Raw genomic sequence first — 178,454 nt, 5'->3', positions numbered from 1 at the left:
CCACAAGGCCGCGCATGACGCCTCCAACGAAAGCGTGCCCGACCATCCGCCCGGCTACGTGCCGACGCCGGCGGCCGGCCCGGTGCGGCCGATCGCCACCCAGTCGCCGGCCGTCACGCCGCGCGAACTGCGGCTGCTGGGCGCGGCCGCCGGTATCGCCCTGCTCAGCGCGCTGATCGTGCTGGGCGGCCAGGCCGCCTTCCGCAAACCGGCGCCGGCGCTGACGGCGGCACAGGCGCAGGCCCTGCAAAACGCCGCCAGCATGGAACAAGCCCTGCAAAAGCTCGATCCGAAACTGCGCGCCCAACTTCCCGTGGAACTCCAGAAATAATGAAACGCCTCCTCCTACTCCTGTCCCTGGCGCTGGCCGCCTTGCCGGCCTTCGCGCAAAAGCTCGACACGCCCTCGTTCGTGATCCAGATCATCAGCAACTGCGCCGAAGGCAGCGTGACCTGCGACAACGTCAACTACATCGGCACCAGCAAGAAGACCGGCAAGAGCGTCCGGCTGCGCGGCAAGACCGTGCACAGCCTGTGCGCCGACGGCGTCACGCCCTGCCGCTTCCAGGGCTACGAATTCAAGAGCGGCAACACCCACTACTTCGTCAGCGAAGACGGCCGCCTCGAAGTCACCCTCAACAACAAGTCGCTGGTCAGCGAAAAAGGCCAGTGGGAATAAGCCAATCCGGGGTCAGTTCTGCCATTGGTACATGAGCCCGTGTGCGATTGGCAGAACTGACCCCGGTTTTGTGCTAACATGTGAACACCTATTCACACGTTAGCAATGATGAGCTGCCAACACGACTATTCCAATTGCGATCCGCAGATCGCGCAACTGGCCGATCTGTTCCACCTGCTGGGCGACCCGACGCGCTTGCGGATTGTGCTGTCCTGCATGCCGGCGCCGATTGCCGTCAGCGAAATCGCGTCTACACTGGATCTGAGCAGCTCGCTCGTGAGCCACCATTTGCGCTTGCTGCGCGCCGCCCGCATCGTCAAGTCCGAGCGCCAGGGCAAGCAGGTGTTCTATTCCGCCGCCGACGCCCATATCAGCGGCGTTCTCAACGATATGCTGGAACATATCGCCGAACCTTCCACCGGAACCGAAGCATGAGCAAGCACCACGACCACGACCATCATGATCACCATGGCCATGCGCACCACGCGCACGACCATCATGGACACGACCACAGCCATGGTCACGGCCATCACCACCATCACGGCGATCCGAACACCATGGGCCGCGCCTTCGCCATCGCGATCGTGCTCAACACGGTGTTCGTGGCGGTGGAGTTCTTCTACGGCTTCCTGGCCAACTCGACCGCGCTGATGGCCGACGCCGGCCACAACCTGTCCGACGTGCTGGGCCTGATGCTGGCCTGGGGCGCCGCCATCCTCGCCAAGCGCCTGCCGAACCGCCGCTATACCTACGGCCTGCGCAGCACCTCGATGCTGGCCGCGCTGTTCAACGCCATGCTGCTGATGGCGGCCTGCGGCGGCATCGCCTGGGAAGCCGTGCAGCAGCTGGTCCATCCCGATCCGGTGGCCGGCCTGACGGTGTCGGTGGTGGCCGGCATCGGCATCCTGATCAACGGTTTCTCGGCCTGGCTGTTCATGTCCGGCAGCAAGGACGACATCAATATCCGCGGCGCCTACCTGCACATGGCCGCCGACGCCGCCATCTCGCTGGGCGTGCTGGTGGCCGGCGTGATCGTCGGCTACACCGGCTGGAACTGGCTGGACCCGCTGGTCAGCGTGGTGATCGTGGTGTTCATCGTCATCAGCACCTGGTCGCTGCTGACGCAGTCGCTGCGCATGATGCTGGCGGCCGTGCCGGACAATGTGGACCGCGCCGGCATCGAGCAGTTCCTGCGCGCCCAGCCGGGCGTGGCCAAGATCTGCGACCTGCACATCTGGGCCATGAGCACCACCGAGAACGCGCTCACCGTGCAGCTGGTGACGCCGGCCGGCTATCCGGGCGACGGCGCCATCGACGCCATCAGCAAGCAGCTGCGCGAGGACTTCTCGATCCAGCACAGCACGCTGCAGGTGCGCCTCGGCGAGAGCGAATTGGAGTGCTGCCTGCAAGCGCCAGCACCCACTTCAGCGCCGGCGCACGCCCACGCGCACTAGTCCGCCAGATTGGCGTACAGGGCGGTACTCAGGTAGCGCTCGCCAAACGACGGAATGATCGTGACGATGATCTTGTCGGCATTTTCCGGCCGCCGCGCCACCTGCAGCGCCGCCCACAGCGCGGCGCCGGAGGAAATGCCCACCAGCAGCCCTTCCTGGCTGGCGGCCTGGCGCGCGGTCGCGAACGCATCCTCGTTCTTCACGCAGATCACCTCGTCGTAGACGCGGGTATTGAGCACGGCCGGCACGAAGCCGGCGCCGATGCCCTGCAGCGGGTGCGGCCCCTTGACGCCCTTGGACAGGATGGGCGACGCCTCCGGCTCCACCGCCACGCAGCGGAACCCGGGCTTGCGCGCCTTGATCACCTCGCCCACGCCGGTGATGGTGCCGCCGGTGCCGATGCCGGCCACCAGGATGTCCACCCGGCCGTCGGTATCGTTCCAGATTTCCTCGGCGGTGGTACGGCGGTGCACCTCGGGATTGGCGGGATTGTTGAATTGCTGCGGCATCAGGTGGCGCGGATCGGACGCGGCCAGCGCATCGGCGCGCTGGATGGCACCCAGCATGCCTTCGCTGCCGGGCGTGAGGATCAGCTCGGCGCCGTAGGCGCGCAGCAGCATGCGCCGTTCGCGGCTCATGGTGTCCGGCATCACCAGCGTGCAGCGGTAGCCGCGCGCCGCGCACACCATGGCCAGCGCGATGCCGGTGTTGCCGCTGGTCGGTTCGAGGATGATGGTGTCGGGACGGATCTGCCCGGCCGCTTCAGCCGCTTCGATCATGGACAGGCCGATGCGGTCTTTCACGCTATGGGCCGGATTGCAGTATTCAAGCTTGACCAGCAGCTGGGCGGTGCTGCCCTTGGCCATCCGGTTGATGCGTACCAGCGGGGTACGGCCGATCAGTTCGGTAACGTCGTTGGCGACTTGCATGGGAACCTCCGGCAAAGAGGGGGAGAACCGCCAGTCTACCCTCTTCGCGCGGCGGTTGCCATTTACTTCACGTTGACCAGTTCGACGTCGAAGATCAGCGCCGAATTCGGCGGGATGCCGCTGCCCGGCGTCGGCCGCGAGCCGTAGGCCAGTTCGGCCGGAATGATCAGGGTGCGCTTGCCGCCCACTTTCATGCCGATGATGCCCTGGTCCCAGCCCTTGATGACGCGGCCCGAACCCAGCACGAAGTCGAGCGGCTCGCCGCGCGGGATCGACGAATCGAACAGCTTGCCGTGCATATTCTTGGCCAGCGGACGGTACAGCCAGCCCGAGTAGTGCATGAAGACGGTGGCGCCGGTGGTGGCTTCCTTGCCGGTGCCGACCTTGGTGTCGGTGACGATCAGCTGTTCGGCCGCCGGACCCGGCGTGGCCGAGCCGACCACTACCGGCGCATCCGGCGCCGGCGCAGCAGGCGTCGCTTCAGGTTGCGGCGCCGGCGTTTGGGCGGGGGTTTGCGCCTGGGCGAAAGCGGCAGCCAACAACATTGCTACAAATACGGAACTACGCTTCATGTCGATTCTTTCAATGAGGTCGATAGACAGCTCGACATGATAGCAAACTAGACGGCGTCCGGGGCGGTTGTTGGCAAGGCGTCATCGGCCAGCCGGCGCAGCGCGTGGCCGGCGGCGACCATGCCGAAGGTGGCGGTGACCACCATCGCCGAGCCGAAGCCTGCGCAGTTGAGACCGGTAACGCCGCCGCTGCGGTCGTCGCCGTCCACCGTGCACACCTCGCCGGTTTCCGGGAACTTCAGCGGCTCCATCGAGAACACGGCGTCGATGTGGAACTTGGTTTTCTCGCCGCGCGGGAAGCCGTACTGCGCGCGCATGATCTTGCGCACTTTCTTCAGCAGCGGCTCCTGCTCGGTACGGGCCAGGTCGCGCACCGAGATCTGCGCGGCGTCGGTCTTGCCGCCGGCGCTGCCGATGGTGATCACCGGCAGGTCGTGCTGGCGCGCCCAGGCCAGCATGGCGGCCTTGGCCTTGACCGAATCGGTGGCGTCGATCAGGTAGTCGAACTTGCCGCCGCCAAGCATCTGCTGCAGATTCTCCGGCTCGACAAAGTCCTCCACCTGGTGGACCTGGCAGAAGGGATTGATCTGGGCGATGCGCTCGGCCAGCGCGGTGATCTTGGCCATGCCGACGGTGCTGCTGAGGGCCTGGATCTGGCGGTTGATATTCGACTCGGCCACGTTGTCGAGGTCGATCAAGGTCAGCTGGCCGATGGCGCTGCGCGCCAGCGCCTCGACGATCCACGAGCCGACGCCGCCGACGCCGACCACGCAGACATGCGCCGTGCGGAAACGCGCCAGCGCGTGGGCGCCATACAGGCGCGCAATGCCGCCGAAGCGGCGTTCAAAATCGACATCGTCGAAATCTGGGGGAGAAAGGCTGTTCATGCCGCCATTTTAACGGACTGCGGCAAAACCTTCGCCCACCGCCCCCGTTTCGCGGTTTACCACATGATGACGCGCTGCTCCGGCGGCAGGTACATCGGATCGCCCGGCTTGATGTCGAAGGCTTCGTAGAACTCGGGCTGGTTCATCACCGTGCCCTTGGCGCGGAACTCGCCAGGCGAATGCGGATCGCTCTTGATCTGGGCGATGGCCGCTTCCGGGCGCAGCTTGGCGCGCCATTTCTGCGCGAAGCCGATGTACAGGCGCTGGGCGCCGGTCAGGCCGTCCAGCACCGGCGACGGCTTGCCGTTCAGCGAGCGCTGGTAGGCGCGGTAGGTCAGCGACAGACCGGAGTTGTCGCCGATGTTTTCGCCCAGCGTCAGCTCACCGTTGATGTAGTAGCCCGGCACCGGGCTGTAGGCGCCGTACTGCTTGACCAGGCCGGCGGCGCGCGCCTTGAAGGCGGCGCGGTCGTCGGCGGTCCACCAGTTGCGCAGGCGGCCCTTGGCGTCGTACTGGCTGCCGGAGTCGTCGAAGGCGTGGCTGATCTCGTGGCCGAAGGTGATGCCCAGCAGGCCGTAGTTGACCGCGTCTTCGGCCTTCACGTTGAAGAACGGCGGCTGCAGGATGGCGGCCGGAATCGTGATGGCGTTCAGCAGCGGGTTGTAGCTGGCGTTGACGGTTTGCGGCGTCATCGACCATTCCTCGCGGTCGACCGGCTTGCCCAGCTTGTCGATATTGCGCTGGCGGCTCCAGATGCGCGAGGCGCGCACGTTGGCCACCAGGTCATGCGGCTGGGTTTTCAGCGCGCTGTAGTCGCGCCATTTTTCCGGGTAGGCGATGTTCGGTTTCAGCGCGGCCAGCTTGGCCTGGGCTTCCTTCTTGGTTTCCGGCCCCATCCAGTCGAGCTTGTCGATGCCGTCCTTGAACGAGGCGACGAAGTTGTTGAACATGGCCATCACGCGCGGCTTGGTTTCCGGCGGCAGGTACATCTTGACGTACAGCTTGCCGACCGCGTCGCTGACGGCGCCGTCGGTGAAGCGCAGCGCCAGCTGCCACTGCGGTTCGCTTTGCGGCACGCCGCGCAGCGTCGTGCCTTCAAAGGCGAAGCGCTCCTTGACGCTGGCGCTGTCCAGGTAGGACGCATAGCTTTCGATGATGCGCCAGTTCAGGTAGCTCTTCCATGCTTCCAGCGGCACCTCGGCCACGGCGCTGGAGAAGCCGCCGAGGAAGCTCGGCTGGCGCACCACGGCCGACGACGCTTTCGGCGCCAGGCCGGCGGCGGTGAAATAGGCCTTCCAGTCGAAGCCCGGCGCCAGTTCGCTGAACTTGTCGAAGGCGACGCGGTTGTACGACTTGACCGGGTCGCGCATCTGCACGCGGGTCCATTGCGCCTGCGCCAGGCGGGTTTCGAGGTCGAGCACCTGGGCCGCGTGGGCGGCGGCGTTCTTGTCGCCGCTCATGCGCAGCATGGTTTCGATGTGGGTCAGGTATTTGGCGCGCACGGCCTTCAGCTTGGCGTCGTCGTCCTTCAGGTAGTAGTCGCGGTCCGGCAGGCCCAGGCCGGACTGGCCGATGTTCAGCGTGTACTGTTCCGGATCCTGGGCGTCAGGCGACACGCCGGCCGAGAACGGCGTCTGGATGCCGTTGCGCTGCAGGTAGGCGAACAGCGCCGGCAGGTCTTGCTTGTCCTTGGCGGCGGCCACGCGCGCCAGGTCGGCGTGCAGCGGCTTGAAGCCGGCGGCGTTTCGCGCCTTCTCGTCCATGTAGCTGGTGTAGAGGTCGGCGATCTTGTGGGTTTCGCTGCCGGCCTTGCCCGGATTTTTCAGCGTGGCGTCAATCAACGCGCGCAGCTGGCCTTGCGCGGTTTCGCGCAGTTCGATGTAGGTGCCCCAGGTCGACTTGTCGGCCGGGATTTCGGTGTTGCGGGTCCAGATGCCGTTGACGTAACCGTAGAAATCGTCCTGCGGGCGCACCGCCGGGTCCAGGGTTTTCACATCGATGCCGGACACTGGCGCTTCCTGGGCGTACAGCGAGGGCGAGGAAAAGAAGAGCATGGCGCAGCAAGCGGCGCTGATAAGCGTACGGTTCACGAACATTCCTTTAGTTGTAGTTGGATGTGCCGGAAGATTATAACCGCCATCAAGGCCATGACAGTGCCGCATCGCAACATCGTTAAATCCGCTGTTTGGCGAAGTATTCTAGAATAGGACTGTTACCAGCCAGAGTCCACGCCATGAGCAACGCACTGTTCGACACCGCCCCCGATTTCAGCCAGCCGATCGCCGTGCTGAAGCACTGCCACGACCGCATCCGCAAGCAGCTGCAAACGCTGCAGAACCTGATCGGCCACCTGCCCCGCCACGGCGCCGATGTTGACGCACAGAAAGCCGCGCAGGCGGTGCTGAAATACTTCAACAACGCCGCCCATCTGCACCACGAAGACGAGGAGCAAAACCTGCTGCCGATGCTGCGCGCCACCGCGCGCGACGCCGACGCCAGCCTTCTGGCGGAACTGGCGCCCGGCATTTTGGCCGGTCACGAGCAAATGGATAGAGACTGGACTATAATCAAAACGCAACTTGAGCAGATCGCCAACGGCACCAGCGCCACGTTGTCGGCCAGCGATGTCGCCCACTTCTGCGACAGCTACGCGGCCCACATGGTGGTGGAGGAAACCCATATCGCGACCATGGCCAGGCGGCTGTTCAGCGCCGAACAGATGGCGCAGCTGGGCAGTGCGATGCAGGTACGGCGCGGGATCACCCCCGACCTGCCCCACAGCCAGGTGCCGGAGCAGCAGACGGCCGCGGTCAGCAACACGGTGGCCGACGGCGTGGTGCTGGCGGACCTGCGGCTCGACTACGGCCGCGCCAGCCTGACGGAGCAGGACGTACTGGACGATCCGATCGACCAGTTCGGCAAGTGGTTTGAGGAGGCCATGCATGCGAAGGTCAATGAACCGAACGCGATGAGCGTGGCCACGGTGGATGCGGACGGCAAACCCAGTTCGCGCATCGTCCTCATCAAGCAATACGATCAGCGCGGATTTACCTGGTACACCAATTACGCAAGCCAGAAAGGCCAGCAGCTGCGCGGCAATCCGCACGCCGCGCTGCTGTTCTTCTGGAGTGAACTGGAACGCCAGGTGCGCATCGAAGGTAAGGTGGTGCAGACCGCCGCCGAGGAAAGCGACAAGTATTTTTACAGCCGGCCGGTGAAGAGCCAGATCGCTGCGATCGCCTCGCAGCAGAGCGCGCCCATCGCCGACCGGGAACAGATGGAAGCCAATTACGATGCCGCCGCCGCAGTCAGCGGCGAGCATCCGTTGCGGCCTGCGCATTGGGGCGGTTACCGCCTCGATCCGGTCCGCATCGAGTTCTGGCAGGGACGCCGCTCGCGGTTCCATGACCGGATCGTATATGTGAAGCAAGCTGATGGCAGCTGGGTGAAGGAACGCCTGCAACCGTAAGCAGGAACGTCTCCGTCCGGATCTCCAGACCATCGCTGGCGATGGTCTTTTAATCCTGACGTGGGAGGTTATCTTGTTCGTACAGAATCAACTGAGCAACTGGATCTCGGGCATCCGCGAGCAGCTCACGCTGCCGCTGCGCATCGAGTTGTGGAACGGCCAGCAGGTCGACCTGTCCAACGAGGCGCCGCGCGTGACGATACGGCTGCCGAACATGGCGGCCGCGCGCTACCTGCTGACGCCCTCGCTGTCCAACCTGGGCACCGCCTACGTCGAAGGGGCGATCGAAGTCAAGGGCAAGGCCAAGGACATGATCGCGGTGGTCAACGCCCTGGCGCGCAGCTCGCTGAAGGCCGAGGGCAAGTTCGCGCGGCTGGTGCGCAACATCAGCCACAACAAGCAGAAGGACGCCGAGGCGATCCGCTACCACTACGACGTCTCCAACGAGTTCTACCAGGAATTCCTCGATCCCAATATGGTGTATTCCTGTGCCTACTTCGAGAACGGCGACGAGGACCTGGCCACGGCGCAACTCAAGAAGATCGACCACATCCTGCGCAAGATCGAGCTGCGGCCGAACCAGACGCTGCTCGACATCGGCTGCGGCTGGGGCGCGCTGGTGATCCGCGCGGCGCAGCAGTTCCAGGCGCGCTGCGTCGGCGTCACGCTGTCGGAAAACCAGTTCGCGCTGGCCAAGGAACGGGTGCGCGCCGCCGGACTGGAGCACCTGATCGAGATCCGCCTGCAGGACTACCGCGACGTGCGCGGCCAGTTCGACCGCATCACCAGCGTCGGCATGTTCGAGCACGTCGGCACGCGCCACCTGCCGGAATACTTCAACGCCATCCACCAGCTGCTGGCGCCGGACGGCATCGTGATGAACCACGGCATCACCTCGACCGATCCCGACAACGGCGAGACGCCGTACGGCGGCGGCGAGTTCATCGAAAAATACGTGTTCCCGCACGGCGAGCTGGCGCACATCGGCAATGTGCTGAAGGCCATGCAGCAGGGTTCGCTGGAAGTGACCGACGTCGAAAACCTGCGCCGCCACTACGCCCGCACCTGCGCCATCTGGACCGACAATTTCGAGGCGCAAGGCGAACGGGTGCGCGAGCTGGCCGGCGACAAGCGCTACCGCATCTGGCATGTCTACCTGGCCGGCTGCAGCTACGCCTTCGAGCAGGACTGGATCAGCCTGTACCAGATCGTCGGCCGCAAGGCGGGCCAGCGCTCGGCGGCGCTGCCGTGGTCGCGCAAGCATATGTATCCGGACGCCGAGGCGGCGCCGGCGCAGGCGTCGTATGCGCTGGACAACGAAGGCTTGCCGGCGTTCGCCGTGCTGGGCGAGGATGGCGGCGCACCGGCGCTTACCGCAGCCGCTGCGCGTACATCTTCCTGAACTTGTCGACCTTGGGCGCCACCACGAAGGCGCAGTAGCCCTGCATGGGGTGCTGGCGGAAGTAGTCCTGGTGGTAGTCCTCGGCCTTGTAGAACGGCTGGGCCGGCGACAGCTCGGTGACGATGGGTGCATCCCACACATGCGCCATTTCGCCGATCACCTGGCGCGCCGTGGCTTCCTGCTGCGGCGACTGGTGGTAGATGACCGAACGGTACTGGGTGCCGACGTCGTTGCCCTGGCGGTTGAGCGTGGTCGGATCGTGGATGGTGAAGAAAATTTCCAGCAGGTCGCGGTAGCTGATCACGGCCGGATCGAAGCGCAGCCTGACCACTTCCGCGTGGCCGGTGCCGCCGGTGCACACCTGTTCGTAGGTGGGGTCGGCGCTGGCGCCGCCCATGTAACCGGACTCGACCGACTCGACGCCCTTGAGCTCCAGGTAAACCGCCTCGGTGCACCAGAAACAGCCGCCGCCCAGTATCGCCGTGTCCAAATTGCCCGCCATGACTCCTCCCGCATAGAAGACTTGCCCATCTGCCCACTGTAACGCAAACCGGGGTAATCCGCTATGACGGTACAAATCTTTGGCATAATGGCTCACCATGAACCTCAAATCCCCACGCGCCGCAGAGCGCACGTTCGACACCGCCCATTTTCGCCAGGCGCTGGGCCAGTTTGCCACCGGCGTCACCATCATCACCACGCGGCTGGCGGACGGCACGTTTCGCGGCCTGACGGCCAGTTCCTTCAATTCGGTGTCGCTCGACCCGCCGCTGGTGCTGTGGAGCCTGTCGAACGGCGCCAACAGCATGCCCATCTTCACCGGCAACTCGCACTACGTCATCAATGTGCTGAACGCCGAGCAGGCCCACCTGGCCAAGCGCTTCGCCACCCGCGGCGTCGATCCGTGGGAAGGCGTGGAGTACGAACTGTCGCGCACCGGCCAGCCCATCATCCAGGGCGTGTCGGCCTGGTTCGAATGCCATAACCGTAGCCGCTATCCGGAAGGCGACCATGTGATTTTTGTCGGCGAAGTGGAATTCTGCGAGTTTTCCCCGTCCCCGCCGCTGATCTTCCACAGCGGCCAGTTCGCCGGCCTGGGCTAAAAACGGAAATTGGTGTCGCCATTAGAAAAGCGTGCACCGGGGCAGCGGCATAGAATGCTGGCAGCATTCATCACCATAACGAGAGACTAATTATGAGCCAAGCCCGCGCCCACTTCCACTGGGATGACCCCCTGCTGCTGGACCAGCAGCTCAGCGACGACGAGCGCATGGTGCGCGACGCCGCCGCGTCCTACTGCCAGGACAAGCTGCAGCCGCGCATCCTCGACGCCTTCCGTCATGAAACCATGGACACCTCGATCTTCCGCGAAATGGGCGAGATGGGGCTGCTCGGTCCGACCATTCCCGAACAGTACGGCGGTCCCGGCCTGAACTACGTGGCCTACGGCCTGATCGCGCGCGAAGTCGAGCGCATCGACTCCGGCTACCGCTCGATGATGAGCGTGCAGTCGTCGCTGGTGATGGTGCCGATCTTCGAGTTCGGCACCGAGGCGCAGAAGCAGAAATACCTGCCCAGGCTGGCCACCGGCGAGTGGATCGGCTGCTTCGGCCTGACCGAGCCGAACCACGGCTCCGATCCCGGCTCGATGATCACCCGCGCCAAGAAGGTGCCGGGCGGCTACGCGCTGAGCGGCGCCAAGATGTGGATCACCAATTCGCCGGTGGCCGATGTGTTCGTGGTGTGGGCCAAGGACGATGAAGGGTCGATCCGCGGCTTCGTGCTGGAAAAAGGCATGGCCGGCCTGAGCGCGCCGGCGATCCACGGCAAGTTCGGCCTGCGCGCGTCGATCACCGGCGAAATCGTCATGGACAATGTGTTTGTGCCGGAAGAGAACGCCTTCCCGGACGTGCGCGGCCTGAAGGGCCCGTTCACCTGCCTGAACTCGGCCCGCTACGGCATCGCCTGGGGCGCGCTGGGCGCGGCGGAAGCGTGCTGGCACACGGCGCGCCAGTACGTGATGGACCGCACCCAGTTTGGCCGTCCGCTGGCCGCCAACCAGCTGATCCAGAAAAAGCTGGCCGACATGCAGACCGAAATCACCATGGGCCTGCAAGGCTGTCTGCGCCTGGGGCGCATGAAGGATGAGGGCACGGCGGCGGTGGAGATCACCTCGATGATGAAGCGTAATTCGTGCGGCAAGTCGCTGGACATCGCCCGCGTGGCGCGCGATATGCTGGGCGGGAATGGTATCTCGGACGAGTTCGGCATCATCCGCCACATGGTGAATCTGGAAGTCGTGAATACCTATGAAGGCACGCACGACATCCATGCACTGATTCTTGGCCGGGCGCAGACCGGCATCCAGGCCTTCCAGTAAGCGCCAAAAAAAACCGCTGCCGAGGCAGCGGTTTTCATTTCTAGAAGCCCTTGAAGGCGTAGCCGACACTGAAGTTGACCGCCAGCGGATCCAGGCGCACCTCCTGGGTCTGGCCGGTCGAGTAGTGCGCCGTGGTTTTCAGCTTGGTCTTGATGACCGACGCATCCAGGAACCATTTCTCGTTGATCTTGAACGTGCCGCCGAGCTGGAAGCTGGCGGCCGACTTGTCGTCCAGCTTGAAGGTGGCGCCAGGGCCGCCGGTGTTCAGCACCGCCGTCAGCTGGCCCGAACCGCGTTCCTTCTGGAACATGGCGTAGGTGTAGCCCACGCCGACATACGGACGGAAGGTCGAGTTCGCATTCAGGAAGCGGTACTGCACAAAAAAGGTCGGCGGCAGCACTTCGGCCGTCGCCAGCTTGCCCGTGCCCTGGATCGAACCAGCGCCGGACAGCTCATGCTTGTACGGCAGGCCCAGGTCCAGCTCGGCCGAGATGTTATCGGTCAGCATGTAGCCGATGGTAAAGCGCGGCTTGGTGTCCGAACCGACGTCGGTCTTGGTGCCCGGCAGCGCCGGCGCCGACACGTCGCCCGAATCCACTTTCGGCGTGATCTTGTTCACGCCCAGGGTGCCCAGCCAGGTGCCGGTGCTTTGTTGTGCCGAGGCAGCCGAAGCTACCGTCATTGCGGCGGCCAGCGCCAGCAGTTTTACCGTGTTCTTCATATCGTCTCCAGATATTTGTGTGTAAGTCCGGCGGCGGCGCGGCCTCACGCCGCGCCGCCGCCCGCGACGACTGAATTACAGCCAACCCTTGGTCACCAGCGCCTTGGACACATAACGCGCCAGCAGCAGGTTGTTGTACGGGCTTGGATGCACGTCATCCGCGAAGGACCAGTGGCTGACATCGCCCGATTTCAGGTTGCTGCCGTTGCACACCAGCGAGCTGCCCAGCGGGTTCTTGGCGGTGGTCAGGTCGCACGCGGTTTCGGAAACGTTGGTCAGGCCGTATGGGCCGGGATTGGTCGCCTGGTCGTGGCTGACGGCAAACACGTCCACCAGCAGCACTTTCGTTTCGCTGGACAGGCCGCTGGTCAGCGAAGCGTTGTAGGCGCTCACCATGGCGTTGATCAGCGTCTGGGTGGCGGCAGGCTGGCTGCGGCCCAGCGGCGTGGTGGCGACATCCGGCAAGTTGTTGACCACCACATAGTTGGCGCCGTTGGCGACCAGCTGGGTTTTCACCAGCGCCACCAGCTCGGTGCCGGCTTGCGCCATGGCGGCAACCAGGTCAGGGCCGTGGGCGGTGGCGTAGTCGGCGCCGGCTTTCTGGCCGGCAGCGGTGGCGTCGGCGGTCGCCTTGGTCACCATCGGGCCATAGACGGCTGGCGAAGCGACTGCCGAGTTACCTGGCTGAACGGCGGCGGCGCCGATGGCGGCCTGGGTGATGACCGTTTGCGAGGCGCCGCTTGCCGCAGCGGTCTGGGCAGCGGTGCCGATGGCGACCGCGGCCGACTTCGGATCGGTGGCGCCGGCAGCCAGCTGGCCCACCAGGCTGGTGACGTAGGCGGTGCCGCCGGCGGCGGTGCCGGCAGCGGTGGCGGCGGTGCTCAGCGCGGTCAGCTGGTAGAAGGCGTCGTTACCGCCAGCCATGACCAGCACCAGCTCGTCGCCCTTGAATTTACCGCCGACCGCTTTCAGGTGATTGGCGATCTGGGTGACGACCGGATAGGTCAGCGCGCCCAGCGCGCTGCCGGTCAGTTTATTGCTCGGGCCAACAGGATTGGTCACGCGCGAACCGCCCATGGCGTAGCCGTAGCAGCCGGCGTGCGGCGTGGCCGGCACGGAGAAACCTTTGGTGGCGTCGCCATCGAGGCCGGTGACGGCGGCGCACGGCGCGGCCACGCCGATCTGGGCGGCCATCAGCTCAGTCCAGTTCTTGCCGGTGAGGGTGGCGTTGATCGCGGTATTGTCACCGTTGATGGTGAATTTGCCGCCCTTCAGCGCGGCAACGGTGCCGACATTGTAAGAGCCGACGTCGGACAGGCTGTCGCCGAACGATACCTGTGCGCTGTATTTGACTTTAACGGTTTGATCGCCGGGCGCCGGATCGGTGCCGCCGCAACCCGCAAGGACGGCCAGGGCCATTGCAGCAAGTGCAAGTTTGGTGTGACGCATGTTGTCTCCTAAAAATATTTTTTGGTTTTCTGATACGAACGGCCGTGCTATTCGCAACCCAACTAATATGCCAGTCCCGGCAACTCTTGTATAGAGGAACACCACTAAAAACCGGGGTTTGTGAGCAAAAAAGAACGCTTGCTCGGTGCATCTTAATCGATGTCAAATAACAATTCACTGCGATGGTGCAGAATCGAGGAAGGCGCGCGCCTCGCGCAGGCAAAACGGCGCCACCAGCCCGGCGTGATAGGCATCCTTGACGGCCTGGTCGGCGGCGGTGGCGCTGCCGGTCTGGTTCAGCGTCGTGCGGCGCAACAATTCCTTGGCGGCGGCGAACTCGGCCCGCGTGGTCAGGAAGGGGCCGGTCAACGACGAATCATCCACGTTCAGCACCGTCACTTGCAGCCCGGTCGCGCCCTGTGCGCGGAAGTAGGCGGCGGTGCTGGTGGTGTTGACGTACGGGACCAGCGGATCTTCGTCGCCGCCGCACAGGAACAGCGGCACGTTCGGCGTGTAGGTGCGCAGGTCGTTCTTCAGCAGCCACTTGCGCAGCGACTGCGCCGGCGCGCAACTGAGCGGCGTGGCGTTGCTGCCGTTGCAAGGATTGGCCTTGAGGTCGGCCAGGTAGGCGTCGCGGTAGCTGGTCTTGATCAGGTGGTCGGCGCCGAAGAAGCTGGCGTAGCCGGCCGCCTGCGGCAGCGAGTCGGCGGCGAACAGCACGTCGTTCGGCAGCTTGCCGGCCGCCACCAGTTCGCCCAGGCTTTGCGTGCCCGGCAGCAGCGTGTCGATGCCGGTGGCGTACCTGGCTTCGTAGATGTCGCTGGTGCTGGTGTACAGGCTGGCGCCGGCGCGCTGGCCGGCGGTGATCAGCATCGGCATGAAGCCGGCCGCGCCGGTGGACGGCGCGCCGTTGAAGATGGTGTCGCCGAACAGCGTCAGCGCATACGGGCCGGACAGGGGCGCCGCCGCCGTCACCTTGAATTCCGACGCGTACTGGGTCTGCATCGCGCGCTGCGTGGCCAGCGCCACAAAGCCGCCCTGCGAGTAGCCGGTGACCATCAGCCGGGCGGAGGCGCCGGCGCCGATGCTGCCGAAGATGCTGCGCGCGGCGCGCAACGCATCGATCATGTCGGATGATTGCTGCTGTGCGTCAAGATAAGGGTGGTAACCGGCCGTGGAACCGGCGTAGCCGACGTAATTCGGCGCCACCACGATGTAGCCCTGCGCCGCGAACATGGCGGCGATCAGGCGCGGTTCGGTGGCCGACAGGTTGGCCATGTCGGTACTTTTCTGCACCGAGGTACCGTGGGCATATAACAACACCGGACGGCCGCCCTGGCACACCGCGTTGCTTCCCGACGGCACGATGATGGCGGTATTGGCGCTGGTGTCGGCGCCGGCCGAGTCGATGGTGTGGTATTTCAGCGTGTAGGTGGTGATGGCGCAGGTCGGCGTGCCGGTGACGGCGCTGCCGACGGTGGTGCTGGCGTCGACCAGCGTTTTCAGCGTGGCCGGATCGAGCGTGTTGACGGTGGCGCTGCTGCTGACGGCGACCGGCACCAGGGTGGCGCCGCCGATGGCCTGGCCGCGCAACTGCACCGTGGGCGTGGTCGGGGCCACCACCGTGCCGCCCGGCCCGGAGCTGCTGCCTCCGCCGCAGGAGGCCAGCATCAACATCAATGGCATCAGAACCAGGCGAGCACCGCGCATATGACATCCTTGCAAGATGGCCGGGCGAGTTCTTCGGCCGGCAACCATTGAATCTTAGCAGGAGCTGCCGCGCACGGCTTATTTTTGCAACAGGGATTCGATGACGCCGGCCGAGCCGAACACCGAGCGGCGCAGGCGGTCGTTGACGCCCAGCCACGCCGCATCCTGCGGCGGTGTTTCCACCAGGATCAGGCCGGAGCCGGTCTGATCCATATCACGCAGCGCAGCATACAGGCCGTAGGCGTAGCCGGCCGGATCGGCCGGCAGCACGCGTTGCGCATCGGCCTCGACCGTGGCCGCATGGCGGATCACGGCCACCTTGACGCCCCTGGCGCGCAGTCGGGACAGCGTCTCGGCCAGCGACTCGGCCGCCAGCATGGTGACCGGCGTGCGCGGCGCGTAGTGCGATTCCAGCGTGCCGGAAGCGCGCGGCGCGGCCTGGTCCGGCGCGGCCGGCAGCATGCCGATCACGTCGGCGATCTGCTGCGCACTGATGTGGCCGGGACGCAGCAGCACCGGGCCGTGCGTGGCCAGGCGCGACATGTCGACGATGGTCGATTCGATGCCGACCTGGCTCGAACCGCCCTCCAGCACCACGCTCAGTTCGGCGGCCGAGCAGGCGATGCCGCCGCCGAGATCGCCGTCATCGTGCTGGTCCATGCCGAACTCGTCGCGCACGTGCCGGGCGGTGGTCGGGCTGACGTTGCCGAACTTGTTGGCCGACGGCGCCGCCACGCCGCCCTTGCCGCCTTTGAACGCTTGCAGCAAGGCGATGGCGACCGGATGCGACGGGCAGCGGATGCCGACCGAATCCTGGCCGGCGGAAACCGCGTCCGGAATCTGTGGATGGCGTTTCAGGATCAGGGTCAGCGGGCCGGGCCAGAAGGCCTGCACCAGCTGGCGCGCTTGCTCCGGCACCTCGGTGACCCAGTAGTCCAGATCGGCGCCGGGCGCGACGTGCACGATCACCGGATGGTCGTGCGGCCGGCCCTTGGCTTCGTAGATGCGCGCCACGGCGGCCGGATTTTCAGCGTCGGCGCCGAGGCCGTAGACGGTCTCGGTCGGAAACGCCACCAGCCCGCCCTGCTCCAGGATGGCCGCCGCCTCGGCGATGGCGGCCTGGCCGGCGACGCTTGCGGAAGGCTGCTGCTTCACGGCGCGATCCCGAGGATGGCGCAGGCGGCGTTCAGCTGCTGCTGCGCTTGCGCCAGGGTCGGCGCGACGAAGGTCAGGTGGCCCATCTTGCGTGCGCGGCGCGGATCGTCCTTGCCGTACAGGTGCAGATTGGCGCCCGGCAGCGCCAGGATTTCGTGCCACGCCGGCTCGCGCGTGGCGTCGCTGTCGTCGGTGAACCAGACGTCGCCCAGGATGTTCAGCATGACCGCCGGCGAATGCTGGCGCACGTCGCCCAGCGGCAGACGCGCCATGGCACGCACCTGCTGCGCGAACTGGCTGGTGACGCAGGCGTCCATGGTGTAGTGGCCGCTGTTGTGCGGACGCGGCGCCATTTCGTTGACCACCAGCGAACCGTCGGTCAGCACGAAGAATTCGATGCACAGCACGCCCACGTAGCCGAGCTCGGCCACGATGGCTTGCGCCGCCTGCTGCGCCTTCAGCGCGCTCTCGTCCGACACGTTCGGACCAGGCACGGTGGTGGTGAACAGGATGCCGTCGCGGTGCACGTTCTCGGCGATCGGGTAGACCACCGATTCGCCGTCGTGTCCGCGCGCGGTCAGCACGGACACCTCGTAGGCCAGCGGCAGCATTTTCTCCAGCAGGCAGGTGACCTTGCCCATCGATTCGAATGCGGCCTGCACATCGGCGCGCGATTTGACGCGCACCTGGCCCTTGCCGTCGTAGCCCATGCGCACGGTTTTCAGGATGCCCGGCAGCAGCTCGTCGCCGATGGCGTCGATATCTTCCTGCGCGGCGATCACCTTGTGCGGCGCCGGCAGCACGCCCGACTTCGGCGCGCAGCCGACGAAGAAGCTCTTCTCGGCGATGCGGTCCTGCGCCACCGACACGCCATGCGCGTTGGGCGCCACGAACACCGATTGCGCCAGGCGCGACAGGCTGTCCGCCGGGACGTTTTCAAACTCGGTGGTGACGGCGGCGCATTGCGCGGCCAGTGCATCGAGGCCGGCGGCATCACTGTAGCCGGCGTTGACCAGGCGCTGCGCGACCTGGCCGGCCGGGCAGGCGTCGGCCGGCTCCAGTACGGCAACCTGGTAACCCATGGCCTGCGCGGCCTGGGCAAACATGCGGCCCAGCTGGCCGCCGCCCATCACGCCCAGCCAGGCTGGAGGATGGGCGGCAGGCAGGATGGGCGAGAACTTCGTATCACTCATTTATTCAACCGGCAGTGTCATGGCCTTGGCGACCTCGGTTTGCGAAACGCGGAAGGCTTCCAGCTTCGCGGCCAGCGCGTCGTCGGTGGCCGCGATCATGGCCACCGCCGTCAGCGCCGCATTGGCGGCGCCCGCTTCGCCGATGGCGAAGGTGGAGACCGGCACGCCTTTCGGCATTTGCAGGATCGACAGCATGGAGTCTTCGCCGCGCAGGTATTTCGACGGCACCGGCACGCCCAGCACCGGCACGATGGTCATGGCGGCCACCATGCCCGGCAGGTGCGCCGCACCGCCGGCGCCGGCGATGATGGCGCGCAGGCCGCGTGCGCGCGCGCTCTTGGCATAGGCGTACATTTCGTCCGGCATGCGGTGGGCCGAGATCACTTGCGCTTCAAACGGCACGCCGAACTGCTTGAGGATGGCGACCGCGTTCGACATCACGTCCCAGTCCGAGGACGAGCCCATGATGACGCCAACCAGGGGTTTGTTATCGCTCATCGCTCAGGCCTTCAGCTTTTCGCCGGTCAGGCGTTCGATGGCTTCGAAATACTTGGCCTGGGTCTTGTTGATGACGTCGGCCGGCAGCGCTGGCGCCGGTGCGGTCTTGCCCCAGTCGGTCAGCGTTTCCAGGTAGTCGCGCACGAACTGCTTGTCGAACGACGGCGGCGAGATGCCGGTCGCATACGAATCGGCGGGCCAGAAGCGCGACGAGTCGGCGGTCAGCACTTCGTCCATCAGGTGCATGACGCCGTTGTCGTCCAGGCCGAATTCGAACTTGGTGTCGGCGATGATGATGCCGCGCGAAGCGGCGTATTCGGAGGCTTCGGTGTACAGCTTGATGGCGACATCGCGCATTTTGGCGGCCAGTTCGGCGCCGATGCGGCTTTCCATTTCCTCGAAGCTGATGTTTTCGTCGTGCTCGCCGAGGTCGGCCTTGGCCGCCGGCGTGAAGATCGGTTGCGGCAGTTTTTCCGCCTGCTTCAGGCCTGCCGGCAGCTGGATGCCGCAGATCGAACCGGTGGCCTGGTAGTCTTTCCAGCCCGAGCCGATGATGTAGCCGCGCACCACGGCTTCCACCATGATCGGCTTCAGGCGCTTGGCGACCACGGCGCGGCCCTGGACCTGCTCCACTTCGTCGGCGGCGACCACCGATTCCGGCGCCACGCCGGTCAGGTGGTTCGGCACGATGTGGCCCAGTTTCTCGAACCAGAAGTCGGTCATCTGGTTCAGCACCTTGCCCTTGCCGGGAATCGGTTCATTCATGACAACATCGAAAGCCGACAGGCGGTCGGAGGTGACGATGAGGATTTTGTCATCGCCGACAGCGTAGTTGTCGCGGACTTTGCCGTGGCCGAGGAGTGGCAGGGACTTGATGGAAGACTGGTAGAGGCTGTTCATAGCAGGGGAATGTAATGAAAAAGCAAAAACCGGCGATGGAGGAATGCTCGATCGCCGGTCGAAAGAGTCGGACTGGGCGCGAGGTCCAATCCGTTCCAAAACAGAATTTTACTTCACAATCTGGGCCAGCTCGCCGGCTTTGTAGCGCTCCGCCATTTTTTCCAGCGGAATTGCCTTGATTTTCGAAGCCTGGCCTTCGCAGCCGAAGGCCTGGAAACGGGCGCGAACGATTTGTTCGGCGGCGGCGCGGGCCGGCTTCAGGAAGTCGCGCGGGTCGAACTTCGAAGGGTTCTCGAACAGGAATTTACGGGTTGCGGCCGTCATCGCCAGGCGGATGTCGGTGTCGATGTTGATCTTGCGCACGCCGTGACGGATGCCTTCCTGGATTTCTTCCACCGGCACGCCGTAGGTTTCCTTCATGTCGCCGCCGAATTCGCGGATGATGGCCAGCAGTTCCTGCGGCACCGACGACGAACCGTGCATCACCAGGTGGGTGTTCGGGATGCGCGCGTGGATTTCCTTGATGCGGTCGATGGCCAGGATGTCGCCGGTCGGCTTGCGGGTGAACTTGTAGGCGCCGTGCGAGGTGCCGATGGCGATCGCCAGCGCGTCGCACTGGGTGCGCTGCACGAAGTCGGCGGCCTGGGCCACGTCGGTCAGCAGCTGTTCGCGGGTCATGGTGCCGTCGGCGCCGTGGCCGTCTTCCTTGTCGCCCTTCATGGTTTCCAGCGAACCGAGCACGCCCAGTTCGGCTTCCACCGTGACGCCGATGGCGTGCGAGAACTTGACCACTTCTTTCGACACGTCGACGTTGTATTCGTAGGAAGCGACCGACTTGCCGTCGGCTTCCAGCGAACCGTCCATCATCACCGAGCTGAAGCCCGAACGGATGGCGGCCATGCAGACCGCCGGCGACTGGCCGTGGTCCTGGTGCATGACGACCGGGATGTGCGGGTAGGCTTCGATGGCGGCGTCGATCAGGTGACGCAGGAAGGCTTCACCGGCGTACTTGCGGGCGCCGGCCGAGGCTTGCATGATGACCGGTGCGTTCAGCGCATCGGCGGCAGCCATGATGGCCTGCACTTGTTCCAGATTGTTGACGTTGAACGCAGGGATGCCATAGCCGTTTTCAGCAGCATGGTCCAGCAGTTGACGCATGGATACGAGGGACATGGTAAATCTCCAAACAATAAAAAACTGGTTGCCGGAGCCATGCCCTCGTCATACCTGCGAGGGCAGCACTGCCGGACTTGATTAACTAAATTCGCCGACCTTGACGATCTTCAGCGCATTGGTGCCGCCGACCTGGCCCATCGGCTCGCCCCAGGTCATGACGATCAGGTCGCCCTTCTTGACGATGCCGTGCTCGACCAGCAGATCTTCGGCCTGTTTCAGCACCGCGGCGCTGTCGCCTTGTTGAAGCAAATTGTATGCCTTCACGTTGCGATACAGCGCCGCCTTGCGCAAGGTGGTGGTGCTTGGCGTCAGCGCGTAAATCGGCGTATCGATGTTGTGACGGCTCATCCACAGCGCGGTCGAACCGGACTCGGTCAGCGCCACGATGGCCTTCACCGCCAGGTGGTGCGCGGTGAACAGCGCGCCGTAGGCGATCGACTGGTCGATGCGGGTGAAGGTGGCGTTGAGGAAGTCGGCGTCCAGCTTGTTGTACTCGGACTGCTCGGCTTCCACGCAAATGGCGGCCATCATTTCCACGGTTTCGATCGGATAGCGGCCCGATGCGGTCTCGGCCGACGTCATCACGGCGTCGGTGCCGTCCAGCACGGCGTTGGCCACGTCCGAGACTTCGGCACGGGTCGGCACGGCGTTGAAGATCATCGACTCCATCATCTGGGTCGCGGTGATCGCCAGCTTGTTCGACTCGCGCGCCATGCGGATCATGCGCTTCTGCAGCGCCGGCACGGCGGCGTTGCCCACTTCCACGGCCAGGTCGCCACGCGCCACCATGATGCCGTCCGAGGCGTCGAGGATCTCCTGCAGCAGCGGGATCGCTTCAGCGCGCTCGATCTTGGCGATCATCATCGGCTTGTGGCCGAACGGCTCGCCGGCGATGTTGGCCAGTTGGCGCGCCATTTCCATGTCGGTGGCGCTTTTCGGGAAGGAAATCGCCAGATAGTCGGCCTGGAAGCTCATGGCCGTCTTGATGTCTTCCATGTCCTTGGCGGTCAGCGCCGGCGCCGTCAGGCCGCCGCCCAGGCGGTTGATGCCCTTGTTGTTGGACAGCTCGCCGCCGATCTTGACCACGGTATAAATCTCGCTGCCCACCACTTTTTCCACCACCAGCACGATCAGGCCGTCGTTCAGCAGCAGCTGGTCGTCCGGACGCACGTCCTGCGGCAGCGCCTTGTAGTCGAGGCCGACGCGCTCCTGGTTGCCCAGTTCGCCGTTCTCGCCCCACTTGGCGTCGAGGATGAACTTGTCGCCCTTGGCCAGTTCGATCTTGCCGCTCTCAAACTTGCCGACGCGGATTTTCGGTCCCTGCATGTCCGCCATGATCGCCACTTCGCGGCCACATTCGGCGGCGGCTTCGCGCACCAGGCGGGCGCGGTCGATGTGGTCCTGCGCCTTGCCGTGCGAGAAATTCAGGCGTACGACATCCACACCGGCACGTATCATTTTGACCAGTACGTTGAAGTCGGTAGAAGCTGGGCCGATCGTGGCGACAATTTTGGTGCTACGAGACATAGTATTCCTTAGCGGTAGGTCATGCGAACAGTTCCCGCGCGGCGCGGAAACCAGGGTTTATTGTGGTTTGAACATCAAATCTGTAGGTTTGCTACAAATTTGATGCTCTCCCAAGGCATTACCTGGATTCTACTGTTAATTTGCTACAAAGCACGACCGTGCTATTTACTTACTTCGCAGCGCGCTGGGTCAGGATCTCGACCGCCGGCAGCACCTTACCTTCCAGGAACTCCAGGAAAGCGCCGCCGCCGGTGGAAATATAGCCCACCTGCTCGCTGATGTTGTACTTGGCAATCGCCGCCAGCGTGTCGCCGCCGCCGGCGATCGAAAACGCCTTGGACTGGGCGATGGCCAGCGCCAGCGTCTTGGTGCCTTCGCCGAACTGGTCGAACTCGAACACGCCGACCGGGCCGTTCCACACCACGGTGCCGGCGGCAGCGATCTGCGCGGCCAGCTGGGCGGCGGTCTTCGGACCGATATCCAGGATCATGTCGTCGTCGGCCACGTCCTTGACGTCCTTGACGGTGGCCGCGGCGGTGGGCGAGAACTCCTTGGCGCACACCACGTCGACCGGAATCGGCACCTGGGCGCCGCGCTTGGCCATGATGTCGATGATGGCCTTGGCTTCGTCGACCAGGTCGTTCTCGACCAGCGACTTGCCGATGTTCAGGCCGACCGCCTTCATGAAGGTGTTGGCGATGCCGCCGCCGACGATCAGGTTGTCGACCTTGTCGGCCAGCGCCTTCAGGATCGACAGCTTGGAGGACACTTTCGAGCCGGCGACAATCGCCAGCAGCGGGCGGGCCGGCGCGCCCAGCGCCTTGCCCAGCGCGTCCAGCTCGGCTGCCAGCAGCGGGCCGGCGGCCGCGACCGGCGCGAACTTGGCGATGCCGTGCGTCGAGGCTTCCGCGCGGTGGGCGGTGCCGAAGGCGTCATTGACGTAGATGTCGCACAAAGCAGCCATTTTTTGCGCCAGTTCGTCGCTGTTCTTTTTCTCGCCCTTGTTGACGCGGACGTTTTCCAGCAGCACCACCTGGCCGGCTTGCAGACCTTCCAGGCCGGCGCCGTCCACCCAGTTCTGCTTCAGCTCGACCGGCTGACCCAGCAGCTCGGACAGGCGCTTGGCGACCGGCGCCAGGCTGTCTTCCGGCTTGAACTCGCCTTCGGTCGGACGGCCCAGGTGGGACGTGACCATGACCTTGGCGCCAGCGGCAACGGCCGCCTTAATCGCTGGAACCGACGCGCGGATGCGGGTATCTTCGGTGATATTGCCGGCATCATCCTGCGGCACGTTCAGGTCGGCGCGGATGAAAACGCGTTTGCCCTGCAGTGCGTTTTGATCGATGAGGTCTTGCAGACGGATGAAGTTCAGAACAGCGGACATGGCTACCCAAGGTCGAGTTGTTGGAAGAGCGCTATTTTACCGCAAGCCGAACGTGATTTTTCTGTTATTAAGTTACAGAAATCAGCCTTAACACCGTGAAGAACACCATGCCGAAGACGATGGTTTCCAACATATTGCGCCGCAGCAAATAATAAATCGTCGCGACAATACCGGACACCAGTTTCAGATTGCTGGCGTCCAGCACTGGTTGGCCGTCCGCCGCCAGTATCAGGTCCGGCGCCACGATGGCCGCCAGCGCGCAGGCCGGCGCATAGCGCAGCATTTCCTGCACCCGCTTGGGAATGGTGATGTGGTGGCCGATCAGCCAGAACGCGCTGCGCGTGGTGGCGGTGGCCAGCGCCAGCACCCCGATCACCAGCCAGATTTCCCAGTCAGCCACGCTTGCTTCTCCATTTCTCGGCGGTTTCCTCAATCACCATGGCGCTCAGCATGCCGACCAGCACCGCCGTCAGCAGGCCCAGCTTGTACGGCAGGCCGTGCGCCAGCACCGACACCGCGCCCGCCACCAGCACGCCGCACAGCGCCGGCCGGCCCACCATCAGCGGGATCATCACGCAGATGATGGCCAGCGTGCCGGCAAAACTCAGGTTCCATTCCGGCGGCACGGCGCTGCCGAGGAAGATGCCGGCGATCGAACCGATCTGCCACGAGGCCCAGTTCGGATACAGCAAGCCCTTCAGGTAGGACAGCTTGCCAACCTGCGGCGCCGCCGACGGGTATTTTTGCAGGAACAGCGCCACCGTCATGTCGCCCGACACATAGCCCAGCGTCAGGCGCTGGCGCCACGGCAGGTGGGCGAAGTGCGGCGCCAGCAGCGCGGAAAAGATCACAAAACGCAGGTTGACCACCAGCGCGGTCAGGAAAATCACCCAGACCGGCGCGTCGGCGGCGATCAGCGGCAACGCGGCCAGCTGGGCCGAACCGGCAAACACCACCAGCGTCATGCCCAGCGCCTGCGGGATGGTCAGGCCGGACTTGACCATGGCGATGCCGACCACCAGGCCCCAGGCGCCGATGCCAAACAGCGAGGGCATGCCGGTCTTGACGCCTTCGCGCCAGGAGGGTTCGTGGTGGGCCGCGACGCATGGCGCCGGGGCGGTGCTGCTCGATTCAGTCATGGGATGGTTGTGGCATTCCTGCCACATGGCGGGCTGGACCGGGGTTGTAGAGGCGCTATTTTACCGACGATTTTTGCTGGATGCGCGAATCCGTTAAAATCGTGCTTTTCTCTTAGCCATCCGGAGCCACAAGAAATGACCAACCCAAACACCGCCGCCAATGCAGTTGAACTCGATGGCAAGGATCTGCCGGCCCACTGCCCCAACCCAGCCATGCCGCTGTGGTCGTCCCATCCGCGCGTGTTCCTGGAATTCGACGCCCACGGCGTGGCCAAGTGCCCGTACTGCGGCACCGCCTACAGCCTGAAGCCAGGCACCGTGGTCGGCCACCACTGATCCCGCCCGGCCGCCCCCATGCCATCCAAGAAAACCCACAACGGCAGCGCCGCTGAAACCGAAGCGGCCTTTTACGACGCCCTCAACCGCGCCGACCTGGAAGCTTTGATGGCCCTGTGGGCGGACGACGACGAGATCGTCTGCGTGCATCCGGGCGGCGTGCGGCTGATCGGCCACGCGGCGATCCGCGCCTCCTGGGCCGCAATCCTGGAGCACGGCGGGCTGCACATCCTGCCGTCGCAGCTGCACGAGACGCATACGCTGATGAGTTCGGTCCACACGGTGATCGAAGGCATCACCGCCGCCAGCGGCGATCCGGCGCACCTGGTCGCCACCAATGTGTACGCGAAAACGCCGAAAGGCTGGCGCATCGTGCTGCACCATGTTTCGATGGCGCCCGGCCCGGCGCCGATGGATACCCACAGCCAGATCCTGCATTAATTCCGGCCGTGAAGTACACCGCACCATTCTGGCTGCCCAGCGGCCACCTGCAAACCATTTATCCGGCGCTGGCCATCCGCAAGCCGCCGGTGCGCTTCCGCCGCGAGCGCTGGGATGCGCCGGACGGTGATTTCATCGATGTCGATTTTGTCGACGGCCAGCCGGGCCAGCCCTTCGTGGTGCTGTTCCACGGCCTGGAGGGCTCGTCCGACAGCCACTACGCGCGCGCCTTGATGGCGGCCGTGCAGGCGCGCGGCTGGTCCGGCGCGGTGCCGCACTTCCGCGGCTGCTCCGGCGAAGCCAACCGCGCACCGCGCTTCTACCATTCCGGCGACGCCGCCGAAATCGACTGGATCATCCGCCGCCTGCACGCGCGCCGCGCGGCCGCCGGCGAGTGCGGCAAGTTCTACGCCACCGGCGTTTCGCTGGGCGGCAATGCGCTGCTGCGCTGGCTAGGCGAATCGCAGCAGCAGGCCGAATTCGTCAACGCGGCCTGCGCCGTGTCGGCGCCGCTGGACCTGGCGCAAGGCGGCGCCTCGCTGTCGAGCGGCCTGAACATGGTCTACACGCGCATGTTCCTGCAAACGCTGAAACCGAAGTGCGTAGCCAAACTACAGCAGTTCCCCGGCCTGTTCGACCTCGACGCCTTGCATGCGGCGCGCGACCTGTACGCCTTCGACAATGTGGTCACCGCGCCGCTGCACGGCTACCGCGACACCGACGACTACTGGAACCGCGCCAGCGCCAAGCACGTCCTCAACGACATCACCGTGCCGACGCTGGTACTGAACGCGAAGAACGATCCCTTCCTGCCGGGCCGTCATCTGCCGCAGCGTGCGTCGTCGCGCGTGGTATTGGACTATCCTGAGCACGGCGGCCATGTCGGCTTTGCCGTCGGCGGCGTGCCGGGCCAGATCAGCTGGCTGCCGCAGCGCCTGATCCACTTCCTGGAGCAACATGGATGACATCGTCAAACAGGCACTGGCCAAATGGCCCAATGTGCCGCACTGCTACGGCTGGCTGGCGCTCGACGCGCGCGGCAACTGGCGCATGCGCGACGAACGCGCGCAGCATCTCCACCTGCCCGGCGACAAGCTGACCAACGCCGCGCTGGTCGCCTTCATCACGCGCAACTACGCGGCCGACGAGCGCGGCTGCTGGTATTTCCAGAACGGGCCGCAGCGCGTCTACGTGCAATTGGAAGCCACGCCCTACATCGTGCGCACCGACCCAGCGGCCGGCTGGCTGCTGCACACCGGCGCGCCGCTGGGCACGCTCGACGCGGCGCTGCTGACCGACACCGGCGCGCTGGTGCTGCGCAGCGGTGAGGTGGTCGCGCAGCTGGACGATCGCGACTTCACCCACGTGCTGCCGCGGCTGCGCATGAACGATGCACCGGTGGCCGATGAGGTGCTGCTGGATTGGATAGCCGGCCGCGCGCAAGGCGCGCTGAGCCTGGACGGCGTGGCGGTGGAGCGCATCGCCGCCGGTCAGCTGGCGGCGCGTTTCGGCTACGTCAGCGTACCGACGTCGGCGCCGGCGACATAGGATCGGTGGCCTGGCGGATGCGGTCGAACGGACTGGTGTAGGTATTGAAGCCGTTGTCCTTTGCATCCTTCTCGGACGACTTCATTTCCAGCTTGAACGCCGGGCTGGCGTTGGCCATATCCTTCTTGCCCTTGTCGCCCATTTCCTCGCGGCGGCGCGCCTGCCACTCGCGCTCGCGCGCATCGATCAGCGACTGGTCGTAGAACGAGGCGTCCGGCGCCTTGCGCGCGTAGCCCAGCTGGTCCAGCGCCGCCATCACGCCGCCCTGCAGGTTGTACGACTCCGCCAGCGCGATGTGCTGCAAGGCCAGCTTGCCCTGCTTGGAATACACCTGCGCCAGCAAATCGTAGGCCTCGATATCTTCGCGGTACAGCTGCACCTGGTCGCGCAGGTAGGCGCCGGCTTCGTCCAGCTTGCCGGCCGCCAGCAGCGCCTCGCCGTATTGATGGGCGATGCCGCGCGACAGCGGGAATTTCAGATGCGCCGCGTCGGCCTCTTCGACGGCCTTGGCCAGCACTTCCTTGTTGTCCGGCTGCGCCAGCTTGATCTCGATCGACGTCGCGGCAAAAATCGATTCCGCCTTGCTGCGCGGCGACGCGCCGAACACGCCGGTCGGCGGCGGCCGGTTGACGGTTTCGCGCGCCTGCTCCAGCCACTTCTGCGCGGCGGCGGTGTCGCCCTGCTTCATGGTCAGGAACGCCATGCCGTACTGGCCGGCGGCCTTCTGCTGCCAGCTGTCCTGCGTGATCTGCGTCTGGAAGAACATCCTGGCCTCGGCATAGCCGCTGGTGGTCTGGTCCTGCAACACGCGGGCGCGCGAACGCACCAGGAAAAAGTCCAGGCTGTCCTGGCGCTGCTTGTACGGCTGCTCGCGGATGCGCGCCTGGATGTCGGCGATGCGTTCGGTGGTCAGCGGGTGGGTCAGCAGCCAGGCCGGCACCAGGTCGCTGTAATTGCGCGTGGAATTTTGCATCTGCTGGAAGAAGGCCACCATGCCGGTGGTGTCGAAGCCAGCCTCGCCCATGATCTGGAAACCGATGCGGTCGGCTTCGCGCTCGGCGTCGCGACCAAAGTTCAGCTGCCGCTGGATGGCGATGCCCTGGCCGCCGAGGAACACGCCCATGGCCGCATCGCCGCCGGCGCGCGAGGCCAGCGCCGCCAGAATCATGGCCGCCAGCGGAATCAGCGCATCCTGCTTCTGTTGGCCGATGGAGCGGGCGATGTGGCGCTGTACCACGTGGCCGATCTCGTGGCCCAGCACCGAGGCCAGTTGCGACTCATTTTCTGCCGCCAGCAGCAGCGCCGAGTGCACGGCGATGAAGCCGCCCGGCAGCGCGAACGCATTCAGCTGCGGATCGCGCACGACGAAGAAGAAATAATCGTACTTGGCCTCGCCGCGCGCGCCGGGACGGGCGTCCACCAGCGCGTTGCCGAAGGTGTTCATGTATTCGAGGATGGGGCCGTCGTCGAGGTAATCGCGGTCGCGGCGGATGTCGCGCATGATCTCCTCGCCCAGCTTGCGCTCCATCAGCGGCGACAAGTCCTGGCTCTCGGTGCCGCCGAGCGCAGGGAGGTTGGGGATTTTGGCTGGCGCGAGCGCGTTCTGCGCCATCGCCATCGGCATGGCCATCAGCAGCGCTGCAGCGACGGCGCGCATGCGCCCGGAGTAAGAGGAACGTTTTGCATTCACGGTGATATGATACCCGCAACTTGGGCACGAAAACTTAGTGCCACATTATGAATCATTTTAAGCCGCAACCATGACTACCGATCACCTGACCCACTTCGACGCCACCGGACAAGCCCACATGGTGGACGTTGGCGCCAAGGCGGAGACCCACCGCATCGCCCTGGCCAGCGGCTCGATCCGCATGAAGCCGGAGACCCTGGCCATCATCCTGAGCGGCACCGCCAAGAAAGGCGACGTGCTGGGCATCGCCCGCATCGCCGCCATCATGGCCTCCAAGCGCACCAGCGACCTGATCCCCCTGTGCCACCCGCTGGCCCTGACCCGCGTGGCGGTGGACTTCGAAACCGACGAAGCCAACGCCACCGTCCACTGCAAGGCGCAAGTGGAAACCTACGGCAAGACCGGGGTGGAGATGGAAGCACTCACTGCGGTGCAGATCGGCTTGCTGACTGTGTACGATATGTGCAAAGCGGTTGATCGCGGCATGGTCATGAGCGATATCCGCGTCACGGAAAAGCACGGCGGCAAGTCGGGCGACTGGAGCGCGACGAGCTAATCCTGAACCACATGCGGTGGCTCATAGCGCATTTTCAATATAAGCGCAGACTGTCAGTTCGCATCTGCATGTGAGGAGCCAGTCATGAAACGGGATAAGACAAATTGGACATGTCTACTTCCAAATGCTGTGCACGTCCAAGCCGTCATGCGACCGTTGACGGTAGAACAGCTGGAACAACAGGATAAAGCACTACTGGCAGCATTTGGGATTTTGAAGGGGAAAGGCATCTTTCCCGAAGATACACTCGATTATCAACGTGAAGTGCGGGCAGAAGATAGCGCTATTTGATAGCAATATCCTGATAGACGCTTTGAACGGCGTCCCTCAAGCGCTTGCAGAGACTCGCATCCGCCTAATTTCACTTCCCGACGCGATTATCCAAGCCGCCGCGAACATTACCGGCTATCTGCTCGTAACGCGAAATCGCAAAGATTTTCGTGGAACGAATCTTCGTTGCCCGTATGAACTGCAAAATGGCCGCGTTTTCAACGTTGCGCCACCTCCCGCCGCTGTATGACCGATCGGCAATGTGTTGTATTGCTCGATTGTCACAATTCGTTAGCGCGCATATAATTAATGTCGCAGGAACAATTTTTTGACGGTGTTGTCACCGTAGCCGTTTTGCGCATATAGAAAGATTTGCATGAGCAGCAACCCTCCGCCAAGCGAAGCCAAAACTCAGGAATACGAGTTTGAGCAAATGAACCTGCAAGTAGGCGGCAGGATACAGTTCATCACGCACCGTACCATCAAACCGGTTCAGCACTTCTCCACCCTGATCGGCTGGGTCAAGGACGATTACATGATCGTCAAGGTGCCGTTCGAGAACAATGCGCCGATCGCGCTCAATGAAGGGGACAAGCTGACAATCCGGGTGTTTTCCGGCGTGAACGTATGTTCGTTCTCGTGCGTGGTGCAGCGCGTGTTCCCGCGTCCGCTGTTTTATGCGCACCTGACTTTCCCGAAGTCGATCCAGGGCACCAGCCTGCGCGCGGCAATGCGGGTCAAGGTGGATATTCCGGCGCAGATCACTACCGCGTCCGGCAGCCACACCTCGGTGTTCCTGGTGAACCTGAGCGTATCCGGGGCGTTGATCGAGTCGCCCAAGCAGTTGACGGATGGCGACGCGCAGGTCGGGCTGTCGTTCTATCTGATCGCGCAGCCGGGCAACCGGCAGGTGCGCGTCAATCCGAATGCGACGATCCGGAATATCAATGTGGTCAAGCCGGCGGCCAGCGACAAGCCGGAGGTGTTCACCTACGGCGTGCAGTTTGTCGATCTCGATCCGGTCCATTACACCATGCTGCAGAACCTGACCTACGAAGCGCTGATCGCCGACCGCCAGAAGATCGTTTGAGCGGACGAAAAAAAACCCGGCAAATGCCGGGTTTTTGATTGAAGCCGAAGAATTAAGGTGCAGCAGTGCTGTTTTTCAGGATTGCATCTTTGGCAGCGGTATTGGTGGTAACGTTGGTGGTAATGGTCCAGGTAACCCCGGTGGCACCGATATTAGGGGCGAAGGTCATGGTTTGGCCATCGACACCGCTACCAACGCCAGTATTGAACGTTGCCACGATCGAACCGTCAGTCACCGTAACACCGCTGACTTCTTTGGTGGCAGTGAAGGCGGTTGGAATGCCTTTGCCATTATCTGCAGTGCTGCTGCAGCCAGTCGCGGAGTTGCCATTTTCCTGAATGCACAGTGCGACAGCGGTTTTGTACGGATCAACTGCCGACATGGCGTTGCCGATTTTGGCTTTGGTGGTGTAGTTGCTGTACTGCGGAATCGCGACAGCGGCCAGGATGCCGATAATGGCAACCACGATCATCAGCTCGATCAGGGTAAAGCCGGCCTGTGCTTGTTTCTTCATCATTTTCATCGATTTCATGGTACGGCTCCTCAGGGTGTGAATGCATTGTTGGGTGACACATCTCCCTTAGTGCAATTGGTGTGCCAGCTTGTTTTTGCTCAAATTTTCAGCAAATCAGTGCAAAAACTGCCGTTTTTTGTCAGTCCGGACCGCCGGAATTTGTCAGCACAGCGTCGATTGACAAAAATTGTCAGGCGACGCGGAAGGTCATCTGGGTGCCGCTGAGATCGAGAACATCGCCGTCGCTGAGACGCTCGGCGCTCTGCTTGTCCACCGGCGTGCCGTTCAGCAGCGGCGCGGCCTCGCCTTCGGTATGCGTCATGGTGTAGAACAGCGGATGCCGATGGATCACCACCACCTGCACGCCGGCCCGGCCCAGCGTGGTCTGCGGCTTGGTCAGAGCGACGTGCTTGCCGGCGTTGCTGCCGTTCAGGATGGACAGTTCGGCCAGCACCGGCTGCGCCGCGGCCAGCGGGCGGATGCCGTCCGCCACAAACGTCAGCTGGAATTTGGCGATCTTGATGAGATCCTGGTGCTGCAGGAAATGCTTGCCGATGCGGTGGCCGTTGACGAAAGTGCCGTTGGTGCTGTGCAGGTCTTCCAGGAAGGAATCATCCAGGATGGTGACGATGGCGGCGTGCTCGGCGCTGACGGCCGGATGCGTCAGCACGATGTCGTTGCGCGGGTGACGGCCCAGCGTCATGCGCTCCTTGCTCAACTGGATTTGCTGCTCTAGTGCTCCATCGCGCGCGATGAGGATCTTCGCCAATCTGGTCTCCAGCAAAAATAAAGGGGAGCACGATGGCTCCCCTTTATTATTCCACAACTAGGCGGACGAAAATTACAGCATTGCTTTCAGCAGGCGTGCCATTTCCGATGGGTTTTTGGTCACGGTGATGCCGCAAGCTTCCATGATTTCCAGTTTGGCTTGTGCGGTGTCCGCGCCGCCCGAGATCAGCGCGCCGGCGTGGCCCATGCGCTTGCCTGGAGGAGCGGTAACGCCGGCGATGAAGCCAACCACCGGTTTCTTCATGTTGTCTTTGATCCAACGGGCTGCATTGGCTTCGTCCGGACCGCCGATTTCGCCGATCATGATGACCGCGTCGGTATCAGGATCTTCGTTGAACATGCGCATCACGTCGATGTGCTTCAGACCGTTGATCGGGTCGCCGCCGATACCAACTGCCGACGATTGGCCCAGGCCCAGTGCGGTCAGCTGACCCACTGCTTCATAGGTCAGGGTGCCCGAACGCGACACCACGCCGATACGGCCTTTCTTGTGGATGTGGCCTGGCATGATGCCGATCTTGATTTCGTCTGGGGTGATCAGACCTGGGCAGTTAGGGCCCAGCAGCAGGGTTTTCGAACCCGCTTTGGCCATGCGGTCTTTGACTTCCATCATGTCGCGCACTGGGATGCCTTCGGTGATGCAAATCGCCAGATCCAGTTCAGCTTCAACAGCTTCCCAGATGGCGGCAGCGGCGCCTGCTGGCGGCACGTAGATGACCGACACGGTGGCGCCGGTTTCCGAGGCAGCTTCTTTCACCGAACCGAAAATTGGGATGCCTTCGAAATCTTCGCCGGCTTTCTTCGGGTTCACGCCAGCAACGAAGGCGTTTTTGCCGTTCGCGTAGTCGCGGCACATGCGGGTGTGGAACTGGCCGGTTTTACCGGTGATACCCTGGGTGATGACTTTGGTGTCTTTGTTGATCAGAATAGACATATCGGTTCCTTAATTATTTACCAGCAGCGGCTGCAACAACGCTCTTAGCTGCATCTTCCATGGTGTCGGCAGCGATGATCGGCAGGCCGGAGTCCGCCAGCATTTTCTTGCCCAGGTCTTCGTTGGTGCCCTTCATGCGGACCACCAGCGGTACTTGCAGCGAAACTGCTTTCGATGCGGTGATCACGCCTTCGGCGATCACGTCGCAACGCATGATGCCGCCGAAGATGTTGACCAGGATGGCTTTCAGGCCTGGGTTTTTCAACATGATCTTGAAGGCTTCGGTCACTTTCTCGGCCGTGGCGCCACCGCCGACGTCCAGGAAGTTGGCAGGCTCGCCGCCGAACAGCTTGATGGTGTCCATGGTGGCCATGGCCAGGCCGGCGCCGTTCACCAGGCAGCCGATGTTGCCGTCCAGCGAGATGTAGGCCAGGTCGAATTTCGATGCTTCCACTTCCGCTGGATCTTCTTCGTCCAGATCGCGGTAAGCGACGATTTCCGGTTGACGGAACAGCGCGTTGGCGTCGAAGTTGAACTTGGCGTCCAGGGCGATGATCTTGCCCGAACCGGTGACGATCAGCGGGTTGATTTCGGCCAGCGACGCGTCGGTTTCCCAGTAGGCTTTGTACAGGCCTTTCAGGTTGGTGACGGCGTCGGCGATCGAGCCTTCCGGCACGCCGATTTTGGCGGCGATGGAAGCGGCGTCAGCGTCGGTCAGGCCGACCGCTGGATCGATGGCGATCGAGTGGATTTTTTCTGGGTGGGACTCGGCAACTTCTTCGATGTCCATGCCGCCTTCCGACGAGGCCATCAGCACAACGCGCTGGGTCACGCGGTCGGTGACCAGCGATACGTACAGTTCTTTCTTGATGTCCGCGCCTTCTTCGATCAGCAGGCGGCGTACTTTCTGGCCTTCCGGGCCGGTCTGGTGGGTCACCAGCTGCATGCCCATGATCTGGTCAGCGTATTCTTTGACTTGTTCCAGCGACTTGGCCACTTTCACGCCGCCGCCTTTGCCACGGCCACCGGCGTGGATCTGTGCTTTCACAACCCAGACTGGGCCGCCCAAGGTTTCAGCAGCTTTCACTGCCTCTTCTACGGTCAGGCACGGAATGCCGCGCGGTACCGTCACTCCGTATTTTCGGAGGATTTCTTTGCCTTGATACTCATGGATTTTCATGCTGGCTTCCCTTCTGATGCTGATGTGTATAAATCGGTTGAATGATTAAGCAGATAATGTTGCTACGCGCTACCCGGTGCTGCTTTGTCCACAGAGCGCGGGTAAAACTTCGCCGCTGCGCCGCTAAGCAGGCACAGAGCTTGGAATTCTGGGGAGTGAAACGATGGTTGATGCAGAGGGGTGCCGCCAATAGTCCGCACACCATCCCGGTCCGGGATAGCGGTTGCGCGCGAGGACCGCAGCGCACGTCGGATAACTGGAGTTAACAAGGACATAAGATCGATACCGCTCTCGCGGCATTTAATTAGTTAGCAGCCTGGCGCATTTTCTCTTACTAAAAATGCACGTTGCCGCAGCTTCTACGGACAACCACCGCACCCGCGGTGCTGCAAAAACCCGCAAAGTTTAGCACACCCCGCACCGGGTGGATACTCACTCGTCGAGATCCGCGCCTTTGATGACTTTTTGGACCGTGCGTTGGGAGAAGCCGCGCTGCAACAGAAAGCGGATTTGCTTATGTCGTTCTTGTGGATCGTTTGCCACGATGCCGAACTTGCGCTGCCAGATTTCGCTGGCGCGCGCGATTTCGGTATCGGCGAGATTGGATTTGAGTTCCTGCAGCGCGTCACCATTGACGCCGTGGCTTTGCAGCTCGGCGACGATGCGGCTGTTGCCGTACCGGGCGGCACGGCGGTGGATCAGCGATTCGGAGAAGCGTTCCTGCGACAGCCAGTTGTTCTTTTCCAGCAGGTCGAGCAGGGCGTCGAGATCGTCGCCCTCCTCCGCGTACTTGGACAGCTTGCGCGCCAGCTCCAGCCGGCTGTGCTCGCGCATGGAGAGAAAGCGCAGCGCGCGCGCTTTCAGACTCAGTTGCGGCTGGCGCATCACTTAGGCAGCGTCAGCCTCGGGCTTGGCTGGCTTCAGCTTGACGACGGTGTTGTCGACGGCCAGTGGCGGCAGCGCGCGCACGCCCAGCGATTCGCGCACCTTGTTTTCGATTTCCCACGCCAGCTCCGGACGCTCCTGCAGGAAGATGCGCGCATTGTCCTTGCCCTGGCCGACGCGTTCGCCGTTATAGCTGTACCACGAACCCGATTTCTCGACGATCTTGGCTTCCACGCCCAGGTCCAGGATCTCGCCTTCGCGCGAAGTGCCGGCGCCGTACAGGATGTCGAAGTGCGCTTCCTTGAACGGCGGCGCGATCTTGTTCTTGACGACCTTGACCTTGGTTTCGTTGCCGATCACCTCGTCGCCCGACTTGATCGAGCCGGTGCGGCGGATGTCCAGGCGCACCGAAGCGTAGAACTTCAGCGCGTTACCGCCGGTGGTGGTTTCCGGCGAACCGAACATCACGCCGATCTTCATGCGGATCTGGTTGATGAAGATGACCAGGGTATTGGTGCGGTTGATCGAACCGGTCAGCTTGCGCAGCGCTTGCGACATCAGGCGGGCTTGCAGGCCTGGCAGCGAGTCGCCCATGTCGCCTTCGATCTCGGCGCGTGGCGTCAGCGCGGCGACCGAGTCGACCACCACCATGTCCACCGAACCGGAACGGACCAGCGCGTCGCAGATTTCCAGCGCTTGTTCGCCGGTGTCCGGCTGCGAGATCAGCAGTTCGTGCAGGTTGACGCCCAATTTTTGGGCATAGCCGACGTCCAGCGCGTGCTCGGCGTCGATAAAGGCGCAGGTGCCGCCCAGTTTTTGCATTTCCGCGATGGTTTGCAGGGTCAGCGTGGTTTTACCCGACGACTCCGGACCGTAGATTTCCACCACGCGGCCGCGCGGCAGGCCGCCGACGCCCAGCGCCACGTCCAGGCCCAGGGAGCCGGTCGACACGACCTGGACTTCCTCGATCGGCGCACTGGCGTCCATGCGCATGACGGAGCCTTTACCGAATTGCTTTTCGATCTGGGCCAGCGCAGCAGCCAGCGCCTTGGCTTTTTCAGATGCAGGTACTACGCCTTTTTTGTCGTCCATAATGTGCTTTCAGCCAGTTAGGTTGTTCAATACAGGTAGCACTGTATAAAAAAACAGTGCTTAATGCAAGCGGGATTTACGCAAATTCTTTGAGATTGCACAAAAACTCGCCAAAATAGGGTTTGTGCAACCGGAGTGGTTTACATGCGTATTTTACTTGCCGAAGACGACAGCGTTCTGGCCGACGGGCTCACCCGATCCTTGCGACAGTCCGGCTATGCCATCGATTGCGTGCGCAATGGCCAGGAGGCCGACACCGCCCTGTCGACCCAGGAATTCGATCTGCTGATCCTGGACCTGGGCCTGCCCAAGCTGTCCGGCCTGGAGGTGCTGCGGCGCCTGCGCGCCCGCGCCTCGCTGCTGCCGGTGCTGATCCTGACCGCCGCCGACTCGATCGAGCAGCGCGTCAACGGCCTCGACCTGGGCGCCGACGATTATATGGCCAAACCGTTCGCGCTGTCGGAACTGGAGGCGCGGGTGCGCGCCCTGACCCGGCGCGGCGCCGGCGGCGGCGCCACCGTCATCAAGCACGGCCCGCTGAGCTACGACCAGGTCGGCCGCAGCGCCTACATCAACGACCAGATGCTGGATCTGTCGGCGCGCGAGCTGGGCCTGCTGGAAATTCTGCTGGCCCGCACCGGGCGGCTGGTGTCGAAGGAACAGCTGGTCGACCATTTGTGCGAATGGGGCGAGGAAGTCAGCAACAACGCCATCGAAGTCTATGTGCACCGGCTGCGCAAGAAGATAGAACTGGGCGGCGTGCGCATCGCCACCGTGCGCGGCCTCGGTTACTGCCTGGAGAAATTCAACGACGCCGCGCGCGCCACCGCCGAGGCCGGAGAAACGCCGAAGTGACCCAGGAATCCGCCGAACTGGAATATCAGCCGCCCGCGCCCGACGCGGACGAGGATATCCAGCATTCCCTGTTCGGCGAAATCCTGGACTGGATGCTGGCGCCGCTGCTGCTGCTGTGGCCGATGAGCATCGCCATCACCTACCTGGTGGCCAAGTCGATCGCCAACCAGCCCTTCGACCACGCGCTGGAAGACAGCGTGACCGTGCTGGCGCAACAGGTGCGCTCGGTCGACGGCAAGCTGATCAAGAGCCTGAGCGGCTCGGCGCGCGACATCCTGCGCGCCGACGACATCGACAACGTCTACTTCCAGATCCAGGGCCCGCGCGGCGAACACATCGACGGCGACCGCGACATGCCGCAGCCGGTGCTGGACGACGAGGACAAGACCAGTTCCGGCGGCGTGCGCTTCCGCAACGACAGCATGCACGGCACGCCGGTGCGCATCGCCTTCGCCTACGTGCAGATGGAGCGCAGCGACGGCAGCGAGCCACAGCTGGCGCTGGTGCAGGTGGCGGAAACGCTGGAGAAGCGCGCGCAGCTGGCCAACGCCATCATCAAGGGCGTGATCCTGCCGCAGTTCATCGTGCTGCCGATTGTGCTGGCTTTAGTTTGGTTTGCCCTGGCGCGCGGCCTGTCGCCGCTGGCGCAGCTGCAGGAGCGCATCCGCGCGCGCAGTTCGGAAGACCTGAGTCCGATCGCCTCCAACCAGGTGCCGGAAGAGATCACGCCGCTGGTGCGCTCGCTCAACGAGATGCTGTCGCGCCTGTCGCTGACGATCGACATGCAGAAGCGCTTCATCGCCGACGCCGCGCACCAGATGCGCACGCCGCTGGCCGGCATGCGCATGCAGTCCGAGCTGGCCCTGCGCCAGACCGACAACGGCGAAATCCACCGCTCGCTGGAACAGCTGGCCAAGAGTTCGGAAGCGGCGACGCGGCTGGTGAACCAGCTGCTGGCCCTGGCGCGCGCCGAGAACCAGCCGCAGACCGGCAGCACCATGCTGCAGCTGGACCTGGGCGAGGTGGCGCGCAACGTAGTGCAGGACTGGGTGCAGGCCTCGTTCGCGCACCGCATCGACCTCGGCTTCGAGGCGCCGCCGCAGCCGCTGCACATCACCGGCAATCCGACCATGCTGCGCGAACTGCTGTCCAACCTGATCGACAACGCGCTGCGCTACACGCCGGCCGGCGGCAGCGTCACGGTGCGGGTGCGCAGCGACGATCTGGAACACGGCTACCTGGAAGTGGAAGACACCGGGCCCGGCATCGCCCAGGGCGAGCGCGAGCGCGTGTTCGAGCGTTTCTACCGGATTCTCGGCAATACCGCCGAAGGCAGCGGCCTCGGGCTGGCCATCGTGCGCGAGATCGCGCAGCAGCACGGCGCCGAGGTCGACATCTTCAGCAATCCGCGCGCCACCCAGCCCAAGCTGCCGGGCGCGCTGTTCCGACTGACCTTCCCGCTGCCGCCGGCGCCAGAGCCGGCGGACGACGAGCCGCCATATTATGGATAAACCGATACCGCCCGCCGCACCGCCGGACATGGCGCCGCTGACCCGCACGCAGCACTGGCACAAGGCGCGCCGCATGACCGCGCTGCTGCTCCTGCTATGGCTGCTGACCGGCTTCTGCGCCGCCTTCTTCGCCCGCGAGCTGGCCGGCCTCAGCGTGTTCGGCTGGCCACTGTCGTTCTACCTGGCGGCGCAGGGCGCGTCGCTGGTCTACCTCGGCATCATCGCCTTCTACGCCTGGCGCATGCGCCGCCTGGACCGCGCCGCGCGCCAGCAACCGGAGCCGCGCGCTTGAAGCCGCCCCGCACCTTCTTCCAGCGCCTGCGCAGCTACTACGCCATGTTCACCGCCGGCTTCGGCGGCTTCCTGATCGCGCTGGCCGCGCTGGAACAGGAAGGCATGCCGCGCGTGTGGATCGGCTACCTGTTCATGTTCGCCACCATCGTGCTGTACGCGCTGATCGGCGTCATCAGCCGCACCTCCAACGTGCTGGAATACTACGTGGCCGGACGCCGCGTGCCGGCCATGTTCAACGGCATGGCCACCGCCGCCGACTGGATCTCCGCCGCCAGCTTCATCAGCCTGGCCGGCGGCCTGTACCTGCACGGCTTCGACGGCCTGGCCTACATCATGGGCTGGACCGGCGGCTACTGCCTGGTGGCGCTGCTGATCGCGCCCTACCTGCGCAAGTTCGCGCAGTACACCATTCCCGACTTCCTGGCCGAACGCTACGGCGGCGCCGACCACCCCGACGCCGGCAGCCTCGGCGCAAAGACCGTGCGCGTGCTGGCGGTGATCGCCACCATCATCGTCTCCTTCACCTACGTGGTGGCGCAGATCTACGCGGTGGGGCTGATCGCCTCGCGCTTCACCGGAGTCGATTTCTCGGTCGGCATTTTCCTCGGCCTGGCCAGCATCCTGGTGTGCTCCTTCCTCGGCGGCATGCGCGCCATCACCTGGACCCAGGTGGCGCAGTACATCATCATCCTGGTGGCGTTCCTGATACCGGCCATCTGGCTGTCGGCCAAGCATACCGACAACCCGATTCCGCAAGTCGCCTACGGCAAGCTGTTGCCCAAGCTGAGCGCGCGCGAACACGTGCTGCAGGAAGATCCGAAGGAAGCCGAAGTGCGCGCCGTGTTCCGCCAGCGCGCCGCCGATTACGAACGCCGCCTGGCCAACCTGCCGTCATCGTGGGAAACCGGCCGCATCGAAGCGCAGCGCAAGCTGGACGGCGTCAAGGCGCGCAACGCCTCGCTGCTGGACATCCGCAACGCCGAGCGCGAGCTGGTCGCCTATCCGAAGAACGCCGACGAAGCCGAACACGTGTGGACCGAAGCGCGCGAGCAGAACCTGCAACGCGCCGAGCCGATCACGCCGCACGCCACGCCCTATCCCGGCGATCCGGAAACCTCGGACATCAAGCGCAACAACTTCCTGGCGCTGGTGTTCTGCCTGATGCTGGGCACCGCCGCGCTGCCGCACATCCTGATGCGCTCCTACACCACGCCGTCGGTGCACGACACCCGCGTGTCGGTGCTGTGGACGCTGTTCTTCATCCTGCTGATCTACCTGACCATTCCGGCGCTGGCGGTGCTGGTCAAGTACGACATCTACAATGCGCTGGTCGGCACCAACTACGACCACCTGCCCAACTGGGTGTCGTACTGGGCCAATGTGGACAAGCTCAATCCGCTGTTCAGCATCAACGACGTCAACCACGACGGCGTGGTGCAGCTGGCTGAAATCACCATCGACGCCGACGTGCTGGTGCTGGCCACGCCGGAAATCGCCGGCCTGCCGTATGTGATTTCCGGGCTGGTGGCGGCCGGCGGCCTGGCCGCCGCGCTGTCCACCGCCGACGGCCTGCTGCTGGCCATTTCCAACGCGCTGTCGCACGACGTGTATTACAAGCTGGTGGACCGCAGCGCCTCGACGCAAAAGCGGGTGACGATTTCCAAGCTGCTGTTGCTGGCGGTGGCCTTCATCGCCGCCTACGCCGCCTCGACCAAGCCGGGCGACATCCTGTCGCTGGTGGGCGCGGCCTTCTCGCTGGCCGGCTCGACGCTGTTCCCGGCGCTGGTGCTGGGCGTGTTCTGGAAGCGCGCCAACCACCAGGGTGCGATCGCCGGCATGATCGCCGGCTTCGTGGTGTGCGTGTACTACATGCTGCATACCAATCCGATCCTGGGCGGCGGCGCGGCCTCGCAGTGGTTCCACATCGCGCCGATTTCGGCCGGCATCTTCGGCGTGCCGGCCGGCGTGCTGACGATTATCGTCGTCAGCCTGCTGACGCCGGCGCCGGGGCCGCAGACCGGGGCGCTGGTCGATTACATCCGGGCGCCGGAACAACGCTAGCGCAGGTTTATTTCTGGCCAATTTAACAACTTGGTGATATCGTTCCAAGTTATTAAAACCATAATGAGACCTATGCGTACCCGCCATCTTTTGCGCCACCTCCTGCGCGTGCTGGCCGTTGCCGGCGCATCCATCCTCAGCCCGGCCTCGGGCGCGGAGGCCGTGAAGACGCTGCCGCCGATCGCCGACTTCTTCAACAATCCGGAATTGAGCGGCGCCGTCCTGTCCCCCAGCGGCAAATACCTGGCCGTGCGGATCGCCAACAAAAACAACCCGCACGACATGCTGGGGGTGGTCGACCTGGCCACCAGCGCCATTAAGGTGGTGGGCAACTTCAACGATGCCGACATCGGCGACTATCAGTGGATCAGCGATGCGCGCCTGGCCTTCAGCGCGTCCGACCGCGACCTGGCGCAGGGCGACATGCGCTACGCGCCGGGCCTGTTCGCCATCAACCGCGACGGCACCGCCTTCCGCCAGCTGGCGATGCGCGACGGTGCGCCGTTTGTCGCCGACGCCTCTTCGCTGGGCGCACGCGAGCTGCTGCCGTGGCACACGTATCTGATGGACCAGGACGGCGCCCAGGACTCCGACGAGATCTATGTCGAGGACCGCATCTTCGCCGGCAACGGCGACTACCTGTACACCGACGTCCTGCGCCTGAACACCATGAACGGCCGGGTGTCCACGCCGCTCTCCCGTCCCGGCGACAGCGTCGACTGGCTGCTCGACCACGCGGGCCAGCCGCGCCTGACCACCACCCAGGACAAGGGCGGCGGCGGCAGCGTGTATTACCGCGAGCAGGACGGCAAGGACTGGCGCAAGCTGACCGGTTTCGAGCGCTACACCGGCGACGGCGGCGCCTTCCGCCCGCTGGCGTTCGGGCCGGACGGCACGCTGTACGTGATCAGCCCCATGCCCGGCAAGGACACAACGGCGCTGTTCACCTACAACGTCGCCAGCGGCAAGCTGTCCGAGCGGCCGCTGGTGGCCCTGGACGGCTATGACTTCCGCGGCGGTCTGATCATCAGCAACAACAAGCTGCTGGGCATCAACCACCTGACCGACGCCATGAGCACCACCTGGTTCGATCCCGGCATGAAAGCCATGCAGGACAAGGTCGACAAGCTGCTGCCCTACACGGTCAACCTGCTGACGCCGCCGGCGCGGCCGCAAGCGCCATGGGTGCTGGTGACGGCCTTTTCCGACACCTGGCCCAAGCGCCTGATGCTGTACAACAGCGAGACCGGCAAGCTGTCGCTGGTCGGCGCCTCCCATCCCAACATCCGTCCGGAGCGGATGGCGCGCAAGCAACTGGTCCACTACAAGAGCCGCGACGGCATGACCATTCCCGCCTGGCTGACCTTGCCGCAAGGCCCCGGCAAGAACCTGCCGATGGTGGTGCTGGTGCACGGCGGCCCGTGGGTGCGCGGCGGCCAGTGGGAGTGGGACGCCGACGCGCAGTTCCTGGCCTCGCGCGGCTACGCGGTACTGGAGCCGGAGTATCGCGGCAGCGTCGGCTACGGCGCCACGCTGTACCGGGCCGGCTGGAAGCAATGGGGCTTGAAGATGCAGGACGACATCGCCGACGGCGCCCGCTGGGCCATCGCCCAGGGCCACGCCGACGCCAGGCGCATCTGCATCGCCGGCGCCAGCTACGGCGGCTACGCCACGCTGATGGGCCTGATCAAGGATGCGGACTTGTACCAGTGCGGCGTCGAATGGGTGGGCGTCAGCGACATCAACCTGATGTACACCGGCACCTGGTCCTACGATTCCGACTTCACCGACGACTACAAGCGCTACGGCATGCCGGTGCTGATCGGCGATCAGGAAAAAGATGCGGAGCAGCTGAAAGCCACCTCGCCGCTGCTGCGCGCCCGCGAACTGAAGCAGCCGCTGCTGATGGCCTACGGCGGCGCCGACATGCGCGTGCCGCTGCCGCACGGCACCCGGTTCTACCAGGCCGTCAGGCAGGCCAATCCCGACGTCGAGTGGATCGAGTACGCGGAAGAAGGCCACGGCTGGAAGCTGCCGAAAAACCGCATCGATTTCTGGGGCCGGGTGGAACAGTTCCTCGACAAGCACATCGGCGTGCGCTAAGGGAAAAACATTAATATACATTTAAGTTGTGGCGGTTTAAACAACTTGGTGCTATGGTGCCAGAGTTACTTATTTCACAACTTGATATATGCGTCCATCCCTTTTCCTGCGCGTTCTGGCTTTGGCCGGCGCGTTCCTCTGCGGCCACGCGCTCGCCGCGGACGCCGCCAAGGCGCTGCCGCCCAGCGCCGACTTTTTCACCAATCCTGAATTCAGCGACGCCGTGCTCTCGCCCAGCGGCAAATACCTGGCCGTGCGCCTGGCCACCAAGGGCAAGCATGACGTGCTGGGCGTGGTCGATCTGGCCAACGATGGCATCAAGGTGGTGGGTAACTTCAACGACGCCGACATCGGCACCTACCGCTGGGTCAACGACAACCGCCTGGTGTTCACCGCCGCCGACCGCGACCTCGGCGAAGCCGATATGCGCTACGCCCCCGGCCTGTACGCCGTCAACCGCGACGGCACCGGCTTCCGCCAGCTGGCGATGCGCAGCTGGCAGCCGTTCCTGACCAGCGGCTCCAGCACCGCCGCGCGCGACCTGCTGCCGTGGCACACCTATTTGATGGGCCAGCGCGGCGCGCAGGACTCGGACTTCATCTACGTCCAGGACCGCAACTACAGCAACACGGGCGAGTTCCTGTCGAGCAGCGTGCTGCGGCTGAACACGGTCACCGGCCGCACCAGCGGCAGCGTGCCGCGGCCGGGCGACAGCGTCGCGTGGATGCTCGACAATGAAGGCGAACCGCGCCTGACCACCACCCGCGAAAAAGGCGGCAGCAACAATATCTACTACCGCGACCCGGCCACCAAGGACTGGCGCAAGCTGACCGACTTCGAACGCTACACCGGCCGCGGCGGCGGTTTCCGCCCGCTGGCGTTCGGCAATGACGGCACGCTGTACGTGATCCACACCACGCCCGGCCAGGACACCACCTCGGTCTACAGCTACGACATCGCCAGCGGCAAGCTGTCCGACAAGGCGCTGGTCAACCTGGAGGGCTACGACTTCAACGGCCAGCTCATCATGGACAAGGACAAGCTGCTGGGCGTGCGCCACCTGACCGACGCCTGGAGCACCACCTGGCTCGATCCGGCCATGCAGGCGATGCAGGCGAAGGTCGACCAGCTGCTGCCCAACACCGTCAACCTGCTGTCCCTGCCATCGCGGGCCGAAACGCCGTGGGTAATGGTCAGCGCCTACGCCGACATCTGGCCGCGGCGCCTGATGCTGTACAACAGCGAGACCGGCAAGCTGCGCATGATCAGCGCGGCCTATCCCAACATCGATCCGAACCAGATGGCGCGCAAGGAACTGGTGCACTACAAGGCGCGCGACGGCCTCTCCATCCCGGCCTGGCTGACGCTGCCCAAGGGCGCCGGCAAGAACCTGCCGATGGTGGTGCTGGTCCACGGCGGCCCCTGGGCGCGCGGCGGCAGCTGGGAGTGGGTGCCGGCGGTGCAGTTCCTGGCCTCGCGCGGCTATGCCGTGCTGGAGCCGGAATATCGCGGCAGCACCGGCTACGGCAGCAAGCTGTTCCGCGCCGGCTGGAAGCAGTGGGGCATGAAAATGCAGGACGACATTGCCGACGGCACCCGCTGGGCGATCGCCCAGGGCTATGCCGACGCCCAGCGCATCTGCATCGGCGGCCCCAACTACGGCGGCTACGCCACGCTGATGGGCCTTATCAAGGATCCGGACCTGTACAAGTGCGGCGTGGAATGGCTGGGCATCACCGACATCAACCTGCTGTACGACGGCAGCTGGAACTACCGCTCCGACATGAGCGACGACTACAAGCGCTACGGCATGCCGGCGCTGATCGGTGACCAGGAAAAGGATGCCGAGCAGTTCAAGGCCACCTCGCCGCTGCTGCGCGCGGCCGAAATCAGGCAGCCGGTGCTGATGGCCTACGGCGGCGCCGACACCCGTGTCACGCCGGCGCACAGCCTCAAGTTCTACAAGGCTGTCAAGGCCACCAACCCGAACGTCGAGCTGATCGAGTACGAGGAGGAAGGCCACGGCTGGAAGCTGCCGAAGAACCGCGTCGACTTCTGGGACCGGGTCGACAAATTCCTCGACAAGAATATCGGCGCGCACTGACATTCGCGTTATAGTTCCCGGTGCAGCAAGCCTTTCAAACCATCACGGAGGAACGGGCATGGCATCGGGAAAAATTCTGGTCGCACAGGGAGGCGGTCCCACCGCCGTCATCAACCAATCGCTGGCCGGCGTGGTGCTGGAGGCGCGCCGCTTCCGCGACGTCACGCGGGTGTACGGCGCCATGCACGGCGTGCGCGGCATCGTCAACGAGGAGCTGGTCGACCTGACCCGCGAAACCAGCCAGAACCTGGAACTGGTGGCCGCCACGCCCTCTTCCGCCCTGGGCTCCACCCGCGACAAGCCGGACGCGGCCTACTGCGCCGAGATCTTCAAGGTGCTGTGCGCGCACCAGATCGAACAGTTCTACTACATCGGCGGCAACGATTCGTCGGACACCGTGCGCATCGTCAGCGAGCAGGCGCAGGCCGCCAACTACGCGCTGCGCTGCATCCACATTCCCAAGACCATCGACAACGATCTGGTCGGCAGCGACCACACGCCGGGCTTCCCGTCGGCGGCGCGCTTCGTGGCCCAGGCCTTTGCCGGCGCCAACCTCGACAACGCGGCCCTGCCTGGCGTCTACGTGGGCGTGGTGATGGGACGGCATGCCGGCTTCCTCACCGCCGCCTCGGCGCTCGGCAAGAAGTTTCCGGACGACGGCCCGCACCTGATCTACCTGCCGGAGCGGGTGTTTTCGCTGGAACAGTTCCTGGCGGATGTGAAAGCCACCTATGCGCGCTACGGCCGCTGCGTGATCGCCGTGTCCGAAGGTATCCACGACGCCAGCGGCGAAGCGATCGCCTCGCTGCTGGCCAAGGAAGTCGAGCGCGATGCGCACGGCAATGTGCAGCTGTCCGGCACCGGCGCACTGGCCGACCTGCTGTGCGACGAGATCAAGGCCAGGCTCGGCATCAAGCGCGTGCGCGGCGACACCTTCGGCTATCTGCAGCGCTCCTTCATCGGCTGCGTGTCGGACGTGGACCAGCGCGAAGCGCGCGAGGTCGGCGAGAAGGCCGTGCAGTTCGCCATGTGGGGCGAGCGCGACGGCTCGGTGGCAATCAAGCGCACCGGCTTCTATTCGGTCGACTACGAACTGCTGCCCCTGAGCGCCGTGGCCGGCAAGACGCGCGTCATGGAGGACGAGTTCATCAGCGCCAGCGGCACCGACGTCACCGACGCCTTCCGCATGTACCTGCGGCCGCTGCTGGGTTCCGGCATGCCGGACGCGTTCCGCCTGCGTCCGGCGCCGGTGGAAAAAATCCTCAAGCGTTAATCATGACTATGCTTCGCACCCTGCTGGCGGCGGCCAGCCTGACCCTGGCCCTGCACGCCGCCGCGCAAACGCCGACGGCCGACGCCGACCGCTACCTGACCGCGCAGATGCAGCGCCTGCGCATTCCCGGCCTGTCGGTGGCGGTGGTCAAGGACGGACAGATCGTCCTGGCGCGCAACTACGGCGCCGCCAGCGTGGAATTCGGCGTGCCGGTGGCCGACGACACCGTATTCTCCATCAACTCGATCACCAAGGCGTTCACCGGCGTGGCCGCGATGAAGCAGGTGGAACTGGGCCGGCTCGACCTGTCCGCGCCGGTGGGCCAGTACCTGGCCGATCTGCCGCCGGCGTGGCGCGCCGTCACCATCCGCCAGCTGCTGAGCCATATGTCCGGCCTGCCCGACATCACCCGCGCGCCCACCGTGGAGACCGACGAGGAAGCGGCATGGCGCTGGCTGCGCGAACAAAACATCCTGTTCAAGCCGGGCGAGCGCTTCCACTACTGCCAGACCAACTATATGCTGATCCAGCGCGTCGTCAACCAGCTGGAGGGCCGCGCGCCGAACGCGCCGCTGGCGGAAGAACAGCTGCGCATCGCCGGCATGAATCACACCGCGTATGGCGATGCCTACACCGTCATCCCGAAACGCGCGCCGACCTACCGCTGGCAATGGACCGGCGCCAAGGTGCAAGGCTATCCGGCGCCGTCTTCCACCGACGCCAGCACGCTGACCGCCGTTTCGGAACGCTTCCTGCCGTTCCGCCGCGCCGCCGCCGGCATGAACAGCAGCGCCAGCGACATGGCGCATTGGCTGATCGCCCTGCAACAGCACAAGCTGCTGAACGACACCAGCCTGGCCGCCATGTGGCGGCCGGTCGCCTTCAACGATGGCAGCATGGGGCAGTGGGCAATGGGCTGGCAGGTGCTGCAACGCGGCAGCCACCGCGCGGTCGGCATGACCGGAGGCGGCCGCGCCGGCTTCTTCCTGTACCCGGAAGACGGCGTCGGCGTCATCATCCTGACCAACCTTACCGGCAGCTTCCCCGAAGACCTGATCGACAAGCTGGCGTCGCTCTACATTCCGCAGCTGCCGCTGGCCGGCGTGCCCGGCTTGCGCATCGCGCTGGAGGAACGCGGCTTCGGCCAGATCGCCAGCGCCGCCGCCGACATCGAGCGCCAGTATCCGGATCAGCCGTGGCAGGAAAATGAATTGAACGATTGGGGCTATCGCCTGCTGTCCACCGGCCGCGCCGCCGATGCGCTGGCGGTGCTGCGCTTCACCGCAGAACGTTTCCCGCGCAGCGCCAACGCGCAGGACAGCCTGGGCGAAGCCTGGCTGGTCAACGGCGAGCGCGCGGCAGCCAGGCAGGCCTACCAGCGCGTGCTGGAACTGCATCCCGGCGACGCCAACGCGCTGAAGCGGCTGGAGTCGCTGTAGTGCTTTACCGCGCTTTACAGCGCCTTGACCGCAACTAACAGCCTGCCACCGGACAATGGCGGCTCACGCATTGTTATCGGGAGTTTTCATGAAAGTACTCAAGCATTGGATGCTGTGGTCGGCGCTGGCCGGCTGCGCCTTGAGCGCCTCGGCGCAGAACAGTCCACCGCCAGACGGGCCGCCCAAGGGACCGCCGCCGGAAGCAATAGCCGCCTGCAAGGGCAAGGCGGAAGGCGACAAGGTCAAGTTTGCCGGCCGCCACGGCGACACCATCAGCGGCGTCTGCCACAAGATGGGCGAGGTGCTCGCCGCCATGCCGGACGGCGGCCCGCCACCGCCGCCGCGCTAATCGGCTACTGCACCAGCGCCGGCAGCAATGGCGTGAGGTCGCCGTCGGAGGGCAGCGGCGTCACGTCCAGCAAGTGCATCACCAGCGGATAGACATCGACGTTGTCGAATTCCGGCAGCACCACGCCCGGCTTGAACGACGGGCCGGCGGCGATGAAGGTCGCCTCCATCTCCGGCGCCGCGTTGTCGTAGCCGTGCTTGCCGCCCTTGACCTTGGCAGCGTTCTTGTCGTTGAAGACGATGCTCCAGCCCGGCTCAGCCAGGCACAGGAAGGCCGGCACGCGCGCGTTGTGGCCGTAGGCCAGGCGCGCCGGAATCTCTTCCTTGCGCCAGCACTGCATGTGCTCCTGCGGTTTCAGCAGCGCGGCGGCCAGTTGCTCGCCGTGGCCCGGCACTGGATTGATGGCGGCGTAGGAACCGCTGGCGACGTCTTCATAGCTGCCTTCGGGCAGCAGTGTCTGCATGCGGATCACGCGTTCGGCGCTGACCGGCGCCATGCCGTGGTCGGAGACGATCACGATATCGGCCTCGACGTGACGCGCCGCCAGTCCCGCCAGCAGGCGGCCGATGGCCTGGTCGACCAGCGCCACCGCCTCGGTGGTCTGGGCGGCGGCCGGGCCGAACTCGTGGCCGGCGTGGTCGACGTCATCGAAATACAAGGTCATGAAGCCGAAGCGCTGCCCGACCGGACGGTCCAGCCACGACAGCAGCGTATCGACGCGCGCGGTTGCCGGCAGCTTGCCGTCGAACTTGGGCGCCACGGTTGGACGCACGCCATGGATCGCCGCTTCCGAACCGGGCCAGAACATGGTGCCGCTGTGGATGCCGTTGCGCTCGGCCGTCACCCACACCGGCTCGGCCTGGTCCCACCAGCGGCGGTCGACCACCGCTTCGGCATTACTCATGGTGAAACGCTTGTCGGAAATGGCGGCGTCGTTCATCACGTTATCGACGATGCCGTGATGATCGGGCCGCATGCCGGTGACCAGCGTGTAATGGTTGGGGAACGTCACCGACGGAAACGATGGCCGCATCGCCACCGCGCGCGCGCCGCCGGCCGCCAGCCGGTTCAGGTTCGGCGTGACGCCGCGTTCCAGATAGTCCGGACGGAAACCGTCCATCGACACCAGGATGACAGGATGCGCCGGCTGCGCGGCCGCTGCGCCGGCGGCAAGCGCCAGCAGGAGAGCAAGTAAATTTTTCATGCCCGGCAGTATGCCAGAGGCATGTGACACTGACATTAAACAGCGCTCGGTAAAAAAATTCTCGTAGAATCCATACACCATCAAGCCGACCTCTTTCTACTCACGGGTGACCTATGACTTGCGAAGTTGCGGTGATGAACAAGTATGCGATTGTAATCGCGGCAGACAGCGCGGTTACCACATCTAGCGGTAACGGAAATCAGCGATACTCCAAAGGCGGCAACAAAATTTTTCAGTTGTCACGCTTCGAACCAGTCAGCGTCATGATATATGGTTCAGCCACGTTGGATGGCGTGCCTTGGGAAATCATTATCAAGAATTTCCGCGACAAGCTGGGCCATGCCAAACATGAATCGCTTCAGGCTTATGCCACAGCCTTCTTTGAGTTCGTACAAGGGGCAACATTCTTCTTCCCACAGGCGGATCTCGACATCAAACTGCTTGAGCGCGCACTCAGGGCCGCACTCGATTTTCTTAATCTGGCGAGGGAAGCCAGCCCGCTTATCGTCGATACAAGCAAGAGCACTCCTGAACGACAAGCTGCGTGGCATGAGTACGCTCAACACTTGTCGAGTGAGCTCAACCAAAAGGATGCTCATCCGCACATAGCCACAGAAACTATGTCTGAAGTAATTGGCGAGGTACGTGAGAAGTTCGCCAACTATCCCGCGCTGTCCGACTATCTAGCCGCCGAAGGATTGAGCGAGATTGTTCCTGTCGACGCTCTGGCTGACTTGGCGTGCTCATATTTATATAAATGTTATGACCGGGTATTGCCTCAGACAGGCATTGTCTTCGCCGGCTTCGGTGAAAACCAATACTTCCCGTCAGTGATCAAATTCGAAGTCTGGGGATTTCTGAAGAACGATTTTCTCTACACGCTGGACGAAGACAATACGTGTGAAATCAGTCATGACACGCCATCCGGAATCTTTCAATTTGCAATGACCTCGTCCATTGATACGTTCACAACCGGTGTAGGGTTAGACACCTATTCAGAAGTCCAGCGCGCCTATCAACAGAGCGCTCTGGCCTTGGTGCAGCAAGTACTTCAAACTCACAATATCAACACACTTCCTATTGACTTCAACCAAACACTTACGGCCTCCGCAACGGCATTCTCTGACGACTGGCTTAGCCGTTCTTACGAAATCTGAAGGCTTGGTTTGGATTAAGCGGAAACACTACTTTGACGCAGATAAGAATTTGCCCTATGTGATGCGCCAACGTGTCTTGTACGGAGATAACCATGAAGACCAGTGAAGCCGAACGTCTCGCCAAAATTATCCTGGAAAGCACGATAGCACGTGAGTCCGCAAACCAAGCCTTACCTTCACAGGCCAGCCTGAAAAAAACAAACGAGGAAAGGTTGCGGCAAGCCCGGCGCCAATTCGACAAGAAGTACAGCCTCGCCACACCTCCAGAATTCATGAAGATCTAAAGCTTGCTGCGGCGAGGTTTTTTCATTCAAATCAAAAAAAAGCGGACGCAAGGTCCGCTTTTTTTATTGTCGCCGTATGCTTAGACGACGATGGTCTGGTGCTCGTCACCCACGCGGGCGCGGATTTTGCCGATGGTGTAGACGGTTTCGCCGGCCGCTTCCAGTTGGGCGATCGCGGCTGCCGCGTTCTCCTGCGAGACGATCACGGTCATGCCGATGCCGCAGTTGAACACGCGGTGCATCTCGGCATCCGCCACGCCGCCGTGCTGTTGCAGCCACTGGAACAGCGGCGGCATGGTCCACGATTTGCCGTCCAGCTCGGCCACCAGGCCAGGCTGCAGCACGCGCGGGATGTTTTCCACCAGGCCGCCGCCGGTGATGTGCACCATGCCTTTGACTTCCAGCGATTCCATCAGCGCCAGCAGCGGCTTGACGTAGATGCGGGTCGGTTGCATCAGCACGTCGGCCAGCTTGCGGCCGTGGAAGTCGCCTTCCAGGTCCGGCTTCGACACTTCAATGATCTTGCGCACCAGCGAGTAGCCGTTCGAGTGCACGCCCGACGAAGCCAGGCCCAGCACCACGTCGCCGGCGGCGATCTTGGTGCCGTCGATGATTTTCGATTTTTCCACGGCGCCAACCGCGAAACCGGCCAGGTCATACTCGCCGGCCGGATACATCGACGGCATCTCGGCGGTTTCGCCGCCGATCAGCGCGCAGCCAGCCTGTTCGCAACCCTGGGCGATGCCCTTGATGACGTCGGTGGCGATCGCCACGTCCAGCTTGCCGCAGGCGAAGTAGTCGAGGAAGAACAGCGGCTCGGCGCCCTGCACCAGGATGTCGTTGACGCTCATCGCCACCAGGTCGATGCCGACCGTGTCGTGGCGGTTCAGCTCAAATGCCAGCTTCAGCTTGGTGCCCACGCCGTCGGTGCCGGACACCAGGACTGGCTCCTTGTACTTTTTGCTGATCTCGAACATGGCGCCAAAACCGCCCAAGCCGCCCATCACGCCTTCGCGCAGGGTGCGCTTGGCAAACGGCTTGATCGCTTCGACTAAGGCGTCACCCGCGTCGATATCGACGCCGGCGTCACGGTAGGACAGGGAAACATTTGAAGTTTGGCTCATGGTGTATTTCGCAGCGGAGGCGGTAAAATAGAAGGCGGAGACCTGCTGTGTGCTATTTCCATGCCAAAATCGCATGAAAATACGCAAAATCAGCGCAACAACCCGGTCAATCCGCTATTTTATCAAAATTGCCCCGTCCAACCGCCTTTTTAACCATCGAATTCACCTTCATGCCATTTCCCCTCTCGTTAGAGCAAAAGCAAACGGCATTCTGGCTGGCGGTGTGGGCGGCATTTCTATTCCTGTTGATTACCCTCGGCCCGGTGCTGACGCCGTTCCTGGCGGCCGCCATTTTCGCCTACGCGCTCAATCCCGGCGTCGACCGCCTGGACAGCATCCGCTTCGGCCGCCGCCTCAGCATGCCGCGTGCGCTGTCGGTGACCATCGTCGTGGTGCTGTTCTTCGCCGCCCTGATCGCCATGGTGCTGATCGTGGTGCCGGTGCTGCAAAAAGAGATACCGCTGCTGCAGGCGCAGATCCCGGCCTTCCTGGCCAAGGCCAACGACCTGCTGGCGCCGCGCCTGCAAGACCTCGGCATCAAGGTGCGCGTGGACAGCGCCGGCATCAAGCAGCTGGCCGCCGAGCAAATGGCCGCCAGCGGCGACGCCATCTGGGCCGCCGTGCTGAATTCCGCCCGCGTCGGCGGCACCGCCGTGCTGGGCTGGCTGGCGACCCTGACCCTGATCCCGGTGGTGCTGTTCTACCTGCTGCTGGACTGGCCGGCGATGCTGGCGCGCGTGGCCGGCTGCGTGCCGCGCCGCTACATCGTGCCGACCATGGCCATGGCGCGCGAAGTCGACCTGCTGCTGGCCCAGTACCTGCGCGGCCAGCTGCTGGTGATGCTGGTGCTGGCGATTTACTACTCGGTGGCGCTGGCGATCGCCGGCTTCGACGTGGCCCTGCCGGTCGGCATCATCACCGGCCTGCTGGTGTTCATTCCCTACCTCGGCTTCGGCCTGGGCCTGGTGCTGGCGCTGATTTCGGCGGTGCTGCAGTTCTCCGACTGGAGCGGCCTGATCGCCGTGGCCGTCATCTACGGCATCGGCCAGGTGCTGGAAGGTTTCTTCCTGACGCCGCGCCTGGTGGGCGAGCGCATCGGCCTGCATCCGCTGGCGGTGATCTTCGCCCTGCTGGCCTTCGGCCAGCTGTTCGGCTTTGTCGGCGTGCTGCTGGCGCTGCCCGCGTCGGCGGTGCTGATGGTGGCCTTCAACCACCTGCGGCGCCACTATCTGAGCAGCAGCTTCTATAATGCATGATGTGAAACAGATAAACGTTATGCAAAAGACCACAAGGCGAACGCCATGAAACAACTGGTGCTCGATTTAGGCGCGGAAGCAGCGCACAGCCTCGCATCGTTCGAAGTGGGACAGAATGCCGAAGCGGCAGCGCTGATGCAGCAGTTCGCCGATCGCAGCTCGCGCGAGCACTTCGCCTACCTGTGGGGCGCGGTCGGCGTCGGCAAATCGCACCTGCTGAAAGCCCTGGCCAGCAGCGGTTCCGAGGCCGAGCAGGCGCGCGCGCGCTACATCTCGCCGTTTTCGATCGAGTCCGAATTCGTCTACTCGCCGGAAGTGGATCTGTACCTGCTGGACGACTGCGAGAAGCTGTCGCCGGTGGCGCAGATCGACGCCTTCGCCCTGTTTAACGAAATCCGCGCCAACAACGCCTTCATGGTCTGCAGCGGCAACGTGGCGCCGGCCGTGCTGCCGGTGCGCGAAGACCTGCGCACGCGCATGGGCTGGGGCCTGATCTACCAGATCCACGGCCTGACCGACGACGAAAAGAGCGCGGCGCTGGCCGCCGCCGCCGCCGCCCGCGGCTTGACGCTGTCGGCCGGCGTGATACCCTACCTGCTGTCGCACTTCCAGCGCGACATGCGGTCGCTGTCGACCATCCTCGACTCGCTGGACCAGTATTCCCTTGAAACCCAACGCCCGATCACTCTGCCGCTGCTGCGCGAGTGGTTGCAGGCGGAAGCGAAAGAATGATGAATCTCGCCCTTTTTGACCTCGACCACACCCTGCTGCCGATCGACTCCGACTTCGAATGGGGCCAGTTCCTGGTGCGCACCGGCGCCGTCGACGCCGTCGAATACGACCGCCGCAACAAGGCCTTCTTCGCCCAATACCAGGCCGGCACGCTCGATCCGGTAGAATACCTGGAGTTCACGCTGGGCACGCTGGCGCGCTTCCCGCGCCCGCAGCTCGACGCGATGCACGCGCAGTACATGGCCGAAGTGGTCACGCCGGCGCTGCATCCGGCCGCGCGCGCTCTGTTGAAAAAGCACGCCGACGCCGGCGACCTGGTGGCCATCGTCACCGCCACCAACCACTTCGTGACCGCGCCGATCGCCAGGGCGCTGGGCGTGGAGCACCTGATCGCGGCGATGCCGGAACTGGACGCCGACGGCAACCTGACCGGCAAGCTGCTAGGCACGCCGACCCAGGGACCGGGCAAGATCGTGCATACCAAGGCGTGGCTGGAAAAAATGGGGAAAACGCTGGAGGACTTCGACACCGTCTACTTCTACAGCGACTCGCACAACGACCTGCCGCTGATGTCCATCGTCAGCCATCCGGTGGCGACCAACCCCAACGAAAAACTGAAAACGCACGCCGCCGCGAATGGCTGGCCATTAATTGACCTATTCAATGATTAAGAAACTGATCCGCAAAATCCTCGGCACCAAGAGTAAAGCGGCACGCGACACGAACACGCCGGTGGTGCTCGGGCCGGACGCCCATGGCATCGACCCGCGCCTGTTGTCGAACAACGCAGTGCGCGTCACCAGCACCCTGCAGGAAGCCGGCTACGAAGCCTTCGTGGTCGGCGGCGCCGTGCGCGACCTGCTGCTGGGCGTCAAACCGAAAGACTTCGACATCGCCACCAACGCCACGCCGGAGCAGGTCAAGCGCCTGTTCCGCCGCGCCTTCATCATCGGCAAGCGCTTCCAGATCGTCCACGTGATGTTCGGCCAGGACCTGCTGGAGGTGACCACCTTCCGCGGCACCACCTCGGCCAACGCGCCGAAGGATGAACATGGCCGCGTCCTGCGCGACAACACCTTCGGCTCGCAGGCTGAAGACGCGGAACGCCGCGACTTCACCATCAACGCCATGTACTACAACCCGGCCAACCAGCAGGTGCTGGACTACCACGGCGGCATCGAGGACATCCGCGCGAAAACGCTGCGCATCATCGGCGTGCCGGAAGCGCGCTACCGCGAAGACCCGGTGCGCATGCTGCGCGTGGTGCGCTTTGCCGCCAAGCTGAAATTCTCGATCGAGCCGGAAACCGGCGCACCGATCAAGGTGATGGCGCCGCTGATCAACAACGTGCCGGCCGCGCGCGTGTTCGACGAAATGCTCAAGCTGCTGATGAGCGGCCACGCGCTGGCCTGCCTGCAGCAGCTGCGCAAGGAAGGCCTGCATCACGGCCTGCTGCCGCTGCTGGACGTGGTGCTGGAACAGCCGCTGGGCGTCAAGTTCGTGACGCTGGCGCTGGATTCGACCGACGCCCGCATCCACGCCGGCAAGACCGTGTCGCCGGGCTTCCTGTTCGCATCGCTGCTGTGGCACCAGGTGCTGGAGAAGTGGACCGCCTACCGCGCGTCCGGCGAACAGACCATTCCGGCGCTGCACCTGGCGGCCGACGACGTGCTCGATTCGCAGACCGAGAAGCTGGCCTTGCAGCGCAAGATCGGCACCGACATGCGCGACATCTGGTCGATGCAGCCGCGCTTCGAGCGCCGCACCGGCAAGGCGCCGCACAAGCTGCTGGAACACCTGCGCTTCCGCGCCGGCTATGACTTCCTGCTGCTGCGCTGCGCCTCCGGCGAAATCGACGCTGAAATCGGCGACTGGTGGACCGCGTTCTACGAGGGCGACGAGATCACCCGCGAAGAGCTGATCGCATCGGCGGGCCGTCCTGCCGGCGGCGGTGGCGGCAACAGCGGCGAAGGCGGCTCCGGCACCGGCGGCGCCAAACGCAAGCGCGGCCCGCGTCGCGGCGGCCGTAACCGCAGCGGCCGTGGCGAAGGCGCCGACAGCCCGGCTCCCGCCCACGATGGCGGCGCGGACTAAGCTTCACACCGCATCATGCACACCGCAATCAGCGCCGGCGTCGGACCGGCAACGCTGCAGGACGACAAGGCGCCATTCGCCTTCGCCATCGCCTACATCGGCATCGGCGCCAACCTGGGCGATGCCCGCGCCAATGTGCTGGACGCGCTGGAACGCCTGCAACGCCAGCCCGGCTGCACACTGATGACGGCGTCGGGCCTGTACCGCACCGCGCCGATCGACTCCAGCGGCGACGACTACATCAACGCCGTCGCCCGCATCGCCACCAAGCTGGACGCCGAAGCGCTGCTGCAGGCGCTGCACGCCATCGAACAGGCGCACGGCCGCGAACGGCCTTACCGCAACGCCCCGCGCACGCTGGACCTCGACCTGCTGCTGTACGGCGACGCCATCATCAACAGCACCACGCTGACGGTGCCCCATCCCCGCATGACCGAGCGCGCCTTCGTGCTGGTGCCGCTGCTGGAGATCGCGCCGTCCATCCATATACCCGGCCACGGTCCGGCGGCGCAATACGCGGCCGGCGTGGCGGACCAGGGCATCCGCCCGATTTAAAGTAAAGGATTTATCATGTCTGGATACCTGCAAGGAAACGAACTGGCCGCGGGCCAAAAGCCCGCCGACGCCACCGCACCTGCACCGGCCCCCGCCAAGGTGGCCAACAAGGCCGTCACGGTCAACACGCTGCAGGCACTGCACGCCGCGCGTGAAAAAATCACCATGCTGACCTGCTACGACGCCAGCTTCGCCTCGCTGATGGACCGCTGCGGCGTCGAGATCCTGCTGATCGGCGATTCGCTGGGCATGGTCTGCGCCGGCTACACCTCAACGCTGCCGGTCACCGTCAACGACATCGCCTACCACACCGCTTCCGTGGCGCGCGGCGCCAAGTCGGCGATGATCGTCGCCGACCTGCCGTTTGGCGCCTACGGCACGCCGGAAACCGCCTACGCCAACGCGGTGCAGGTAATGCAGGCCGGCGCCCACATGATCAAGATCGAAGGCGGCGCCTGGCTGGCCGACACCGTCAAGTTCCTGACCGACCGCGCGATTCCGGTCTGCGCCCACCTGGGCCTGACGCCGCAATCGGTGCACCAGCTGGGCGGCTACAAGGTGCAGGGCAAGACCACCGAAAGCGCCGACCTGCTGAAAGCCGACTGCCTGAAGATGCAGGCGGCCGGCGCCTCGTTGCTGGTGCTGGAGGCGATTCCTTCGGCGCTGGGCAAGGAAGTGACCGAGCTGCTGTCGATTCCCACCATCGGCATCGGCGCGGGTCCGGACTGCTCCGGCCAGGTGCTGGTGATGCATGACCTGCTGGGCGTTTTCCCAGGCCGCAAGGCGCGCTTCGTCAAGAACTTCATGGACGGCCAGACCAGCATCGACGCCGCCATCACGGCCTACGTCAGCGCCGTCAAGGACGGCAGCTTCCCGGCGCTGGAACACTGCTTCTAGGAAGCTGACTGGCTAAGTGGCGTGCCGCACAGAGCGGCGCGTCCACCGGCGCTACTGTTGTGAGAGACTTCCCTTGAAGGACTCACGCATGAACTCCAGCGATCAACGCAATATCGACACCCTGCGTTTCCTCAGTGTCGACATGGTACAAAAAGCCAACAGCGGCCACCCCGGCCTGCCGCTCGGCGCCGCGCCCATGGCCTATGTGCTGTGGACGCGCTTCCTCAAGCACCATCCCGCTAATCCGCACTGGTTCGACCGCGACCGCTTCGTGCTGTCGGCCGGCCACGGCTCGGCGCTGCTTTACAGCCTGCTGCACCTGAGCGGCTACGAGCTGCCGTTGGAACAGCTGCAGCAATTCCGCCAGTGGGACAGCATCACGCCCGGCCATCCGGAACGCGGCGTCACGCCCGGCGTCGAAGTGACCACCGGGCCGCTGGGCCAGGGCTTCGCCAACGGCGTCGGCATGGCCATCGCCGAAGCCAGCCTGGCGGCGCGCTACAACCGTCCCGGCCACAATGTAATCGACCACCATACCTACGGCATCGTCAGCGACGGCGACCTGATGGAAGGCGTGGCGTCGGAAGCGGCGTCGCTGGCCGGTCATCTGAAGCTGGGCAAGCTGATTTACCTGTACGACGACAATCAGGTCACGCTGTCGGCCGGCGCCGACATGACCTTCAGCGAGGACCGCGCCGCGCGCTTTGCCGCCTACGGCTGGCATACGCAGACGGTGGATGACGCCAACAACATCGAAGCCATCGAACAGGCGCTGGCCACCGCGCGCGCCGAGGTGCACAAGCCATCCCTGATTTTGGTGCGCAGTCACCTGGGCTACGGCTCGCCGAATAAACAGGACAAGATCGACGCCCACGGCTCGCCGCTGGGTGCCGACGAAGTGGCATTGACCAAGCGCGCGCTAGGCTGGCCGGAGCAGCCGGCCTTCCTGATTCCCGAGGAAGCGCGCATGGCCTATGCGACGGCCGGCGCGCGCGGCGGCCATGGCGAAGCCGAATGGCGCGACCGCATGGACGCCTATGCGCAGGCCTTCCCTGAACTGGCGCAGGAACTACACCAGCTGATGGAAGGCGGCGCCAGCGGCCTGCCTGACGGCTGGGACGCGGACATTCCCGTCTTCCCGGCCGACGCCAAGGGCGTGGCGACACGCACCGCCGCCGGCAAGGTGGCCAACGCCATCGCCGCCAAGCTGCCGGCGCTGATCGGCGGTTCGGCCGACCTTGACCCGTCCACCTTCACCGCGCTGACCGGCTTCGGCGACTTCCAGCCGGACAGTCCGCCCGGCGCCGAGGAAGCCGGCGACCGCCAGGGTTCGAATGGCGGCGGCTGGAGCCGCGCCGGCCGCAACATCCACTTCGGCGTGCGCGAACACGCGATGGCGGCCATCAGCAATGGTCTGGCCGCGCACGGCGGCGCGCTGCCGTTCACCGCCACCTTCCTGGTGTTTGCCGACTACCTGCGCCCTGCCATGCGCCTGTCCGCCATGATGGGATTGCAGGTGGTGTATGTGTTCACGCACGACAGCATCGCCCTGGGCGAAGATGGCGCAACGCACCAGCCGATCGAACACCTGGCCAGCATGCGCGCCATGCCGGGACTGGTGGTGATCCGTCCGGCAGACGCCAACGAAACCGCAGCGGCGTGGCGCGTGGCGGTGCAATCGGCAGGCCAGCCGGTGGTGCTGGTGCTGACGCGCCAACATCTGCCGACGCTGGACCGCGCCAGGTTTGCGCCGGCCGACGGCTTGCAGCGCGGCGCCTATGTGCTGAGCGAAGCGGAAGGCGGCGAAGCGCAGATCGTGCTGATCGCCACCGGCTCCGAGGTGCACCTGGCGCTGGAGGCGCAAGCCAAACTACACGCGGACAATGTGCGCGCACGCGTGGTGTCGATGCCGAGTTGGGAGTTGTTCGACCGGCAGCCGCAGGAATACCGCGATCAGGTGCTGCCGCCCGCGCTGACGGCGCGGCTGGCGATTGAAGCCGGCGCCACGCAGGGCTGGCATCGCTACGTCGGTACGCGCGGCGACGTGCTGGGCATCGACCGCTTCGGCGCGTCCGCACCCGGCGAGCGCGTGCTTCGCGAGTACGGATTCAGCGTGGAGAACGTCTCCCTGCTGGCCCACGCAGTCCTGGCCCGCAACGCATAAACCCCGTCGTTCCGCATCGGCGGAACGATGGGTCAGCCCTTACCTTTTTCCGCAATCACATCCAGCAACTGCTTCCACGACTTGCTGAACGCCTCAGCGCCCTCGGTCTGCAGCTGCGCAGCCAGCGCACCGACATCAATTCCCGCATCGCCGAACTGATTCAGCACCTTCTCCGCATCCCCACCTTCCGGCGGCATGCTGCCATTGACCACGCCATGGTCCGCAAACGCCAGCAACGTCTTCTCCGGCACCGTGTTAATGGTATGCGGCGCCGTCAACGACTCTACATACAGAACATCCGACGCCGCCGGATCCTTGGTCCCGGTACTCGCCCACAGCAAGCGCTGCGGCAAAGCCCCGGCCTCCGCCAGCTTGCGCAACCTCGGCGACGCCAGCAACTCGCGGTAAGCAGCATACGTCTGCCGCGCCACCGCAATCCCCAGCTGGTTCTTCAACTCCGCCGGCGCCTTATCCTTGACCGCCGTATCCCAACGACTAACAAACAACGACGCCACCGACGCCACCTTCGGATCAAGACCGGCATCGACGCGCCGCTGCACGCCGCGCAGATAAGCCTCCGCCGCCGCCAGATACTGCTCGCGCGAAAACAGCAGCGTCACGTTGACCGGAATGCCCGCAAAGATGGCCTCCTCGATCGCCTTCACGCCCTCCACGGTGCCCGGAATCTTGATGAAGGCATTCGGCCGTTGCAGACGCTCGTGCAGTGCCCGCGCCTCGCGCAACGTGCCGTCCGCATCGTGCACCAGCAACGGCGACACCTCCATCGACACCCAGCCATCCATGCCATGCGACGATTGGTACATCGGCAGGAACAGGTCAGCGGCATTTTGCAGATCTTCCAGCGCCAGCTCCAGGAACAGCTGCTCGCCCTTCACGCCAGCCGCCGTCCTGCTGCGTATCGCCTCATCATAAAAATCCGCGCCATGAATGGCCGCCTCGAAGATACTGGGATTGGATGTCAGCCCGGCGATATCGTAATCATCGATGTACTTCTTCAGCGTGCCGCTGGTGAGCAGGCCACGCGTGATGTTGTCCAGCCAAAGGGCTTGCCCCAGCTGGCGCAGATGCAGTGCGGGATTCATGACGATGTCTCCTTTTCAAGGCCGGAAAACGCCGGCAAATCATAGTTCAACAAGTCGCCAATGCGATCCACCGCAAGATCCGGTGTCGTATAGCTGGCGACATCCGGCGCGACGGCATAGTGCCCCTGACGCGGAAACACCGTGGTCAGCCGATCGCCCCAGCCCTGCTTCATGGAAGCCAGAATCCGCACTTTATCGTCAATCATCACATAGCGGCGCGCCGGATAAGCGCGTTCGATGTGCTCCAGCATGGTCTCCTTGTGAATGTAGATCAGCACATTGCCCTCCACCGCATCCCACAAGCCCGAATACTCCACTTTGCGCGGCTGGAACACCACGTCGCCATCGGACAGGATCACCACCTTGCCCCACTGCCGCAAATGCTTGATGACGTCCAGCGCCCCGGGATACAGCCGGTCCGCAAAGCGGTAGTTCATCAGCCAACCCGCCATCAGCAGCAGCTTGGGATCGTTCATGGCGTCGATGCGATAGCGCTGCAACGCGCCCAGATAATCGGCATAGCCGAATTGCGCAAACAGCTCCGTGTAGATGCTCCAGTAGCGGTCGCGCGCCTCGGCCCCGAATTCCTTTTCCAGATGCTCGCGCAAATCGCTCTGGACACGGTCGTTGTCCAGCAGCGTGTTGTCGCAATCAACCAGAAAGACGATATCGTCAGGCATCACGCATTCCCTGTCTTGTGCGGCTTCTCGGCATGGCCGCCAAAGCCGGCGCGCATCGCCGACAGCACCTTGCCGGCGAATTCCGCATTGCCGCGCGAACTGAATCGTTCGAACAGCGCGTTGCTCAATACGGGCACCGGCACGCCTTCATCGATGGCGGCGGCGATGGTCCAGCGGCCCTCGCCCGAATCGGACACACGGCCGGCATAGGCGTCCAGATGGGGATCTTTGAGCAGCGCATCGGCCGTCAGGTCCAGCAGCCAGGAGCTGATCACGCTGCCGCGCCGCCATAGCTCGCTGATTTCGCCCAGGTCCAGGTCATACTGGTAATGCTCCGGATGGCGCAGCGGCGTGGTCTCCGCATCGACTTCCTGTTCCTGCTTGCCGATGTTCGCATGGCGCAGGATATTCAGTCCCTCCGCATACGCGGCCATGATGCCGTACTCGATGCCGTTGTGGACCATCTTGACGAAGTGACCGGCGCCATTCGGGCCGCAATGCAGGAAGCCCTGCTCGGCGCTGCTGCCCGGCTTGTCGCGGCCAGGCGTCGGCGTGGCCGCGTCGTGGCCCGGCGCCAGCGTGGAGAAAATCGGTTCCAGATGCTTGACCACATCCGGCTCGCCGCCGATCATCAGGCAATAGCCGCGCGTCAGGCCGTGCGTGCCGCCGCTGGTGCCCACATCGACGTAATGCAGCTGCTGCTCCTTCAGCTGCGCGCTGCGGCGGATATCGTCGTGGTAGTGCGAATTGCCGCCGTCGATGATGATGTCGCCCGGTGACAGCAGCGGCTTCAGGATATCCAGCGTGGAGTCGACCGCACCGGCCGGCACCATCAGCCACAGCACGCGCGGCGTCTCCAGCTTGGCAACCAGATCCTCCAGCGACGACGCGCCGGTGACTCCCTCGCGCAGCACGGCGTTCACCGTTTCCGCATGGCGCGCGTAAGCCACGCTGTGGTGCCCTGCCGCCGCCAGACGCCAAACCATATTGGCGCCCATGCGCCCCAGTCCTATCATTCCGATCTGCATAAAGATCCTTCACGTTGTCCAGGTTCGATGGGCGTGCAGGTCTCGGGCCTGCACGCGCTACTGCCAGCTTAGGCTTCGGTAAAAATGAATTCGGTTAGATGGAGCACATAGCGGCGCCTCCAGACTATCAGATTTGTATCTGGATTGTGTCAGGCCCACCGGCGCGCCTCCCCTCAGAAGCGGTTCAGGTAACGTGCCGTTTCCCATGCGCTCACGTGCTGGCTGTATTCGATCCACTCGGCGCTTTTCAGCGCGACGAACTCGTGGACGATGGCGCTGCCCAGCGCTTCCGTCAGCGCGGTGTCGGCTTTCAAAGCAGCCGCCGCATCGCCGAGGTTTTGCGGCAGCAGCCGCAGGCCGCGCGCAGTGCGTTCGGCATCGCTCATTTCGTACACGTCCAGGTTGACCGGATCGCCCGGATCCAGCGCGCGCTCGATGCCGTCCAGTCCCGCCGCGATCACGCCGGCCAGCGCCAGGTAAGGATTGGCTGCGCTATCCGGCAGCCGCCATTCGATCCGCTGATGCACGGTGCGCGCCACCACCGTGCGATTATTGTCGCCGTAGCCGATAAACGCCGGCGCCCAGCTGGTGCCGGACAGCGACTGCCCGCACATCAGCCGCTTGTACGAATTGACGGTCGGCGCGCACAACGCCGTCAATGCCGGCGCATGATGGAGCAGGCCGCCGAGGAAGTGATACGCCAGCGGCGACAGGCCAAGTGCGCGGCCGCCCGGTTCCGCGTGGTCGGCCGGACCGTGCGCGAATACCGCGTTGCCGTCCGAATCCGCCAGCGACAAATGGAAATGCAGGCCGCTGCCCGGCCGTTCGGCAAACGGCTTGGGCATCATCGAGAACAGCATGCCCTCTTCTTCCGCGATGTGATGCGCGGCCATCTTGAACAGCATGAAGTTGTCCGCCGCGCGCAATGCATCGGCGTAGTGGTAGTTCACCTCGAACTGGCCGGTCGCGTCTTCATGGTCGATCTGGTAGACGCCCAGGCCGCAATCGTTCAGCGACGTGGTCAGCTTGTCGAGAAAGGAGCGGCGGCGCAGCAGGCTTTTGGTGTCGTATGACGGCTTTTCCAGCGTATCGGCGGCTTCGGCGTCGTAGCCATTGGCGCCTTTCTGCAGCAGGAAGAACTCCGGTTCCAGGCCGGCGTTCAAGGTCCAGCCATGCGCCGCCAGACGCGCGACCTGCCTGCGCAGCACCTGGCGCGGACAGGCGTCGAACGGCTGGCCGGCCACATGCCCGTCCAGCACCACGCGCGCATAGCCGGGCAGCCAGGGCATCGGTCGCAGGGTGGTCAGGTCGGCGCGGCCGTAATACTCAGAACGCGGGCCGTTGCGCGGCAATCCCGTGCCCCAGATCGACGGCCCCGAAAAGCCCGCACCCGGCGCGACAATATCGCCCAGATGCGCCAGCGGCACCAGCTTGCCCTTGGCCGCGCCATGGATGTCGGTGAACTGCGCAAACACGTAACGCACGCCCTGCGCATCCATCACCGTTTGCAGTTCTTCTAACCTATCTGTATCCATGTGGTTTTCAATTCCGTGTATTTGTCGAATGCGTGCAGCGACTTGTCGCGGCCATTGCCGGACTGCTTGTAGCCGCCGAACGGCACGGTGATGTCATCGCCATCGTACTGGTTGACGTGCACGGTGCCGGCACGCAGCGCGCGCGAGGTCTGGATCGCCTTGCTCAGGTCCGCCGTCCACACGGCGGCGTGCAGGCCGTATGGCGTGGCGTTGGCCTGCCGCACCGCGTCCTGCACATCGCCGAAGCTCAGTACCGACAGCACCGGCCCGAAGATCTCTTCGCGCGCGATGGTCATGCTGCTGTCCACCTGATCGAACAGCGTCGGCTCGACATAGTAGCCGCCGGTTTCAGTGCGTACCTGCTTGCCGCCGGCCAGCAACCGCGCGCCGCCCGCCTGGCCAGCTTCGATATAACCCATCACCGTTTTCAGCTGCGTGGCGTCGACAATCGCGCCCATGACGGTGTTTTCGTCCAGCGGGTCGCCCGGCTGGTAATCCGGCACCTTGGCCAGCGCCTTTTCCAGGAAGTGGTCCTTGATCGACGCTTCGACAAACAGCCGCGAAGGTGCGTTGCAGCTTTCGCCCTGGTTGAAGAAGATCGAGCCAATGGCCGCCTCCACCGCCGCATCCAGATCCGGACAATCCGCGCACACGATGTTGGCCGACTTGCCGCCCAACTCCGTCCATGCGCGCTTCAGGTTCGACTGCCCCGCCATCTGCATGATCTGTTTGCCCACGCGGGTGGAACCGGTAAAGCCTATGCAGTCCACATCCATGTGCAGCGCCAGCGCGGCGCCGGCCTCCGCGCCGTAACCCGGCAGCACATTGAACACGCCGGGCGGTATGCCGGCTTCCAGCGCGATCTCCGCCAGCCGCAGCGCCGTCAACGGCGATTTCTCGGACGGCTTGAGCACCACGCTATTTCCCGCCGCCAGCGCCGGCGCGATCTTCCACGACGCCATCAACATCGGATAGTTCCACGGCACGATGGCCGCCACCACGCCCACCGGCTCGCGCGTGATCAACGCCAGGCTGCTGGCCGCCGTCGGCGCGATTTCATCGTAGATCTTGTCGATCGCCTCGCCGTACCAGCGGATGCAGTTGGCGGCGCCGCCCACGTCCACGCTCTGGCTGTACTTGATCGGTTTGCCCATGTCCAGCGTTTCCAGCAGCGCCAGCTCCTGGCCATGCTTCTGCATCAGGTCCGCGAACTTGACCAGCACCCGCTTGCGCTGCGCCGGCGACTTGCCCGCCCAGCGGCGGTCTTCAAACGCTGCGCGCGCCGCCGCCACGGCGATGTCCACGTCCGCGCTGTCGCAACGCGCCACCATGCCCAGCTTGCGGCCATCGATGGGCGACAGGTTCTCGAACTGCTGTTCGGATTTCGCCCACACCCGTTCGCCGCCGATGAAGGCGCGGCCGTCCGCCTGCAACGCCGCGGCCTTGTCATGCCATGTCGTCATGTCTGTCTCCTTTAAAGCCAGCCGCGTTCCTTCACATCGGCGTAGGTCAGGTCGAGGCAATGACGGATCAGCGCCACCATCTCGTCGATCTGCGCCGTGGTCAGCACCAGCGGCGGCGCGATGATCATGCGGTCGCCGACGGCGCGCATGATCATCCCGTTGTTGAACATATAGCCCCGGCACACCATGCCGACCGCCAGCGATTCGTCGAACGCCACGTTGTCGTGCACCGTGGCGCCCTTGCTGCGCACCAGATTCAGGCCGGCGACAAAGCCGCAACTGTCCGCATAACCAACCAGCGGATGCTCCGCCAGCTCGGCAAAGCGCTGCTTCAGATACGACCCGGTTTCATTGGCCACGCGCTCGATCAGTTTTTCGTCTTCGATGATGCGGATATTTTCCAGCGCCGCCGCACACGCCACCGGATGGCCGGAATACGTGAAGCCATGATTGAACTCGCCGCCCTGTTCGATCAGCACCTTGGCCACGCGGTCGCCAACCAGCACGCCGCCCAGCGGCACATAGCCCGACGTCACGCCCTTGGCGAAGGTGATCAGGTCCGGCTTGATGCCGAACAGCTCGGACGCGAACCAGCGCCCCAGCCGCCCGAAGCCGCAGATCACTTCATCGGCGATCAGCAGAATCTCGTACTTGTCGCAGATGCGCTGGATCTCCGGCCAATACGTGGCAGGCGGGATGATCACGCCGCCCGCGCCCTGTATCGGCTCGCCGATGAACGCGGCCACCTTTTCCGGCCCGACTTCCAGGATTTTCCTCTCCAGCCAGGACGCCGCCTCGATGCCGAATTCTTCTTCGGTCATGCCCTTGCCGGATTCCAGATAGTTCGGCTGGCCGATATGCACGATGCCCGGTATCGGCAAGCCGCCCTGCGCATGCATGCCCTCCATGCCGCCCAGCGAAGCGCCGGCCATGGTGCTGCCGTGATAGGCGTTGTGGCGGCTGATGATGGTGTGGCGATCCTTGTAGCCCAACACGTCCCAATAGCGCCGTACCATGCGCACATTGGTGTCGTTGCCTTCCGAGCCGGAACCGGTGAAGTACACATGATTGAACTGCGGCGGCGAAATCTGCGCCAGCTTGGTTGCCAGCTGCACCGCCGGCACGTTGGTGGTGTTGAAGAAGCTGTTATAGAACGGCAGCGTCTCCATCTGCTTGTACACCGCCTCCGAAATGCTGGTGCGGCCATAGCCCACGTTCACGCACCAGAGGCCGGACATGCCGTCGATGATCTTGTTGCCTTCCGAATCCCACAGATAAATGCCCTGGCCGCGCACCATCACGCGCGCGCCCTTTTCGCCTAGCGCCTTGTGGTCGGTGAAGGGATGCATGTAGTGCGCAGCGTCCAGCTTCTGGATGGCGGCGGTATCGTAGTCGCTCATAAGGTCTCCTCGCTTAAACATGCAGCAGCAGGTGCTCGCGCTCCCACGGACTGATGACGGTCATGAATTCCTGATGTTCCAGATCCTTGATGGCGGCATAGACGTCGATGAAGCGTTCGCCCAGCACGCTGCGCAGACGGTCCTCGCGGCGCAGCAGTTGCAGCGCTTCCGGCAAACCTTGCGGCAGTTCGACTTTCAGGTCATAGGCGCTGTCGGTGGTCATGGGCGTCGGGTCCAGCTGATCGACCATGCCGAGATAGCCGCAAGCCAGCGTCACCGCCAGCGCCAGATACGGATTGGCGTCGGCGCCGATGATGCGGTTTTCGACGCGGCGGTCCTGTACGCCCGATTCCGGCACGCGGAAGCCCACCGTGCGGTTATCCATGCCCCACTGGATGTTGATCGGCGCCGCCGTATGGCGCACGATGCGGCGGTACGAATTCACATACGGCGCCACGATCGCCATCGCCGACGGCATGTAGTGCTGCAGGCCGCCGATGTAGTGCTTGAACAGCGGCGAGGCCGAACCGTCCTCCGCGCTGAAGATGTTCTTGCCGGTGACGGCGTCCACCACGCTCTGGTGCACGTGCATCGCAGATCCCGGCTCGCCGGCCATTGGCTTGGCCATGAAGGTGGCGTACATATCGTGCTTGAGCGCCGCCTCGCGCAAGGTGCGCTTGAAGAAGAACACCTTGTCCGCCAGACCGAGCGGCTCGCCGTGCAGGAAGTTGATTTCCATCTGGCCGGCGCCGATTTCGTGAATCAGCGTGTCGACGTCCAGCCCCATCATGTCGCAGTAATCGTAGATGTCTTCGAACAGCGGATCGAACTCGTTCACCGCATCGATGCTGTAGACCTGGCGACTGGTTTCGGCGCGGCCGCTGCGGCCCACCGGCGCTTTCAATGGAAGGTCCGGATCGATGTTCTTGGCGGTGAGGTAAAACTCCAGTTCTGGCGCCACCACCGGCTTCCAGCCGCGATCCGCATACAGCTTGAGCACGCGGCGCAGCACGGAGCGCGGTGCGAAGTCCACCAGGCGGCCGTCGGCGAAGTAGCAGTCGTGGATCACCTGCGCGGTGGGGTCGGTGGCCCATGGCACCATGGTGATGGTGGTGGGATCGGCCTTCAGGATCATGTCGCGGTCGGTGCTGGAGATGGCGCGGTCGTAGCCCGCATCCTCCGTTGGATAGTTGCCGGTGACGGTCATGCCCAGCACCGCTTCCGGGATGCGCATGCCGCGCTCCTGGGTGAATTTACCGCGCGGGAGTATCTTCCCGCGCGCCACGCCCGTCAGGTCGGGCACCAGGCATTCAATTTCCGTGACGCGCTTCTCGTTCAGCCACAGGTCCATATCGGTGTAGGTAAAGTTTTCGCGAATTGCCATGTGCTTCTCTCATTGGTTTTTATCGGTTGGCCTTGTAGGCGCGGCAGGCGTCGCCAAAGGCTCTGAATAATTTGACGGCATCCGGATTCTCGGAAAAGCGCCACTCCGGATGCCACTGTACCGCGAGCGTGAATCCTTTGGCGTCCGCCACGCGGTAGGCTTCCACCAGGCCGTCGTCGGCGCGCGCTTCAATCGCGAGGCCGGGCGCCAGCTGGTTGATGCCTTGTCCGTGCAGCGAGTTGACCTGGATTTCGGCGGCGCCGCCGAGCATCTGTGCCATGCGCCCTCCGGGATCCAGCAGCACGCGGTGCGAAGGCGCGTATTGCTGGTCCAATGAGTCTTCCTTATGCTCGCGGTGATCGGCCATGCCGGGCACCGCATGCACCGCCTGATGCAGCGAGCCGCCCAGCGCCACATTCACTTCCTGGAAGCCGCGGCAGATCGCCAGCAGCGGTATGCCGCGCTTGATCACGGCTCGGATCAGCGGCAGCGTGGTGGCGTCGCGCGCCGCATCCTGCGGCAGCGATGGATCGCGCACTTCCTCGCCATACAGGCTGGCGTGGACATTGGAATGGGAACCGGTCAGCATGACGCCGTCGGCCACGGCGAGCAGCGCTTCGAAGTCGGTGGCCGCGCCGAGCGCCGGCACGATCAGCGGCGTACAGCGCGCGCCGTCCGCCACCGCCGCCACGTACTTCAGCTGTGCGGTGTGATTGAGGTGTGCGCCGATTTGATTGACGCACGCAGGAACCAGAACGATTGGGCTACGCATAGAAGCTTTCATCTATTTGGATTTAATTAAATGATATGCCTTTTTTGGTAAGATGGCGAAATCAAATCAGGAGTTCGCGCATGAAGAACATGCCATGGCGCGATTTCATCGCATTAGTTGCCAGTATCGGCGTCGTCGGCCTTGGGCTGGGCGCCACCATTCCGCTGACCGCCCTGACGCTCGATCAGCGCGGCGTGGGAACAGACATTATTGGGGTTATCACAGCCGTCAGCGCCTTCGGCATTTTGGCCGCTGCACCGTTTGTCTCGCGCTGGGTGGCCGGCCATGGCCCGCGCGGCTGCATGATCGGCGCGATTCTGGCGGCCGCGCTGTCCACCGCGCTGATGGAAACCACCGACAACCTGCTGGCCTGGGGCGTGCTGCGCCTCGTGTTCGGCGCCTGCATGGGCGTGCTGTTCACGATTGGCGAAGCGTGGGTGAACAACCTGGCGCCAACCAATTCGCGCGGCCGCGTGGTGGCAATCTATACCACCGCTTTCACGCTGTTCCAGCTGATCGGCCCCGCGCTGGTGGCGGCGCTGGCCGGCAAGGTCGCCCTGCCGTTCGCCTGCTGCGGCGCGCTGTTCCTGCTCGCGCTGCCCGGCATGCTGCTGATCAGCGGCGGTGCGCACGGCCATGAAGATGAACCGCCGGTCGCCTGGCAGCGCATCCTGCCGCGCATGTGGATGATCGCCATCGGCGCCGCCTTCTTCGCCATGTTCGATACAGTGGCGCTCAGCCTGCTGCCGGTGTACGCCATGCGCCACGGCATAGCGACCGAACTGGCGGTGTTGTCGGCCACCGTGGTGCTGGTCGGCGACACGGCGCTGCAATTCGCTTTCGGCTGGCTGGCGGATTACGTCGGCCGGCGCAAGGTGCATATCGGCTGCGGCATCGCCTGTTGCGTGCTGCTGCCGGTGCTGCCTTTCGCTGCGGGCACGCCGTGGCTGTGGTGGACGCTGCTGCTGGCCTTGGGCGCGGTGGCCGGCGCGATCTACATGCTGTCGCTGGTGGCCTGCGGCGAGCGGTTCGAAGGCCAGTCGCTGGTGGCGGCCAGCGCGGTGGTCAACGCCAGCTGGGGCATTACCAGCGCCGGCGGACCTTTGGTGACGGGAGTCTTGATGCAAACGGCGGGCATCAATGCGCTGCCCGCCGTTTTGTGGTGTGGCGCGGCGATCTTCATCGCCAGCGCCGCATGGGACAGGAACTAGCCTTTGATCTGCTTCAGGCGCAGGCGTTCGTTGCGGGCGATGTACAGGCTGGAAGCGATCACGCCGATCGACACCACCAGGATGGTCAGCGCCGCCACCGCGTTCACGCGCGGGTCCAGGCCCAGGCGCGCGCGCGAGAAGATCACGATCGGCATGGTCGACGAGCCGGGGCCGGACAGAAATGCCGACAGCACAACGTCATCCAGCGACAGCGTAAACGTCAGCAGCCACGCGGAACCCAGCGCCTGCTTGATGTTCGGCAGCGTCACCAGGAAGAACACCTGGAACGGACGGCAGCCCAGATCCATCGCCGCTTCTTCCAGCGATTTGTTCATCTCCTGCAGACGCGACTGGATCACCACCGTCGCATAGGCCATGCCCAGCAAGGTGTGGCCCAGCCAGATCGTGACGAGACCGCGCTCCGGAAAGCCGAACATCTTCTGCACCGACACCAGCATCAGCAGCAGCGACAGGCCGATGATCACCTCCGGCATCACCAGCGGCGCGCTCACCATGCCGGTGAACAGCGTGCGGCCCTTGAAGCGTTGATAGCGGTCCAGCACAAAGGCCGCGAACGTCCCGAGCACCACCGAGCCGCAAGCCGTCAGCAGCGCGATGCGCAGCGACAGCCCGAAACCGCTGATGATCTCCTGGTCGTTCAGCAGCGCCGCATACCATTGCAGCGAGAAGCCGCTCCACACCATGTCCTGGCGCGAGCTGTTAAACGAGAACACCACCAGCACCACGATAGGAATGTAGAGGAACAGATAGCCCAGCGACAGCCAGCCGCGCCCGAACCAACGATGCAGGAACTGGGTCATTTGCGTGCCTCCTGGTCCGCCTTGTATTTATTGAAGATCGCCATCGGCACGAGGATCAGCAGGATCACCACCACCGTCACCGAGGACGCCAGCGGCCAATCGTTATTGGTGAAGAATTCGTCCCATAGCTGGCGGCCGATCATCAGCGTTTCCGGGCCGCCCAGCAGCTCCGGAATCACGTACTCGCCAACCGCCGGAATGAATACCAGCATGGTGCCGGCGATGATGCCGGACTTCGACAGCGGCACCGTGATGCGCCAGAAGGTCTGCCACGGCGTCGCGCCCAGATCGGCGGCGGCCTCCAGGAAGCGCACGTCCATCTTCACCAGGTTGGCGTACAGCGGCAGGATCATGAACGGCAGGTAGGCGTACACCATGCCGATGATCAGCGAGAACTGCGTGTTCATCATGTGCAGCGGCTCGGAGATGACGCCGATATGCATGAGGAAGCTGTTCAGGATGCCGTTGTTGGCCAGGATGCCCTTCCACGCGTAGATGCGCAGCAGGAAGGAGGTCCAGAACGGCATCATCACCAGCATCAGCAGCACCGGCCGCAGCGACGGCTTGGCGCGCGCCATGAAGTAGGCGAACGGATAGCCGATGATGAGGCACAGCGCCGCCGTGATCGCCGCGAACTTCAGCGAGTTCAAATAGGTGATCGCATACAGCTCGTCCTGCGCGATGAACAGGTAGTTGGCGACCTTCACCTTTAGCGTCAGCACGCCGTCGGCCAGCGTCAGCAGGGAGCCGAACGGACCGCCGTCGCCGCTATCCAGGTCGGCAAAGCTCAGGCGCAGCACGATCAGGAACGGAATCAGGAAGGCGAACGTCAGCCACAGGGACGGCACCGCGATGACCGCGGCGCGCCCCGGATGCTTGATCAGGTTCTTGAGGAAGTTCATGCCGGTCCCGCCTTAGCTGGTCAGCACGACGACGTCGGCGCCGTCCCACCAGGCGTACACGCGCTGGTCGCGCTTGAGCGCCGACTCGTCATGGCGCGCCGCATTGGTGCGCGAGACCTTGACCACCAGGCCGCTGTCCAGCGTGATGTGGTAGCTGGTCTCGTTGCCGAAGTAGGCAATGCCAGTGATGGTGCCCTGCACGCAGTTGTAGCCATGCTCCTCGGCCTTGGCGCGCTGTTCCAGCGTCGGCGCCTCGGCCTGCACGGCGATCTTCTCCGGACGCACCGCCACCGACACCGGCATGCCCATGGTGCCGGTAATGCCGTGGGTGACGTAATGCCTGCCCTCGGGCGTATCGATGATCACGTGGTCCGGTTCATCGACCGACACGCTGCCGTTGAACAGGTTGACGCTGCCGATAAAGTCGGCTACGAAGCGGCAGTTCGGCGTTTCGTAGATTTCGTCCGGCGCGCCCACCTGCAGGATGCGGCCGGCGCTCATGACGGCGATGCGGGTGGCCATGCTCATGGCTTCATCCTGGTCGTGGGTGACCATTACACAGGTCACGCCTACTTCCTCGATGATGCTGACCAGTTCCATCTGGGTGCGCTCGCGCAGCTTCTTGTCCAACGCGCCGAGCGGCTCGTCCAGCAGCAGCAACTGCGGACGCTTGGCCAGCGAACGCGCCAGCGCCACGCGCTGCTGCTGGCCGCCGGACAGCTGGTGCGGCTTGCGCTTCGCGTATTCGGTCAGCTGCACCAGCGCCAGCATCTTTTCCACGCGCGCGGCGATTTCGTCCTTCGGCAGGCCGTCGCGGCGCAGGCCAAAGGCGATGTTGTCCCACACCGACAGGTGCGGGAACAGCGCATACGACTGGAACATCATGTTGATCGGGCGCTGGTATGGCGGCACGCTGACGATATCCTGGCCGGCGAGCGTGATGCTGCCGGAGGTCGGCGTTTCAAAGCCGGCCAGCATGCGCAACAGGGTGGATTTGCCGCAGCCCGAGCTGCCCAGCAGTGCGAAGATTTCGCCCTTGTTGATCGCCACCGATACGTCATTGACGGCGCGGACGCCATCGAATTCCTTAACCAGATTCCGGATCAGGAGGAAAGGTTCAGCAGCTCGCTCTATGGTCATGTTATTAAAAGAGTAAAATAATATTTGCCAAACCGGTGATTATAAAGGCAGTGCTCAAACGTGGAGCAACAAGTGTTCCCGCTCCCATGGACTGATGACCGTCATGAACTCCTGGTGTTCCAGTTCCTTGATGGCCGTGTAGACGTCGATGAAGCGCTCGCCCAGCACTTCGCGCAGCCGGTCCTCCTGCCGCAGCAGGGTCAGCGCCTGCGGCAGCCCTTGCGGCAGCTCGTACAGATGGTCATAGGCGCTGCCGTTGTACATCGGCGTTGGCTCCAGCTGGTTGACCAGGCCCAGATAGCCGCAGGCCAGCGTCACCGCAATGCCCAGGTAAGGATTGGCGTCGGCGCCGATAATGCGATTCTCCACCCGTCGCTGCTCGACGCCGGAGATGGGAATGCGGAAGCCTACCGTGCGGTTGTCCATGCCCCACTGGACGTTGATCGGCGCCGCGGTGTGGCGCACGATGCGGCGATAGGAATTCACATACGGCGCCAGGATGGCCATCGCCGCCGGCGTGTAGCGCTGCAAACCGCCGATATAGTGGCGGAACTGCGGCGACGGCGAACCGTCCGCCTGGCTGAAGATATTGCGGCCGGTCGCGGCATCGCTCACGCTCTGGTGCACGTGCATGGCCGATCCGGGTTCGCCGGCCATCGGCTTGGCCATGAAGGTGGCGTACATATCGTGCTTGAGCGCCGCCTCCCTCAAGGTGCGCTTGAAGTAGAACACATTGTCGGCCAGCGCCATCGCATCGCCGTGCTGGAAGTTGAGGCCCATCTGGCCAGCGCCGGTTTCGTGGATCAGCGTGTCCACGTCGAGATTCATCAACGCGCAGTAGTCGTAGATATCCTCGAACAGCGGATCGAATTCGTTGACGGCGTCGATACTGTAGACCTGCCGCGTGGTCTCGGCACGGCCGCTGCGGCCTATCGGCGCTTTCAGCGGCAGGTCGGGATCGATATTCTTTTCGGTGAGGTAGAACTCCAGCTCAGGACCCACCACCGGCATCCAGCCGCGATCCGCATATAGCTTGAGCACACGGCGCAGCACGGAGCGCGGCGCGAAATCCACCAGCGTGCCGTCGGCGAAATAGCAGTCGTGGATCACCTGCGCGGTCGGATCGAGTGCCCAGGGAACGGTCGTGATGCTGCCGGGGTCCGCGCGCAGGATCATGTCGCGGTCGGTGTTGGAGATGGCGCGGTCGTAGGCCGCGTCCTCGGTCGGGTAGTTGCCGGTGACGGTCATGCCCAGCACCGCCTCGGGAATACGCATGCCGCGATCCCGCGTGAATTTGGCGCGCGGCAGAATCTTCCCGCGCGCCACGCCCGTCAGGTCGGGCACCAGGCATTCGATTTCCGTGACCCGGTTATCGTTGAGCCACTGGTCCATATCAGCATCGGAGAAGTTTTCACGGATAGACATGTGCGCACTCCATTTTGCCGTCGACAGGTCTAGCTTACCATAATCACAACCTTGCTTCTGCCGCTTCCACGCGTGTTTGCACCAGTATCTTCTTGATCTCCGGGACGCAGGAGCCGCAATTGCCGCCGGCCTTCAGGCAGGCCGTCACCTCCGGCACCGTCTTCAGGTCTTTCTCGACGATGGCGTTGCAGATGGTATTGCGGCCCACGCCGAAACACGAGCACACGGTGGGACCGGTGTCCGCGCCCTTCTCCACCGGCATGCCGATCAGCAGGCCGACACGGTCGGCTTCACTCAGCTGGTCCTTGGCGAACAGGCTGGCCAGCCACGCGCGCGACGGCATGTCCTGCCGCGGCGACAGGAAGATGCACTGCGCGATGCGGTCGTCCACCACGTGCACGGCCCGGTACACGCCGGCGGTGCGGTCCTCGTATTCCAGCCAGTCGGCATCCGGATCTTTCACGCCGAGCAGTTCGCGCGCCCAGCCGGTGTAGTCGCTGATGGTGTTGCGGCCGGCCAGCTCGTAGCGCGCGAAGGCGCGGCCCTGGATGCGGGTCCAGTGCGCGATGCGGTCCAGGTTCACTTCGTCGCGGCTCAGGATGAAGCCGTGCCAGTTGACGCGGAACTGCTCCACGCGCACCGGCGTATGCTTGAATTCAGGCTCGCCGGATACCGGATCGACCACCGGATTGACCACCGCGCCCACGCGCGCGTCGGACGCGCTCTGGCCGTTCCAGTGGATCGGCACGAACACGCTGCCGCGCGGGATGCCGCCGCCGTGCTGCACGCGCGCCACCATCGCTCCCCATGCGGACGTGATGCGCGCCAGTTCGCCTTCCTTCACACCGCTCAACAGCGCGTCCTGCGGATGCATGTCGACGAAGGATTCGGCGATGTGGTCGGCCAGCGTGGCGGATTTTCCCGTACGCGTCATGGTGTGCCACTGGTCGCGCACGCGGCCGGTGTTGAGCGACAGCGGATAGTCTTCGCTGACGGCATGCAGCGGCGTGCGCGGTGCGGTGGCGATGAAGCGTGCCTTGCCGTCGGCATGGGCGTAGACGTTGTCGCCGAACAGGCGCTCCTCCACCCTCAACTTGCCGGCCGCGTCGCGGCGTACCGGCCACTGGATGGGCTCCAGATCGTCGTATTCGCGCTGCTTGAGGCCAGCGAGGCCAGACATATCGAAGGCGCGCGGCACATCACCGACGGCGTTGCGGAAGCCGCTCAGGCGCGCATGCTCGTCAAACACGCCGTGCTGGCCACAGAAATCGAAACCGCTATAGCCCATGCGCTGCGCGAACAGCGACAGGATCTTCCAGTCCGGCAGCGCTTCTCCCGGCGCCGACAGGAAGGCGCGCTGGCGCGAGATACGGCGCTCGGAATTGGTGACCGTGCCGTCCTTCTCGCCCCAGCCGAGCGCCGGCAGCAGAACGTCGGCGTAGGCGGTGGTGTCGGTGTTCTGCATGATGTCGGACGAGATCACCAGTTCGCATTTGTCCAGCGCGCGACGCGCCTGGTCCGCATCCGGCAGGCTGACTACTGGATTGGTAGCAATGACCCATACCGACTTGACCTTGCCTTCTTCGATGGCCTGGAACAGGTCCACTGCTTTCAGGCCGCCCTTGTCGGCCATGGACGGCGAGTCCCAGAAGGTCTGCACCACGTCGCGGTGTTCGGCGCGTTCCAGGTCCATGTGCGCGGCCAGCATATTGGCCAGGCCGCCCACTTCGCGCCCGCCCATGGCGTTCGGCTGGCCGGTGATGGAGAACGGTCCCATGCCCGGCTGGCCGATGCGGCCGCCGATCAGGTGGCAGTTGATGATGGCGTTGGCCTTGTCGGTGCCTGCCGACGACTGATTGACGCCCATCGAATACGCGGTGATGGTCTTGCGCGTGGCGGCAAACAGTTCGTAGAATTCCAGCAGCACCGGCAACTCGATACGGCAGATTTTCGCCACCACGGCCGGATCGGCGCAGTCAGCGTTGGCGACGCCCAGCGCGGCATCGAAACCATTGGTGTGCTGCTCGATAAAGCCAGGATCGACAGCGCCAATGCGCGACAGGTAGCTGAGCAAGCCATTGAACAGCCACACGTCAGTGCCGGCTTTGACCGGCAGGTGCAGGTCGGCCAGTTCGCAGGTGGCGGTGCGGCGCGGATCGACGACCACCAGCTTCATTTCCGGACGCGCTTCCTTGGCCTTCAAAATGCGCTGGAACAGGATAGGATGACACCACGCGGTATTGGAGCCGACCAGCACCACCATGTCGGCCAGTTCCAGGTCGTCGTAGCAGACCGGCACCAGATCTTCGCCAAATGCGCGCTTGTAGCCCGCCACAGCGGACGACATGCACAGGCGCGAGTTGGTGTCGATGTTGGCGCTGCCGATGTAGCCTTTCATCAGCTTATTGGCGACGTAGTAGTCCTCCGTCAGCAACTGGCCGGAAACATACAGCGCCACCGCATCCGGGCCATGTTCGTCGATGATGGCGCGCCAGCCGGTGGCGACTTTGTCGAGCGCTTCTTCCCACGATACGCGGCGCAAGCCATCGGCCTCGCGCAGCTGCGGGTATAGCAAGCGGCCTTCCAGTCCCACGGTTTCTCCCAGCGCGGAGCCTTTGACGCACAGGCGCCCCTTGTTCGCCGGATGCAGTTTGTCGCCGGCGATGGCGATCGCGCCATCGGCCAGTGGCGTGGCCTGCACGCCGCAGCCCACGCCGCAGTAGGCACAGGTGGTACGGACAGCCAGATGGTCGGTGGACAGGTTCAAGATATTCCTTCAGGCGGCGCGCGCGGACATCGCTTCGCCAAATAACAGGGTTTGCCGGATCGGCGAAATATCGGTGCGGTTCTGGATCAAGCCGAAGTACCACGGACCATCCTTCACATCGCCATACAACACGGCGCCGGTGACGCGGCCATTCCTGATCACCAGCCGCTTGTAGACGCCACGGCGCGCATCGCGCAGCACCAGGTCTTCGCTGCCCTCGCCGCCGATGAAGTCGCCCACCGAGTACAGGTCGACGCCGGTGACCTTCAAGCGCGTTGGAGAGGTTTGCTGCACATAGCGGCGCACGCCGGCGCCGGCCAGGTGCGCGCCGCAGACGCGTGCCTGATCCCAGATCGGCGCCACCAGGCCGAACGTGGCGCTGCGGTGCTGCACGCACTCGCCCACCGCGTAAATGCGCGGATCGTAGGTTTGCAGCGTATCGTCCACCACGATGGCGCGTTCGCAGTGCAGGCCAGCCGACTTGGCCAGTTCGATATTCGGGCGCACGCCAGCGGTCATCACCACCAGATCCGCAGGGATCTCGACGCCATCCTTGAAGCGCACGCCGGTCACGCGGTCGTCGCCGAGGATCGCCTCGGTCTGCGCACCCATCATGAATTTGAGGCCCTTGGCTTCCAGTGCTTTTTGCAGCAGCAGCGCGGCAGGCTTGTCGAGCTGCTGATTCATCAGCGCATCGGTCACGTGCACCACGGTCACGGACATCCCCTGGCGCTGCAAGCCATTTGCCGCCTCCAGGCCCAGCAGGCCGCCGCCGATCACCACCGCGTGGTGATGATCGCGCGCCATGGCCAGCATCTGCTCCACATCCTGAATGTCGCGGAACGCCAGCACGCCACTCAGTTGATGGCCCGGCACAGGAATGATAAACGGCTTGGAACCGGTCGCAATCAGCAGACGGTCGTAGCGCACTTCCAGCCCTGACTTTGCGCGCACGATTCGCTTGCGGCGGTCGATATGTTCCACCGGATCGCCAGCGTGCAGCGTGATCCCATGCTGCACATACCACTCGCGCGTGTTGAGCATGATGTCTTCCATGCTCTTTTCGCCCGCCAGTACCGGCGACAGCAGGATGCGGTTGTAGTTACCGTGCGGCTCGGCGCCGAACACGGTGATGTCGTACATGTCCGGCGCCAGCTTGTACAGTTCTTCCACCGTACGCATGCCGGCCATACCGTTGCCAATGACGACCAGCGCGGGTTTCACAGGCCGACCCAGACTTTGCCGCCGTCGATGCGGGCGGGGTACGTGCCGACCGAATGCTCCGGCGCTTCCAGACACTCGCCGGTTTGCAGGTCGAAGTGCTGCTTGTAGATCGGCGAGGCGACGACGATGCGTTCGCCCAGCGAACCAACCAGGCCGCGCGACAGCACCGATGCGTCGGAATTCGGATCGTAGTTATCGATGGCGAACACGCGCGCGCTGCCGTCGTCAACGTGGAACACGGCTACCTGCGCGTCATTCAGCAGCGCGCACACACCGGTGTTGGGAACGATGTCAGCCAGGTCGCAGACGGCGATCCAGTGAGCAGTTTGAATATCGCGATGCATCATCTTCTCCTCAAACGACTGCGATAGGGATCACGCGCTTGCGCTCTTCCACGGTGGCCGGACGAATCTGGCCGCGCTCCTGCATGAACAGCACGTTCTCGTCACCCTTGTCGCTGTTGACGAAGTGGCGGAAGCGCTTGCGCGTTTCAGGATTCTCGACAGCCTCCTTCCACTCGCAGGCATAGGTGTTGACGACGTGCTGCATATCCGCTTCCAGCTCGGCGCCGATGCCCAGCTTGTCCTGCACCACCACCTGCTTCAGGTAATCCAGGCCGCCTTCCAGGTTTTCGCGCCAGGTGCTGGTGCGTTGCAGGCGATCGCCGGTACGGCTGTAAAACATCAGGAAGCGGTCGATGTACTTGATCAGCGTTGCCTTGTCCAGCTCCGTCGCCAGCAGCTCGGCGTGGCGCGGCTTCATGCCGCCGTTGCCGGCTACGTAGAGGTTCCAGCCTTTTTCGGTGGCGATGATGCCCACGTCCTTGCCCTGTGCTTCCGCGCACTCGCGGGTACAGCCGGAGACGCCGAACTTGATCTTGTGCGGCGTGCGCAGGCCCTTGTAGCGGTTTTCCAGTTCAATCGCCAGGCCGATGGAATCATCGACACCGTAGCGGCACCAGGTCGAGCCGACGCAGGATTTCACCGTGCGCAGCGACTTGCCGTAAGCGTGGCCGGACTCGAAGCCGGCGGCGATCAACTCTTCCCAGATCAGCGGCAACTGCTCGACGCGTGCGCCAAACAGGTCAACGCGCGCGCCGCCGGTGATCTTGGTGTACAGGCCGTACTTCTTGGCCACCATGCCGACAGCGATCAGGCCATCGGCCGTCACTTCGCCGGCCGGCATGCGCGGCACGACCGAGTAGGTGCCGTCCTTCTGGATATTGCCGAGGAAGTAGTCGTTCGTGTCCTGCAGACTGGCGTGCTCCTTCTTCAGCACGAAGTCGTTGTAGACGGTGGCCAGGATGCTGGCCGCCAGCGGCTTGCAGACATCGCAACCCAGGCCCTTGCCGTGCTTGTGCAGCAGGTCGTTGAAGGTTTTGAGCTGGCCAACTTTGATCAGGTGGAACAGCTCCTGGCGCGAGTAGGCGAAATGTTCGCAGACATGGTTGTTCACTTCCATGCCCTGCTTCTTCATCTCGGCTTTCATCACTTGCGTGACCAGCGGCACGCAGCCGCCGCATGCGGTGCCGGCGCCGGTGCAGCTTTTCAACGCCGCGACAGTGGTGGCGCCATTCGCCACAGCGGCGCACAACGCGCCTTTGGAGATGTCGTTGCAGGAGCAGATCTGCGCGGTGTCCGGCAGCGCATCCACGCCCAGCGCCGGCTTGGCCGCGCCGTCGGACTGCGGCAGGATCAGGAATTCAGGCGATTCCGGCAACTCGATTTTGTTCAGCATCATTTGCAGCAGCGTGCCGTATTCGCTGGCGTCGCCCACCATCACGCCGCCCAGCAGGTACTTGCCGCAGTCGGACACCACGATCTTCTTGTAGATCTGCTTGCGTTCGTCGATGAACTGGTAGGAGTGGCTGCCCTCGGCCTTGCCGTGCGGGTCGCCGATGGAAGCCACGTCCACGCCCATCAGTTTCAGCTTGGTGCTCATGTCGGCGCCGGAGAATTCCGCCGCTTCGCCCAGCATGTGCTTGACGGCGACACGCGCCATTTCATAGCCCGGCGCCACCAGGCCGAAGATCAAGCCGCCCCACAGCGCGCATTCGCCGATGGCGTAGACGTCCGGATCGGAGGTCACGCAGTTGTTATTGATCTCGATGCCGCCGCGCGGGCCGATGGTCAGGCCGGCTTCGCGCGCCAGCATGTCGCGTGGACGGATGCCGGCCGAGAACACGATCATGTCCGCGTCCAGGTGGCCGCCGTCGGCGAACTCCAGGCGCTGTCGTGCACCTTCCTTGCCATCGACGCCGTCGACGATGGCGGTGGTGTTCTTCCCGGTGTGGACGGTGACGCCCAGCTCTTCGATTTTACGGCGCAGCACACGGCCGCCGCCATCATCCACCTGCACCGCCATCAGGCGCGGCGAGAACTCCACCACGTGGGTTTCCAGCTTCATGTCGCGCAGCGCCTTGGCGCATTCGAGACCCAGCAGGCCGCCGCCGATCACTACGCCGGTCTTCGAACGGTTGCCGCATTCGAGCATCGCTTCCAGGTCTTCGATGGTGCGGTAGACGAAGCAATCCTTGCGCTCCTTGCCCGGCAGCGACGGCACGAATGGATAGGAACCGGTGGCGATCACCAGCTTGTCGTAGTCCAGCACATTGCCGTCAGCGATGGTAACCTTCTTCGCTTGCGTGTCGATGGCGGTGGCGCGGGTGTTCAGGCGCAGCACCATGTCGTCACGATCGAAGAAGCCGGGCTTCACCAGCGACAGGTCTTCCGCCTTTTTACCGGAGAAGAATTCGGACAGGTGCACGCGGTCGTAAGCGGGACGCGGCTCTTCGCACAGCACCGTCACCTGCAGATTGGCGGCGCCGCTGTTGGCCAGGCTTTCGAGGAATTTGTGGCCCACCATGCCGTGGCCGATAACGATAATTTTCATGGTCTGTTCCTTTAAGCGGTAGCGACTGCGTTGTCTACGGTGCTGCCGCTGAAGCGCGCAGCCAGTGCGCACAGCGCGGAGATGGCGACCAGGATGCCGAGGATGCTCAGTGTCTGCTGCACATCGCCCATGCCTTTCATCAGGAAGCCCGCAGCGACAGCACCGACGTTACCGCCAGCGCCGATGATGCCGGCCACGCCACCCAAGGCGCGCTTGTCGATGAACGGCACCACGGCGTAGGTCGCGCCGCAAGCCATGTGAGTGAACAAACCGAAGAACAGCATGGCAGCGATGGCCAGCATGGCATTGCCTGCGTGGGCGAACATCTGCAGGCCGGCGCCTTCGCCCAGCATCAGCACGAACAGCAGCGTGACGCGGTTATTCAGGTTGCCGCCAGCAGCGAATTTGTCCGATACCCAGCCACCCAGCGCGCGGGCGAACAAGGCCAGCAGGCCGAAGCTGCCCGCCGCCATGCCGGCCTGCGCCAGCGTCAGTTTGAAGTGGTCGACGTAGTAGACCGCAGCGATGTTGTGGATGAAGATCTCGATGCCGAAGCAGGCGCCGTAGGTGATGAACAGCAGCCATACGCGGTAATTGGCGGCGGCCAGCTTGAACGAATCCCAGCCACCTTTCTTTCCACCTTCAATCGTAATGCCGGCGGCGCGCAGCTCGCTGAAGTTCCCCTGCGGGCAATCCTGCGTGTAGCGGTAGTAGACAAAGGCCATGACGATCATCAGAACGCCCGGCACGAGCAGCGCGGCGCGCCAGCCGAAGCCCTCGCTCACACCCAGCATCACCATGGCGGTCATCAGCAGCGGCATGGCGGCTTGCGCGACGCCGCCACCGGCATTGCCCCAGCCTGCGGCGGCCGCGTTGGCGGTGCCCACCACCTTCGGCGCGAACATCACCGACGTGTGGTACTGCGTGATGACGAAGCTGGCGCCGGCCGCACCGATGGCGAGGCGGAAGAACAGAAAGCTCTCGTAGCTCTGCGCGAAGGCGACGCCGATCACTGGAATGGAGCCCAGCAGCAGCAGGCCGGTATAGGCTTTGCGCGGGCCGAAATGGTCGCACAGCGGGCCGACCACCAGCCGCACGAGAATGGTGACGGCGACGGCTGCGATATTGATGTTGGCGATCTGCGCGACGGTCAGTCCGAATTCGCCTTTAATCACCGGCATCAGCGGCGCGCAGGCGAACCATGCGAAGAAGCAGACGAAGAACGCCATCCAGGTCAAATGGAACGCCCGCATCTGTGGCGTTGAAATCGAAAAGAGCTTGATGCTGGTAGCTTTGCTGGCCATTGTTTATCCCGTTCAGAAAACAAAAAGGCGTCCGCGCAACCGGGCCTCAAAGACCGGGTTGGGCGGACGCCGTTGTCCTGCCAGTCCGTCTTTGGACCAGCTATGTATTCATGTACTTCAGGGAGATCGCCGTTGACCTCTTGCCTTTGTAGTGCAAGAGCCGTGCCAAGCTCTCAAACGCGCGGCTACAGAGGGAAACGACGTAAAAACGCGGTGTGATGGCGGAATGACACGTTGGTGCGGTGCGATGTTGCGGTGCACGTTTGCACGCTTATGATGCACAGTTCGCTCTGAAGCATATCCGGGGTCAGTTCTGCCAATCGCACACAAGCCCTACCGTAGCAGGTCGCTACGGTAGGGCTTGTGTGCGATTGGCAGAACTGACCCCGGTTTTATCAGGCGGCTTCCTTCGCGGGATGCGCCTGTTTGCGGTACAGGAATTCCAGCACCGCCGTGCGGTATGCCATGTACTTGGCATCCGCTGCCAGCGCCACGCGGTCGCGCGGGCGGTCCAGCTGCACCTCGACGATTTCGCCGATGGTGGCGGCCGGGCCGTTGGTCATCATCACGATGCGGTCGGACAGCAGCACCGCTTCGTCCACGTCGTGCGTCACCATCACCACGGTGGATTTGGTGGCGGCGACGATCTTCAGCAGCTCGTCCTGCAAGTGCGCGCGCGTCAGCGCATCGAGCGCGCCGAAGGGTTCATCCATCAGCAGTACTTTCGGCTCCATCGCCAGCGCGCGGGCGATGCCGACGCGCTGCTTCATGCCGCCCGAAATTTCGTGCGGACGCTTGGTCTCTGCCGGCGTCAGGCCCACCAGCGCCAGCGCGGCCATGGTGCGCTCCCGCAGCTGCGCCTTCGATTCCGTCTTGCCGAACACGCGCTCCACGCCGAGGTGAATGTTTTCGTAGCAGGTCAGCCACGGCAGCAGCGAGTGGTTCTGGAACACCACCGAACGCTCCGGCGATGGTCCGGCGATTTCGCGGTTGGCGCACAACAGCACGCCGTCGCTCGGTTGCAGCAGGCCGGCGATCAGGTTCAGCAAGGTCGATTTGCCGCAACCCGAGTGGCCGATCAGCGTGATGAATTCGCCCTTGCGCACCGTCAGGTCGATTTCGCGCAGCGCGTGGAACACACCCTTCTTGGTGTGGAAGACCATCTCCACGCCTTCGATGTCGATGAATTTGGATTCGTCCATGATGGCGTTCCTCAGTTGGATACTTGTTCGTAGGTGAAGGCGCGGGCCAGCGCCATCAGCGCCTGCTCCAGCAGCAACCCCACCAGGCCTATCGACACAATCGCGATGATGATGTGCGGGACATTCAGGTTGTTCCACTCGTCCCACAGCCAGAAGCCGATGCCCACGCCGCCGGTCAGCATCTCGGCCGCGACGATCACCAGCCATGCGGTGCCGATCGACAGGCGCACGCCGGTCAGGATGTAAGGCAGCGCCGATGGCAGCAGGATCTTGGTCAGGATCTTCCACTCCGACAGATTCAGCACGCGCGCCACGTTCATGTAATCCTGCGGCACGCGCTGCACGCCAACGGCGGTGTTGATGATCATCGGCCAGATCGAGCAGATGAAGATCGACCAGATCGCAGCCGGATTGGCGGACTTGAACACCAGCAGTCCAATCGGCAGCCACGCCAGCGGCGACACTGGTTTCAGCAAACTGATGATCGGTCCGAACATGTTGTTGACGAACTTGACGCGGCCGATCACGAAGCCCAGCGGAATGCCGACCAGCGCCGCCATGCCGAAGCCCATGCCTACGCGCTGCAAGGACGCCAGCAGATTCCAGCCGATGCCCTGGTCGTTCGGGCTGTTGCGGTAGAACGGATCGGAGAACAGCTTGACCGCCTCCGCCAGCGTGACCATCGGCGTCGGGAAGGAGCTGTTGTTGACGGTGATGAGCTGCCACACCAGCACCAGCAGCGCGGCGCCCACCAGCGGCGCGACGATCTTCATGGCGGTGGCGGAGACCTGCTGGCGCGCACGCGCCGTGCCGTTGGCGGCCAGCGGCCGGCGTGGACGGCGCGTCGGAGCGGAAGCGTCGATGGCCGCAGCCGCCGGTTTCGCGCTATCGGGTTCGAGCAAGGCGTTCATGGCGTCCTCCGGTTATCAGGCTTTGATCTTGAACGAGGCGGCGTAGGCTTTCGGGTTCTTGCCGTCCCATACGGAACCGTCCATCAGCTTCGAGGTGCGCAGAGGGCTTGCCGGCACCGGCGTCTTGGTCATGGCCGCCGCATCCTTGTACAGGGCGATCTGGTTGACCGAAGTGGCCACCGCCAGATAATCCGGGTCATCCTTCAGCAGGCCCCAGCGGCGGTGCTGCGTCATGAACCACATGCCGTCCGACAGGTAGGGGAAGTTGACCGCGCCGTCGTTGTAGAACTTCATGTGGTTCGGATCGTCCCAGGTCTTGCCCAGGCCATTCTGGTAGCGGCCCATGATGCGCTGGTCGATCGCGTCCTTGCTGGTGTTGACGTAGGATTTGTCGGCAATCGTCTCGGCCATCTTGTTCTTGTTGGCCAGCGAGGAGTCGATCCATTTGCCGGCATCCAGAATCGCCGCCATCATTGCGCGGCAGGTGTTCGGATATTTTTTCGCGAATTCCAGCGTCGAGCCGAGCACCTTCTCCGGATGGTCCTTCCAGATGTCCTGCGTGGTGGTGGCGGTGATGCCGACGCCGTCCATGATGGCGCGGTGGCCCCACGGTTCGCCCACGCAGAAGCCATCCATATTCCCGACGCGCATATTGGCCACCATCTGCGGCGGCGGCACGGTGATGACCTTGGCGTCCTTCATCGGATTGATGCCGTTGGCGGCCATCCAGTAGTACAGCCACATCGCGTGGGTGCCGGTCGGGAAGGTCTGCGCGAAGGTGTATTCGCGTTTATCGGTTTGCATCAGCTTCGCCAGCGACGGGCCGTCGACGCCGCCCTTGTCGGCGATTTTCTTCGACAGCGTGATGGCCTGGCCATTGTTATTGAGGCTCATCAGCACCGCCATGTCCTTCTTCTGGCCGCCGATGCCCATCTGCACGCCGTAAAGCAGGCCATACAGCACATGGGCCGCATCCAGGTCGCCATTGGCCAGCTTGTCGCGCACGCCGGCCCAGGAGGCTTCTTTGCTCAGCACGAATTTGACGCCGTATTTCTTGTCGAAGCCCAGCACCGACGCCATCACCACGGAGGCACAGTCGGTCAGCGGAATGAAGCCGATCTTGATTTCTTCCTTCTCCGGCTTGTCCGAGCCTGCTGCCCACACTCCCCCCGTTGCCAATCCCAACATGCTTCCTCCTGCGATTAAACCTGCACCATGAATGATTTTCCTGCGCTTGACATTAACGTCCGCGTCGCCAGGTGGCAAGGTGATCTTCGCTTTCAGCTGCTTGTATTTCATGGCTATCCCTTTGTAGTCGTCAATAACTATGGGCCAAAAAAAACGCCTACCCTCACGAACGAATTCATGATTGGTAGACGTCATTGTCTGGTGGGCCTCACCGCCGTTGGCGAGGCGCATCCGCGCATCATTGCGCTTGCTTACAGCTATGCAATGTTTGTGCCAGCAGTGCTACAGAGGGAAAACGCGCGGTTTGCGCAAAAAAAATGCACCGCAATTGCGCGGTGCATCATTTTGGTGGGGCGTTTTCAGCCCAGCAGGTCTTCGACGTCGAGGATGCGCTGGGCGACTTCGGACAGCTTGAGGTTCTTGCTCATGGCCATGGAGCGCAGTTTTTGATAGGCCTGCTCTTCGGTGAAGCGCTGGCGCTCCATCAGCAGGCCCTTGGCCTTTTCGATGACCTTGCGCTCGGCCAGCTTGCTCTTGGTGTCGGACAGCTCGTCCAGCAGCTTCTGCTCGCGCTTGAACTGCGCCAGCGCCACCTGCAGCACCGGCTTGATGCGTTCGCTCTGCAAGCCGGCCACGATGTAGGCCGATACGCCCGCTTCGACGGCGGCTTCCATGCTTTCCGGGTCCTGGTCTTCGGTGAACATGACGATGGGGCGGCGTTCGTCGCGGGTGGCGATGACCACGTGTTCCAGCACGTCGCGCGCATCCGACTCGGCGTCGACGATGATCATGTCGGGCTGCAGCTGGCCGATGCGTTCGGGCAGATACATATCCGGCGGCAGCGAGGCGATGATGTCGTAGCCCGCCTCCAGCAGGCCAATGCGCAGCACGCGTGCACGCTCGGCCTGAGCGTGCAACGCTTCGTCAGTCTCGTCATGGATGACGGTATTGATGACGACAATACGCAAGTTACGCATGGCCGGGCCGCAGGAGGAAGTGGTTGATGCCGCTATGATAAGCAAGAATCAAACCAGTAGTTTGGATGTGCATTTGCAGATTCTACGGCACAAATGCCGGATTCTGCCAGACCTCATCCTAGCGTTGCATGCCCCAGCGCCGCACGGTTAACGTTTCCAGTGGACGGAATACCACGTTTTCCACCAGCAGGCCGATGACGATGACGGCGGCCAGCCCGGCGAAAACTTTGTCGGTGTACAGCTCGTTGCGGTTCTGGAAGATGTACCAGCCCAGGCCGCCCAGGCCGCCGGTGGTGCCGAACACCAGCTCGGCCGCGATCAGCGTGCGCCAGGCGAAGGCCCAGCCGATTTTCAGGCCGGACAGGATGGAAGGCAGCGCCGCCGGCACCAGGATGTGCAGCACCAGCCGCAGGCCGCTCAGGCCATAGTTGCGGCCGGCCATGCGCAGCGTGTCCGGCACCGACTGGAAGCCGGCGTAGGCGCCCAGCGCCAGCGGCCACAGCACCGCGTGGACGATGACGAACAGCAGGCTGCCGCGTCCCAGGCCGAACCACAGCAGCGCCAGCGGCAGCAGGGCGATGGCGGGCAGCGGGTTGAACATGGCGGTCAGCGTTTCCAGCAGGTCGCGGCCGATGCGGGTGGAGGCGGCCAGCGCGGTCAGCGCGAAGGCGGCGATGATGCCGGCCACGTAACCTTGCAACAGCACGGCCAGCGAGATGCGCACGCGGGCCGGCAATTCGCCGCTGGCCACGCCGTCGATGAAGGCGCGGGCGGTTTGCAGGAAGCTGGGCAGCAGCAGGTCGTTGGCCTGCCAGCGGGCGACGGCTTCCCACACTGCCGCCAGCAGGATCAGGATGACGGTCTTGCGCAGCCAGCTTTGCTGCCATGCGCGGCGCGCCAGCGGCGGCAGCGGATCGGCGGCGCGCAGCGTGGGCGGCGCGACGGTGTATTCGCGCTCCTGGCGGATGGGCGGATCGAGGACGAGGCTCATGGTGCGCTGCTCCGGTCGCGCGGCTCGGCGACATGCGCGGCATTCTGGTCGCCCGCTTCGCCGAACAGCAAGCTGTGAATGCGCTGCGTGGCGGCCTGGAACTCGGTGCTGCCGGCGCTGGCCAGGTCGAACTGATGGCTGTTCAACTCCGCCCTCACCTGCCCCGGATGCGGCGACAGCAGCAGGATGCGGTTGCCCACCACCAGCGCCTCTTCGATCGAATGCGTGACGAACAGCAGCGTAAAGCGCAGCTCTTCCCACAAGCGTCCCAGCTCCTCCTGCATCTTGCGCCGCGTGAGCGCATCGAGCGCGGCGAACGGCTCGTCCATCAGCAGCACCTCCGGCTGCATCGCCAGCGCGCGCGCAATCGCCACGCGCTGCTTCATGCCGCCGGACAACGTGTGCGGGTGGGCATCCTCAAAGCCGGCCAGGCCCACCTTGGCGATCCAGTGCATGGCCCGCTCGGACGCTTCGTGACGGCTGACGCGCTTGGCCATCAGCAGCGGGAACATCACGTTCTCCTTCACCGTCTTCCACGGCGGCAACTGGTCGAACTCCTGGAACACCACGATGCGGTCCGGTCCCGGTCCGCGCACCGGCGCGCCGTTGAGCGAGATGCTGCCCGCCGCCGGCTTGATGAATCCCGCCGCCGCCTTCAGCAGCGACGACTTGCCGCAGCCCGAAGGCCCGAGCAGCACGAAACGGTCGCCGCGATACACGTCGAAGCTGACGTCGTGCGTGGCGCGCGTGCCGCCGTATTCGAGGCTGACGCTATCGGCGCGCAGCAGCGGCTGGATGCCGCCGGTGGGGCTGACGATCTGCAGGCTCATGATCCGTTCGCAATCACAGGATCTTCAAAGAAGTAATCGCGCCAGCTGGCCGGCTGCTTCTTGATCGCGCCGACGCGATACAGGAACTGCGCCAGGCTATAGGTGTTCTGCGGCGCCACGCTGAAATTCACTTGCGGGTTCCTGATGATCTTCAGCAGCAGCTCGCGATCCACCTTGCTCTTGCTGATGCGCAGATAGGTATCGGCCGCACCTTCCGGATTCTTCGCCACGTACTGGGCCGCTTCCGCCAGCGCGGCGGTGAAGGCGCGGTAGGTTTTCGGATTCTCGTTGCGGAACTTCTCGGTCGCATACAGCACGGTGGCCGAACTCGGGCCGCCCAGCACATCGTAGGAATTCAGCACGATGTGCGCATGCGGATTGCCGGCCAGTTCCTGCTCCTGGAACGGCGGATTGCCGAAGTGGCCATTGATCTCCGTACCGCCGGCGATGACGGCCGCCGTCGCATCCGGATGCGGCAAGGTCTGCGTGAATTTATCCAGGCGCGCAAACTCCTTCTCGCCCCACTGCTTGGCCGCCGCGTACTGCAGGATGCGCGACTGCACCGACACCGTCACCGCCGGCAGCGCGATGCGGTCCTTCTCGGTCAGGTCGGCGATCGACTTCACTTTGGGATTGGTGCTCACCAGGTAGTAAGGGAAGCTGCCCAGCGACGCCACGCCCTTGACGTTCTGCCGGCCGTTGGTACGGTCCCAGATGGTCAGCAGCGGGCCGACGCCGGCGCCGGCGATATCGATGGCGCCCGACAGCAGCGCATCGTTCACCGCCGAGCCGCCGGACAGCTGCAAGCGCTCCACGGTGATTTCGACGCCGAGCTTCTTGCCCTGCTTTTCAATCAGCTGCTGGTCCTGCGCCACGTTCAGCAGCAGGTAGACCACGCCGAACTGCTCGGCGATGCGGATGCGGCCTTCCGCCTGCGCGGGCGCGGTCAAGGCGAAGCTCAGGGCCAGGGCGGCGGCGGTCAGTTTGAACATGGAATTCCTCAAGGATTAGAAAGGCACGTCGCCTTCGATGGTGGTGCGATACAGCTTGCGGCGCAGATGCTCCGGCGTGCCGGCCGCCAGATGCATCAGCGAGCGGTTATCCCAGAACACCATGTCATGCGGCGCCCAGCGGTGGCGGTACACATGCTCCGGCAGCACGCTGTGCTCGAACAGCTCGGCCAGCAGCGCGCGGCTTTCGTCTTCGGGCATGCCGACGATGCGGGTGGTGAAATGCTCGCTGACGAACAGCGCCTTGCGGCCGGTCTCAGGGTGCGTGCGCACCACCGGATGCACCACCGGCCTGACCTCGTCGATCTGTGCCTGCGTCAGCGCCGGGCGGAACGGACTGCGGCGGCGCAGCTCTTCGTACTGCGTCAGATAACTGTGTTCGGCGCGCGCGCCCTGCACGGCGCTGCGCAGCGCGGCCGGCAGGGTGTCCCACGCCAGGTGCATATTGGCGAACAGCGTATCGCCGCCTTGCGCCGGCAGTTCCTGCGCGTGCAGCATGGAGCCGAGGCTCGGTTTTTCGACATACGACAAATCGGAATGCCAGAAGTGGCCGGCGTCGCCCAGGCCGATCGGCTTGCCGTCTTCAATGATGTTGGAGATGATCAGCACCTCCGGATTGGAAGGCAGCTGAAAATTGCGCAGCACGTGGATTTGCAGCGGCCCGAAACGGCGGCTGAAATCGACCTGCTGCTGCGGCGTGATGCGCTGGTCGCGGAACACAAGCAGGTGGTGATCCAGGTGCGCCTTGTGGATGCGCTGGAAATCCCGCTGCGGCAGCGGACGGTTCAGGTCCAGCCCCAGAATCTCGGCGCCCAGCGGCGCATCAAACAACTCAACCTGAATGGAATCCTGCAGCACGGCAGCCATGGCGCACACCTTGAGAAATATGTGCCATACAGTCTATGCCGCCGTGCTTATTAAGAAAACGAAGCTTATCCGATATCGTTATTTGGATTCTGTAGCGTAGTTGACGCGCACACCCTGCAACTGGAAGCCGGCGCGCAGGATGTTGTTCATGGAAGGATTGTTCTCGCCGTTGCGCGGCATGCCCGCCTCCACTGCCGCGACGGTGCAACCGGTGCGGCGTGCCTCGGCCAGGCGCGCCGCCAGCAGCAGTGTCTGCGCACCTTGTGCGCGTGCTTCCGGCGCCGTGCAGCCCATGCCCAGCCACGCCGTGCCGTTTTCGATGAACAGCGCGCCGACCGCTACCGGCGAACCGTCCGGCGTGCAGGCAAAATAGATCCGCCAGCCGTCACGGCCGGCCAGGGAACCCAGCCACTGCGTAATCGCCTCCGGCAGGCCGAAGCCGCGGTGCATGACGTCGCCGGCCAGCGCCGCTTCGTCCGGCCGCGCCAGGCGCACGCTCAGTGGCGAGTCCTGCCGGGTGGCCGGCAAGGGCTGATCCAGGTCGTAAAGGAATTTGAGCCACGCAGGGTGGTCGGCCGGCGGCTCGGCGTCCGCCGCGACCCAGCCATGCAGCCAGAACGCATCCATGCCCGCGCTGCGGTAAGCATGCTTGATCCACGGCAGGCTGGCGTCGTGGCTGGCGCCGATCACCCGGTTGAACATCGGGGCCGGCAGCGTGCGGCAGATCAGCAGCGGCGCGTCCGTGTCCGGCACCTGCTGCACCGTACAGCCCAGTGCTGCCGGCGCGGCTGCAAAGCAGTCGCGCCAGGCGTGCGCCTCGATGCTGTCAGCCAGCTGCCATCTCATTCGTAGATGCTGAGACGCTTCGCAACCGCCGGCGCCAACTGATCCAGCGCGTTGACGGCGATGCCCATGTCCTGCAGCTTGCCGTCGTTGATGCCGTAGACCCAGCCGTGCACCGTCAGCTCCTGGCCGCGCAGCCAGGCATCCTGCACGATGGTGGTGGCGCAGACGTTGGACACCTGCTCCACCACGTTCAGTTCCACCAGGCGCTCCGAGCGCTTCTGCTCGTTGATCACGGTGCCCATGTAGCGTTCGTGCTTCTGGTGCACGTCGTGCACATGGCGCAGCCAGTTGTCGACCAGGCCGACGCGGGTGCCGGTCATGGCGGCGTGCACGCCCTTGCAGCCATAGTGGCCGACGATGATCACGTGCTTGACCTTCAGCACATCAATCGCGAACTGCAGTACCGACAGGCAGTTCAGGTCCGAGTGCACCACCACGTTGGCGATATTCCGGTGCACGAATACGTCGCCCGGCAACAGGCCCAGCAGCTCGTTCGCCGGCACCCGGCTGTCCGAGCAACCGATCCACAGGTATTCCGGTGCGGCCTGATTCGCCAGCCGGCTGAAGAATTCGGGGTCGCGCTCGACTTCCGATTCCGCCCAGCGACGGTTGTTCTCAAGCAGGCCACGCAGGGGGGACGTGCTGTTTTTCAGACTTTCCATGATGCTCCTCTCGTACATAAGAAGACCGCCGGTCTGCCCAACATGGCAGCGCGGCGGTCCGATATTACCAACTGCGTGTGACCGACAAGTTACTCAAAGAAGTCCTTGACCTTGTCACGCCAGGTTTTCGTCTGCGGGCTGTGCTTGTTGCCGCCCTCGGTGGTCGACTTCTCGAACTCGCGCAGCAGGTCTTTCTGCTTGTCGGTCAGCTTGACCGGCGTCTCGACCGCCACGTGGCAGAACAGGTCGCCCGCGAAACCGGAACGCACGCCCTTGATGCCCTTGCCTTTCAGGCGGAAGGTCTTGCCCGACTGGGTGCCTTCCGGGATCGTAAACGATACTTTACCAGAGAGCGTCGGCACTTCGATTTCGCCGCCCAGCGCCGCCTTGGCGAAGGAGATCGGCATTTCGCAGTGCAGGTCGTCGCCTTCGCGCTGGAACACGCTGTGCGGCTTGATGTGGATTTCCACGTACAAGTCGCCCGACGGTCCGCCATTGGTACCCGGTTCGCCGTTGCCGGACGAGCGGATGCGCATGCCGTTGTCGATGCCGACCGGGATCTTCACTTCCAGCGTCTTGTTGCGCTTGATGCGGCCCTGGCCCGAGCACGCGGCGCATGGCTCGGGAATGATCTTGCCGGTGCCGTGGCATTTCGGGCAGGTCTGCTGGATGCTGAAGAAGCCCTGCTGCATGCGCACCTGGCCGTGGCCGGCGCAGGTCGAGCAGGTCACCGGCGAGGTGCCCGGCTTGGCGCCGGTGCCGTGGCAGGTGTCGCACTTGTCCCACGACGGCACGCGGATGGTGGTGTCGAAGCCGTGCGCCGCCTGTTCCAGCGTGATTTCCAGGTTGTAGCGCAGATCGGCGCCGCGGTACACCTGCGGGCCCTGGCTGCGGCCGCGGCCGCCGCCGAAGATGTCGCCGAAGATGTCGCCAAAGGCGTCGCCGAAACCGCCGGCGCCGCCGCCGAAGCCGCCGCCGCCCGCATTCGGATCGACGCCGGCGTGACCGTAACGGTCATACGCTTCGCGCTTCTCCGGATTGGTCAGCATTTCGTAGGCTTCTTTGACTTCCTTGAATTTCTCTTCCGCGTCTTTGCTGTCCGGATTGCGGTCCGGATGGTACTTCATAGCCAGTTTGCGATAGGCCTTCTTGATCTCGTCTTCCGATGCGCTCTTTGCGACACCGAGTATCTCGTAGAAATCACGCTTTGCCATATTGTCGGGACCTTGCTTATATTCTGTACTGATTTATGCGAAAAAGCCGAGCCGGCGCCGTTTGACACGGCCACACGACTCGGCTGGCCATTCCCGCCTGAGCGGGAATGACGTGATTACTTGCTGTCTTTGACTTCTTTGAAGTCGGCGTCCACCACGTCGTCCTGTGGCTTGGCCTGCTCGGCGCCTGCGCCTGGCGCCGCACCTTCCGCACCGCCGGCCGCTTGCTGCGCCTGCATGTCGGCGTACATCTTCTCGCCCAGCTTCTGCGAAGCGGTCGACAGCGAAGCCACCTTGGCGTCGATTTCGGCCTTGTCGCCCGATTTGATCGAGGCTTCCAGGTCGGTGATCGCAGCTTCGATCTTCTCTTTCTCGCCGGCTTCCAGCTTGTCGCCGTATTCGGTCAGCGACTTGCGGGTCGAGTGCACCAGTGCGTCGGCCTGGTTGCGCGACTCAGCCAGTTCCTTCACTTTCTTGTCTTCTTCAGCGTTGACTTCAGCGTCTTTCACCATTTTCTGGATTTCCGCTTCGGTCAGACCGGAGTTGGCCTTGATCGTGATCTTGTTCTCTTTGCCGGTGGCCTTGTCTTTCGCGCCGACGTGCAGAATGCCGTTGGCGTCGATGTCGAAGGTCACTTCGATCTGTGGCGTGCCGCGTGCTGCCGGCGGGATGCCTTCCAGGTTGAATTCGCCCAGGCCCTTATTGCCGGCCGCGATTTCGCGCTCACCCTGGTAGACCTTGATGGTCACCGCAGGCTGGTTGTCGTCGGCGGTCGAGAACACTTGCGAGAACTTGGTCGGAATCGTGGTGTTCTTGTGGATCATCTTGGTCATCACGCCGCCCAGGGTTTCGATACCCAGCGACAGCGGCGTCACGTCCAGCAGCAGCAAGTCCTTGCGTTCGCCCGACAGCACCGAACCTTGGATCGCCGCGCCAACCGCCACCGCTTCGTCCGGATTCACGTCCTTGCGTGGATCCTTGCCGAAGAACTCTTTGACCTTTTCCTGCACCTTTGGCATACGGGTCATGCCGCCGACCAGGATGATGTCATCGATGTCCGACACTTTGACGCCAGCGTCCTTGATCGCGGTTTTGCATGGCTCGATGGTGGCGTTGATCAGCTCTTCCACCAGCGATTCCAGCTTGGCGCGGGTCATTTTCAGCGTCAGGTGGACCGGCGCGCCGTTCGCCATGGCGATGTACGGCTCGTTGATTTCGGTCTGCTGCGACGACGACAATTCGATCTTCGCGCGCTCGGCCGAAGCCTTGATGCGCTGCAGGGCGATCGGATCTTTTTTCAGGTCCAGGCCGTTGATCTTCTTGAACTCTTCGATGATGTAATCGATGATGCGCTGGTCGAAGTCTTCGCCGCCCAGGAAGGTGTCGCCGTTGGTCGACAGCACTTCGAACTGCTTCTCGCCATCCACGTCGGCGATTTCAATGATCGACACGTCGAAGGTACCGCCGCCCAAGTCGTACACGGCGATCTTGCGGTCACCCTTTTCGGTCTTGTCCAGGCCGAAAGCCAGCGCGGCTGCGGTCGGTTCGTTGATGATGCGTTTGACGTCCAGGCCAGCGATACGGCCGGCGTCCTTGGTGGCCTGACGCTGCGAGTCGTTGAAGTACGCCGGTACGGTGATGACGGCCTCGGTGACTTCTTCACCCAGGTAATCTTCCGCGGTTTTCTTCATCTTGCGCAGCACTTCCGCCGAGATTTGTGGCGGCGCCAGTTTCTTGTCGCGTACGCCGATCCATGCATCGCCGTTGTCGGCTTTGGTGATCGAGTAAGGCATCAGGCCGATGTCCTTCTGCACTTCCTTCTCGTCGAATTTACGACCGATCAGGCGCTTGACAGCGAACAGCGTGTTTTTCGGGTTGGTCACAGCCTGGCGTTTGGCCGGTGCTCCGACCAGGATTTCACCATCTTCTTGGTAAGCAATGATCGATGGCGTCGTACGTGCGCCTTCGGCGTTTTCGATTACCTTTGGCTGACCATTTTCCATGACGGAAACGCAGGAATTCGTGGTTCCCAGATCGATACCGATAATTCTACCCATGATTTTCTTCCTTATTTGCTAGAGTTCAGATGGTACTAATATGTGGAAAAGCTCTATATTTTCAAGAGCTTGATATTTATTTGGCTTGCGCTGCGGTGACGATGGCCGGACGCAGCAGGCGGTCCGCGATCATGTAACCTTTTTGCAGCACGGAAACAACCGTATTGGCTTCCTGGTCGGCAGGCACCACGGCAACGGCCTGGTGCTTGTTCGGGTCCAGCTTCTCGCCCTGCGCCGGTTCGATGGCGATCAGGCGGTTGCGCTCGAAGGCTGCGGACAGTTGCTTGAGCGTCATTTCAACGCCTTCCTTCAGCGATTCCAGCGTTGGCGCTTCGACTTTCAGCGCCATTTCCAGGCTGTCTTTGACCGGCACCAGCGCCTCGGCAAAGCTTTCTACCGCGAACTTGTGGGCCTTGGAGACATCTTCCTGGGCGCGGCGACGGATGTTTTCACCGTCCGCCTTGGCACGCATGAACGCGTCATGCATTTCGGCCAGCTTGGCTTCGGTGTCGGCCAGCTGCTGTTCCAGCGAGGACAGGCCAGCTTCCGGGGTCGATGGTTGGGCCGACGCAGCGGCTGCTGCCGCCTCTGGATTAGGTGGTACGGCTTGGTTTTCCTGATCTTGCATCTAGAGACTCCTACAATCGTATTTGTTTGACATTACCGTTGTTACCGCTGTGGCAGCAAATGGGGCGATAACCTACGTTTTCAAGGGTTATTTCACCTGCCATTTCAACAACGGAATCCTGCATCAGGCGGCTATTTTAACAGGCTGGCACTCGTCACCCGCAAGTGCTGATTGTCGGGTGACGGTGTGGTGAGGCGGGTAATGTTGCTTTTCAGTCGGCGGCGCCGCGTTCCAGCGCGCTGGCGCGGGCGGCTTCTGCTTCTTTTTTCAGCAGCTCGCGTTCGGCCGGCGCCATCTGCGTCGGCCAGCCGATGATGTGCTGCTCGGCGATTTCGGCCAGCGCGGCGATCCAGGCCGGCGATTCGTTCAGGCAGGGGATGTAGTGAAATTCCTTGCCACCGTTGGATTCGAAGTCATGCCGCACTTCCATCGAGATTTCTTCCAGCGTCTCCAGGCAGTCGCTGATGAAGCCGGGGCAGATCACGTCCAGCCGCTTGACGCCGTCGCGTGCCAGCTGGGCCACGGTGGGCGCCGTGTACGGCTGCAGCCACTCGGCCTTGCCGAAACGCGACTGGAAGGTGACCACGTACTGTTCCAGCGTCAGCTTCAGCGCGGCGGCCAGCAGGCGCGCGGTTTTCAGGCATTCGCAGTGATAGGGATCGCCCAGCATCAGCGTGCGCTTCGGCACGCCGTGGAAACTCATCACCAGCTTTTCCGGCCGGCCGTGCTGTTCCCAGTGGGCCAGCACCGACTGCTTGAGCGCGTGGATATAACCGTCGTGGTCGTGGTAGTTGCGGATGAAGCGCATCTCCGGGATGTTGCGCACCTTGCCGTAGTGCTGGAACACGGCGTCGTAGATCGAGCCGGTGGTGGTGCCGGAATATTGCGGATAGGCGGGCAGTACCAGGATGCGCTCGGCGCCGTCGGCTTTCAGCTTGGTCAGCACCTCCGGCAGCGACGGCGAACCGTAGCGCATGGCCATGGCGACGGTCAAGTCCTGGTGGCCGCGCTCGCCGAGGGCGCCGCGCAGGTACAGCGCCTGGGCGGCGGTGTGGGTGCGCAGCGGCGAACCTTCGCGGGTCCAGATGGTTTCGTATTTCTTGGCCGACTGGCCGGAGCGGAACGGCAGGATGATCAGGTTGAGGATGAACCACCAGACGGCCTTGGGAATCTCGACCACGCGCGGGTCGGACAGGAATTCCTTCAGGTAGCGGCGGACGGCGGAACGGGTCGGCTCATCGGGCGTGCCCAGGTTCACCAGGACGATGGCGCTGCGGCCGAGGGTGCCGTGCTTGTGCGGCGGTTCTTTTAGAAAGGTCATGAATGGCTTAGGTTGTACCGTAAGCCACTATCTTACTATTTTAATGGACATACCAGCCCACAGCGAAAGCCAGGCCGGTCAATGTGACGGCTGTCGCGATGAACCATTTTAAAATCGTCGCTTCAAGCACGTCCAGGTCCATGAGCGCCGCCGTTAATGTATAAGCTTGGCAACGGCGACGGCGACCCCGCTCATGACCGTGGTAATCGCGAACGCGGTGACAATAAACCACTTGATGAGCCGGGTTTCCAGCCCAGCAAGGTCGGCCTTGGTCGCCATGTGCGCTTCCATTGCGTCAAGGCGCGTCTCGATGCGGACCAGCCGTACCTTCGCGTCTTCAGCAAAAGCTTCCAGCCGGTCCACTCTGAGTTCCAGATCCATCACTGCCTCCTTGTAAAGGCCAATGATCAATCTTAGCGCGTTTAGCCTGCGCTGGCCTGAGCTATATCAAGAGGCCAGCAGCTCGCGGGCGTGCTTGCGGGTGGTGGCGGTGATTTCCAGGCCGCCCAGCATGCGGGCGATTTCTTCCACCCGCGATTTGGCGTCCAGCACGTCGATGCGCGAAGCGGTCTTGCCGTTGTCCAGCGTGCCCTTGGCCACCTGGAAGTGCTGGCCGGCCTGGCTGGCCACCTGCGGCAAGTGCGTCACGCACAGCACCTGCCGCCCCTGGCCCAGGCGGCGCAGCAGGCGTCCCACCACTTCCGCCACGCCGCCGCCGATGCCGCTGTCCACTTCATCGAAGATCAAGGTCGGCACTGTGGTCGCATTCGACGTGATCACCGAAATCGCCAGCGAAATCCGCGCCAGCTCGCCGCCCGACGCCACCTTGGCCAGCGGCCGCGCCGCCACGCCGGCGTGACCGGCCACCAGGAACTCCACCTGCTCCAGGCCATACGCCGCCGGCTCGCCGGCATGCAGCGCGACCTCGAAGCGGCCGCCGGTCATATTCAGTTCCTGCATCGCCCTGGTGACCGCCTCGCCCAGCTGCGCCGCCGCCGTCACCCGCGTGGCCGACAGCCGCTGCGCCTCCGCCATGTAGGCCGCCTTCAGCTTTTCCTCCTGCTTGCGCAGGCCGTCCATGTCGCTGGCGACGGCGATCTGCGACAGGCGCTCGGCCAGCCGCGCATGTTCCTCCGGCAGCTGCTCTTCCGGCACGCGGAACTTGCGCGCCGCCGAGTGGATCGCGTCCATGCGCGCCTCCACCGTGCGCAGGCGCGACGGATCGAGATCCACGCGGTCCAGGTAATCGTTCAGCGCATACACCGCTTCCTGCAGCTGGATGCGCGCCGGCTCGATCAGGTCGACGATCGCCTGCAGGCCGCTGTCGATGTCCGCCAGCTTGCCCAGCTTCTGGTTCAGCGACGACAGCTGCGACAGGATGGGATGATCCTCGGCCTCAGAAATCACCGCCAGCGCCTCCTGCGCGCCTTCCATCAGGCTGGCCGCGTGCGACAAACGGCTTTGCTCATTGCTGACCTCCGCCCACTCGCCCGGCTTGACCGCCAGCTTTTCCAGTTCATTCACCTGCCACTCCAGCCGCTCGCGCTCATACAGCACGTTGGCCGCATTGCTCTCGAATTCCTCCAGCTGCTTGGCCAGCGCGCGCCACGCCTTGTAGGCCGTCGCCACCGAACGCGCCTGCGCCTCGGCGCCGGACTGGCCGTCCAGCAGCACGCGCTGGGCCTCGGTCTTCATCAGCGACTGGTGCGCATGCTGGCCGTGGATGTCGACCAGCAGGTCGCCCAGCTCGCGCAGCTGCGCCGCCGTCGCCGCCACGCCGTTGATGTAGGCCTTGCTGCGACCAGCGTTGTCGATCACGCGACGCAGCAGCGCGCCGCCCTCCTCCACCGCGAATTCATGCGCCACCAGCCAGTCGCGCGCCGGCTCGCTGACCGCGAAGTCGGCCGTGATGTCGGCCTTGGGCGCGCCTTCGCGCACCACGCTGGCGTCGCCGCGGCCGCCCAGCGCCAGCGTCAGCGCATCGATCAGGATCGATTTGCCGGCCCCGGTCTCGCCGGTGAACACGGTAAAGCCGGCGGAAAATTCCAGTTCGATCGACTCGACGATGACGAAATCACGGATGGACAGGGTACGCAGCATGGAGACCTGTAGAGTGGTTAATTGAGTTTGCCCTCACCGGACGGATACTCGTTCCAGTGCAGCTTTTCGCGCAGGGTGTTGTAGTAGCTCCAGCCTTCCGGATGCAGGAAAGTGATCGCATGCGGCGAGCGCTGGATCACGATCCGGTCCTGCGACTGCAGGCTGGCGAAGGTTTGCATATCGAAGTTGACGCTGATGTCGCGCCCGCGCACGATTTCGACGATGATCTCGCTCGATTCCGGCAGCACGATCGGCCGGTTCGACAGCGCGTGCGGCGCGATCGGCACCAGCACGATGCCGCCCAGCGACGGGTGCAGCAGCGGCCCGCCGGCCGACAGCGCGTAGGCGGTGGAACCGGTCGGCGTCGCAATGATCAGGCCATCGGAACGCTGGTTGTACATGAAGTGGCCGTCGACCTCCACCCGCAGCTCGGCCATGCCGGCGCCGGTGCCGCGCATCACCACCACATCGTTGACGGCCATGCCGACGTGGATGGAGGCGCCGGCGCGCATCACGCGCCCTTCCAGCAGGGTGCGGCGCTCGGCCTTGTAGCTGCCGCTCAGGATGCGCGCCAGCACGTCGAACATGCCTTCCAGGGGGATGTCGGTCATGAAGCCCAGGCGGCCCTGGTTGATGCCGATCAGCGGCACGTCGAACGGCGCCAGCTGGCGCGCGATGCCCAGCATGGTGCCGTCGCCGCCCATGACGATGGCGGCGTCGCAGTCGGCGCCAATGCCGGCCGCGTCCATCACGCGGATGTCGTCGAACTGCAGGCCGAGGTGGGCGGCGGTCTGTTCTTCAAACACCACCTCGTGACCGCCCTGCTGCAGGAAATCGACCATGCTGCGCACCGATTCGGCGATGCCGTCGGTATTCTGGCGCACGACCAGTGCGATGGTGTGGAAAACAGCGTGCGTGGCGGTCATAAAAGTCTCGGCTTTAAGCTAGGGGCAGGAACACGCAGCAGGGTAACCCATATCGCCGGCTTCTGCTATCGGCCTCCAGCGTCGCCACTGTACATTTAAACAGTATTTAATGCAAGCCGCCCAGTGCGGTTCAATGCCCCACCGTCATGATGCCCATGCCGCCGGCGATCAGCAGCGCGAACAGCAGCGCCATCAGGTAGAACAGCATCAGCACCGTCCAGCGGGCGAAGGTGCCGGCGCGGCTGCTGTGGTACACGCGCCGCATCGCCCACGGCAGATAGCCGATCAGCCAGCACCACAGCACAAACCGGGCGAGCGTGAAATGCACCAGCAGCATCACCGAGAAGATGAAGAAGGCGAAGGCGTTGGTGTGCAGCGCAAACAGCACGTGCTCGCCGAAGCGCCGGCCCGAGCCCAGGTACAGCACCTTGAGGATCATCGCGAACACCGGCATCAGGCAGAAGATCGCGTACGGCGCGTAGTGATACAAGCCGTTCTGCACGGCTTTCCACTGCTGGTCGCCCGGCAGTTCGCTGAACGCGTGCCACTGGTGGCGCAGCGTCGGCCAGTCGCGCAGCTTGTCGTCGAAGAATTCATCGCGGTCGTTGGGCTTGTCGCCATGGTCGTCCTGGATCACTTTCGGCTTTTCGGACTGGGCCTTGTTCTTGCTCGGACCGACTTCCTTGACCATGTCGGCGATCGCCGCCTCGGCCGCCAGCTTGCTGCGCACGCCTTCCGCGTCCAGCGGCGGCGCCATCTTGGTCTGCTGCTCGGCGGCGCTTTCGGCCATCTTGCGCGCCGGCGCCACCACCTGGGCCACCTGCGCGTCGTCCTCGTCGTTGCTGCCGACGTGGACGTCGGCGCCGCCGGTGAACTTCAGCAGCGCGAAGAACAGCACGCTGAACGACAGGTACAGCCGCAGCGGCTGCACGAAGCGCACGCGGCGGCCGCGGATGTATTCGTTGGTCAGCAGGCCCGGGCGGAACAGCAGCCGTACCAGCGATCCCCACAGCTTGCCCTCCAGCGCCACATAGTGGCCGATGAACTCGTGCAGGAACTCGCGCGTGCTGGCGTGGTGCAGGATCGCCTCCTGGCCGCAGTTGGCGCAGTAGTGGCCGCCCAGCGGCGCTTCGCAGTTGGCGCAGTTTTCAGGCGTGGCGGCAGTGCTCATGCAAGATTCCCGATCATGAAAGATGGTCTAAATGATAAACGACTTCCGCCCACTGTTGTCGAAATTCAATGTGGCGACTGACGGAAAACCAACTTGCTAAGATGGCCTCAACCCAACGCCACGGAGACCGCCATGAAAGACCAGCACGTCAATACCGACGCCAAGGTGAAGAACGACGGCGTCAAGCGCATGCCGCACGAGCGCGACGAAGCGCCCGAGGCCGACAGCAAGCCGCGCAGCATCATCCAGCAAGCCGCCAAGGACGTCGACAGCGGCATGGTCGACACCGACCGCCACAACCAGCCCGGCGTACAGAAACCGCGCGCCGGCGCCGAAGCCCAACCACAGGCGCACACCAAGCGCGACTGATCACCAGGAGTTGCCATCCATGCGCCAGCACACCGCCCTCGCCCTTCTTGTCGCCGCCGCCTTCGCGCCGCACTTTGCCGCCGCCCAGTCCTACCCGGTCGGCTTCGGCCCCAATCCGCAGTTGCCGGAGCCGCAGCGCTCGCTGGTGCCCACCGTGAACATCGCGCCGGCCGAGCCCTGGGCGGCGCAGCAGAAGCCGGTGCCGGTGGCCGGCTTCGGCGTCAGCGCCTATGCCAGCGGGCTCGACCATCCACGCTGGGTCTACACGCTGCCGAACGGCGACGTGCTGGTGGCCGAAACCAACGCCCCGCCCAAGCCGGAAGACAGCAAGGGCGTCAAGGGCATGGTGATGAAGCAGGTGCAGAAGAAAGCCGGCGCGGTGTCGGAATCGGCCAACCGCATCACGCTGCTGCGCGGACTGGACGCCAACGGCGTGGCGCAAAGCCGCAACGTCTTCCTCAAGGGCCTGAACTCGCCGTTCGGCATGGTTTTGGTGGGCAAGGATCTGTACGTGGCCGATACCGACGCCGTGCTGCGCTTCCCCTACCAGGACGGCGCCACCAGCATCGCGGCCGCCGGCGTCAAGGTGATGGACCTGCCGGCCGGCACACGCAACCACCACTGGACCAAGAACATCACCGCCAGCCCGGACGGCAAGTTCCTGTACGTCACGGTCGGCTCCAACAGCAATGTGGCGGAAAACGGCATGGAGGAAGAAACCGGCCGCGCCGCCATCTGGCAGCTGGACATCGCCACCAGCAAATCGAAGCTGTACGCCACCGGCCTGCGCAACGCCAACGGCATGGGCTGGGAGCCGCAGACCAAGACGCTGTGGACCACCGTCAACGAGCGCGACGAGCTGGGCAACGACCTGGTGCCGGACTACATGACCTCGGTGAAGGAAGGCGGCTTCTACGGCTGGCCGTACAGCTACTATGGCCAGCATGTGGACAAGCGCGTGTCGCCGCAAAAGCCGGAGCTGGTGGCCAAGGCGCTGGTGCCGGACTATGCGCTGGGCGCGCACACCGCCTCGCTGGGCCTGGCGTTCTATGAAGGCGCGCTGTTCCCGCAACAGTACCAGGGCGGCGTGTTCATCGGCCAGCACGGTTCGTGGAACCGCAAGCCGCACAGCGGCTACAAGGTGGTGTTCATCCCGTTCGCCAACGGCAAGCCATCCGGCCCACCGCAAGACTTCCTGGCCGGCTTCCTCGACAGCAACGGCAAGGCGCGCGGCCGTCCGGTCGGCGTGGCGGTGGACAAGCAAGGCGCGCTGCTGGTGGCGGACGACGTCGGCAACATCATCTGGCGCGTGGCGCCGGCTTCGGCGAAAACCGCCAGCCGCTGATAAAATCCTTGTTTGGCTTTCATCTACAAGGATTTACCATGCGCATTTTGCACACCATGCTGCGGGTCGGCGACCTGCAGCGTTCCATCGATTTCTACACCAAAGTGCTGGGCATGAAGCTGCTGCGCACCAGCGACAACCCGGAGTACCAGTACTCGCTGGCCTTCCTGGGCTACGGCTCGAATCCTGACCACGCCGAGCTGGAGCTGACCTACAACTACGGCACCACCAGCTACGACATGGGCACCGCCTACGGCCACATCGCGATTTCGGCGGAAGACATCTATAGCGCCGCCGCTGCCGTGAAAGCCAACGGCGGCACGGTGACCCGCGAGCCGGGCCCGGTCAAGGGCGGCACCACGGTGATCGCCTTCGTCACCGACCCGGACGGCTACAAGATCGAACTGATCGAACGCAGCTTCGACGGCCAGGGCGGCGGCCTTTAAGCCAGGCTGGGCTTGAGCAGGTCGGCGATGCCGATGCGTTCGGCAAACTCCTCGCGCACCCGCTCGGCCACTTCGGTCACCGCCGTGGCGCCGTCATCGACAAAGTCGGTGATCGAGCGGAACGGCCGCGAGCCGTGCGGCAGGCCGACGATGTAGGCGATGTCGGCCGCCACCGCCGCCGGATCGGCATCCGGCGGCATCAACTCGGTCAGCCGCGCGCCGACCTGATCCATCAATCCCTGATAGCGGGCGTCATAGGCGGCGCTGGTCGCGGCGTCGGCCGGGTGGCCGGCGTTGGCGAAGTGGTCGGTGCCTGCCGTGAACGCGCCCGGCACCACGATCGAGGTTTCGATATTGAAGCGCGCCAGCTCGTAGGCCATCGTCACCGCGATCGAATCCATGGCCGCCTTGGCCGCCGCATACGGGCCGAGGAACGGCGGGAAGCCGCCGCGCGCGGTGGTGCTGCTGACCCACAGCACCAGCCCCTGCTGCTGCCGCCGCATCACCGGCAGCACCGCCTTGTTGACCCGTTGCGTGCCGAGGAAATTGGTGTCGAACACCTTGCTGATTTCCTCCGGCGTAAAGGCCTCGGTCGGGCCGATCACCAGGTGACCGGCGTTATGCACCACCACATCCAGCCGGCCGCGCTCGGCGACGATGGTCTGCACCGCCGCGTCGGCGGACGCCTGCGACAGCACATCCAGCTCCACCGCCCGCACGTCGGCGCCGTTGGCGAAGGCCCAGTCGCGCAGTTCGCGCACCCTGGCGGCATTGCGGCCGCCGATGTCGCGCATCGAGGCGTACACCGTGTGGCCGGCCAGCGCCAGCGCCTTGACCGACAGGTGGCCGATGCCGGTGCCGGCGCCGGTGACCAGAACAATCGATTTGCTCATGACCGTTCTCCTTACACCATGCCGCCGTTGGCGCGCAGCGTCTGGCCGTTGATCCAGCCGCCGTCCGGGCCGGCCAGGAAGGACACGGCGTTGGCGATGTCTTCCGGCGTGCCCAGGCGCTCCAGCGGCGGCATCTTGGCCAGGCGCTCGATCAGCTCCGGCGTCTTGCCATCGAGGAACAGCGCGGTGGCGGTCGGGCCGGGGGCGACGGCGTTGACGGTGATGTTCTTGCCGCGCAGCTCCCTGGCCAGGATCATGGTCATGCCTTCGACGCCGGCCTTGGTGGCGACATACGCCGAATAGCCCGGCATCAGCGTGCCGACCAGGCTGGACGAGAAGTTGATGATGCGGCCGCCGTGCTCCAGCCGCGTCGACGCCTCGCGCATGGTGTTGAAGCTGCCTTTGAGGTTGACCGCGACCAGGCGGTCGAAGGTGTCGTCGTCGGTGGCCGACAGCTGCGGCAGGTTGGACGGCATGATGCCGGCGTTATTCACCAGCACGTCCACCCGGCCCAGCTGGGCGATGGTCTGGTCGAACAGGCCGCGCACGGCGGCGGCGTCGGCCACGTCGGCCTGCAGCGCGAGGGCGGTGCCGCCGGCGGCGCTGATGGCGCCGACCACCTTGTCGGCCTCGACGACATTGCCGGCATAGTTGACGACCACCGCGAAGCCGTCCCTGGCCAGGCGTTGGGCGATGGCGGCGCCGATGCCACGGGATGCGCCGGTGATGATGGCTACTTGTTTCATGGTCTTGCTCCTTCGGTATGTGATGGGATGAAGCGAGTATCCGCCCTCACACGAATCGAATAAATCCATGAAACTTGCTATGACTATGCAGTTTTCACTAATAATCAGGACAAAAAAACGCCGGCATCAGCCGGCGTTTAATGTTTGAATTAGTGAGCCAACAGCGCGTTGACTGGCGCCAGATCCTCTTCCTTCAGCGTGCCGGCCGCCGATTTCAGGCGCAGGCCGTTCATGATGGTGTCGTAGCGGGCTTTCGACAGATCCTTCTGGGTCGAGTACAGCAGCTTCTGCGCATTCAGCACGTCGATATTGATACGCACGCCGACCTGGTAGCCCAGCTTGTTCGAATCGAGCGAGGACTTGCTCGACACTTCCGCCGCTTCCAGCGCCTTGACCTGGGCCAGGCCGCTGGTCATGCCGAGGAAGGCCTGGCGCGCGGTCTGCGACGCATTGCGGCGGGTGGCTTCCAGATCGTTGCGGGCCTTGTCTTCCAGCGCGATCGACTCGCGCACCTGGCTGGTGACGGCGAAACCGCTGAAGATCGGCACCGTCCAGGTCACGCCGATCGCCTTGTTGTTGTTGGCGCCGTAGGCGGTCTGGTTGGTGTGCTGGGCAGCCGCCGTCAGGTTCAGCGTCGGCATGTGGTTGCCGCGGTTGCGGGCGATTTCGCGCTTGGCGATTTCCAGCTGCAACTGGGCCGAGATCACGGCGAAGTTCTGGCCTTCCGCCGAGCCCACCCACGGATCGACTGCGGCCGGCGATGGCGGCTCGATGGTCACGCCGGTGCGCAGCGGCGCCAGTTCGCCCGGCGCCTTGCCGACGATGACCTGCAGCGCGGTGCGCTTGTTGTCCAGATCGTTGATGGCGGCGAATTCCTGCGCCACCACCAGATCGTAGGCCGCCTGCGCCTCGTGGGTGTCGGTGATGGTCTGGGTGCCGACTTCAAAGTTGCGCTTGGCGGATGCCAGCTGTTCGGTGGTGGCCACTTTCTGCGCCTGGGTCGAGGTCAGGTTGTCCTGCGCCGTCAGCACGTCGAAATACGCTTGCGCCACGCGGGTGATCAGGTCCTGGCGGGCCTGGGCGAAGGTGGCCTCGGCCACGGCCTGGGCCAGCTTGCTCTGCTGATAGCCCTGCCACAGGCTCCAGTTGAACAGCGGCTGGCTCAGCGAGACGGTGTAGGTGTTGGTGTGGTTGTCCACGTTCTGGCGCTTCGGCAGCACCAGTTCGCCGTTGACGACGTCCAGCACGCCTTCGTTGAAGGGAATGAATTCACCGTTGTTGCGCAGATTCGTCCCGCTGGCGCTGATGCTTGGCAGCAGACCCGCGCGGCCCTGGGTGATGCGTTCCTGACCGGCGGCCAGCGACGAGCGGGCGCTGGCGTAAGTCGCGTCATTGGCCAGTGCTTGCTGGTACACCTGGATCAGGTCGGCCGCCTGTGCGTTGAGCGTCAGGAAGGCGCTGGCGATCAGCACGGCGATAAGGGGTCTCTGCATTGCAATCTCCGTTGGAGTCATCAAAAAAAGTTAAACAAATCAAAAACACTGCTACCTCGGCCCCGCGCCGCCGACAGCGCGGGCCCGCTTAATACTTGGCCATCGTGCTATCGACTTGCAGCGCCCAGGCGTGGATGCCGCCGGTCAGGTTGACCATCTTGCCGAAGCCGTTACGCTCCAGGAAGGCGGCCACCTGCATACTGCGCGCACCGTGGTGGCAGATGCAGACGATCTCCGCATCCTCATCCAGGTCGTCGATGCGCGCCGGTATGGTATTCATGGGAATCTGCACCGCGCCGTCGATGCGGCAGGTTTCAAATTCCCAGTTCTCGCGCACGTCCAGCAACATCGGGCTGGGCCGTGCTTCGTCCGCCAGCCAGTCGGCCAGCTCCAGTGCAGTAATCTGCCGCATGCCGGCGCCTTAGAACTGGAACTTCGACGGCTCGACTGCCGATGCCAGCGCCTTGACGTTGGTCTCGAACAGCGTGCGGGTGTCGTAGCCGGCTTCGCCGGTACGGGTGATCAGCTGCGCTTTCATCGCCGGCGCCTGGCCGATGATGACCGCCAGACGGCCGCCCACTTTCAATTGTTGCAACAGCGCTTCCGGCAGCACCGGCAGCGAACCGCCCACCACGATCACGTCGAACGGCGCGCCGCTGGTCCAGCCCTGGGCGCCATTGCCCAGTTCGGTTGTGACGTTGGTGACGCCGTTGTCGGCCAAGTTCTTGTCGGCCAGCGCCTTCAGTTCCGGCGACACTTCCACCGTGGTCACCTGGCGCGCCTTGTGCGCCAGCAGCGCGGTCAGGTAGCCGGCGCCGGTGCCGATTTCCAGCACCGACTCGTGTTTCTTCAGGCCCAGGTCCTGCAGCAGACGGGCTTCGATCTTCGGCGCCAGCATCGCTTCGCCGCCCGGCAGCGGGATTTCGATGTCGGCAAACGCCAGCGCTTTATGCGCGGCAGGCACGAAATTCTCGCGTTTGACTACGTGCAGCAGCTCCAGGACTTCCGGGTCCAGGACGTCCCAAGGACGGATTTGCTGTTCGATCATGTTGAAGCGGGCTTGTTCGATATTCATCTTATGACTCATGTCGGGATTAAATAATCCGTCATTTTATCGTTGAACTGGCATCGAGGCACATATTAACGATTAGACGGCGTAATCGCGGGAAATTGCGACAGGATGCAATTTCCGGGGGGTGAACCTACCAAAATGGCAAGCTGGATGGAAAAATGGCGGCGCGCTTCACGGCGTATCGGCCTGCAGGCCGCGCAAGGTGGTGGCGATAAAGACGTCCATGAACTCCTGCGGCGGGATCTGCGGCATGCCGCAGGTGGGCATGAAGGCGTGGGTCCACATCATCAGCATGATCACCGGGGCGATCAGCACCTGGGTCATGACGACCGGATCGACCGGGCGGAATTCGCCGCGCGCGATGCCGCGCGTCAGCACGCGGGTGAACAGGCTGCTGCCGCGCGCCACCACTTCATCGTTGTAAAACTGCGCAAGTTCGGGGAAGTTGTTGCCTTCCGCGAGCATCAGCTTGGTGATGCCGCCCAGCGGCGTGGCGCAGATCTCCTGCCACCACTTCATCAGCAGCGCGCCCAGCAGCTCGGCGCTGGGGCCGTCGAAGGTGGCGGCGTCCTGTTCGGCCTCGCCGATGGTGGCGACGATGTTGTCGCGCACCACGGCCTTGAACAGCTCTTCCTTATTCGCGAAATACAGGTACAGGGTGCCCTTGGAGACACCGGCGCGCTTGGCCACGTCCTCCAGGCGGGTGGCGGCATAGCCGCGTTCGACGAACTGCTCCAGCGCCGCCGCCAGCAACTCCTGCGGCCGCGCATCCTTGCGCCGCTCCCAGCGGGGCTTGGTATCTTGAGGGGCTTGCATCGGTATGTTGAGCGTAACTTACTTGTAAGTCATTAATATAAGCGCAAGGTGACGCTCAGTCAAGCAAGCTCGGCAAACGACCTGATAAAGTCTTGATCCAATGCGCCTTGCGCACCGGGCCGCAGGGATATCTGCTTAGTAAGTAATAGAGATTTTCCCGATTGTCTTGCCCGATTCGATCTCCTGATGGGCCATCTTGAAAGACTCAACAGTAAAGCCAGCGAGTGTTTTCATCAATGTGGAGCGGAGCTTGCCTTGGTCGGCCAGTCTGGAGACCTGATCGAGGATGTCTGCCTGCTTCGCGATATCGGCCGTCTTAAATAGCGAGCGGGTGAACATCAGTTCCCACACAAAGCCGGCGGATTTGCCCTGCAGCTTGGTCAGGTCCACGCCGCCATCAAACTCGACAATGGAACAGATCGTCCCCTGGGGAGCAATCAGCTCCGCCATCGCGTCCCAGTGGACGATGGTATCGGCGGCATTCAGAATGTAATCCACGGTCTCGATGCCCAGCGCCCTGACCGACTTTACCAGGTCGACATGGTCGGCGATGTGATCGGCGCCCATCGAGCGGCACCAGGCCGCCGATTCGGGCCGAGACGCGGTCGCAATAACCCGCAGCCTGGTTAATTGCTTCGCGAGCTGAATCGTTATCGATCCGACGCCGCCGGCGCCACCGATGACCAACAGCGTTTTGTCCGCATCATCCGGACCGATGCGCAAACGATCGAAGAGCGCTTCCCAGCCGGTAAGTGCGGTCAGCGGCAATGCCGCCGCCTCTGCATCGCCGAGCGTGACCGGCGCCTTGCCGACCAGGCGCGAGTCCACCGCCTGGTAACGCGCGTTGGAGCCGGCACGATTAATCTCTCCCGCGTAATAAACCCTGCTGCCAACTTCAAAGCCCGTCACCGATGCGCCGACTTCCACCACGGTGCCCACCGCGTCATAGCCAAGCACCCGTGGCGTTTCCAGCGAACCGTCCGCTGCCGCGCGCACGCGCACTTTCGCATCGACCGGATTGACGGACGCCGCACTCACTTTAACGATCAGGTCGTACGGAGCAGCTTCCGGATAAGCTGCGTCGAACATAAACAGGCTGTTGGACGCTTGAATCGGCAGCGAACGATCAAAGCCGATCGCCTTCATGGTACTGGTATTGCTCATGTTATATTCCTCGTGAACTTGGGCGCCCCGCGGCGCAGGCACCATGATGGTAAAGGCACGCCAGCGCGCTCACAAGTACGCACATTTTGGGTAGATAGGCACAGGAAAGATACGATGAAAAGGGCACGCTTCGACTGCTATTCAGGTACAGCTTGTCCGGTAGAGTCAACGCTGGAACTGATCGGGGGAAAGTGGAAAGGGATGATTCTGTTCCACCTCATCGACGGGCCGATGCGGTTCGGCGAACTGCAAAGGCAGATGGGCAATATCACCCAACGCATGCTGACCAAGCAGCTGCGGGAGCTTGAGGATGCGGGGCTTCTTCACAGGGAGGTTTTCCCGGAGGTGCCGCCCCGCGTGGAATATAGCCTCAACGAAAAAGGACAAACGCTGCGGCCGGTGCTGCTCGCCCTGAAAGAATGGGGCGAGCGCTATGGATTGGCAATGGCAGCTTCAAACCTGGCGGCACGAAGCAGCGATGACAAGCGCATGGCTATCTGACATGCCGGGCGCCGCCCCGCCATCACACGGACGAGACGGCAGGTCCAGACGCGAACCCTAGGCCCCCGGCGCTTTGCGGTAGCGCATCGGGTTCAGGCCGGCATACGCCGCCTCCATTAGCGAACTGGCCAGCAGGCCGAGTTTCTGATGGTCGTAGCTGCTGTTGTTGAACACCACCACCATGACGTCCTCCGCCAGCACGCGCCGCGCCACCAGGCGGAAACCGCCGTTGGAGCCGTCCTCCCAGGCCGCCTCGCGCACCTGGCCGGCGATGCTGGCGCGCTGCGTGCGGCCGCCCAGCGCGTAGTGCTGGTCCGGACGGACCACGCGTAGCAGCGTGGCGCGCGACTCGGGCGTCAGGATGGCGCCGCCCAGCACGCCCTGCATCAGGAACAGCATGTCGGGCGCGCTGCTGTAAAAACCGCCGGCCATCGCCATGTAGTCCGGCACCGGGCTGACATTGCGCGTCCACGGCGGCGTCTGTGCCGACGGCGTGTAGGCCAGCGCCATGCCGGGCACCTTGTCCGATTCGCCGCTGAAGATGCCGCTGTTGCGGAGCTGGAGCGGCTCGATCAACCACGCCGTCACGCACTCGCGGTACGACTGGCCGCTGACCTGTTCGACGATGGCCTTGACGATCAGCCAGTTGGAATGCGAATAGTCCCAGTCGCTGCCGGGTTCGAAGCGCAGCGCGCCGCTGGCGTAGCGGCGCACCGCTTCCATCTGCTCCAGCGGCGTCGCGCGCATTTCCGGATGGTTCTTGCGCGCCTCCAGCACCTCGTTCGGCACCCCGCTCGAATGGCTCATCAGATGGCGCAGCGTCAGGCGGGCGCCGGTGTCGGCGCGGTAGTCCGGCAGGTAGCGCGTGATCGGCTGGTCCAGCGCCAGCTTGCCCAGATCGACCAGTTTCATCACCACCATGGCGGCGATCCACTTCGACACCGAGCCGGTCTCGAAGCGGGTGTTCACTCCCATCGGCGTATTGGTCTGCGGATTGGCCAGGCCGATCGCATTGGTGTACCACACCTCCGGTCCCAGCCCCACCGCCACCGTGCCGACGAAATCCGGATGACCGGCCAGCGCCGCGTCATAACGCGATCCCACGTCCGCCGCCCAGGCGGGCACCACACGGCTCAGCGCAGCCGCCCCGGCAAGCGCGATACATTGACGACGATCCACAGCCACACTCCTCCTTTAAAACGTTGGTACGCAGCGTACCACACGCGCTGTCACGCGGCGGGTGAATAAACATGGCTGATCTTGGTGAATTTCGCAATTGCGGTGCGGGCGTGCTGATTGCAGAATGGGGGAAAACGACAGGAGACAATCCCCATGGCAGACCATATCCGCGCCGCCAGCCTGCTGGCCATCGCCTTCGCCGCGCCCGCGTGGGCCGACATCGTGACCGTCAAGTCGCCCGACGGCCGCAACGCCATCAGCATCGACAGCGACAAATTCAGCTACACCGTCAGCCGCGACGGCAAGCGCATCATCGAACCGTCGCCGCTGGGCCTTAACCTGGACATCGGCGCCCTCGCCGCCGGCGCCAGGCTGCGCGGCCACGCCGAGACCACCGTCAAGGACACCTACGAGATCGTGCTGGGCAAGGCGCGCAGCGCGCCGGATCACTACCAGCAGTCCGACATCGCCTTCGCCGCCAACGGCAAGGCGCCGCAGTTCCACCTGCTGGTGCGCGCCTACGACAACGGCGTGGCCTTCCGCTACGCGGTGCCGGAGCAGGCCGGCCTGTCGGCGTTCAAGGTGATGAACGAGGCCACGCAGTTCAACTTCGCCAGGGACTACGACTGCTGGGGCGCCAACATGGGCCGCTTCGACACCAGCTTCGAGGCCGAATACGACCTGACCAAGGCGTCGAAGATCCGCAACTTCCACAACTTCATCGCGCCGCTGGTGTGCAAGACCGGCGCCGGTTCCACCACCTTCGCCATCGCCGAATCGGACGTCAAGGACTATCCCGGCTTCTACCTCTCCGGCCGCGGCGACGCCGGCCTGGGCGTGATGGTCACGCTGCCGCCGCGCTTCGACAACAGCCGCGACTACCGCTTCCGCAAGACCGTTTCCGCCAGCGTGCAGCTGAAGGGACAGGGCTTCCAGACGCCATGGCGCGTGGTGATGCTGGGCGACGCGCCGGGCGACCTGGCCGCGTCGTCGCTGATCCCGACGCTGGCGACGCCGTCGCAAATCCAGGACACCAGCTGGATCAAGCCCGCCAAGACGTCCTGGGACTGGTGGAACGATTGGGCCGTGAACGTGCCCAACGCCGGCGTCAACACCGCCACCTACAAAGCCTTCATCGATTTTTCCAAGGAGATGAAGCTGGACGACATCCTGATCGACGAGGGCTGGTCGGTGGGCAGCGACGTCGAACCGAATCCGCAGGCCGACGTCACCCGCGCCAAGCCGGCGATGGACATGCCGGACCTGCTCCGCTACGCCAGGTCGCAAGGCGTGGGCGTGTGGCTGTGGGTGCAGTGGCAGCAGCTGGACAACCAGATGGACGCCGCCTTTGCGCAGTATGAAGACTGGGGCATCAAGGGCGTCAAGGTCGACTTCATGAACCGCAACGACCAGGAAATGGTGGACTGGTATCACAAGGTGCTGAGCAAGGCCGCCGCCCACCATCTGATGGTGGACCTGCACGGCGCCTATCCGCCGAATGGCCTGAACCGCACCTGGCCGAACTACATCACGCAGGAAGGCGTGCTCGGCGCGGAGAACAACAAGTGGAGCGCGCGCATCACCGCCACCCACAACGTCACGCTGCCGTTCACGCGCATGATCCTGGGGCCGATGGACTACACGCCGGGCGGCTTCCACAACGCCACGCCCTCCACTTTCGTGCAGCGCAACCACGAGCCGATGGTGATGACCACGCGCGGCCAGGCCGTCGCCATGTACGTGGTCTACGACAGCCCGTTCCAGATGGTGTCCGACAGCCCCGCCGCCTACAAGGGCGCCGACGGCAAATGGGCCGACGGCGCGGAATTCATCCAGGCCGTGCCGACCTCATGGGACGAGACGCGCATCGTCGCGGGCGATATCGGCGAGTACATCGTCTCGGCCCGGCGCAAGGGCGAGGCCTGGTATATCGGCGCCATGACCAACGAGTCCGGACGCACGCTGAAAGTGCCGCTGTCCTTCCTCGGCAAGGGCGCCTACCACGCCCACCTGCTGCAGGACGGCGACGACGCCAGCCGCCTGTCGGCCAGCGACAGCAAGGTCACGGCCACGCAGACCCTGACGCTGAAGCTGGCGCCGTCCGGCGGCGCGGTGGCCGTGATCACGCCCTGATCACGCCCGGATGGGGCGCAGGAATTGCTGCCGGAAGGCGCTGGCCTCAACCGCGCAGCTGTAATAAAACCCCTGGCCCAGCGGGCAGCCGGCATCGTTCAGGAAGTCCGCCTCCTGCGGCGTTTCGATGCCTTCGGCCACCGCCGCCAGTTGCAGGTTGTCGGCCAGCGCCAGCACCGCGCGCAGCAAGGTCTGGCGGCGCGGCGGCGCATGGTCGATGCCATGCACAAAACTGCGGTCGACCTTGATCAGGTCGATCGGCAGGTCGGCCAGGTAACTGAGGCTGGAATAGCCGGTGCCGAAATCGTCGATGGCCAGCGTCAGGCCCAGGTTCTTCAGGCGCTGCAGCACGCTGGCGGCGCCGCGCATGTCGCTCATCAGCGCCGACTCGGTCAGCTCCAGCTGCAGGCGGGCCGGCGCCAGGCCCACCGCGTCGAGCTGCTCCTCGACATGGTCGGCGAAGCCGGGATGGGCCAGCTCCAGCGCCGAGACATTGACGGCGATGGCGCCGGGACTCTGGCCGGCCATGTCCCACTGGCGCGCCTGCATCAGCGCCTGGCGCAGCACCCAGCGTCCCAGCGCGACGATCGTGCCCGACTCCTCGGCGCACAGGATGAACCGGCTCGGATGAACCCAGCCCCATTGCGGGTGGTGCCAGCGCAGCAGCGCTTCGCAGCCGCTCAAGGCGCCATCGTCCAGGCGCACCTTGGGCTGGTAGTGCAACTCGAACTCCATATTGTCCAGGGCGTGGCGCAGCGCCTCTTCCATCTGGCGCCGCTCGACCATGCTGGTCAACAGGTCCTGGTTGAAGAAACGGCAGACATTGCGGCCCGCGTTCTTGGCGCTGTGCAGGGCGGTATCAGCGTGGCGCAGCAGTTCATCGCCGCTGCGGCCATGCTCGGGGTACAGCGCGATGCCGATGCTGCAGCCGATGTGCACCTCCTGGTCGTCCAGCTGGTGCGGCTGGACGATGGCGGCGCGGATGCGCTCGGCCGCCTGGGCGGCGTCGGCGCGGCCGGTGCCGGGCGCCATCAGCACCACGAATTCATCGCCGCCCTGGCGGCCGACCAGGTCGATCAGGCGGAAGCAGCCGCGCAGCCGCGCCGCGACCGACACCAGCAGCGCGTCGCCGGCGGCATGGCCCAGCGTATCGTTGACCTGCTTGAATTTGTCCAGGTCCAGGTACATGACGGCCAGCGGCACCTCGCGCGCGCCGGCCTCGACCAGGATCTGATCCAGGTGGCGCTGGGCGGCAAAGCGGTTGGGCAGGCCGGTCAGGAAATCGTGCCAGGCCAGGTGGTCGACCCGCACCTGCAGTTCGTGCGCGCTGGTGACGTCGTGGAACACCATCACCACGCCGCTGACCGCGCCGCTGGCGTCGCGGATCGGCGAGGTGGCGTCTTCGATCATCACATTCGGCGCATGCGGCCGCACCATGGTGCAGCCGGCGGCCAGCCGCACCACGCCGCCGGTCGCCAGCACCTGCAGCACCGGATGCTCGATGCCGGTCTGGTTCTTGGCGTCGTGCAGGCGCATCAGTTCATTAATGGGCTGGCCCAGCATTTCTCCCTGGTCGGCGCACAGCAGACGGCAGGCGGCGGGGTTGGCGTAGCGGACGCGGCCGCGCGCATCGGTGCTGATGACGGCGTCGGCGATCGCATCCAGCACCACGTCGCCCTCGCTGGGCACGCCGGCGCGCAGGTGCAGGTGGCGCGTCGCCACGATCATCGCATGCAGGATCTGGCGCAGCAGTTCGCGCGAGGTGTCGGTGGTAATCACGTAGCTGACCGCGCCGAAGCCGCTGGCGCGGGTGGTCAACGCTGGCGGACCGTCGAGCGCCAGCATCACCAGCGGCACGCCGCCATAGCGCATCGCCAGGGCGCGCCAGGCGTCACGCCGCGAACCGCCTTCCAGACGGGGATTGAGCAGGATCAGGTCGGGCACGGTCCCGACGTCATTCAGCAGCTCGTCCAGCCGCGCGCAAAAGCGCAGGGTGATCGTATCTTCATGGCCGGGCATGGTGCCAAGTAACTGCTCCAGGTGGGCGCGCTCGGTCGCCACCGAGGTGACGACCATAATCTGCATATCCATTCGGCATCCTTTCGCGGACCGCAATCCCGTGAAACCACAGTATCACATTGGTTTTTTACCGTACCTCCAATTGGGCAACCGAACGGGCAGTGAGCGTTCACTATTCCAGCTTCACGCCTGCGGCCAGGCGCCCACTTGGTGCAGCATGCCGAACCAGTCTTCCAGGTGCCAGGTGTGGGTGATGCGGTCCGCGGTCAGCGCGTGGAATTCGTGGATGGCGATCGCGATCGGCTTGCCGGTGGCGGCGATGCCGAAGAACTCGCCGCGATGCGTGCCGGTGATCAGCGCCCGCACCGCCGCGCGGCCATTGTGGCCAAACATGTCCTGCACCGTGATCTTCACATCCGGGAAGGCGGCGGCAAACATGGCGATGATCGGTTTCATGCCTTCGCGGCCGGGCTGCTGGCCGGGGCCGAGCGGAATGTCCTGCCAGTCCTGCACCACCGCCAGTTCAAGCAGATCGGTATTCTGTTCGTTGAAAGCGCGGTAGAGATGTTCAATGGCTTGCTGCTGGGCCGTGGTCAGGCCGTTGTCTTGCATGGTCATGATGAGGTTTCCGTTGAGTGAGTGACCTGCTCACTTTAGCGATGCGCCACACCATCGTCCAATCGATAATGGATATGCAGTATTATCCATGCCATGGATTTACACGGAATCGACCTCAATCTGCTGGTGGCCTTCGACGCGCTGATGTGCGAGCGTAACGTCACGCGCGCCGGCGTGCGCATCGGCCGCACCCAGCCCGCCATGAGCGCGGCCTTGTCGCGCCTGCGCCTGCTGCTGAAGGATGAACTGTTCGTGCGCAGCGTCGCCGGCCTGCAGCCGACGCCGCGCGCGGTAGAACTTGCCGGGCCGCTGGGCGAAGCGCTGGCCAGCATCCGCAGCACGCTGGACTTTACGCAGGCCTTCGATCCGTCGCGCGCCGTCATGCGCTTCACACTGGCGTTATCGGAACATCCCGCTTTCAAGGTACTGCCGGCCTTGCAGCAGCGGCTGGCGCAGCAGGCGCCGGGCGTCACGCTGCGCATCAAGGCCTATACGGCGCGCGAAGACGCGCTGGCACTGCTGGACGCCGGCGAGGCCGACGCCGCCATCAGCGTCCCCGCCAGCAAGACGCCGCGCATTCCCACCATGCCGCTGTTCGAGGAAAACTTCGTCTGCATCGCGCGCAAAAACCATCCGCTGACGAAAAGGAAAATGACGCTGGATGCCTTCCTGGCGTACCGCCACCTGCTGGTGTCGCCGGAGGGCGATGGCGTCGGCCTGGTCGATACGCAGCTGGCAAAGCTGGGACGCAAGCGCGACGTCGCCATCATGCTGCCGCAGTTTTACGCGGCGCCCTCCATCATTGCCAACAGCGACCTGCTGGCGACGATGATGACGGGGGTGATCAAAACCAGCGGGCTGCGCGACAGCCTTGCGCTGCTGTCGCTGCCCGGGGAAATCGCACTGACGCCGGTGCCGTTCGTCCTGCATTGGCACCGGCGTAATGATGCACATCCAGCCCAGCGCTGGCTGCGGGAGCAGGTCGCGCTGGTGTGCAAGGCCAGGGAGAAGACTTAGTCCCAGGCCGGCGCTAGGCCTTGCGGGCTGGTCAGGCGCTCGTTGCGGTCCAGCGCGGCGATCTGCGCCATGTCGTCGTCGCTCAAGCGCAGGTCCAGCGCCTTCAGGTTGCTGTCCAGGTTGGCGCGCTTGGTCGACGATGGAATCACCGCGTAGCCAAGCTTGATCGCCCAGGCCAGCGCCACCTGTGCCGGCGTGGCGTTGTGGCGTTCGGCGATTTTCTGGATCACCGGATCGCCCAGCACTTTGCCGTAGGCCAGCGTCATGTAGGACGTGACATGGATGCCATGCTTGCGCGCGAACTCCGCCACCTTGCGGTTTTGCAGATACGGATGCAACTCGATCTGGTTGGTGGTGATCGCTTCCGCGCCCACCGCATCGATCGCCTGCTGCATCAGCTCCACCGTGAAGTTGGACACGCCGATCTGGCGCGTCAGACCTTGCTCCCTGGCTTCCGCCAGCGCCGCCATGAATTCCTTCACCGGCACCTCGCCGCCCGGCGACGGCCAGTGGATCAGCGTCAGGTCGACATAGTCGGTGCGCAGCTTGGCCAGGCTCTCCTTCAGGCTCGGGATCAGCTTGTCGCGCGCCAGGTTCGAGATCCAGATCTTGGTGGTGATGAACAGCTCCGAACGCGGCACGCCGCTGGCGGCGATCGCGGCGCCGACTTCGGCTTCGTTACCGTAGATCTGCGCGGTGTCGATGACGCGGTAGCCGGCATCCAGGCCATTGCGCACCGAATCGATCACCACATCGCCCTGCAGCCTGAAGGTGCCGATGCCCAGATCGGGCACCCGCATGATCTTTTCCTTCAATGCCTGCAAACCGTCGGTATAAATACCGTTGAACAGTTTGATGGCTTCGTCGTCGCTGACGCCGACCGGCGTAAAGCTGCCGGCCCATTCGACCAGCGAGGTGGTTTCGCCCGCCGACTTCACGCGCAGCGTGGAGTAGTAGTTCTTCACCGGGAACGGCGCCTTCAGGATCGAATAGCTGTAGTAACGTTCCTCGTCGTTGAACACTTCCAGCCGTTCGACGATGGCTTCCCCCGAAGGATTGGCCAGGGTGCGGATGCGGCCACCCTGACTCAATTCGCTTTGCGGAATGTATGGGAGCCAGTTCGGCAGCGCGTTGAAGCCGCCGATCAGTTCCCATACACGGCCCGCACTCACGGGAAGCGTAATGCTTGCAATGGTGCTGGCCATGGTATTACTCCTTATCGCCTGGCAGTGGCGCGTCGGCAGCCACCAGCTTCTGTTCACGCATCTCCTGCCAGAAAGCGGCAGGCACTTTTTCGTTCAGCGCCGCGTGGTCTTCGGCGATGCGTTCCGGACGGCTGGCGCCAGGAATCACTGCCGCCACCGCAGGGTTGGCCAGGGCGAAGTGCAGCGCAGCCGCCTTGACGCTGACGCCGTGACGCTGGGCGATCGCCTTGATGCGTTCAACCTTGGCGATGATTTCCGGCGAAGCCTTCTGGTATTCGAAGTGGGCGCCGCCAGCCAGGATGCCCGAGCTGTATGGGCCGCCGACCACCACGTCCATGCCTTGCTTCAAGGCGGCTGGCATCAGGCGTTGCAGCGAGCGTTCATGGTCCAGCAGCGTGTAGCGGCCGGCCAGCAGGGTGACGTCCGGTTTCGGCTCGTCCAGTTCCAGCATCAGTTCCACCGGTTCGACACGGTTGACGCCTAGGCCCCAGCCCTTGATCACGCCTTCGTCGCGCAGACGGTCCAGGGCGCGGAAGGCGCCGGTGCGGGCGGTTTCGAAGTGCTGCAGCCAGTTGTCGCCGTAGAAGTCCTGCGCCACGTCGTGGATGAAGACGATGTCCAGGTGATCGGTTTTCAGGCGTTTCAGGCTGTCCTCGATCGAACGCAGGGTGCCGTCGGCGGTGTAGTCGTTGACAACCTTGTTAGGACGACCAAACTGGAACACGCCGCCTTTTTCGCCCAGCTGGCGCGCTGCCGGATCTTCGATCTCGTCGAGGATCACGCGGCCCACCTTGGTGCTGAGGATGTACTCGTCGCGCTTGTACTTGGACAGCGCCTCGCCGATGCGCAGCTCGGACAGGCCGGCGCCGTACAGCGGTGCGGTATCGAAGTAGCGCACGCCCTGTGCCCAGGCGGCGTCGACGGTGGCCAGTGCTTCGGCTTCAGGGATGTTGCGGAACATATTGCCCAGAGGTGCGGCGCCAAAACCCAGTTTGCTTTTCAGTTTATTACGGATACTCATTTTGATTCCTTTCGTAGAGGTAAATGAACAACTGAGGGCAAGTTTAGATTGACGAGATAAGACTGTCCAAGACATAATTTGCACAACTTAAGTCATTCAAGGTCTGATCATGCTGGATATCCGTCAACTTCAATACTTCGTTACCGTGGCCGAAGAGGAGCACGTCGGCCGTGCCGCCGAGAAGCTGCACATCTCGCAATCGCCGCTGAGCCGGCAGATCGCCCAGCTGGAGGAAAAGCTGGGCCTGACGCTGTTCGAGCGCAGCCAGCAGCGCATCCGCCTGACGCGTGACGGCCGCACCTTCCTGGCCGAGACCCAGGCCTTCCTCACCCACGCCTCGCGGCTGGAGGGGCTGGCCAAGCGCCTCGGGCGCGGCGACGAAGGCGGCCTGTGCGTCGGCTACATCGAGAACGCCATGCACGCCGGCGTGCTGCCGGCCGGCCTGCGCACGCTGCGCGCGACGCGGCCGAACGTGCACGTTGCGCTGTACAGCCTGCACACCTCCGAACAGCTGGAAGGCCTGCGCCAGCGCAGCCTGGACATCGCGCTGGTGTGCGATGCGACGGCGCCCGACGATCCGGACCTGGAGAGCATGCAGGTGCTCAGCGATCCGATGATTTTGGCCATGCCCGAAGGCCATCCGCTGGCGGCGCTGAAGGAAGTCACGCCGGCCGATCTGGCGGGCCAGGAATGGATCGCCGTGCGCCACCACGAAACCGGCGAGCATCACCACAACTTCGTCGCCACCTGCGTGCGCTCCGGCTTCACGCCGCAGATCAAGATGGAAGCCAGCGAGCCGACCACCGCGCTCGGCCTGGTGGCGGCCGGCCTCGGCGTGGCGCTGGTGCAGCAAGGCCTGCGCCATCAGGCGCCGCCCGGCGTGGTGCTGCGCGAGCTGCCATGGTTCAGCTACCGCGCGCCGTTGTGGGCGGCGTGGCACCGCGTCAACCTGCGGCCGCTGGTCGCCACCTTCCGCGAAACACTGCTGGAACTGGCGACGAAACGCTGACAATATCGGCTACACTGTCGGTCATATCTTTCTGTGCCGTCCCGTATGCCTGAGAAGAACCTGCCCGAGCTGATCACCCTGAAACGTCTGATCGACGAAGGCGGGAAGCATCTTGAAGTCGGCACCTCGTGCACGGTGGCGATGGACGGCCGCCAGTTCCCGGTCTACACCATCGCGCTGGGCAATCCGAGTCCGGACGTGCCGGCGCTCGGCTTCTTCGGCGGCATCCACGGACTGGAACGCATCGGCACCCAGGTGGTGCTGTCCTTTCTCGAAAGCCTGCTGGCGCGGCTGCGCTGGGACAGCACGCTGCACCAGCAACTGGAATCGATGCGGCTGGTGTTCATGCCGCTGGTGAATCCGGGCGGCATGTGGCAGGCCACGCGCTGCAATCCGCAAGGCGTGGACCTGATGCGCAACGCGCCGCTGAGCGCTGTCGAGAAAGTGCCGTTCATGTTGGGCGGGCAGCGCTTCAGCCATCACCTGCCGTGGTATCGCGGCGCCGAGGGCGCGCCGATGGAGCCGGAAAGCCAGGCCGTGTGCGCATTCGTCGAACGCGAACTGCTGACGCGCCAGTTCAGCATGGCGCTCGATTGCCACTCCGGCTTCGGCCTGCGCGACCGTGTCTGGTTCCCGCATGCGCACACCGCCACGCCGATTCCGCACCTGGCCGACATCGGCGCGCTGGAACAGCTGTTCAGCCAGAGCTACCCCAACCACAACTATGTGTTCGAACCGCAGAGCCGCCAGTACCGCACCCACGGCGACCTGTGGGACTACCTGTACCTGAACGGCACCAGCCACAGCGACCGCGTGTTCCTGCCGCTGACTTTGGAGATGGGATCGTGGTTGTGGGTGAAGAAAAATCCGCGCCAGATCTTCGACCGCATCGCCATGTTCAATCCGACCGCGCGCCACCGTTTGCAGCGCGTGCTGCGGCGCCACCTGGTGCTGTTCGATTTCCTGATGCGCGCCGCCAACAGCCACGGACGCTGGCTGCCCGAAGGCATGGCGCGCACCGTCCAGCACCGCCGCGCGCTGACGCAGTGGTATCACACATGAACACCTGGGTTTTGCTGCGCGGCCTGATGCGCGAGCAGCGCCACTGGGGACGCTTCCCCGGCCAGCTGTCGGAAGCGCTGGCGGACGCCGTCATCGTCACGCCCGACCTGCCGGGCAACGGCCGGCACCACGCGCTGCCCAGCGCCACCACGGTGGCCGAGACGGTGGAATTCTGCCGCGCCGAACTGCGCGCGCGCGGCGTGCCGGCGCCCTACTCCCTGCTGGCGCTGTCGCTGGGCGGCATGGTGGCGGTGGAATGGGCCAGCCGCTATCCGCAGGAGATCGCGCGCTGTGTGCTGATCAACACCAGCATGCGGCCCTACAGCCGCTTTCACCAGCGGCTGCGCTGGCAGAACTATCCGTCGATCCTGAAGCAGCTGTGGCAAGGCGGCGTGGAAAACCAGGAGCGCCTGATCCTGCGCCTGACCAGCCGCGAAGGCGACGCGACCGAACGCGAAGGCCTGCTGAAACGCTGGCTGGGCTATCAGCGCGAATGCCCGGTGACGCGCCACAACGCGCTGCGCCAGCTGTGGTCCGCCGCCCGCTTCCGCGCGCCGCCGTTGCGGCCGCGGGTGCCGCTGCTGGTGTTGAGCAGCGTCGGCGATCAACTGGTCGATCCGCGCTGCTCCGCCAATTTGGCCAGCGCCTGGCAGGCGGATCATGCCGTGCATCCGAACGCCGGCCACGACCTGCCGCTGGACGCCGGCGAATGGGTGGCGCAAATGGTGGCCGACTGGCTGATCCTGGATGGCGCTAGCGGCGGCCCGCCAGTTGCCACGCCGGGTCCGACAGGTGTTCGGCGAGGAAGGTAGCCAGCGCCTCCACCTTGGCCGGCTTGGCGCGCGCCGACGGCCGCACGAAGTACACGCCGCCGGTGGCCATCGCCCACTCCGGCAATAGCGGCTGCAGCTGGCCGCTGCGCACATACTCGGCCGCCATGAATTCCGGCAGTTCGCAGATGGCCAGGCCGGCCAGCACCGCCGGCACCAGCGCATCCGCATTGTTCACCCGTAGCGGGCCGTTGGGCGTGATGCTGACTTCCTCGCCGTTTGCCCCGGTAAAGCGCCAGGCCGCGCTGCGCGCGCGGTAAGCGTAGGCCAGGCAGGCGTGCGCGCCGAGTTCCGACGGATGCGCCGGCGCGCCGTGCCTGGCCAGGTAGGACGGCGCCGCCAGCAGCACCTGCGACACGGAACACAGCTTGCGCGCCACCAGCGCCGAATCGGGCAGCACGGCGATCCGCAGCGCGGCGTCGAAGCCCTCGCCGACCAGGTCGACCGACGCATCGGACAGGTGCAGGTCCACCGACACCTCCGGATAGCGCGCGAAGAATGCCGGCAGCAGTGGCGCCACCCAGCGCAGGCCGAAGGACATCGGCGCCGCAAACTTGATCAGGCCGCGCGGCTGCAGCGACATCTCGCGCGCCGCGCTTTCGGTGGCCTCGGCGTCACGGTACATGCGGCTGGCGCTTTCCGCCACGGTGATGCCGAACTCGGTCAGCGCCAGCTGGCGCGAACTGCGGTTCAGCAGGCGCGCGCCCAGGCGCTCCTCCAGCCGGCTGACGCCGCGCGACACCGTCGCCACCGACACCCCCATGGCGCGCGCCGCCGCCGCGAACGAACGCTCCTCGGCCACCTTGGCGAACATCGCCAGCCCTTCGAAATCTGGAATTTTTGATATCGACATATTTGCAACGATAGTTTGCGATTGCTTCTATTTTAAAACATCCGGTCCCTGCGTACCATGTCTACATCGAGCAGCACTTCTCAACCACGACAAGGAAACGACATCATGAAACTCGCAAACAAAATCGCACTGGTTACCGGCGGCACCACTGGCATCGGCTTCGCCACCGCCCAACGCTTCGCCGAAGAAGGCGCCACCGTCATCATCACCGGCCGCCGCGAAGCGGAACTGCAAGCCGCCGCCGAAGCCATCGGCCACGGCGCCACCGGCCTGCGCATCGATTCGACCAGCATGGCCGACCTGGACCGCCTGTACGCCACCATCGCGCAGCGCCACGGCCGCCTGGACGTCCTGTTCGCCAACGCCGGCGGCGGCACCATGCTGCCGCTGGGCGCCATCACCGAAGAGCACTATCACGACACCTTCGACCGCAACGTCAAGGCCCTGCTGTTCACGGTGCAGAAAGCCATCCCGCTGCTGTCGCAAGGCGCGTCGGTGATCCTGACCGGCTCCACCGCCGCCACCATGGGCACGCCGGCCTTCAGCGTCTACGCCGCGTCCAAAGCCGCCGTGCGCTCCTTCGCCCGCAACTGGATCCTCGACCTGAAAGACCGCGGCGTGCGCGTCAACACCATCGTCCCCGGTCCGGTGCGCACGCCCGGCCTGGTGGACCTGGCCGGCCCGGACGCCGCCCAGCAGCAAGGCCTGCTGGACTACCTGGCAACCCAGGTGCCGATGGGCCGCGTCGGCGAAGCGGGCGAAATCGCCAGCGCCGTCACCTTCCTGGCATCGGATGACGCCAGCTTCGTCAACGGCGCCGAGCTGTTTGTCGACGGCGGCCAGGCGCAGGTGTAAGCCATGATCGCGCTCCGTCCCTACGCAACGCTGGCCGGCCGCGACGCCGGCTGGCTCAAGGCCCGGCTGCACTTCCGCTTCGCCGGCATGGGTAAACTGGAATACGGTCCGGTCGGTCCGCTGCACGTGTGGAACGACGACGAATTCGCGCCGGATTCGGGCTTCCCGATGCACGCGCACCGCGACGTCGAAATCATCACCTACGTGCGGCGCGGCGCCGTCACCCATGCGGACAGCCTGCACAACCAGAGCCGCGTGGTGGCCGGCGACGTGCAGGTGATGAGCGCCGGCGACGGCATCGTCCACGCGGAGCACAACAACGAAACCGAGCCGACCCTGGTGTACCAGATCTGGCTCAAGCCAAGGGAAACCGGCGGCACGCCGTCATGGCAAACCCGGCGCTTCCCGCAGGCCGACCGCAGCGGCAAGCTGACCGTGCTGGCCAGCGGCTACGCCGACGACCAGCAGCAGCATGGTGCGCTGCCGCTGAAGGCCGACGCCCGCCTGCTGGTGGCCAAACTGCGCGCTGGCGACCGCATCACGCATACCATGAACGGCGACGCTTATCTGGTGGCGGTGGATGGCCGGCTGCAGCTCAACGGCACGGAACTGGCGGTGCGCGACGGCGCCGCCATCATCGGCGAAACGCAGATGGCACTGCACGCGCTGGAAGACACCGAAGTGGTGATGATCGAGGCGCCGCGCAAAACGGCGTAAAATAGCGGCCCTATGCAAAATAAGACCGCCCTGGAGTGCCGGCCGAATTGCGGCGCCTGCTGCACGGCTCCCTCCATCACCAGCCCCATCCCCGGTATGCCGCAAGGCAAACCGGCGGGTGTGCGCTGCGTGCAGCTGGCGGACGACAACCGCTGCCTGATCTTCGGTCAGCCCTCCCGCCCCGCCTTCTGCGCCGGCCTGCAACCCGCCGCCGACATGTGCGGCGACAGCCGCGAGCACGCCATCCACTGGCTGGGCGAGCTGGAACAGGCCACCGCGCCACACAATCAGCGCTAGTCGCGGGTAAGATTCCACCCTCCTCATATTGGCGTGAATGATGCCAAAGTTGGCGTTTACGACGATAGTTGTTTTCCTTTGCGGTAGCTATAGTTAGCTCCCCATTCAATGCTTCTTCAAAGGAGAACACCATGAAAGTGTTAGCAATCGGCGCCATCGTAAAACCTGTTTCCGACCAACAGCGCGCAGAGATCATGCCCAAGGAAGTGCCGCACACCCTGCAGATGTATCTCGATGGCGTCATCGAACAGTTCTGGTTCCGGCAAGATAAGCCAGGTCCGGTTTTCCTCATGAACGTCGATTCGACCGAGCAGGCGAAAAGCGTCATCGATCTTATGCCGATTGTCGCTGCCGGCTTTGCGCAGTACGAGTTCATTCCTGTCGGCCCGCTCGCCCCTCTCGGCCTGTTAATTCAGGGTAAATAAGAACCTCACCGGCCGTCAGCCCAGGGATGTCCACGCGGCTGACGGTGCTCAAAATTTACCTCTGCACCATCAAGAAAGCTCTCCAATGGATCGACGTCTTTTAGTTCTCGCCCTTGGCATGTTTGCGCTCGGAACCGACAGTTTTGTTGTCGCCGGCCTGCTGCCGGAAATCGCCCGCGACTTCCATGTCAGCATGGGTGCCGCAGGGCAGATGACAACCGTGTATGCCATCACCACCGCGCTGCTGGCGCCGGTGATCGCGGCGATCGCCGCACAAGTGCCACGCAAGCAGCTGCTATTAACGGGCCTGGCCATCTTCCTGCTTGCCAATCTCGGCACGGCGATCGCCCCCAACTTCGAGCTCGCCCTGGCGACCAGGGCGCTTGCCGGACTGGGGGCTGCCATTTTCTTCCCAACGGCGGCGGGGTCCGCCGCATTGCTGGTCGCGCCGGAGCGCAGAGGCTACGCACTATCCGTAGTGGCGACCGGGATGACCGTTTCCACCGCACTTGGCGCCCCCATCGGCACACTCATAGGCGGCTTGGGCGACTGGCACTGGTCTATGGTGTTTGTCGCCGTCCTTGCCGCGGCATCCGGGCTGGGCGTCACGACCTGGCTCGCGCATATCCCGATGCCGCCAGCGGTGACGCTACGTCAACGCCTCGCGCCCCTGGCCGACGCGCGGATCGGCCTGGCGCTATCCACGACATTTCTCTTTTTCACGGCTGCTTTCACGGTCTACACCTATTTCGCCGTGGTGTTTGAACGTGCGATCGGCGGCAGTCCCGCCGTGCTGGCCGGATTGCTGGTGGTGTGGGGAATCGCTGGAACCGCCAGCAACTTGTTCGCCGGCCGACTGATCGATGCCATCGGCTCGCGCAAGGTGCTGATCACGATGTTCGTTGCCGTGCTTGCCGACTTTCTCCTGCTGCCGTGGACCAGCGCCCATCTTTGGCTGGCCGTTCCCGCAGTGCTGCTGTGGGGCGCATGCGGGTGGGGCAGCAGCGTGCCTCAACAGCATCGTATTGTTGGGATTGCTGCTCAGATTGCACCGATCGTACTCGGCCTTAACAGTTCCGCCGTATTTCTTGGTACGACCGCCGCCGGCATCATCGGTGCGACAACCATCCATACCCTCGGTGGCGAAAAGCTGGGCTGGGTCGCTGCGGTGCTGGTGGCCGCAGCGCTGATAGTTTCAGCATGCGCCGACCGCAAGATCGCAGCGGTGCACAGTATCGTGCAAGCCAGCGCTAGCGAAGATCGGCCCGCAGCTCGCGCACGCCGCGTCCCAGGCGCTCCCGCAAGAGCGTGCGCAACGTGGCGCCATCGGCGTAGCCGACTTCGGCCGCGATGGCTTCGAGATCCAGTCCGCTGCCGTGAAGCAGCGATTGCGCATGTTCCACGCGCAGATCCTGAAAGTAAGCCAGCGGCGATTTGCCAAGCACGTCCTGGCAACGGCGTTGCAGCGAGCGGGGGCTGGTCGCCAGCGCGCCGGCAGCATCCTGCAGCGAAAAACCGGTCTTGAGGTTGTCCCGCGCCCATCGTTCAAAGCGCAAAATCAACGGATCCGCCTGGGCCAGATGATTGGGGATGATGTAGGCTGCCTGCGATGAACGAATATCCGCCAGCAGGTAGCGGGAAACCAGCCTGGCCAGCTCCGGGCTGGCCTTGCGTATCAGCCAGAGAACCAGATCAAGGTGCCCCATCGCCGCTCCCGCTGTAACGCCCACATCCGTTGGCACCAGCATGCGGGACTCGTCGAGCAGCACCTGCGGATAGCGCTGCCGGAATAAAGGACTGAGCCACCAGGTCGTGGTTGCTTCCTTGTGGTCAAGCAGCCCGGTTTCCGCCAGCAGGAAGGTGCCGATGCACGATGCGGCGATCAATGCACCATCGGCATGCCATGCGACGATTTGCTGCTTCGCCTTTTTTACATCCGGCCGCTCTAACGCCGGGAGCAATACCTCCGGCGTACTGGTACTAAGGGCGGGAATGATCACCCAGTCCGGTTTTAGATCCGCCGTGATCGGCTGTACGGGTATGGGCATTCCTCGTCCGGACCGTACTTTTCTGCGTACGCCAACAATCGTCACGTCGAAATACGGTGTTCCATTCCATTCATTTTCGAGACGGCAAATTTGTTCGCCAGCGAAAACGCATCAAGTATGACGGCGAGCCCGGTGTCAAACAGGCCGTCCAAAGCGAGCACGGAAATTCTCATGACGCAAACGATATCAAAGCAGGCATTGACGACGAAGGTGACTAGCCGTCAACCGGCTGTTCCGGCGTATCCAGGATCAGCTGGTAGAAAGCCAGGTCCAGCCAGTTGCCGAATTTGAAGCCGACTTGCGGCAGCGTGCCGACGTGCTTGAAGCCGAGGCCTTCATGCAGCTTGATGCTGCCGGCGTTCGCGGCGTCGATGCCGCCCATCATGGCGTGCAGATTGGCTGCGCGCGCGGCGGCGATCAGTTCCTGCATCAGCACCTTGCCCACGCCCTTGCCGCGATGGTCCTGGTGGATGTACACCGAATGCTCGACCGTGTACTTGAACGCCGGGAAGGCACGGAAGGTGCCATAGCTGCCGAAGCCGATCAGCACGCCGTTTTCATCTTCAATGCCGATCACCGGGAAACCGCCGTTGCGCTTGGTCTCGAACCAGGTGGTCATCACTTCCAGCGTGCGCGGCTTGTATTCGTACAGCGCGGTGGAGTTCAGGATGGCGTCGTTAAAGATCTCCAGAATGGCGCTGGCGTGCCGCTCAACACTGCAGCGCACGACGGTGTGCTTACTCATCAAATTGCTCTCTGTCGGTGGAAAGATTGATTTTCCACTATACAAGAGAAATCTCAGCGGCGCAGCATCATTTGCGACAGCAACCGGACCAGTTCGCGCCTGAAGCAGCGCCTCAAATCGATATAAGACATATCACCTCCTGCAAGAAAAACTTGTTCATGGAATTTTCACTGCGTATGAGGTATATTCTGCACTGGCATTAAACCGTTATCAAACGAGTTATTTTCGCCGTTCACATAAGAAAATCTTAGTCATGACCAAACCGCTACGCTCCCTTTCCGGGCTGCTCGATTTCGACTGCGCGGCGCGCTGGGGCAGTTTCAAGCTGGCCGCCCAGGAACTGCACAAGACGCCGGCGGCGATCAGCCTGCAGGTCAAGCAGCTGGAGGAGGCGCTTGGCTTCGATCTGTTCTCGCGCCACCCGCGCCACATTTCGCTCACCGAAAAAGGCCAGGAATTCTCGGCCACCGTGCGCCGCATGCTGGGCGACCTGAATACCAAGGTCGCCGCGCTGCAAGGCGGCGACGAGGAAAAAATCCTGCGCCTGTCGACCACCCACTCGCTGGCGATCAAATGGCTGGTGCCGCGCATCGCCCGTTTCACCAAGCTGCATCCGGATCTGGATATCCGTATCGATTCCAGCGACACCATCGCCAACATGGAAGACGGCAGCACCGATATCGCGCTGCGTACTTACGACGTGGTGCGTACCGATCCGGACCTGCTGTTTCACGACCGCCTGGTAGCCGTCTACAGTCCGTCGCTGGTGCTGCCCGGCGAAACCGAGATCACCCTGGCCGACCTGGAACGCTATCCGCTGCTGCACGAATTCACCACCGACACCTGGATCGCGCTGCTGCGGCAGAACAATGCGCTGAAGGGCAATTACAACTTCTCGCGCAGCTTCACCAATTTTGCGGTGATGGTACAGTCGGCGCTGGCGGGACAAGGCATCGCATTGGTGTCGCACGCCATTGCCAGCGACGATCTGCGCAGCGGCGCGCTGAAGATGGTAGATTGCGAAAGCGCGCCATATGAACGCGGCTACCGCGTCATCGTCGCCCGCGACAAGCGCGGCATGAGCAAGATCACCCACTTCCGCGCCTGGCTGCAGGAGGAAGTAGCCGAGATGCAGAAAGGCCTCCAATGAAATCCACGCCACTGATGTTCGCCATGCTGCTGGCCGCGGCGCCAGCGCACGCCGCCGAGAAGGCGCCGCTGCGCTACGTCGAAAAAATCGACGCCATGCTCGGCCCCGATCAGCAGAAGCCCAACCCCTTCCAGCAAAAGATGGGCGCCGCGCTGGCGCGCCAGTTGGGCCGCAAGGTGCAGTTCGTGTCCCTGCCGCGCACGCGCATCATGGCGGCGCTGGAAAGCGGTGATGGCGATGTGCTGTGCAGCTATCTGCCCGAGTGGACGCCCGGCGACGTCAATTGGACGCGCGCCTTTATCCCGGTGGTGGAAGTGCTGCTGACGCTACAGCATGTGAAAGCGCCGGAATCGATGGAAGAGTTGCGCGGCAAGCGCATCGGCACGGTGCTGGGTTTCCGCTATCCGACGATGGAGAAGGCCCTGGGCAAGGACTTTATCCGCGACGATGCGCCAACCAGCACGCTGTCGCTGAAAAAGTGGACGGCCGGCCGCTTCGACTACCTGCTCACGCCGCGCAGCGTCATCGCCCAGCACCTCAACGACGGCATGCTGCCGCCGGGCTATCACACGCTGACGATCTCCGAAGTGAAGACCAAGTGCGCCGTCTCCCGCAAGAGCAGGATCACGGTCGAGGAAGTCGACGCCGCGATCAATGCGCTGGAGAAGAACGGCGAACTGTCCGCCATCCTCAAGCTGCGCTAGCGCAGCGTCAGCGTGCTTTCCAGGCGGATGTCGTCGGACGCGCTGCCGACCATCAGTTTGAACTCGCCCGCTTCCGCGCCCCACTTCAACTGGCTGTCGAAGAAGGACAGCGTGTCGCGGTCGATGGTGAAACTGACGCGCTGCGTTTCGCCCGGCTTCAAATGCACCTTCCGGAAACCCTTCAGTTCCTTCAGCGGCCGCACCACCGACGACACCATGTCGCGCAGATAAAGCTGCACAATCTCCGTGCCCTCCACCTTGCCGCTGTTGGCCAGGTCGAACGACAGCGTCACCTTCTGCGTGCCCGACATGGCCGGGCTGCTCAACGTCAGGCCGGTGTATTTGAAGTCGGTGTAGCTCAGGCCATGGCCGAAGGCATAGCGCGGCGTGTTGACGGAATCGATGTAGGCCGATTTGTAGACCACGTTCTTTTCATCCGTGACCGGACGCCCGGTGCTGTACTGCGCGTACGACAGCGGAATCTGTCCCACGCTGCGCGGGAAAGTGATCGGCAGCTTGCCGGACGGGTTGTAGTCGCCGAACAGCACGTTGGCGACGGCATTCCCGCCTTCGCTGCCGGGGAACCAGGCATAGACGATGGCGTCCGCCTGGTCGGCGATGGTGTTGAACACCAGCGGACGGCCGGCCAGCATCACCACCACGACCGGCTTGCCGGTGGCCTTCAGCGCCTTGAACAGCGCTTCCTGCTGGCCCGGCAGCGAGATGTCGGTGCGCGACTTGGCTTCGCCGCTCATGTCCCAGGTTTCGCCGATGGCCAGCACGATGACGTCCGATTGCGACGCGGTGGCGACGGCGGCCGCAAAGCCTTCGGCCGAGGCGCAGCCGGGCGCGCAGGCCTGGGCGTAGCTGATCTCCGCCTTGCCGGCGTGGCCGCGCATGCCTTCGAGGATGCTGACTACCTTGGCGCGTTCACCCTGCACCACCCAGCCGCCTTCGAGGTCGCGCTGCGCGTCGGCCAGCGGGCCGATCACCGCAATGCGCTTGGCGTCGCGCGACAGCGGTAACAACTTGCCTTCGTTTTTCAGCAGCACGATGGATTTCTGCGCCACGTCCAGCGTCGCGGCGCGGTGCGAGGCGTCGCCCAGCACCGCCTTTTCGCGCGCGGCGTCGGAATAGCGGTAAGGATCGTCGAACAGTCCCAGTTCGAATTTCTTGGTCAGCACGCGGCGCACGGCGTCGTCCAGCGTCGCCATCTTCACCTTGCCGGCTTTGACGGCGGCTTCCAGATGCTGGCTGTAAGCGTAGCCTTCCATGTCCATGTCGCTGCCGGCGTTGATGGCTTTCACGGCGGCGTCGGACAAATCGGCCGCATACCCGTGCGGCACCATCTCGCGCACCGAACCCCAGTCGCTGACCACGAAGCCCTTGTACTTCCAGGCGCCCTTCAGGATATCGCGCTGAAGCATGCTGTTGCCGGTGGCCGGCACGCCGTTCAGCGTGTTGAAGGAGTTCATGAAAGTCGCGGCGCCGGCATCGGCGGCGGCCTTGAACGGCGGCAGATACACTTCATACAGCTGCTGCGTGCTCATGTCGACCGCGTTGTAGTCGCGGCCCGCAATCGCGGCGCCGTAGGCGGCGAAGTGCTTGGCGGTCGCCATCACCGAATCGGTGGCGCCCAGTTTCCTGCCCTGGAAGCCGTGTACGCGCGCGGTGGCGATCTGCGAACCGAGGTAGGTATCTTCGCCGGCGCCTTCCATCACGCGGCCCCAGCGCGGATCGCGCGCGATGTCGACCATCGGCGCAAAGGTCCAGTGAATGCCGGCGGCAGCGGCTTCCCTGGCGGCGATGTGCGCGGACAGCTCGATCGCGTCCATGTCCCACGAAGCGGCTTCGCCCAGCGGTACCGGGAACACGGTCTTGTAGCCATGGATGACGTCAAGGCTGAACAGCAGCGGGATCTTCAGGCGCGATTGCAGCGCCAGCGCCTGGATCTCGCGCGTGTCGGCCACGCCGATCACGTTCAGCATCGAGCCGACCTTGCCGGCGCGAATATCGGCCAGCTTGGCCGCGTACTCGCTGCTGGTCGGGCCGGTGAACTGGCGGCCCGACAATTGGTGCAGCTGGCCGACTTTTTCGGTCACCGTCATCTGTTTCATCAGGTCCGCGACCTTGCGATCGATCTGCGCATCCTGCGCGTTGGCGGACAGCGCCAGGGCCGCACTGATGGCGGCAGCAATGTGTAATGTCTTCATTTGTACTGTTGTTGTTTTTGTTCGTAGTAGGACTTCAGCGTGTAGAAGGCTTGCTTCTTCTTGCCGGTCTCCGAGATCAGGCCCTTGCGGTTCCAGTAGTCCTGGTAGTAAGGATGCGGACGGCGCGGCGAGCGGAAGTCCGTCAACACCCACGGCGTCATGCCGCGCAGGCCGGGAATCGCATCCAGCAGCTTGAAGGTGTTCTTGTACAGCTGGTCCTGGTATTCCTCGCTCCACTTGGTGTCGCTGTCGGCGTGGTAGCCACCCAGCGCATCGGCGCCAAACTCGGTCACGATCACCGGCTTGTTGTAATTGACCTTGAAGGAGAACTTCAGCATCTCCTTGTTGTTGGACCAGTACCAGCCGGCGTACTGGTTAAAGCTGGCCAGGTCGATCTTCTCGGCCAGCGGATCTTCCACCGTCACCACGTCGCCGCTGCGGTGCACTTCCAGCGCCGCGCCCACCAGGCGGGTGCGGTCCAGCGAGCGCACGGTATCGGCCAGCTTGCCCATGAATTCCGTGCGCACCGGGCTGACCGGCGTCTCGTTACCGATGGACCAGATGATGACGCTGGCGCGGTTCTTGTCGCGCACAACAAGGTCGGTCAGCTGTTGAGAAGCGTTGGCGTAGACTTCCGGCTTCTCCCACGAGATGGTCCAGTACACCGGCACCTCGGCCCACACCAGCAAGCCCATTTCGTCGGCCAGCTTGATCATCTCCTCGCTGTGCGGATAGTGCGCCAGGCGGACGTAGTTGCAGTCCATGTCCTTGGCCCATTGCAGCATCATGCGCATATCGCCCTCGCCGCGCAGGCGGCCCGGGATCAGCGGATTTTCATCGTGCAGTGAGATCCCGCGCAGGAACACCGATTTACCGTTCAACAGAATATCGTGGCCGCGCGTTTCGATGGTGCGCAGGCCGATGCGGTCATCCAGCTTGTCGGTGGCGCCGGCGATGGACACCGTGTACAGCTTCGGATCTTCCGGCGACCAGTAGCGCACCTTGTTCTTCGACAGCGCGATGCTGACGGCGGCGCGGCCATTGGCGTCGGTGCGCACGCTGGTCTTGATGCCCAGCTCCGCGATGGAAATGCTCACGTCCTGCGCGCGCCTGGCGCCGGCCAGCTGCACATAGCCTTCGATGCGGCCCATGTCGCCCTTGGCCAACTGGATCTGGTAGTCCTCGATATAGGTGTCCGGCGTTTCAGCCAGCAGCACGTCGCGCGTGATGCCGCCGTAGTTCCACCAGTCGGTGTTCACGGTCGGGATATCGTCCTGATGGCGCGTGTTGTCGGCCTTGACGACGACGGCGTTCTGGCCTTTCAGCAGCTTGCCCGTCACCTCGAACTGGAACGGCGTGAAGCCGCCCTTGTGGCTGCCGATCTTCTTGCCGTTCAGGTAGACGTGCGCCTCGTAATTGACGGCGCCAAAGTACAGGAAGTAGCGCTTACCCTCCTTCGGCGCGGCGACGAACTTCTGGCGCATCCACAACGTGCCTTCGTAGAATTCCAGCTTGGCGTTCTGTGAGTTCCAGTCACCCGGCACCGCCAGCGTCGGCGAACTGTCGAAGTCATATTCGACCGCATCGTCCTTGTCCTTCGGTTTGCGGTCGTCATAGAAACCACCGGCGCCGCTCGGCGACTGGTCGAACGGCTGGCGGCGATAGTTATAGAAACCGGTCTCGTAAGGATCGATGATGTAGTTCCAGCGTCCGTCCAGCAGCACGTGCTGGCGGCCGTAGATGTTCTGCAGCGTGGGCGGCTGCTTGGCCAGTTCGGCGCGCGTGCCGGAGCCCTTGTTGGCCTGCGCCTGTCCCGGCGCCTGGTCGTCCTGCGCGCCGGCGGTAAGGCCGACGGCAAGACAGCTTGATAACAGCAGCAGCTTCCACACTTTATGCATTCATGTCTCCTGAAGTTTTTTTAGTTGGTGAACTTGCCTTCGTAGCCGGGCGGCGTGGCGTCGATGTGCAGCGTGAGCCTGAGCGGCAGCTTGTCCAGCACCGGCGCCAGGTAGTCGCGCGCCGCCGCCAGCAAGGTGTCACCGATCACCTGCACCAGCTCCGGACTGCGTCCCGGCGTGATCCGCATATTGAGATAGACGAACGCCCGTCCCTGCTCGCCGTCCGCCACCGCGTACTGCGCGGCCGGATAGGCCAGCACGCGCGTGCCGTACAACGGAAACACCAGCGCGCCAGCCGCGTCTTTCAACGTGACCAGCGTGTGCGACAGCGTCTTGCACAATTCGCCGATGTCCGCATGCGCATCCAGGTTGGCGGTGTATTCGATTTTCAGATGCGGCATACCACTCCTTTATTGATACTTGATGCTCCACTTGATCGTCAGCGGCTCCTTCAAGGTCAGCTTGCCGGTGCTGCAGGTCACCAGCGTTTTCATCGCGCCGTATGGCGCCATGAAGTCCTTGCTGCCATTGGTCGGCGCGGACTGGCATTGCTGCAAGCCGCTGACACTGTATTCCTTCACATCGCCTTGCGCGAACGTGACGGTATTACCCTGAATAGTAGCCTGATCCGAGAACGACGCGAATTCCAGTGAAATCTTCTCGACTTCCTGCGTGCCCACCGGCGTATAGACATCGGTACGGGTCATCATGCCGTGTTCCAGCTTGTAGGTGGTGTGCAGCTTGATGCGCGCGTCCTTCACCGGTGAGCGCTTGCCCAGCTTGTCCAGTTCATCCTGGCGGTAGGTGATGGTGTAGCGTTCACCATCCTTGGCGGTCTTGATATCCTTCAGCCAGGCGGCGGCTATCAGCTGCGAGCCGTCGGCCATGGTGAACTTCGGCAGCAGCTGCGGATGCGCGCTGCCGCTGTCCGACACGCCAGACACGATGCCCTGCGCGAACGGCAGCGGATAGTAAGGGCTGTTGTCATGCTGGCTGATGCCACCGTTGATCATGTTCAGGCTGACCACGTGTTTGCCGTCGCGGAAAATCGCCAGCGCGCGGTCGTATTCGCCCTGCGCGAAGGTGGTCACGCTGAACTGCGGACGTGTCTTGTCCAGCCACGCCTGCAGATCGGCCTTCGGCTGCACGTCCTTGAAGCCGGCCTCGTTCCACATCTCGTTGGTGGACAGCAGCTGGTGCAGCAGCGAGAAGTTCTCGCCGAGGATGCGGTGCTTGCCGCGATAGGTATCGGTGCGGCGGCCCTTGCCCCACATGTCCAGCGAATGCATGGACGGGTCGTACCAGAAGTCCATGTAGCGCGCCGCCACGCGCGACGAGAAGGCGTAGGCGTACTGCTTCTCTTCCGGCGTCAGCACGTTGAGGTAGGCTGACACCGACAGGATTTCCACCAACGCCGTCTCGCCATACGGTCCCAGGCTGCGGCCGAAGCTGAAGCCATCACCGGCGGTGTTGGAGACGTTCAGCGCGATATCGGCCGCCTTGCGCAGCAGGCCTTTCAGTTCGTCGGTCGGCTGCAGGCCGGTTTCCAGGAAGCGCTCGCAGATCTCGGCGATCAGCAGAATGCTGTAACGGTCGAAGCGACCTTCGCCGTCGGTCTCGTCGGAGAAGCCGAACTTGCCGGAGTAGGTCTTGTAATGCGTGAGCATTTTCTCCAGCAGTACCTTGCCGGCGCTGTCGTCCTCCCAGCCCATCAGCATGCGCAGGCGCGCGATGCTGAAGGCGACGCCGTAGTAATTGGTCGGCAGCGAGATCAGATCCCACTGCGGTGTGACGAAGGTGCGCCAGTCCAGCTGCTTGCGCAGCTTCTCCAGCGTGGCCGGGCTGACGGCGCGTTCCAGCAGGCCGGCCTGCTTCAGCTTCACCAGCGTGCCGATGTAGTAGTAGATGCCCCAGGTGTGGTTGTCCATGCCGACCGTCATGTCGGCGATGTCGCGGTAATCCTTCAGCTTCTGCTCCAGCGTCGGATCGTCCTTCGGCGTGTTGAGCAGCACATGGCCCAGGCCCGCCGCCACTTTCCCCGGCAGGAATTTGTCGCCGCTCTTGAACGGCGAGGTGCCGTCCATGACGATGCCCTCTTTTTCCGTCGCCAGCTTCTTGAAGAAGTAGTCCAGCTGCTTGTATGCGTTGTCCTGCACGATGCGGTTCATCGGCGTGGTCGCCAGCGGCGGCACGTAGTTGGCGGGGGTGACCTGGGCGGGAATCTGGGCGATAACGGCGGAGGCGGGAGCGAAGGCCAGCAGCACCGCCAGCGCGGTGGAATTCAAGGATGTCATTTGGTGTCTCAATTTTTATGGAAAACGTTTTACGGATGGTATGTGATTTTTTTGCCGAGGTAAAGCGTGGACTGATGCAACGAAGTTAAACGATTAGATTGACCTCAGAACGAAAATGGTTATACTTGCGATTAAACGTTTAACCAACAAGCCAAACACAGACCAAAAACATGACCACTACTTCAAGCGCAAAACCTTTCAAACGCATCCTGCTGACCGGCGCCGGCGGCGGCCTGGGAACCATACTGCGCGAGAGCGCCAAGGCCTGGGCGGATGTCGTCCGCCTGAATGACGTCAAGGATCTGGGCCCCGCGCGCAAAGGCGAGGAAATCGTTATCGGCGACCTGGCCGACCGCGACAAGGTCATGGCCATGATGGAAGGCGTGGACGCCGTGCTGCACTTCGGCGGCATTTCGGTGGAAGACAAGTTCGAACCGATCATGAACGCCAACATCCTCGGCCTGCACCACCTGTACGAGGCGATCCACAAGTGCGGCGTCAGGCGCGTGATCTACGCCAGCTCCAGCCACGTGGTGGGCTACTACAAGACCACCGACCTGGTGGACGCCAGCATGCCGCTGCGCCCGGACGGTTTCTACGGCGTGTCGAAAGCCTTCGGCGAAGCGCTGTCGCGCTACTACTACGACCGCTTCGGCACCGAAACCGTGTGCCTGCGCATCGGCTCCTCGTTCCCGGAACCGAAGAATCCGCGCATGATGGTCACCTACCTGGCCTACGACGACCTGGTGGAACTGATCCGCTGCTCGCTGTTCACGCCGCGCGTCGGTCACACCATCACCTTCGGCACCTCGGACAACGCCGTCAAATGGTGGGACAACAAGCACGCCTCGCACCTGGGCTACGTGCCGCAGCACAGCTCCGCCGACTACGCAAACAACTTCCCCGACAGCGCCGACTACCCGGCTGCCGGCGATGCGCCAACGATTTACCAGGGCGGGCCGTTCGTGACGGCCGGCCCGATCTACAAATAAAAAAATACATAGCCATCACGGAGACAAACCGCATGACCTCATCGCATCTGCGTATTGCAGTACTGGCCGCCGTGGCGGCCATGTGCCACGCCATTCCCGCCCATGCCGCCGACACGCCCGCCGTGCAGGCGGCTGCGCCGTCGGCCGCCATCAATCCCAAGGCCGTGCTGTCCACCATGGAGCGCGTGGCCGACTGGCAGCTGGCCAATCCCAGCAAGCACCGCCCGGACGACTGGACGCAGGCGGTGGGCTACAACGGCATCATGGCGCTGGCGAACATCTCCGGCAGCAGCAAATACCGCGATGCGATGATCGCCATGGGTGAAAAGAACAACTGGAACCTCGGCCCGAACCACTACCACGCGGACGACCATATCGTCGGCCAGACCTACGCCGAGCTGTATCTGCAAACGCACGATCCGAAGATGATCGCGCCGATGCGCGCCAGCTTCGACGACATCCTGGCCAACCGCCGCAACGGCACGCTGGAATTCACCGTCAAGGGCAACCAGGACCGCTGGTCGTGGTGCGACGCGCTGTACATGGCGCCGCCGGCCTGGCTGCGTCTGTGGGCCATCACCGGCGACCAGCGCTACCTGGACTTCGCCATCAGCGAATGGTGGGTGACCTCCGACTACCTGTACGACAAGGAAGAACACCTGTACTTCCGCGACTCCAACTACTTCGACAAGCGCGAAGCCAACGGCAAGAAGGTCTACTGGGGACGCGGCAACGGCTGGGTGATGGGCGGTCTGGTACGCGTGCTGCAATACCTGCCGGAGAATCATCCGGAACGCGCGCGCTTCGTGCAGCAGTACAAGGACATGGCGGCCAAGCTGCTCACGCTGCAGCAGCCGGACGGCCTGTGGCGCGCCAGCCTGCTCGATCCCGACACCTATCCGATGAAGGAGTCGAGCGGCTCGGCGCTGTACGCCTACGCCTTCGCCTGGGGCGTCAACCAGGGACTGCTGGACGCCAGGTCCTTCAAACCCGCGGTGCAGAAGGCGTGGACCGCGCTGGTGGCCAACGTCCAGCCGGACGGCAAGCTGACGCACGTGCAGCCTATCGGCCTGGCGCCGAAAGTCTTCGATGACAATCTGACCGAAGTCTATGGCGTCGGCGGCTTCCTGCTGGCCGGCAGCGAGGTGTATCGCATGGCGGTGCTGGAAAAGACCAAACCGCAAACGGTCAGCGTGGCCAATCCGACCGGCGGCGTGCGCGGCGACGAGCTGGCCGAAGCCACCATCGGCAAAGGCATCAGCAAGCCGGTGGTGATGGACGCCGCCACCTCGGCCATTCTCAACTCGCAGGTGATCGGCAAGCAGATCGTGTTCCCGGTCAACCTGGCGGCCGGCGAAACGCGGCGCTACCTGGTGCTGCCGGCCGAGCGCCTGGCCGTCGTGCCGCCGGCCGACGTCAAGACGCATGCGCGCTTCGTGCCGGAACGCCTGGACGATTTCGCCTGGGAGAGCGACCGCACCGCGCACCGTGTGTACGGCCCCGCCATCATCAACGATCCGAAGGAACACCTGATCAGCAGCGGCGTGGACGTGTGGGTCAAGAAGGTGCGCACGCCGGTGGTCGACAAATGGTACAAGCGCGGCGAGTATCACCACGACATCGGCGAAGGCCTGGACTTCTATGACGTGGGCCAGAGCCGCGGCTGCGGCGGCACCTCCATCATCGTCGACGGCAAGCTGCATAACTCGTCCAACTTCAAGCGCTGGAAGGTGCTGGCCGACGGCCCGCTGCGCTCCGTGTTCGAACTGACCTACGGCGACTGGGATGCCGGCAACGGCAGCAAGGTTTCCGAGGTGAAGCGCTTCTCGATCGACGCCGGCTCCAACATGACGCGCGTCGAGACCCGCTTCAAAACCACGCAGCCACTGACGGTCGGCGTCGGCATCGTCCAGCGCGACGGCGACGGCCACTACGTCACGCAGCCGGCGGAAGGCTGGTCCGCCTACTGGCAGCCGCCGCACGGCGACGACGGCAGCATCGGCTGCGGCGTGGTGCTGCCGGCCGGCGTCAGCGGCACGGCGCTGATCGACAAGCAGCAGTTCACCGCCGGCCAGGCGCAGCCGGGCAATCCCTTCGTCTACTACTTCGGCGCCGGCTGGAGCAAGAGCGGCGACTTTGCCGACGCCGCCGCCTGGGATGCCTATGTCCGCAGCTACGCGCAAAAGCTGAAAGCGCCGCTCAACGTCACCACGCAGTAACCGCCCCGCCGGCCGTCCACCAGACGCCGGCGGATTTTTTCAACCCCGCAATGGAAGCGCTACCACAATCTAGTTGAAGTACCAAAATCAAAAACTATAGGAGATACCACATGCACTCGCACCAACCAAAACTGCGGCTCATCACGGCCGCTGTTGCACTCACGCTGCTGGGCGGCGCTGCGGTCGCGCAGGAAGCGGACAACGGCAAGCTCGAATCCGTCATCGTCACCGCCAACAAGCGCGCGCAGAATCTGCAGGACGTGCCCGCATCCATCACTGTGCTGAACGACGCCGTCCTGCAACGCGCCAACGTGCGCGACCTGGAAGACATTCCGTCGCTGTCGCCGGCGCTGACGCTGTCCTACGGCACCCAGCCGGGCAACTTCAGCATCAATATGCGCGGCATCGGCACCTTCTCGCTGGGCATCGGCGTCGAGGCCGACGTGGCGGTCATCGTCGACGACGTGCCGCTGGGCATGCAGGCCGGCGCCTTCAAGGACCTGGCCGACGTCGGCCGCATCGAGGTACTGAAAGGTCCGCAAAGCACGCTGTTCGGCAAGAGCTCGATTGCCGGTGCGATCAACATCACCACCAAGCCGATCGGCGGACCGTGGAAGACCAACGCCACCACCTACGTCACCAATGACGACGAATGGCGCGTCGGCGTCAGCACCGGCGGTTCGGTGTCCGACACCTTGCGCGTGCGCCTGGCCGCCAGCAAGACCAACTTCGATGGCACGCTCAACAACCTGACCACCGGCAAAAAGCTCAACGGCAGCAAGGGCGACAACATCAGCGGCAAGCTCGAATGGCAACCGCTGGAGGAACTGACCCTGACGCTGACGCCGCACTACAACCGCACCGAAAAATTCTGCTGCTCGACCGCCTTCACCTCGATGTCGCCGGGCGCACTGTACCGCAATGCGCCGCAGCTGCCGCCGTCGGTGGTGCTGTCCGGCATCACCATCAGCCCGGACAACCGCGACGTGCGCAACGACTACCCGACCGGCGGCAAGTTCCACGACGTCGGCACCGGCGTCAAGCTGGACTGGGCCTTCGACGACAAGAGCCCGCTGGCCGGCCACACGCTGAGCTCGATCTCGTCGTACAGCAAGTACCATATGGACGACTACCAGGACAACGACAACACCGACGTCGATATCCTGCCGTTCCTGCTGCTGCCGAACGGCCAGCCGACCGGCATGCACGGCGGCCTGTACCAGTACGGCTTCTTCGACGTCAAATCGACCACCCAGGAATTCCGCCTGACCTCGCCGGACAAGGGTGCGGTGCGCTACGTGGCCGGTCTGTGGTACGGCAAGAACGACCTGACGCGCGAGCTGACCAAGGCGCCGCTGATCCAGGCCTACGGCACCGCCTATGGCGCCGACGCCTGGAACACCAGCAAGGCCATCTACGGCCAGGGCTCGTGGGACTTCCGTCCGGACACCAGCCTGATCCTCGGCGCCCGCTACAACGACGAAGACACCGGCTACAATTTCCGCCGCTACACGGTGCCGCCGCAGGTGCACGCGACGACCGAGTTCTACACCAAGTCCGACACCGACAAGAGCAGCACCTACAAGCTGGGCCTGGAACACCGCCTGAGCAAGGACGGCATGGTGTACGCGATGGCGTCGACCGGCCACAAGGGCAAGGCCTACGACCTGACCTCCGGCTTCACCGCCGCCACCGCCGCCCTGCCTGCCGTGGCGCCGGAAACCGCCAAGAGCTACGAGCTGGGCTGGAAGCAAAGCCTGTGGGACAACCGCGCGATGTTCAGCGTGGCGCTGTTCCGGACGAACTTCAAGCACTTCCAGCAATCGTCGAGCTTCTTTGACGACGACGGCACCTTCCGCACCGGCCTGAACAGCATCGGCGGCCTGCGCACCCAGGGTCTGGAAGTCGAAGGCAACGTCCGCGTGACGCGCGAACTGCAGCTGAACGGCAGCTTCGCTTATACGGAAGCCACGATCCAGTCGTTCGAGAACGGCCCGTGCTACAACGTCATCAATGCTGCCGGCACCGCCGGCGTGCCGGGACCGGGCTGCGCGCAGAATCCCAAGTTCAACAACACCTTCGTGCAGAACCTGGCCGGCAAGACCTTGCCGAATGCGCCCAAGGTCAAGATCAACCTGGGCGGCCAATATGACCTGATGCTGCCGTCGTACAGCTTCAACGGCTTCATCGCCGGTTCGACGCGCTACCAGAGCCGCACGCAGTTCTCGCTGAACCAGGATCCGGGCACCATCCAGGGCGCCTACAGCATCACCAACCTGAGTTTCGGCGTCAAGGACAAGCAGGACCGCTACAAGGTCAGCTTCCTGGTCAACAACCTGTTCGACAAGCGCTACGCGACGGGCCTGAACAACGCCATCGCCAACGGCACCTGGAGCCCGAAAGCGCCGAACACGCCGGTGGCGGTCAACACCACCGAATGGATGCCGCCGCGCGACTTCCAACGCTACTTCGGCGCCCGCCTCGACGTCACCTTCTAAATATCCGGGGTCAGTTCTGCCAATCGCACACGAGCTCATGTACCAATGGCAGAACTGACCCCGGTTTGAGGAGCATCTCCCTCGCGACTCCGCTCCAGCGGTCGCTATTTGGCCCTCGCAGCTTGCTGCGGGGGCTTTTTTTCATTCAGCCTTAAGGAAGGCTCGATTACGCTTGCGTCACATTGGCAAAATTGTGTGTCCGGCATGGTAAGCTTCGACCCCGGCACCCTGCTTGCCGTTCCTTTTTCTCAATCTTCCACGTGTAAATACTTAATTCATGGACATCGTACTCGCGCTGAAAGCCCTCATCATGGGCCTGGTTGAAGGTTTTACGGAGTTTTTGCCGATTTCCTCCACAGGTCACCTGATCCTGACTGAGCACCTGCTGGGTTTCCACGGCATGGAAGAAAAAATGAAAGTGTTCGAGATCGTCATCCAGGCCGGCGCCATGCTGGCCGTGATCTGGGAGTTCCGCGCCCGCATCATCGCCGTGCTGACCGGCCTCGGTGATCCGCGCCAGCAACGCTTCGCCACCAATGTGGTGATCGCCTTCATCCCGGCCGCCGTGCTCGGCGTGCTGTTCGACAAGGCCATCAAGCGCGTGCTGTTCGCGCCGGTGCCGGTGGCGCTGGCCTTCATCATCGGCGGCTTCGTCATCCTGTGGGTGGAAAAGCGCGCCAAGGACCGGCCGTCGTCGGCCCGCATCACCTCGGTCGACGACCTCAAGCCGCTGGACGCGCTGAAAATCGGCATCGCCCAGGCCTTCGCCCTGATTCCCGGCACCAGCCGCTCCGGCGCCACCATCATGGGCAGCATGATCTTCGGCCTGTCGCGCCAGGTCGCCACCGAGTTCTCGTTCTTCCTGGCGATTCCGACCCTGATGGGCGCCACCATCTACTCGCTGTACAAGGAACGCGCGCTGCTGTCGGCCGCCGACCTGCCGCTGTTTACCATCGGCACCGTGTCGGCGTTCATCTCGGCTTTCCTGTGCGTGCGCTGGCTGCTGCGCTATATCAGCTCGCACACCTTTACGGTATTTGCGTGGTATCGCATCGCTTTTGGCCTGCTGGTGCTCGTGACCGCGTATACTGGCGCCATCGTCTGGGCCGAATAACACTTTTCCGTAAAGCAGTAGCAGTATCATGATTCATCAGGACAACAACGAACGCGCACTCCATTTGCTGCAAACTGTGTTTGGCTATCCGGCCTTCCGCGGACAGCAGGGGGAGATTGTCGGCCATGTCGCCGGCGGCGGGGACGCGCTGGTCCTGATGCCCACCGGCGGCGGCAAGTCGCTGTGCTACCAGATCCCGGCGCTGCTGCGCGACGGCGTCGGCGTGGTGGTGTCGCCGCTGATCGCGCTGATGCAGGACCAGGTCGACGCGCTGGAGGAAGTCGGCGTGCGCGCGGCCTTCCTGAATTCCACCCAGACCTACGAAGAGGCCAGCCGCATCGAGCGCCTGGTGCGCACCGGCGAGATCGACCTGGTCTACGTCGCGCCCGAGCGCTTGATGACGGAACGCTGCCTGAACCTGTTCCAGAACTCGAACATCGCGCTGTTCGCCATCGACGAGGCGCACTGCGTGTCGCAATGGGGCCATGACTTCCGGCCCGAGTACATCAAGCTGTCGATCCTGCACGAGCAGTTCCCCAACGTGCCGCGCATCGCGCTGACCGCCACCGCCGATCCGCAGACCCGCGCCGAAATCGTCCACCGTTTGCAACTGGAAGACGCGGCGCAATTCGTCTCCTCCTTCGACCGTCCCAACATCCGCTATTCGATCGTGGAAAAGGGCAATGGCCGCAAGCAGCTGCTGGACTTCATCACCGCCGAACATGGCGGCGACTGCGGCATCGTCTACTGCCTGTCGCGCAAGAAGGTCGAGGAGACCGCCGAATTCCTCAACGAGAACGGCGTGCGCGCGCTGGCCTACCACGCAGGCATGGATCACGCCAAGCGCGCGGCCAACCAGGCCAGGTTCCTGCGCGAAGAAAACATCGTCATGTGCGCCACCATCGCCTTCGGCATGGGCATCGACAAGCCGGACGTACGCTTCGTCTGCCACCTGGATCTGCCGAAAAGTATCGAAGGCTACTACCAGGAGACTGGCCGCGCCGGTCGTGACGGCGGCCCGGCCGACGCCTGGATGGCCTACGGCCTGCAGGACGTGGTGCTGCAACGGCGGATGATCGACGAATCCGAGGCCGACGAAACCTTCAAGCGCGTCTTGGGCAACAAGCTCGATGCGATGCTGGGCCTGTGCGAGACCCTGAGCTGCCGGCGCGTGCGCCTGCTGGACTACTTCGGCGAGCAGGCCGGCCCGTGCGGCAATTGCGATACCTGTCTGATTCCGCCGGTGTCCTTCGACGGCACGGTGCCGGTGCAGAAGATTCTGTCGACCGTGTACCGCGTCGACCAGCGCTTCGCCGCCGGCCACGTGATCGACGTGCTGCGCGGGCAGGAGACGGAACGGATCAAGACCTGGCACCACGATTCCCTGTCGGTGTTCGGCATCGGCGCCGACCGCAGCGAACAGGAATGGCGCGCCATCCTGCGCCAGGTGATCGCGCTCGGCCTGCTGACGGTCGACCATGAACAATACAGCTCGCTGAAACTGACCGACGCCGCGCGTCCGGTGCTCAAGGGCGGCCAGAAGGTGCAGCTGCGCCAGTACCAGAAACCGGTCAAGGCCAAGCCGAGCCGTGCCGCCAAGGGTTATGTGGAAAGCGATCTGTCGGGCGAGGAGCAGCGCATCTTCGACCGCCTGCGCTCCTGGCGCATGGGCACGGCGCGCGAACACAATGTCGCCGCCTACATCATCTTCAACGACGCCACGCTGCGTGAAATCGCCAAGGCCCGCCCGACGGCGCTGGACGACCTGCGCGGCATCTCCGGCGTCGGCGAGAAAAAACTCGCCTCCTACGGCGACGAAATCGTCAACCTGATCAGCGAGCTGGAATAGTCAGCGGCAAGCAATGGCAACGCTGCGCGCGCCAGCCTTGCTGCTTGGCGAGTAAGTGATTGAGCAAGCCGAATAGGCCGACAGCATTTGTTTAGCCAACGTGACCTGCCCCGCAGCACCGCCATAGCCGCAAACCAGCCACAGTCCGTCATTGGAAAATTCATCGGCTTCAAAACGCCAGGTTTCAACTGATTTTCTACCCTTGACGCTAACGGACCACGGTTTAAGATCGGCCCGTTTCTCCGGGGGCCGTTATTGAAGCCAGCAGAACTCAGTCGAAAGTCTCCCGACGCCTGGGCGGCCCATCCCTCAGGCGGCACAACTTGCATCGACTCCGCCCGCACAATCTCTGGACAGGAGAGCTGCATCAGCTCCCCGGCGCGCGCCTGCGACAAAAGCCCAATGCCGGCCAAGATATAACACGGTGTTTTCTTCATGATCAGTGCTCAATGACGAAGAAGGCATCGGCGTTATTGCTGGGATTCTTAAACGTTCCATCTTTACTTTTCCCGCGTGACGCCAGGAAGCGCTCAGAGATGTGCAATTTGTTGGCCCCCTTCCATTGGTCCATGACGTAAAAGCCATTCATCCCTTGCCGCACAAAGAAAGCCGCGTGATTTCCATGTTTATCGCTCATTGCTGAGATGATGGATTTGATCGGCCGCAGGATCTTTGTAAGACTAGGCAGCCACGATGCTGCGGTAGCGGCTTGGCGGGGCGCCGACGGCGTCGCGGAAGCGGTGGCTGAAGTGGCTCAGGTCCGCGTAGCCGCAGGCGTCGGCGATTTTCTGCAAGGGCTGGTCGCTGGTTTTCAGCAGCGTGCGTGCGCGTTCGATGCGGCGCGCGGCGATCCACGCCGAGGGCGGCATGCCGAACGATACCTTGAACATCCGCACCAGGTGGTACTCCGACAAACACGCCAGCTCCGCCAGCATGCCCAGCGTGATGCCGCGCGCCAGATGCGCTTCGATGTAATCGGCCAGCTTGCGCCGCACCGCCGGCGCCAGGCCGCCGCGCACCCGGCCCTGATGCTGCGGCACCGACTGCGCGTGCAGCAGATGACTCAGCGCGTCGTGCGTGATCTCGTTGGCCCGCAGCTGCGCGTCCGCGCCTTCCCACGACATGCCGGCCAGCGACGCGCACAGGTGGCCGATGCGCTCATGTTCAAAGTAGGTGCGGTCGGACAGCGTCAGCTCGCGCGGCTCGCGGTCCAGCTCCACCACGGCGCGGCGCGTGAAATGCTCGGGCAAAAAGTAAACGTGCATGAAGTGCATGGCGCCGCGCACCGTCCAGCTGGACTCGTGCCAATCCGGCAAGGTGCACAGGCGTTTCGGCGCGCCGTACAGGCCGGGCAGTTCGGAGCGCTCGGTGCGGTGACCGCCGTCAAGATAATAGGACAAGGTATGGTGGCCCGGCCGGTTGTAGCTGGTTTCCGCCACCGGCGTGTCGCGCCGCCAGATGGCCACCGCCAGCTCGTCGCCCAGCCAGGCGAAGCGCTCCAGCTGTGCATCGGTCTCCGACATGGTCTTGAAGACGGAATGCGACAACTCCCCGTCCGGCAAGGAGGACAGCAGCGTGGCAGGCAGGTTGTGGGCGCGGGAAGACATGGATAAAGTCTAGCACGGCGCCTGCCGCGCTGCCGGCCGCCGCCGCGATATGCGCAATTTCAGACAAGTCGCCGCGCCGCGCGGACGGCATGCTGGCGGCATGAATATCTTCCTCTACCTCCTCACCGTTCTGATCTGGGGCACCACCTGGATCGCCATCAGCTTTCAACTGGGCGTGGTTCCCGCGCCCGTGTCGATCGCTTACCGCTTCTGGATCGCCGCCGCCGTGCTGTTGGCCTTCCTGCTGATCTCGCGCAAGCCATGGTGGCCGCCGCGCAAAGCCTGGCCCTACCTGTTCGCCCAGGGCATCGCGCTGTTCTGCGTGAACTTCCTGTGCTTTTACTACGCCAGCCAGTGGATCACCAGCGGCCTCGAAGCCGTGGTGTTCTCCACCGCGCCGCTGTGGAATGCCATCAACGGCCGCCTCTTCCTCGGCAAACCGATCAAGCCGCAGGTGATGGTCGGCGCGCTGTTCGGCCTGGGCGGCATCGTGCTGCTGTTCGCGCCGCAGATGGCCGGCCACTGGCACGACAGCCATACGCTGTGGGGCCTGGCGCTGACGCTGGGCGGTACCTTGTGCTTCTCATGTGGGAATCTGCTGTCGAGCCGCATGCAGGGCATGGGCCTGGGTCTGACGCCGTGGCTGACCAATACCTGGGCCATGCTGATCGGCTCCACCACGCTGGGCGTGGCCGCGCTGGCGCTGGGCATGCCGTTCGCGCTCGATCCGGCGCCGCGCTACCTGGGCGCCCTGCTGTACCTGGCGATACCGGGTTCGGTGATCGGCTTCACCGCGTATTTGATGCTGGTAGGCCGTATCGGTCCGGACCGCGCGGCCTATTCCACGGTACTGTTCCCCATCGTGGCGCTGACTATTTCGACCGTCTACGAAGGCTATCACTGGACAGCGCCGGCCCTGGCGGGCCTGGCGCTGGTCCTGGCGGGCAACCTGCTGGCGTTCCTGCCGCCGTTGCGCCTTACTGCACCGAGATCAGCTCGATAGTGAAGACCATGCCCGAGTTGCCAGGGATGGCGCCGGAACCGGTCGAACCATAGGCCAGCGTCGACGGCATGGTCACATTGCGCTTGCCGCCCACCTTCATGCCGGTCACGCCCTGGTCGAAGCCGGAAATCACCTGGCCGCTACCCAGCTTGAACGAGAAGTTGGTGGTCGCGGTGGTGTTGGTGTCGACCAAGATGCCCTTGTGGTCAGTGGCGACGCTGCTGTACAGGTAAGCGCTGTATTTGACGTTGGCGGTGGCGCCGGTGGTGGCAGTGGCGCCGGTGCCGACCACGGTATCGGCAACGCCGAAGGCCGGTGCTTCGGCCAGCGCCTGCACGTCCGTCAGCTGCACATCGAACACCATGCCCGAGTTAGGCGGCACCGTGGTCGAACCGGTCGAGCCCAGCGCCAGGCTGGCTGGAATGATCAGCGTACGCTGGCCGCCGATCTTCATGCCGGTCACGCCCTGGTCCAAACCCTTCAGCACCACGCCGGAACCCAGCGTGAACACGTACGGCGTCGCGCTGGTCAGGTTGTTGTCGATCTTGGCGCCCTTGTGGTCCGCCGCGGAAGCGCTGTACAGCCAGGCAGAGTAGCGGATGCCGACGATATTGGTGGCGTTGGCCAGCGTGCCCGTGCCCACCACGCTGTCAGTCTGGCTGAAGCTGCTCGGGTTATCGGCAGGCGTGGTGACGCTGCCGTTGGAACCGGAGCCGGAACCGCCTCCGCCGCCGCAAGCGGTAAGCGTCGACAAAACAACACAGGCGGCGATCAGAGACGACTTCAATTTCATGGCGCGTTTATCCTTGTAAGGTGGCAAAATATCAAGACGCCAGACAATACCGCAAGGAAAGTAAAAGCGCGCTGAAAATTTGTAATCGTTTGTATCTTGGTATCTTGGAGAGTCGCATGACCAGAATCGGCAGTTTTGTAGCATTCACCCTGATGCTGTCGGCCGCACACGCTGCCGACAAACCGGCCGACACGGTCTATCGCAACGGCTACGTCTACACGGTGGACGCCAGGGACAGCGTGCAGCAGGCGCTGGCAGTGCGCGGCGGCCGCATCGTCTACGTCGGCGACAACGACGGCGCCAAGGCCCTCACCGGCAAGAAGACCGAGGTGATCGACCTGCAGGGCCGCATGCTGATGCCCGGCCTGATCGACGGCCACATGCATCCGCAATCGGGCGGCAGCCGCCTGCTCAACTGCAGCCTGAATTATGAATCGCTGACGATGCCGCAGTTCCAGTCGCGCATCCAGGCCTGCATCGACCGCGACAAAAAATCCGGCGCCGACCGCTGGCTGGTGGTGGTCAACTGGTTCCAGCAGGGGATGCTGCCGGACGGCGTGGAAACCACCGCCGGCATGCTGGACGTGCTCAAGACCGACCGGCCGATCATCGTCCGTTCGTCCTTCGGCCACTCGTCGCTGCTGAACTCCAAAGGCGTCAAGGTAGCGAAGGTGGAACGCGACACGCCCGATCCCGCCGGCGGCAAGATCACCCGCGACGACAAGGGCAACGCCACCGGCCTGCTGGAAGACGCCGCGCAGGACATGGCGATGAACCTGCTGCCGCCGCTGACGGTGGCCGAGAACCTGGCCGCCTCCAAGGCCGCATTGGCGGCGATGCGCCAGCAAGGCATCACCAGCTTCCTCGACGCCTACACCGATCCGGAAACCATGACCGCCTTCACCGACCTGCAAAAGCAGGGCAAGCTGACGGCGCGCGCGCACTTCGCGGTGCTGATCGACCTCGATAAAGGCGCGACGCCGCAAAGCGCGGTGGCGGAACTGCTCAAGCAGCAGAAGCAGTTCGACCAGGGACCGACCAGGGTGGCGCCATCGATGCAGGTGCGGCACGCCAAGCTGTTCATGGATGGCGTGATCTCGGCGCCCGCCTTCACCGGCGCCATGCTGGAACCCTACCTTGTCAACAAGGGCACGCCGGAGAAACCGGACTGGCAGCCTGGCGCCAGCACCGGCCCGGCCAGCTACTTCTCGCAGGATGCCTTGCGCACCACGCTCAAGGAACTGGCGCGCGCGCACATCGATCCGCACATCCACGTCGACGGCGACCGCGCCGTGCGCGAATCGCTGGACGCCATCGAAGCCCTGCGCGCCACGCCGGAAGGCAAGCGCGTACGCCCGGCGCTGGCGCACGACGAAATCGTCGATCCCGCCGACTATCCGCGCTTCGCCAGGCTGGATGTGACGCCGGTGCTGTCCTTCCAGTGGGGTAAACCGGCGCCCGACACACTGGGCGCGTTGAAGGACTACATGGGACCGCAGCGCTACGCCACCGTCGAACCGCAGGCCTTGCTGCTCAACGCCGGCGCGCGCATCGCCTATGGCAGCGACTGGCCGGTCGATCCACTGGATGAATGGTTTGCGTTGAAGGTCGGCGTGACCCGCACCGCCGCGCCGGACGCCGGCAAGGAGTACGCCGGCCGCCTGACCGCGCAACCGGGCATGCCGCGCGCCGAGGTGCTGCGCGCCATCACGCTGAACGCCGCCTACACGCTGCGCCAGGAAACGCAAACCGGCTCGCTGGAAGTGGGCAAGCTGGCCGACATGATTGTTTTGGACCGCAACTTCTTCACCATACCGGCCGAGGACATCGCCAACATCAAGGTGCTGCAAACGGTGGTGGGCGGCAAAATCGTCTATCAGTCCAAGGGCATGCGGTAAGATGGCGGCCTTTGTTTAACTAAGCACGCCATGCAGCCCCTCATTTCCCTGCTGATCATCGTCGTCACGGCGGCGGTGGTCTATGCCATCATCAAGTCTAATCCGAACAAGCCGAAGGCCTTGCCGCTGCCGTCCGGCGTGCCGTATGAGCCGACGCTGCCGGACAGCGCGCCGGCGCTGCACTGGTCCGACGGCGGCCGCTTCATGGTGGAGGTGATGAACGAGTCGCGCTACCAGCCGACGCTGCGCGCGCTGGCCGGCGGGCATGGCGACAACGCCGCCGCCGCACCCTACGTGGCGACGCTGATGCCGGATGACCGCAACGCCTACGAGAACGAGGCGGTCGCCGTCTTCATTGAAGGCCGCATGGTGGGCTATCTGTCGCAGAAGGCGTCCGTCAAGTTCCGCGAACTGCTGCGCAAGAAGGAAGCCGCCGGCCAGTTGAGCACCGTCGACGCGCAGGTACGCGGCGGCGCGCTGTGGCAGGGCAAGCGCCTGTCGTATGTGGTGGTGCTGGACGTGGAGCCGCTGGAAAAATGAAGATGCTCGCGGCCGCGCTGATCTCGCTCACTGCGGCGGCTGCCGAGCCGCCGCTGATCGTGCATTACAACGACCGCGAGCCACATCACTACACGAAGCAAGGCATGCCGCAGGGCGACGCCATCACCAAGGTGACTGCCGCGCTGAAGGCGGCCAACATTCCGTATGAGTTGCGCAACACCCCGGCCAAGCGCCAGCTGGTGCTGCTGAAGGCGAACGAGCAGCCGGCCTGCATGCTGGCCTGGGTTGACCTGCCGGGGCGTGAACGTATGGGAAAATTCTCGGAAGTGATCTACGACGACCGCCGCCTGTGGTGCACCATGGCGACGCCGGATGAGACGATGAAGCGCCTGAACGGGGTACTGCGCAAATAACACCCCAAGAGGCGGCTTCGGTTTTGCTTTTCTGGGAGGCACGCGGAAACCGTTCAGCCCCGCACTGCGGCGCACAGGGGTCTGACCCCGTACGGGGTCAGACCCCAACCTCTGGGGTAAGCGCCAACTACTTCTTGGTGAAGACCAGATCCCACACGCCATGGCCCAGCTTCAGGCCGCGGTTTTCAAACTTGGTCAGCGGACGATAGGCCGGCTGCGGCGCGTAGCCTTCGGCGGTATTCTGCAAGCCCTCTTCCGCGCTCAGCACTTCCAGCATCTGCACCGCGTAGTCTTCCCAGTCGGTGGCCAGATGGAGGTAACCGCCCACTTCCAGCTTCTGCACCAGGTGCTTGACGAACGGCGACTGGATCAGACGGCGCTTGTTGTGGCGCGCCTTGTGCCACGGGTCCGGGAAGTAGATATGCACGCCATGCAGCGAGCCATCCGGAATCATGTGGTTCAGCACTTCCACCGCATCGTGCTGGATCGCCTTCAGATTGGTCAGCGCCTGCTCGCCGATCAGCTTCAGCAGACTGCCCACACCCGGCGTATGCACTTCCACGCCGATGAAATCCTTCTCCGGCATCACGCCGGCGATGTGCGCCGTGGTGCCGCCCATGCCGAAGCCGATTTCCAGCACCACCGGCGCCTTGCGGCCGAAGGTCTGTTCATAGTCCAGCGGCGCCTTGCTGTACTCGATCAGGAACTTCGGACCCAGCTCTTCCAGCGAGCGCGCCTGCGCGGTCGACAGGCGTCCCGCGCGGGTGACGAAGCTGCGAATGCGGTGTTCGGTCGGGTCGTACAGCATCGGCCGTGCTTGGCCGTCTTTAGGCGTATCGGAAGACATGAGTGGAATCGGCGTTAATTTATTTGAGGCGGCATTATATCAGGCTTGCCGGCGCGCTTTTTCAAATCGATTGACACTCACAGGCAGTTGAGGTCTAATCATCACATGAGGCGTGAAATCGTTTTCAAACGTAGCTATGTCCTCCCTTCCGCCCCTGTTAATCCATTAAAACGATAAAGACAATGACCGATTTCACGCAATTCCCACCCTCGTTTACCTGGGGCGTTGCCACCAGTGCATTCCAGATTGAAGGCGGCGCCACCGCCGACGGCAAGGGCCCATCGATCTGGGACACCTTCAGCCACACGCCCGGCAAAGTCATCGACGGCACCAACGGCGACGTCGCCTGCGACCACTACCACCGCTACCCGGAAGACGTGGCCATCATGGCCAGCCTGGGCGTGGACGCCTACCGCTTCTCGATGGCCTGGGCGCGCGTGCAGCCGCAAGGCAAAGGCGCGTGGAACGAAGCCGGCTGGGATTTCTACGACCGCCTGCTGAAGGAACTGGAAAGCAAAAACATCGCCGCCCACATCACGCTGTACCACTGGGACCTGCCGCAAGGCCTGCAGGACGAAGGCGGCTGGCTGAACCGCGACACCGCCTACCACTTCGCCGAATACGCGGCGGAAGTGGCGCGCCGCTTCGGCAATCGCGTGAAAACGATTGCAACGCACAATGAACCGTGGTGCACCGCCAATCTGGGCTACGGCAACGCGCAGTTCGCGCCGGGCGTGGCGGACCTGAAACAGTCGATCCAGGTCTCGCACCACCTGGTGCTGTCGCACGGCCTGGCGATGAGCGCCATGCGCAAGGTCGGCAGCACGGCCCAGCTGGGCATTGTGCTGAACCAGTGGACCGCCGATCCGGCCACCGACAGCGCCGCCGACAAGGCCGCCGCCGAATTCGAATATTCGCGCTCGGTCGAATGGTTCATGGATCCTATCTTCAAGGGCAAATACCCGGCACTGGCGCTCAAGGTCCACGGCGACAACGCGCCGGTGGTGCAGGACGACGACCTGGAAATCGCTCACCAGAAGATCGACTTCCTCGGCGTGAACTACTACTTCCGCGCCTTCTGCTCGACCGAAACGCCGCCGCGCCAGCCGGAGTGCAAACTGGGCAAGACCGACATGGGCTGGGAAATCTTCCCGGACGGCCTGACCGAACTGCTGCTCAAGCTGCACGCCGACTACGAACTGCCGCCGATCTACATCACCGAAAACGGCATGGCCAATCCGGACACCATCGTCAACGGCGAAGTCCCGGACGAAGCGCGCATCGATTTCGTCAAGCGCCACCTGAAGGCGCTGAACGACGCCCGCCTGCAGGGCGTGAACATCCAGGGCTACTTCCTGTGGAGCCTGCTGGACAACTTTGAATGGAACTCGGGCTACGCCAAGCGTTTCGGCATCGTCCACGTCGACTACGAAACCCAGCAGCGCACGCCGAAGCACAGCGCGCTGTGGTATCGCGACTACCTGATCCAACAGCGTCCGCAAAAGAGCGCGCACGCCGCCTGAGCAACACAACCGTAGTACCGCCGCCGGCCTTCGGGCCGGCGGTTCCCGTTTTGAAGAATGGCCGAAGAGCCAGTGCTACACTCCACCGAGAACAACGAGGACGACACTATGAGTACCGCACCTTCCGCCCTGCCGAAAGAGCCGCAGGCCGCCGCACCGGACACGGCGCCAACCGCCGCCCCCCCATCGCTGTTCCGCGCCATGTTCGCGCGCGGCACGCCGATGCTGTGGGTGCCGAGCGGTTACTTCGCCATGGCCCTGACCTACATGATGCTCACCAGCGTGACGTCGATCATGTTCAAGAACCTCGGCATGGACAACGGCCAGGCCGCGCAATACGCCAGCTACCTGATCCTGGCCTACACCATCAAGCCGCTGTTCGCGCCCTTCGTTGAAATGTACCGCACCAAGAAGTTCTTCGTGCTGTGCGCGCAGCTGATCGTCGGCATCGGCTTTGCGGCCGTGGCGCTGGCCATGTCGCTGCCGGATTACATGGTCATCATGGTGTTCCTGTTCGGCATACTGTCGCTGGTCGGCGCGACGCAGGACATCGCCTCCGACGGCGTCTACGTCACCTCGCTCGACACCAAGACCCAGTCGCTGTTCTGCGGCATCCAGAGCCTCAGCTGGAACGTCGGCCCCATCGTCGCCTCGGGTGGCATGGTGTACCTGAGCGGCTGGCTGCACACCCACTACTTCCACCACCAGGCCGGCACCTTCGGTCCGGAGTGGATCGATTCGTGGCGCATCATCTTCTTCATCGTCGCCGGCATCACCATCGTCACCGCGCTGTGGCATATGCGCGTGATGCCCGACGGCGCCAAGGCGGAAAACGCGCCATCGTCGGTGGCCGAAGCGGCCTACATCCTCAAGGACTCCTTCGCCACCTTCTTCCAGAAGCGCGACGTGTGGCTGATGGTGGGCTTCGCCTTCATCTTCCGCTTCAGTATCGGCCTGCTGGAAAAGATCGGACCGTTCTTCATGGTCGATCCGGTGACGCAGGGCGGCCTCGGTCTGTCGAACGAGATGCTGGGCCTGATCTACGGCACCTACGGCCTGATCGCCGTGCTGCTGGGCTCCCTGCTGGGCGGGATCTTCGTGGCCCGCCGCGGCCTGCAGAAAACCCTGTTCACGCTGTGCTGCGCTGTCAACATCCCGAACGTCACCTTCCTGCTGATGAGCATGTACCAGCCGGATAACCTGCTGATCATTTCCGCCGGCGTGGCGGTCGAGAAGTTCTTCTACGGCTTCGGCTCGGTGGGCTTCATGATCTACCTGATGCAGCAACTGGCGCCAGGCAAATACACCACCACCCACTACGCCTTCGGCACCGGCCTGATGGGCCTGTGCATGATGGTGACCGGCGTGATCAGCGGCCACCTGCAGCAGGCGCTGGGCTATGTACACTACTTCTGGCTGGTGATGGCGGCCACCATTCCATCGTTCCTGGTCACGTGGTTCGCACCGTTCCACCATAAGGAGTAACGGGAAACCAGGCCGCGCGCAGGCGCATGAAGGGCTGCTCGACCAGCTGGTACAGCAGCCATCCGCCGCCGACGCCGGCCAGCATCACCAGCGCGATGCCCGGCGCCGCATGACGGTCCAGCGGCATCGCCTCGCCGACGATCTTGAACAGCGGCTTGTGCGCCAGGTAGACCGCGTACGACCACAAGGCCAGGCTCTCCGCACCCGGCACCCGCACACGCGCCAGCAGCGAGGCAGGGCTCAGCGCCGCCAGCAGCAGCAAGGCGAAACTCAACGCCAGCAGCGTAAAGCCGAACGCCGTCATCACAAACGACTCATCGTAGAAGCGCGCCAGCAGCACGCCGCACAACACCAGTCCCGCCGCAAGCAGCAGATTGCCGTGCCGCAGAATGCGGTCGTACAGCGGCCGGTGGAAATTCTTCAGCATCGCAATCGCCACGCCGGGCAGCAGCTCGTCGAAGCGCGCAAAGCTGGCGTAGTACACCTCCTGCGAAAACGGCTGCAGCCCCTTGGACCACGCCAGCGCACGGAAGGTCACCGCGCACGCCACGGCCAGCGCCATCGCCAGCCATCCCCAGCGCGGACGGCGCAGCAGCAGAACCGCCAGCGGCAGCACCAGGTAGAACTGCTCCTCGATGCACAGCGACCACGCATGCGTGAAGGTCTGGCCGTATTCCAGGCCGAAGTTCTGCGTGAAGGTCAGGAAGCGCCACAGCGGCGCGGTGGCGCTGCCGCCCAGCGCCGCCGGAAACAGGAAGTACACCGCCAGCACCACGTAATAGTTGGGCAGCGTGCGCAGCAGGCGGCGGCCGAAGAAGGTCGACAGCGGCATGCGCTGCGACAGGATCTGATTGCCGATCAGGTAGCCGCTCAGCACGAAGAACAGGTCCACGCCCGCCCAGCCAATGCGCCCTGCCGCGCCGAAATCGCTGCCGCCGGCCACCACGCCGTAGTGGTACATCAGCACCAACACAATGGCTGCGGCGCGCAGGGTATCCAGTCCGTGTATCCTCATCGTCTTCCTTCATGCATGTGAAAACGCGATTCTGCCGTCGCCGCCCGCCGTTGCGGAACGCGTGGGACGAAATCCCGGTTCCATGTGACGCAGCCCGGCGGAGGCGCGAATCGCCCCTGCTATACTCGCGCCGATGAGCACCCCGTCCAACGCCAACCTCGAAACGGCGCGCGCCGCGCCATGGGCCGCGCCGCGTCCGCGATGGACCGCCGCGCTGCAAACGGTGGCGCTGAACGCGCTGGCCTGGGCAACGATCAGCGCGGCCGGCGCTTACGGCGCGGCCAACGCGTCCAGCTTCCTGCGGCTATGGCAGCAATGGTGCATCGACTACGTGCCAATGATGCTGCTCAGTTCCATCCTGTGCCTGGCGCTGCTGCGCCGGCCGACGCTGTTCGAACCGTGGCGCAACGTGGCCGGCTTCTTCATCGTGGTGATGGTGCTGTTCCAGCCGCTGCAATGGCTGTACGTGGACTGGGTCCACAACGGCGACGGCCCCAACCTGCAAAGCATCTACCAGACGCGCCTGCGGATGCGCCGTTTCAGCTGGTTCGTCACCGGCGCCACCTATGCCATCATTGTCGCCATCGGCAACTGGCGCCTGGCGCGCGCACGCGAACAGGCCTTGCAGCGCACGCACACGCAGAACCTGGAACTGTCGCTGGCACTGGAGCAGCAACGCATGCTGGCGCTGCGCGCGCAGCTGGAGCCGCACTTCATCTTCAACGCACTGAACGCCATCAGCGCGCTGGTGCGCGACGGCGACAAGGCCGTGTCGCTGCAAGGCATCAGCCGCCTGAGCGACCTGCTGCGCTACGCCCTGTCGGCCAGCCTGCGCGACGCCGTGCGCCTCGGCGAAGAACTGCAATTCGTCCACGACTACACCGACCTGCAACGCCTGCGCTACGGCCTGCGTTTGCAGATCCAGATCGACTGCGACGACACCGGGCTGCACGAAGTTCCGTGCCCGCCGCTGCTGCTGCAACCGCTGATCGAAAACGCGCTGCGCCACGACCTCGATTGCCACGATGGCCGCAGCGATATCCGCGTCCACGTCACGCGTCTGGCGTCCGAACTGCTGATCACCGTTTCCAATCCCCTGAGTGCGCAGGCGCCGCCCAATCCCGGCACCGGCCTTGGGCTGAAGAACACGCGCGAGCGGCTGCTGATGTTAGATCCGGCCGCCTCGCTGCACGCCGAAAAGCGCGGCGACCGCTTTTACGCGGAAATCCGCCTGCCGCTGGGAGAGTGGGATTGACCGCCTACCTCATCGTCGACGACGAAGCACCGGGCCGCGCCAACCTGCGCCTGGCGCTGCAAGCCGTTCCGGGCTGGCGGCTGCTGGCCGAATGCGACAGCGCCGCCGCCGCCCGCGGCGCGCTGGCGCAATCGCCGGCCGACGTGGTGTTCCTCGATATCCAGATGCCGCGCGAAAGCGGACTGGAACTGGCGCGTGAACTGAGCCGCCTGCCGCAGCCGCCGCTGATCATCTTCGTCACTGCCTACAACACCCACGCGGTGGACGCGTTCGAAGTGCACGCGCTGGACTACCTGCTCAAGCCCATCGACGACCGCCGGCTGGCGCAGGCCATCGACCGCGCCAACGCCATGCTGGCCTCGCGCCACGGCGAAGCATACCGCGCCGCGCTGCACGGCTACGCCACCGCCAGCCATACACAGTACATGGACAGCTTCAGCGTGCGTTCGGTCGGATACATAGAGCAGATCCTCGTGCGCGACGTGCTGTGGCTGCAGGCGGCGGGAAATTACGTGGAGTTGCATCTGGCGGCGCGCACGGTGCTGCACCGGGTGCCGCTGAGCCGCGTGGAACAGCTGCTGCGGCCGGAAGAATTCCTGCGGGTGCACCGCACCGCCATCGTGCGCCGCGACCAGGTCCGGCGCCTGGCGGTGGTGGGAGACGGCCGTTACCAGCTGACGCTGGCCTGTGGCGCGCAACTGCCTGCCAGCGCACGCTACGTACAGGAACTGAAGGCCAGCCTAGGCGTCGCCGGTCAGTGAGCGCAGGTCTTCCTCGCGCACGCGGCGCTCGGGCGACAGCACGCGGGCGATCACTTGCGGATTCAGACCCATGTTTTGCAGCAACTCCAACGCACCGGGGGTGCCGATGTCGCGCTGCACCTGCAACGCCTGCCGCACGATGAAATCATACGAATGCCAGCCCGTGGTGTCCGACGTTTGCGGCCTTGCCTGTCGCCTGTCGCGCTCCGGTATCATGATGGCCTCCTGATTGGGAATCCATATAGATTAACGCAAGACGCCGCCGCGTGGGCGTTCGGTACACTTATTCTTTCGACGGGTCGTAGGACAACTGCACCCGGTAACCTTCCGGTGCAATCGAGGTATCAAAAGGATAGTTAGCGAGGTTCTGCTGATCCAGCATGCCGACCCTGACCAGGATGGTGTGCGGCTGCTCCTTGACGCGCCCTTCCAGCAGATTGACGGCGGCATTGATGGCCACGCGCGCCTGGCTCACGCCCTTGGTGTCGGCCGCCGCATAGATTTCCTTCGCGCGTATCAGCTGCGCGATTTCGCTGGTCAAGTCGAACGCCACCACGCGGATCTTGTCGTCCAGTTTCGCCGTCTTGATGGGCGCCAGCGCCGCCGGCGCGCAGCCGGTGCAGCCAAGGATGTAGTCGAGCCGCGCGCCATGCCTGGCGAGAATGCGCCCGGTCAGCTGCGTTTGCAGCCCGCGCTCGCTGTCGCCGTAGCGGATATCGAGAATGTTGACTTCAATCGGCGCCTCCTGCGCCGCGATGCGCGCGCCGTCCACTTCGCCCTTGACCCAGCCGGCGCCCATGGGACCGGGCAGCAAGGCGATGTTGATGGTCTTCAGGCCGCGCTGCTGCGCGTCGCGGATCGCCCAGCGCATCGCCTCCGCGCCCATGCTGCGCAGCGACGTGGTCACCTTCAGGTTGAGGTCATCGCTGCGGCTGTCGTTGGCCAGCTCCAGCACCTGGATGCCCGCCGCCCGCGCCTTGGCGATGGCGCTGTTGGTGGCCGTCATGCTGATCGGCGAGATCACGATGGCGTCATATTTGGCGGCGATGGCCTCTTCGATTTTTTGCAACTGGCCATGCAGGTCGTCGTAGCCGGCGGCCGGCAGGATATCGACCGCCACGCCCAGCCGCTTCGCCTCGCTGATGACGCCATAGGCGCAGCCGCTCCAATATGGATCCTTGGTGTGCGGGAACAGGAAGGCGATGCGCCAATGCTTGCTGGCGTGGGCGGCCGGGCCGTACACGCCTTGCACCACGCGGCCGCTGGCCAGCGCGTCGTCGGCGGTGCCGTTGGCCTGCAGCGGGCGGAAGATGGAACTGATGGGTATCGGCGCGAACTTCGCGGCGGCCTGCTGCGCCATCGCCGGCGCCGCGCCCAGCGCCAGCGCCGCGCAGATGGCCAGGTTAAGGAAGTGTTTCGTCATCATGGTTTATCACGTTTATCGGTGCAGGCGCCGGACGGCCGGGCGCTGGCGTCGCCCGAAGGCACCAGCACGCCGTTGCGGGCGCCGAGCCGCGCCAGTTCACCGGAACGAACCATTTCGGTGAACAGTGCGTTATAGCGCGCGCGGACGGCGGAGAATTTAGGGCTGCGCGGGAAGGCCAGGTAGCCGTCCAGCTGCGTGATGTCGGGGCACAGCACCGTCAGCGCGCGCTCCAGGTGCAGGCCGCCGATCAGTTCCGTGCTGTTGCGCTGATTGGTAGCCAGCAGGTCGACGCGGCCGAGCGCCAGCATCTGTACGCCGTTTTCCAGTTGCGGCACTTCGCTGATGTCCAGCAGCGGGCGGACCTGGTCGAACTGCGCGCCATAGTGCCAGCCGCGCACGGCGGCGATGCGGCGGTTCTTCAGCGCGGCCAGGTCGCCCTGCCATGGCGGGTTGCTGTCGCTGCGCGCGTAGAACACCATGCGGTCGCGGTAAAACGGATGATCCATGAAGGCGAACAGCTTGAGACGCTCCGGCGATTTATACGGGCCGACCAGGATGTCGGCCTGGGCCCGTTCCACCATCGCCAGCGCGCGCGGCCAGGGATAGAGCTTGAAGCGCACCGAGTCGCCGGCGCGCGCGGCCAGCGTGCGCAGCACGTCCACGCCCAGTCCGTGCCACTGGCCGTCCGCGCCCTGCTCGAAGATGTGGCTGAAGGTCGTACCCACCGCCAGCCGCTCGGCCGCATGGACCGGCGCCGACGCCAGCGCCAGCAGAAGAAAGATCGTCTTTCGCATATGGCTGGATACTAGCACGAGCTAAGGCAAGTGCCGATGCAGGAATGCCACGGTGGCATCGACCGTCGGCTGCAGCCATGGATCGAACAGCCAGAATGAGTGCGGCGTATCCGGCAGGACCACCTTGTCGCTGGCGACGCCGACGGCGGCCATCTTCGCCATCATCTCCTCGCGGCCGGCCGAGAAGCGCGGCTGCGCGCTGCCGATGAACAGGATGGGCGGCATGCCGGCGCGCACATGGCGGATCGGCGACGCTTCGCGCCACAGCGCCGCCGTCTCGGCATAGCGGCCGCCGAACCAGGCGCCGGCCGACGAGGGATTCTTCTTCGGATCGTCCTCGTACTTGAGCGCCAGTTCGCTGGTGAAGTCGGACAGGCCGTCGATATTGACGATGGCCTTGACGTCATCGCCGGCCGTGACGCCGGCCAGGCTGGCGATCTGGCCGCCGGCCGAGCCGCCCGCCAGCGCGATGCGGTTCGGGTCCAGCCCGAATTCCGCCGCATGCGCGCGCACCCAGCGCACGGCCGCCAGCACATCCTGCACCGCCGCCGGATAGCGCGCCTCGCCGGACAGGCGATAGCTGACCGTCACCGCCGCGTAGCCGTGCTGCGTGAGGCGCAGCGCCATCGGCACGAATTCCGAGCGGAAGCCGGCCTTCCAGCCGCCGCCGTGCACGAACACCACCACCGGCAGCCGGTCGCCGGCGGGGCGGTACAGATCCAGCTTGAGGCAGCGCGCGCCGTACTGCGCGTAGGTCTGGTCGGCGCTCTTGCGCACGCCGGCCGGCAGCGCGTCGCCGGCGATGCGGATGGCGGGATAGTCGCGCACCAGCTTGTCATAAGTATGCGGGGCATCGTAAGTATTGGACGGATCGGGCGACGGCTCCACACAAGGGGGTGCGGCCACCAGGGCAGCGGCAAGCAAAACACTCAGGACAGGCATCAACACCTCGGCGTCAACAATACAGTCCCAAAGTATAACCCCGACCGAAAGGGTCTGACCCCGTACGGGGTCAGACCCTGGCCGCAGCGATGTGCGGGTCTCGCACAAAAAAACCCCTCGGCCGGTGAAGGCGCGAGGGGTTGTAAAACCACAGACAACACTGGACTACATGAAAAACTCGGTGCTTAGAACGAGCGGCCCACGTTGATGCCGAAGGTACGCGGCGGCAGGTACTGCGCCTGCCACGGACCGTTGGCGTTCATGGCGCTGGTCTTGATCTTGCCGTCTTCGACGTTGCGGACGAAGGCGTCGAAGTACCACTTGGCGGCCGCGTCGTAACGCAAACCGATATCGGTACGGTTGTAGGCTTTCTGACGATCCGGCTCACCCAGGTTGAACACGCTCAGCCAGCTGGCGGTTTCGTAGTGGGTGCTGATGCGCGGGATCAGCGTGCCATCGGCCAGCTCGAAGCTGTGCTGGTACTGCAGCTGCATGGCGAATTTCGGCGCGTGCGGCATGTCGTTGCCGGTCACGTCCAGGCAGGTGCTGATGCCAGGGATCGAGCAGGCCGGCAGCACGTAGTCGTTACTGCCGCCGATCAGTTTCTTCAGCTTGGCGTGGGTGTAGGCGGCGGTGAACTGCACGCGGTCGTCCGGCGTGATCTTGGCGGCGATCTCGGTTTCCAGGCCCCAGACATTGGCGCCTTCGGCGTTGTTGGTGGCCAGGCCGCGGGTGCCGTCAGGATTGGTGACCGGCGCGCTGAACTGGAAGCCCTTGAACTTCTCGTAATACGCCGAGTTGTTCATGCGGACTTTGCCGCCCAGGAAGGTCGACTTGGAGCCGACTTCGTAGTTGGTCAGGGTCTCCGAACCGTAAGGACGGCCGCCGTCCTGCAGGCCGCCGGACTTGTAGCCGGTCGATACCGACGCGAACACCATATTGTTCTTGTCGATGTCGTAGCTGACGCGGCCCAGGCCGGTCAGCTTGTGGTCCTTGTAGACGCCGTCGTTGTTCTGGTAGGTGGTGAAGCCGTTGCCCGGCGCCAGCGGATTCATCGAAGGATTCACCGGCACTTGCGGCGCGCTCAGGTCGCTCCAGCCATTGTTGGTGCCGCCAATGTTCTTGCGCTTGTCGGAGGTGTAGCGGAAGCCGCCGGTCAGGTGCCATGCGTCGGCGATGTTCCAGGTGGCCTGGCCGAAGGCGGCGGTCGAATCGACGGTTTCCTTCGGCTGGATGAAGGAACCCTGCCAGCTGACGGTGCCCTGCTCGGTGCCGTTCATGATCGGGATGTCGAAGCGGATGCTGTTGTCTTCGTTGGCGTAGTACAGGCCCAGCAGCCAATCGACTTCACGTTTGCCGGTCGACATGAATTCCAGCTCATGGCTGTAGTTCTTGTATTTCGAACCGACGGTGTTGTTGGCCTGATAGCCGGCGCTGGCGCTGCTGGTGGCGGTGGTGAAGCTGGTGGCCGGGTTGGCGCCGCCGTCCTGGTCGAAGGTCGACGAACCGTTGAAGCGCGAATAGCCGGCGATGTAGGCCATGGCGATGTCCGGATTGATCTGCCAGTCGACGCGGCTGCGCACCGAGTTCGATTCGCGGTCCACGCTTGGCGCGGTATCCACCAGCGCCGACCAGAAGTCCTGGCCTGGGCGCTGCTGTTGCAGCAGGTTGATGCTCGGGGTGCCGCGGTCGATGTAGTGCTCGTACGAGATGTTCCACTTCAGGTCAGCCGACGGCTGCCACAGGAAGCTCAGGCGCGCCGCGCTCTGGTCCTGGGCGCTGTACTTCTTACCCATGCGCACGTAGTTGTTCGGGTTGATCGGCTGGAAGGCGATCGGATTGGTCGGGTGCGCCGTGTTCCAGGCAGCGATCACCGGTGCGGCGGCAGCCTGCTGCGCCGCCAGCGATGGGATCTCCGGCGCCTGGAAGTCGACGTAGCCGTCGTGCTGCTCGTGCACCACCGAGACGCGCATCGCCATCGTGCTGTTGATCGGGATGTTCATCGCGCCGCGCGCGCCGATGCGGGCGTAGTTGCCGTAGCCCAGCTCGAAGTTGCCGGCGTTGCTGCCGATTTCCGGCTTCACGGTCTGCATGTTGACCGCGCCGACGGTGGAGTTACGGCCCCACAGCGTGCCTTGCGGGCCGCGCAGCACTTCAATCGCGTCCAGGTCGAACAGCAGCGCGGTCGCGCCTTCCGGACGCGGCGAGTAGACGCCGTCCACGAACGACGCCACTTCCGGGTCGGCGTATTCGGTCTTGGCGGAGTCGTTGCCGATGCCGCGCATGGTCATGGTGATGACGCCGTGGTCGCCCTGGCCGGTGGCCGAGAAGCCCGGCACCAGGTTGACGACGTCCTGGATGGTCTGGACGTGATTGTCGTCCAGCGCGGCGGAATTCAGCGCGGTCACCGCAACCGGGGTTTTTTGCAGCGAGGTGGTGCGCTTGGTCGCGGTCACGAACACTTCGGTGATCTTGCCGTTGTCGGCGGGTGCGGCGGCCTGCTCGGCTGCCGGCGCGGCCTGGGCGGCTTGCGCATCGGCGGCTTCGGCGGCATAAACGGTGGTGGCGCCGGCCATCAGGGCGAGAATGGCGAGCGAAATAGGGGTGAGCAGACGCTTCCCGGATTGCGGTACGTGCAAGTTCATAAGTCTCCTTTTGCGGAGCGATCGCCAGGGGGAGTGGCGGTGCTACCATTTATCGTGGAAAACGATTTCAAGTTGTTTGAAATCGATTTCAATTTTTCTGAAATCGTTTTCTGTATTTGTGAAATCGATTTCATGGTACATAATCCCGGTTGTAGATGTCAATTTAAAAATTGTAGCAGCGTTGTATCACTCGCGCAGTCGGCCATGCGCCAGAGTGACAGTGCTGACTTGCCCAGTGACACAGGAGACAGAATCGCGATGAAAACGTTACCAAAAAATGGCGTCAAACAGGTCTTGATCGTCGGCGGCGGCACCGCCGGGTGGCTGACTGCCTGTTTTTTAGCCAAACAACTGGGCGCCGGCGCGGACGCCGACAGCGTCCGCATCACCCTGGTGGAATCCAGGGAAATCGGCATCATCGGCGTTGGCGAGGGCACTTTCCCCTCGATCCGCGGCACCCTGGCCACCATCGGCATCGACGAGGCGCGCTTCATCCGCGAATGCAACGGCACCTTCAAGCAGGGCATCCGCTTCAACCACTGGGTGCGCGAACCGGGCGCCGAGGGCGCCGACCACTACTTCCATCCATTCAGCCTGCCGAGCCAGCGCCCCGGCGGCCCGGAACTGCTGCCCTACTGGCTGCAAGGCGCGGCCGGCCCCGGCGTGGCGTTTGCCGCCGCCGCGACCATGCAGAAAACCGTGGCCGACGCCTCACGCGCGCCGAAGCGTCCGGGCGATCCCGATTTCACCGGACCGCTGAACTACGCCTACCACTTCGACGCCGGCAAGTTCGCCGCCCTGCTCTGCACCCATGCGCAATCGCTGGGCGTGCAGCATGTGCAGGCCACGGTGGAGCGGGTGGCGCTGGATGACGACGGCGCCATCGGCGCGGTGCACACCAGGGAAGCGGGCGTGCTGACGGCCGACCTGTACATCGACTGCACCGGCTTCCGCGCGGCGCTGATCGGCGAGGCGCTGGGCACCAGCTTCCGCAACATCAACGACGTGCTGTTCGTCGACCGCGCGCTGGCCATGCAGGTGCCCCATGAACGGCCGGACGCGCCGATCGCCTCCTACACCATCGCCACCGCGCACGAGGCGGGATGGACCTGGGACATCGGCCTGCACCAGCGGCGCGGCATCGGCTACGTCTATTCCAGCCGCCACACCGACGACACGCGCGCCGAGGAAATCCTGCGCGGCTACATCGGCAAGCCGGCCGAGGGACTGAATCCGCGCCAGCTCAAGCTCAACGTCGGCTACCGCGAGCAGCACTGGGTGAAGAACTGCGTGGCGGTGGGCTTGTCGGGCGGCTTCCTGGAGCCGCTGGAATCGTCGGGCATCGGGCTGATTGAAACGGCGGCCTACCTGGTCAGCTACCTGTTCCCGCACGACGGCGACTTCGAACCGGTGGCCAAGGTGTACAACGAGATGATGAAGGCGCGCTACGAGCGCATCGTCGATTTCGTCAAGCTGCACTATTGCCTGACGCAGCGCAGGGACAACGCCTTCTGGATCGACAACGCGGACCCCGCCAGCATTCCGGATACGCTGCGGGACAAGCTGGCCATGTGGCGCAAGCGCGCGCCGCACCGCATGGACTTCGTGGTCGATTACGAGATGTATCCGCCATCGAGCTGGCAGTATGTGTTGTACGGGATGGAGTATCCGACGGCGTTGTATGCCAACGCCCGCACGCTGCCGCGCATGGAAGAGGCGCGCAAGGAGTTCGCCACGATCGCGCAGGTGTCGCAGCGCGCGCTGGCCGACCTGCCCGACCACCGCGCCATGGTGGAGCATCTGCTCAAGCGCGGCGAACGCAAGATCGCCTAGGCCGGTTTGGTCGTCGCGCCCAGCCGGGCGCTGGCGGCGATCAGCAGCATGAAGCAACCGAGGCCGCCGAAGGCCAGATTGAGGCTGGAAGCATGCGCCACAAAGCCGATCATCGCCGGTCCGGCCAGAATGCCGACATATCCCAGCGTGGTCACCGCGCCGATCGCCAGGCTGGCCGGCATCGCGCTCTGGTTGCCGGCCGCCGTGAACAGGATAGGCACCACGTTCGACGCGCCCAGGCCGATCAGCACAAAGCCCACCAGCGCCAGCGGCGCGGACGGCGCCAGCACCGACAGGAAGAAACCGGCCGCGCCGCACAAGCCGCCCACCAGCAGCACGCGCTTGCCGCCCAGCGCGCGCACCACGCGGTCGCCGGTCAGGCGGCCCAGCGTCATGGCGATGGCAAAGGCGGCGTAACCGAGGCCGCCCCGGCTGGCGTCCAGCCCCTGCTCGGTGGTCAACAGCAGCGCGCTCCAGTCGAGGATCGCGCCTTCGGCCAGGAAGGACAAGAAGCACAGCGCGCCGATGAAGATCACCGCGCCATGCGGCACCACGAACAGCGGCGCATCGCGCTCGGCCGCATCCGGCTCGCGCAGCAGGTACGGCGCGCTCAGGATCAGCGACACAGCCACCAGCGCCGAGATGACGGCGGCGGACGCGGTCGGCGTCATGCCGGCCCACAGCATCAGCGCCATCAGCCCCGCGCCGATAAAGCCGCCGACGCTGAACAGGCCGTGGAAGCCGGACATCAGCGAACCGCCGCTCTCGCGCTCGACGATCACCGCCTGCACATTCATCGCCACATCCAGCGTGCCGATCGAGGCGCCGACCGCAAACAGCGTCGCGCCCAGCAGCAGCGGCGTCGGCGCATACGCCAGAAACGGCACGAACAAACAGGTGAAGGCGCCGGAGATCAGCACCACCAGGCGGCAGCCATAGCGCGAGGTCAGCACGCCGGTGACCGGCATCGCCACCAGCGAACCGCCGCCCAGGCACAACAGCAGCAGGCCCAGTTCCGCTTCGCCCAGCGCCAGCCGCGCCTTGGCGAACGGCACCAGCGGCGCCCAGGCCGCCATGGCCAGGCCGGCGGCCAGAAAGGCGAGACGGGTAGATAAACGCTGCTGCGGGCCGACTTGATTCATGCGCGATCGCCTTCCATGGATGAGGCCCACAGTATAGTCAATCCGCACCAAGATGGCGCATATGTTGGAGCACGAACATACCACTGGCTGGGCGCAGCGCATGATGGCTTCACCAACAATAAGGAGCTACCATGCAAACACAACCTCTCAACGCCGGTGTCGCTGTCGCCACTACGGCAACCGGCGACGGCAACGCCTCCGGGGTCTCCTGGGGCGCCATCCTGGCCGGCGCCGCCGCTGCCGCCGCGCTGTCCTTCATCCTGCTGATCCTGGGCATGGGCCTGGGCCTGTCGTCGGTCTCGCCCTACCAGTACAACAGCACGCCGCTGGGCGCCGCCAGCATCGCGTGGATCGCCTTCATGCAGCTGGCCGCTTCCGGCATCGGCGGCTACATGGCCGGCCGCCTGCGCGTCAAGTGGGCCAGCATCCATGGCGATGAAGTCTACTTCCGCGACACCGCGCACGGCCTGCTGGCCTGGGCCGTGGCAACCCTGGTGACCGTGGCCGTGCTGGCCGGCGGCGCGCGCGCCGCACTGAGCGGCGCCATCGACACCGGTGCCGCCGTGGCGACCGCCGCCGCCCCTGCCGCCGGCGCCGCAGCCGCCAATGCCGGTGGCCGCGGCAACACCTACTTCGCCGACATGGTGCTGCGTTCGCCGAACGGCGACGTCGCCACCGAAGCGCAGCGCAACGAAATCAACCGCATCCTGCTGACCGACCTGGCCTCGGGCAAAATCAGCGGCGAAGACCGCGTCTACCTGGCGCAGCTGGTTGCCAAGCGCACCGGCATGACCCAGGCCGAAGCCGAACAGCGCGTCGACCTGATCTACGCACAGGCCACGCAAGCGGCCAACGAAGCCAAGGCCAAAGCCATGGCCGCCGCCGAGGAAGCCCGCAAGACCGCCGCCCACTCGGCGCTGTGGATGTTCGTCGCCCTGCTGCTGGGCGCCTTCATCGCCGCCATCTCCGCCATCGCCGGCGGCCGTAACCGCGATCACGCCCGCGTGCTGGTCGTTCAACGCACCATTTAAAACAAGGAGAACAATATGCGTTCGATCTTACTGCTGTTGCTGGGCATCCCCCTGCCGATCGTCATCCTGATCGCCCTGTTCGTGCGTTAAAGCTTGTCGGCGTCGATCACCGCCTGCGCAAAGGCCTGCGGGGCCTCCTGCGGCAGGTTGTGGCCGACGCCACCGGTAATCAGTTCGTGCCTGTATTTGCCGGTGAAGCGTTTCGCGTAAGCGGCCGGTTCCGGATGCGGCGCGCCGTTCGCATCGCCTTCCATGGTGATGGTCGGCACGCTGATGTTCGGAGACGTGGCCAGCTTCGCTTCCAGTGCCGCGTACTTCGCCTCCCCTTTCTCCAATCCCAGACGCCAGCGATAGTTGGATACCGTGACTGCGGCGTGGTCCGGGTTCTCCAGCGAGACCGCGCTGCGCGCATAGGTGGCGTCATCGAACTGCCACTGCGGCGACGCCAGCTTCCAGATCAATTTCGCGAACTCGCGGTGATTCTGTTCGTAGCCGATGCGGCCACGCTCGGTGGCGAAGTAGAACTGATACCACCACTGCAGTTCCGCCGCCGGCGGCAATGGCTGCCTGCTCGCCTCCTGGCTGCCGATCAGGTAACCGCTGACCGAAACCAGCGACTTCACGCGCTGCGGCCACAGGGCGGCGACGATGTCGGCGGTGCGCGCGCCCCAGTCGTAGCCGGCCAGCGTCGCCTTGTCGATCTTCAGCGCATCCATCAGCGCGATGACGTCCACCGCCAGCGCCGCCGGCTCGCCGTTGCGCACCGCCTGTGGATCGAGGAAGCGCGTGGTGCCGTAGCCGCGCAGGTGTGGCACGATGACGCGGTAGCCTTGCGCGGTCAGCTTCGGCACGACTTCGACGAAACTGTTTATATCGTATGGCCAGCCGTGCAGCAGGATCACCACCGGGCCGTTGGCCGGGCCTTCGTCGACATAGCCGACATTCAGCTCGCCGGCGTTGATCTGCCTGATGGTGGCGAAGGTGGCCGGTTCTGCGGCCCGGGCCTGGCCGGCCAGCGCGGCGACAGCGAAGGCGGTGGCGGCGACGATGTTGCGGTAAGCGGTTTTCATTATGCGTCCTCCAGGATAACGGTGGAAAGGCTGGCGCCATCATTGACGCCGGCGTCGAAAGAATACGGATCGACGCCATCGAGGCAGCCGATGTTCACGCGCCACAGCAAGGGATCTTTGCGCGTTTGATGGAAGGGATAAATCCCGCAGTGCTTGCAGAAGTAGTGTCTGGCGACGCGGGTGTTGAACTGGTAGAGGGTGAGCGCATCCTCGCCCTGGATGATCGTCAGACCGGCGGCCGGGAACAGCGGCGACATCAGCGCGCCCTTGCGGCGGCACAGGCTGCAGTTGCAGCGCGCGGCCGGCGTCAGCACGCTGCGCACTTCAAACTTCACCGCGCCGCAGTGACAGGAACCTTGGTGGACATCGTTGCTCATGATGCGCTCCCTTTTCCTCAGACCAGGTTGATCTGCACGTCGATATTGCCGCGCGAGAGCTTGGAGTACGGGCAGGCCTGGTGGGCGCCGTCGACGATGGCGCGGGCGGTGACGCTGTCCACGCCGGGCAGGCTGACGTTCAGGCGTGCAGCCAGGAAGTAGCCGCTGTCGTCGTTGTTCAGATCGACTTCGGCGTCGACCGCCAGGTCGGCAGGCAGCGTCACTTTCAGCGTGCCGGCCACCAGGCCCATGGCGCCGATGAAGCAGGCCGACCAGCCGGCGGCAAACAGCTGCTCGGGATTGGTGCCCTGGCCGACGCTGCCTGGCGAGGACAACTGGATATCCAGACGGCCGTCGCTGCTGCGCGCCGCGCCTTCACGGCCGCCGGTGGTGTGGGTTTTGCCGGTGTACAGAACTTTGCTCATGATGAATTCCTTTGCGTTGGTTAATTTAAATCGCATCCGATAGAAGCGCATGCGTTGCATATTAACAGCAAAATCCGCCATGTCAAGCAATTTCGATTAAATCGCATCCGATGTATAATCAACGCATCGACAAGGAGGTGCACCATGGGCAAACCGACCACCCCGCAGCTGGCCGACTTTCTGTGCTTTGCGGTTTATTCAGCCAACCTGGCCTACGGCAAGGCGTACAAACCGATCCTGGACAAGCTGGGGCTGACGTACACGCAGTACATCGCCATCATCGCCTTATGGGAAGAAGACAACCAGACCGTGAGCGGCCTGGGGGAGAAGCTGTTCCTGGAATCGAACACGCTGACGCCGATCCTGAAAAAGCTGGAAGCAATGGGCTACGTCCACCGCGCCCGCGACGCCGCCGACGAGCGCGTGGTTCGCGTCGGCCTGACCGCCGAAGGCCGCGCCCTGCGCGAAAGCGCCCTGCACATGAACCTGCGCGACGCCACCGGCCTGACCGCCGAAGAATTCCCGGTCCTGCAAAAAGCCGTCGTCAAACTGCGCAACAACCTGGTAAAGGCTGCGCCGGGCAAAGGTTAAGCAATACAGACTAGCAAAGCGACACCACGTTGCCCACCGAGCGGAGTGACTCCTGCGCAACTTGCGGCCCTAGCCTGGGGAAATCAGGTGCGACATGAACAAATTGAACATGGGGCATTCTTCGATGCCAAAGGCGCGATAATCCTGGCAAAACAAGGACTACAATCAAGTGTCGGTTTTACCTTAGTCGAACTTCAGAGAGTGAACGGCACCCTGTTCAGTCACAATCATCCCAGCGGACACTCATTCTCTGCTGGAGATATTGTACTGGGCAGTGAATGCAAACTGGTCGAATTACGCGCAGTAAGCCCAGACTGGCGGCACTTCATGCGATTTAAAAATGGCTGGCCTAGCCGGCCAGCCATCCTGTGGGAACAAAACGCGCTGAACCGCAAGCGAAAGCGGACGTAACACATGAGATCAGAGCCGGCCGCTTAGATCCACGATACGGGACTTGGGAAATCAGTCACAGGATCATGGCGCGGATCGCGGCCAAGTTTAATATCCTCTACCAACGGGAGCCCTCATGAACAACGATCGCTTCATGCATGACCTGGAAGACTATTTAACCAGTCAACGCATTCCAGCAGACTGTGAGGACTGTGTCGTGGTGCACACGCAGGGCCTATATGTATGGATGCGACCGGAGCAAGTCCGGCCAGATGAACTGATCTGCTTCTACGATGGGGATTACAGACAAGTGCTGTTGCCAACCGACCCTAGAATAAAAAGCAGGTTCCAATAAGATGAAGTGGAGCGGGTGAAGGGAATCGAACCCTCGTATGAAGCTTGGGAAGCTGCCGTTCTACCATTGAACTACACCCGCGTTGCGTGCATTCTACGCGGCTTTGCGCAAGCTTGACAACTTGCGCGGCCGGGCGGCGCTAGTGATCCGATTCGGCATCCGACCACAAGGCCATGTACTGGTCCGAGTGGTTCATCAGGCTTTTGTCCATGTCGGTGAAGCGGTCCTTGGGCGGCTGCAGCGGATGCGCATTGAAGCCGCTGTAGCCCAGCCCCATGCGGCCCTCCGCCAGCGAGAAACCGGTGAATTCCAGGATGGTCGGCATCAGGTCGAAGTGCAGCAGCTGCTGGCGGTTCGGCGCCGGCGCATCGGCCGAGATGAAGCTGTTGAAGATCGTGCGTTCGGGCAGCGCTTCCAGTTTCTCGGTCAGCGGATTCTTGCGCGACAGGTGGTCGCCGAGGATGACGATGTTGGTGTCTTCCAGGTAGCCGTTGTCCTTGGCGTAGCGTACAAAATCCGCCACCTCCGCCGCCGTGCACGAGATCACGCCATCGAAGCCGGCAAAGCCGCGCCGCGCGCAGCTGGCTGACAGGTGGCCTTCCGGTTCGTGCGTATCGACCGTCAGCAGCGTCAGGTTGAATTTCTGCTTGCTGGCCGACAAGTCGCGCAGCTTGGTCTTGGCGCGGCTGAACAGGTCGCCGTCATACAGGCCCCAGCCGTTCATCGCGCTTTCCGGCACGCCGCTCTTGATCCATTCCTCGCGGCCGTACACTTCGTGGTAGTGATGCTGGTTGAGGAACTTGTCCTTGCCGGCGAAGCTGGTCGAGGCGCCGCCCATGAAGACGTTGCGATAGCCCTGCTCGGCCAGCAGGTCCGGCAGGCAGACTGCGTTCTTCAGGAAGTTGTTGATCACCTGCCCCTGGGTGTTCGGATCGAACAGCGTCACGCGCTCCAGCGGCACGCCGCACTGCGTTGCGACGACGGCGGCGATGGTCCAGCCGGTGCCCGGCACCTGTTCATAGCTGGAAAAACTGGCGCCGTGCAGGTCGGTCAGCGGCGCCAGCAGATCGTGGCCGAACACCTTGCGCTCGGCGTAGCCCTGCTCCAGGCTTTCCACGTAAATCAGGATCAGGTTCTTCGGCTTCTGCGCCACCAGCGGCACCGAGCGCGGCGGCACGTAGTTGGCGGCGAAGTAGTCCGGGCCGAAGTCCGAGGTCAGGTATTTGAACGCGGACACGTCGCACATCCAGAACATGGTGGCGCTGAACACCAGCAACAGCGGGAACCATTTGTTCACGCGCGACAGGATGGCGCGGCAGCGCTGCGAGCGCCGCGCGACCACGCCGCGTCCGCGCCGCTCCATGTAGCACAGCAGCGCAAACAGGACCAAGGGCGCCAGCACGCACCAGCGGAAGAAGCGGTGCGTGACCGCCGGGTCCACCGTGTTCATCAGCTCGACGCCGAAATTCATGTGGTAGGTGATCTGTTCGATATCCGGCTTGCCGAACGAACGGTGCAGCCAGTAGCTGAAGCAGAACAGGAAGATGCCCAGCAAATACATGCTGCTGCGCATAAGGCGCGACCCGCTGGTCTTGACGGAAGGGAGAGCGATTTTCATGGGAAACACGGGGTCGTGGTGTTAAGCCATCATCCCAATTGTGTTTGTCTGAAAAATTGCTGGCAGATGCGGTTTTGTATCGTAGTGTGTTGCCCTGCTTACACAGATTTACTTCACAAAATTTCTGTAAATCCTGCACAATGTCCGGGCACTTCAGACCATAAAGGATGCTCCATGAAAGTAGTTGCATGTTTGAGCCTGGCGCTGGCTTTTGCTGCCCCGCTGGCCTTCGCCCAGGAAGCGGCGCCCACCGATCCGATCGCCGTGCTGGTCAAGCAGCTGGAACTGGAAAAATACAAGGCCACCATCAAGAGCCTGACCAAATTCGGCGACCGCCGCCAGGGCACGCAACGCAACCGCGACGCCCTCGACTGGATCGAGGCGCAGCTGAAGTCCTACGGCTGCACCAATACGGAACGCCTGCAATACCAGTTCACCCAGCCGGCGCCCGGCACGCCGGCGCCGCGCCGCGCGGCCGGCTTGCCAAGCGGCGGCGCCGGCGGCCCGCCAGGCCAGGGCGGCAGCACGCTGTTCGGCAACCGCATCCCCACCGGCGTCAATACCGACCCGATGCGCCAGCCGGACCAGCGCCTGCGCGCACTGAATGCGGAACAAACCCCGGTCGGCACCTCGCTGCGCGAAAACGTCTACTGCACCAAGGTCGGCCAGACCCATCCGGAAGAGATGTATATCGTCAGCGCCCACATGGACGGCATCGGCTTCGGCGAAGCGGCCAACGACGACGGCTCCGGCACCGCGCTGGTGATGGAGCTGGCGCGCATCTTCAGCATGCCGGGCGTGGAGACCGACCGTTCGATCCGCTTCATCCTGTGGAACAACGAGGAAACCGGCCTGAACGGCGCGGCCGCCTATGTCGAACAGCGCAAGGATTTGCAGGGCGTCGAAGCGCCTAAAGGCTCGGGCAAGTATCCGGAGCCGAAGTGGCTGGGCATGATCCAGCACGACATGATGATGTACGACCATGGCATGCCGATTCCGCAGCAGGACGCCAGCGGCAAGACCGTCTACGTATCGCCGCCCGAGCAGCGGCTGGAGGCCGACGTCAACATCGAGTACCAGTCGGTGTCGACGCAGGCCGAGGGATCGGCCAGGCTGGCCTGGGCCTTCCGCGCCGCCAACGACAAGTACGCCACCAACTACCCGGCCGCCGTCGGCTTCCACATGACCAACACGGATTCGACGCCGTTCATGAATCTGGTGCCGTCGATCTCGCTGCGCGAGAACGAGCGCGGCCAGCAGATCGGCGCCGGCTGGAATCCCAACTGGCACCAGCCGACCGACAACTATGACACCTATTCCGACAAGGACTTCCTGCTGGGCCTGAACGCGGCGCAGACCACCCTGTCGGGCGTGGCGCAACTGGCCGGCCTGCGCATCAAGGCAAAATGACGGCGTCCAACGACATGCTGGCGCAGGCCATCGCGCTGCATGCGCGCGGCGAGCTCGACGCCGCCGCCGCGCTGTACCTGCAGATCATCCGCGCCGAGCCGCAGCACTTCGACGCGCTGCACATGCTGGGCGTGTATTCGCTCCAGACCGGCAACCTGCCGTCCGCGCACAAGCTGATCCGGCAGGCCATCGCCATCCAGCCGCAGGACGCGCTGGCGCAGGTGCACCTGTCGGCGGTGTTGCAAAAGCTGGGCCGTCACGAGGAAGCGCTGCTGGCGATCCAGCAGGCGCTGGCGCTGGCGCCCGACCATCAACTGGCGCTGGAAAATGCCGCCGCGCTGCTGTCGGCCGATCTCAAGCGGCCGCAGGAAGCGCTGCCTTTGCTGGAACACGCGCTGCGCCTCAACCGCGACAACGCCACCGCATGGAATAACATGGGCTATGCGCTGGTCGAGCTGCGACGCGGCGACGAGGCGCTGCTGTGCCTGGAGCGCGCGCTGCAGCTGCAGCCCGATTCGGCGCTGGCCTGGTACAACCAGGGCAACGCGCTGCAGCTGCAAAATCGCCTCGGCGAAGCGCTGCGCAGCTACGACGCCGCGCTGGCGCTGCAGCCGGACATGATCGATGCGCACTTCGCGCAAAGCCTGTGCCGCCTGCTGGCGGGCGATTTCCAGCAGGGCCTGCCACAGTACGAATGGCGCTGCCGCAAGCCGGCCTTCCAGAGCCGGCACGCCGCGCAACCGCGCTGGCTGGGCGACACCCCGCTGGCCGGTCAGACGCTGCTGGTGGACGCCGAACAGGGCTTCGGCGACACCCTGCACATGGCGCGCTACCTGCCGCAGCTGGCGGCGCACGGCGCGCGCGTGATCCTGCGGGTGCAGCCGGCGCTGTTGCCGCTGCTGGCCGGCTCGCGCCACGCCGAGGTGCAGGCCGACACGACGCCGCTGCCGGCATACGACTGCCATATCCCCATGCTGAGTTTGCCGTTGGCCCTCGGCGCCATGCGCGGCAACCTTGCGGCCGACGCCCCCTACGTGCAGGCCGACGCCGCCCGCAGCGCGCAATGGCAGGCGCGGCTCGGCGCGCGCGCACGGCCGCGCGTCGGCCTGGCCTGGGCCGGCAATCCGAAACACGACAACGACCGCCAGCGCTCGATACCGCTGGCGCAACTGTGCCGCCTGCTGACGCCTGACCATGAGTTTATTTCGTTGCAGCGCGACCTACGCGCGGCGGAGCGGCTGCTGCTGGCACGCACGCCGGCGCTGCGCAGCCATGCCGATGCGCAGACCGACTTCGCCGAGACGGCCGCGCTGGTGGCGCAACTGGACCTGGTGATCTGCATCGATACCGCCATCGCCCATCTGGCCGGGGCCATGGGCAAGCCGGTGTGGCTGCTGCTGCCGTTCGCGCCAGACTGGCGCTGGATGCTGGAGCGGGAAGACAGCCCATGGTATCCCTCCATGCGGCTGTTCCGCCAGCGCCGCGACGGCGATTGGGACGAGGTCATGGACCGCGTCGCCGCAGCGCTGGCGCAATTGCGCTAGCTACGCCGCCGCCAGGTCCAGCGCCTGCAGCACGATGTCATGCAGCCGCTGGGCCGGCGGATGCAGTGCCGCCTCGGCGCGGTACAGGCGCAGGCCGATGTCGGGCAGCGGCGGCAACGCCGCCGTCTCCAGCAGGCGCAACGACGGCGGCAAGCCCACGGCGGTGCGCACCGTCACGCCCAGCCCCGCCGCCACCGCCGCCCACACGCCGGACAGGCCGGGACTGGTGAAGGCGATGCGCCACGGTATGCCGGCCTGGTCCAGCGCGTGGGTGGCGGCGCTGCGCATCACGCAGGGCGCATCCATCACCACCAACGGCAGCGGTTCCCGCACGCCGGCATGGGCCAGCGCCGGGGCCAGGCGCGCGTCGTCGGCGGCGCCGATCCAGCGCATGGCCAGGCGGCCCACGTCCACCGCGTGTGGCGTCGCCGCGCCGCCCTCCCACGCCAGCGCCAGGTCCAGGCGGCCGCTGTTCAGCAGCTCCATCAGTTCGGTATTGCGCGCCGCGCGCGCCTCGATGCGCACGCGCGGATGCACACGCACGAAGCGGCCCAGCACTTCGGTCAGCACGTGCTCGCCGAAGTCCTGCTGGATGCCGAGCCGCACGCTGCCCGCCAGGTCGGCGCCGCGCACGGCGGTGGCCGCTTCATCGTTGAGTTCCAGCAGCCGGCGCGCATAGCCGAGCAGCGATTCGCCGGCCGCCGTGGTGACCATGCCGCGCCCTTCTTTACGTAGCACCGGCGTGCCAAGCTGGTCCTCCAGCTTTTTCAGCTGCGCGCTGACGGCCGAGGTGGAGCGGCCCAGCTTATCGGCTGCCCGCGCGAAGCTGCCCATGTCGACGCCGGTGACGAAGGTGCGCAGCACGTCGAGGTCAAAGGTGATGCGCCGCATAATCATCCCATTTTATTGAACTGTTTATCAAAATATTCCTGATTTTCAGGATCAAATTAGCCCTGTATCTTGGTCCTGTCAATCACGAAAGGAGCAGCATCATGCCCATGAGCCGTATCTCTCTGCTGAAAGGCAAGTCGCCCGAGTATCTGCGTGCGCTGGCCGACAGCCTGCAACGCGCAATGGAGGAAGCCTTCAACGTGCCGAAGAATGACCGCTTCCAGCTCATCCACCAGCACGAGCCGCATGAAATGCTATTCGACCGCTCCTACGGCGGCGGCCCGCGTTCGGACGATTTCGTGCTGATCGCGATCACCACCGGCAAGCCGCGCAGCACCGAGGTCAAGCAGGCTTTCTACCGCCGGCTGGTGGCCGGGCTGGCCGAGTCGCCGGGTGTGCGGCCGGAGGACGTGATGGTGGTCGTCTCCACCGCCCAGGGCGATGAATGGTCGTTCGGCAGCGGCCTGCCCGCCGCCTCGCTGCTGGCGCCGCAGCCATGATCGCCATGCAGTACGGCTTCGTGCTGCCGGCCGACTACGACATGGCGGTGGTGCGCGAACGCATCGCCGCCAAGGGACCACTGCTGGACGACTTGCCGGGCCTGGTGTTCAAGGCCTACCTGCACGCGGAAACGCCGGCCAAGACCTATGCGCCGTTCTACCTGTGGCGCGATGAGGAGGCCATGCATGGCTTCCTCAACAGCCCGGCGTTCGCCGGCGTGGCGCGCGCTTTCGGCTGGCCGTCGGTGAAGACCTGGACGCCCTGGCATGCGACGGTGGGTCGCGAGGTGCGCTCGGCGCGTCTGGCGACGCGCAGCAGCGCGGCGATTGCGCCGTATGCGGCGCTGGCCGAACTGCGCGAACAGGAACAGGCATATGCGCGGCAGGCGCTGGCGCAAGGCGCGCTGGCGGTGGTGATCGGCTTCGAGCCGGTGACGTGGACCATCACGCGGCTGGCGCTGTGGCGCGACACGGCGGCCGGCGGCGCGCTGCCGGATGGCGCGGCGATGGACCGCTACCACGTCGGCCACGTCGGCCACGTCGGCCGCGTGTCCGCGCCCGCGGCGTGACGGCCGGCCTAGCGCAACAGCTGCAGCACCTGTTTCGGCAGCGCGTTGGCCTGGGCCACGATCGCCGCGCCGGCCTGGCTCAGCACATCGCTGCGCGTCAGCTGCGCTGTTTCGTTGGCGTAGTCGGTGTCCATGATGCGCGAGCGCGCCGCCGACAGATTGTCCGCCGTGTTGTCGGCGTTGCTGGCGGCCGCCGTCAGCCGGTTGCTGACCGCGCCCAGCTGGGCGCGGATGCCGTCCACCTCAGCCAGCTTGCCGTCGAGGTAATCCAGCGCGTCGCTGGCGCCGCTGTGGGTGGACAAGTCCATGGGCGGCTCGCCCGGCGAATAGACGTCCTGTAATTGCATGTCCGGCGGCCCGATCACCACCGCCGCCGTCGAACCGGCGGTCAGCCCGGCCTTGGCGGGATTGGCGCCGCCGATCCGCAAGCTGTGGCTGCCCGGACGCGGCGCCTCGGTGACGGTCAGCGTGCCCTTGTTGGCGCCCGGCGTCAATCCCAGCGACGCCAGCGCGCCTGCCGACGATTCGGTCAGCACGATATCGCGGCCGTCGGCGGCGGTCAGCGTCAAGGTGCCGCCGTTGGCGCTGGCGCTCACGCCGCTGCCGGCGGCGCTGATGGCGGCCGCCGCGCTGGC

At 64.1% G+C, this 178,454-nt stretch carries 165 protein-coding genes, 1 tRNA gene and 5 pseudogenes; 71 read left to right on the top strand and 100 right to left on the bottom strand.

Going from position 1 to position 178,454, the window contains the following annotated elements; genetic code table 11:
* The 4 genes and pseudogenes from GJ698_RS30525 to GJ698_RS19120 form a co-directional block, all read left to right on the top strand.
* Window positions 1–331, top strand: a pseudogene (locus GJ698_RS30525) (hypothetical protein); the annotation flags it as partial.
* The gene (locus GJ698_RS19130; protein WP_154359446.1) at window positions 331–678 is read left to right on the top strand and encodes a hypothetical protein; all 348 of its coding nucleotides are present in this window, start codon (window positions 331–333) and stop codon (window positions 676–678) included. The pseudogene GJ698_RS30525 and the gene GJ698_RS19130, both read left to right, overlap by 1 nt.
* 108 nt (window positions 679–786) lie before the next feature.
* The gene (locus GJ698_RS19125; protein WP_154359462.1) at window positions 787–1,113 is read left to right on the top strand and encodes an ArsR/SmtB family transcription factor; all 327 of its coding nucleotides are present in this window, start codon (window positions 787–789) and stop codon (window positions 1,111–1,113) included.
* The gene (locus tag GJ698_RS19120; protein ID WP_154359445.1) at window positions 1,110–2,132 is read left to right on the top strand and encodes a cation diffusion facilitator family transporter; all 1,023 of its coding nucleotides are present in this window, start codon (window positions 1,110–1,112) and stop codon (window positions 2,130–2,132) included. Before GJ698_RS19125 ends, GJ698_RS19120 begins: the two co-directional genes overlap by 4 nt.
* Here the strand turns inward: GJ698_RS19120 and cysK are convergent.
* The 4 genes from cysK to GJ698_RS19100 form a co-directional block, all read right to left on the bottom strand.
* The gene (cysK, locus tag GJ698_RS19115) at window positions 2,129–3,061 is read right to left on the bottom strand and encodes a cysteine synthase A (RefSeq protein WP_154359444.1); all 933 of its coding nucleotides are present in this window, start codon (window positions 3,059–3,061) and stop codon (window positions 2,129–2,131) included. The two genes, GJ698_RS19120 and cysK, sit on opposite strands and share 4 nt — an antisense overlap.
* Window positions 3,062–3,123: 62 nt before the next feature.
* On the bottom strand, window positions 3,124–3,633 hold the full coding sequence (locus GJ698_RS19110; protein WP_229260069.1) for an FKBP-type peptidyl-prolyl cis-trans isomerase: 510 nt from the start codon (window positions 3,631–3,633) through the stop codon (window positions 3,124–3,126).
* Between the two features lie 47 nt (window positions 3,634–3,680).
* Window positions 3,681–4,520, bottom strand: a complete 840-nt coding sequence (locus GJ698_RS19105; protein ID WP_154359443.1) for a tRNA threonylcarbamoyladenosine dehydratase — start codon at window positions 4,518–4,520, stop codon at window positions 3,681–3,683.
* A 56-nt stretch (window positions 4,521–4,576) separates the two neighbouring features.
* On the bottom strand, window positions 4,577–6,610 hold the full coding sequence (locus tag GJ698_RS19100) for a M13 family metallopeptidase (protein ID WP_371865381.1): 2,034 nt from the start codon (window positions 6,608–6,610) through the stop codon (window positions 4,577–4,579).
* Window positions 6,611–6,753: 143 nt separating this feature from the next.
* Between GJ698_RS19100 and pdxH the strand changes: the two genes are divergently transcribed.
* Window positions 6,754–7,989, top strand: a complete 1,236-nt coding sequence (pdxH, locus tag GJ698_RS19095) for a pyridoxamine 5'-phosphate oxidase (protein WP_154359441.1) — start codon at window positions 6,754–6,756, stop codon at window positions 7,987–7,989.
* A 73-nt stretch (window positions 7,990–8,062) separates the two neighbouring features.
* Window positions 8,063–9,391 carry a class I SAM-dependent methyltransferase gene (locus GJ698_RS19090; protein WP_154359440.1) on the top strand — a complete coding sequence of 443 codons (1,329 nt, stop codon included), beginning with the start codon at window positions 8,063–8,065 and terminating at the stop codon, window positions 9,389–9,391.
* On the opposite strand, the gene msrA is transcribed toward GJ698_RS19090, so the two are convergent.
* Window positions 9,360–9,893 (bottom strand): peptide-methionine (S)-S-oxide reductase MsrA, encoded by a 534-nt coding sequence (gene msrA / locus GJ698_RS19085; protein ID WP_154359439.1) that lies wholly within the window; start codon window positions 9,891–9,893, stop codon window positions 9,360–9,362. The two genes, GJ698_RS19090 and msrA, sit on opposite strands and share 32 nt — an antisense overlap.
* Before the next feature lie 97 nt (window positions 9,894–9,990).
* On the opposite strand from msrA, the gene GJ698_RS19080 reads away from it, so the two are divergent.
* Both GJ698_RS19080 and GJ698_RS19075 read left to right on the top strand, forming a co-directional pair.
* The gene (locus GJ698_RS19080; protein WP_154359438.1) at window positions 9,991–10,494 is read left to right on the top strand and encodes a flavin reductase family protein; all 504 of its coding nucleotides are present in this window, start codon (window positions 9,991–9,993) and stop codon (window positions 10,492–10,494) included.
* Window positions 10,495–10,586: 92 nt separating this feature from the next.
* A complete protein-coding gene (locus GJ698_RS19075) occupies window positions 10,587–11,771 on the top strand; it encodes an acyl-CoA dehydrogenase (protein ID WP_154359437.1) in 1,185 nt (394 codons plus the stop codon).
* A 40-nt stretch (window positions 11,772–11,811) separates the two neighbouring features.
* On the opposite strand, the gene GJ698_RS19070 is transcribed toward GJ698_RS19075, so the two are convergent.
* The 12 genes from GJ698_RS19070 to GJ698_RS19015 all read right to left on the bottom strand — a co-directional run bounded on the left by GJ698_RS19070 (window position 11,812) and on the right by GJ698_RS19015 (window position 24,623).
* Complete coding sequence (locus tag GJ698_RS19070) at window positions 11,812–12,492, bottom strand: OmpW/AlkL family protein (protein ID WP_154359436.1); 681 nt, start codon at window positions 12,490–12,492, stop codon at window positions 11,812–11,814.
* A 75-nt stretch (window positions 12,493–12,567) separates the two neighbouring features.
* Window positions 12,568–13,941, bottom strand: coding sequence for an SGNH/GDSL hydrolase family protein (locus GJ698_RS19065; protein ID WP_154359435.1), 1,374 nt, complete (start codon window positions 13,939–13,941; stop codon window positions 12,568–12,570).
* 174 nt (window positions 13,942–14,115) lie between these two features.
* Window positions 14,116–15,651, bottom strand: coding sequence for an alpha/beta hydrolase family protein (locus GJ698_RS19060; RefSeq protein ID WP_154359434.1), 1,536 nt, complete (start codon window positions 15,649–15,651; stop codon window positions 14,116–14,118).
* A gap of 78 nt (window positions 15,652–15,729) precedes the next feature.
* A complete protein-coding gene (locus GJ698_RS19055) occupies window positions 15,730–16,806 on the bottom strand; it encodes an L-threonylcarbamoyladenylate synthase (protein ID WP_371865380.1) in 1,077 nt (358 codons plus the stop codon).
* Window positions 16,803–17,999 carry a 5-(carboxyamino)imidazole ribonucleotide synthase gene (locus GJ698_RS19050; protein WP_154359433.1) on the bottom strand — a complete coding sequence of 399 codons (1,197 nt, stop codon included), beginning with the start codon at window positions 17,997–17,999 and terminating at the stop codon, window positions 16,803–16,805. Before GJ698_RS19050 ends, GJ698_RS19055 begins: the two co-directional genes overlap by 4 nt.
* Complete coding sequence (gene purE, locus GJ698_RS19045; protein WP_154359432.1) at window positions 18,000–18,497, bottom strand: 5-(carboxyamino)imidazole ribonucleotide mutase; 498 nt, start codon at window positions 18,495–18,497, stop codon at window positions 18,000–18,002. It abuts the gene before it with no gap.
* A gap of 3 nt (window positions 18,498–18,500) precedes the next feature.
* Window positions 18,501–19,397, bottom strand: coding sequence for a phosphoribosylaminoimidazolesuccinocarboxamide synthase (locus GJ698_RS19040; RefSeq protein ID WP_154359431.1), 897 nt, complete (start codon window positions 19,395–19,397; stop codon window positions 18,501–18,503).
* 108 nt (window positions 19,398–19,505) lie between these two features.
* Window positions 19,506–20,570 carry a class II fructose-bisphosphate aldolase gene (fba, locus tag GJ698_RS19035; protein WP_154359430.1) on the bottom strand — a complete coding sequence of 355 codons (1,065 nt, stop codon included), beginning with the start codon at window positions 20,568–20,570 and terminating at the stop codon, window positions 19,506–19,508.
* A gap of 81 nt (window positions 20,571–20,651) precedes the next feature.
* A complete protein-coding gene (gene pyk, locus GJ698_RS19030; protein WP_154359429.1) occupies window positions 20,652–22,100 on the bottom strand; it encodes a pyruvate kinase in 1,449 nt (482 codons plus the stop codon).
* Between the two features lie 169 nt (window positions 22,101–22,269).
* A complete protein-coding gene (locus GJ698_RS19025) occupies window positions 22,270–23,484 on the bottom strand; it encodes a phosphoglycerate kinase (RefSeq protein WP_154359428.1) in 1,215 nt (404 codons plus the stop codon).
* A gap of 67 nt (window positions 23,485–23,551) precedes the next feature.
* Complete coding sequence (locus GJ698_RS19020; protein ID WP_371865379.1) at window positions 23,552–23,884, bottom strand: AzlD domain-containing protein; 333 nt, start codon at window positions 23,882–23,884, stop codon at window positions 23,552–23,554.
* Window positions 23,877–24,623, bottom strand: coding sequence for an AzlC family ABC transporter permease (locus GJ698_RS19015; protein WP_154359426.1), 747 nt, complete (start codon window positions 24,621–24,623; stop codon window positions 23,877–23,879). The genes GJ698_RS19020 and GJ698_RS19015 overlap by 8 nt, the downstream gene beginning before the upstream one ends.
* A gap of 135 nt (window positions 24,624–24,758) precedes the next feature.
* On the opposite strand from GJ698_RS19015, the gene GJ698_RS19010 reads away from it, so the two are divergent.
* From GJ698_RS19010 to GJ698_RS18995, 4 genes are read left to right on the top strand one after another with little or no spacing between them, the layout of a single operon-like run.
* Entirely contained in the window at window positions 24,759–24,959 is a 201-nt protein-coding gene (locus GJ698_RS19010) for a zinc-finger domain-containing protein (RefSeq protein ID WP_154359425.1), read from the top strand.
* Window positions 24,960–24,977: 18 nt separating this feature from the next.
* Complete coding sequence (locus tag GJ698_RS19005) at window positions 24,978–25,400, top strand: YybH family protein (RefSeq protein WP_154359424.1); 423 nt, start codon at window positions 24,978–24,980, stop codon at window positions 25,398–25,400.
* 8 nt (window positions 25,401–25,408) lie between these two features.
* Window positions 25,409–26,365 carry a YheT family hydrolase gene (locus GJ698_RS19000; RefSeq protein ID WP_371865378.1) on the top strand — a complete coding sequence of 319 codons (957 nt, stop codon included), beginning with the start codon at window positions 25,409–25,411 and terminating at the stop codon, window positions 26,363–26,365.
* The gene (locus tag GJ698_RS18995; RefSeq protein ID WP_154359423.1) at window positions 26,358–26,948 is read left to right on the top strand and encodes a DUF2946 family protein; all 591 of its coding nucleotides are present in this window, start codon (window positions 26,358–26,360) and stop codon (window positions 26,946–26,948) included. The genes GJ698_RS19000 and GJ698_RS18995 overlap by 8 nt, the downstream gene beginning before the upstream one ends.
* On the opposite strand, the gene GJ698_RS18990 is transcribed toward GJ698_RS18995, so the two are convergent.
* A complete protein-coding gene (locus GJ698_RS18990) occupies window positions 26,917–28,605 on the bottom strand; it encodes a beta-barrel assembly-enhancing protease (protein ID WP_154359422.1) in 1,689 nt (562 codons plus the stop codon). The two genes, GJ698_RS18995 and GJ698_RS18990, sit on opposite strands and share 32 nt — an antisense overlap.
* Before the next feature lie 103 nt (window positions 28,606–28,708).
* On the opposite strand from GJ698_RS18990, the gene moaC reads away from it, so the two are divergent.
* The 3 genes from moaC (at window position 28,709) to GJ698_RS18975 (ending at window position 30,554) form a co-directional block, all read left to right on the top strand.
* Window positions 28,709–29,194 (top strand): cyclic pyranopterin monophosphate synthase MoaC, encoded by a 486-nt coding sequence (moaC, locus tag GJ698_RS18985; RefSeq protein ID WP_154359421.1) that lies wholly within the window; start codon window positions 28,709–28,711, stop codon window positions 29,192–29,194.
* Window positions 29,195–29,278: 84 nt separating this feature from the next.
* Window positions 29,279–29,485, top strand: a complete 207-nt coding sequence (locus GJ698_RS18980) for a hypothetical protein (protein ID WP_154359420.1) — start codon at window positions 29,279–29,281, stop codon at window positions 29,483–29,485.
* A 412-nt stretch (window positions 29,486–29,897) separates the two neighbouring features.
* Window positions 29,898–30,554: a flagellar brake protein gene (locus GJ698_RS18975; protein ID WP_307766661.1), complete on the top strand. Its 657-nt coding sequence runs from the start codon at window positions 29,898–29,900 to the stop codon at window positions 30,552–30,554.
* Between the two features lie 52 nt (window positions 30,555–30,606).
* Here GJ698_RS18975 and GJ698_RS18970 read toward each other — a convergent pair whose 3' ends face one another.
* The 6 genes from GJ698_RS18970 to recA all read right to left on the bottom strand — a co-directional run bounded on the left by GJ698_RS18970 (window position 30,607) and on the right by recA (window position 35,948).
* Complete coding sequence (locus GJ698_RS18970) at window positions 30,607–31,077, bottom strand: pilin (RefSeq protein ID WP_371865383.1); 471 nt, start codon at window positions 31,075–31,077, stop codon at window positions 30,607–30,609.
* A gap of 181 nt (window positions 31,078–31,258) precedes the next feature.
* Window positions 31,259–31,837, bottom strand: a complete 579-nt coding sequence (locus GJ698_RS18965) for an FHA domain-containing protein (RefSeq protein ID WP_154359417.1) — start codon at window positions 31,835–31,837, stop codon at window positions 31,259–31,261.
* A gap of 72 nt (window positions 31,838–31,909) precedes the next feature.
* Window positions 31,910–32,791: a succinate--CoA ligase subunit alpha gene (gene sucD, locus GJ698_RS18960; protein ID WP_154359416.1), complete on the bottom strand. Its 882-nt coding sequence runs from the start codon at window positions 32,789–32,791 to the stop codon at window positions 31,910–31,912.
* Between the two features lie 13 nt (window positions 32,792–32,804).
* Window positions 32,805–33,971, bottom strand: a complete 1,167-nt coding sequence (gene sucC, locus GJ698_RS18955) for an ADP-forming succinate--CoA ligase subunit beta (protein ID WP_154359415.1) — start codon at window positions 33,969–33,971, stop codon at window positions 32,805–32,807.
* A gap of 432 nt (window positions 33,972–34,403) precedes the next feature.
* Window positions 34,404–34,856, bottom strand: coding sequence for a recombination regulator RecX (recX, locus tag GJ698_RS18950; protein ID WP_154359414.1), 453 nt, complete (start codon window positions 34,854–34,856; stop codon window positions 34,404–34,406).
* Window positions 34,857–34,859: 3 nt separating this feature from the next.
* Entirely contained in the window at window positions 34,860–35,948 is a 1,089-nt protein-coding gene (gene recA, locus GJ698_RS18945; RefSeq protein ID WP_154359413.1) for a recombinase RecA, read from the bottom strand.
* A gap of 144 nt (window positions 35,949–36,092) precedes the next feature.
* Here recA and GJ698_RS18940 point away from each other — a divergent pair, with 144 nt between their 5' ends.
* The 9 genes from GJ698_RS18940 (at window position 36,093) to GJ698_RS18900 (ending at window position 47,937) form a co-directional block, all read left to right on the top strand.
* Entirely contained in the window at window positions 36,093–36,803 is a 711-nt protein-coding gene (locus GJ698_RS18940; RefSeq protein WP_154359412.1) for a response regulator, read from the top strand.
* Complete coding sequence (locus GJ698_RS18935; RefSeq protein ID WP_371865377.1) at window positions 36,800–38,314, top strand: sensor histidine kinase; 1,515 nt, start codon at window positions 36,800–36,802, stop codon at window positions 38,312–38,314. The genes GJ698_RS18940 and GJ698_RS18935 overlap by 4 nt, the downstream gene beginning before the upstream one ends.
* Entirely contained in the window at window positions 38,307–38,606 is a 300-nt protein-coding gene (locus tag GJ698_RS18930) for a DUF4212 domain-containing protein (protein WP_229260068.1), read from the top strand. Before GJ698_RS18935 ends, GJ698_RS18930 begins: the two co-directional genes overlap by 8 nt.
* The gene (locus GJ698_RS18925) at window positions 38,603–40,669 is read left to right on the top strand and encodes a sodium:solute symporter family protein (protein WP_154359411.1); all 2,067 of its coding nucleotides are present in this window, start codon (window positions 38,603–38,605) and stop codon (window positions 40,667–40,669) included. Before GJ698_RS18930 ends, GJ698_RS18925 begins: the two co-directional genes overlap by 4 nt.
* A 72-nt stretch (window positions 40,670–40,741) precedes the next feature.
* Window positions 40,742–42,772, top strand: a complete 2,031-nt coding sequence (locus tag GJ698_RS18920; RefSeq protein WP_154359410.1) for an alpha/beta hydrolase family protein — start codon at window positions 40,742–40,744, stop codon at window positions 42,770–42,772.
* Between the two features lie 88 nt (window positions 42,773–42,860).
* Window positions 42,861–44,876 (top strand): alpha/beta hydrolase family protein, encoded by a 2,016-nt coding sequence (locus GJ698_RS18915; protein ID WP_154359409.1) that lies wholly within the window; start codon window positions 42,861–42,863, stop codon window positions 44,874–44,876.
* A 58-nt stretch (window positions 44,877–44,934) separates the two neighbouring features.
* The gene (locus GJ698_RS18910; protein WP_154359408.1) at window positions 44,935–46,149 is read left to right on the top strand and encodes a 6-phosphofructokinase; all 1,215 of its coding nucleotides are present in this window, start codon (window positions 44,935–44,937) and stop codon (window positions 46,147–46,149) included.
* Window positions 46,150–46,151: 2 nt separating this feature from the next.
* Window positions 46,152–47,588, top strand: coding sequence for a serine hydrolase domain-containing protein (locus GJ698_RS18905; RefSeq protein ID WP_208023851.1), 1,437 nt, complete (start codon window positions 46,152–46,154; stop codon window positions 47,586–47,588).
* A gap of 88 nt (window positions 47,589–47,676) precedes the next feature.
* Window positions 47,677–47,937 (top strand): hypothetical protein, encoded by a 261-nt coding sequence (locus GJ698_RS18900; protein WP_154359407.1) that lies wholly within the window; start codon window positions 47,677–47,679, stop codon window positions 47,935–47,937.
* A 4-nt stretch (window positions 47,938–47,941) separates the two neighbouring features.
* Here GJ698_RS18900 and GJ698_RS18895 read toward each other — a convergent pair whose 3' ends face one another.
* Window positions 47,942–49,141: an alkaline phosphatase family protein gene (locus GJ698_RS18895; RefSeq protein ID WP_208023850.1), complete on the bottom strand. Its 1,200-nt coding sequence runs from the start codon at window positions 49,139–49,141 to the stop codon at window positions 47,942–47,944.
* Between the two features lie 113 nt (window positions 49,142–49,254).
* On the opposite strand from GJ698_RS18895, the gene GJ698_RS18890 reads away from it, so the two are divergent.
* A complete protein-coding gene (locus GJ698_RS18890; protein ID WP_166454900.1) occupies window positions 49,255–50,298 on the top strand; it encodes a hypothetical protein in 1,044 nt (347 codons plus the stop codon).
* Window positions 50,299–50,390: 92 nt separating this feature from the next.
* On the top strand, window positions 50,391–50,582 hold the full coding sequence (locus GJ698_RS18885) for a hypothetical protein (RefSeq protein WP_154359404.1): 192 nt from the start codon (window positions 50,391–50,393) through the stop codon (window positions 50,580–50,582).
* Between the two features lie 80 nt (window positions 50,583–50,662).
* Here GJ698_RS18885 and purM read toward each other — a convergent pair whose 3' ends face one another.
* On the bottom strand, window positions 50,663–51,706 hold the full coding sequence (gene purM / locus GJ698_RS18880; protein WP_154359403.1) for a phosphoribosylformylglycinamidine cyclo-ligase: 1,044 nt from the start codon (window positions 51,704–51,706) through the stop codon (window positions 50,663–50,665).
* A gap of 170 nt (window positions 51,707–51,876) precedes the next feature.
* Between purM and GJ698_RS18875 the strand changes: the two genes are divergently transcribed.
* From GJ698_RS18875 to tkt, 7 genes are all read left to right on the top strand, one after another.
* Window positions 51,877–52,962 carry an AI-2E family transporter gene (locus GJ698_RS18875; RefSeq protein ID WP_154359402.1) on the top strand — a complete coding sequence of 362 codons (1,086 nt, stop codon included), beginning with the start codon at window positions 51,877–51,879 and terminating at the stop codon, window positions 52,960–52,962.
* A 45-nt stretch (window positions 52,963–53,007) separates the two neighbouring features.
* Window positions 53,008–53,694, top strand: a complete 687-nt coding sequence (gene hda, locus GJ698_RS18870) for a DnaA regulatory inactivator Hda (protein WP_154359401.1) — start codon at window positions 53,008–53,010, stop codon at window positions 53,692–53,694.
* Complete coding sequence (locus GJ698_RS18865) at window positions 53,694–54,365, top strand: histidinol-phosphatase (RefSeq protein WP_154359455.1); 672 nt, start codon at window positions 53,694–53,696, stop codon at window positions 54,363–54,365. The genes hda and GJ698_RS18865 overlap by 1 nt, the downstream gene beginning before the upstream one ends.
* Window positions 54,358–55,788: a polynucleotide adenylyltransferase PcnB gene (pcnB, locus tag GJ698_RS18860; RefSeq protein ID WP_154359400.1), complete on the top strand. Its 1,431-nt coding sequence runs from the start codon at window positions 54,358–54,360 to the stop codon at window positions 55,786–55,788. Before GJ698_RS18865 ends, pcnB begins: the two co-directional genes overlap by 8 nt.
* Window positions 55,789–55,803: 15 nt before the next feature.
* Window positions 55,804–56,343, top strand: coding sequence for a 2-amino-4-hydroxy-6-hydroxymethyldihydropteridine diphosphokinase (folK, locus tag GJ698_RS18855; protein ID WP_154359399.1), 540 nt, complete (start codon window positions 55,804–55,806; stop codon window positions 56,341–56,343).
* A 15-nt stretch (window positions 56,344–56,358) separates the two neighbouring features.
* Entirely contained in the window at window positions 56,359–57,240 is an 882-nt protein-coding gene (gene panB, locus GJ698_RS18850) for a 3-methyl-2-oxobutanoate hydroxymethyltransferase (RefSeq protein WP_208023849.1), read from the top strand.
* Window positions 57,241–57,328: 88 nt separating this feature from the next.
* A complete protein-coding gene (gene tkt, locus GJ698_RS18845; RefSeq protein ID WP_154359398.1) occupies window positions 57,329–59,404 on the top strand; it encodes a transketolase in 2,076 nt (691 codons plus the stop codon).
* A gap of 32 nt (window positions 59,405–59,436) precedes the next feature.
* Here tkt and tal read toward each other — a convergent pair whose 3' ends face one another.
* The 8 genes from tal to GJ698_RS18805 all read right to left on the bottom strand — a co-directional run bounded on the left by tal (window position 59,437) and on the right by GJ698_RS18805 (window position 68,769).
* Complete coding sequence (gene tal / locus GJ698_RS18840; RefSeq protein ID WP_154359397.1) at window positions 59,437–60,507, bottom strand: transaldolase; 1,071 nt, start codon at window positions 60,505–60,507, stop codon at window positions 59,437–59,439.
* Window positions 60,504–61,187, bottom strand: a complete 684-nt coding sequence (locus tag GJ698_RS18835; RefSeq protein ID WP_154359396.1) for an HAD family hydrolase — start codon at window positions 61,185–61,187, stop codon at window positions 60,504–60,506. The genes tal and GJ698_RS18835 overlap by 4 nt, the downstream gene beginning before the upstream one ends.
* Window positions 61,187–62,215: a phosphogluconate dehydrogenase (NAD(+)-dependent, decarboxylating) gene (gnd, locus tag GJ698_RS18830; RefSeq protein WP_154359395.1), complete on the bottom strand. Its 1,029-nt coding sequence runs from the start codon at window positions 62,213–62,215 to the stop codon at window positions 61,187–61,189. Before gnd ends, GJ698_RS18835 begins: the two co-directional genes overlap by 1 nt.
* Window positions 62,216–62,388: 173 nt before the next feature.
* Entirely contained in the window at window positions 62,389–63,750 is a 1,362-nt protein-coding gene (gene glnT / locus GJ698_RS18825) for a type III glutamate--ammonia ligase (protein WP_154359394.1), read from the bottom strand.
* Window positions 63,732–65,213: an aldehyde dehydrogenase gene (locus tag GJ698_RS18820; RefSeq protein WP_154359393.1), complete on the bottom strand. Its 1,482-nt coding sequence runs from the start codon at window positions 65,211–65,213 to the stop codon at window positions 63,732–63,734. The genes glnT and GJ698_RS18820 overlap by 19 nt, the downstream gene beginning before the upstream one ends.
* Window positions 65,214–65,224: 11 nt before the next feature.
* Window positions 65,225–66,613, bottom strand: a complete 1,389-nt coding sequence (locus GJ698_RS18815; RefSeq protein ID WP_154359392.1) for an aspartate aminotransferase family protein — start codon at window positions 66,611–66,613, stop codon at window positions 65,225–65,227.
* Between the two features lie 13 nt (window positions 66,614–66,626).
* Window positions 66,627–67,997: a glutamine synthetase family protein gene (locus tag GJ698_RS18810; RefSeq protein WP_154359391.1), complete on the bottom strand. Its 1,371-nt coding sequence runs from the start codon at window positions 67,995–67,997 to the stop codon at window positions 66,627–66,629.
* A gap of 19 nt (window positions 67,998–68,016) precedes the next feature.
* Window positions 68,017–68,769, bottom strand: a complete 753-nt coding sequence (locus tag GJ698_RS18805; protein WP_154359390.1) for a gamma-glutamyl-gamma-aminobutyrate hydrolase family protein — start codon at window positions 68,767–68,769, stop codon at window positions 68,017–68,019.
* Window positions 68,770–68,849: 80 nt separating this feature from the next.
* On the opposite strand from GJ698_RS18805, the gene GJ698_RS18800 reads away from it, so the two are divergent.
* A complete protein-coding gene (locus GJ698_RS18800) occupies window positions 68,850–69,980 on the top strand; it encodes an MFS transporter (protein ID WP_154359389.1) in 1,131 nt (376 codons plus the stop codon).
* On the opposite strand, the gene GJ698_RS18795 is transcribed toward GJ698_RS18800, so the two are convergent.
* The 27 genes from GJ698_RS18795 to GJ698_RS18665 form a co-directional block, all read right to left on the bottom strand.
* Window positions 69,977–70,801: an ABC transporter permease gene (locus GJ698_RS18795; RefSeq protein WP_154359388.1), complete on the bottom strand. Its 825-nt coding sequence runs from the start codon at window positions 70,799–70,801 to the stop codon at window positions 69,977–69,979. The genes GJ698_RS18800 and GJ698_RS18795 overlap by 4 nt on opposite strands.
* Window positions 70,798–71,703, bottom strand: a complete 906-nt coding sequence (locus tag GJ698_RS18790; protein ID WP_154359387.1) for an ABC transporter permease subunit — start codon at window positions 71,701–71,703, stop codon at window positions 70,798–70,800. Before GJ698_RS18790 ends, GJ698_RS18795 begins: the two co-directional genes overlap by 4 nt.
* 12 nt (window positions 71,704–71,715) lie before the next feature.
* Window positions 71,716–72,843 carry an ABC transporter ATP-binding protein gene (locus tag GJ698_RS18785; RefSeq protein ID WP_154359386.1) on the bottom strand — a complete coding sequence of 376 codons (1,128 nt, stop codon included), beginning with the start codon at window positions 72,841–72,843 and terminating at the stop codon, window positions 71,716–71,718.
* Window positions 72,844–72,897: 54 nt separating this feature from the next.
* On the bottom strand, window positions 72,898–74,268 hold the full coding sequence (locus tag GJ698_RS18780; RefSeq protein WP_154359385.1) for a glutamine synthetase family protein: 1,371 nt from the start codon (window positions 74,266–74,268) through the stop codon (window positions 72,898–72,900).
* Between the two features lie 43 nt (window positions 74,269–74,311).
* On the bottom strand, window positions 74,312–77,035 hold the full coding sequence (locus tag GJ698_RS18775; RefSeq protein WP_154359384.1) for a nitrate reductase: 2,724 nt from the start codon (window positions 77,033–77,035) through the stop codon (window positions 74,312–74,314).
* Between the two features lie 9 nt (window positions 77,036–77,044).
* Window positions 77,045–78,271, bottom strand: coding sequence for an NAD(P)/FAD-dependent oxidoreductase (locus GJ698_RS18770; protein ID WP_154359452.1), 1,227 nt, complete (start codon window positions 78,269–78,271; stop codon window positions 77,045–77,047).
* Window positions 78,256–78,603, bottom strand: a complete 348-nt coding sequence (gene nirD, locus GJ698_RS18765) for a nitrite reductase small subunit NirD (protein ID WP_154359453.1) — start codon at window positions 78,601–78,603, stop codon at window positions 78,256–78,258. Before nirD ends, GJ698_RS18770 begins: the two co-directional genes overlap by 16 nt.
* Before the next feature lie 10 nt (window positions 78,604–78,613).
* Window positions 78,614–81,151, bottom strand: coding sequence for a nitrite reductase large subunit NirB (gene nirB / locus GJ698_RS18760; RefSeq protein ID WP_154359383.1), 2,538 nt, complete (start codon window positions 81,149–81,151; stop codon window positions 78,614–78,616).
* 11 nt (window positions 81,152–81,162) lie between these two features.
* Window positions 81,163–82,455, bottom strand: coding sequence for an MFS transporter (locus GJ698_RS18755; RefSeq protein ID WP_154359382.1), 1,293 nt, complete (start codon window positions 82,453–82,455; stop codon window positions 81,163–81,165).
* A gap of 395 nt (window positions 82,456–82,850) precedes the next feature.
* Window positions 82,851–83,657, bottom strand: coding sequence for an ABC transporter ATP-binding protein (locus GJ698_RS18750; protein WP_154359381.1), 807 nt, complete (start codon window positions 83,655–83,657; stop codon window positions 82,851–82,853).
* Window positions 83,658–83,668: 11 nt separating this feature from the next.
* On the bottom strand, window positions 83,669–84,568 hold the full coding sequence (gene ntrB / locus GJ698_RS18745) for a nitrate ABC transporter permease (protein ID WP_154359380.1): 900 nt from the start codon (window positions 84,566–84,568) through the stop codon (window positions 83,669–83,671).
* A gap of 15 nt (window positions 84,569–84,583) precedes the next feature.
* Window positions 84,584–85,867 carry a CmpA/NrtA family ABC transporter substrate-binding protein gene (locus GJ698_RS18740; protein WP_229260066.1) on the bottom strand — a complete coding sequence of 428 codons (1,284 nt, stop codon included), beginning with the start codon at window positions 85,865–85,867 and terminating at the stop codon, window positions 84,584–84,586.
* A 248-nt stretch (window positions 85,868–86,115) separates the two neighbouring features.
* Window positions 86,116–86,733: an ANTAR domain-containing response regulator gene (locus GJ698_RS18735; protein WP_154359378.1), complete on the bottom strand. Its 618-nt coding sequence runs from the start codon at window positions 86,731–86,733 to the stop codon at window positions 86,116–86,118.
* Window positions 86,734–86,851: 118 nt separating this feature from the next.
* A complete protein-coding gene (locus GJ698_RS18730) occupies window positions 86,852–87,724 on the bottom strand; it encodes an ABC transporter permease (protein ID WP_154359377.1) in 873 nt (290 codons plus the stop codon).
* Complete coding sequence (locus GJ698_RS18725; protein WP_154359376.1) at window positions 87,721–88,554, bottom strand: ABC transporter ATP-binding protein; 834 nt, start codon at window positions 88,552–88,554, stop codon at window positions 87,721–87,723. Before GJ698_RS18725 ends, GJ698_RS18730 begins: the two co-directional genes overlap by 4 nt.
* Window positions 88,551–89,546, bottom strand: coding sequence for an ABC transporter substrate-binding protein (locus tag GJ698_RS18720; protein WP_154359375.1), 996 nt, complete (start codon window positions 89,544–89,546; stop codon window positions 88,551–88,553). Before GJ698_RS18720 ends, GJ698_RS18725 begins: the two co-directional genes overlap by 4 nt.
* A gap of 15 nt (window positions 89,547–89,561) precedes the next feature.
* Entirely contained in the window at window positions 89,562–90,431 is an 870-nt protein-coding gene (locus GJ698_RS18715; RefSeq protein WP_154359374.1) for a TauD/TfdA dioxygenase family protein, read from the bottom strand.
* Window positions 90,432–90,509: 78 nt separating this feature from the next.
* Window positions 90,510–91,277, bottom strand: coding sequence for a GNAT family N-acetyltransferase (locus tag GJ698_RS18710; RefSeq protein WP_154359373.1), 768 nt, complete (start codon window positions 91,275–91,277; stop codon window positions 90,510–90,512).
* Entirely contained in the window at window positions 91,274–91,939 is a 666-nt protein-coding gene (gene can, locus GJ698_RS18705; RefSeq protein ID WP_154359372.1) for a carbonate dehydratase, read from the bottom strand. The genes GJ698_RS18710 and can overlap by 4 nt, the downstream gene beginning before the upstream one ends.
* A gap of 89 nt (window positions 91,940–92,028) precedes the next feature.
* Window positions 92,029–93,153, bottom strand: coding sequence for a molecular chaperone DnaJ (gene dnaJ / locus GJ698_RS18700; RefSeq protein ID WP_154359371.1), 1,125 nt, complete (start codon window positions 93,151–93,153; stop codon window positions 92,029–92,031).
* A 116-nt stretch (window positions 93,154–93,269) separates the two neighbouring features.
* A complete protein-coding gene (gene dnaK / locus GJ698_RS18695) occupies window positions 93,270–95,210 on the bottom strand; it encodes a molecular chaperone DnaK (RefSeq protein WP_154359370.1) in 1,941 nt (646 codons plus the stop codon).
* A 76-nt stretch (window positions 95,211–95,286) separates the two neighbouring features.
* A complete protein-coding gene (gene grpE / locus GJ698_RS18690; protein ID WP_154359369.1) occupies window positions 95,287–95,838 on the bottom strand; it encodes a nucleotide exchange factor GrpE in 552 nt (183 codons plus the stop codon).
* A gap of 211 nt (window positions 95,839–96,049) precedes the next feature.
* Window positions 96,050–97,159 (bottom strand): ferrochelatase, encoded by a 1,110-nt coding sequence (hemH, locus tag GJ698_RS18685; protein ID WP_154359368.1) that lies wholly within the window; start codon window positions 97,157–97,159, stop codon window positions 96,050–96,052.
* A 153-nt stretch (window positions 97,160–97,312) separates the two neighbouring features.
* On the bottom strand, window positions 97,313–97,540 hold the full coding sequence (locus tag GJ698_RS18680; RefSeq protein WP_110845690.1) for a hypothetical protein: 228 nt from the start codon (window positions 97,538–97,540) through the stop codon (window positions 97,313–97,315).
* Between the two features lie 66 nt (window positions 97,541–97,606).
* Window positions 97,607–99,259 carry a DNA repair protein RecN gene (recN, locus tag GJ698_RS18675; RefSeq protein ID WP_154359367.1) on the bottom strand — a complete coding sequence of 551 codons (1,653 nt, stop codon included), beginning with the start codon at window positions 99,257–99,259 and terminating at the stop codon, window positions 97,607–97,609.
* 17 nt (window positions 99,260–99,276) lie between these two features.
* Window positions 99,277–100,185, bottom strand: coding sequence for an NAD kinase (locus GJ698_RS18670; RefSeq protein WP_154359366.1), 909 nt, complete (start codon window positions 100,183–100,185; stop codon window positions 99,277–99,279).
* Between the two features lie 130 nt (window positions 100,186–100,315).
* A complete protein-coding gene (locus GJ698_RS18665) occupies window positions 100,316–101,356 on the bottom strand; it encodes a DUF3667 domain-containing protein (RefSeq protein ID WP_154359365.1) in 1,041 nt (346 codons plus the stop codon).
* A gap of 132 nt (window positions 101,357–101,488) precedes the next feature.
* Between GJ698_RS18665 and GJ698_RS18660 the strand changes: the two genes are divergently transcribed.
* The 3 genes from GJ698_RS18660 to gloA are packed head-to-tail and all read left to right on the top strand — an operon-like array spanning window position 101,489 to window position 103,516.
* The gene (locus tag GJ698_RS18660; RefSeq protein ID WP_154359364.1) at window positions 101,489–101,725 is read left to right on the top strand and encodes a hypothetical protein; all 237 of its coding nucleotides are present in this window, start codon (window positions 101,489–101,491) and stop codon (window positions 101,723–101,725) included.
* A 19-nt stretch (window positions 101,726–101,744) separates the two neighbouring features.
* Window positions 101,745–103,070 (top strand): PQQ-dependent sugar dehydrogenase, encoded by a 1,326-nt coding sequence (locus GJ698_RS18655; RefSeq protein ID WP_154359363.1) that lies wholly within the window; start codon window positions 101,745–101,747, stop codon window positions 103,068–103,070.
* A 38-nt stretch (window positions 103,071–103,108) separates the two neighbouring features.
* Window positions 103,109–103,516: a lactoylglutathione lyase gene (gene gloA / locus GJ698_RS18650; protein ID WP_154359362.1), complete on the top strand. Its 408-nt coding sequence runs from the start codon at window positions 103,109–103,111 to the stop codon at window positions 103,514–103,516.
* Here the strand turns inward: gloA and GJ698_RS18645 are convergent.
* The 7 genes from GJ698_RS18645 to GJ698_RS18615 all read right to left on the bottom strand — a co-directional run bounded on the left by GJ698_RS18645 (window position 103,513) and on the right by GJ698_RS18615 (window position 109,682).
* Window positions 103,513–104,409: an SDR family oxidoreductase gene (locus GJ698_RS18645; RefSeq protein ID WP_154359361.1), complete on the bottom strand. Its 897-nt coding sequence runs from the start codon at window positions 104,407–104,409 to the stop codon at window positions 103,513–103,515. The genes gloA and GJ698_RS18645 overlap by 4 nt on opposite strands.
* An 11-nt stretch (window positions 104,410–104,420) precedes the next feature.
* The gene (locus GJ698_RS18640; protein WP_154359360.1) at window positions 104,421–105,155 is read right to left on the bottom strand and encodes an SDR family oxidoreductase; all 735 of its coding nucleotides are present in this window, start codon (window positions 105,153–105,155) and stop codon (window positions 104,421–104,423) included.
* A gap of 149 nt (window positions 105,156–105,304) precedes the next feature.
* The gene (locus GJ698_RS18635) at window positions 105,305–106,648 is read right to left on the bottom strand and encodes a TolC family outer membrane protein (RefSeq protein ID WP_154359359.1); all 1,344 of its coding nucleotides are present in this window, start codon (window positions 106,646–106,648) and stop codon (window positions 105,305–105,307) included.
* A gap of 88 nt (window positions 106,649–106,736) precedes the next feature.
* A complete protein-coding gene (locus tag GJ698_RS18630) occupies window positions 106,737–107,060 on the bottom strand; it encodes a rhodanese-like domain-containing protein (protein WP_154359358.1) in 324 nt (107 codons plus the stop codon).
* 9 nt (window positions 107,061–107,069) lie between these two features.
* Window positions 107,070–107,723, bottom strand: coding sequence for a protein-L-isoaspartate O-methyltransferase family protein (locus tag GJ698_RS18625; RefSeq protein WP_154359357.1), 654 nt, complete (start codon window positions 107,721–107,723; stop codon window positions 107,070–107,072).
* Window positions 107,724–107,891: 168 nt separating this feature from the next.
* Window positions 107,892–108,536, bottom strand: coding sequence for a TetR/AcrR family transcriptional regulator (locus GJ698_RS18620; protein WP_154359356.1), 645 nt, complete (start codon window positions 108,534–108,536; stop codon window positions 107,892–107,894).
* A 135-nt stretch (window positions 108,537–108,671) separates the two neighbouring features.
* A complete protein-coding gene (locus GJ698_RS18615) occupies window positions 108,672–109,682 on the bottom strand; it encodes a zinc-binding alcohol dehydrogenase family protein (RefSeq protein WP_208023852.1) in 1,011 nt (336 codons plus the stop codon).
* 132 nt (window positions 109,683–109,814) lie between these two features.
* On the opposite strand from GJ698_RS18615, the gene GJ698_RS18610 reads away from it, so the two are divergent.
* On the top strand, window positions 109,815–110,201 hold the full coding sequence (locus tag GJ698_RS18610; protein WP_154359354.1) for a winged helix-turn-helix transcriptional regulator: 387 nt from the start codon (window positions 109,815–109,817) through the stop codon (window positions 110,199–110,201).
* Window positions 110,202–110,258: 57 nt separating this feature from the next.
* On the opposite strand, the gene GJ698_RS18605 is transcribed toward GJ698_RS18610, so the two are convergent.
* The gene (locus GJ698_RS18605) at window positions 110,259–111,380 is read right to left on the bottom strand and encodes a serine hydrolase domain-containing protein (RefSeq protein WP_208023848.1); all 1,122 of its coding nucleotides are present in this window, start codon (window positions 111,378–111,380) and stop codon (window positions 110,259–110,261) included.
* Between the two features lie 153 nt (window positions 111,381–111,533).
* On the opposite strand from GJ698_RS18605, the gene GJ698_RS18600 reads away from it, so the two are divergent.
* Window positions 111,534–113,513 carry a glycoside hydrolase family 97 protein gene (locus GJ698_RS18600; RefSeq protein WP_154359353.1) on the top strand — a complete coding sequence of 660 codons (1,980 nt, stop codon included), beginning with the start codon at window positions 111,534–111,536 and terminating at the stop codon, window positions 113,511–113,513.
* Here the strand turns inward: GJ698_RS18600 and GJ698_RS18595 are convergent, their stop codons facing one another.
* Both GJ698_RS18595 and GJ698_RS18590 read right to left on the bottom strand, forming a co-directional pair.
* Window positions 113,514–115,604 (bottom strand): putative bifunctional diguanylate cyclase/phosphodiesterase, encoded by a 2,091-nt coding sequence (locus GJ698_RS18595; protein WP_154359352.1) that lies wholly within the window; start codon window positions 115,602–115,604, stop codon window positions 113,514–113,516.
* A 111-nt stretch (window positions 115,605–115,715) separates the two neighbouring features.
* Window positions 115,716–116,150: an ester cyclase gene (locus GJ698_RS18590; RefSeq protein WP_154359351.1), complete on the bottom strand. Its 435-nt coding sequence runs from the start codon at window positions 116,148–116,150 to the stop codon at window positions 115,716–115,718.
* A gap of 93 nt (window positions 116,151–116,243) precedes the next feature.
* On the opposite strand from GJ698_RS18590, the gene GJ698_RS18585 reads away from it, so the two are divergent.
* Window positions 116,244–117,167: a LysR family transcriptional regulator gene (locus tag GJ698_RS18585; RefSeq protein ID WP_154359350.1), complete on the top strand. Its 924-nt coding sequence runs from the start codon at window positions 116,244–116,246 to the stop codon at window positions 117,165–117,167.
* Here the strand turns inward: GJ698_RS18585 and dkgB are convergent.
* The 3 genes and pseudogenes from dkgB to GJ698_RS18575 all read right to left on the bottom strand — a co-directional run bounded on the left by dkgB (window position 117,164) and on the right by GJ698_RS18575 (window position 119,393).
* A complete protein-coding gene (gene dkgB, locus GJ698_RS18580) occupies window positions 117,164–117,967 on the bottom strand; it encodes a 2,5-didehydrogluconate reductase DkgB (protein WP_166454901.1) in 804 nt (267 codons plus the stop codon). The two genes, GJ698_RS18585 and dkgB, sit on opposite strands and share 4 nt — an antisense overlap.
* 15 nt (window positions 117,968–117,982) lie before the next feature.
* Window positions 117,983–118,372: pseudogene (locus tag GJ698_RS31015) on the bottom strand (SRPBCC family protein); the annotation flags it as partial.
* Between the two features lie 4 nt (window positions 118,373–118,376).
* A complete protein-coding gene (locus GJ698_RS18575) occupies window positions 118,377–119,393 on the bottom strand; it encodes an aldo/keto reductase (RefSeq protein ID WP_154359348.1) in 1,017 nt (338 codons plus the stop codon).
* A 109-nt stretch (window positions 119,394–119,502) separates the two neighbouring features.
* Between GJ698_RS18575 and GJ698_RS18570 the strand changes: the two genes are divergently transcribed.
* From GJ698_RS18570 to GJ698_RS18560, 3 genes are read left to right on the top strand one after another with little or no spacing between them, the layout of a single operon-like run.
* Window positions 119,503–120,402 carry a LysR family transcriptional regulator gene (locus GJ698_RS18570; protein WP_154359347.1) on the top strand — a complete coding sequence of 300 codons (900 nt, stop codon included), beginning with the start codon at window positions 119,503–119,505 and terminating at the stop codon, window positions 120,400–120,402.
* A gap of 45 nt (window positions 120,403–120,447) precedes the next feature.
* Window positions 120,448–121,464: a M14 family zinc carboxypeptidase gene (locus tag GJ698_RS18565; RefSeq protein WP_154359346.1), complete on the top strand. Its 1,017-nt coding sequence runs from the start codon at window positions 120,448–120,450 to the stop codon at window positions 121,462–121,464.
* Entirely contained in the window at window positions 121,461–122,276 is an 816-nt protein-coding gene (locus tag GJ698_RS18560; RefSeq protein ID WP_154359345.1) for an alpha/beta fold hydrolase, read from the top strand. The genes GJ698_RS18565 and GJ698_RS18560 overlap by 4 nt, the downstream gene beginning before the upstream one ends.
* Here the strand turns inward: GJ698_RS18560 and GJ698_RS18555 are convergent.
* Window positions 122,218–123,141 carry a LysR family transcriptional regulator gene (locus GJ698_RS18555; protein WP_371865382.1) on the bottom strand — a complete coding sequence of 308 codons (924 nt, stop codon included), beginning with the start codon at window positions 123,139–123,141 and terminating at the stop codon, window positions 122,218–122,220. The two genes, GJ698_RS18560 and GJ698_RS18555, sit on opposite strands and share 59 nt — an antisense overlap.
* 111 nt (window positions 123,142–123,252) lie before the next feature.
* Here GJ698_RS18555 and GJ698_RS18550 point away from each other — a divergent pair, with 111 nt between their 5' ends.
* From GJ698_RS18550 to GJ698_RS18530, 5 genes and pseudogenes are all read left to right on the top strand, one after another.
* Window positions 123,253–124,002, top strand: coding sequence for an SDR family oxidoreductase (locus GJ698_RS18550; protein WP_154359343.1), 750 nt, complete (start codon window positions 123,253–123,255; stop codon window positions 124,000–124,002).
* Window positions 124,003–124,005: 3 nt separating this feature from the next.
* Complete coding sequence (locus tag GJ698_RS18545) at window positions 124,006–124,719, top strand: pirin family protein (RefSeq protein WP_154359342.1); 714 nt, start codon at window positions 124,006–124,008, stop codon at window positions 124,717–124,719.
* 12 nt (window positions 124,720–124,731) lie between these two features.
* On the top strand, window positions 124,732–125,016 hold the full coding sequence (locus GJ698_RS18540; RefSeq protein WP_154359341.1) for a YkgJ family cysteine cluster protein: 285 nt from the start codon (window positions 124,732–124,734) through the stop codon (window positions 125,014–125,016).
* A 131-nt stretch (window positions 125,017–125,147) separates the two neighbouring features.
* On the top strand, window positions 125,148–125,441 hold the full coding sequence (locus tag GJ698_RS18535; protein WP_154359340.1) for a hypothetical protein: 294 nt from the start codon (window positions 125,148–125,150) through the stop codon (window positions 125,439–125,441).
* Window positions 125,442–125,526: 85 nt separating this feature from the next.
* A pseudogene (locus GJ698_RS18530) lies at window positions 125,527–126,522 on the top strand (MFS transporter); the annotation flags it as partial.
* 169 nt (window positions 126,523–126,691) lie between these two features.
* Here GJ698_RS18530 and GJ698_RS18525 read toward each other — a convergent pair.
* Window positions 126,692–127,662: pseudogene (locus GJ698_RS18525) on the bottom strand (GlxA family transcriptional regulator).
* A 41-nt stretch (window positions 127,663–127,703) separates the two neighbouring features.
* On the bottom strand, window positions 127,704–128,234 hold the full coding sequence (locus GJ698_RS18520; protein WP_154359339.1) for a GNAT family N-acetyltransferase: 531 nt from the start codon (window positions 128,232–128,234) through the stop codon (window positions 127,704–127,706).
* Window positions 128,235–128,487: 253 nt separating this feature from the next.
* Here GJ698_RS18520 and GJ698_RS18515 point away from each other — a divergent pair, with 253 nt between their 5' ends.
* Complete coding sequence (locus GJ698_RS18515) at window positions 128,488–129,384, top strand: LysR substrate-binding domain-containing protein (protein WP_154359338.1); 897 nt, start codon at window positions 128,488–128,490, stop codon at window positions 129,382–129,384.
* Window positions 129,381–130,088 (top strand): substrate-binding periplasmic protein, encoded by a 708-nt coding sequence (locus GJ698_RS18510; protein ID WP_154359337.1) that lies wholly within the window; start codon window positions 129,381–129,383, stop codon window positions 130,086–130,088. Before GJ698_RS18515 ends, GJ698_RS18510 begins: the two co-directional genes overlap by 4 nt.
* Here GJ698_RS18510 and GJ698_RS18505 read toward each other — a convergent pair.
* The 4 genes from GJ698_RS18505 to GJ698_RS18490 are packed head-to-tail and all read right to left on the bottom strand — an operon-like array spanning window position 130,085 to window position 136,493.
* Window positions 130,085–132,301, bottom strand: coding sequence for a glycoside hydrolase family 3 N-terminal domain-containing protein (locus tag GJ698_RS18505; RefSeq protein WP_154359336.1), 2,217 nt, complete (start codon window positions 132,299–132,301; stop codon window positions 130,085–130,087). The two genes, GJ698_RS18510 and GJ698_RS18505, sit on opposite strands and share 4 nt — an antisense overlap.
* Window positions 132,298–134,199 carry a glycoside hydrolase family 2 protein gene (locus tag GJ698_RS18500; protein WP_154359335.1) on the bottom strand — a complete coding sequence of 634 codons (1,902 nt, stop codon included), beginning with the start codon at window positions 134,197–134,199 and terminating at the stop codon, window positions 132,298–132,300. The genes GJ698_RS18505 and GJ698_RS18500 overlap by 4 nt, the downstream gene beginning before the upstream one ends.
* 20 nt (window positions 134,200–134,219) lie before the next feature.
* Window positions 134,220–134,600 (bottom strand): 5-carboxymethyl-2-hydroxymuconate isomerase, encoded by a 381-nt coding sequence (locus GJ698_RS18495; RefSeq protein ID WP_154359334.1) that lies wholly within the window; start codon window positions 134,598–134,600, stop codon window positions 134,220–134,222.
* A gap of 9 nt (window positions 134,601–134,609) precedes the next feature.
* The gene (locus GJ698_RS18490; RefSeq protein WP_208023847.1) at window positions 134,610–136,493 is read right to left on the bottom strand and encodes a hypothetical protein; all 1,884 of its coding nucleotides are present in this window, start codon (window positions 136,491–136,493) and stop codon (window positions 134,610–134,612) included.
* A gap of 170 nt (window positions 136,494–136,663) precedes the next feature.
* Between GJ698_RS18490 and GJ698_RS18485 the strand changes: the two genes are divergently transcribed.
* The 5 genes from GJ698_RS18485 (at window position 136,664) to recQ (ending at window position 145,165) form a co-directional block, all read left to right on the top strand.
* Window positions 136,664–137,485 (top strand): NAD-dependent epimerase/dehydratase family protein, encoded by an 822-nt coding sequence (locus GJ698_RS18485; RefSeq protein ID WP_154359333.1) that lies wholly within the window; start codon window positions 136,664–136,666, stop codon window positions 137,483–137,485.
* A 32-nt stretch (window positions 137,486–137,517) separates the two neighbouring features.
* Window positions 137,518–139,704: a glycoside hydrolase family 88 protein gene (locus GJ698_RS18480; RefSeq protein ID WP_154359332.1), complete on the top strand. Its 2,187-nt coding sequence runs from the start codon at window positions 137,518–137,520 to the stop codon at window positions 139,702–139,704.
* 110 nt (window positions 139,705–139,814) lie between these two features.
* Window positions 139,815–142,202, top strand: a complete 2,388-nt coding sequence (locus GJ698_RS18475; RefSeq protein ID WP_154359331.1) for a TonB-dependent receptor — start codon at window positions 139,815–139,817, stop codon at window positions 142,200–142,202.
* A gap of 277 nt (window positions 142,203–142,479) precedes the next feature.
* Window positions 142,480–143,316 carry an undecaprenyl-diphosphate phosphatase gene (locus GJ698_RS18470; protein WP_154359330.1) on the top strand — a complete coding sequence of 279 codons (837 nt, stop codon included), beginning with the start codon at window positions 142,480–142,482 and terminating at the stop codon, window positions 143,314–143,316.
* 28 nt (window positions 143,317–143,344) lie between these two features.
* Window positions 143,345–145,165 carry a DNA helicase RecQ gene (gene recQ, locus GJ698_RS18465; protein WP_154359329.1) on the top strand — a complete coding sequence of 607 codons (1,821 nt, stop codon included), beginning with the start codon at window positions 143,345–143,347 and terminating at the stop codon, window positions 145,163–145,165.
* On the opposite strand, the pseudogene GJ698_RS31435 reads toward recQ, so the two are convergent.
* The 3 genes and pseudogenes from GJ698_RS31435 to GJ698_RS18455 form a co-directional block, all read right to left on the bottom strand.
* Window positions 145,166–145,402, bottom strand: a pseudogene (locus GJ698_RS31435) (STY0301 family protein); the annotation flags it as partial.
* A 202-nt stretch (window positions 145,403–145,604) separates the two neighbouring features.
* Window positions 145,605–145,802 (bottom strand): BPSL0067 family protein, encoded by a 198-nt coding sequence (locus tag GJ698_RS18460; protein WP_154359328.1) that lies wholly within the window; start codon window positions 145,800–145,802, stop codon window positions 145,605–145,607.
* Window positions 145,803–145,845: 43 nt separating this feature from the next.
* Window positions 145,846–146,772: a helix-turn-helix domain-containing protein gene (locus GJ698_RS18455; RefSeq protein WP_154359327.1), complete on the bottom strand. Its 927-nt coding sequence runs from the start codon at window positions 146,770–146,772 to the stop codon at window positions 145,846–145,848.
* Window positions 146,773–146,872: 100 nt separating this feature from the next.
* Between GJ698_RS18455 and GJ698_RS18450 the strand changes: the two genes are divergently transcribed.
* Window positions 146,873–147,775, top strand: coding sequence for a DMT family transporter (locus tag GJ698_RS18450; protein WP_154359326.1), 903 nt, complete (start codon window positions 146,873–146,875; stop codon window positions 147,773–147,775).
* Here the strand turns inward: GJ698_RS18450 and GJ698_RS18445 are convergent.
* The gene (locus GJ698_RS18445; RefSeq protein ID WP_166454899.1) at window positions 147,750–148,568 is read right to left on the bottom strand and encodes an FKBP-type peptidyl-prolyl cis-trans isomerase; all 819 of its coding nucleotides are present in this window, start codon (window positions 148,566–148,568) and stop codon (window positions 147,750–147,752) included. The two genes, GJ698_RS18450 and GJ698_RS18445, sit on opposite strands and share 26 nt — an antisense overlap.
* Before the next feature lie 116 nt (window positions 148,569–148,684).
* Between GJ698_RS18445 and GJ698_RS18440 the strand changes: the two genes are divergently transcribed.
* The 3 genes from GJ698_RS18440 to GJ698_RS18430 are packed head-to-tail and all read left to right on the top strand — an operon-like array spanning window position 148,685 to window position 151,380.
* Window positions 148,685–150,466, top strand: a complete 1,782-nt coding sequence (locus tag GJ698_RS18440) for an amidohydrolase (protein WP_166454898.1) — start codon at window positions 148,685–148,687, stop codon at window positions 150,464–150,466.
* A gap of 30 nt (window positions 150,467–150,496) precedes the next feature.
* Window positions 150,497–151,006, top strand: a complete 510-nt coding sequence (locus tag GJ698_RS18435) for a hypothetical protein (protein ID WP_154359324.1) — start codon at window positions 150,497–150,499, stop codon at window positions 151,004–151,006.
* Entirely contained in the window at window positions 151,003–151,380 is a 378-nt protein-coding gene (locus GJ698_RS18430) for a hypothetical protein (protein ID WP_154359323.1), read from the top strand. Before GJ698_RS18435 ends, GJ698_RS18430 begins: the two co-directional genes overlap by 4 nt.
* 127 nt (window positions 151,381–151,507) lie before the next feature.
* On the opposite strand, the gene trmB is transcribed toward GJ698_RS18430, so the two are convergent.
* The gene (trmB, locus tag GJ698_RS18425) at window positions 151,508–152,188 is read right to left on the bottom strand and encodes a tRNA (guanosine(46)-N7)-methyltransferase TrmB (protein ID WP_154359449.1); all 681 of its coding nucleotides are present in this window, start codon (window positions 152,186–152,188) and stop codon (window positions 151,508–151,510) included.
* Window positions 152,189–152,409: 221 nt separating this feature from the next.
* Here trmB and GJ698_RS18420 point away from each other — a divergent pair, with 221 nt between their 5' ends.
* Window positions 152,410–153,750 carry a GH1 family beta-glucosidase gene (locus tag GJ698_RS18420; protein WP_154359322.1) on the top strand — a complete coding sequence of 447 codons (1,341 nt, stop codon included), beginning with the start codon at window positions 152,410–152,412 and terminating at the stop codon, window positions 153,748–153,750.
* 108 nt (window positions 153,751–153,858) lie between these two features.
* The gene (locus GJ698_RS18415; RefSeq protein WP_229260065.1) at window positions 153,859–155,235 is read left to right on the top strand and encodes an MFS transporter; all 1,377 of its coding nucleotides are present in this window, start codon (window positions 153,859–153,861) and stop codon (window positions 155,233–155,235) included.
* Here GJ698_RS18415 and GJ698_RS18410 read toward each other — a convergent pair.
* Complete coding sequence (locus tag GJ698_RS18410; RefSeq protein ID WP_154359321.1) at window positions 155,201–156,250, bottom strand: acyltransferase family protein; 1,050 nt, start codon at window positions 156,248–156,250, stop codon at window positions 155,201–155,203. The genes GJ698_RS18415 and GJ698_RS18410 overlap by 35 nt on opposite strands.
* 133 nt (window positions 156,251–156,383) lie before the next feature.
* On the opposite strand from GJ698_RS18410, the gene GJ698_RS18405 reads away from it, so the two are divergent.
* Window positions 156,384–157,505 (top strand): sensor histidine kinase, encoded by a 1,122-nt coding sequence (locus GJ698_RS18405; protein WP_154359320.1) that lies wholly within the window; start codon window positions 156,384–156,386, stop codon window positions 157,503–157,505.
* The gene (locus tag GJ698_RS18400; protein WP_154359319.1) at window positions 157,502–158,266 is read left to right on the top strand and encodes a LytR/AlgR family response regulator transcription factor; all 765 of its coding nucleotides are present in this window, start codon (window positions 157,502–157,504) and stop codon (window positions 158,264–158,266) included. Before GJ698_RS18405 ends, GJ698_RS18400 begins: the two co-directional genes overlap by 4 nt.
* Here the strand turns inward: GJ698_RS18400 and GJ698_RS18395 are convergent.
* The 5 genes from GJ698_RS18395 to GJ698_RS18375 all read right to left on the bottom strand — a co-directional run bounded on the left by GJ698_RS18395 (window position 158,246) and on the right by GJ698_RS18375 (window position 164,073).
* Window positions 158,246–158,482: a hypothetical protein gene (locus GJ698_RS18395; protein ID WP_154359318.1), complete on the bottom strand. Its 237-nt coding sequence runs from the start codon at window positions 158,480–158,482 to the stop codon at window positions 158,246–158,248. The genes GJ698_RS18400 and GJ698_RS18395 overlap by 21 nt on opposite strands.
* 67 nt (window positions 158,483–158,549) lie before the next feature.
* Window positions 158,550–159,692 (bottom strand): TMAO reductase system periplasmic protein TorT, encoded by a 1,143-nt coding sequence (gene torT, locus GJ698_RS18390; protein ID WP_154359317.1) that lies wholly within the window; start codon window positions 159,690–159,692, stop codon window positions 158,550–158,552.
* Complete coding sequence (locus tag GJ698_RS18385) at window positions 159,689–160,486, bottom strand: substrate-binding periplasmic protein (protein ID WP_154359316.1); 798 nt, start codon at window positions 160,484–160,486, stop codon at window positions 159,689–159,691. Before GJ698_RS18385 ends, torT begins: the two co-directional genes overlap by 4 nt.
* Window positions 160,487–160,507: 21 nt before the next feature.
* A complete protein-coding gene (locus GJ698_RS18380; protein ID WP_229260064.1) occupies window positions 160,508–161,428 on the bottom strand; it encodes an alpha/beta hydrolase in 921 nt (306 codons plus the stop codon).
* A 185-nt stretch (window positions 161,429–161,613) separates the two neighbouring features.
* Window positions 161,614–164,073: a TonB-dependent receptor gene (locus GJ698_RS18375; RefSeq protein WP_154359315.1), complete on the bottom strand. Its 2,460-nt coding sequence runs from the start codon at window positions 164,071–164,073 to the stop codon at window positions 161,614–161,616.
* 258 nt (window positions 164,074–164,331) lie between these two features.
* Here GJ698_RS18375 and GJ698_RS18370 point away from each other — a divergent pair, with 258 nt between their 5' ends.
* Window positions 164,332–165,906, top strand: a complete 1,575-nt coding sequence (locus tag GJ698_RS18370; protein ID WP_154359314.1) for a tryptophan halogenase family protein — start codon at window positions 164,332–164,334, stop codon at window positions 165,904–165,906.
* Here GJ698_RS18370 and GJ698_RS18365 read toward each other — a convergent pair.
* Entirely contained in the window at window positions 165,903–167,048 is a 1,146-nt protein-coding gene (locus tag GJ698_RS18365) for an MFS transporter (protein ID WP_154359313.1), read from the bottom strand. The two genes, GJ698_RS18370 and GJ698_RS18365, sit on opposite strands and share 4 nt — an antisense overlap.
* Window positions 167,049–167,179: 131 nt before the next feature.
* Between GJ698_RS18365 and GJ698_RS18360 the strand changes: the two genes are divergently transcribed.
* The gene (locus GJ698_RS18360) at window positions 167,180–168,079 is read left to right on the top strand and encodes a hypothetical protein (protein ID WP_154359312.1); all 900 of its coding nucleotides are present in this window, start codon (window positions 167,180–167,182) and stop codon (window positions 168,077–168,079) included.
* Between the two features lie 86 nt (window positions 168,080–168,165).
* Here the strand turns inward: GJ698_RS18360 and GJ698_RS18355 are convergent, their stop codons facing one another.
* From GJ698_RS18355 to GJ698_RS18345, 3 genes are read right to left on the bottom strand one after another with little or no spacing between them, the layout of a single operon-like run.
* Window positions 168,166–169,149, bottom strand: a complete 984-nt coding sequence (locus tag GJ698_RS18355; RefSeq protein WP_154359311.1) for an alpha/beta fold hydrolase — start codon at window positions 169,147–169,149, stop codon at window positions 168,166–168,168.
* The gene (locus GJ698_RS18350; RefSeq protein ID WP_154359310.1) at window positions 169,149–169,526 is read right to left on the bottom strand and encodes a GFA family protein; all 378 of its coding nucleotides are present in this window, start codon (window positions 169,524–169,526) and stop codon (window positions 169,149–169,151) included. Before GJ698_RS18350 ends, GJ698_RS18355 begins: the two co-directional genes overlap by 1 nt.
* Window positions 169,527–169,543: 17 nt before the next feature.
* On the bottom strand, window positions 169,544–169,951 hold the full coding sequence (locus GJ698_RS18345; RefSeq protein ID WP_154359309.1) for an organic hydroperoxide resistance protein: 408 nt from the start codon (window positions 169,949–169,951) through the stop codon (window positions 169,544–169,546).
* Between the two features lie 144 nt (window positions 169,952–170,095).
* On the opposite strand from GJ698_RS18345, the gene GJ698_RS18340 reads away from it, so the two are divergent.
* Together GJ698_RS18340 and GJ698_RS18335 are read left to right on the top strand one after the other, a co-directional pair.
* On the top strand, window positions 170,096–170,542 hold the full coding sequence (locus GJ698_RS18340; RefSeq protein WP_154359308.1) for a MarR family winged helix-turn-helix transcriptional regulator: 447 nt from the start codon (window positions 170,096–170,098) through the stop codon (window positions 170,540–170,542).
* An 87-nt stretch (window positions 170,543–170,629) separates the two neighbouring features.
* Window positions 170,630–170,953, top strand: a complete 324-nt coding sequence (locus GJ698_RS18335) for a hypothetical protein (RefSeq protein WP_154359307.1) — start codon at window positions 170,630–170,632, stop codon at window positions 170,951–170,953.
* A gap of 341 nt (window positions 170,954–171,294) precedes the next feature.
* Here GJ698_RS18335 and GJ698_RS18330 read toward each other — a convergent pair.
* Both GJ698_RS18330 and GJ698_RS18325 read right to left on the bottom strand, forming a co-directional pair.
* Window positions 171,295–171,368, bottom strand: a tRNA-Gly gene (locus tag GJ698_RS18330).
* A gap of 58 nt (window positions 171,369–171,426) precedes the next feature.
* A complete protein-coding gene (locus GJ698_RS18325; RefSeq protein WP_154359306.1) occupies window positions 171,427–172,905 on the bottom strand; it encodes a sulfatase-like hydrolase/transferase in 1,479 nt (492 codons plus the stop codon).
* 174 nt (window positions 172,906–173,079) lie between these two features.
* On the opposite strand from GJ698_RS18325, the gene GJ698_RS18320 reads away from it, so the two are divergent.
* Both GJ698_RS18320 and GJ698_RS18315 read left to right on the top strand, forming a co-directional pair.
* Complete coding sequence (locus GJ698_RS18320) at window positions 173,080–174,315, top strand: M20/M25/M40 family metallo-hydrolase (RefSeq protein ID WP_154359305.1); 1,236 nt, start codon at window positions 173,080–173,082, stop codon at window positions 174,313–174,315.
* On the top strand, window positions 174,312–175,859 hold the full coding sequence (locus GJ698_RS18315; RefSeq protein ID WP_154359304.1) for a tetratricopeptide repeat protein: 1,548 nt from the start codon (window positions 174,312–174,314) through the stop codon (window positions 175,857–175,859). The genes GJ698_RS18320 and GJ698_RS18315 overlap by 4 nt, the downstream gene beginning before the upstream one ends.
* Here the strand turns inward: GJ698_RS18315 and GJ698_RS18310 are convergent, their stop codons facing one another.
* Complete coding sequence (locus GJ698_RS18310; protein ID WP_154359303.1) at window positions 175,860–176,750, bottom strand: LysR substrate-binding domain-containing protein; 891 nt, start codon at window positions 176,748–176,750, stop codon at window positions 175,860–175,862.
* Window positions 176,751–176,857: 107 nt separating this feature from the next.
* Here GJ698_RS18310 and GJ698_RS18305 point away from each other — a divergent pair, with 107 nt between their 5' ends.
* Together GJ698_RS18305 and GJ698_RS18300 are read left to right on the top strand one after the other, a co-directional pair.
* Window positions 176,858–177,250 carry a tautomerase family protein gene (locus GJ698_RS18305; RefSeq protein ID WP_371865376.1) on the top strand — a complete coding sequence of 131 codons (393 nt, stop codon included), beginning with the start codon at window positions 176,858–176,860 and terminating at the stop codon, window positions 177,248–177,250.
* Window positions 177,247–177,819, top strand: coding sequence for a DUF4865 family protein (locus tag GJ698_RS18300; protein ID WP_154359301.1), 573 nt, complete (start codon window positions 177,247–177,249; stop codon window positions 177,817–177,819). Before GJ698_RS18305 ends, GJ698_RS18300 begins: the two co-directional genes overlap by 4 nt.
* Window positions 177,820–177,827: 8 nt before the next feature.
* Here the strand turns inward: GJ698_RS18300 and GJ698_RS18295 are convergent.
* The coding region (locus GJ698_RS18295) for a flagellin (protein ID WP_267874817.1) at window positions 177,828–178,454 on the bottom strand (627 nt) is incomplete at its 5' end.

It is taken from the genome of Duganella aquatilis, from assembly GCF_009674565.1.
Taxonomy (GTDB): Bacteria; Pseudomonadota; Gammaproteobacteria; order Burkholderiales; family Burkholderiaceae_D; genus Rugamonas; species Rugamonas aquatilis.
This window is presented reverse-complemented; position numbering and strand designations above follow the sequence as displayed.

Coding starts and splice junctions, on each gene's coding strand:
- GJ698_RS19130 (WP_154359446.1), top strand. CDS start 331: ATGAAACGCCTCCTCCTACTCCTGTCCCTGGCGCTGGCCGCCTTGCCG.
- GJ698_RS19125 (WP_154359462.1), top strand. CDS start 787: ATGAGCTGCCAACACGACTATTCCAATTGCGATCCGCAGATCGCGCAA.
- GJ698_RS19120 (WP_154359445.1), top strand. CDS start 1,110: ATGAGCAAGCACCACGACCACGACCATCATGATCACCATGGCCATGCG.
- cysK (WP_154359444.1), bottom strand. CDS start 3,061: ATGCAAGTCGCCAACGACGTTACCGAACTGATCGGCCGTACCCCGCTG.
- GJ698_RS19110 (WP_229260069.1), bottom strand. CDS start 3,633: ATGAAGCGTAGTTCCGTATTTGTAGCAATGTTGTTGGCTGCCGCTTTC.
- GJ698_RS19105 (WP_154359443.1), bottom strand. CDS start 4,520: ATGAACAGCCTTTCTCCCCCAGATTTCGACGATGTCGATTTTGAACGC.
- pdxH (WP_154359441.1), top strand. CDS start 6,754: ATGAGCAACGCACTGTTCGACACCGCCCCCGATTTCAGCCAGCCGATC.
- msrA (WP_154359439.1), bottom strand. CDS start 9,893: ATGGCGGGCAATTTGGACACGGCGATACTGGGCGGCGGCTGTTTCTGG.
- GJ698_RS19080 (WP_154359438.1), top strand. CDS start 9,991: ATGAACCTCAAATCCCCACGCGCCGCAGAGCGCACGTTCGACACCGCC.
- GJ698_RS19075 (WP_154359437.1), top strand. CDS start 10,587: ATGAGCCAAGCCCGCGCCCACTTCCACTGGGATGACCCCCTGCTGCTG.
- GJ698_RS19070 (WP_154359436.1), bottom strand. CDS start 12,492: ATGAAGAACACGGTAAAACTGCTGGCGCTGGCCGCCGCAATGACGGTA.
- GJ698_RS19065 (WP_154359435.1), bottom strand. CDS start 13,941: ATGCGTCACACCAAACTTGCACTTGCTGCAATGGCCCTGGCCGTCCTT.
- GJ698_RS19060 (WP_154359434.1), bottom strand. CDS start 15,651: ATGCGCGGTGCTCGCCTGGTTCTGATGCCATTGATGTTGATGCTGGCC.
- GJ698_RS19050 (WP_154359433.1), bottom strand. CDS start 17,999: ATGAGTGATACGAAGTTCTCGCCCATCCTGCCTGCCGCCCATCCTCCA.
- purE (WP_154359432.1), bottom strand. CDS start 18,497: ATGAGCGATAACAAACCCCTGGTTGGCGTCATCATGGGCTCGTCCTCG.
- GJ698_RS19040 (WP_154359431.1), bottom strand. CDS start 19,397: ATGAACAGCCTCTACCAGTCTTCCATCAAGTCCCTGCCACTCCTCGGC.
- fba (WP_154359430.1), bottom strand. CDS start 20,570: ATGTCCCTCGTATCCATGCGTCAACTGCTGGACCATGCTGCTGAAAAC.
- pyk (WP_154359429.1), bottom strand. CDS start 22,100: ATGTCTCGTAGCACCAAAATTGTCGCCACGATCGGCCCAGCTTCTACC.
- GJ698_RS19025 (WP_154359428.1), bottom strand. CDS start 23,484: ATGTCCGCTGTTCTGAACTTCATCCGTCTGCAAGACCTCATCGATCAA.
- GJ698_RS19015 (WP_154359426.1), bottom strand. CDS start 24,623: ATGACTGAATCGAGCAGCACCGCCCCGGCGCCATGCGTCGCGGCCCAC.
- GJ698_RS19010 (WP_154359425.1), top strand. CDS start 24,759: ATGACCAACCCAAACACCGCCGCCAATGCAGTTGAACTCGATGGCAAG.
- GJ698_RS19005 (WP_154359424.1), top strand. CDS start 24,978: ATGCCATCCAAGAAAACCCACAACGGCAGCGCCGCTGAAACCGAAGCG.
- GJ698_RS18995 (WP_154359423.1), top strand. CDS start 26,358: ATGGATGACATCGTCAAACAGGCACTGGCCAAATGGCCCAATGTGCCG.
- GJ698_RS18990 (WP_154359422.1), bottom strand. CDS start 28,605: ATGCGCGCCGTCGCTGCAGCGCTGCTGATGGCCATGCCGATGGCGATG.
- moaC (WP_154359421.1), top strand. CDS start 28,709: ATGACTACCGATCACCTGACCCACTTCGACGCCACCGGACAAGCCCAC.
- GJ698_RS18980 (WP_154359420.1), top strand. CDS start 29,279: ATGAAACGGGATAAGACAAATTGGACATGTCTACTTCCAAATGCTGTG.
- GJ698_RS18975 (WP_307766661.1), top strand. CDS start 29,898: ATGAACCTGCAAGTAGGCGGCAGGATACAGTTCATCACGCACCGTACC.
- GJ698_RS18970 (WP_371865383.1), bottom strand. CDS start 31,077: ATGAAAATGATGAAGAAACAAGCACAGGCCGGCTTTACCCTGATCGAG.
- sucD (WP_154359416.1), bottom strand. CDS start 32,791: ATGTCTATTCTGATCAACAAAGACACCAAAGTCATCACCCAGGGTATC.
- sucC (WP_154359415.1), bottom strand. CDS start 33,971: ATGAAAATCCATGAGTATCAAGGCAAAGAAATCCTCCGAAAATACGGA.
- recX (WP_154359414.1), bottom strand. CDS start 34,856: ATGCGCCAGCCGCAACTGAGTCTGAAAGCGCGCGCGCTGCGCTTTCTC.
- recA (WP_154359413.1), bottom strand. CDS start 35,948: ATGGACGACAAAAAAGGCGTAGTACCTGCATCTGAAAAAGCCAAGGCG.
- GJ698_RS18940 (WP_154359412.1), top strand. CDS start 36,093: ATGCGTATTTTACTTGCCGAAGACGACAGCGTTCTGGCCGACGGGCTC.
- GJ698_RS18930 (WP_229260068.1), top strand. CDS start 38,307: ATGGATAAACCGATACCGCCCGCCGCACCGCCGGACATGGCGCCGCTG.
- GJ698_RS18920 (WP_154359410.1), top strand. CDS start 40,742: ATGCGTACCCGCCATCTTTTGCGCCACCTCCTGCGCGTGCTGGCCGTT.
- GJ698_RS18915 (WP_154359409.1), top strand. CDS start 42,861: ATGCGTCCATCCCTTTTCCTGCGCGTTCTGGCTTTGGCCGGCGCGTTC.
- GJ698_RS18910 (WP_154359408.1), top strand. CDS start 44,935: ATGGCATCGGGAAAAATTCTGGTCGCACAGGGAGGCGGTCCCACCGCC.
- GJ698_RS18905 (WP_208023851.1), top strand. CDS start 46,152: ATGACTATGCTTCGCACCCTGCTGGCGGCGGCCAGCCTGACCCTGGCC.
- GJ698_RS18900 (WP_154359407.1), top strand. CDS start 47,677: ATGAAAGTACTCAAGCATTGGATGCTGTGGTCGGCGCTGGCCGGCTGC.
- GJ698_RS18895 (WP_208023850.1), bottom strand. CDS start 49,141: ATGAAAAATTTACTTGCTCTCCTGCTGGCGCTTGCCGCCGGCGCAGCG.
- GJ698_RS18890 (WP_166454900.1), top strand. CDS start 49,255: ATGACTTGCGAAGTTGCGGTGATGAACAAGTATGCGATTGTAATCGCG.
- GJ698_RS18885 (WP_154359404.1), top strand. CDS start 50,391: ATGAAGACCAGTGAAGCCGAACGTCTCGCCAAAATTATCCTGGAAAGC.
- purM (WP_154359403.1), bottom strand. CDS start 51,706: ATGAGCCAAACTTCAAATGTTTCCCTGTCCTACCGTGACGCCGGCGTC.
- GJ698_RS18875 (WP_154359402.1), top strand. CDS start 51,877: ATGCCATTTCCCCTCTCGTTAGAGCAAAAGCAAACGGCATTCTGGCTG.
- hda (WP_154359401.1), top strand. CDS start 53,008: ATGAAACAACTGGTGCTCGATTTAGGCGCGGAAGCAGCGCACAGCCTC.
- GJ698_RS18865 (WP_154359455.1), top strand. CDS start 53,694: ATGAATCTCGCCCTTTTTGACCTCGACCACACCCTGCTGCCGATCGAC.
- pcnB (WP_154359400.1), top strand. CDS start 54,358: ATGATTAAGAAACTGATCCGCAAAATCCTCGGCACCAAGAGTAAAGCG.
- folK (WP_154359399.1), top strand. CDS start 55,804: ATGCACACCGCAATCAGCGCCGGCGTCGGACCGGCAACGCTGCAGGAC.
- panB (WP_208023849.1), top strand. CDS start 56,359: ATGTCTGGATACCTGCAAGGAAACGAACTGGCCGCGGGCCAAAAGCCC.
- tkt (WP_154359398.1), top strand. CDS start 57,329: ATGAACTCCAGCGATCAACGCAATATCGACACCCTGCGTTTCCTCAGT.
- tal (WP_154359397.1), bottom strand. CDS start 60,507: ATGAATCCCGCACTGCATCTGCGCCAGCTGGGGCAAGCCCTTTGGCTG.
- GJ698_RS18835 (WP_154359396.1), bottom strand. CDS start 61,187: ATGCCTGACGATATCGTCTTTCTGGTTGATTGCGACAACACGCTGCTG.
- gnd (WP_154359395.1), bottom strand. CDS start 62,215: ATGCAGATCGGAATGATAGGACTGGGGCGCATGGGCGCCAATATGGTT.
- glnT (WP_154359394.1), bottom strand. CDS start 63,750: ATGGATACAGATAGGTTAGAAGAACTGCAAACGGTGATGGATGCGCAG.
- GJ698_RS18820 (WP_154359393.1), bottom strand. CDS start 65,213: ATGACGACATGGCATGACAAGGCCGCGGCGTTGCAGGCGGACGGCCGC.
- GJ698_RS18815 (WP_154359392.1), bottom strand. CDS start 66,613: ATGAGCGACTACGATACCGCCGCCATCCAGAAGCTGGACGCTGCGCAC.
- GJ698_RS18810 (WP_154359391.1), bottom strand. CDS start 67,997: ATGGCAATTCGCGAAAACTTTACCTACACCGATATGGACCTGTGGCTG.
- GJ698_RS18805 (WP_154359390.1), bottom strand. CDS start 68,769: ATGCGTAGCCCAATCGTTCTGGTTCCTGCGTGCGTCAATCAAATCGGC.
- GJ698_RS18800 (WP_154359389.1), top strand. CDS start 68,850: ATGAAGAACATGCCATGGCGCGATTTCATCGCATTAGTTGCCAGTATC.
- GJ698_RS18795 (WP_154359388.1), bottom strand. CDS start 70,801: ATGACCCAGTTCCTGCATCGTTGGTTCGGGCGCGGCTGGCTGTCGCTG.
- GJ698_RS18790 (WP_154359387.1), bottom strand. CDS start 71,703: ATGAACTTCCTCAAGAACCTGATCAAGCATCCGGGGCGCGCCGCGGTC.
- GJ698_RS18785 (WP_154359386.1), bottom strand. CDS start 72,843: ATGACCATAGAGCGAGCTGCTGAACCTTTCCTCCTGATCCGGAATCTG.
- GJ698_RS18780 (WP_154359385.1), bottom strand. CDS start 74,268: ATGTCTATCCGTGAAAACTTCTCCGATGCTGATATGGACCAGTGGCTC.
- nirD (WP_154359453.1), bottom strand. CDS start 78,603: ATGCATCGCGATATTCAAACTGCTCACTGGATCGCCGTCTGCGACCTG.
- nirB (WP_154359383.1), bottom strand. CDS start 81,151: ATGAAAATTATCGTTATCGGCCACGGCATGGTGGGCCACAAATTCCTC.
- GJ698_RS18755 (WP_154359382.1), bottom strand. CDS start 82,455: ATGGCCAGCAAAGCTACCAGCATCAAGCTCTTTTCGATTTCAACGCCA.
- GJ698_RS18750 (WP_154359381.1), bottom strand. CDS start 83,657: ATGGACGAATCCAAATTCATCGACATCGAAGGCGTGGAGATGGTCTTC.
- ntrB (WP_154359380.1), bottom strand. CDS start 84,568: ATGAACGCCTTGCTCGAACCCGATAGCGCGAAACCGGCGGCTGCGGCC.
- GJ698_RS18740 (WP_229260066.1), bottom strand. CDS start 85,867: ATGAAATACAAGCAGCTGAAAGCGAAGATCACCTTGCCACCTGGCGAC.
- GJ698_RS18735 (WP_154359378.1), bottom strand. CDS start 86,733: ATGCGTAACTTGCGTATTGTCGTCATCAATACCGTCATCCATGACGAG.
- GJ698_RS18730 (WP_154359377.1), bottom strand. CDS start 87,724: ATGAGCCTCGTCCTCGATCCGCCCATCCGCCAGGAGCGCGAATACACC.
- GJ698_RS18725 (WP_154359376.1), bottom strand. CDS start 88,554: ATGAGCCTGCAGATCGTCAGCCCCACCGGCGGCATCCAGCCGCTGCTG.
- GJ698_RS18720 (WP_154359375.1), bottom strand. CDS start 89,546: ATGTTCAAACTGACCGCCGCCGCCCTGGCCCTGAGCTTCGCCTTGACC.
- GJ698_RS18715 (WP_154359374.1), bottom strand. CDS start 90,431: ATGGCTGCCGTGCTGCAGGATTCCATTCAGGTTGAGTTGTTTGATGCG.
- GJ698_RS18710 (WP_154359373.1), bottom strand. CDS start 91,277: ATGAGATGGCAGCTGGCTGACAGCATCGAGGCGCACGCCTGGCGCGAC.
- can (WP_154359372.1), bottom strand. CDS start 91,939: ATGGAAAGTCTGAAAAACAGCACGTCCCCCCTGCGTGGCCTGCTTGAG.
- dnaJ (WP_154359371.1), bottom strand. CDS start 93,153: ATGGCAAAGCGTGATTTCTACGAGATACTCGGTGTCGCAAAGAGCGCA.
- dnaK (WP_154359370.1), bottom strand. CDS start 95,210: ATGGGTAGAATTATCGGTATCGATCTGGGAACCACGAATTCCTGCGTT.
- grpE (WP_154359369.1), bottom strand. CDS start 95,838: ATGCAAGATCAGGAAAACCAAGCCGTACCACCTAATCCAGAGGCGGCA.
- hemH (WP_154359368.1), bottom strand. CDS start 97,159: ATGACCTTTCTAAAAGAACCGCCGCACAAGCACGGCACCCTCGGCCGC.
- GJ698_RS18680 (WP_110845690.1), bottom strand. CDS start 97,540: ATGGATCTGGAACTCAGAGTGGACCGGCTGGAAGCTTTTGCTGAAGAC.
- recN (WP_154359367.1), bottom strand. CDS start 99,259: ATGCTGCGTACCCTGTCCATCCGTGATTTCGTCATCGTCGAGTCGATC.
- GJ698_RS18670 (WP_154359366.1), bottom strand. CDS start 100,185: ATGACCGCCACGCACGCTGTTTTCCACACCATCGCACTGGTCGTGCGC.
- GJ698_RS18665 (WP_154359365.1), bottom strand. CDS start 101,356: ATGAGCACTGCCGCCACGCCTGAAAACTGCGCCAACTGCGAAGCGCCG.
- GJ698_RS18660 (WP_154359364.1), top strand. CDS start 101,489: ATGAAAGACCAGCACGTCAATACCGACGCCAAGGTGAAGAACGACGGC.
- GJ698_RS18655 (WP_154359363.1), top strand. CDS start 101,745: ATGCGCCAGCACACCGCCCTCGCCCTTCTTGTCGCCGCCGCCTTCGCG.
- gloA (WP_154359362.1), top strand. CDS start 103,109: ATGCGCATTTTGCACACCATGCTGCGGGTCGGCGACCTGCAGCGTTCC.
- GJ698_RS18645 (WP_154359361.1), bottom strand. CDS start 104,409: ATGAGCAAATCGATTGTTCTGGTCACCGGCGCCGGCACCGGCATCGGC.
- GJ698_RS18640 (WP_154359360.1), bottom strand. CDS start 105,155: ATGAAACAAGTAGCCATCATCACCGGCGCATCCCGTGGCATCGGCGCC.
- GJ698_RS18635 (WP_154359359.1), bottom strand. CDS start 106,648: ATGCAGAGACCCCTTATCGCCGTGCTGATCGCCAGCGCCTTCCTGACG.
- GJ698_RS18630 (WP_154359358.1), bottom strand. CDS start 107,060: ATGCGGCAGATTACTGCACTGGAGCTGGCCGACTGGCTGGCGGACGAA.
- GJ698_RS18625 (WP_154359357.1), bottom strand. CDS start 107,723: ATGAATATCGAACAAGCCCGCTTCAACATGATCGAACAGCAAATCCGT.
- GJ698_RS18620 (WP_154359356.1), bottom strand. CDS start 108,536: ATGCAAGCCCCTCAAGATACCAAGCCCCGCTGGGAGCGGCGCAAGGAT.
- GJ698_RS18615 (WP_208023852.1), bottom strand. CDS start 109,682: ATGAAGGCGATCGGCTTTGATCGTTCGCTGCCGATTCAAGCGTCCAAC.
- GJ698_RS18610 (WP_154359354.1), top strand. CDS start 109,815: ATGAAAAGGGCACGCTTCGACTGCTATTCAGGTACAGCTTGTCCGGTA.
- GJ698_RS18600 (WP_154359353.1), top strand. CDS start 111,534: ATGGCAGACCATATCCGCGCCGCCAGCCTGCTGGCCATCGCCTTCGCC.
- GJ698_RS18595 (WP_154359352.1), bottom strand. CDS start 115,604: ATGGATATGCAGATTATGGTCGTCACCTCGGTGGCGACCGAGCGCGCC.
- GJ698_RS18590 (WP_154359351.1), bottom strand. CDS start 116,150: ATGACCATGCAAGACAACGGCCTGACCACGGCCCAGCAGCAAGCCATT.
- GJ698_RS18585 (WP_154359350.1), top strand. CDS start 116,244: ATGGATTTACACGGAATCGACCTCAATCTGCTGGTGGCCTTCGACGCG.
- dkgB (WP_166454901.1), bottom strand. CDS start 117,967: ATGCGGGTGCCCGATCTGGGCATCGGCACCTTCAGGCTGCAGGGCGAT.
- GJ698_RS18575 (WP_154359348.1), bottom strand. CDS start 119,393: ATGAGTATCCGTAATAAACTGAAAAGCAAACTGGGTTTTGGCGCCGCA.
- GJ698_RS18570 (WP_154359347.1), top strand. CDS start 119,503: ATGCTGGATATCCGTCAACTTCAATACTTCGTTACCGTGGCCGAAGAG.
- GJ698_RS18565 (WP_154359346.1), top strand. CDS start 120,448: ATGCCTGAGAAGAACCTGCCCGAGCTGATCACCCTGAAACGTCTGATC.
- GJ698_RS18560 (WP_154359345.1), top strand. CDS start 121,461: ATGAACACCTGGGTTTTGCTGCGCGGCCTGATGCGCGAGCAGCGCCAC.
- GJ698_RS18550 (WP_154359343.1), top strand. CDS start 123,253: ATGAAACTCGCAAACAAAATCGCACTGGTTACCGGCGGCACCACTGGC.
- GJ698_RS18545 (WP_154359342.1), top strand. CDS start 124,006: ATGATCGCGCTCCGTCCCTACGCAACGCTGGCCGGCCGCGACGCCGGC.
- GJ698_RS18540 (WP_154359341.1), top strand. CDS start 124,732: ATGCAAAATAAGACCGCCCTGGAGTGCCGGCCGAATTGCGGCGCCTGC.
- GJ698_RS18535 (WP_154359340.1), top strand. CDS start 125,148: ATGAAAGTGTTAGCAATCGGCGCCATCGTAAAACCTGTTTCCGACCAA.
- GJ698_RS18520 (WP_154359339.1), bottom strand. CDS start 128,234: ATGAGTAAGCACACCGTCGTGCGCTGCAGTGTTGAGCGGCACGCCAGC.
- GJ698_RS18515 (WP_154359338.1), top strand. CDS start 128,488: ATGACCAAACCGCTACGCTCCCTTTCCGGGCTGCTCGATTTCGACTGC.
- GJ698_RS18510 (WP_154359337.1), top strand. CDS start 129,381: ATGAAATCCACGCCACTGATGTTCGCCATGCTGCTGGCCGCGGCGCCA.
- GJ698_RS18505 (WP_154359336.1), bottom strand. CDS start 132,301: ATGAAGACATTACACATTGCTGCCGCCATCAGTGCGGCCCTGGCGCTG.
- GJ698_RS18500 (WP_154359335.1), bottom strand. CDS start 134,199: ATGCATAAAGTGTGGAAGCTGCTGCTGTTATCAAGCTGTCTTGCCGTC.
- GJ698_RS18495 (WP_154359334.1), bottom strand. CDS start 134,600: ATGCCGCATCTGAAAATCGAATACACCGCCAACCTGGATGCGCATGCG.
- GJ698_RS18490 (WP_208023847.1), bottom strand. CDS start 136,493: ATGACATCCTTGAATTCCACCGCGCTGGCGGTGCTGCTGGCCTTCGCT.
- GJ698_RS18485 (WP_154359333.1), top strand. CDS start 136,664: ATGACCACTACTTCAAGCGCAAAACCTTTCAAACGCATCCTGCTGACC.
- GJ698_RS18480 (WP_154359332.1), top strand. CDS start 137,518: ATGACCTCATCGCATCTGCGTATTGCAGTACTGGCCGCCGTGGCGGCC.
- GJ698_RS18475 (WP_154359331.1), top strand. CDS start 139,815: ATGCACTCGCACCAACCAAAACTGCGGCTCATCACGGCCGCTGTTGCA.
- GJ698_RS18470 (WP_154359330.1), top strand. CDS start 142,480: ATGGACATCGTACTCGCGCTGAAAGCCCTCATCATGGGCCTGGTTGAA.
- recQ (WP_154359329.1), top strand. CDS start 143,345: ATGATTCATCAGGACAACAACGAACGCGCACTCCATTTGCTGCAAACT.
- GJ698_RS18460 (WP_154359328.1), bottom strand. CDS start 145,802: ATGAGCGATAAACATGGAAATCACGCGGCTTTCTTTGTGCGGCAAGGG.
- GJ698_RS18455 (WP_154359327.1), bottom strand. CDS start 146,772: ATGTCTTCCCGCGCCCACAACCTGCCTGCCACGCTGCTGTCCTCCTTG.
- GJ698_RS18450 (WP_154359326.1), top strand. CDS start 146,873: ATGAATATCTTCCTCTACCTCCTCACCGTTCTGATCTGGGGCACCACC.
- GJ698_RS18445 (WP_166454899.1), bottom strand. CDS start 148,568: ATGAAATTGAAGTCGTCTCTGATCGCCGCCTGTGTTGTTTTGTCGACG.
- GJ698_RS18440 (WP_166454898.1), top strand. CDS start 148,685: ATGACCAGAATCGGCAGTTTTGTAGCATTCACCCTGATGCTGTCGGCC.
- GJ698_RS18435 (WP_154359324.1), top strand. CDS start 150,497: ATGCAGCCCCTCATTTCCCTGCTGATCATCGTCGTCACGGCGGCGGTG.
- GJ698_RS18430 (WP_154359323.1), top strand. CDS start 151,003: ATGAAGATGCTCGCGGCCGCGCTGATCTCGCTCACTGCGGCGGCTGCC.
- trmB (WP_154359449.1), bottom strand. CDS start 152,188: ATGCTGTACGACCCGACCGAACACCGCATTCGCAGCTTCGTCACCCGC.
- GJ698_RS18420 (WP_154359322.1), top strand. CDS start 152,410: ATGACCGATTTCACGCAATTCCCACCCTCGTTTACCTGGGGCGTTGCC.
- GJ698_RS18415 (WP_229260065.1), top strand. CDS start 153,859: ATGAGTACCGCACCTTCCGCCCTGCCGAAAGAGCCGCAGGCCGCCGCA.
- GJ698_RS18410 (WP_154359321.1), bottom strand. CDS start 156,250: ATGAGGATACACGGACTGGATACCCTGCGCGCCGCAGCCATTGTGTTG.
- GJ698_RS18405 (WP_154359320.1), top strand. CDS start 156,384: ATGAGCACCCCGTCCAACGCCAACCTCGAAACGGCGCGCGCCGCGCCA.
- GJ698_RS18395 (WP_154359318.1), bottom strand. CDS start 158,482: ATGATACCGGAGCGCGACAGGCGACAGGCAAGGCCGCAAACGTCGGAC.
- torT (WP_154359317.1), bottom strand. CDS start 159,692: ATGATGACGAAACACTTCCTTAACCTGGCCATCTGCGCGGCGCTGGCG.
- GJ698_RS18385 (WP_154359316.1), bottom strand. CDS start 160,486: ATGCGAAAGACGATCTTTCTTCTGCTGGCGCTGGCGTCGGCGCCGGTC.
- GJ698_RS18380 (WP_229260064.1), bottom strand. CDS start 161,428: ATGCCTGTCCTGAGTGTTTTGCTTGCCGCTGCCCTGGTGGCCGCACCC.
- GJ698_RS18375 (WP_154359315.1), bottom strand. CDS start 164,073: ATGAACTTGCACGTACCGCAATCCGGGAAGCGTCTGCTCACCCCTATT.
- GJ698_RS18370 (WP_154359314.1), top strand. CDS start 164,332: ATGAAAACGTTACCAAAAAATGGCGTCAAACAGGTCTTGATCGTCGGC.
- GJ698_RS18365 (WP_154359313.1), bottom strand. CDS start 167,048: ATGAATCAAGTCGGCCCGCAGCAGCGTTTATCTACCCGTCTCGCCTTT.
- GJ698_RS18360 (WP_154359312.1), top strand. CDS start 167,180: ATGCAAACACAACCTCTCAACGCCGGTGTCGCTGTCGCCACTACGGCA.
- GJ698_RS18355 (WP_154359311.1), bottom strand. CDS start 169,149: ATGAAAACCGCTTACCGCAACATCGTCGCCGCCACCGCCTTCGCTGTC.
- GJ698_RS18350 (WP_154359310.1), bottom strand. CDS start 169,526: ATGAGCAACGATGTCCACCAAGGTTCCTGTCACTGCGGCGCGGTGAAG.
- GJ698_RS18345 (WP_154359309.1), bottom strand. CDS start 169,951: ATGAGCAAAGTTCTGTACACCGGCAAAACCCACACCACCGGCGGCCGT.
- GJ698_RS18340 (WP_154359308.1), top strand. CDS start 170,096: ATGGGCAAACCGACCACCCCGCAGCTGGCCGACTTTCTGTGCTTTGCG.
- GJ698_RS18325 (WP_154359306.1), bottom strand. CDS start 172,905: ATGAAAATCGCTCTCCCTTCCGTCAAGACCAGCGGGTCGCGCCTTATG.
- GJ698_RS18320 (WP_154359305.1), top strand. CDS start 173,080: ATGAAAGTAGTTGCATGTTTGAGCCTGGCGCTGGCTTTTGCTGCCCCG.
- GJ698_RS18315 (WP_154359304.1), top strand. CDS start 174,312: ATGACGGCGTCCAACGACATGCTGGCGCAGGCCATCGCGCTGCATGCG.
- GJ698_RS18310 (WP_154359303.1), bottom strand. CDS start 176,750: ATGCGGCGCATCACCTTTGACCTCGACGTGCTGCGCACCTTCGTCACC.
- GJ698_RS18305 (WP_371865376.1), top strand. CDS start 176,858: ATGAGCCGTATCTCTCTGCTGAAAGGCAAGTCGCCCGAGTATCTGCGT.
- GJ698_RS18300 (WP_154359301.1), top strand. CDS start 177,247: ATGATCGCCATGCAGTACGGCTTCGTGCTGCCGGCCGACTACGACATG.